We start from the raw sequence: 230686 nt of genomic DNA, 5'->3' as shown, positions 1-230686 counted from the left end.
GCGACCGTGAAGCCCTCGTGCCGACAGCGCTGCTTGAGGCGTTACGTGCGGCCCATGCGCAAGGCGCGCGGTTGTTATCGATCTGCTCCGGGGTCTTCGTGCTGGCCGCCAGCGGTCTGCTCGACGGCCACGGCGCGACTACGCACTGGCGTTACAGCGATGAACTGGCGCGGCGCTTCCCGGCGATCGCGGTGGATCCCGAGGTGCTGTACGTCGACTCCGGCCAGTTGATTACCTCGGCCGGCAGCGCTGCCGGAATCGATGCCTGCCTGCATCTGGTGTCTCGTGACTTCGGCACTCAGGTCGCGAATGCCGTAGCGCGACGGCTGGTGATGTCGCCACAACGCACTGGCGGCCAGGCGCAATTCATTCCCACGCCGGTCAGCCCGACGCCGCGCAATGATCTGTCGCGGGTGATGCAGTGGGCCCGTGAGCGCCTGCATCAACCGCTGGAAGTGCGCGATCTGGCCAGCGAGGCGGCGATGAGCGAACGCACGTTTCTGCGGCGTTTCACCGAGGCATGCGGCCAATCGCCCAAGGCCTGGTTGCAACACGAACGCCTGGCGCGAGCGCGGGAGCTGCTGGAAAGCACGGCGCACAACACCGAGCAGGTTGCCGAGCGTTGTGGTTATCGTTCGGTGGAAAGTTTTCGCGTGGCGTTTCGCAGCGTGGTCGGGGTGCCGCCGTCGGTGTATCGGGAGCGGTTTGGGCGTGGGGGCAGGGTCATTTTCTGAGGTGACTGTAATGGCCCCTTCGCGAGCAAGCCCGCTCCCACATATGAAATGCCTTCCCCTGTGGGAGCGAGCTTGCTCGCGAAGACGTTTGGGCGTGGGGGTAAAGCGACTGCCTGAGGTGGCCTTGAGGACGCTATCGCTGGCAAGCCAGCTCCCACAGGTTTTGCGTCGTACACACCTCTTATTTCAACCCGGAAACCTGTGGGAGCCGGGCTTGCCCGCGATGAGGCCCGCATCGACGCCACACAAATCAAGGTTTACGCAGCAAATAGGTATCCATAATCCACCCATGCTCGGCCCGCGCCGCCTTGCGCGTGCGCTCGATCTGCTCTGCCACGTCCTCAAGCTTGCCACTGATCAGGATCTCATCCGGCGTGCCCAGATAAGCGCCCCAGTAAATCTCGGTCTGCGGATCCGCCACATGGCGGTAGGCATCTTCGGCATCGAGCATCACCACCAGACTGTCGGTGTCACTCACCTGCCCCGCCGCCAGACGCCGGCCAGTGGTGATTTCAATCGGCTGTCCAATGGTGTTCAACGGTACTTTGTGCTGCGCGGCCAAGGCCTGCACGCTGGTGATCCCGGGGATCACTTCAAACTCGAACATACAACGGCCCGACGCGAGAATCGCCTGCAGGATGCGAATCGTGCTGTCGTACAACGCCGGGTCGCCCCATACCAGGAAACCGCCGCACTGCGCGTCGGACAGTTCCTCATTGATCAAGCGCTCGAAGGTTTCCTGCTTGGCGCGGTTCAGATCTTCGACCGCGCGGGTGTAGTCCACATCGCCACGCTCGCGCTCCGGGCTGTGAGCTTCGACAAAGCGATAGGCAGGATCAGTAATGTAGCGCTCGCAGATCTCGCGACGCAGATCGAGCAGCTTGTCCTTGCGCGGACCTTTGTCCATCAGAAAGAACACATCCACCCGGTTAAGCGCTTTCACCGCCTGCATCGTGATGTAGTCGGGATTGCCGGCGCCGATGCCGATGACCAGCAGTTGTTTCATCACATTGCTCTCGCCGGATCGATACCCGGCAAGCGTAGCCGCCAGATCCCGTTGAAGCGCAGTTCGACCTCCGCCAGCGGTTCAACATCGATGGCGTTGAACGCCGCACCCTGCAGCACGTGCATCAGCGCCGCGCGAATCACGTACGGATGGGTGACTGCCACGACGTGTCCCGGCGCGGCTTGCAGGCTGTGCAGCCAAGCCGCGACCCGCGCGCCCAACTGCATCACCGACTCGCCACCGTGAGGCGGCGCATGCGGGTCGCTGAGCCACAACTGCACAGCCTCAGCCTCATGGCGTTGCAGGTCCTTGATCGACTGGCCGTGCCAGCGGCCCCAGTCGCAATCACGCAGCGCCGGATCGACCTCGGCCTGATCGCCAAACCAGGCGGCGGTTTGCCGGGTACGCAATTCCGGCCCGCAAAGCAGACGCGCCGCGGCATCGAATCGTGCCGCCAACGAGCCTGCGGGACGATCAACTTCAACAGGTTCGTTCGTAGGAAAACGCGCCAATTTTTGTGCGACGGTTCTGGCGTGGCAGATCAAGGTCAAACGGGTCGTCGGCACAGGGCTGCACTCGGTCATCAGGCAGGAAAAACACCGGCAAAACGCCGATTGATCGCGCATTGTGCCGCAAACCGGGCAATACAGGGTGGTTGAGGCTGCAGCGTGCGCCGCCCAAGGTCGTGAACAAAAGGCAATTTCCGACATCGCGATAGCCAATGTCCTACAAACTCCATCGACATCCGTGTAGCCCTTGTGCCACGGGCTTCTCGCCGCTTTCTGGTGCCTTTTAAACACGCACAAAAATTCACTAGACATGTAACCTGAGTTACATAAATACTGTTTTAACGGATTGTGAAACGAATTCAACACCCCTCATCCAGCAGGAGCCCGGATGCCCCCTCTAAGAGACTTGATCACCGATCCCGGCCTGGAACTGACGCCGTCGGAGCGCAAAGTGATTCGCGCCCTGCTCGACCAGTATCCGCGCAACGGCCTGGGTCCGATGGCGCGTCTGGCCGAACACGCCGGGGTCAGCGATCCGACCATCGTGCGGCTGGTGAAGAAGCTTGGATTTGGCGGTTATGCCGAGTTTCAGGATGCCCTGCTCAGCGACATGGACCACCGCCTGCGTTCGCCGCGCACTTTGCTGCAGCCGCGTTCGCACCTGAACAAGGACGACGCCTGGGGCCATTATCTGGCCGACAGTCAGCGTGTGCTGGTGGAAACCCAGGCCCTGACCCAGCCTGAAGACGTGCGCATTCTGCTCGACTGGCTGCTCGATACGCGGCACCAGATCCATTGCTTCGGCGGGCGCTTCAGCGGCCTGATGGCCAACTACCTGCTCAATCACCTGCGCCTGCTGCGCCCCGGCTGCTTTGCTCTGGAAGACAACGCACAACTACCCGATCGCCTGTTCGATCTGCAGCGTCAGGATGTGGTGCTGCTGTTCGACTATCGCCGCTACCAGAGCCAGGCCCTGCGCGTGGCCAGTGCCGCCAAAAGCCGTAACGCGCGGGTGGTGTTGTTCACCGACATCTATGCATCACCTTTGCGAGAACTTGCCGATCTGATCATCAGCGCCCCGGTGGAATCGGCCTCGCCGTTCGACACCATGGTCCCGGCGCTGGCCCAGGTCGAAGCGCTGATTGCCTGTCTGACCTTGCGCAGCCCGGATCTGGCCGATCGCCTGGAAGGCATCGATGCCATGCGCAACGAGTTCAACACCCACCTGCTGGAGGATAAATAAGGATGTTCAGTCTTCCCCACCGCTCGCCGCGGGACTTGCCGTTTGTCACCGACCACACCGCGTTGTTGCTGGTGGACATGCAGCGTGCCTGGCTTGAGCCGCAGTACGACCCGCACCTGAACGGGCCGGATGGCGAGTATTTCCTGATCCGCACCCACATGCAGGTGGTGCCCAATCAACGCCGCTTGCTCAGCGCCTTTCGCGAAGCGCGGCAGAACGTGCTGCACACGATCATCGAGAGCCTGACCGCCGACGGCCGCGACCGCTCGCTGGACCACAAACTGTCGGACATGCATCTGCCCAAGGGCAGTGAACAGGCGCGCATCATCGACGACCTGACTCCAGTGGAAAACGAGATCGTGTTGCCGAAAACCTCGTCCGGGGTGTTCAACTCGACCAACATCGATTACGTGCTGCGCAATCTTGAAACCCGGCATCTGATCATCGCCGGCATCGTCACCGACCAGTGCGTCGACATGGCGGTGCGCGACGCTGCTGACCGAGGCTATCTGGTGACGCTGGTCGAAGACGCCTGCGCCACCTACACCCCGGCGCGGCATGACGCCTGCCTGAACGCGATCAAGGGCTACTGCTGGATTACCGACACGCAAACCGTGCTCGGCCGGTTGCAGGAGATGCGGCCATGAGTGAACGCCTGACGCCGTTGCCGATGACCACGATCGTGACGACCGATCTGATCGGTATCACCCGTGGCCGTTCGTTTCCCACCGACGAGCTGGAGCATTATCTGGCCGGCGGTTGCGGCTGGGTGCCGGCCAATAGCGCGTTGACGCCGCAGGACATCATCGCCTCGACCAACCCGTGGGGTGCTTATGGCGACTTGCGGCTGATCCCTGATTTAGCCAGCCGCGTCACCGTCGGCAATGGTCCGGACGCTGCGGCCCCGGCGCTGGACTTCATCCACGGCGACATCCGCGAAATCGATGGCCGCCCGTGGAGCGCCTGCCCGCGCACCTTGTTGCACGATGAAATCGAACGCTATCGCGGCGACCTCGGTTTGCAGGTCAACGCCGCGTTCGAACACGAATTCAACCTGCATGCCGGTTTCGCCGAGCATCTGGCGTTCTCCCTGCAAGCGCAGCGTCAGGGCGCCGAATTCGGCGGCTGGCTGCTCAGCGCGCTGCGCGCCGGCGGCGTCGAGCCGGAAATGTTTTTGCCCGAATACGGCAAGCATCAATACGAAATCACCTGCCGCCCGACCCTCGGGGTGGCGGCGGCGGATCGCGCGGTGAACGTGCGCGAGATCACCCGCGAAATCGCCCGGCAACTGGGGGTCGACGTCAGCTTCGCGCCGAAGACCAAGGCCGACGCGGTGTGCAACGGCGTGCACCTGCACGTCAGCCTGCTCGATCTGCAAGGTCTGCCGATGCTCTACGACGCCGGCACCAGCAACGGTTTGTCGACCCTCGGCCAGCACTGGGCGGCCGGGATCCTCCACTACCTGCCAGCGCTGTGTGCCTTCACCGCGCCGACCCCGCTGTCGTACGAGCGTTTGCAGCCGCATCACTGGAGCGCGTCCTACGCGTGTCTGGGGCAGCAGAATCGTGAAGCGGCGTTGCGCATCTGTCCGACCGTCAGCCTCGGCGGCAAATCCGTGGCGGCGCAATACAACCTGGAATTCCGCGCCCTGGACGCCACCGCCTCGCCGCACCTGGCGATGGCCGCACTGCTGATTGCCGGACGCCTGGGCATCGAACAGCGTCTGGCGCTGAACGCGATCACCAATGAAATTCCCGATTCACTCAACGACGAGCAACGCAAGGCCCGGGGCATCGTTGCCCTGCCCGCCTCGCTGGCGCAGGCGCTGGATTGCCTGCGTGACAGTGCAGCCTTCAACCAATGGCTGCCCAAGCCGTTGCTCGACACCTACTACGCCCTTAAAACCGAGGAACTGGCGCTGACGGAACAGCTCTCGCCCGCTGACCTGTGTGAGCACTATGCACGCCTGTACTGAATCCGCCGAGCTGGGGTTGTACACCCGCCCGGTCTACAACCTGAGCCGCGAAGATTCATCGCATCCGCTGATCCTGGTGTGTGAGCACGCCAGCCGCTACATCCCCGCCGCCCTGAACAATCTGGGCCTGGACGATGCAGCCGCGCATGAGCACATCGCCTGGGACATCGGCGCACTGCAACTGGCAGAAGCGCTGTCGGCAAGCCTCGGGGCGACGCTGTTGAGCGCCAACTATTCACGACTGCTGATCGACCTCAACCGGCCCCGGCATGCCCCGGACAGCATTCCGGTACAGAGCGAGATTTATCAGGTGCCCGGCAATCGCGATCTGGACGAAGCCACCCGCGAATACCGGCGCCAACAGCTGTTCAAACCGTTTCACGCCCGGCTGCAGACCCTGATCGACCAGCGCGTCGCCCAGGGCCAGGCAGTGCGGGTGGTAGGCATTCACAGTTTTACCCCGGTGTATTACGGCCAGCCGCGCCCGCTGGAAGCCGGCGTGCTGTTCGGTCAGGCCAGCGCCTATGCGCAGCGGGTGATCGAGGGTCTCGGTCAGTACCCGCTGAAGGTCGCGGGCAACCAGCCGTACCGGATCGATCCGCTGGGCGACATGACCGTGCCGGTGCACGGCGATGCCCGGGGTCTGGAATCGGTGCTGATCGAGGTGCGCAACGACCTGCTGTGCAGCCCGGAAGCGGTAGCGCTGTGGGCCAAGCGCCTGGCGCCGCTGCTGTAACCCATGCACTGAAACAAGGCTGACGCGGTAAACGACGGATCGACAGAACAACTAAAACGCTGCATACGCTGACAAGGAGTTGCGCTTCATGGAAATAGAAGAGTTCGGCTACAAACAGGAGTTGAAACGTAGCCTGACACTGACCGATCTGGTGGTGTACGGGATGATCTTCATGATCCCCATCGCCCCCTTCGGCGTGTATGGCTACGTCAATGCCGAGGCGCCCGGGATGGTGCCGCTGGCGTACATCATCGGCATGGTCGCGATGCTGTTCACCGCACTGAGCTACGGCAGCATGGCGCGGGCCTTTCCGATCGCCGGTTCGGTGTATTCCTACGCGCAACGCGGCCTCAATCAACATGTCGGGTTCATCGCCGGCTGGCTGATGTTGCTCGACTACCTGCTGATTCCACCGCTGCTGTACGTCTACGCGGCGATGGCGCTGAACCATCTGTACCCGGACATTCCGAAGGTCGGCTTCATTCTGGCGTTCCTGGTCAGCGCGACCTTCGTCAATCTGCGCGGCATCACCTTCACCGCGCGGATGAACATCATCTTCCTGCTGGCGCAGCTGGTGGTGCTGGGGATTTTCCTGTTCTACGCCTGGAACGCCCTGCACAACGGTGGCGGCCACGGCGAGCTGACCCTGGCGCCACTGTACAACCCGCAAACCTTCAATTTCGCCTTGCTGATGCAAGCCGTGTCGATTGCGGTGCTGTCGTTCCTCGGCTTCGATGCAATCTCGACCCTCGCCGAAGAAATCAAGGGCGACCCGGGCAAAAGCGTCGGCAAAGCGGCGCTGATCACCCTGGTGGTGATGGGCGCGATTTTCGTCGTGCAAACCTGGATTGCCACCGATCTGGCGGCCGGCATGGGCTTCAAATCCGCCGACACCGCGTTCTATGAAATCGCCGAAGTCGCTGCCGGCAGCTGGCTGGCGACCCTGACCGGGGTGGCGACCGCGCTGGCCTGGGGCGTTGCGGTAGCGATCACCTCGCAGGCCGCGGTGTCGCGTCTGCTGTTCGGCATGGCCCGCGACGGCAAACTGCCGAAAGTGCTGGCCAAGGTGCACCCGAAGCACAACACCCCGTACCTGAGCATTTATCTGGTGGCGGTACTGTCGCTGGTGATCTGCTACCTGTTCATCAATTCGGTGGACACCCTGACCTCGCTGGTCAACTTCGGCGCCCTCAGCGGTTTCATGCTGCTGCACCTGACAGTGATCAACTACAACTGGCGTCGGCAGAAATCCGGTCAGGTCGTGCGCCATCTGATCTGCCCGCTGATCGGCTTCGGCATCGTCGCCGCCATCATGTACAACATGGGCGTCGATGCGCAGAAACTCGGCCTGATCTGGATCGCCCTGGGCCTGGTGTACCTGTTCTTCCTGAACAAGCTCGGCGCCAGCACCGCGCTGCCAGACCCGAGCAATGGCTGACAAGAAAAAGAGCGGCGTCTGACAACGAATCAGGCGACCGCCGCTATAAAGCGTGGCAACCGACAGTGATAGTCAGGTTCGGTGGAAATCACCGGACCCTTTGATACAGGAGTGCATCCATGCTGGTCTTACGCCCAGTCGAGCCAGGCGACCTGCCGCAATTGCAGCAACTGGCCCGCGACAGTCTGGTCGGCGTCACGTCGCTGCCGGACGACAGCGAGCGCCTGCGGGAAAAAATCGCCGGTTCCTGCGCCTCGTTCGCCAGCGACGTCAAGGCGCAAGGCGCGGAGAACTACTTCTTTGTGCTGGAAGACCTCCACCGTCAGCGGCTGGTCGGCTGTTCGGAGATCCTCGCCACCGCCGGTTTCAACGAACCGTTCTACAGCCTGCGCAACCGGCACTTCACCAGTGCCTCGCGGGAACTGAACATCGAGCACGGGGTGCCGGCGCTGTCGTTGTGTCACGACCTCAATGACCACACCTTGCTGCGCGGTTTTCACATCGACAACGCGCTGGTGCGCAGCGCCTTTTCCGAATTGCTGTCACGGGCGCGACTGCTGTTCATCGCCGCCCATGCCCAACGCTTTGCCGATGCGGTGATCACCGAAATCGTCGGCTACAGCGACGAGAATGGTCATTCACCGTTCTGGGACGCGCTGGGCAAGCACTTCTTCGATCTGCCCTACGTCGAGGCCGAGCGCCTGTGCGGTCTGCAGAGCCGCACGTTTCTCGCCGAACTGATGCCGCAATACCCGATTTACGTGCCGATGCTGCCGCCCGCGGCACAGGACTGCATCGGCCGGATTCATCCGGATGGCCAGGAAGCCTTCGACATCCTCGAACGCGAAGGCTTTGAAACCAACAGCTATATCGACCTGTTCGACGCCGGCCCGACCTTGTATGCGCGCACGGCGAACATCCGCTCGATTGCCCGCAGCCAGACCGTCAGCGTCCGCCAGCAGCCGCAGCTCGACGCCCGCGGCCGCTATTTGCTGAGCAACGACGCGCTGCACGGTTTCCGCGCCATCGTTGCGGATCTGGATTACCAGCCCGATCAACCGCTGTCGCTCACGCCGGATCTGTGTGCGGCGCTGCAGGTCCGCGACGGCAGCAGCATCAGGCTAATCGCTCTGTGAAGCGCTCTTGGCTGCAAACCCAACGACAGTGCCCGAACCGGCGCGTACAAGGAGTTACTGCATGATCGTCCGTCCGGTGAAGGTCAGCGACCTGCCAGCGCTGATGACCCTGGTGCAACAGGCCGGCCCCGGCTTCACCTCCCTGCCGGCCAACGCCGACCGTCTCGCCCATCGAGTGCGCTGGGCTCAGCGGGCATTCGCCGAGCAGGTGGAACGCGCCGACGCCGATTATCTGTTCGTGCTCGAAGACGACGAGCAGCGCGTGGTCGGCGTCAGCGCCCTGACCGGCGCGGTGGGCCTGCGCGAGCCGTGGTACAACTACCGCGTCGGGTTGACCGTGAGTTCGGCGCCGGATCTGGGGATTTCACGGCAGATCCCGACGTTGTTTCTTAATAACGAGCTGACCGGCCAATCGGAACTGTGCTCGTTGTTCCTCAGTCACGATCATCGCCATGGCAGTAACGGGCGGCTGCTGTCGCTGGGGCGCCTGCTATTCGTCGCCGAGTTTCCGCAGCTTTTTGGCGAGAAGATGATTGCCGAACTGCGCGGCAGCGCTGACGAACTCGGCCGCTCACCGTTCTGGGACAGCCTCGGTCGGCACTTTTTCAAAATGGACTTCAGCCACGCCGACCACTTGTCGGGGCTGGGTAACAAGTCGTTCATCGCCGAACTGATGCCGCGTCAGCCGCTGTACACCTGCCTGCTCACCGAACAGGCGCAAGCGGCCATCGGCCAGCCGCACCCCAACACCGAGCCGGCGCTGAAAATCCTGCGCGAAGAAGGTTTTGTGCACAGGGGCTACATCGACATCTTCGACGGCGGCCCGGTGATTGAAGCCGCGATCCCCAACATTCGTACGGTGCGCGACAGCCTGGCGCTGACCCTGAGCCTCGGCACGCCGGACGATCAGGCGCCACTGTGGCTGATCCACAACCGGCGTCTGGAAAACTGCCGCATCACCGCGGCTCCCGGCCGCCTGGTCGGCAATACCCTGGTGGTCGACCGCCTCACCGCCAAGCGCCTGCAGTTGCAGCCGGGCAACTCGGTGCGCGCGGTATTGCTGCCCAGACAACAGCAACACGCGGTAGCGGCCTGATCAGCGGTCAGGCCAGAGCAAATCCGTGGATCGCCGATGAATCCTTTCAGCCGTTGAACCGGTGATCGGCGCCTCACACGCAAATTCGTCATGAACCTTGACCCATTCGCGTGATAGCCTTTTCATTCTTCGGCGTTGACACCTTTGCTCAAGCCGTTCCATTCCTTTGTATTGGTGGAACTCGTATGACCAGGCTTTCCCATCAAGATTTGCGCCGTAACTTCCGTCAACTGCTGGCGTCCGACAGCTGCTACCACACCGCCTCGGTGTTCGACCCGATGTCGGCACGCATCGCCGCCGACCTGGGCTTTGAAGTGGGAATTCTCGGCGGCTCCGTGGCCTCGTTGCAGGTACTGGGCGCTCCCGACTTTGCTTTGATCACTCTGAGCGAGTTCGCCGAACAGGCCACCCGCATTGGCCGCGTCGCCCAGCTGCCGGTAATCGCCGACGCCGACCACGGTTACGGCAACGCCCTCAACGTCATGCGCACCATCGTCGAGCTGGAACGCGCCGGCGTCGCCGCCCTGACCATCGAAGACACTCTGCTGCCGGCGCAATTCGGCCGCAAATCCACCGACCTGATCACGGTCGCCGAAGGCGTGGGCAAGATCCGCGCGGCACTGGAAGCCCGGGTCGATGCGGAAATGGCGATCATCGCCCGCACCAACGCCGGCATCCTGCCGAACCAGGAAATCATCAGCCGTACCCGCCAGTATCAGGCCGCCGGCGCCGATGGCATCTGCATGGTCGGGGTGCAGGACTTCGATCAGCTCGAGCAGATTGCCGAACACCTGACCGTGCCGCTGATGCTGGTCACCTACGGCAACCCGGCGTTGCGCGACGACAAGCGTCTGGCCGAGCTGGGTGTGCGCGTGACCATCGACGGCCACGGCGCGTACTTCGCGGCAATCAAGGCCACCTACGACAGCCTGCGCGAACAACGGCAGATCTTCACCCAGGCCTCGGACCTGAGCGCCACCGAACTGACGCACACCTACACCCAGCCTGAGGATTACATCCTGTGGGCGAAGGAATACATGAGTGTGAAAGAGTAATTCCTGTTCGGAATTCGCTCTCTCTGGCAAATATTCAAAGGGCCGGCAGACGCAATGTCACCGGCCAGATTGCCAACAGTTACGACCAAATCAACAGCAGTACTTGCCAAATAATACATACTTGAAAACAACTAATAATATTCAATAACAACTCCCACATTGATATTAAATATCGCCTCCCTATAATCGCAAATCGTTAAACAGCAAAAGTGTTTAACTCACAAAAGCCAAACTCAAAAAAACAACCAAGCCATGTCAGGCACATTGATAAACAAGGATTAGTTATGAAAGCCGTTACTGAAAACTGGGAAAACGCACCACTGTTACGCGCCGAAGCAAAAGTAATCAATACCCCAACCAAGTCCACCCACGCGGCCAACTGCCCGGGCTGGGACGGACTGCGCTTTAACGTGGGCAATATTCACGAAATCAAGAAAATCCGTAATCTGCCTGCTCAGGACTAACCCTTTTCGCAGCGTATAACGGTGCGATAGACGTCAGTGCGCAGAATACTCCGCCATTGACGTCTATCTACCAGCTACCAAAAAGTCTGTTGATGATATCTGGCAAATATTCCATCTTGTTTGCCCGCACATTAAAAGTGATTCCCCATGATAAAAAACCTGCTCAATCCAGGCTTGCCGCCTGAACAATTGATCGCCCGCATCAAGCACATAAACATGGGGGCCGAAATATATAAACTGGCGACACAGCTGATCCACTCAGACACCGAAAATCAAGACTCGCTTTATCGCGCCGCAATCATGCAAGCGACAAACATCCACACCGGCACCGTGACTCTTTATTGCAACAATCATGGAAACATCAGCCTGAAAGTTGCAGATAACGCGACGGCAGCAGACCAACTTTATTCCGTCCCCGGCAAAAGCGTATTGTTTGCAATCAACGCTGAGTCATTTCCCGTTCAACTTTACCGGCTTGAAGAAGACCGCCTGACGCGCGCGGAGCGGGTCATCGTAGATGGCGATAATCCTTTGTTCGTAGATGGCACGAAGACGTTGTTCGACAGCAACCCCGACAGCAACGGGCCTCAAGCCTTCATTGGCAGCGTCAATCTGCCGGAAAGAGCCGCCGATATCAGCGTGTTTGACCCCGTCACATTGCGCAAAATCGCCTGGTTCCCGCATGACGACAGCGCCGCACGCTTTCTGGTAAGTCTCGAGCTGCTTGAAGCCGCCCAAGACCCTGGCGCCTGCAAAGTCGCTGAGGAATTGATTTATCACTACCACCCGGCGGTTGCCTGGAGGGCGTTTCAGCTGATCGGCAGAACCGATCTGCAGGCGGCCATGAAGAGCGCACCGATGTTGCGCAACCTGCAAAACAGGCGCCTCAACCATTTACTCGACCAGTGTGAGGCCGCATGAAACTGACCACATTTGTCGAGCGTATGGCGACCTACGATCTGCAGCGGGACAGCGCAAGAATCATTGACGACCTGCGTCAACTGGCCAGCAACCGTACCTTATTGAGTGACTACCTTTACGCAACGATCCAGCAGGACGGTTTCAGTACCCGAAACCGGCTCTACGGCGCCTACGCATTTGTTCTGCACTCAAACGATCTGTTCACCGTGCGCCTGGGTTTCTGGTCGCCGGTCCGGTCCCAGGATGAGCGGGAAACCTTCATCTATGACCTCAACCACAGTCATGACTTCGAACTCTACTGCGTCGGTTACAGCGGTGACGGCTACACCACTGTCTCCCGAACGATTCTCGATCACACGCCCCTCCAGGCTGGCACAAAGCCCGAGTTCGGCGAAGAGCGAGTTTTAAAACTTATTCCGGGTGAGGTGCTGCACATGCTTCCACTGCGCGAAGTCCACAAGCAGCTCCCACCTGAAACGATGTCCGCCTCGCTGAGCTTGCTCATCCATCCTCGGCAGGAGACTCAAACCGAAGAAGCCTGGTGCTTCGACGACAATCTGGTGCCGACTTATCCCGGCATCGCTCGCCAGGAAACAGCGCTGTGTGACAGCCTGCTGTCCCGGCTACAACGTGAGCAGACTTCACTGCCCACTCAATCAGAAAGGAAATCTGTATGAACAAGCAACTCGAAAACTGGAACCCGACTCCATTGCTGCACGCTGGCACCAACGTTATCGGCACGCCCGTGAAAACCACTGCCGAAGCACCGTGCGCCAGCTTCATGCCGCGTTACAACGTGGGCAACATTCACGAAATCAAGCAATTCTGGAACTTGCCGCAAGCTGCCTGATGCTTGCCGTCCCGGCGCATTGTGAGTGTCAAAGAGTGATGTGCCGGTCGGACTGACGCCATCGCGAGCAGGCTCGCTCCTACAGTGGGTATTTGGTGAACATATGACGTTCACTGAAAATCCAGTGTAGCGGTGAGCCTGCTCGCGATAGCAGCCGCCGCAACAGCGCGATATTCAGGCAGCTCAGTGTTTCGCCAACTCCATGATCATCCGCGACAACAGATAAATCCGCGGTGTCACGCTCGCCACCTCGGCGTATTCCTCCGGCGTGTGAATGTTGCCGCCAACAATGCCGAAGCCATCCAGTGTCGGCGTGCCTACCCCGGCCGACAGGCTGGCATCCGCCGCGCCACCGCTGCCCTCCTCGGTCAGTTTGCGGCCGATCTCGCCGTAAATCCCCTGGGCCATGGCCATCAAGCGATCCGACTCGGCCGTCTGCGGCATTGGCGGCAGGCCGCGTTTGAGGCTGGTAGTGACTTCGGTGTCGGCGATCAGCTTGTCTTGCGAGACCCGCGCCAGGTCTTTTTCGATCCGGTCGAACTCTTCCGGCACCGCTGCGCGCACGTCAGCCTTTGCCGTCGCATGGTCCGGGATCACGTTGGTACGATCGCCGGCCTGCAGCACAGTGAAGTTGATCGTGGTTTTCTTCGCCTCGTCGCCGAGTTTGCCCAGTTGCAGAATCTGGTGCGCCGCTTCCATCGCCGCGTTGCGTCCCAGCTCCGGCGCGACGCCGGCATGCGCGGCCTTGCCTTTGACTTCGACCAGCGCGGTAGCGCTGCCCTTGCGCCACACCACGAGGCCATCCGCCGGGCGACCCGGTTCAAGGTTGAGGGTGACGTCGTGGGCCTTGGCGGTTTTCTTGATCAGGTCGGTGGCGACGTCCGAGCCGGTCTCTTCGCTGGCATCGAGCAGGAAGGTGATTTGCGCGTAGTCCTTGAAGTCGAGGTTGTGCAGAATTTTCAGCGCGTAGATCCCGGCGACGATGCCGCCCTTGTCATCCATCACCCCCGGCCCGTAGGCGCGGCCGTCCTTGATGCGGAACGGCCGTTCGGCGGCGGAGCCTTCCTTGAATACCGTGTCCATGTGCGCCATCAGCAGGATTCTGGCCTTGCCGGTGCCTTTGAAGGTCGCCAGCACATGGTTGGTTTTTTCCGGGGTATTGGGCACCAGCTCGATGGTCGCGCCGAGCTTTTTCAGCTCGTCGATGGCGATCTCGCTGACTTGCTTCAGGCCCGGTTCATAACCGGAGCCGGAGTCGATATTGACCAAACGTTCCAGCAGCTTCAGCGCTTCGGGCTGATACTGCTCGGCATCGGCCAGCACTTGTTTGTGCGGCTCGGCGAAGGCACTGGAAGTGCTGAGGGCGAGGGACAGGCCGAGGCTGGCGGCCAGCAGGGAGCGGGAAAATGAGAACGTCATGAATCAATCCTTGGTTCGCGTCGGAGGGATTCAACCGTACCTGACATCGGCGCAAGGCTCTATACCGGATGCAACACCGATCCAGCCAACACCACACTTCCCTCCTGTGGGAGCGGGCTTGCTCGCGAATGCGGTGTGTCATTCAGCGTAAATATCGACTGACACGCCCTCTTCGCGAGCAAGCCCGCTCCCACAGGAATCGATCCCTGGTTCGCGTCGGGGGATTCAACCGTACCTGACATCGGCGCAAGGCTCTATACCGGATGCGACACCGATCCAGCCAACACCACACTTCCCCTGTGGGAACAGGCTTGCTCGCGAAAGCGTTTTGTCAGGCACTGTTGATGTTGATTGATCCGCCGCCTTCGCGAGCAAGCCCGCTCCCACAGGAATCGATCCTTGGTTCGCGTCGGGGGATTCAACCGTACCTGACATCGGCGCAAGGCTCTATACCGGATGCAACACCGATCCAGCCAACACCACACTTCCCCTGTGGGAGCGGGCTTGCTCGCGAAAGCGTTTTGTCATTCAGCGTAAATATCGACTGACACGCCCTCTTCGCGAGCAAGCCCGCTCCCACAGGGGGACGGTGGTGACATCAGACCGAATCGAGCACCTCATGCTTCGGCCGACTATCGGTGTTACAGATCACCCGATTACGCCCGGTCTCCTTGGCTTCATACAGCGCCTGATCGGCATCATTGAGCCAGCGCGTCGCATCACCATGGGCCGGCTCGTAAGCCGCCAGGCCAATGCTCAGGCTGACCTTGAGTGCCGGGTTCTGCTCGTAAACCAGAATGGCGAAACGCTCGCGCAAGGCTTCCATGGCCTGCGCGGCATTGAACAGCGGCAGGTCCGGCAGAATCACGCAGAATTCGTCACCGCCATAACGCCCGGCCACGTCGGTGGCGCGCAGATTCTGCTTGAGCAGCTTGCTCAACTGGCGCAGCACGATGTCGCCGGCCACGTGCCCGTAGGTATCGTTGATCGCCTTGAAATGATCGATGTCGATCAAGGCAATGGCCGCGCCGTGTTGCTGCCGGCGACAGCGTTGAAATTCGATTTCCAGTTGATCCTTCCAGGCGCCGTGATTGAGCAACCCGGTGAGGCTGTCGGTGCGGCTCAGGGCCAGCAGCTCGCGCTTGTGCAGCCCCAGCGTATGGGCCTGGCGAAAGCAGATCCACCCCAGCGCCAACGGGTACACCATCAATAACGGCAGACAGGCGTAGAGCTGCAACGGCGAGGTTGGCGGGATGAACGCCGGGGCGAAAATCGCCAGGCCGACGCCAATGCCGAGGATCTGCGCCGCCAGGCCGGCAGCGAGAAAACGCAGCCCGCCGATGGCGACGTTGTTCATCGCCATCATGGAAATGGTGGTGGCACTGGGCAGCGGATTGAACTGCATGGCGGCGACCCAGAAGCCGCCCATGAACGCGTCGACCAACAGATTGCGGTGTTCGGCGCGGTAGGGAACGCTGGAACGACGGGCCCAGTGAAACGCCAGATGCGGCCATAACAGACCGTTGCACAGCATCAGCGCCCAAACCCACAGCGGCGGCTGAAGCGGATACATCGCCGCGCTCACGCACAACAACCCCAGCATCAGCCCGAGGATTCGCGACGGATAAAGCCTCCTGGCCAATGAAAGTCCCTTTCCCCCCTTTTTTCGCATAAGGGCCTCGAACACACGAAGGAAGCTGCGCACACCGCCAGACGGATGTGCTGGAAGTCTATCAGCCAAGCGTTAAATAGCTATCACCGGCCAGCCGCCGGCCTTCACTCCCACAAGGCAAATATTTAGCTATACCTGAAGGGATGAAAACGGAAAAACCACTCTAAAAAAGGAGCCCCATGCACACCTACCGCGTGTTGATCATCGGCAGTGGATTTGGCGGCCAGTGTGCGGCGGTCAATCTGCTCAAGGCCGGGATCGACGACTTTCGTCTGCTGGAGCGGCGCGACTTCTTCGGCGGCACCTGGTGCCAGAACACTTACCCCGGCGCCGCAGTGGATGTGCCCTCGCCCCTGTATTCACTGTCGTTCGCGCCGTACCGCTGGACGCAAATGTTTGCCGCCCAGGCCGAACTGCAGCAATACACCCGACACGTGATCGAGCATTTCGGCCTGCGTGAGCGAGTGGAGCTGCAGACCAATGTCGAACGTATCGAATGGGACGACGGCGAAAAGCGCTGGGCGGTACACACCAACCGCGGCGTGTTCCAGGCGCAGTTCGTGATCAACGCCAGCGGCCCGCTGAGTCAACCGGTGATCCCCCGGTTTCCCGGTGTGGAGCGTTTTCAGGGCAAGACATTTCATACAAATAGTTGGGATCACAACTACGACTATCGCGGTAAACGCGTGGCCATCGTCGGCAGCGGCGCGAGTGCCGCGCAGGTGATTCCGGCGATTGCCCCCGAGGTGCAGCGACTGCATGTGTTCCAGCGCACAGCGCACTGGGTGTTACCGCGCGCCGATCGCAGGTTCGGACGCTTTCAGCGCTGGCTGCTGGGTTTGCAACCGGCCTACAAGCTGTTGCGCTGGCTGCTTTACTGGCAATTCGAAACCCGAGTGATCGCCTTCAAGTATTCCCGACCGGCAATTCATCTGGTGCAGCGCCAGGCCCTGCGCTTTCTCAAGCAACAGGTGGCGGATCCGCTGTTGCGCGAAAAACTCACCCCGGACTTCACCATCGGCTGCAAGCGCGTCCTGCTGTCCAGCAGCTATTACCCGGCGCTGACCCGGCCCAATGTCACCCTGCACAGCCGCGAACAAGGCATTGCCGAAATCGATGAGAGCGGCATCACCACCAGCGACGGCCAGCACATCGACGTCGATCTGATTGTCTGGTCCACTGGCTACGACGCCATCGACGGCGTGGTCTCCTACCCGGTGACCGGCAAGCATGGCGTGCAACTCAAGAATGTCTGGGCGCAGTACCCGCGCGCCTATCTCGGTACCTGCGTGCCGGACTTTCCCAACCTGTTTATCGTCACCGGACCGAATACCGGCATCGGCCATACCTCGGCGCTGTTCATCATCGAAGCGCAGATGAACTACATCCTCGACTGCATCCGCACCCTGCACACCAAAGGCCTGCGCAGCATCGAAGTGCGCGCCGAAGCGGAACGTACCTACACTGCAATGATCCACCGCGAGATGGAACGCACGGTGTGGAAGTCCGGCGGCTGTCACAGTTGGTATCAGAGCAAGAGCGGTCATGTGATCGCGATTTTTCCGGGTTTCAGTTTCAGCTATTACCGGCTGACCCGGGCGCTGAAACCGGCTGACCACATTCTGTCCTGAACACGTAAAAGGAAGACGTCGATGCTCTTGCTGTTTGTCGCTCTAGCGGTGTTCGTGGCCTGGAGCTGGTTGAGTTACCCGGCGGTCGGGCACTGGCTGTACGACCTGTGCATGGCCCTCGAAGCCAGGCTGTACAAGCTGCACAAAATCGAAGTGCCCATCGCCGAGATGGGCGTATCGACGTGGCAGGGTGGCCCTTATGAAGCGTCCAGCGCGATCCTGATGCTGCACGGCTACAGCGCCGAAAAGAACCTGTGGCTGCGCTTCGCCCGGCATTTTGTCCGCCAGTACCGGGTGATCATTCCAGACATCGCCGGCCACGGTGAAACCGGCTTCAAGGCCGGTGGCGGCTACGACATTGCGTTGCAGGCCAAGCGCATGATTCAGTTGCTCGATGTGTGCGGCGTGGAGAAAGTCCACGTGATCGGCAACTCGATGGGCGGCTACATCGCAGCGTGGCTGGCGGCGACCTACCCGGAGCGAATTGCCTCGCTGGCACTGATTGATCCGGCCGGCGTCTCCGCTCCGCAGGCCAGCGACATGGAACGCCAACTGGCGCGCGGGCATAACCCGTTTCTGATCAATTCCCGGGAAGAATTCCGCCAGCTATATGCCATGACCATGGTCTCGCCACCCTGGGTGCCGGGGCTGGTGCTGGATGCATTCGCCCAGCGTTACCAGCGCCAGCGTGATGAACTTGAAGAGATCTTCCGCGACTTCCACGCCAGCCCCCCGATGGAGCCGAAACTGGCCGACATCAAATGCCCGGCGCTGCTGTTGTGGGGGCGCAAGGATCGCTTGATTGACGTCAGCAGCGTGCCGGTCTGGAGCAAGGGCATCGCCAACCTGCGGGTCGAGGTGTGGGACGGCGTCGGGCATATGCCGATGGTGGAACAGCCGACCGACACGGCGCGGTTGTATCGGGAGTTTCTGGGTAGTCAGCGATGAAACCCAACACTGTCGTTGTGATGAGGGGATTTATCCCCGATGGGTTGCGGAGCAGCCCCAACCCAGAGTATGCGGTCTATCGGACACCGCTTAGTGTTGGAAATGGGGCCGCTGCGCGCCCATCGGGGATAAATCCCCTCACTACAAGTAATCCCGTCCGGCGATGGAATTGAAATGAACATTCTCTACGACGAACGCCTCGACGGGCCGCTACCTGAGGTGAACAAGGCCGAACTGCTCAAGACCTTGCAGCACGCCATGCCCGACCTCGACGTGCTCTGGCGCGAAGATGAACTCAAGCCTTACGAATGCGACGGCTTGTCGGCCTATAGCACCGTGCCGATGCTGGTCGCCCTGCCCCGGCGCCTCGATCAGGTACAAACTCTGCTCAAGCTCTGTCATCAACACAGCGTGCCGGTGGTCGCCCGTGGTGCCGGCACCGGACTGTCGGGCGGCGCGTTGCCGCTGGAAAAAGGTCTGCTGCTGGTGATGGCGCGGTTCGACAAGATCCTCCACATCGACCCGGCGGCGCGTACCGCACGGATTCAGCCCGGAGTGCGCAACCTGGCGATTTCCCAGGCTGCCGCGCCGTTCGGCCTGTATTACGCGCCGGACCCGTCGTCGCAGATTGCCTGTTCGATCGGCGGCAACGTCGCGGAAAACGCCGGCGGCGTGCATTGCCTCAAGTACGGTCTGACCGTGCACAACTTGCTGAAGATCGAGGTGCTGACCATCGAAGGCGAGCGCCTGACCCTCGGCAGCGACGCCCTCGATGCGCCGGGGTTTGATCTATTGGCGCTGTTCACCGGCTCCGAAGGCTTGCTCGGGATCATCACCGAAGTCACGGTCAAACTGCTGCCCAAGCCACAACTGGCCAAGGTCCTGCTGGGCAGTTTCGATTCGGTGGAAAAGGCCGGCCGCGCCGTGGCCGAGATCATCGCGGCAGGGATCATTCCCGGTGGTCTGGAGATGATGGACAACCTGGCGATCCGCGCCGCTGAAGATTTCATTCACGCCGGCTACCCGGTCGATGCCGAGGCGATCCTGCTGTGCGAACTCGACGGCGTCGAAGCCGACGTCCACGACGACTGCCTGCGGGTTCGCGAAGTCATGCTTCGGGCCGGCGCCAGCGAGGTACGGCAGGCCCGCGACGAAGCCGAGCGCGTGCGTTTCTGGGCCGGGCGCAAAAATGCCTTTCCGGCCATCGGGCGTCTATCGCCGGACTATTACTGCATGGACGGCACCATCCCGCGCCGCGAGTTGCCCGGTGTGCTGCAAGGCATCGCCCGCCTCGGCGCCGAATACGGTTTGCGCGTCGCCAACGTGTTCCATGCCGGCGACGGCAACATGCACCCGCTGATCCTGTTCGACGCCAACCAGCCCGGCGAACTGCAGCGCGCGGAAGCGTTGGGCGGCAAGATTCTCGAACTGTGCGTGCGGGTCGGCGGCAGCATCACCGGTGAACACGGGGTCGGCCGCGAGAAAATCAATCAGATGTGCGCGCAATTCAACAGTGCCGAGCTGACCCTGTTTCACGCGGTCAAAGCCGCATTCGACCCGCACGGCCTGCTCAACCCCGGAAAGAACATCCCGACCCTGCATCGCTGCGCGGAATTCGGCGCCATGCACATCCATGCCGGGCAACTGCCATTCCCCGAACTGGAGCGTTTCTGATGGCGGACGTCGATGCCAGCAGCGCCCTGCTCGATCAGGTCAACCAGGCTCGGGCCAATGCCACGCCGCTGAAAATCCAGGGCGGCAACAGCAAGGCGTTCCTCGGTCGCGAGGTGGCCGGCGAAGTGCTCGACACCCGCGAGCATCGCGGCATCGTGCGCTACGAGCCGACCGAGCTGGTGGTCAGCGTGCGCGCCGGCACGCCATTGCGCGAGTTGCTGCAGACCCTCGACGCCGCCGGGCAGATGCTGCCGTGCGAGCCGCCAGCCTTCGGCGACAGCGCCACGGTCGGCGGGATGATCGCCAGCGGATTGTCCGGGCCACGCCGGCCGTGGTCCGGCTCGGTGCGCGATTTTGTCCTCGGCACGCGGGTGATTACCGGTCTCGGCGAGCACTTGCGGTTCGGCGGTGAAGTGATGAAAAACGTCGCCGGCTACGATCTGTCGCGATTGTTGACCGGCAGTTTCGGTTGCCTCGGCGTGCTCACCGAAGTCTCGCTGAAAGTCCTGCCGAAACCGCGGCAATGCCTGAGCATCCGCCTCGACCTCGATTGCGCCCGAGCGCTGCCCCGGCTCGCCGAATGGGGCCAGCAACCGTTGCCGATCAGCGGCGCCTGTCATGACGGGCAAAGCCTGTACCTGCGCCTGGAGGGCGGCGAAGGCTCGGTGAGCGCCGCCCATCAACGCCTTGGCGGCGAGCCGCTGGACTCGGGGTTCTGGCGTGACTTGAACGAGCATCGCCTGGCGTTTTTTGACGAGGGCCTGCCGCTGTGGCGTCTGTCGCTGCCGAACAATCTCGGGCCGCTGGACTTGCCCGGTGAGCAGTTGATCGACTGGGCCGGCGCACAACGCTGGCTGAAATCCGATCATGAGCAGATTCAGAAGCTCGCCGAGCAACTTGGCGGCCACGCCACCTGCTTCAGCCATGGCGCCAGCGCCACGCCGTTCCAGCCGCTGGCCCCGACATTGCTGCGTTACCACCGCCAGTTCAAGGCGCAACTCGACCCGCAAGGGCTGTTCAATCCGGGCCGGATGTACGCGGAGTTCTGACCATGCAAACCACCCTCAGCGAACAAGCCCGACAACTGCCGCGCGCGACCGAGGCGGAAAAAATCCTTCGCACCTGCGTGCACTGCGGTTTTTGCAACGCGACTTGTCCGACCTACCAATTGCTCGGTGACGAACTCGACGGGCCGCGCGGGCGTATCTACCTGATCAAGCAAGTACTCGAAGGCGCGCCGGCCACCGCGCAGACACAACTGCATCTGGATCGCTGCCTGTCGTGCCGCAATTGCGAAACCACCTGCCCTTCCGGCGTCGACTATCACAACTTGCTGGACATCGGCCGGGCGTTGGTCGATCAGACCGTGCCGCGCCCCGCTGCACAGCGACTGCTGCGCGAAAGCTTGCGCGCGCTGGCGCCCAATCCTGGGGTGTTCAAGGGCTTGCTGCGGGTCGGCACGACGTTCCGCCCGCTGCTACCGCGCAGCATCGAAAGCAAGTTGCCGCAACGCCCGCCAAAGTCCGGCACCCGCCCTGCTCCGCGCCATGCGCGGCGGGTGCTGTTGCTCGAAGGTTGCGTGCAACCGGGGCTTTCGCCGAACACTAACGACGCCACGACGCGGGTCCTCGATCGGTTGGGGATCAGCGTCACCCCGGTGGCCGAGGCCGGCTGTTGTGGCGCGCTGGACTATCACCTCGACGCCCAAGCCAGGGGCCTCGACCGTGCCCGGCAGAACATCGACGCCTGGTGGCCGCATCTGGAGAACGGCGCGGAAGCCATCGTGCAGACCGCCAGCGGCTGCGGCGCCTTCATCAAGGACTACGGGCATTTGCTCGCGCACGATCCGCGCTACGCCGACAAGGCGCGGCAGATCAGCGAACGCTCGCTGGATCTGGTGCAAATCCTCGCGCAGCAACCGCTGGAACAACTATGCGCCGCGACGCAACGCCGGATCGCCGTGCATTGCCCGTGCACCCTGCAACACGCGCTGAAACTCGGCGGCGCGGTGGAAGCGCTGCTGACCCGCCTCGGGTTCAATCTCACGCCGGTGGCGGATGCTCATCTGTGCTGCGGTTCGGCGGGTACCTATTCGCTGACGCAACCGACTCTCGCCCGACAACTGCGCGACAACCGCCTCAATGCGCTGGAAAGCGGCGAGCCGGAGCTGATCGTCACCGCCAACGTCGGTTGCCAGCAGCATCTGGCCAGCGCCGGACGCACGCCGGTTTCGCACTGGATCGAACTGGTGGATCAGTCGTTGGCAGAATGAAGTCCGTAGGATTCTTCGTTTGCCGCAGTGGGCGAAGGCTGCGATCTTTTCCTCCATCCTTTACATGACCGTGGCAGGAATTTTTTTCATGACCGTGCAGCCTTTCGTCAGCCCCGACCTGATCCGCCAACGCTTCTCCAAAGCGATGTCCGACATGTACCGCGAAGAAGTGCCGCTGTACGGCGCGCTGATGGCACTGGTGGAACAGACCAACCGCGAGGTGCTGGCGCGTGAACCGCAGATCGCCAGTCAGCTGCACAGCACCGGCGAGATCGAGCGTCTGGACATGGAGCGCCACGGCGCCATCCGCGTCGGTACCGCCACAGAGCTGGCGACTCTCGCCCGCCTGTTCGCGGTGATGGGCATGCAACCGGTGGGCTACTACGACCTGACCCCGGCAGGCGTGCCGGTGCACTCGACGGCGTTTCGTGCGGTGCATGAGGATGCGTTGCAGGTCAGCCCGTTTCGGGTCTTCACCTCACTGCTGCGCCTGGAGCTGATCGAGGATCCCGAGCTGCGTGCGTTTGCCGAATCGGTGCTGAACCAGCGTTCAATCTTTACCACGCGAGCACTGACTTTGATCGAGCAGGCGGAAACTGCCGGCGGTCTGAACGAGCATGAGGCAGCGGAATTCGTCATACAGGCGCTGGAGACCTTTCGCTGGCATCACAGCGCAACCGTCAGCGCCGCGCAGTACCAGACCCTTAGTGCCCAGCACCGTTTGATTGCCGACGTGGTGGCATTCAAAGGCCCGCACATCAACCACCTGACCCCGCGCACCCTGGACATCGATATCGTCCAGGCGCAAATGCCGCTGCACGGCATCACCCCGAAAGCGGTGATCGAAGGCCCACCGCGCCGGCACTGCCCGATCCTGCTGCGCCAGACCAGTTTCAAGGCGCTGGACGAGCCGATCACCTTCACCGACCAGCACGACACGCGCGGCAGCCACAGCGCGCGTTTCGGCGAGATCGAACAACGCGGCGCGGCCCTGACGCCCAAGGGCCGGGCGCTGTACGACCGTTTGCTGAATGCCGCACGCGATGAACTCGGTGACTTCCCCAACGAAGGCAACGCCGCACGCTACAACGCGTTGATGACTCAACATTTTGGCGAATTTCCTGACAGCGTCGAAGGCATGCGCGAACAGGAACTGGCGTACTTTCGCTACTTCCCGACCGAAAAAGGTCTGGCCGCGGGTAGCCTCGCGCCGAAGTCGCTGGAGGATTTGCTCCGCGAGGGCCATGTGAAAGCTGAACCGTTGGTGTACGAAGATTTTCTGCCGGTGAGTGCGGCGGGGATTTTTAAGTCGAACCTGGGGGATGCGGCGCAGACGCACTATGGCGAACACTCCAACCGCCAGGCATTCGAACAGGCGCTGGGGCGTTCGACCATCGATGAGTTGGGGTTGTATGCCGAGACGCAGCGGCGGTCGATTGAGGATTGTCTGGCAGCGCTTTTGCGTTAGAAGATCAAAAGATCGCAGCCTTCGGCAGCTCCTACACTGGGACGGCGTACACCCTGTAGGAGCTGCCGAAGGCTGCGATCTTTTGCTTTCGCTTTTTCTCGGGCTTCAACCCAAACACTGGCACATCGCCTTACTGCGCAAGAAGTTGCGCACTTATCCCGCGAAAAACACCACCCATCCCGCTACAAGCCTTGAGCGACAAGGCCTGCAGCCAAGTGCGCAAGAAGTTGCGCACCACTGCGCAAGAAGTTGCGCACTTCCTCTCTCGATCCAGCAAAAAACATCGCCCCAACCGCAGACCAGAGCCACTTAACCCCCGGTTGTTGGGACCTTGAGCAAACCTGGCACGCTCCTTGATAACAGTCAGACACCCACCGGGCGATTTCGCCTCCCGGGCACCCTAAATTTATCCGCAAGGAGAGCACCCCATGGCAACACCAGCGTACATGTCGGTTACCGGCGAAAAACAAGGCCTGATCACTGCCGGCGCCTTCACCGCCGACTCCGTTGGCAACACCTATCAGGAAGGCCACGAAGACCAGGTTATGGTTCAGGCTTTCAGCCACGACGTGATCATCCCGCGTGACCCACAATCCGGTCAGCCAACCGGTCAGCGCGTTCACAAGCCAGTTGTGATCACCAAGGTCTACGACAAGTCGTCGCCTCTGCTGCAAGCTGCTCTGACCTCCGGCGAGCGCATGAGCGAAATCGTTATCCAGTGGTACCGTACTTCTGCTCAAGGTACTCAAGAGCACTACTACACCACCAAACTGGAAGACGCGATCATCGTCGCCATCAACAACAAAATGCACAACTGCCAGGATCCATCGAACGCCCACTTCACCCACCTGGAAGAAGTGCAGTTCACCTACCGTAAAATCACCTGGACCCACGAAGTATCCGGTACTTCGGGTTCCGATGACTGGCGTGCTCCAGTCGTTTAATTACGGCTGATCGTTACAAGCATCGACCAGCCCTGCTGGTCGATGTTGTTTACGCCCCTCCAGAATTTCGCGTGCGTTGAACCGCCTGGCGGTAGTCGACGAACGCCGCTGTACAGCACGAGGAACAAGGGATGTTCGCGCCGGCCAATGAAACCCACTTTGCCCTGACCATCGAAGGGCTCTCCGCCGATTTTCAGGTGTTTACCCTGACCGGCCGGGAAGCCATCAGCCAGCCTTTTGTGTTCGAGGTGGAGCTGGTCAGTGAGCAGCCGTCGCTGGATCTCGAAACCCTGCTGCACAAACCGGCCTTCCTGCAGCTGTCGCCCGATGGCAGCGGCATTCACGGCCAGATCTACCGTGCCGCCCAGGGCGATTCCGGCAAGCGCCTGACGCGCTATTCGGTGACCCTGCGCCCGCAACTGGCGTACCTGGCGCACCGCATCAACCAGCGCATCTTCCAGAACCTCACGGTGCCGAAAATCATCGGCATGGTCCTCGAAGAGCACGGCATTCAAAGCAACGCCTACGAATTCAAGACAGGTTCGAATCCCGAACGCATCTACTGCGTGCAATACGATGAGTCGGACCTGCACTTCATCCAGCGCCTGTGCGAGGAAGAAGGTATCCACTACCACTTCCAGCACACGGCGACGGCGCACAAACTGGTGTTCGGCGATGACCAGACGGTGTTCCCGAAACTGGCGCCGGTGGCCTATCAGCAAGACTCCGGCATGGTCGCCAGCAACCCGGTGATCAAGCGCTTCGATCTGCGCCTGGAAACCCGCACCAGCCGCACCACCCGTCGCGACTACGACTTCGAAAAACCGCGCCTGAAGCTGGAAAGCGAAAACCGCGGCGACGCCCTGCCCGACCTCGAAGACTACGACTACCCAGGCCGTTTCATCGACCGCGAGCGCGGCAAGCACCTGGCCAAACGCGCCCTCGAACGCCACCGCAGCGACTTCCAGCTCGCCGAAGGCAAGAGTGATCAGCCGCTGCTGGTCAGCGGTCATTTCCTCGCCCTGACCGAACACCCGAAAGCCAAATGGAACGACCTGTGGCTGCTGACGGAAGTCCTGCACGAAGGCAAACAGCCGCAGGTGCTGGAAGAGTCGGTGACCAGCGACACCACCGCGCTGAAAGACGATTTCCATCAGGGCTATCGCAACCGTTTCCAGGCCACACCATGGGACGTGCCCAATCGCCCACCGCTGCGCCACCCGAAGCCGCGCATCCTCGGCAGCCAGAGCGCCGTGGTCACCGGCCCCAAAGGCGAAGAGATCCACTGCGACGAATACGGCCGGGTCAAAGTGCAGTTCCACTGGGACCGCGAAGGCCAGGCCGACGACAAGACCAGCTGCTGGCTGCGCGTCTCCAGCGCCTGGGCCGGCGCGCAATACGGCGGCATCGCCATCCCGCGCATCGGCATGGAAGTGCTGGTCACTTTCCTTGAAGGCGACCCCGATCAACCGCTGATCAGCGGCTGCCTGTACCACAAGGAAAACACCGTCCCCTACGCGCTGCCGGCGAACAAGACCCGCAGCACCTTCAAGACCCTGAGCTCGATGGGCGGCGGCGGTTACAACGAACTGCGCATCGAAGACAAGAAAGGTCAGGAGCAGATCTACCTGCACGCCCAGCGCGACTGGGACGAGAACATCGAACACGACCAGAAAATCCGCGTCGGCAACGAACGCCACGACACCGTCGAGCAGAACAGCTACACCGAGTTCAAGGCCGAAGAACACCACACCGTCTACGCCGACCGCAAAGTCGAAGCCCGGGCCAACGACCACCTGACCGTGGGCGTCAACCAGCACATCAAGATCGGCACCGGCCAGTTCATCGACGCCGGCCAGGAAATTCACCTGAGCAGCGGCATGAAAGTCGTGATGGAAGCCGGCGCCGAGCTGACCCTGGTCGGCGGCGGCAGCTTCATCAAGATCGACGCCGGCGGCGTGACCATGAGCGGCCCGGTGATCAACATGAACTCCGGCGGCAGCCCCGGCAGCGGCACCGGCGCCGCCCCGCTGATGCCCGGCGTGCTGAAACAGGCCGACGCCGACAAGGCCGGCCAGGTGCTGACCCCGGCGCAGATCAACACCCTCAAACGTAACGCGCCATTCTGTGAAGAGTGCGAGAAATGCAAGGCAGGTGCCTGTGCCATCTGATCGACTGACACCCCAACAGTGGCTGGCGCAACAGCCGTTGCAAACTGGCGAGCGGCTGTACCTGATTATCAGCGCAGCGAGCGATGCCGACGCGCTGAAAACCCTGTACCTGACCGAACCCACCGCCCAGCTCCTGCCGATCTGGGGCGGCACGCCCTACGCCACCTGGCAACCGGTGATGCCCTACGTCACCGAGCTAAAACCCAACTCGGCATTCCTGCCGTGGATCGCCGAAACCGGCGCCCTCGACTGGGGTTGGCTCGCCGTCTCCCGCGCCGAACCGAACGACGTATTCGAACACCTGCGCAGCCTGACCCAAGTGAAAATGCCGGATGGCACTGAAGTGTTTTTCCGGTTTTGGGATGGGCGGCATATCTACCCGATTCTGCATGGGCTGGGTGAAAAGGCCGGGGAAGTGCTGCCGGTGTTTGAGCGGTATCTGATTAACGGGCAGACGCTGGAGGTTGGGACACGGGTGTTGCCGAAGGTGCGGGATTGGCCGTGGTGGGAGGTGCCTAAGGAGTTGCTGGATGGTTTGACCAAGGAAAATCCTTCGACGCTGATTGGCAATCTCCTGCAATGGCTCGAAGAAGAACGCCCGGACATCTACAGCGCGTGGCCAGAGAACAACCTGAAGCTGAAAGTCAGCCGTTTCGTGCGCCGCCCGGATGCGCCGAAAAACCTTAAAGAAGCACTGTTAAACCACCTGATTCTGGAGCAAGGCTGATGGATCGCGTTGCCTTTGTTGATGAACTACTCTCTTCCTTCCCGGACAGTTTGAAGGACTACCGAAAACTGACCGAAAGCAAATATGCGGAATGGCTGGATAAAGGCCCTCAATTCCTCGATAGACCAGCATTTTTTGGCTTGAGCAGATCTATCAAGCTAGGGAGCGCGAGCGCTATTGTCAGCGTGAAAGACGATGAGTTCGAGTCCACCGTCGCACAATGCCCCAAGGACGGCAGATTGCTCATCGAAAGTAAGTTTGTCTCCGTTAATGACATTCCCGTTGGCAATATCACGGTCGAGGTGACTCCAAAAGAAGGCGGAACAGCAACTTCCATCACTCTCGATGCGGATGGAAAAGGTGTTTACAAAGGCGTACCAGGCAAAAAATACTACGTCCGAGTGCAAAGCTCAGTAACAAAAAACCAGTTGAATGAGCTATTTAGCTCTTACGACGGATTTACCGCGCAATTAAATAACTGGCTCGACTCAGAGTGGAAAAAATACAGGCCACTTTGGCCGAAGGAAACACTTGCTTCTCCCTACCTTGCACAAGTGAAGGGAACATTCATTGGAGGGTGGGAGGCAATCAAGGCCGCGTTTGACGGGATCAAGCGTGTCTTTGAGATTCTGAAGGATCCGGGGAATTTTGCCGCGCAATTAGGAGAAAGTGCCAAAGATCTGCTGAGACTGGCGAAAGAAACACCAGCAACGATGGAAAAGCTGATGTTGCTAGCAAGCGACCAAGCTGCACTTTTCCTCATTCTGAAGGCATCAGGTATATGGCTTTCGCAGCTTCCTCCCAGCGTAATATCCGGAAAAACGGCAGAACAAGTATCCGGTGCCATTGTAACGATTCTAATAGATATCCTTCTCGCGATAGTCCTAACTTTTGCAGCCGAAGGCTCGGGCATCGCATATCTCGGCGTACGCCTCGTCAACTATGGCGCAAAAATTATCGAAGTTGTTTCTGGGTTTGTAAAATCCATATTCAGCATCGTCAAGAAATTTATGGAAGCGATCGAGCACTATAAGAAACTTGCTACAAGAGCGATTGCAGGGACGTACGAGAAAGGTAAGGTCAAGCTTGGCTGGGATCGACAAGACCATGCCAAAGTTAGCAGTTCAGAGCATATTGACGACAAATCAAAACAGTCAGCGAGCCACGACGACAAAGCCGTGGCCTGCACCAGAGAAACATGTGTCAACGGTTGCCCAGTATCTATGGTTACAGGGGAGGAACTGCTAACGCTTACCGACGGGACGCTAAATGGAATATTTCCATTCGAATGGACTCGCCTTTATCGTACTAGCGCAGCAGAAATAGATTGTGGGCTGGGCTACGGGTGGAGCCATGCGCTCGCGCAGCGAGTACAAGTAACTGAAGAGAGCGTTGTTTGGACAGATCATGAAAATCGTATTACTCATTTTCCACTCCCTAGTGATCAACGACCGGCTATAACCAACAGCCTAGCAAAAGCTGCTGTTTTTATTGGTGATGATCCATCTGAACTCGTTCTAACTCAGGCAGGTGAGCGCCCGCTGTTCTACCACTTCAGGTACAACGATAAAGGCGCAACGCTCATTGCAATCACGGACCGATACCGAAATCGGCTTCATATTACTCGTGATATTCACGGGCGTATCAAACGCTTGGATAACGGTGCGGGACGATCATTGCTCCTTCGATATGATCGAAAGCATATCGTATCTGTCGAGTATCAGCAGTTCACTCCTGCAGATAACCTGGAAAGTGCTTGGAGCACTATCCAAACACTCGTCACTTATCGTTACGACGAAAACAGCCATCTCGTTGAAGCAAAGAACGCTGCAGGTGAAAGTGAACTTTATTCCTATAATCGCCAGAACGTAATTCTCGAGAGGCAACTAGCTGGTGGCGCGAGCTTTTTCTGGGAATGGGAAAACGAGGGAAAATCTTCACGTTGTGTCCACCACTGGGCAAACTTTACACAAATGGACTCCCGCTATACGTGGGACGACAAAGGAAGCGTCACTGTAACTAATGCTGATGGCAGTGAGGAAATCTATACTCACGACGATCACGCCAGACTCATAAGCAAGGTCGAACCGGATGGAGCTGAACACAGGAACGTATACGATGAAAATGGTCGCCTAATCGCGGAAAAAAATCCATTAGGCGCACTTACGGAGTACCAATATAACGACGCGGGTCGATTGGAGGCGGTTATTCCGCCAGAAGACACGCCTACACTTTACGACTACACACTCGGTTTTGTGTCAGAAGTTCGTCGTGGCGATGCGATTTGGAAATATATTCGAAACAAACAAGGCGACATAACTCAACAAATCGATCCCGACGGAAATTCTACACGTTACTATTACGATGATCAGGGTCGTCTTTTAGAAATCCTAAATCCGGATGGCAGCCGCCATAAATTAGGCTGGAACAAACTTGGCGAACTGCTTGAAGAGCAGTTGCCGGATGGTGGGAAACGCAAATACCGTTACGACGCACTTGGACGGCAAATTACCCGCCAGGATGAAACGGGCGCTATCACTCAATACGAGTGGGATGCCGTTGATCGCCTGACCCAGGTGACCCTGCCCGGTGGCGCGACTCGCGCATTCACCTATAACCCGTATGGTCGCGTCACTGCCGAGCGGGATGAACTTGGCCGCATTACCCGGTACGAATATGTCGATAACCTGCATCTTGTAAGCCGTCGAATCAATCCCGACGGTAGCCAATTGCGCTATCGATATGACAATGCCGGGCTACGGCTTACCGAAATCGAAAACGAGCGTGGCGAGCATTATCACCTCGATTACTACTCGAACGGGTTGATCCAACAGGAAACCGGCTTCGACGGCCGCCGCACCGCGTACGAATATGACCTCAACAGCCAATTGCTGAAGAAAACCGAATTCGGCGACGACGGCAGCGAACTCATTACCGAATACCAGCGCGATGCCGCCGGCCGCCTGCTCGTCAAGACCCTCCCCGACGGTGAAGAGATTCACTACAGCTACGACGCCTTGGGTCGTCTGGTTAACGTCGACGACGGTCACTGGCCGCTCGCCTACGAATACGACGTTCAGGATCGTCTGATCGCGGAGCATCAAGGCTGGGGCACGACGCGTTATGAGTACAACAGCATCGGCCAATTGAGCCACTGCCGCCTGCCCGACGGCAGCAAACTCGACTACCGACACCTGCCTGGCGGGCGCCTCAGCAGCATCGATCTAAACGGCTCACGCCTGACCAGCCACCAGTTCAGCGCCGGTCGCGAACAGCAACGTCAGCAAGGTCTTTTGCTCAGCCAGTACCAGTACGACGAACAGGGTCGATTGCAAGCCCACAGTGTCGGCCAGCGCGAAAAAAGCCTCTTTCAACGTCGCTACCACTACGACGCCAACGGCAACCTCAGCGGCGTAAACGACAGCCGCAAAGGCAATCGCAGCTATCACTACGACCCGCTCGATCGCCTGATCAGCGTTCGCGGCGCCACTCCGGAAAGCTTTGCCCATGACCCGGCGGGCAACCTGCTCGGCCAGAACAACGAAGGCACGGCAAATCTCGCCAACGTCAAAGGCAACCGCCTGCTGATGCAGGGTGATCGTCATTACGATTACGACGCCTTTGGCAATTTAATTCGCGAACGTCGCGGCTCCGGTCAGAAACTCGTTACCGAATACCGTTACGACTGCCAGCACCGCCTCATTGGCGTGAGCTTGCCGGGCGGAAGCACCGCGTCTTACAAATATGACGCATTCGGCCGCCGCATTGAAAAAACCGTAGACGGTCGAACCACCGAATTCCTGTGGCAAGGCGAACGCATGATCGCGGAAAGCGCGGAGAACCGCTATCGCAGCTACATCTACGAGCCCGGGAGCTTCCGTCCACTGGCGATGCTCGATGGCGAAGGCCCGCGCAAGGCTACGCCGTTCTATTACCAACTCGATCATCTTGGCACGCCACAGGAACTCACCGACTACAGCGGGGAGATCATGTGGTCAGCGAAATACCGTGCATACGGCAATCTCGCAGCGCTGGACGTCAACGAAATCGATAATCCGCTGCGCTTTCAAGGTCAGTACTTCGATACCGAGACGGGGTTACATTACAACCGGCACCGCTACTACAATCCGAGTACTGGGCGGTTTTTGACGCCGGACCCGATCAAGCTTGCGGGTGGTTTGAACAACTATCAGTACGTGCCTAACCCTACGGGGTGGGTGGATCCGCTTGGTCTGAATACTTGCCCTGGCGGCGATAAATGCATCCCAGGCGAAAGTGCTGAGGCACCTGAAGGAAAAGCCAAGGTAAATGAGGGGGATCAAAAAGCGCCTGAGACGGGAGGTGCCGCCAGAGCTGCCCAGTATTCCGCAAACTGGCCGAAAGCGAATTTAAATAATGCGGTAGAAAAATTTGCTGGCGACAACCCCATAATTAGCACTACCGACAAAGGTAAGAGAATATATAAAAACCCTCAAAACGGAGTAGAAGTGGTCGAAGATATGAACGGAAACTATTTCAGAGTGTACGACCCATCACTTCCTGGAAAGCGTAAATATCTAAACCTCGACGGAATTGTTCCTAGCAACAAGACGCTTCCGAACGGAAAACAAACCGGCAGATCGCAAAGCGAATACAATGAAGTCACGCACTTCAACAAGGAACCATAGAGATGAAAACTATTTCGGTACCGTTGACCGTGGAGGCAATGAATAGACTAGACTTCGATGAATGCCTCCCCGGGGATCTAGAAGAAATCGATCTTTCTGAGGACGAATTCACTGCTCTATTAAAGACAAACATCATCGAAAACATAAATTCAACATTGGGAATATTTATAGACGAATACGAAGACGAAAAGATACAAGGAATCTCGAAACTGGAAGCCTCTCTTAAAATCTTCCAAGAGGCGTTTAAAAACACCAAGTGTGAAACGATAAAAAAAATAATAAAGCTTAATGAATCAGCAATACAAAAAAATACTGGATTATTTTTTTATTTCTGACCCCGTCATGAGATATCAATCATAACAAAAAAAACAAGACGACTCCAAAGAGAAATTAATTATCGAGATAATTAAATGCAGTCACTCGCCTCGCCATTACCTTACATAAACCTAGCCATCCTGGATAAGGTTTGCTGACATCACAACCGGCACCGCTACTACAATCCGGGACTGGAAAGTTCTTCCGCCGGTCCGATTAAACTTATGGGTGAGTTGAGTAACTACCAGTACGTGCCTAATCCTATGGGGCGGGTGGATCTGTTGGGACAAGAAAGCACGATGTGATGAGCCGCCCCCTATAATAGAAGTAGACTACCTTTTCACCTGAATAAAAGACGAATAGAAGAGCATTCTTAATCACTTATTTAACCTGCCCACAAACAAAAAGATCACGATCTGAGGGGACAGATTTATTATTCCCGAAGATGGCCTCACGAAGCACTCAAAATAAATCTGCCCCCCTTTTGTTGCCTTTACTAAACGATCCACGCTTTAGCCACGAGATGCCAAACGGTTGTGAGAATGGTGCTTACCCTAATGATTGGGTACCGAGAGGAGCTACCAAAAGTAGCACAGAAAAGGGTGCCCTAATCGAATCGAAAAACATTACTCACAACAGTGACATTGGAACGTTGTTGAAAAACTTTGATGACTGGGAAAAGCTTCAATGAAGACTACCTTTGAAACTGCATTAGATCTTCACGAAATATCTGACTTCTTTAAAGGTAAGGGACAGTATTTTGCTCGAGGCTCCGACTGGGGAGATCATCTTTTTATCAGCAACTGGCAGGAAATGTGTAGCGTTTTAAAAAAACAAAAAGCAGCACAAAACTTGCTCACAGCCATATTTGAGGATTACGCAAAATACCTAGAAGAAAATTACTCAGACGCCGAAGGGTTATTTTCGAATATAAGCGCCTACTACACACTCAAAAACAACATACCGTTTTTATCGAACAATAATTACGATCTAGTCGAGAGCCTTGACGAAAAAAGCAAAAAAAACATAGGAAAGCTCTTTCGCCTACTTAGGCAACAGTATGACTTGAAGAACAAAGACTTGCCAAAGTACAAATTCGATGAGGAAATCAAGCGATTAAAGCTTAAAGGTTGCACTCTTGATCTCGAGCAGCTTTAAAAACACATGGGTCAGGCTAAACCCAAATCGGCATAAACAGCGACCTCCATGACTACGTGGATTTATGGCGTGATATTGCCAGGCAAAAAAAATGACAAATCTCACTGGGCAATTACGGAAAAATGAACGGCATTTGTTTCTATTTTTTCTAATCTCCCTGACGATCTTACTATATTTCTACCGGGTCGAAAGCGAAAGTACTGTTCCTGATGATATCTCCACTTATGTCGAAAAACGAAGCAACTGCGATTCGTTGCGCGGAGAGATTACCGAACCTGATCCAAAAACTCCGAAAAGTCTTGATCACGTTGTCAGCGATATCAATAAATACTGTAAAGGTACGGATCTTCAGCTGAAGCAGCTGAAAGAAAAATATTACGGCGACGTAGAAATCATCAAAAAACTTTCGGAATTCGAAGAGAACGTCGAAGCAGACATGAGTTTTTAGCCACATCATCAAGAACGGTCGATAGAACACTTAAAATATTTCTCTATCTTGCTCCTTTGCGAACGTTCTAAAAACACGAATGAACGCCCGTATCGCCCGCCAATATACCCTGAGATGGATAAGCCAACACAAACGAAGCTATTACAAATCTCCCAACGTGTGCTTTAAAATGAAAAAAATATTTTACACAGCAGAGGCTTATATAAGCGCATATGCCCAAGGCTCTGACCTAATCTTAACAAGATCAAAAGATGATACCATTTACGGCGCATCCTTTGAGTTCAACACATGTACAAAAGACATCTCAAAAGCTTCAATCAAAAACGACGAAATATTTAATAAAAATGATCAAAAATTTGAAAGCGCCGAATGGACAGGACTCACTAAAAACCTTGAATTGCTACCAGCTAGTTGGTTAGATATCATGAATGCTGGTCTGTCCGACTTTGTTTTAGGATATCAAGTCGAAGGAGAGATAACTATACATAAGTTTTAGAAGCCAGAAACTTATCGATTCGGGAACAGATCACTTTTGTTCTAAATTTAGTTTGCCATTGCGCAATCTCCACTTTTTATTTTTAAACTGCCCTTCCCGAGGTTCCCTCGCTTGCACAACCTTGGTCAACTGGGGGAAGAATGCTGCCGGTCGATGCCAATGCCAGTATCGCTACGATACGTTTGGCCGGCAAATCACTCGTTAGGACGATTTGGTGGGAAATCTCAATGACCAACAGTTTTGAAACAGCCTTAAAAAGAAACGAATTTCCCGACTATTTCAGAGGAAACGGCCAATACTTCACAGGCGATCCTGACTGGGGAACTCAGTTGCACGTTATAAATTGGCAAAATCTATGCTGTTATTTAAAATCACGAGACAACTCAGCAAAAATATTGAAAGATGCATTTAGCGCATACTTAAACTCGATTGAATTAACAGAAAATGACGCCAACGACCTGTTCGAAAATATTGGGTGCTATTATTACCTGAAAAACAAACATCCATTTCTATCAGCAGACGGATTTGACCTTGTGCGAAGTGCTGTTGATCATGAGAAACAGAAAATCTCCCTTGTCATGACCTTTCTCAAAAAAACAGTCGAAACCAAAAATAACTTCCAAAACCTGGAGCTATATAATCGACGAATGAGCAAACTGATTAATGATGGCGGCCCTACCAACATAGACAGTCTCTGATTTTTTGTGCCTCTAGATCCACCAGATCTTAAGCACCACATAATCCCCCTCCCCCCGGCCACTAACCCAACCCCATGAATAAACACCAGATCGCCCTCACCAACGGCTGGACCGCCACCTTCGAAAACATCGGTGAATTCCGTATGGGAGCCGAAGGCTGGAGCTTGCTTCTGCAAGGCTCGGACGACAGGAGTATCCGATACTTCGCGGACCAGATCGTTTTGGTCAACGATGACGACGGCACGCAGGCAAACTCGTGTATGCAACTGTCCGACGATGGTGTTTACGGTTACCTGAGCACCACGATGGATAGCGGTTGGGTGATCGATTTTGCGCAGTGCATGATCGCGCCGCATCGAGTGAGCATCCGACACCACCATGACGCCTACGATGAGAGCGTGGCGGTTTACGAGCAGCCGGCCTTCAAACGTGCACGGCAATACATCAGCGTGATTGGAAGGCACATTTATCTGACCTTCCCGCTGACCAAAGATGAGGATTTTCCCAAGATCTGGGAAGAGTATCTGTCGCTACGCAAGCGCCAGCTGGATGAGCTCTACTTCAGAAACTGACCGGCCCCGGCAGCCTCCCCCACCCCCTGAACCCCAAATTAAGCTTCAACTAAGCTTCCCTCGCTAGCATCCCGGCTCGACAGACACCTGTTGCCGACCAACCGTGGATGAGCTTTCGAATGAGCCAGTTTGATTTACCAGCCGTTACACAGCCGAATTTCAGTCTTGTATTGGTAAATTACAAAACCCCGGACATCACCCGGATGTGCCTGGAACTGTTGCGCGAGCATGTGCAGGCGCAGCGCATCCCGGTTTGGGTGGTGGACAATGATTCGGCGGATGCCAGCCTGGATTATTTGCGCTCGCTGGACTGGATCAATCTGATCGAACGTCCCTCTCCCGGTAAAGAAGCCGGGCATATTGCCCATGGCAAGGCGCTGGATCTGGCGTTGGCGAAAGTTGATACCGATTATCTGTTTTTGCTGCACACCGACACCTTTGTCTACGACAAGGAAGTCTTCGCGATGATGCTGGGCGAGTGCACCAGGACTGCGGATATTGCCGCTGTCGGCTGTGTCGAGCAGATTAATCGGGGGATGTTGAGAGATACCTGGCGATTAACTTCGCGCTTTTGCAAACACTATGTTCGCCGGGCGAAAATCTCGTTGGGTTTGCGCAGCAAAGAGCCGAAACCTTATCTGGAAACGCATCTGAAAAGTTTCTGCACGTTGTGGAATGCGAAGTTGATGAAGTCGCACGAACTGCACTTTTGCATGGATGACCGGGTACCCGGTTATACCCTGCAGGATCGCATGAGCGCGTTGGGCTACGGCATCAAGCTGTTGGCGCCGCGCAAAATTTTCCGCTATCTGGATCACATCCAGGCAGGCACCGTTGCAGCGGCCGGCACCTACGGCAAAAACCATCGCCGCACCCGAATGTACGAAGCGACGCTCAAACGTTTTCAGAATCAGGCATCGGCTTGAATTGCGCATACAAAAAAGGGCGACTTTTTCAAGTCGCCCTTTTTTTCTGAAATTGTATACATCCACTCAGAAGAGGTGTTCGCCCAGTGTAATGGCCTGGCAATCCATGCACCGGTAAAGAGCCCTGACACTGGGCGAACGCGAAGGATTTTAATAGAAGTTGGCGGATATGTCGTCACTCATTAAGTAAATTTAATGTACGAGAAAGTTAACAGATATTTATCGACGAAACCCTTTCATCAAACTTTCAGTATTCGGCACAACTGATTTCAGATGATTGTTCTCATACAATAACCTGTACAAGAACAATCATCCTGTAGAGTTAATGCTCAACTTTCATGCTGGCTGGTCACTTTTAATATATCGGTGTAAGTGACGATAACGCTCTGCCCTTCTTTCAGATCTTTGAGCTTCGCTTGGATTTCCGGCTTCTTCACGTCGAGGACTTTTGACTGGCCCGCCGGGTTTTCCAGGGTCACCTGATGGTTCTTCAAATCAATTTTGGTGATTTTCAGTTGTACCTGAACCTGCCGATAGGCCTCGCCACCGGGGTTTTCGCTGCCCGGCGCCTTGCGCAGCTCGCCGCTACGCTCGACGGTGCCAGGCAGACCTTTATCCACATCGGTGTCGAGATAAGCCGCGACGGAGCGCTGAACCTCGATTTTTACCAGATCACCGACCTGCAGGTTGGCAAGGTTTTTCGCCTTGTCGCTGAGTTGAATATGCACCTGACGACCTTCAGCCCCCTCCAGCACCACTTGATGGTTGGCGGCATCGACAGCGAGGACTTTGGTGGTGACCTTGTCAGCCTCGATGCTGGCCGACAGCGGAATATCCGCAGCCCACGCGCCGAAGCTGGTGGCCGACAGTACGGTGGCGAGGGTGATGGCTTTGGCCAGAACGTGAAGTTTCATAAGCGATACCTTCCCTGTAATCAATGAGAGCAACCGGCGCCAACCTGTGTTGGCACCGGATGTGTCACTGAGCATAGACGCTGTTCAGGGCTTGGCTTTGGTTTGCGGCGCGGCAGTCTCTTGGGCAGTGGATTCGCCACTGGCGGTGCCTTTGCCGCTGTCCTTGCGCTGTTTCGGGTCGCTCGGGCGCAGGGCGTCGTTGTCGCGTTCGGTTTCTCCCGGTGGCCGGGGTTCGTCAGGGTGTTCGCTGGTGGATACGGATGTCATGGCGGGCTCCTCAGGCTTCGGGGTCGTCCAGTTCACGGGCGACGTTGATGGCGGGCGAATCCTTGTGCAGGTCGTCGGCCTTGGCACGAAGGATCTGCCACTGCTCCAGATCGATCGCACCTTGGCCGAGCAGGTCGTCGGCAATGCGCTGCAGATCGAAGTAGTGAGCGTCGGGGGATTGCTGCCAGTAGGTCTGGTCGTCGAACAGGCGTTGCCAGGTGGTCAGGTCTGGGGGTTGCAGGTCGTCGCTCATGGCCAATCCTCCGCGAGTAATACGGTGTAGAGGCCACGCAAGAAGCCGGAGTTCCACCCAATCCCCTGTAGGAGCTGCCGAAGGCTGCGATCTTTTGATCTTGATCTTCAAAAAAACAAGATCAAAAGATCGCAGCCTTCGGCAGCTCCTACAGGGGTAATTCTCAATACCCGGTCATTTCCAGATATCCGCGCCCGCCCTGGCTGCCGCTGATACGCACTGGGCCTTCCCAATAGGGAATGCGCAGGTTCATCCAGGCATTGGGGTTCAAGGCCGACAGGCTGATGCCCAGCTGTTTGTCGGGAATGCTGATGGTCCAGCGCACCGGCATTTCGCGCCCGGCGACTTTCGCGCTGTCCTGTGGGATCAGTTTGATCTGCTCGCTGCGCAGGGTTTGCGTCTGACCGTCGGCGGCGATCCAGGTGCCGGTGAGGTAAGGCGCGCCGTCCTTCTGGCGCATGCGGTAAAGCATGACGTGTTCGCCGCTGTCGAGGTGCAGGGAGAACCAGTCCCAGCCGGTCTGGTTGGCGGTCAGCGGCTGGCTGCTCCATTCGCGATCGAGCCAGGCCGGGCCGCTGACCGTGTAAGTCTGGCCATCGATCTGCAGGGTGCCGCTGGCCTGAAAAAACGGCTGGCTGTAGTAGTACGAGGCCTGGCCCTGCTCGGATTTCTGGCTGAAACCCTGCTCGCCCTGCAACACCAGCGGCCGGCTGGAGCTGAGGTGCAGTTGATAGGCAAACGATGGATCGCGAGCACTGAGTTGCATGTCGCTCAACGGCTCGGACGCCTGACTGGCGAAGCGCCAATCATCGATCCACGCCTCGAACGGCACCGCCGTCACCCCGGCCTGCCCCACGCCGCCCCGGGCATACCGTTCGGCGGCATGGTGCGTGGTGGCCGAAGTGACTGCCGCATGCCCGAGCCAGATTGTCTGATTGCTCCAGCCCGCTTGCTCTGCCGCAGGCTTCAGCGCACTGCGAAACAGCGTCCACTGCACGCCGAAATCATTGCCCTGCGCATCCTTGAGATTGGCGGTGACGTACCACCACTCGATACGAAATCCATCATGGGCGCCATGATCCGCCGGAAAACTGAACACCCGCCCCGGCACCACGGGCGTGAATTGCGCCGCCTGATCGCCGAGCCCGGCGAAGCCTTTCTGTTCAGGCGTCGATTGCTCACAGCCAATCAGCAGCAACGCCAGACACACCGCCGCAAACCGGTTAATCCTCATGGGCAAAGGTCCTCAGCAGATCCGCCGGTTGCGTGCGGTACAGCGAATACAGCGGCCACGCGGAGGCGAGCAAGGTCGCCATCAGCGCCAGCCCCATCAGTTGCAGCAATTGCAGCGGAAAGATCCGCAACGGCAAACGCCAGCCGAACGCCTGCACATTGATCACCGCATCCAGACACCACGCCAGCGCGATCCCCAGCGGCAATGCCAGCACTAGCGTCAGCACCGCCAGCAGCCAGGTCTGGCCGAGGTTGAGCAGCATCAACTGGCGGCGCGTCACGCCCAAGGCCCACAGTGGAGCCAGTTGTCCGAGGCGGCTCTGGCTCTGGGTCAGCAGACTGATAAACAGCGCCACACCCGCCACCGCCAGGGTCAGGCTGTTCAACGCGGCGGTGGCGGCGAACGTACGTTCGAACACTTGCACCGACCAACCCTTGAGCCGCGCCTGATCGACGATACGACTGTCATCGATCTGGAAACGGGTTTGCAGCGCCGACACAAATTGCGGGATGTCCGATGGGGCGATGCGCAGGTTGAATCGGTTCGGCGTCAATGACGGCCACAGGCGCAGCAGATGGTTGCTGTTGACCAGCACGTGCCCTCTGGGATTGCCATAATCGGCGTAGATCCCGACGATACGCGGTGACCACGTCCCGCCCGGGGTCGGCAAATTCAGATGATCACCCGCGCGCACCTTCAGCCGTCGCGCCAGTTGTTCGCTGAGCATCACCGCATCATCGTTGGCCAGCCGCGCCCACGGATCCCCGGCCATCGCTTCGAGCAACGGCCAGTGCTGGCGGTAATATGGATGATCAATCGTGCCGAACACGTCTGCCGGCCAGCCTTGCAGGGTCACCGCCACCTGCCAGTTGGGCAGCACTGCGCTGACCTGCGGTTGCTGCTTGAGCCAACTGTAAAGCTCCCGCGATTGCGCCGGATTGACCGGGTTGACGTAGAGTTCGGCGCTCAGGCGTTGTTCGAGCCAGTCGTTGAAGGTCTGGCGAAAACCGGCGGTCATGCTGCCGGCGCCGATGTTCGCCGCCAGCGCCAATAGCAGCGCCATCAGCGCCAGACTCAACGCCGGCAATTGCTGGCGACAATCGGCGAGAAACCACTGGCCGAGCACCGAGCGACTACGCCCGAGCAGTTGATTGAGCACCGCGCTGAGCACCACCGGCAACGCCAGCGCGGCGCCGAGCAACAGCCCGGCCATCAACGCAAATCCGCTGCCGAGGCTGTCGCCCCAAACCAATGCCAGCAGCGCCAGCGCCGCCAACAGCGCCGCCAGCCAGCCCTGGCGCAGCAACCAGCGCGCATGCTGCTGATGCCAGGCCTGCGGATCCGCCACCGCCAGCAATGGTAAACGCGCCGCGCGCAACAAACTGTTGGCGCCGGCGAGTAACGCGCCGAACAGGCTCAAACCGATGCCGCTGAACCACCACCACGGACTCAGGCGCAACTGCCCCGCCACTTCCGCGCCGTACAGTCCGCGCAGGCTGGCGGCGACATCCGGCAGCAACACACTGGCCAGCCAGTAGCCGCTGACAACCCCGAACACCCCGCCGACCAGCGCCAGCACACCCAGTTCGACGATCAGGCTGGCGATCAACATCCGCGCACTCACCCCACAGGCACGCAGGGTGCGCAACAACCCACGGCGCTGCTCCAGCGCCAGGCCAATGGCCGCGTGAACGATGAACAGCCCGACCACAAACGAGAGAAAGCCCAATGCATCGAGATTCAGATGGAAGCTCTCGGTCAGACGCGCCAGATTGTTTTCCTCGGCGCTGCTTTTCAGCTGCAGTTGCCCTTTGAAGGCGGCCGGCAGCTCGGCGTGAAAATCCTTCGGCAATAACAGCCGCGACAGTTGCCCGGGTTGTTCGAGCAGGGTTTGCGCGACACCGATGTCCACCAGCAACACGCCGGGCGCCATGTCCTTTTGCGCGCGCAATGGCGGCAAGGTCTGACCCTTGAGCGTCTGCGGCGTGGCGCCTTCGCGGAGGTTCAGTGCCTGCAAGGTCTCCGGGGAAATCCACGTGCTGCCCGGCGGCGAGAAGAATTCGACGATGCGCTCGATCGGCAGCGCCTGCCCGGCCACGGCGGAATCCGCTGGCAGCGACACCGGTTCGATGCCGATCAATTGCAGACGCTGGTTGTCGTGATCCTTGAGCAGCAGCCGCCCCTGCAACACTGGCGAAACCGGCCAGCCGTCGCGGCGCAGATCGACAAACCACTGCTGGGTGAATAACGCACCGCTGGGCGTGGCGAGACTGGCCTGCGGTTCGCCGCCAATCATCTGGCTGGCCCGAGCATAACTGTCGCGGGCCTGACTGTTCAGCGCCTCGACCCCGGTGAGCAGACTGGTCGCCAGCCACAATCCGGTCAGCACACTGAAAAACTGTACCGGATGCCGCCGCCAATGGCTGAGCAGTGCGCGCAGGGTTTGCCAGAAGACGTTCACGTCAGACGGCCGTTGGACAACACCACCCGCTGCGCCAGTCGGGCAGCAACCCGCGGGCTGTGCGTGACCATCAGCAGCGTGGTCGGCGTGTCGTCGAGCAGTTCCAGCAACAGACGCAGCACTTCGTCGCTAGTGGCTTCGTCGAGGCTGCCGGTGGGTTCGTCGGCCAACAACAGTTTCGGCCGTGACGCCAGGGCCCGGGCCAGCGCGACCCGTTGCTGCTGACCACCAGAAAGTTGTTCGGGATAGCGCTTGAGCAACTCGCCCAGCCCCAGACGCTGCACCAGATGCGCCTGCCAGCGCGGGTCATGGCGTCCGGCCAGACGTGCTTGAAACGCCAGATTGTCCTCGATTCGCAGGCTGCCGATCAGGTTGAACTGCTGGAACACCAGCCCGATCTCGGTGCGGCGCCAGTCGGCCAGTTGCGCTTCGTTCATGCTTTCCAGGCGATGCTCGCCGCTGCGGATGCTGCCGCGATCAACCTTGTCGAGGCCGGCGATCAAGTGCAGCAGCGTGCTTTTGCCACTGCCGGATTCGCCCATCAGCGCCAGACTGCTGCCGGGTTCCAGGCTCAGGTCGACGCCTTGCAGCACCGGTAACGGGCCTTGCGGGGTGAGGTAACTTTTGCAAACGCCTTGAACCTGAAGCATGCCGCCATCCGCCGGGTCAGTGTCGGGCAAGGATAGCGGAAAGTGGTTGGGGTGGATCAGAGGTGTTCACACTGGCGCCATCGCTGGCAAGCCAGCTCCCACAGGGATTGAAGTTGGTCACACATATCGAGTTCACACCAGGACACTGTGGGAGCTGGCTTGCCAGCGATGGCGTCAGTGCCTCCAACAAAAATCTCACTGACCAGTCGCCACACTGGTCCCCACCTCACCCGGCGTCACAATGGTGTTCAGATCAATATGCTTCCACTCAGGCTTGGCCCCCAACCGCGCATTGAAGCGGTAGTTGAAGGTGAAGTCATCCGCGGTCGGCACCGTCAGCGGCTTGCCATACACCGCCTCGATCCCCGCCATGTCATAGCCCATCAACTGCAGCAGGGTCGGGAAGATGTTGTAATGGCTGGAGCGATCCTTGTTCAGCGGTAACGATTGCGCCCAGTCCGGCCCTTGCAACTGATCGCCCTGAATCACCACCAGCGGCACCAGGCCCTCTTCCTCCACCGGGTCACCGCCGCAATGCGTGTTGAGTCCGGGGTTGCCACGTTCATGCAGATCCTGGCCGTGGTCGGAGGTGTAGATCAGCAGCGCGTTGTTCAGCCGGGCCTGGGCGAATACCCGGGCAAAAAACTCTCCGACGTTCCACAGCACAGTGTTTTTGTAGGCGTTGCGGTACAACACCCAATCGTCCGGCTGGCCGTTGAAGCCGTCGCGCTTGCCGGTGTCGGCGACCTCGGTGAACTGGCCACGGGGTAGCGTCGGGCGGTAGGCCATGAAGGCGTCAGGGTATTTGTCGTGCACCGGAAAATGCGCGCCGACCTTGTTGATCACCACCAACTGCGGCTGATCGTCATTGAGCAGTTCGATCAGCTTGGCGGCGGCGGCCATGTCGCGGTCGCGCACGCTGGTCTGGTCAAACTGGATGAATTGGTCGATGTCCTTTTTTTCGGTGTCGGTCATCAGGTTCTGCAGGTTGCCGGCGGTGCGCTGGGCATCGATGTATACCGTACGCAACCCGGCCTTTTTTGCGTACTGCCAGATCGACGGCAGGGTGCTGTTGATCCGCATGTAATCGCTGCGGGTACCACCGTAGCGCAGGGTGACGTTGGTGTCGGCGCTGCAGTTGGCGATGGAGGCGGCGTAGCCATAATTGAAGATGTCGACGCCCGGATGCGCCTGCTTGAGGTTGCTGTGCACGCCGAACGGCGCGTTGATGTCCAGGTAATTGCCGGAAATGCTTTCGTCGATGATCAGCACGATATCGTGATTCACCGCCGCCGCGTTGCGCACCAACGTCACCGGCTCGCGCGGGCCGACCGTGTTGTGCAGCGCCTCATAGGCGAACAGGTTCAAGTAGGCCAGCGGTGTGTACATGATCGGCAAACCGCGCGCGCCCTCGCCCGCGCGCAGGAACAACACCGCACTCAACAGCAACACGCCGCACACCGGCGCCGCCACGCGCAACGCGTTGGGCACTGCCAGTGAGTGACGCGGCTTGAGCCCGATACCCAACAGCAACAACAGCCCGCTGAGCGCGCCATGAATGATCGCGTCGCGGTACTGGTAGGCGGCTTCCTGGATAAAGCCGCCGGAGTACACCAGCGAGACAAAACTGCTGTAGCTCAGGTAATCCGCGGTGACCCGGGTATAGACATCAAAAAACACCGCTGAAACAAACAACGTTATTGCGAATAAATGTCGGATCAGCGCCTGACGTATATATGCCGTTAGATATAACGCTAAAGTTAGCGCCAAAAACATCGCGCCAAAAAGAAGTACAGGAAAACCGAGGCCGATAGCATTTAACCGATCAATGTAATAGTCGGCAAACAGCAGCAGATAGGCAATTAAAAGCAGTTCTTTGGCGTATCTGGACATGGCGATACCGGTCGTGCTCTGCGGCAGAGAGTCAAAGGATTGTCGGTCAGAACCTGACACTAGCACCCGGCTACCAAAGCGCAAGAATTGACTGTTTTCACCGCCAAGCGTCAAAAATCCGGTGACTCAAATCTGACACACCTGAAACGCTACAAGCCTTTAAATTAAAGACTTACAACCGTCCATCGCTTATTTTGAATCTGAACAAATCTGCAAAAATTCAACAAATCCAATCGCAGCAATGACTTGATGGCCAATCGCCAAAAAGCGCTCAAGTGTTATACAGGTGCAACATGTCATTTTGCTGACACGCTTTCCAAACCCTGCGCTATACCCCTTTTACAGTGTTCTTCAGAACTTCTTCTTTTCGCTCTATCGGGGGTGCGCAGATGGACGTGAGCGTATTTGGCACAGGCTATGTCGGATTAATACAAGCTGCCGCACTTGCCGATGTCGGGCACCGGGTTTTATGTGTCGACGTTGATACGAACAAGATTAAACAACTGCAACAAGCCGTACCGCCTATTAGCGAACCGGGGTTATCCGCCGCGCTGGAAGAAAACATCAAGGCCGGCCGTTTGTTGTTCAGTACCCAAGCCAGTGATGCGGTGGAGCATGCCGAGCTGATTTTCATCGCCGTGGGCACCCCGGCCGATGAGGATGGCTCTGCCGACCTGAGCCACGTACTCAATGTGGCCCGGCAGATCGCCGCGCACATGGAGGCCGATCGCACTCTGATCATCAAGTCCACGGTGCCGGTCGGCACGGCGGATCAGGTCGCTGGTACAGCCAATGAAGAGCTGCTGCGTCGCGGCAAAAGCGCGCTCAAGGTGCGCGTGGTATCCAACCCGGAATTCCTCAAGGAAGGCAGCGCCCTCGCCGACTGCATGCGCCCGGACCGGATCATCGTCGGCACCCGTGACGACGCGGCCCGCGAGCAGATGAGCGAGCTGTACGCGCCGTTCTGCCGCAACCACGAAAAACTGATGTTCATGGACAACCGCAGCGCCGAGCTGACCAAGTACGCGGCCAACGCCATGCTCGCCACGCGCATCAGCTTCATGAACGAGCTGGCCAACCTCACCGAACTGCTCGGCGCCGACATCGAAGCCGTGCGCAAGGGCATCGGTTCCGATCCACGCATCGGTTACCACTTCATCTATCCGGGCTGCGGCTTCGGTGGCTCGTGCTTCCCCAAGGACCTGCGCGCCCTGCTGCACACCGCCGAACACAACGGCATGCCACTGAAACTGCTGCGCAGCGTCACCGACGTCAATGACAGCCAGCGGCACATCCTCTTCAGCAAACTCAAGGCGCAGTTTCCGCAAGGACTGGCCGGCAAGTCGATTGCGATCTGGGGCCTGGCGTTCAAACCCAATACCGACGACATGCGCGAAGCCCCCAGCCGCTATTTGATGGACGCGCTGTGGGCCGAAGGCGCCAGCGTGCAGGCCTACGATCCGGAAGCCATGTCCGAATGCCGGCGTCTGTACGGTTATCGCAACGATCTGCACCTGTGCGCCACCCGCGACGACACCCTGGAAGACGCCGATGCGCTGGTGATCTGCACTGAGTGGAAAAACTTTCGCGTGGTCGATTTCGAGCTGTTGGCGAGCAAGCTGCGCTCCAAGGTCATCGTCGACGGACGCAACCTCTACAACCCGGAATACGTGGCCGCAGCCGGTCTGCACTACAGCGGCATCGGCCTGCGCCACGTCGCTGCGGAAGGATTGCGCCCATGAAAATTCTGGTCACCGGCGCAGCCGGCTTCATTGGCGCCCATTGCGTTTTGCGGCTGATGCGCGACGGGCATGCGGTGGTCGGCCTGGATAATTTCAACGGCTATTACGATCCGCAACTCAAGCATGATCGCGTGCAATGGGTGCGCGATCAGGTCGGGGATTTCCGGCTGGCGCGGATTGATCTGGCCGATGCCGCGGCAATCGAAGCGCTGTTTGTCCGCGAGCAACCGCAAGTGGTGATCCACCTCGCGGCTCAGGCCGGGGTGCGCTATTCGCTGGAAAATCCCAAGGCCTATCTGGACAGTAACCTCTGCGGTTTCCTGAACATTCTTGAAGGCTGCCGGCATCATCCGGTCGAGCACCTGATCTACGCCTCGTCGAGTTCGGTGTATGGCGCCAACCAGCACACCCCGTATTCGGTGCACGACGGCGTCAACCACCCGCTGTCGCTATACGCTGCAACGAAAAAAGCCAACGAGCTGATGGCGCACAGTTACAGCCACCTGTTCGGCATTCCCAGCACCGGCCTGCGCTTTTTCACCGTGTACGGTCCGTGGGGGCGGCCCGACATGTCGCCGATCCAGTTCGCCCGGGCGATCACCGAAGGCACGCCGCTGAAACTGTTCAATTACGGCGAGCACCAGCGCGACTTCACCTACATCGACGACATCGTCGAAAGCATCGCGCGCCTCACCGACCATCCGCCGCACAACCATCCGGAGTGGGACCGCGAGCACCCCGACGCGGGCAGCAGCATGGCGCCGTGGTGCCTGTTCAACATCGGCGGCCACCACCCGGTGGAGCTGAAAACCTATCTGGCGCTGATGGAAAAACACCTCGGCCAGAAAGCCATTGTCGAGCTGCTGCCCCTGCAACCGGGGGACGTGCTCAACACCTGCGCCGAGACCGATGATCTGGCCCAGGCCACCGGGTTCCAGCCCCGGATCGAGCTGGATGAAGGACTGGGGCGGTTCATCGCCTGGTTTCGCGACTACTACCCCACGGCCTGTCACCCACGCGCCGCTCGCGGCTGAACCTCAGCGGAGGACCCCATGACTGGACATGAGCAAGGTGTACCGATCAATCAGATGCGCCGCGACAAGCGCATCGACCCCGAGCACCGGATGCGTCTCGATGCCGCCATCCACATGCAGGGCCGTGGCTGGTTGACCGGCCGCGACGGCGGTCGGCCGTGGACGCTGTCGCGCACCAACCGCGTGCTGGCCTGCGTCGGCGCCGTGCTCATCCTGCTGGTGTTTTCGCCGCTGCTGCTGGGGCTGGCGCTGGCCATCAAGCTCACCAGCCCGGGGCCGGTAATGTTCGTGCAAAAACGCACCGGTTATCGCGGGCGCACCTTCGGCATGTACAAGTTCCGCACCATGGTGTGCAACGCCGAAGAGCTCAAGGAATCGCTGCGCCACCTCAACAAGCACGGGGCCGACGCGATTGATTTCAAGATCGACAAGGACCCGCGCATCACCGGGATCGGCGGGTTTTTGCGGCGCACCAGCCTCGACGAACTGCCCAACCTGTTCAACGTGGTCAAAGGTGACATGCGCCTGGTCGGGCCGCGTCCGACCTCGTTCAACGCTTACCGCTACAAGGACAGACACCTTGCCCGCCTGAGCATCTACCCCGGCATGACCGGCCTGTGGCAGATCTCCGGGCGCAGCAACATCGACTTCGACCAGCGCGTTGAGTTGGACCTCAGCTACATCGCCGAGCAAAGCCTTTTGCTTGATCTGAAGATCTTGTTGAAAACCCCCTTCAAAGTATTCAGCGGCCACGGAGCAAGCTAATGGACGGTTCAACCAACAAAAGCCTGAGCATTGCCAACCCCAGCGAATCGAACCTGATCTCGACCGTGCTGGACCTGGATCTGCGGATCCTGTTTCTGACCGCCGCCAACCCCGGCGCCGGCACCACCACCAGCGCGCTGGCGCTGGCCAGCCAACTGGCGCAGATGAGCAGCGGCCAGGTGCTGCTGGTCGATGCCAGCCAGTCGGCGAACAACCTCACGCAGCAATTGAACCTGAGCAAGGAGCGCGGCTTGCGCGACCTGCTGTTCAACCCGGACACCCCGCCGCTGTTGCAGGACTGCGTGGTGCAGGTGTCGAGCCTGCCCTTCCACGTGCTGCCCAACGGCCGGCCTATCCGCACCCTCGAACACCTGACCGCCGAACGCCTGAGCCCGCTGCTCGATCGGTTGGGCACCCAGTACCGCTTCGTGGTGATCGACGGTGACGCGGTGTACTCCGCCGCCGACACCCTGGTGCTCGGCACTCAGGTCGATGGCGTGGTGTTCGTGGTGCGCGCCGAAGACACCCGCTGGGAAGTCGCCCAGGCCGCCGTGCAACGCCTGACCCAGGCCGGAGCGAAAGTGGTCGGCAGCGTGTTCAACCGGCGCAAGTACTACATGCCCAAGTGGCTTTACAAAAACCTGTAAGCGAACGCGAAGGATGACGCCATGAACGCCAAGATACTTGTTCTGCTGATGCTGCCGCTTGCAGGCTGCTCCAGCACCTCCGAAACCCAGCACATGCCGGTGAATATCCTCACCGCCACGCCGGCCAACGCCCAAGCCACCGACATGCCCAAGGTCGAACAGACCCTGCGCCCGCAAGACGTGCTGGATGTGATCTTCCACATCAGCACCAGCGGTTCGGACGCCTACCGCGTGCAGTCCGGTGACCAGATCGGCCTGAACTTCACCGCCGCCAGCCAGCTCAACGGCAACCAGTTGGTGCTGCCCGACGGCACCATCAACCTGCCGGGGGCCAACACTTCGGTGAAAATCGCCGGACTGACCAGCGATGAAGCGCGCGATGAAATCCAGCGCGCCTATCAGCGCAAGCAGCTGTTCCAGCCCAACCGCAATCAGTTGACGGTGCAGATCATCAGCCCGCTGACCAACGAGCAGAACCTCAAAAGCGCGCTGAATCACCCGGCCACCGGCATGAGCCGCGAGATCACCGTGGGCACTGACGGCTACGCCAGTTTCCCGGAAATCGGCGCGGTGCCGCTGCAGGGCATGACGGTCAATCAGCTGGAAACCTTCCTCAACCAGAAGTACGCGCAATTGCCGGGCCGGATGAGCGTCGATGTGTTGCTCAAGTCCACCGCCGGCAACGAGATCTATGTGCTGGGCGAAGTCGGCCAGCCGGGTTCCTACCCGATCCGCCGGCCGGTGTCGGTGCTTGAAGCGCTGACCCTGGCCCGCGGCACCAACGTCAAGGCGCGGCTGGACTCGGTGGTGATCATGCGCCGCAACGGCAATCAGGTGCAGGCCGTGCACTACGACGTGGAAAAAGCCCTGTCGGGCGACGCGTCGCAGATCGCTTACCTGCAACCGGACGACATGCTGTTCGTGCCGAAAACCAAACTGGCCAGCGCCGGCGAACTCGCCCGGCAACTGGCCGATGTGGTGCTGTTCCAGGGCGTGGGCTTCAGCTTCGGCTATCGCGTCGACAACAAAGACAGCAACAACAACTGACTCTCAGGTGACCGATCATGAATCCAAAGGAAAACTACCTGCATGAGTTCTTCAGGATCTTCTTCGCCAACAAGCAGTTGGTGAAACGGGTCTTCCTGATCTTTGCAGTCATCGCGTTGCTGCTGCCGCTGGTGCTCAAACAGAGCTTCGATATCACCGCCCAGGTGATCGTGCAGTCGAAAAAACTCTCCCAGGGTGACGCCACCACGTCACTCACGGTCGATAACGCCACCTTCATTCCGCCGTCGCTGGCGGACATGGAAACCGAAAGCAATATCCTCCGCTCGCCGGCGCTGATCCGTCAGACCATCAGTGAGCTGCGCGACAAGGGCGAGTACGACCCGCCGGTGGGCATCTTCGCCAAACTGGTGAGCGACCCGTTCCGGCGCTACGTGTCGTCGCCGCTGCGCGAGCATGTGATCAATCCGCTGCGCAACATGCTCGGGCTGCAGACCGATCCGGTGCGCGACACCGTGCTCGACGGCCTCACCCAACAGGCCAGCGACAGCCTGAAGATCGAAACCCTGCCCGGCTCCAACGTGATCTCGATCATCTACAGCTTCCCCGATCCGCATCAGGGCACGACGTTTGTCGCCACCTTGCTGCAGAACTATCTGGTGAGCCGGCAGGCACTGCAATCGATCGACCTGCCGCAATCCTTCTACGAAACCAAGAAGCATCTGTATCAGGTGCGTCTCGACGGTCTGGAAGGCAATCGCCAGGCGCTGCTGGAAAGTGTCGCCTCGTCCGATCCGAAGGAAGAAATCACCTTCCGCCTGAACGCGATCAACACCGAAGAACAAGCGCTGAACCTGTACCAGGACCGGCTGTTGCAGAGCCAGCGCTGGCTCGAATACCTGAAGACTGCGCTGACTGCCGCCAGCAGCAACAAGCTCAATGACTACACCTTCCCTTTCACCTTCACCACCACCGTCGACAACGTGGCATTTGAGGATCGGGAAATCAAACAGCTGGGCGAGCAACTGACCACTCAGGTCAGCCGCTACATGAATGATCTCGCGGTGTTCCAGCCCGGCAGCGAGCCGATGCTGCTGACCCGTGAGCAGATCGCCCGCACCCGTCAGCAGTTCCTCAAAGTGGTGAGCAACCGCATTCAGGAACGCACCAACGACCTGGCCGTGGTGCAGCAGGTGATCGAGCAGAAAACCGCGCGCATCGCCGAGTTCAAGAACCGCATCCACACCTTGCAGCAGACCCAGAGCAAGCTGCGGCAGATGGACACCGAAATCGATGCGCTGCACACGGCGTTCTCGACCTACGCGCAGCGCTTTGCCGAAAGCAGCACCGCCGGTTCGCTCAACGATGACCTGTCGAACGCCAAGGTCCTCAGCCCGCCGTTCGAACCCACCGAGCCAGCCTTTCCGAAACCGCTGCTGATCATCCCGTTCGGCCTGCTCACCGGTCTGTTGCTGGCGATTGCTCTGGTCTACGTGCGTGAGTTCTTCGATCATCGCTTCAAACATCCGGCGCAAATCAGCCACGAGCTGGGCCTGCCAGTGTTGCTGGTGATCAACGACGAGAACGTGCAGCCAGGCAATCCGCACAAGAGCTGGACCGTGCCGAGCTTCGTGCACTGGGTGCGCAATTGAACACGCTGTCCACCCCGAACGCCGCGCTGCCGATCATTCATTTGCTCAGCAGCGGCGGCTTCTATGGCGCCGAGCGCATGTTGCTCGATCACTGCCTGGCGACACCGGGGCAGCACCAGGTGCTGTTTCTCGATGCGCCGCCCGCATTGATCGCGCGCTTTCGCGAGGCCGGGGTGGACTGCCGTGGCTGTGCCGGGCTTGGCGAGTTGTTGCGCCACCTGCGCGCCCGGCGCAGCGAGCAGCCGCTGATCAACACCCACAACTTCAAGGGGTTGTTGTTCGGCTGGCTCGGGGCGACGCTGTGGCGCTTGCCGCTGGTCATTACCCAACACGGCTTCACCCCGCGCAGCCGCAAGCAGAAATTCTACACCTGGCTGAGTCTGCAACTGTGCCGCACCGCTTCGGTAGACCGCGTGGTGTGCGTGGCCGAAAGCATTGCCGTGCTGCATCGTCAGGCCAGCGTGCAGGCGGAAAAACTCCAGGTGATCCCCAACGGCTTGCCCGCCGCCGAGGCGCTGGTGTGCGGCACTGATCGTCAGCGTTGGCTGGCCGGTTACGTCGGACGCCTGAGCAGCGAGAAAGGCCCGGACCTGTTTCTCGATGCACTGATTCCGCTGTGTCACCAGCATCCGCAACTGGATGCGGTGATGCTCGGCGACGGCCCGGAACGCGACCAACTGCAGGCGCGGATCGACGCCGCCGGTTTGACGCAACGGATTCGCCTGCCCGGTTACCAGACCGCCATGCAACCCTGGTGGCAGCGCCTGCATGTGCTGGTGATCAGCTCGCGCACCGAAGGCACGCCGATGATTCTGCTTGAAGCGATGCAGGCCGGAGTGCCGGTGGTGGCGTTCGCCGTCGGCGGTATTCCCGATGTGCTCGAGCACCGGCACAACGGCTTGCTGGCGCCCCCCGCCGACAGCGCCGCCCTCGCCCGTCAGTTGGACAACCTGCTGAGCGAACCGAAGCTGGCCCGGCAGTTGTGCGACAACGCAAAGCGTACGCAACAGGATCGCTACGACCTCAAGGCCCTGGCCGAACGCTGGTCGCAGCTGTACATCCGCACGGCACGGGAGGCACGCGCATGATTTTCCCGCTCTCGATCGTCACCCTGCTCGGACTGGTCTGTATCGGTCTGCTCGCCAGCCCTTATCCGTTTCTGGCACCCGGCGCCGTCATTGGTCTGGTGGGTTTCTCGGTGTTGTACCGCAAGCCGACCTGGGGCCTGCTGGGGATTGCCGCGCTGGTGCCGTTCGAGGGCTTCTTCAAGGACAGTTCGCTGTCCGGGAGCAAGCTGCTCGGCGCGTCACTGGCGGTGATCCTGATGCTGCAACTGGCGCTGCACCAGATTCCCTCCGAGCGGCTGCGCAGCAATATCTGGCGCTTTCTGCTGTGGTTCCTCGTGCTGTATTTCCTCAGCCTGCTCAATACCGATGACCTGGGCATGTCGCTGGGGCATCTGCGTGAACTGAGCGTCGGCCTGATCCTGTTTGTCATCACCCTGCTGATCGGTCGCGAATTGAACCTCGATCTGTTCGCCCGCCTGGTGACCCTGAGCGTCAGCGCCACCTGCGCCATGGCGATGTTCTCGAGCAAGTTCCAGGATCAGGGCCGCGCCGCCGGTCTGCTCGAAGACCCCAACGCCTTTGCCTTGCTGATCGCCTTTGCCATTCCGCTGGGGCTGCTGCTGGTGATTCGCGGCCCGAACCTGTTGCACCGTCTGTTCTGGGGCGCCTGCTGCCTGTTACTGCTCGGCGGCATGACCAAAACCGAATCGCGCTCCGGGCTGGTGGTGGTGGCCTTGAGTCTGTTGATCGGCTGCTGGCACTACCGCGCGCAACTGACGCGGATCCGTCCACGGCATCTGGGTTTCGCCATGCTTGGCGCGGCGATCGTGATTCCGCTGGCGATCTACGCGATGCCCGCCGGCTACATCGCACGCATTCAATCGCTGAGCGTATTGAGCGCCGGGGCCAAGGGCCACGACGACGAATCCCTCGGCCGCCGCGCCTCGTACATCGTGGTCGGCGGGCAGATGATCCGCGAGAACCCGCTGCTCGGCTCCGGCCCTGGCACCTTCCCGCTGCACTACGCCACCACCGGTTATGCCAAGGCGTTTTCCGCCAACCGCAAGGTCGGCGACCTGTACCGCCGGGCGCACAACACTTACCTGGAAATCTTCAGTGAACTGGGGATTCCCGCCGGCCTGCTGTTCGTCGGCATGCTCGGCCTGGGCCTGTACAACCTGATCCGCGCCCGCGCCGCGTGGATGCGGCGACGCGACTGGCAGCAGGCGGACCTGATGACCCATCTAAGTGTGAGCTTCCTGTCGCTGACGCTGTTCCTGATGTTCCTCAGCGCGCCGAACCAGAAATACGTGTGGATCATGCTCGCGCTGACCAGCGTGCTGCGCCTCAAAGCCGAACAGGCGCCACTGAACGAGGCCCGCGCATGAGCCGGATCAGCATCATCATCCCGATGTACAACGAGGCGCGGCACATCGGCCGCACGCTGCTGGCCGCGCAGAAAGCCGCGCATGCAGCGAATGTCGAGTGCGAGTTGATTGTGGTCGACAACGGTTCCAGCGACGACGGTCCGCAGATCGCCCGGCAGTTCGGCGCGCAGGTGCTGGTGCTGCCGGGGCTGCTGATCGGCGCTCTGCGCAATCGCGGCGTGCTGCTGGCGAGCGGCGAGTGGATCGCCTTCATCGACGCCGACATCGAAATGCCCGAAGACTGGCTCAAGCCGTTGTTCGAGCTGCAAGCCGAAGGTCAGGCCGACGTCTTTGGCCTCGAGTTGCACACACCGGCGACGGCACCGTGGTACGCCACCGCCTGGCAACGGCGCACGCTGCGCCGCTCCAGTCAGGCGACGCACAGGGTGGACTGGCTGCCCAGCTCGAACCTGCTGATGCGCCGGCGCTGGTTCGACAAGGTCGGCGGCTTCAACGAACACCTGCGCACCGGCGAAGACAAGGAATTCACCCTGCGCCTGCACGAACACGGCGCGCGGCTGCTGTCGGTGAACGGCAGTGTGGCCCTGCACTGGGGCTACGAGATGAACTGGCGCGAGTGGATGGGCAAGGAAATGTGGCGTCAGGGCAGTCATCTGCAACTGCTGCGCACCCACGGCATCAGCCTGCGCCTGCTGCGCTTTCCGCTGCTGTCGCTGGCGGTGTGGCTGCTGGATTTCCTCGCGATCTCCGCGCTGCTCGACGGTTTTCCGCATCACGCGGCGCTCATGGTGCTGGTGACGCTGCTACCCGGTCTGGTCCTGAGCATTCGTCAGAGTGCACGCCATCGCGACCTCGGCCTGACCCTGCAACTGTGGGCCCTGCACTGGCTGCGCCTGCATCTGGCCGGGGCGGCGCTGATTCTCAATCTGTGTCATTGGAACGCCAGGAGGCCTGCCCGTGGCTGAATTCATTTTCTGGTTGTGCCTGCTGCTGCCGGTGTACGCGTACCTTGGTTATCCACTGCTGCTGAGCGTACTGGCGCCGCTGTTCCCGGCCTGGCGCCACAGCCCGGCGCCGCCGCTCAATGTCAGCATCGTGATCGCCGCGCACAATGAAGCGCGACACATCGAGCACAAGTTGCGCACGCTGCTGGCGCAGGATTATCAGCCGGCGACGTTGCAGATCATCCTCGCCAGCGACGGCTCCACCGACGACACCGTGGCCTGCGCGCACAAGGTGATTGATTCGCGGATCAGCGTGCTCGACCTGCCGCGTCAGGGCAAAGCGGCGACGCTGAATGCCGGCGTGGCTTTGGCGACCGGCGATATCCTGGTGTTCACCGACGCCGACAACCAATGGTCGCGGGAAACCCTCGGCTACCTGCTGGCGCCACTCAACGATCCGAATGTCGGCGCCTGTGCCGGGCACATGGTGATCCCGGTGACCGGTGGTGGCTTGAGCGTCGGCGACAGTCTGTACCGGCATTACGAAGGCTGGCTGCGCCGGGTCGAGAACCGCACCGGCTGCATGGTCTCGGCCGACGGCGCGCTGCTCGCCCTGCGCCGCGAGCTGTTCCAGAACGTGCCGGCGGAGGTCAACGACGACTTCTTTCTCAGTACCTGCGCGCCGGTGGCGTTCAAGCGCATCGTGTATGTGCCCGAGGCGCAAGTGATCGACCACGGCGTCGACGAAGCGGACAAACAGTTCCGCCGCCGTCAGCGCGTGACCGTCGGCGGCCTGCAAAGTCTGGCGCAGCGCAGCGAGCTGCTTAACCCGCTGAAACATGGCCTGTATTCGCTGGCGCTGATCAGCCACAAGCTGATCCGCCGCCTGGCGCCGATTCTCCTGCTGCCGTTGCTGTTGAGCAGCTTCTGGCTGTGGGACGACCACGGTTTCTATCGACTGGCATTGATCGCGCAGCTGTGTGGCTACGCCGTGGCGATTGCCGGGTTGCTCGACTCACAACACCGCTTACCCAAACCGTTTCGCCTGGCCGCGTTCCTGCTGGTGACGCTGGCCGGCATGAGCATCGGCCTGTGGCAGTTCCTGCGCGGCCAGCGCTATGCCCAGTGGAATCCGGAACAGAACCGTTGAAAGGAGCGAAGCCATGGCGATCAAACAATTAATCAAACGCACCAGTGGCTGGCTTTACCTCAACTCCCCCGTGGGCCGCAGTCAATTGCATGGCGCCGGGGTGATCCTGATGTTGCACCGGGTGCTGGCCAACGACCGCGCCGCCAACCTGCCGCACCGCAATGAACTGTGCGTGGGGCCGAAAGCCTTCGAACATTTGCTGGTGTGGTTGCGTCGGCATTTCGATTGCGTGCCGCTGATGGACATACTCGCGCCGAACTCGCTGCGCAGCGAACGCCCGCGGGTCGCGCTGACCTTCGATGACGGCTGGCGCGACAACGCGGTCAACGCCTTCCCGCTGCTGCAGAAGTATCAAGTGCCGGCGAGCATTTTCCTCTCCACCGATTTCATCGGCAGCCGTCAGCGCTTCTGGTGGGAAAGCCTTGGCGAAACGCTGTGGGGCAGCCATGGCGAAAAAGCCCGCATGCATCTGATCGAGTACCTGCAGATGATTCACCGTCCGCTACCGGTGCTGGTCGATGACATCGACGTCGACCGCCGCAGCCTCGCGCTGCTGCATTACCTGCAAAGCCTGAAAAACCTTGAGCCGGCGATGCTCGAACGCCTCACCGATGAATGCCCGCCCGAGGCGCAGCCGCAAGCGCTGGACTGGCATCAGGTGCGCGCACTGGAGGCGTCCGGGCTGGTGCGTTTCGGCCCGCACGGCGCCAGCCACGCGATCCTCACCGAACTGGACGACGTGCGCCTGGACGAAGAAATCCGCCGCAGCCGCGAGGCTCTCTACAACGGCTGCAACCGGCCGCTGGCGGTGTACTGCTATCCCAACGGCGACAACGACGAACGCGTGCGCAAGCAGATTGCCGCTCACGATTATCCGTTCGCCCTCGGCACCGCCACCGGCATCTATCGCGGCGAAGGCGATCCGCTGAACCTGCCACGGTTCGGCGTCAGCCAGCGCACCGCACGCAATCCGGAATTGCTCTCGTGGCGCATCTTTCGCGGCAACCGCCCATGAGCCGCAGCCACTACCTCAAGCATCTGGCGCTGAGCATGGGCACCAAACTGGCGATGATCGCCCTGCGTTTGCTGCGCAACGTGCTGCTGGCGCGGATCCTCGGGCCGAGTGAACGCGGGCTGTTTGCCCTGCTCAGCACCCTGCCCGACCTGATCAGCGCCGCCACCAGTGGCGGGCTGAATTCGGCGGTCGGCTATCAGGCGGCCAAGCAACGGCCGATGGGGTTGCTGCTGAGTCAGGTGCTGGTGTTCGGTTGCCTGCTCGCCGGGCTGCTGACTTTGTTGGTGGTGGCGCTGGTGCGCGAATTCGGTAGTGAGCTGGACGTGACCATGCAACTGGGCCTGCTGGCCTGGCTGTTGCTACTGGCGGTGCCGTTGACCGTACTGAAAAGCGGCCTGCTGACCCTGCACAATGCCTCCGGTGGTGTGGTCGCGTTCAACGCCTTGCGCCTGACCGAATCGCTGGCGCCGCTGCTGCTGTTTCTCGCGCTGTTCTGGATGTGGCAAAGCGCGGCACTGGAAGCGGCGCTGATCAGTTGGCTGGCGGGCATCAGCCTGGTGGTGCTGGCCGGTTGGGTCTGGCTCAAACGCACGCAACCGCTGCAGTTGCAATGGGACCGCGCCAGCCAGAACGAACTGCTGCGCTACAGCGCGCGCAGTCATCCCGATTTGCTGTTCCAGCAAGTGATTCTGCGCTCGGATTACCTGTTCATCGGCGCCCTGCTCGGCAGCACCGCGCTGGGTCATTACGCGATGGCCAGCGCCGCCGCCGAACTGTTGCTGATCGTCCCCGAAGCGGTGACCACGCCGCTGATGAAGCGCCTGCTGCAACAGGACGAAGGCATGGACAAAGTCACCCCGCTGGCCTTGCGCCTGACCGCCACGGTGATGCTCGGCGCCTGCCTGTGCATGGCGCTGATCGGCAACTGGCTGATCGTTACTCTGTTCGGCGTCGCCTACCAACCGGCGTATCCGGCGCTGCTTGCCTTGCTGCCGGGGCTGCTCGGGCTGTGCTACGCGAGCATCCTGCGTCTGGATCTGCTGGGGAAAAACCGTCCCGGCACGGTGTCGCTGCTGATGGGCCTCGGTGCCCTGCTCAATCTGGCGCTGAACCTGCTGCTGATTCCGGCCTACGGCATCGTCGGCGCGGCGGCGGCCTCGTCGATTGCCTATCTGGCGGTGACCGTGGCGATGCTGGTGCTGTACTGCCGTTTGAGCGGCGTGGCGTTCTGGCAAACCCTGATCATTCTGCCCAGCGACGTCGCGCCGATGTGGCAGATGTTGCACCGGAAAGCCGTATGAAAGGCCTGCTCCTGCTGCTCGGTCTCGGCCTGTCGCTGGACGCCGTTGCCGCGTCGATGCGCTGGGGCGAGATCCGCGACGGCAGCCTCTATCTGCAAACCGACCGCCCGGACACCGTGACCGTGCGCTGGACGCCGGCGTGGCAAGCGGACGCCAACGAAGAGCATCTGTACCTGCTCGACGGCCAGGGCAAATTGCAGGGCGAACGCCTGATCAAGGCCAGTGAAAGCCGTGGCACGCAGAGCTGGCCGTTGCTGCCGGGAGCCGCCAGTTATCGTCTGGAAATCCCCGGCTACAGCTTCCGCAATTACCGCATCGAACACGACGAGCACACCGTGGCGCAGTTTGAGCCGGCCAAGGTGCATTTCAGCGCGCAGACGCAGAACGGTGATGAGCTGTATTTCAAGATCGCGCCGGGCGAGCACGCGGTGCTCGCCGGCAAGTTTCATGGCGGGGTCAACGCCCTGCAGGCGCAGCGGGTCGGCGATGAGCAAGCGCTGACACTGGCGCTCAAGCCTTACCGCGCTTATTGGCAGTTCGATCAAGTGGCGTTGCCGGTCAGTGAGCGCGAACAGATCTGGTGCCTGCGCCTGCAAGGCAGCGGCAAGGCGGCGTTCTGGCTCGACGGCACGGCCAACCGCTTTGCGCAGAATGCGCAGCAACTCAAACCGCTGCGCGAGGACACCGGACAAGTCCGGCTGACCCTGCACGACAAAGTGCTCGGACGCACCCCGGATCTGGGCATCGCCCTGCCTTACGTGATGCCGCCGCCGGCCAGCCATGCGGTGCTCGACGCGCTGAAACCCAGCGCCGGCAGTTACTACAGTTTTGTCGATGTCACGGCGAAGAATGCACATTTCGAAGACGCCTTCCGTCAGGTCTATCAGGATCGCTTCGGCATTCGCCAGGACATCACCCTGCTCGCGGGCAGTCAGCGTCAGGCCGATCTGCGCGCCGACGCGCAGAGCAACAGTGGCCTCGATGCGTGGCTGGCCGGGACCCGCGCGCTGGGTGGCAAAGGTACGCATTACATCGGTTTCGCCGACGAGCCGAACCTCAACTATTCGAGCTACGAACAATACCGGGCGATTTTCACCAGCATGGCCAGGCAAGTGCGCAGCGACCCGGCAAACGCCAAGGCCGGCGTGCGCATCGCCATGCCCGCCAGTTCGCGGCTGGTCAATGGGCCGTTCGCCGACAACGCGGCGGACAAGCGCGGCATCGATTGGGCGCGGCGCCTGCTGAGCGAATCCGCCGAGCAGATCGACGCTCTGGCCTGGCACGAATGGATGATTCGCGATCTGCTCGCCACCCGGGTCTACCGCGACAGCGTACGCCGCGCCGCCGAACTGGTCGGCCTCGACGCCCACGGCCAACCACGCAAAGCCTTGCTGCTGGACCAGACCAACCTGTCCAGCGGCTCCAGCCTCAGCCCTTACGATCAGGAAACCCGTTACGCCGCGCTGTGGTGGGCCTCGGTGGTGATCAACGCCTCGCAGGACGGTTTGCTGAGCATGCTCAACTGGTTTCAGGCCGCCGACGAGCCGCAGTACCCCAAAGGCATGATCCGGGTGTTGGGCGATGATCACTTCGAGCTGAAACCGGTCGGCCTCGCCCAGCAGTTCATCGCACAGCACTGGCTGCATCAGGTGCTGTCGCTGGAAAACGATGGCTTTGAAGTCGACGTGCTGGCGATGGCAGAAAACCAGCAACGCGGGCTGCTCGGGGTGAACAAAGGCACGCGTTTGCAGCGCATCGATCTGAGCGGTGCCAGGTGCCCGCTGAACAAGGGCGCCCTGCGGTATTTCGGCGCCGACAACCGCAGCCGTGACGCGCCGTTTGCCTGTCGCGACGGACGCGTCAGCTTCGACTTGCCGGGGGAAACCCTGTTTGCGCTGAGCTGGAGCGCGTCATGAACCCAATTCCGAATATCAGAAAAGGTAAAGCGAAGAAAGATTGGTGGGTTGGGAGTTTTTGTGGTGAGGGGATTTAGCGAAACGTCGCACCGCCCCGATCGGCTGTGCAGCAGTCGTCGCTTTTAGCCTGTAAATGCGGGGCCGCTTCGCAGCCCATCGGGGATAAATCCCCTCACCACAGCAAGCTCCCTCGCCACAGTCGTTCGCCTCGCCGGAACGCCGGAGCACAGAACATGGGCATCGTCAGCAAACTCAGCCAGCACATCAAACAGAAAGGCCTGCGCGCCACCCTCGGCAAGGCGTGGAAACATTACGTGTATTTCCATCAGGAACTGCTGTGGATGGAGCGCGACCTGGTCAGTCCGGTGCCGCCGCACAGTCTCAAACCCTACCCGCCACTGCGGGTGGTGAAGATCAGCGCCGACAATGCCAGCGCGTTCGCGCGCTACTTCGGCGACCGTGTCGCGACCATGGCCGAGCTGGCCAACGAAGGCCACACCGGGCACATGCACGTCGACGATCAGGGCGATGCCGTGGCGTTTATCTGGGGCAGCGCGCGGGACTATTTCGATCGCCATTACTACGGCTGCCTGTTCCCGGTAAAACCCGGCGAGTTTTTCGAATTCGGCGGTGAACTGACCCGCGCCTACTGGGGCACCGAACTCTCGGTGGATCTGCAACTGGCGCTGTGGCAAGCCATGGCCGAACAAGGCTGCGACAAGGTGGTGGACGTCTGCGAGTTCCACAACGTCCCGGCGCTCAAACTGCACCTGCGCATGGGCTACACCGAGCAGGGCCGGATCATGAACGTCTACACCCTGTTCGGTCGCTGGCATTTCTACCGCGAAACCCGCTACAGCGGTTCGCGCCTCGATGCGCTGCGCAAACCGTCCCGTCCACCTGTACAAGCAACGGCGGCCTGAGCCCATGACGGCACGATTCGAATGGCGCACCTCGCTGTGCGCCGCCGACTTCCCGGCAGCCGCCTATGAAGCGCTGCGCCTGCGAGTGCCCGACCACACGCCATTCAACCATCTGGGTTGGTTGCGTGCCGCCGAGCTGACCCTAGGCGAGGGCCAACGCTTGCACGTTCTGTTGGGTTGGGAGGCTGACGAATTGTGCCTGTGCCTGCCGTTGGTGGCCGGTCGCGAACGCTTTGCCGGGGTGCCGATGCGAGTCGTGCGGCATCTGGGTTATCCGCTGGCCGACCGTCTGGCGCCGTTGTCGCTGATTGATGATCACGCCATGCGCCAGGCCTTGCGCCTGATCCGCCAACGGCTGCCCCACGCGCTGCTGCAACTCAACGAAGTGTCCGAGCCGGCCGGTGAAGAAAGCCCTCTCACGCAATGGATGGCCGCCAGCTCCACCGGCGAGCGCCGCCTGAGCTGTCGGGTGCCGGTGCATCTGATCAGCGAGGCCGACCGTCAAGAGGTCTCCGGCGACCCACGCTACAAGCTGCGCCGCGCGCGCAAACGGATTGCCGCCTGTGGCGCCGAGGTGCGGCGGATCACTCCCGATGCGCTGAGCATGCCCGCGTTGTTGAAGATGCTCGCTCAAGTCGAAGCGGTGAGCTGGAAAGGCGACGAAGGCGTGGGGATTTTTGCCAGTGAACGCAGCCGTCAATGCATCGAAAATGCCTTCACCGCCCTCGCCGCCCAAGGCCTGGTGCGCGTGGTCACCCTGGAACTCGACGGGCGTTGCATCAGCTATCGCCTCGGCCTGCTCGAACAGGGCCGCCTGTACGACTACAACCTCGCGTTCCTGCCGCAATACGCCGACCTGGGCAGCGGCCGGGTGCTGCTGGAGGAGTGGATTCGCTGGGGGCTCGACGAGCACTGGCGCTGGATCGATGCCTCGCGGGTCAGCCTGGAAAACTCCAGCCATCAACTGCACGAACGCATGACCGGCCAACTCGAACACTGGCGCTGGAGCTTCTATTCCTGGCGCCCGAGCGGCCTGTTGCTGGGGCTGGGACTGCGCGTCTGGCAGCGCCTGAAACCGACCGTGCAGCAATGGCGCGCCCGACGCGCCGCCCGACCTGCGCCCGTCGTCAAACCTGTCGCAATCACCACGGAGGGCGAACATGCCTCGCCAAGTCATAGTCAACGCTGACGACTTCGGTCTCAGCCCCAACGAAAACGCGGTGATCTTTGCGGCATTTCAGGCCGGGGTGATCAGCTCGGCGACAGCCATGGCCAACATGCCGGCATTCGAAGCCGCGTGCGCCATGGCCCGGCATGCTGCGCTGCAGGGTCGGGTCGGCTTGCACTTCAACCTGACCTACGGCCGGCCGCTGAGCGCGTCGATCCTGCGCAGCCGCACCTTCTGCGATGGTCACGGCGTATTCGATCTCAGCCTGCCGCGCCACAGCCTGTGGCTGAGCCGCGAGGATCGCGATGCGGTGCAGGAAGAGTTGCAGGCGCAGTGGCAGCGCTGCGTCGAGCACGGCGTGCGACCGAGCCATATCGACTCGCATCAGCACGTGCACAACATCTGGCCGATCGGCGCAATCGTCGCGCGGTTTGCTGCCCGTCAAGGCGTGCCGATTCGCCTGGCGCGCAATCTGGGGCAGAACCTCAGCCTGCCCAAGCGCGTGTTCAAGGGTTTGCTCAACTGGCGCCTGCAAAGTCTGGCCGGAGCCACGGCGGATTACGTGTGCACGCCGGTGGATTTGCGCAATGCCCCGGCACCGAGCGACGGCGTGCTGGAGATCGTCGCCCACCCTAATCAGCTGGGCAGTGACTTCGGCGATGCCTACCTCAATCCCGGTGAATCCCTGAGCAACGTACTGGCGCAGCGGCTGGCCGGCGTTCCACGGATTTCCTATGCCGAACTGAACAAGGATTTTTTACGCGGTGCCACGGCACTCGATTGATTCATCCCGACAACAACGACCACCACACCGGGCTTCGGCCGCGGAGGCAACATGAACGTCATCGAAAAACTGCGTGCTCGTATCCGGCAAAAAGGCTTGCGGCATTTCTGCGCCAGCCTGTGGAAACGCTATGTGTTCTTCCACTGGGAGCTGCTGTGGATGCAGCGTGATCTGGTGTCCCCGGTGCCGCCGCACAAGCTGCGTCCGTACGAGGGCGTGCGCAGAGTCGATATCACGCCGCACAACACCGGAGCCTTCGCCAAGCACTTCGGTGACCGCGTCGAGACCATGGCCGAACTCGCTGCCGAGGGCCACACCGGGCACATGTACCTGGATGCCGACGGCCATGCGGTGGCGTTCATCTGGGGCAGTACTCGCGACTATCACGACCGCCACTATTACGGCTGCTGGTTCCCGGTCAAACCCGGCGAGTTCTTCGAATTCGGCGGCGAAATGACCCGCGCCTACTTCGGCAGCAGCCTGTCGGTGGACGTGCAAGTCGCCCTCTGGGAAGCCATGGCCGCCCAGGGCTGCCACACCGTCGTCGACACCTGTGAGTCGCGCAACATCCCGGCGATGAAACTGCACCTGCGCATGGGCTACCACGAACAAGGCCGCATCACCCACGTCTACGGCCTGTTCGGCCGCTGGCGCTTCTATCGCGAAAGCCGCTATCAAGGCTCACGCCTGGCAGCGCTGCGCAAACCGCAGCAGCCGGTGGTGAGTGCGACGGCGCAGGCGTGATTTTACGCTCGTATCTGCGGCGGCCGGGAGGCCGCCTTCGCGAGCAAGCCCGCTCCCACAATGATTTTGTGTACGACGCATATTCACTGTGGGAGCGGGCTTGCTCGCGAAGGGGCCGGATGCCGTTCGCACTAATCGTCTCAGAACGCAGGACATTACCCACACCCGAAAGAGAAGCGTCCTCCTACTCTCAAGGCCATGCCTGACTGCTCCCAATGGCGCGACCAAGTAAATTGGCGCAAAAACAGGAGAGTTCGAAAAGATGAACCACAAACTCACCAGCCTGGAGTTGCCGTCATTGCTCGATGATGTCGCGGCAATTCGTGAGTATCTGCAACAAGTACTAAGCGATGACGACGACAAAGAACTGCTTCGTGCTATCGGATATGTGGCACGGGCCTGCTCGAACATGCAGAAGCGTCAGACTATCGGAGCTGGTTCTGATTTTTTTTGCCAGAGTTGAAACCTTATTGACACCTTCGCGAGCAAGCCCGCTCCCACATTAGGTCTGCGTCGTACCCAAACCATTGTGGAAGCGAGCTTGCACGCGAAGGGGCAAATCGAGGCAACAAAAACCTCAGCCCTTGCTGGCCACCAGAGTGAAGCACAGCGGCATCTGCGCCTCGCGATTCAGGTACTGGTCATACAGCGCTTCCCGGTTCGAATGCGGGTACTCCTTGAAGTGGGCGATGTTCAACCTGGCCGCGATGGCGCCGTTGAAGATGGCGCCGAGGGTGTGCACGAACCAGTAGGACTTCGTGGCCTGTTGCTCGACTTTGCCGACGTAGACGATCGGCTCTTCCTGCACGAATGGCTCGGCGCGGAAGTACGAGCTGGCGAGGCGGTACGGATCCTCGGCGTCGGGGTCGACCATTTCCAGAAACGGGTGGGTTTCGTAGATCACCAGCTTGCCGCCCGGTTTGAGGGTCAACGCGACATGGCGGAAGAATTCGCCGATGTCGGGCATCCAGTTGAGCACGCCGATGGTGATCAGTGCCACGTCGAAGCGGCTGTGCAGCGCGGCTGGCAGGTGATGGATATCGCTTTCGATGAACTCGGCGTGGTGCGGCGAACGGCTGTTCAAGTCGCGCGCCTGCTCGAGAAACGCTGCCGATTGATCGACACCGACCACACTGCGCGCACCGAGGGCGAACAGCGACAGGCATTCGCGACCGTTGTTGCAGCCGAGTTGAATCACTTCCTTGCCGTCCACCCCGACCTGCTCCAGCAGGCCGCGCAGGGTGTCGTCGAGGCAGGAGAAATCAGTCTGTGACACTTCGTTCAACAGCGCTTGCCACTCGGCCGATTCACGGTGATGGCGAGCGGAATCGTTCCACGCCTGTCGATTGCTGTCGACGGCGGTTTTATTGTCGGGCACTTCCATGGCGCACTCCGGTACTGCTCGTGATTGAGCGGTGCCGAGTCTAGAACAGCCTACCGATACAGACTGTTGCAATCTTGTAAGCCGCACCGCAGACCCATTGTAGGAGTGAGCCTGCTCGCGATGGCGGCAGCCCAGCCAACCTCTTCATCGACTGAACCACCGCTATCGCGAGCAGGCTCACTCCTACAGTTTTGCGCGTTTACATCGGGTTGAGGCGTTCGCGCAGGAATTCGACCAGCGCCTGCACCGGGCGCGAGGCCTGGCGGTGTTGCGGGTACACCGCCGACAGCGTCAGTGGCTCAGGGCGGAATTCGTCGAGCACCGGCAGCAGCCGCCCGTCCTTCAGCGCCGCGCCCACGATGAAGGTCGGCAGATAGGTGATACCCATGCCCTGCACCGCTGCATCGCGCAGCAACTCGCCGTTGTTCACCCGCATGCGCCCGGTGACGTTCACCAGCAGCGGTTTGCCCTGCCCGGCGTTGAAGCGCCATTGCACCGAACGGCCGTGGCCGTATGGCAGGCAGTCGTGGTGGTGCAAGTCTTCGGGTTGCAACGGTGTGCCGCGTTCGGCGAGGTAGGCCGGGCTGGCGCAGTACACCCGTTCGATGGCGGCAATGCGCCGGGCGATCAGCGTCGAATCCTCCAGCACACCGATACGCAGCGCCAGATCGTAGCCTTCGCCGAGCAGGTCCACCGGGCGATCGCTCAGGTCGACTTCCACGGTGACCTCGCGATAGCGCTGCAGAAACAACGGCAACAGACAGCCCAGATGCGCCACCGCAAACGACAGTGGCGCACTCAGGCGAATCGTCCCGCGCGGCTCGGCGGTTTGCCCGGCGATGCCTTGCTCGACCTGTTCGACTTCACCCAGCAGGCGCAACGCCGACTCGTAATAGCTCTGGCCCAAGGGCGTGACGTCGAGACGCCGGGTCGAACGATTTAACAGGCGCACGCCGAGGCGCTCTTCGAGTTGCATCAAACGCCGGCTGACGAACTGCTTGGACAGACCCAACTGATCGGCCGCCGAGGTGAAGCTGCCGGAGTCCATGACCTGGCAGAAAATACGCATGTCTTCGAACGGGTTCATTGTCACTCTCTGGTGGACAGTTAAACGCTTTATAGCCGCTTTTTCAGGTTTCGACAGCTCATTAATCTGTGCTCACGGTTTGAACACAACCCAACAACACACAACAAACTTTCGAAAATGGAATTGAACATGAACATCAAGCAAACCCTGACCGCTTCCCTCCTCGCCCTGTCCATCGGCAACGCATTCGCTGCCGGCAGCCCGGGTGTCGAACACAACACCCAGGCGTTCCTCGAAGCCCTCGCCGCCGGCGGTGGCAAGCCGCTGGAGCAACTGAGCCCGAAAGATGCGCGGGCGGTGCTGACCGGTGCTCAAGCTTCGGTAAAGGTCGACCTGTCGGGGGTTGAAGTCAGCGACAAGGCGATCCAGGTCGATGGCCAGACCATCAACCTGAAAGTGGTGCGCCCGGCCAAGGTCAAAGGTGAGTTGCCGGTGTTCATGTTCTTCCACGGTGGCGGCTGGGTGCTGGGCGATTTCCCGACCCACCAGCGCCTGATTCGTGATCTGGTGGTGGGTTCTGGTGCGGTCGCGGTGTATGTCGATTACACGCCGTCGCCGGAAGCGCAGTACCCGACCGCGATCAATCAGGCGTACGCAGCAACCAAATGGGTTGCGGAGAACGGCAAGCAGATCGGCGTCGACGGCAAGCGCCTGGCAGTGGCCGGCAACAGCGTCGGCGGCAACATGGCGGCGGTGGTGGCGCTGATGGCCAAGGAACAGAAAACCCCGGCGCTGCGCTTCCAGCTGCTGATGTGGCCGGTGACCAACGCACAATTCGATGACGGTTCGTACCAGCAGTTTGCCGAGGGGCATTTCCTTACCAAAGGCATGATGCAGTGGTTCTGGGACAACTACACCACCAACCCGGCCGAACGTGCGCAAATCCACGCCTCGCCGCTCAACGCCAGCAGCGAACAGCTCAAGGGCCTGCCCGCCGCACTGGTGCAGACCGCCGAGTTCGACGTGCTGCGTGATGAAGGCGAAGGCTACGCCCGGCACCTGGATGCCGCCGGTGTGCCGGTGACCTCGGTGCGCTACAACGGGATGATTCATGACTTTGGCTTGCTCAATCCGCTGAGCCAGATTCCTGAAGTGAAAGCGGCGGTGCGCCAGGCGGCGGCTGAGCTGAAGACGCATTTGAACTGAGGCCGATCTCTCACCACACCCAACGGTGTGGTGAGTTTTTTTGATTGCAAGAACCCTTGTGGTGAGGGGATTTATCCCCGATGGACTGCGCAGCAGTCCTGTCTTTTGGTTAGCAGAGGGGTCGCTTCGCAACCCATCGGGGATAAATCCCCTCACCACAAAAGCCTCTTCAACACCAATGCTTATGCAGTTTCGGAGATCGCCATGCCCCTCCTCACCCACCCGCTGTCCTGGAGCACCGCCCTGTTGGTGCTCGATGCCCTGCTCTGGCACTTCACCCCGTTCAGCCACCGCGCACCGCGCGTCGGCGTTCGGCTGGTGCTGTTTCTCGGTTTTAGCGCACTGATCATCAACGCCGGCATCAGCCCGTTGCTGGCGCCGGTGTTTGCCGATGACCGCGTCGCACAACTGGGCGCCACGGCATTGGGAATCGTCTGGTGGCTGTACGCGGCGCGGGTGTTGACCGAAGTGATCGGTCTGGTACTGATGCGGCGCATCGGGCACAGCGGTCGGCTGTTGCAGGACGTGATTGGCGCGCTGGTTTTTCTGGCCGCAATCGTCGCGGCCGCCGGCTACGTGCTGGAGCTGCCAGTGAAAGGCTTGCTGGCGACCTCCGGGGTGGTGGCGATCGTCGTCGGTCTGGCGCTGCAAAGCACCTTGAGCGACGTGTTCTCCGGGATCGTGCTGAACACCACCAAGCCGTATCAGGTGGACGATTTCGTGGTGATCGATGGCGTCGAAGGCAAGGTGCTCGATATCGACTGGCGCGCCACGCACCTGCTGACCAGCACCGGCACCCTGGCGGTGGTACCGAACTCGGTGGCGGCCAAGGCGAAAATCGTCAATCTCAGCCGCCCGAGCAACCTGCACGGGGTCTCGATCAGCATCAAGGTGCCGAACCATATCCGCCCACGGCGGGTTCTCGACGCCCTCGACCGCACGCTGCAAGGCAGCAGCAGCCTGCTGCTGAATCCGCCGCCCAAAGCGGTGTTGAAAGAAGCCGGTGAGGAAATGTCGGAATACATCGCCAGCGGCTTCATCAGCGAGCTGGGCAAGAAGAGCGAGGTGCGCAATCAACTGTTCGACCTCGCCCACCGGCATCTCGAAGCCGCTGGAATTTCCCGGCATCCCGATGGCGTGATCGAGCCGTCGACCCGCGCCCGGGCGTTGCTCGATGAAGTGAAAGTCTTCCGCTCGTTGAGCCATGAGGAACGTGATCGCCTCGCCGAATCGATGGTCGCGCAACAGTACGCGGCCGGTCAGGTGGTGCTGGGGCTGGATGAAGTTCCCGACAGTCTGTTTGTCATCGCCACCGGCGTGGTCAGTGCGACCGTGCCCGATGGCGGCGGCCAGACCGAAGCCGGGCGCATGGGGCCGAGCGAAGTCATGGGCGAACAGAGCATCCTCGCCGATACGCCATCGCAAGCCACGTTCACCGCGCTGACGTCGTCGATCATTTATCGCCTCGACAAGAACCTGACTCGCGAATGCATGGCGCAACGCAGTGAAGTCGGCCAGGCGCTGAACAAACTGCAGGCAGTGCGTCAGCAAAACAGCCGCCTCGCGCTGATGGCGAAACCGGCGCCGCTGCGCAAGGGTGGGTTTCTGGGTTGGTTGCAGAAGCGCTGATGCGCAGGAATCAAGGTCAAGAGCTTCCCCCCCCTCACCCCAACCCTCTCCCCCCACAGGGGGCGAGGGGAAAGGGAGCCGATCTCCGTGTATTTCAATGCCGAAGATCGGCTCGGTATTGCAGGTCAACGAATCTCGAGAAGCCCCTCGGTCAGTCCCCTCTCCCTCTGGGAGAGGGTTAGGGTGAGGGGCTTTTCGAACTCAGACCCAATTACTTGGCGGTGAACTTGGTGTAGCTGTTGATCAGGTTGCGGTAGTTAGGCAGGCGTTCGGACAGCAGATGCGCCAGGCCTTCCATGTCGTTGCGCCAGTCGCCTTGCAGCTCGCAGGCTACCGCGAACCAGTTCAGCAGGTGTGCACCGGCGGCCGACATGCGCGCCCACGCCGCTTGTTGTACGGTAGTGTTGAAGGTGCCGGACGAGTCGGTCACCACGAACACTTCAAAACCTTCAGCGATGGCCGACAGAGTCGGGAATGCCACGCAGACGTCGGTCACCACGCCAGCGATGATCAGTTGCTTGCGGCCAGTGGCCTTGATCGCCTTGACGAAGTCTTCGTTGTCCCAGGCATTGATCTGGCCCGGGCGCTGAATGAACGGCGCGTCCGGAAACTGCTCGCGCAGCTCAGGCACGATCGGGCCGTTGGGACCGGCGTCGAAGCTGGTGGTGAGGATGGTCGGCAGCTTGAAGAACTTGGCGATGTCGCCCAGTGCCAGCACGTTGTTCTTGAACTCGTTAGGGCTGAAATCCTGCACCAGCGAGATCAGACCGGTCTGGTGATCGACCAGCAGCACGACCGCATCATCTTTGTTCAGACGCTTGTATGGAACGCTCATGGAAAACTCCTCGGGATGGATGTAGCAGGAAGCGCCGTACCGGGTGGCCGGCGCCTGGTTTACAGGTCTCAGAAAGCGAAACAGGAACAGCCGAACGCACCCCAGAATCCGGCGAAGTCACTGACCGGGGCATTCGACAGGCGGGCTTTTTCATGGCTGTGCGAGTGCACCGCACAGGCGCCGACGCACTGGTGAACTTGCGCCTGCAGCGGCGAATTCGGCCGCCAGTGACCCGGCACCTTGACCACTGGTGACCAGTCCGGCAGCACCGGAATCGAGCGTGGGCCGAGGTCCTCGAAATCGCCGGCGGCGTAGACAATCTTGCCGCCGACCACGGTCAGCACCGACTCGATCCACTTGATCGCTTCTTCCTCGACACTGAAGAAGTCCGCGCTCAGCGCCGCCAGATCCGCCAGTTGCCCGACCTTGATCTGACCCTTCTTGCCCTGTTCGGAGGAGAACCAGGCGCTGCCGTGGGTGAACAGTTCCAGCGCAGTGCTGCGCGGCAGACCTTCTTCGTACAAGGCCAGACCGCCGACGGTGCGACCGCTGACCATCCAGTACAGCGAGGTCCACGGGTTGTAGCTGGAAACCCGCGTGGCGTCGGTGCCGGCGCCGACCGGCACGCCCTCGGCGAGCATGCGTTTGATTGGCGGGGTGGCCTCGGCGGCCTGCTTGCCGTAACGGTCGACGAAGTACTCGCCCTGGAACGCCATGCGATCCTGAATCGCGATGCCGCCGCCCAGTGCCCTGACCCGCTCGATGTTCTGCGGGGTGATGGTTTCGGCGTGGTCGAAGAACCACGGCAGACCGTTGAACGGAATGTCGCGATTGACCTTCTCGAACACGTCGAGCATGCGGCTGATCGATTCGTTATAGGTGGCGTGCAGACGGAACGGCCAGCGCTGCTCGACCAGGTGGCGCACCACCGGCTCCAGCTCCTGCTCCATGGTTTGCGGCAGGTCCGGGCGCGGTTCGAGGAAGTCCTCGAAGTCAGCGGCGGAGAACACCAGCATCTCGCCGGCGCCGTTGTGCCGCAGGTAGTCATTGCCCTGATGCAACTTGACGCTGCCGGTCCAGTTCTGGAAGTCGCTGAGTTCTTCTTTCGGCTTCTGGGTGAACAGGTTGTAGGCGATGCGCACGGTCAACTGGTCGTCCTTGGCCAGTTGTTCGATCACCTGATAGTCGTCCGGATAGTTCTGGAAACCACCGCCGGCATCGATCGCGCTGGTCAGGCCAAGGCGATTGAGTTCGCGCATGAACTGGCGGGTCGAGTTGACCTGATATTCCAGCGGCAGCTTCGGCCCCTTGGCCAGCGTCGAGTACAGAATCATCGCGTTCGGCCGCGCCACCAGCATCCCGGTCGGGTTGCCGTTGGCATCGCGAACGATCTCGCCACCCGGCGGGTTCGGCGTGTCACGGGTGTAACCGGCCACGCGCAGGGCGGCGCGGTTGAGCAGCGCGCGGTCATACAGGTGCAGGACGAACACCGGGGTATCCGGCGCGGCCTGATTGAGTTCTTCAAGGGTCGGCATGCGCTTTTCGGCGAACTGGAATTCGTTCCAGCCACCGACCACGCGCACCCATTGCGGAGTCGGCGTGCGGTCGGCCTGTTCCTTGAGCATACGCAAAGCGTCGGCCAGCGACGGCACACCTTCCCAGCGCAGTTCGAGGTTGTAATTCAGACCACCACGGATCAGGTGCAGGTGCGAGTCGTTGAGGCCGGGGATCACGCAGCGGCCCTTGAGGTCGACCACTTGCGTGGCCGAACCGCGCAGGGCCATGGCCTCGGCGTCGTTACCGACGGCAACAAAGCGCCCGTCCTTGATCGCCACGGCACTGGCGAGGGGTTTTTCGCGGTCTACCGTATGAAATTGGCCATTGAACAGAATCAGATCGGCGTTCATCGCAGTTCCTTCGAGATAAGTGAAACGAAGCCCGGATCCGCCGCTTCAGCGCGGCGGATTGGCATTGGATTCAAGATGTTCATGGGGCTGACTGGCCGCCAGCCATGGCGCGAACAAACGGGTGGCAGCCGGCATGCACACGTAGACCACCGACACCACGATGGTCAGGGTGATGAGAAATGTCGCCACCACATAGTTGGAAAGAAAACCGTTGAGCTTGAGCAACGGCCCCCAGATCAGCGGCACCAGCAAGGTGTGTGGCAGGATCACGAACAGTGAAACCACCGCCTGCTTCCAGCGCGGCGGCGGCGAGCCGGCATCGGCCAGTGGCGTGAACCAGAATTCGTTGGCCGCATTGACCTCGGTCTGGTCCCCGTCGGCGAGCATCGGCGCGGCTTCTTCGATCAGCGCCTGACGTTGCGGCGAATCGAGCCAGCGCTGCATCGCCTCGGTCGAGCAATAACGCAGCACGCAGGTGAACAGCGAGAGACCGCCCTGTTTGCTGCGCATCACGTCCACGCCCAGGTGCCCTTCTTCGCGCCCCGCGACGCTGACGATATTGCGCAGCCAGGCTTCGTAGGGCTGTTCGAAACCGGCCTTGACCCGGTGCTTGACGATCAGCGTCACGGTTTCATCGGTTCCCGGTTTTCTCAGGGACTGGGTATCAGGCATAACGGAGCACTCCGGGCAAACGAGCATTGAGCGCCAGCCGTCCCGGCCCGGCGATCAGCACAGTGGTGAAGAGGATCAACAGCAACCAGCCGAACTGCCCCTCGGCCACACTCCATTGCGGATGCACGACCAGCAGCGCCACCAGCAGCACAAAAAGAATAGGCAAGCACGCCAGACGCGCCAGCACTCCGGCGACGATCAGCAGCGGGCAGAGGACTTCGGCGAAGATCGCCAGGATCAGCGTGAGGTGGGCACCGAGGTGGAACGGGTCTTCAATCAGTTGCAGCTGCGCGGTGAAGTCCAGCAGCTTGGGTAAGCCGTGGACGAACAGCAGAAACAACCCGCCAGTGACCCGCAGGAACAGCAGGCCGAGGTTTTGCGCCTGGTCATTGCGTTGTACAGCGTTCATGGGCCCACCCTTGATCAATCATTGCAGGCCATGGTGCAACGATTGATCGGGGCGAAATTGGATGGGTGTGCTCTCTTTGCTCTTGATCGCCCGCCCTACCGAATCGTGTATTGACGCAGGACAAAAGCCTGAGCCGTTGACGAATTCGCGACGGTGTCGAGGTTGACCCTGAAGCGCACGGTCAACGTGCTGCCCGCACGCAAATCCTTCAAATAGCTGAACAAGACAATGACGCTGTACCCGCTATTGAAGACCCAGCTCTGGTTGACGGTGACATTGCCTGTCCACATCGCGAGATTATGGGGGGCGCCGTTGATGTCTTCGCCCTCCAGATCCAGCCAGAGTGCCTGCAATCTCGCGAAATGCGGCCATACACCAAAGCGCAAGGTCGCGCCACCCTGCACATTGGCCAGGATCAGGTCCGACGTACCATTGGCCTCGAGGAAGACGGGCGCAATGAACCTGTCCGCCGGGATCATCCCCACATTCAGATGAATGGGCCCCAAAGGCACAGGCTGGGCCGTACCGCGATCATATTCGGCGCTCACCGTTACCCGCTTGCCCAGGCTGAACGCCACGAGCGTAAGCGGCAATGGGACTCTTCTGGGACGCGTGGTACCGGCCGTGACGGTATTGGTCGTGTGTGAGCCCGCCGCCGGGGTTCCCGGCGCAGCAGTCCAGCGGACTCTGAGCCGGTCGCTGGGCTGCATGTCGTAATCCACGACAGCCGTCAGACTGGTCAGTACCGCCAACGGATCAACATTGCCATTATCGGGCGCCTCGGCAACCGTTACCTCCAGGTTTTGAACGACGACATTGATTCGCCTCGGACTGGACGTTCCCCCGCCGCCATCTGCCAAACGGACCGTGAACGAATGCAGGCCTCCGGTCAGTGCATCTGCTACATATGTCCAGACACCTGCTACGCCGGTGACCGTGGCGAGACGGGTTGGCCCATCGAACACATCTATTGCACCGAAGCCTCTACCGCTCAAGGTGACGCGGGTGAAGCGGGTGTCTGCGCCATCGGCGACTTCACCCTCGGCATCAGTGACCGACATTATGCTGGGCGTATTGGTTGCAACTGTCTGGACAATGTAGTTGCGATGGGCAAATGCCTGGGCATCCGATCGATCCGGACTGAATTGCAGCCCGGCCCAAAAACTCATGGTCAGCACGCTGCCATTTTTCAGACCTTGCAGCGGTGCGGCAGGAACTTTCTCTTCGTAATAGCCGGAACTGAATTGATCAGCGACGACATTTTCCGGCGCTTGCCAATACCAATGCTCCCAGACACTGCCATCGACCCTCTCGCCCTTAAGCTTGAGCCAGAAGAACTGCCCGCGCTTGCTCAGTAACCACGAGCGGATACGCAAGGTCACCTCGGTCAGAGCACTCACATCCAGATGAGTGCCCTCACCTTCGACGCTTGCCTCTTTGATCACCGGCCGGGGCAGATCAAGTTGATTGATGACTGGTACGAAAAGCGGCAAAGGATGTGATGTCACCGGCAGTGCCGTGCCCCGGTAGAGATCGTAAGTGAAGATAACGGTCTGCCCGAGATTGAACGCCAACAGATGGGGGTCAATACGAGTATCGAAGGGATGCTCAAATCTGCCAATCGGTATGGGCGGCGACGTATAGGAGCCGAGACCCGGCGTTCCAGCCGCCTTGATCGTAATGGAGTCGTCTGGCAACCAAGGAAATTCGACCTTTATCGTCAGGCTGTTCCGAACGGCCTTCGGCTCCAACACCCAGGCGGAACTTTCCCTGATTTCAAGTGGCGGCAGATCGTCACTGGTGAGCGCAGCAATTGGCGTGTCCACATTCACTTCCCTCGAGAGGGGGCCATTTCGGCATGGCCCCATCAAACACCGGAAGACGAGCACGCACCACTGTCAGAACTGACAGGGTAAACACTGTTTTAGACGAGCGGCCACTCACACGGCCGGAATGTCCAGCGACACCGACATGAACTGACTGATCCGCGAGCGCAGCCAGCGCTCGGCCGGGTCGTTGTCGTGCACCCCGCTCCACGCCATCGACAGTTGCGCGGCGTCGATCGGGAATGGCGGGTCTTCGGCGCGCAAGGCGCAGCCTTCCACCAAAGCGCAGGCGGCGTAATCCGGCACCGTGGCGATCATCTCGGTGCCCGCCAGCAGCGCACGCAAGCCACTGAACTGTGGCACCCCGAGCACCACCCGGCGACTGCGACCGACCTTGGCCAGGTCCACGTCGATGTTGCCGCTCAAATCCCCCGAGAACGACACCATCGCATGAGGCCGCTCGCAGTATTCGTCGAGGGTCAGCGGGCCTGGGCGGTTGTCGCCGCGCAAGACCTTGCAGGGAATGTCGCGCAGTTTCTTGCGCTTGGCGTTGGCCGGCAGATCGGTGGTGTAACTCACGCCGACGGAGATTTCCCCGGACGCCAGCAATGTCGGCATCAGCAGGTAGTTGGCGCGGCGCACCACGACCACGATCCCTGGTGCCTCTTCCTGCAACTGGCGCAGCAATGGCGGAAACAGACCGAACTCGGCGTCATCCGACAGGCCGATACGGAATACGTCGCAACTGGTCGCCGGATCGAATTCCTTGGCCCGGCTGACCGCACCGGAAATCACGTCCATAGCCGGTTGCAGCTCCTGCAGGATCGCCAGCGCACGCGCGGTCGGCTCCATGCTGCGACCATTGCGCAGCAGCAGCGGATCATCGAACAGGTCGCGCAGACGGCCCAGCGCGGCACTCACCGCCGGTTGGCCCATGAACAGTTTTTCAGCGACGCGGGTCAGGTTCTTTTCGAACATCAAGGCTTCGAAAATCACCAGCAGGTTCATGTCGACGCGGCGTAGATCGTTACGGTTCATGGATTCCGGTTCCTTCGATGGCCAGGCGCAAGTGCTGTGCACTTTACCCGATCAGTGGTGGCTGCACCCTGTTCCGGCCGGCGAATTAACAACGATTAACTCGTCAGCCCGCAGCGCTCGTTCTAACAATTGAGGCCTCTGCGCAGCGTTGTTTTCGCTCCCACGACACGGACTTTGGCCATGGCTCATCTACAGCAAACCGTCGCCCTCGCCCCCACCAGCGACCACCGCAAGCCCGCCATCGGTGGCCTTAGCCCGCAACGCGAGCGACGGGTCAAACAACTGATCCTCGAACGTCTCGGAGAAAGTCTGGAAGTCGCCGAGCTGGCACGTGCCTGCTCGCTGTCGCGCAGCCATTTCTCCCGGGCGTTCAAGGCCAGCACCGGCCTGGCGCCACAGGACTGGATCCGCGAGCAACGCATCGCCCGCGCCAAGCTGCTGATCCAGCACACCGGCCTGAGCCTGACGCAGATCAGCCTCGAATGCGGCTTCTGCGATCAGGCGCATTTCTGTCATATGTTTACCCGCAGCGAAGGGATCAATCCGTTCGCCTGGCGCTGTCAGGTCATGCGTGAAGGCAAGGACACCCGGACCCGGCCCATGACCTTTTGAGTGTGACCCGAGCACCTGCCGTTGCACTGACGGCCAAACCTGAGGAATATGCTGCGATACCTTGCATCAGACGGGTTGCGTCCCTACGCAACGCCGCTGTGCCGGGATCGTCGCATTACCGCAGGAGTGTGCTGTTGAGTCTTTCCCCGAATCAGGCCATCGGCTTCGGCCCCTATCGGATCTACACCGGGCAGCGACTGGTCATGGAAGGTGACCAGCCGCTGCGCCTGGGCAGACGCGCGATGGACATTCTGCTGATGCTGCTGGCGCATGCCGGCGAGGTGGTGAGCAAACAGCAGTTGCTCGCCGGGGTGTGGCCGGACAGCGTGGTCGAAGACATCAACCTGCGGGTGCACATGGCAGCCCTGCGCAAGGCGCTGGGCGATGGTCAGGCCGGCCAGCGCTACATCGTCACCGTGGCCCAGCGCGGCTACAGTTTCGTCGCGCCGCTGACCGTGCAGACCGACCAACAACGCCCGCACGAAGCGGCGCCAGCACGGCACAATCTGCCGTTGCGCCACACCCGGATGATCGGTCGTCAACCGCTGGTCGACAGCCTGATGCAGCAACTGCCGCTGCAGCGTTGCATCACCCTGGTCGGCCCCGGCGGTATCGGCAAGACCACCGTCGCGCTGCGCGTTGCCGAACAACTGATCAGCCGCTATCGCGACGGCATCCGCCTGCTCGACCTGGCGCCGCTCAACGATCCGGCGCTGATCGCCTCGCACTTGGCGACCCTGCTTAATTTGTCGGTGCATGACGGCGAGCCTCTGGCAGCGGTGATCAACGATCTGCGCGAGCGGCAGATGCTGCTGGTGATCGACAATTGCGAACACCTGATCGACGCCGTGGCGCTGCTCGCCGAAAGCCTCCTGCGCGGCGCGCCGCAGGTGCACATTCTGGCCACCAGCCGGGAGAGCCTGCGCGCCGAGGGCGAGTTCGTGCAGCGTCTGGACTCGCTCGACTGCCCGCCACCGACGAGCGAACCCGATCGCGAACAGGCGATGGCTTTCGCCGCCCTGCAACTGTTCGTCGAACGGGCCATGGCCGCGCAGGAACACTTTGAATTGAGTGACGCCGAGTTACCGCTGGCGATGGAGATCTGTCGGCGCCTGGACGGTATTCCACTGGCGCTGGAGCTGGCCGCAGCCCAGGTTGGAAGTCTCGGGCTGAGCGGTTTGCTGCAGCAATGGCAACATCAACGGCACCCTTTGGCGGCCGGTAACCAGCAGCGCCATGCACGGCACCAGACCTTGCATGCCACGCTGGACTGGAGCTTCAACCTGCTGAGCCCGTGCGAGCAAACCTGCTTGCGCCGGCTCGGGGTGTTCCGCGGCAGCTTCAGTCTGGCGTCGGCCGCGGCGGTGATTGTCGGCCAGCACATAGAACCCACCGAGGTGCTGGCGGCGGTCACGCAACTGGTAGCCAAATCACTGCTCAATGTGGATGTCGGCGATGAAGAGGTGTTCTATCGCCTGCTCGACACCACCCGGCATTACGCGCTGGAAAAACTCGAACACAGCGGTGAACGCGACACCCTGCGCGAGCGCCACGCCGAACGCTGTCTGACCGTGATGGAGCAGGCGCAAGCCGAGTGGGAGCGCACGCCGACCACGCAATGGATCGAGCGCTACGCCCGAGGCCTGGAAGACCTGCGCGCGGCGCTCGACTGGAGTTTGCACGGTGCCGGTACGCGCCAGCTCGGCGTGCGCCTGACGGCCAGCTCGGCGGCGCTGTGGCAGGAACTGTCGCTGCTCAAGGAATATGGTGCTTATGTACGCGAGGCGCTGACCTTGCTTGCCGACGCCGAACACCCCTGCCCTCGGCTGGAGATTGCGCTGCAACTGGCACTGGGCAGTGCCTGTTATCACACCTGGGGCGGTTCGCCGGAAACCATCGAGGCGTTCACTCAGGCCAACGCCCTGGCGCATCAGCATGGCGATGTTGCCGGGCAGTTGCGTGCGATATCCGGCCACTTGGCGGTCAATCTCAGCTGCGGCCATTACCAGGCCGCCTTACAACAGAGCGAACAGTTCAACCGCCTCGGCGACCACGACGACCCGTTGCTGTCGTTGAGCATTCATCGCTTGCGCGTCCTCGCCCTGCACTTTGCCGGCGACCAGCCGCAAGCGCGGGCCAGCGCCGAGCAGGTGATCCAGCGCATGGCCCACAGTGGTTATCGCAACCGCTTCACCCACGGGTTTGGCGTGCAGTACGACCAGAGCGTGGCGTCGCTGACCATTCTCGCAAGGGTCCTATGGCTGCAAGGCTTTCCCGAACAGGCATGGCGCACGGCCCGCCAAGCCCTGGACATCGCCGTGCAGATCAACCACGGCACCTCGATCTGCTACACCCTGGCTCTGGCCAGCTGCCTGATCGCCCATTACAACGGTGACCGCGAGACTGCCCGCGCGCTGTTACAGCTGTTGCTGGAACAGGCGCAGAAGCACTCGGTGCTGCTGTTCCATAACTGGGGGCGGCATTATGCGCAGGTCATCGATGAGCGCCTCGCCCCGCCGGGGCCACCGACAGAGGGTTTGATCAAGGAATTGATGGTCACGCTCGATGCGCGCCATATCGATGACGCCTTGCTGCAGCGCGCACGCAGTGGCGCGGCCGGCTGGAGCACCGCGGAGGTGTTGCGGGCCGAGGCGCAGCGGTTGTTGGCCATTGAGGCGGGTTCTGTTCAGGGACCTATTCGCGAGCAAGCTCGCTCCCACAGGGATTCGTACAACGGTGGGAGCGAGCTTGCTCGCGAAAGCGATTGCCCAGGCACCATCAATACCGCTGAACAGGCCGAAGACCTGCTGCAAAACGCCTTGGCCATCGCTCGCTCCCAAGGCGCGCTCGCCTGGGAACTGCGTAGCGCAACCACGCTGGCACAGCTCTGGCAGCGCCAGGCACGTTACCGTGAGGCGCTGGATCTGCTGGCGCCGATCTACCAGCGCTTCAGCGAAGGCTATGCCACTCCGGACTTGCGCAAGGTGCGCTTACTACTCGACGTGTTGCGCGAGCAGTTGCAGGCCTGCGCCTGAACGGTTGCGCCATTGATACGGCGCAGGCGGCTGGACGATATCGCTCGGTTCATCGCTGACTTCCAGTTGTTCGCGGACATAGCTGCGAATGGTGTTGAGCATCCGGTAGCGCACCGGTCCGGCGCCCCGCTCCACCGTCAGCCATGACTTGGCGGCCAGGCGTTCGATGATCGCGGTCAGGTGCTCACCGTCAAGCACGCGCAACGCGGCCTGCTCGGTGAAAGGCGTCAAGAACACCGACAGCCGCTGCAAAACCCGTTGTTCGCTGGTCCGCAGATCCTGATAGCTCCAGTCCAGCGCGGCATTCATCGACTGCAGCCTTGGCACCGCGGTGCGGCGGCCATGGCTGAGCAGGCGCAGGCCGTTGTCCAGTTGCGTTTGCAGCCCCACCAGCGCCAGTGCATCGACCTGCGCGGCGGCCAACTCGATGGCCAGCGGCAGACCGTCGAGCCGTTGGCAGATGTCACAGACGATCGGCACATCCTGTTCCCGCAAACAGAAATCGTGCTGACGGGCGCGGGCGCGGCTGACCAGCAATTGCACCGCCGGATAACCCATGACCTCGTCAACACTGCCTGGGAACAAGGCGTCGGGAAAGGTCAGCGGCGCAATGGCTTGCAGGGTTTCGAGATCGGCTTTTAGCGGTTCGCGGCTGGTCACCAGCAGCGCCAGGCGCGGCGCGGTCAGCAGCAAGCGATCGACCAGCGCCCGACAGGATTCGCGACGCCGCTCGCCGTTATCCAGCACCAGCAAGGCATGACGCGAGGCTAACGCGTCGAATGTTGTGTCGAGGGTGCACAGCAGTTGATCGAGCAGCGACGGGACATGCTCGGTAGCCGACAGATCGAAGTACCAGACGCCATCGCGATAATGCTGCAGCAGCAACTCGGCGGCCCGCAGTGCCACCGTGGATTTGCCGACTCCGGCGGGACCGGTCAGGGTCATCAGCCGGCACAGCGGCATTTGCCGCACGAAGCTGCCGACCAGCGAATCGCGACCGATGACCGGCGTCAGCCGCGCGGGCAAATTATGCTGTGGCGCCTGCAGGGTTTCGAACACCACCTGCGCAACGCTCTGACCGTGCACCGGGGCGATGAAGCAGTAGCCGCATTGCGGCACATTGACGATGTAGCGCTGGCCGTTCTCGCCGTCGCGCAATGCCCGGCGCAACGCGGCGATATGCACCCGCAGGTTGATCTCCGCGACCACGCTGTCCGGCCACACCAGGGCAATCAGTTGTTCCTTGCTCACCGTCTGGCCGGCGCGCTCGACCAGCACCTGCAGAATATCGAGGGCACGCCCGCCCATGCGCAATTGCCGGTCGCCGTCGAGGACCAGCCGCTGACGCAGATGAAAGGCGAATGGCCCGAAACACAGGACCGATGCAGCGGACAAATCAGTGAGGCTGTTCATGCCATTTTCCAGCGCCAGCGGTCGGGGGCAAGATGCCCCCGACGTCCGCCGCGTCTCCCTTCCAAGCGTTGACCTTATCTTGGCAGGCGCAGGTGACGGTACAACCTTCGGACGGGGCGCAACACGGACATCCGGGTGCACCGCACGGACAAAACCGCTCTAGCTGAACTGTTCGCGGTATTGCGCCGGGGTCAGACCGAGCTTTTCAGCGAACAGAAAGCGCATGTGGCGCACGCTGCCGAAACCACTTTTGTAGGCCACAGTCTTCAAGGGAAGCTCACTGGTTTCCAGAAGATTGCGCGCGCAATCGATCCGCGCGTTCTGCAGAAACTCCATCGGCGTCATGTTCACATCCCGAGCGAACACCCGCGCAAAATGCCGGGTACTCATGTTCGCCAGAGCGGCCATGCGCTCGACCGTGAACGCCTGGTCGAGGTGTTCCAGCACATGATTCTGCACCCGGGTGATGGCGGTTTCCTGCGGGGCCACCGCGGCCATCAACGGGCTGAACTGCGCTTGCCCGCCCTGACGCTTCATCACCACCAGCAACACTTTGGCCACGTCCTGAGCGACTTTTTTGCCGTGATCGCGGGCGACCACGGCCAACGCCAGATCGATGCCGGCGGTGACGCCGCCGGAGGTGATCAGATTGCGGTCTTCGGTGTAGATCTGGTCGGTCTCCACCTGCGCCCTGGGGAAAGCCTTGATCAATCGTTCGGTGTAGTTCCAGTGGGTGGTTACCCGGTAGCCGTCGAGCAACCCGGCATGCCCGAGCACAAACGCACCGGTGCAAATCGAACCGTAGCAACCGGTTTGCCCCACTGACCGCTGCAGCCAGGCGAGCAACGCCGGGTGCCTTTCGTTATAGGCCCCCGGTCCGCCGGGCACCAGCAACAGGTCAAAAGCCTGCGCAGGGTCGTCGATATGGCGATCAGTCTGTACCTGCACGCCATTCGACGCACGCAGCATGCCCCGTTCGGTGCCGAGGGTGATCAACTGATAGTGATTTTCGGGTTTCAGGTAGCGATTGGCGACGGAAAACACCTCCATGGGACCGGCCATGTCGAGCAGAAGAAAGTCGGGGAACAGCACCATTGCCACGGTTTTCATGGGTGAACATCACTGCAAGCTGAGAAAGGAACCAGACTTGGCATTATGGCCAAGTGCGGGCCGAGCCGCGAACTGAATGCGTGATCCAGTACGCAAAACTGTCAACCTGAGCGGGACAGTGTTTCAAATCCTGCCTGCTTATTGCATCGATTGGTTAACAGTAAGCTTCTCCTCACTCGGACGAATCAACGTCCCGCCAAGGAGATTTCATCATGCTGACGCTTCGTAAAGCTTCCGACCGCGGCCTCGCCAATCATGGCTGGTTGAAGTCCTTCCACACCTTTTCCTTCGCCAGCTACCGCAACCCGCGTGAGCAGGGTTTTTCCGACCTGCTGGTGATCAACGATGACCGCGTAGCGGCCGGCAAAGGCTTCGGCCAGCACCCGCACCGCGACATGGAAATTTTCTCCTACGTGCTGGAAGGCGCGCTGGAGCACAAGGACACCCTCGGCACCGGTTCGGTGATTCGCCCCGGTGACGTGCAACTGATGAGTGCCGGCAGTGGCGTCGCCCACAGCGAGTTCAATCATTCGGCCACCCGACCTGTGCACTTTCTGCAGATCTGGATCGTGCCGGACGTGGCTGGCGCCAAACCGCGCTATCAGCAGGAGCACTTCAGCGCGCAGAAAAAACGCGGTCGCCTGCAACTGATCATCTCGCCGGACGGCGCTGATGGCTCGCTGAAAGTGCGTCAGGACGCACGGGTCTTCGCCGGCCTGTTCGACCGCAAGGAAAGCGCAACGCTGCAATTGCCAGCCAATCGCTACGCCTATGTGCATGTGGCGCGGGGCACTGTTGAGCTCAACGGCGTGCAGTTGCAGGAAGGTGATGGCGTGCGGGTTCGTGAAGAACAGGCCCTGACCCTGAGCAATGGCGTGGATGCCGAAGTACTGGTGTTCGATCTGCGGCCACAGGAATTGCCAGAGATGCCATGACACAGTGTTTCAATGCCCACAAAAAAACGGCCTTCCGATGAAGGCCGTTTTTATTGCGGTGGTTTGAGCCATGGCAGCGTCGGGGGCATCGGCACAGTGAACTCCTTGCCCGCCTGAATCGCCGCCAGGGTCGTCTGGACCGCTGCATACATGTTGGCCTGATTGGCATAACAGGCACCGATGACGATCGCAACAAGCCCCACCAATTGAACGGCAGTCGCTGCCCAGACGTTGGCCTTGGTGGTACTCGCTTGTTTGAGCGCTTCTTTCGACTCTGCTGCTATGGTCTGGAGGGTGGACGACATCAGTTCGAAGCGTTTGTCTCGCTCTGCCCGGGCCCGTTCCCGCTCTGCCTGCGTGCGGTCCCTCTCCGCCTGAGTGCGGTCCATTTCTGCCTGAGTCCGGCCGTTGGCCTTGTCCCGCTCTGCCTGCGCCGCCAGAAACGCATCGATCCGCATCGACACACCTTCCATCCGGGCATCCATTCTTGTCTCTATGGTTTCGATCCTGGCATCGAACTCTTCGCGGCTTATCGTACTCATGGTTTGCGTATTCCGGGTTTCGTTCAATGGATCACTGTATGGATACAGACTGACTTCCCTGACTTTCAACTCATCACCGTTGGTGGGTTACGACCTTCCGTGGCCGATTACTTTGGTGCGAGCCCTGCATCTCTCACCGACCTGTGGAAACGATAGGATTCTTCTCCAATCCCCACAAGCCGGCTGATTCAGCGTCATTCGTAGGCTATTTCGTCAGAAGCTGTAGCCGCGCCAAAACCACTCGTGCCTACTCATTTTCCAGGGCAAACGCCTCGACAATCTCCTCGATCACCGCCCTCACCCGCGCCGTATGGCGCAGATCCGCGTGGGTCACCAGCCAGACTTCATACGGCAGTGGTCGCGTGCGCTGCGGCCAGAGTCGGACCAGACCATCTCGCTCGCCCATGTACACCGGGATCTCCCCGACACCCAGACCGGCCGCAATGGACCGGCGCACTAGCAAACTGGAACTGAGGCTGGCAACGATCCGGCCGCGATTCATTGGCTCCGCTACCAGGGTCAGATCCTTTTTGCTCTGCAGATACGGCTGATAGACCACCAGATCATGCCCATCAAACGCCGTGTCCGGCTGCGGCACGCCATGGGCGTCGATATACGCCTGGGAGGCGAACAACCCGACCGGCCAGCGGGCAATCCGCCGGGCGATCAGGTCCGGGTTGTCCGGCCGGGTGTTGCGCACGGCAATGTCCGCTTCGCGCTTGGCCAGGCTGAGGATCTGCGTAGAGGCGTCCAGTTGCACGCGCACGTCCGGATGGCGCGCATGCAGGCCGGCGATCGCCGGGATAAGGAAATCGACGGCCAGCGAATCGGTGGTGCTGACCCGCACCGTGCCGGTCAGACGATCATCCAGACCCTGGATCTGGCGTTCGAGTTCGAGCGCGGAATGCTCCATTTTTTCGACGCTTTTAAGCGCCGCCTCGCCAACCGCGGTCAGCGCATAACCGTCGGACGTGCGCAGGAACAGCGTCGCACTCAGGGACTTTTCCAGCGCCGTTATCCGCCGTCCGACGGTGGCCTGATCCACCCCCAATATCCGCGCCGCACCGCGCAACGTCGACTCGCGGCAAACGGCGAGAAACACCCGTGCATCATCCCAATTCATGCTCTCTCCCGGCGATGCATATTTGCATCGTAGTGCAGCTTAATCGCCGCATTAACGCAGCAACGATAGCCGATATGCTGTACGCCATAAACCTTTCGCGAGATCGCTATCATGCGTACTTCAACTTCCACCGGTATCTGGCTGCCGATCTTCGCCGGCCTCTGCGCCAGCCTGGTCAGCATCGGACTGGCGCGTTTCGCTTACACGCCGTTGATTCCTTCGCTGATTGAAGCGCAGTGGTTCAGCGCCAATGATGTGGTCTACCTCGGAGCGGCCAACCTGGTGGGTTATCTGATCGGCGCCCTTCTGGGCCGGCCGACAGCGCGCCAGCTCGGCAACAAGAACGCCTTGCGGCTGATGATGCTGGTGGTCACGGCGGCCTTTTTTGCCTGCGCGTTTCCGCTCTCGGTGAGCTGGTTCTTCGGCTGGCGATTGCTGTCCGGGATTGCCGGTGGCGCGATCATGGTGCTGGTGGCGGCGACGGTACTGCCGCATGTTCCGGCCGCACGCAGAGGCTTGGCCAGTGGCGCGATTTTTCTCGGCATCGGTCTTGGCATCGCGGGTTCAGGGACGCTGGTGCCACCGCTGTTGAGCCTCGGTTTGCAGGCAACCTGGTTGGGCCTTGGGGCTTTAGCCCTGGTGCTGACGGCATTGAGCTGGTTCGGTTGGCCGTCCGATTTTGCGCATTCGACGGCTGCGCACGAAACGGTGCCCGTTGAACCGACGCCACGCGCTGTTTATCTGCTGTTCGCGCAATACGCCTTTATGGCCGCAGGCCTGGTGCCGGCCATGGTGTTTCTGGTGGATTACGTGGCGCGCGGACTCGGTGCCGGGGCGCATGTCGGGGCCTTGATCTGGGTGATGTACGGTTTGGGCGCGATTGTCGGGCCGGTGAGTTATGGCTTTCTCGCCGATCAGCTTGGCGCTCGGATCGGCATTCGCCTGGTGCTGGTGGTGCAGGCGATCGCCCTTGGGTTACTGGCGACGTCTCACTCGATGCTGGCACTGGCGTTACTGGCGGTGATCCTCGGCTCATTCCCGCCCGGCATCGTGCCATTGGCCTTGGCCCGGGTGCATGAGCTGGTGCCGGAACATCATCGCCAGCAAGTTGCCTGGAGCCGCGCCACAGTGTCGTTCGCGACCTTTCAGGCGCTGGCCGGCTTTGCCTATTCCGCGCTGTTCAATGCCAGCGGCGGTCAGCACGCGCTGTTGTTCGTCATAGCCGGTGGCGCGGTCGTCGTGGCGCTGCTGCTGGAGCATGCAATGAAATGGCTGCCGGCCCGGACGGAACCGCAATGCTGTGCACATTGAAGGGAATCATTGGTTGCGCCGCATGCTCCCATTTACAAAACCTGACCTCGGAGGAATCGTTATGTCCCTGCCCCAAGAAATGACCCGAATCGAAATCACCGAACCCGGTGGCCCCGAAGTCCTGAAAGCCCGGCGCGTGCCATTGCCGGTCGCCGCCGAAGGCGAAGTGCTGATCCGCGTGCGTGCCGCCGGGATCAACCGTCCGGACGCCCTGCAACGGGCCGGCAAATATCCGATGAAGCCCGGCATGAACCCGATCCCCGGTCTGGAAGTGGCTGGCGAAGTCGTGGCACTGGGTGCCGGCGTCAGCGAGTTTGCCGTCGGTGACGAGGTCTGCGCGCTGACCAATGGTGGTGGTTACGCCGAGTACTGCACCGTGCCAGTCGGGCAAACCCTGCCGATCCCCGAGGGACTGGATTGGGTGCAGGCCGCCGCCATCCCGGAAACCTTCTTTACCGTGTGGGCCAACCTGTTCGGCCTCGGTGGCGCGCAGCGGGGTCAGCGCGTGCTGATTCACGGCGGCACCAGCGGCATCGGAACGACCGCGCTGATGCTCTGCCGCGAGTTCGGCATCGAAGCCTTCGCCACCGCCGGCAGCGCGGACAAATGCGCGGCGATCAGCCAACTGGGTGGGCAGCCGATCAATTACCGGGAGCAGGATTTCGCGGCGGTCATCGCGGAAAAGACCGCAGGCCAAGGGGTAAACGCGGTCCTCGACATCATGGGTGCTTCGTACCTCAACAGTAATGTCAGCGCGTTGGCGATGGATGGGCATCTGGTGATGCTGGGCTTCCTCGGTGGCGGCAAGGCCAACGACGTCGACCTGCTGGCGATCATGGCCAAGCGTGCGGTGGTCACCGGTTCGCTGCTGCGGGCGCGCACATCGCGGGAAAAGGCCGAAATTGCCGACAACCTGCGCAAGCACGTCTGGCCGGCGCTTGCAGCCGGACGCTGCCTGCCGATCATCGACAAGGTCTATTCGCTGCAAGACGCCGCTCAGGCGCACGCGCGCATGGAAGGTGGCGACCACATCGGCAAGATCGTACTGCGGGTGGATTGAGCCGCAGCATTTTGTAATCGTTCAGGCTGCACGACGGTCGAAAAACTCACGCGCAGGTCAGGCCTTCTGGTAAAAAGCCTTCTTTGCCTGCGCCGTGGTGGTCCGTTCCATGTTCCTGTCCTTCATGACTCGTTTGCGTCGCCGTCGTCTGGCGTTCGCCTTGATGGCTGCGCTGATCATTGGCGTGCCGACGAGTTGTGCCGTGCTCGAACACACCGAGCGCAAACTGCTGTTTCGCATCGAACCGGGTACCGCCGGCTGGTACCACGGTTTGCCGGGCAGCGTGCAGGAACTCGACCTGCAGCCCAAGCGCTTCAAGGCCGGACAAAACATTCATGCCTGGTGGTGGCCGGCGGAACGGCCGAACGCGCCGGCCATCCTCTATTTGCATGGCGTGCGCTGGAACCTCACCGGGCAGTTGTTCCGCATCGAGCAACTGCGCGCGGCCGGCTACTCGGTACTGGCCATCGACTATCGGGGTTTCGGCCAGAGCAAGGGCGATCTGCCCTCGGAAAGCAGTGTGTACGAAGACGCTCGCGTGGCGTGGGAGCGCTTCAAACTGCTGCAGCCCGACCCGAGTAAACGGCTGATTTACGGCCACTCGCTGGGTGGCGCCGTGGCCATTGATCTGGCGGCTGAACTCGGCCAGAACGCTGCACGGAGCCATATACCGCTGCCGGTAAAAGGCCTGGTGATCGAATCGACTTTCACCTCTCTCGCCGATGTGGCTGCCGCCGTGGCGAATACCTCATTGCCGGTGCGCTGGTTGCTCTCGCAGAAATTCGACTCCATCGACAAGATCGCCGACATCCACATGCCGCTGCTGGTGGTGCACGGCATGGCTGATGCTTTCGTACCACCGCGTTTCAGCGAGCAACTGTTCAATGCCGCGCAACAACCCAAGCGCCTGCTGCTGGTACCGGGTGGCACCCACAACAACAGCATGGCGCTGGGTGGGCAGAATTACCGCAAGGCGATCGATGCGCTGATGCAATCCAAACCCGCGCCGCGTGTGGCCGGACCTGCAGTCGTACGCAGCGCGCAGGACTCCTAGCGATAGCCACGGGCCTGCAAGTCGAACAGGCTGGCATAGTGGCCGTTGGCGGCGATCAGCCTGTCGTGGTCGCCCTGCTCCAGGATTCGCCCACCCTCCAGCACAATGATCTGATCGGCGTTGCGCACGCTGGAAAAACGGTGAGAGATCAGCAAGGTCATGCGACCTGCGGTGTGCTGGCTGAAATGCTCGAACACCGCCGCCTCAGCCGCCGGGTCCAGGGCCGAGGTCGGTTCATCAAGAATAAGCAGGTCGGCATCGCGACGCATGTAGGCTCGGGACAAGGCAATCTTCTGCCATTGCCCGCCGGACAATTCCTGCCCGCCGGCAAACCAGCGCCCCAACTGCGTGGCGTAACCGCGCTCAAGCCCTTCGATAAACGGCGCGGCCATGCCCTCGGTTGCCGCTGCCTGCCAGCGGGATTCGTCATTGAAGGCCGAGGTATCGCCGACACCGATGTTTTCACCCACGGTGAATTGGTAACGGATGTAATCCTGAAAAATCACGCCGATACGCCGGCGCAGCGTGGTCTCCTCCCAATCCTGCAAGTCGCTGCCATCGAGCAGGATCCGGCCTTGATCAGGCCGATACAGACGGGTCAGCAGTTTGATCAAGGTGGTCTTGCCGGAGCCGTTTTCGCCGACCAGCGCCATGCTTTTGCCCGGCACCAGATGCAGATCGATGCCTTCCAGCGCGGCACGCTTGGCGCCCGGATAGCGGAAACCGACGTTTTCAAAGCGCAATCCATCGCCGGGCTGGGCGCCGACCGTGAGATGCCCGGCCTCGGCCAGCACCGGTTCAGCCAGGTATTCGTAGAGGTTCGACAGGTATAGACCGTCTTCATACAAGCCACTGATCGCGCTCAGGCTGCTGCTCACTGCGCCCTGCCCCTGTTTGAACAGCACCAGGTACATGGTCATCTGACCCAGACTGATATTGCCGTGCACCGCGTCGATCACCACCCAGGCATAGGCCAGATAAAACGCCCCGGTGCCAAGCAAGCCGAGCCCGAAGCCCCAGCCATCACGGCGCAACGTCAGGCGCCGGTCTTCGGCGTAGAGCTTGGCGAAAGTGTCGCGATAGCGCTGCAACAGCAACGGCGCGAAGCCAAACAGCTTGACCTCCTTGATGTAGGCCTCATGGGATAACAGGGTTTCGATGTAATTTTGCTGGCGGCTTTCCGGGGCCCGGCGAGTAAACAAACGGAAAGCGTCGCCGGAAAAATGCGCCTCGGCGAAGAACACCGGCAAGGCACCGACCACCAGCAGCACCAGCGCCCACGGCGAAAAATGCACCAGCAGCACACCGAAGCTGATCAGCATGATCAGGTTCTGGATCAGCCCCAGCGACTTCATCACCAACGCCAGCGGCCGGGTCGAGGCTTCGCGACGCACGCGGACCAGCTTGTCGTAGAACTCCGAGTTTTCGAACTGCACCAGCGACAGGGTCTGCGCCTTTTCCAGAATCAGCGTGTTGACCTTCTGCCCCAACTGCACGCGCAACAGCGACTGCTGGACCGACAACGCCCGTTGCGTGCCGGACAACAGCGCCAGCACCCCCGCCTCCATCAACACATAACGCAATACCGGCCACAGTGGTGCATCGCCCTGCTGCGCATGCAATTGCATCGCCGTCACCACCGCGTCGACAATGCGCTGGCCCAGCCACGCGGCCAGCGCCGGCAATACACCGGCGATCAAGGTCGCCAGCACCAGCCCCAGAAACAGTCCGCGTGAAGTTGCCCAGACTAGAAGCAAGGCGCGCCGGGCCTGATCGAGCAGAGCGTGGAAGCGTGAAATCAACGGCATGGAACGGTGAGCTCGACAGCAGATAGAGCCTGTCATGGTACTCCGCCGGTTTGATCCGTGCTCAAACCGCGCTTTTTCATGAGAAAAACATCTGGAAAAACTCTGCCCATTTCAGCGTCCAATGCTCTGCTATGTTTTAACCGTCTTTCGCGGAACCTGGCGAAAATCGCCTCACTCCGCGCCAACTGCCAGGAGCGCCGCCATGCGCATCAATCCCTACCTGATCTTCAACGGCAACTGCCGTGAAGCGTTCACCTTTTACGAGCAAGCCCTGCAGGGAAAACTCGAAGCGATCATGACGTTCGGCGAAACACCCGCCGCCGAACACGTCCCTAAAGAACACCACGCTCTGGTAATTCATACCTGCCTGAAAGTCGGCGACCAGATGATCATGGCCTCGGACACCACGCCTGATCGACCAACCGACGGCATGAGTGGTTGCTCGATCTCCCTCAACGTCGACAGCATTGCCGAAGCCGAGCGCGTGTTTAATGCACTGTCCAAGGACGGTCGCGTCGACATGCCGCTGGAGGCGACGTTCTGGGCCGCCCGCTTCGGCATGCTGGTGGATCGCTTTGGCGTGTCGTGGATGGTCAACTGCGAGCGCGATAACTGACGCTGACTTTTCGTCAGGCATGAAAAAGCCCAACCTCTTCAGGTCGGGCTTTTTGATTTATCGCTGGGCCAGTTCATGCCGCACACATTGTTCGTAATAGGTCTGCTTGACCGCTGCAGGCTTGAGCTTCGATGTGCTGTTGTAGGTCTGCTCGGTAATCCCCATCGCGGTCATGCGCATCCACGGCTGCTGAAACTTGCGCACCTGCAGCTGTTTGCGCGCGCCGTACAGCGAGATCCCCGACAGTTTGGACTGCTGGGCACCGGCGGCAATCTCCGAACCCCACGTGCAGGCAAACCGATGACTCTTGCTCAACTCCTTCGCCTGGACTCCAGAGGCCAACGCAGCCAGGGAAAGCGTTGCAACGGTTATGACAATCGTCCGCATATGGCCAACCTAACCTTTTGAAAAAAAGCGAGTTTGCCCGGTGCGGAAAAACCTGGGGGCCAGCAATTTGCCGCCTGTTCACGCGACTCCTGCTTCGCTGCCTTCAGCGACGGCTATACACTTCAATCCGCAAGCGCTCCGCCCCCTCCTCCGTGCATTCGATAACCACCGGCAAGAAGCGCTTGATCACCGTGATATTGCTGCGCAAATGCTCGGTCATCCTCGGGGTGGTGAACGATCCGCCACCTGCCAGTGCCATCGGCAGCAGCAACTGGTCGGCAAGGTGCTCCGCCACCGCCGCACCGCTGCGCAGCCAGTCTGCCGCCTGATTGATCGCTGCATCCGCCACCTTCTCCGCCCGCAGCGAGACTTGACCAAAAGCGCTGAACACTTCGGTGACGTGCGCGAATGCATACTCGAGCAGCAACACATTGCCTGGACCTCGCGCCGGATCGAGCGTGATGTGATGCAACGCATCCGCCGACAGGTTCAAGCGCTTGGCGACCCGCTCCAGCTCACGCTCGGCGACCGTTGGCGCCAGACCCGCAGTCAGCACCAGGGCCTGTTGCGACAGCGGTACGCCGCGCTCACACAAGTCCAGTCGCGTCAGTTGCGAAGGCTGCACCGTTACGTCGATCTCACCGCCACCGGCCGGCACAAAGCCGTGACGCAGCAGATCCAGTTCGATACTGGCACCCATGCGCCGCAGCAGCGGCAACCAACTGCGGGTGAGAAAATCGCTGGGCGGCGCCAATGGATTATGCGTACCGCCGCTGATCCGCACACGGCTTGCCGCCGGCGCCACCAGCAGCGCAGGCAACAGGGTCTGCAGTACCAGTGTGCAACTGCCGGCCGTGCCGATCGCAAACCGGTAATCACCTGAACGAATGGTTCCAGGTTCGAAATGCAGATCCTGAGAGCCCAGCTCCGCCCCGGAGGTTTTCGCGTCGCACACTTCGGCCGCGGCCATGACCGCAGTCAAATGCTGACGCAACAACCCCGGACGACTGCGTTTGGCGCGAATCTGTTTAATGCGAAACGCCTGACCGGTCACCATCGACAGGCTCAGAGCGCTGCGCAACACCTGACCGCCGCCAATCGCGCCGTCGAGTTCAATCACTTCCTGTTTCATTTCAATCCTTACGCGTACAACCCGACGGTGTCCCTGAGGTAGTCATCCAGTCGTCGCGAGTCTTCCTGAGTTCTAAGTAGTCGCGGCACATCACGCTCCAGTTCGGCAGCGATGAACCGGTGCAGTGCCGGGCGACGCGGGCCATAGGCGCTCTCGTCGGCATTGCGTTTAAGCGCCAGCAGCTCGTCGACTTCAGCCAGCAGTGCACGATCATCGACGGTGCTCAGCAGGTCGTTGAAGGTCATCGGTGGCCGTCCCCGGCCCTGATCGATCCAGCGCACCGCCAGCAACGGTCGCAGCACGTAGAAGTACTTCTTGAACCGCACGCTGTCGCCTTGCAGGTAGCCGCGAAAGTTTTTCTTCGCCATCGACACATAGTGGCTGCGAGCAGCCGGCGGGCTGTAGAAGGCTTCGGCCAGCTCACGCAGCTGCGCCACCGGTGCGCTTTCGCTGCGATAGACCAAGGGCGAGTCGAGCCACTCCAGCAACGTCGGGTTGGACTTGCGCAACAGCCCGAGGGTCTTGCGCAGTTCCCAGCCGCTGACGTCCAGTTCGTCGTCCAGTGGCCGCTCGATCACATCGCGTGGCGTGTCGACCTGAACGAACCACTGCGGTTTTTCCACGTAGACAAACCGTACGTCGTAGTCGCTGTCGGTCGAGGCAAAACCCCAGGCCCGACTGCCGGACTCACAGGCGTACAGCACCGTGACATTGCGCTCGCGCTCTATACGCGCCAACTCTTCCAGTACCCGCGCACGCATCGTGTCGCATAGTGGGTGGCGCTCTTCGAATTGCATGACAGTTTTCCTTTTATCCTTTGACGCACACCACCTGACGCAGGGTGTGCAGCACTTCCACCAGCTCGCGCTGGGCGTGCATAACTTTGTCGATGTCCTTGTAGGCCATCGGAATTTCGTCGATCACGGCTTCATCCTTGCGGCACTCGACATGGGCCGTAGCGCGGATCTGGTCCTCGACGGTGAAGGTGTTCTTGGCCTTGGTCCGGCTCATGGTCCGGCCGGCACCGTGGCTGCAGGAGTTGAACGACTCTTCGTTGCCCAGGCCGCGCACGATGAAACTCTTGGCCCCCATCGAACCTGGAATGATCCCCAGTTCGCCCTTCTTCGCCGACACCGCGCCTTTACGCGTGACCAGCACGTCTTCGCCGAAATGCCGCTCTTTCTGCACGTAGTTGTGGTGGCAGTTGACCGCCTCCAGCGCCACGTCGAAAGGCTTGCGAATAATCTGCCGCGTGGCCTGAATCACCGCCCGCATCATCAGTTCGCGGTTCTGTCTGGCGAAGTCCTGCGCCCAACCGACCGCCTCCACGTAATCATCAAAGTGCTGGCTGCCCTCTTCGAAGTACGCCAGGTCACGGTCCGGCAGGTTGGCGATGTGCTGCCGCATATCCGCCTGGGCCATCTGAATGAACAGGTTGCCAATGGCGTTGCCGACCCCACGCGAACCGCTGTGCAACATGAACCAGACCCGGTTCGCTTCATCCAGGCACACTTCAATGAAGTGGTTGCCGCTGCCAAGGGTTCCCAAGTGCCCGCGGTTGTTGGTGTTGGCCAGTTTCGGGTACTTGTCGGTGATCAGCTTGAAACGTGGCTGGAGACCCGCCCAGGCCTGGTCGGCCTGCTGCGGCACCTCGCCCCATGCGCCTTTGTCCCGTCGCGAGCGAGGCGAACTGCGCCCGTGGGGCACCGCTTGCTCGATGGCGCTGCGCAGACCGTGCAGGTTGTCCGGCAGATCGGCAGCCGTCAGTGACGTACGGGCCGCAATCATCCCGCAACCGATGTCCACGCCGACCGCCGCCGGGATAATCGCGCCCACCGTTGGAATCACGCTGCCGATGGTCGAACCCTTGCCCAGATGCACGTCCGGCATCACCGCCAGATGCTTGAAGATGAACGGCATCTTCGCCGTGTTCATCAACTGCGCGCGCGCCTCGTTTTCCACTGGAACGCCTTCGGTCCAGAGTTTGATCGGCTTGCCGTTGGCGACTTCGAGCAGTTGGTAAGTGTGTTCTTTCATTTCTCTATTCTTTATTCATTGGCCGATGACTCGGCGTTGCTTCGCCATGTGCAGCGACAAAAAAACAGACACTGTGGCTCTGCCAGTCGAGCCCCCGTTGCCGGGGCGGGATTCGAACCCGCGTTCCGATGGAGTACCTGTTGCATTCGCTGCCTTCTTTTTGAAAAAGGTGGCACGACAAAAGTTGATGACTGTTACGCGTTGCCGCGCACCGGCGTTAACCGGTCTTCAGATGTACAGCCATCAGGCATTCGTGCCGTCACACGCGCTGACAAGGGTTTGATGAGACGTCCTGAATGTAGTCCCACCGGCATTCAGCGCCCGTGACAAATCAATTCATTACATGTTCTCGATCACTTCGACCCAGTGCTGCGCGCCGTAACGACCGCTGGTGAACTGCTCGACCACATCGAACACCGCATCACTGAAACCGCCGACATTCAGAATGTCATCGCGGTCCGCAGCCTGCGTCGCATAGCCGGGCTGAATATCGATGCACACCAGCCGCGCCTGCGGGTTGATCTGCTTGATTCGCTCCCACTGCAGCATGGTCTCACTCGCACCACGGCGCCGCGCGTCGATCCATGACTCGTTGTCCGATACCAGAATCAGCGTATCGACCCTGGCCTTGCTGTCCGCCAGCTTCTTCAGCGGCGCCGAGCAGTTGGTGCCCCCGCCAAAAATTCCGGCGAGTTTCTCCGCGTTGCTGATCACGCTGTCTCGCGGGTTGAGCTTGATATCCACCACCTTGACTTCGAACGGCATCACCCGTGCTGCCGGTTGCTTGCGCAGTACCGCTGCCGCCACCAGTGCCGCCACATCGATGCAGCGCACCGCCGTGGTCGCGCCCTGACGATAACCGGTCGCCGGGCTGCCCATCGAACCCGACACATCCGGGCATACCACCACTGCACCTTCCAGCTTCGGTACGTTGGCCAGCGACAGTTCGAGTGCATCCTGCAACGCTTCGCGAATCTGGATTGGCACGTTATCGCCAACCATCCGGTAGGCCGCCAGCAACTGGTACGGATAAACCCGTGCCTTGGCCACTTCCTGCGGATCGGCCAACCGCGCTGCCACGTACTCGACACAACCTGGCACCTCAAAAGCGCCATGCCGCGCGAGGGTGTTGAGGTTGATGCGCAGTCCCTGCCAGCCCATGTTGTACGCTTGTGCGGCCCATTGCTCCTTGCTCAGGGTTTCGTTGCCGAGCAGTTGAAAAGGTATCGCGGGCACTTCCTGACTGGCGCCACTGCGAAATGCCAGCAGCTCGCGGGTCAGTTCAGGCAGCGCCTGCACATTCACCGGTCTACCAATCAGCCAGGCGAAGAATGCTTCGCGCCAGACCTCGGCAGGCTTGGGATGCACCATCTTCACCACGTCCGCCAGCGATGGCTGGTTGCCGATCGACGCCTGCAACAATTGACGCTCAGTCGCGCGGTTCAGCCAGTTCTGCACCAGACGCTTGGGTTGCGAACCCAGGGACTTACGCCCGGTAGCTCCGCTGCGCAGGATCTGCACGTAGTTGCGCAGCATCTTGCCGCTGTCGATCACTTGCTCGAACAACTCGGGTACCAGCGCCGAGCGGTTCGCCGTCAAAGCTGCCAGCAGCAGCGCCGGCATGTCTTTCATATGGCCCTTCTGGCGAGCATAGATAGCCGCCTTGGCGACGAAACGGCTATCGAGCTCAGCCACCAGCTTCAACACCTCTTCCAGCTGACTTTCAGCGGATGCGTAAAAGGTTGAGTTCAGGCAACCGGTGACGGCCAGTTGGGCCAATCGATGCTTCGGGGTGTAGGCATAGGCCGACGCGCCGGACGCATTCAACGTGTCGCAGGCTGGCAACTGGTTCGATTGCGTGTTGAAGAGTTTGAAGTTGGCCATCGTGGCGTCTCGCTGTGTTGTCCTGTTTGTTGCCAGAGGTATTGCAGCAGCTGTGCCAGCTTTCGAAATCCGTTGCTAAAATTTTTTATGTTATTGATTTTGAACGTTTTTTATTTTTCAAAAGAATGTTTTGCTCCGCCACTAGCGACAAACTCCTTTAGGAAAATCTATCATTGGATATCGTTATTTATCTTTTGAGATAGTCATGCAAAGAAAACGCACCGTCGCCATCGGGTTTATCGGCGCGACGCTTGACCGCGTCGGCAAAGGTGCCAACCGTTGGACTCATTGGCGTCCCAGCGTAGGTCTGTGCCAGCAACCGGACGTACTGATCCACCGGCTGGAATTGATTCACGGCATCGACGCCCGTGACATCAGCCTCGCTGAACGGGTCAGTGCCGACATCCGGCAAGTTTCGCCAGAAACCGAAGTACGCCTGCATCCGATGGCGTTGCGCAATCCGTGGGATTTCGAAGAGGTCTACGGTGCCCTGCATGACTTCACGACAGCCTACGACTTCGACACCGAGCAAGAGGATTATCTGGTTCACATCACCACCGGCACCCATGTGGCGCAAATCTGCTGGTTCCTGCTGACCGAAGCGCGCTTCTTGCCGGCCCGACTGATTCAGACCTCCCCCGCCAGGCGTAAAAGCGAAGACGAGCAAGCCACTGGCACCCACGCACTGATCGATCTTGACCTGTCGCGCTACGATCGCATTGCTTCGCGCTTCGCCAATAAACGCCTTGAAGGCCTGGAATTTCTCAAGTCCGGCATCGCCACGCGCAACGCCGCGTTCAACCGATCCATCGAACAGGTGGAACGCGTGGCCGTGCGCTCCAAGGCACCGATGCTGTTGATTGGCCCCACCGGCGCGGGCAAATCGTTTCTGGCGCGCCGCATCTACGAACTCAAGCGCAACCGGCATCAGATGCAAGGCCGCTTTGTCGAAGTGAACTGCGCCACACTGCGCGGTGACGGAGCGATGTCGGCCTTATTTGGTCACGTCAAAGGCGCCTTCACCGGCGCCCAAAACGCCCGCGACGGCTTGCTGCGCGCGGCAGATGGCGGCATGTTGTTTCTCGACGAGATAGGTGAACTGGGCGCAGACGAACAAGCCATGCTGCTCAAGGCGATCGAAGAAAAACGCTTCTTCCCGCTCGGCTCGGACAAAGAAGTCGAAAGCGATTTCCTGATCATCGCCGGCACCCACCGCGACTTGCGCAGCCGCGTCGCCGTTGGGCTGTTCCGCGAAGACCTGTACGCGCGGATCAATCTCTGGACCTTCAATCTCCCGGGCCTTGCCGGCCGCCGCGAAGACATCGAACCGAACATCGACTTTGAGCTCGAACGCCACGCCAGGGAGCACGGCCAGCTCGCGCGATTCAACCTCGAAGCACGGCGCCGCTATCTCGCGTTTGCCAACTCCAGGGAAGCGGCCTGGCTGGGTAACTTTCGCGAACTGTCAGCATCGATCACCCGCATGGCCACACTGGCCGATAGCGGGCGGATTGATGAAGCACAAGTGCAGGAGGAAATTGAACGACTGCGTTACGCGTGGGGGCTGGCGCAAGCGGACGGCACTTCGGATGATCTGCCGGGAGACACGGAGAGCATGGATCTGTTTGACCGACTGCAATTGAAGGCAGTACTGGAAGTCTGTCGACAGGCAGACAGCCTGTCGGATGCCGGACGCAGATTGTTTGGGGTATCACGCCAGGCCAAAGCGCAGCCAAATGATGCCGATCGTTTAAGGAAATATTTGAGTCGCTTTGGGATTGAATGGGGCAGTTTGCACGCTGCGAAATGATAGGGCCTGCCCGGATAACGACCGCGGTACGATCTATCAAGATAAGCAAGAATGTTCGGTGTGAATCGGCTCACCGAAGGTGGCAAAGTAGAACGTTATTTTTTCGTCCTCAACATCTCTTAATTCATACCGGATTCTGTCGAGCCCACGATCAACGCGAGTTACGACGAGCTCCATGAACTGCGTCAGCCCGCCGCCAAACCCCTTTAGCTCAAGCGCACTGACATCGTGGAAATGTACCGTTATCACGCCTGAAGCCAAGTCATTGAGAGACGACAACGTCAAGGCCAGGTTGTACTTGAAGTCTTGAATTTCGATATTCAGCGAGACAACGCCGTTGTGCTGGAACAACAGCGAGTTCAAGCGAGATAACTTATCCATTTTCCGACAACTCCCATGATAACCAGCTCAGGGTCAATACCTTCCAATCCACCGCCGGCGTGAGTTTTGCGCAGGCACAAAAAAGCCGATCCATCTGATCGGCCTAAGTGTCTGATTTTAATCAGGAATAATGGTCGGGACGGAGTGATTCGAACACTCGACCCCTAGCACCCCATGCTAGTGCGCTACCGGACTGCGCTACGCCCCGACTGGTTTGAAACCTGCCCCTCTTCTCGAAGAGCGCTCAAGAATATATCGCAAGCTTTTGAAAACTGGAAGTATTTAAAAGCCGCTTTTTATTTCTTGAGCACCACCAGTACATCTTCAAGCTCGGCAATCATCTGCCGAATCATCTGCTTGTACTGGGTGGTGTCATCTTTGGCTTCATCACCGGACAAACGCAGACGCGCGCCGCCGATGGTGAAACCCTGATCGTAAAGGAGCGCGCGGATCTGCCGGATCATCAGCACGTCCTGGCGCTGATAATACCGGCGGTTTCCGCGGCGTTTGACGGGGTTGAGTTGAGGAAACTCCTGCTCCCAGTAGCGCAGCACGTGTGGTTTTACCGCACACAGCTCGCTGACTTCACCAATGGTGAAGTAGCGTTTGCCCGGGATGACGGGTAGTTCGTCGTTATGACTTGGTTCCAGCATAAGCCTCAACTCGGGCCTTCAACTTCTGCCCTGGACGAAAGGTGACCACACGGCGAGCCGTGATCGGGATTTCTTCCCCCGTTTTCGGGTTGCGGCCAGGCCGCTGGCGTTTGTCCCGAAGGTCGAAATTGCCGAAACCGGACAATTTGACCTGCTCGTTGTCTTCAAGAGCGTGCCTGATTTCCTCGAAAAACAGTTCGACCAATTCCTTGGCTTCCCGCTTGTTCAGGCCCAGCTCTTCATACAGACGTTCCGCCATCTCAGCTTTCGTCAAAGCCCCCATACGTCACTTCCTTAACGTGGCGTTCAACCTTTGTTCGAGCGAGGTGAGGATATTTTGCGTCGTCGTATTCACCTCATCGTCATTAAGAGTGCGCGATGGATGCTGCCAGGTCAAGCCAACGGCAAGGCTTTTTCTATCAGGATCAATGCCTTTACCCTGATACACGTCAAACAGCCTGAGATCCGTGAGCCATTCGCCTGCATTTTCACGAATTACGTCCAGCACTGCCGAGGCCGCGACGTCTTTGTGCGCGATCAGGGCGAGGTCACGACGCACTTCAGGAAAGCGCGACAACTCGTGGAATTGCGGCATTTTTCCGGCCGCCACTTCCGCCAGAATCAACTCGAAGACGAAGACTGGACGGTCCAGACCCAAGGCCTTGGACAACTCAGGGTGGATTGCGCCGATAAAGCCGACTTCACGCCCTTCGCGTTCGATGCGCGCGGTTTGACCCGGGTGCAGCGCCGGATGCTTGCCCGGAGCGAAAGTGAAGGCGTCCAGCGCACCGGCAAAACCGAGCACCGCTTCAACGTCAGCTTTTACGTCGAAGAAATCGACGGTGTCGCGACCTTGAGCCCAACCTTCCGGCAGACGGCTGCCGCAAACAACACCCGCCAGCATCGGCTCTTGCTTCAGGCCATCAAGTTGACCGACGAAGCGCAGACCACTCTCGAACAGACGCACGCGATCCTGCTGACGGTTGAGGTTGTGCTGCAACGCCTTGACCAGGCCCGGCCACAGCGACGAGCGCATGGCAGCCATGTCGTTGGAGATCGGATTGGCCAGCAACAGAGGCTCGACGCCCGGGCTGAACAGTTCGAACTGACGCGGATCGATGAAGCTGTAAGTGATCGCTTCCTGGTAACCACGAGCAACCAGCAGACGACGCAGTTCCGGCAGATCGCTGCGCGCTTCAGCCTTGGCTTGTGGCGCCAGACGCGCTTGCGGGTAACGAACCGGCAGACGGTTGTAGCCGTACAGACGGGCCAGCTCTTCGATCAGATCGACTTCCAGACTGATGTCGAAGCGATGACTCGGCACTTCTACGCGCCACTGCCCTGCACCGTCAGCGGAAATCTTCAGACCCAGGCCGCTGAGCAGACGCTCGACCTGTGCCGCATCCATTTCCATGCCCAGCATCTGGGTGATGCGCTGCGCACGCAAAGTGATCGGTGCGATCGACGGCAGGTGCTGCTCGCTGACGGTCTCGATGATCGGGCCGGCTTCGCCGCCAGTGATTTCCAGCAGCAGGCCGGTGGCGCGCTCCATGGCTTCACGGGCCAGTTGCCAGTCCACGCCACGCTCGTAACGGTGCGACGCGTCGGTGTGCAGACCGTAGGAACGCGCCTTGCCCGCCACAGCGATCTGGTCAAAGAACGCACTTTCCAGGAAGACATCGCGAGTGGTCGCGGACACACCGCTGTGCTCGCCACCCATCACGCCAGCGATAGCCAGAGCACGGGTGTGGTCGGCGATTACCAGCGTATCGCTACGCAGGCTGACTTCCTGACCGTCGAGCAGAACCAGCTTCTCGCCCTCTTCCGCCATGCGCACACGGATGCCGCCATTGATCTCGGCGAGGTCGAAAGCGTGCAGCGGTTGACCCAGTTCGAGCATCACGTAGTTGGTGATGTCGACGGCAGCGTCGATGCTGCGCACGTCGGCGCGGCGCAGACGCTCAACCATCCACAGCGGGGTTGGTCTGGACAGGTCAACGTTGCGGATGACGCGGCCCAGGTAACGCGGGCAGGCGGCTGGCGCCAGCACTTCCACCGAACGCACCTCGTCGTGCACCGCTGGAATGGTCATGACCGCCGGACGAGTGACCGCTGCGTCATACAGCGCGCCGACTTCACGGGCCAGACCGGCCAGCGACAGGCAGTCACCACGGTTCGGGGTCAGATCGACCTCGATGCTGGCGTCTTCCAGGTCCAGATACACACGGATGTCTTCACCCACCGGCGCATCGGCCGGCAGCTCCATCAAACCGTCGTTGCCTTCACCGATCTGCAGCTCGGCTTGCGAGCACAGCATGCCATTGGACTCGACACCGCGCAGTTTGGCTTTCTTGATCTTGAAGTCACCCGGCAGCTCGGCGCCGATCATGGCGAACGGAATCTTCAGGCCCGGGCGCACGTTTGGCGCACCGCACACGACCTGGAAGGTTTCCGCGCCATTGCTGACCTGGCACACGCGCAGCTTGTCGGCGTCAGGGTGCTGCTCGGTGCTCAGCACCTCGCCCACGACCACGCCGCTGAATACACCGGCGGCCGGGGTCACACTATCGACCTCCAGGCCCGCCATCGACAGACGAGCAACCAGCTCGTCGCGACTTACCTGCGGGTTAACCCAGCCACGCAGCCATTGTTCACTGAATTTCATCCTGCTCTCCTAAGAATTCGTTACGACTAGCGAAATTGCGCGAGGAACCGCAAGTCGTTGTCGAAGAACAGACGCAAGTCGTTCACGCCGTAACGGAGCATCGCCAGACGCTCGACGCCCATGCCGAAGGCAAAGCCGGAGAACTCTTCCGGATCGATGCCGGACATGCGCAGCACGTTCGGGTGCACCATGCCGCAGCCCATGACTTCCAGCCAGCCGGTCTGCTTGCAGACGCGGCAGCCTTTACCGCTGCACATCACGCATTCCATGTCGACTTCAGCGGATGGCTCGGTGAACGGGAAGTACGAAGGACGGAAACGTACAGCCAGCTCTTTTTCGAAGAACACCCGCAAGAATTCTTCAATGGTGCCTTTGAGATCGGCGAAATTGATGTCGCGATCGACCAGCAGGCCTTCGACCTGATGGAACATCGGCGAGTGGGTGATATCGGAGTCGCTGCGATACACACGGCCCGGGCAGACGATGCGGATCGGCGGCTGCTTCGATTCCATGGTGCGGACCTGTACCGGCGAGGTATGGGTGCGCAGCAGCATGTTGGCATTGAAGTAGAAGGTGTCATGCATCGACCGGGCCGGGTGGTGGCCTGGGATGTTGAGCGCTTCGAAGTTGTGATAGTCGTCTTCGACCTCGGGGCCTTCGGCGATGCCGTAGCCAATGCGGGTGAAGAACTGCTCGACTCGTTCCAGAGTGCGGGTCACCGGATGCAGACCACCGGAGGTCTGGCCACGGCCCGGCAACGTTACGTCGATAGATTCGGCAGACAGTTTGGCAGCCAGTTCGGCTTCTTCAAACAGAGCCATGCGCGCATTGAGAACGCCTGTAACACGTTCCTTGGCAACGTTGATCAGCGCGCCGACCTGCGGACGCTCTTCTGCCGGCAAATTCCCCAGGGTCTTCATCACCTGAGTCAATTCACCCTTTTTGCCAAGGTATTGAACCCGGATTTGCTCCAGGGCATTGATATCTTCAGCGCTTTGCACAGCCTCTAGTGCTTGAGAGACCAGCGCATCCAGGTTTTCCATGTACAGACTCCAGATACAAAATAGGGGAAGAGCTTGAAGGCTCTTCCCCTATTTATGACGTTTAACACCTGGCCCCACAAAGGTGAGGCCGGGTGACTGTCGGGGGTACTTAAGCCAAGGTGGCTTTAGCTTTCTCGACAATCGCAGCAAACGCCGCTTTTTCGTTCACTGCCAGATCAGCCAGAACCTTACGGTCGATCTCGATGGACGCTTTTTTCAGGCCAGCGATGAAACGGCTGTAGGACAGACCGTTAACACGAGCACCAGCGTTGATACGAGCGATCCACAGAGCGCGGAACTGACGTTTTTTCTGACGACGGTCACGGTAGGCGTATTGGCCTGCCTTGATTACCGCTTGCTTGGCAACACGGAATACGCGGGAGCGTGCGCCGTAGTAGCCTTTAGCAAGTTTCAGAATTTTTTTGTGACGCTTACGGGCAATGACGCCACGCTTTACACGAGCCATGAGTTACTTCCTCTATTCTTGACTAAAATTAACGAAGGCGCAGCATGCGCTCGACTTTTGCCACGTCAGACGGATGCAGCAAGCTGCTACCGCGCAGTTGACGCTTACGCTTGGTCGACATTTTGGTCAGGATGTGGCTCTTGAAAGCGTGCTTGTGCTTGATACCGTTAGCAGTTTTCAGAAACCGCTTAGCAGCACCACTTTTGGTTTTCATTTTTGGCATGTTCGGATACTCCGCATTCAGTTGATAAACATAATCAGAAGGCCTGCCGTGCCCTGTTGATTACTTCTTCTTTTTCGGGGCGATGACCATGATCAGCTGGCGTCCTTCCATCTTAGGATGCTGTTCGACCGAACCGTACTCGAGCAGGTCAGCTTCAACCCGCTTGAGGAGTTCCATCCCCAGCTCCTGGTGGGCCATCTCACGGCCGCGGAATCGCAAGGATACCTTGGCCCTGTCCCCGTCACTCAGGAAACGTACCAGGTTGCGCAGTTTTACCTGGTAATCCCCTTCCTCCGTCCCTGGACGAAACTTGATTTCTTTTACCTGAATCTGCTTCTGGTTTTTCTTCGCCGCTGCAATCTGCTTCTTCTTTTCGAAGATCGATTTGCCGTAGTCCATCACCCGACAAACCGGTGGGACTGCGTCAGCAGAGATTTCTACCAGATCAAGCTTTGCTTCTTCAGCAATACGAAGCGCTTCATCAATCGAGACGATGCCAATCTGCTCGCCATCAGCGCCAATTAACCGAACCTCGCGTGCCGAGATATTCTCGTTGATCGGGGCTTTCGGTGCAGCTCGTTTATCTTGTCTCATTTCACGCTTAATAATAATTACTCCGAATCTGGGCGACCACGCCGGGAAACCGCTTGCGCGAGGAACTCAGCGAACCGGGCGACGGGCATCGAGCCCAGGTCAGCACCTTCACGAGTACGCACAGCGACAGTCTGCATCTCGACTTCCTTATCTCCGATAACCAAAAGATAGGGAACCTTGAGCAAGGTATGCTCGCGGATTTTAAAGCCGATCTTTTCATTTCTCAAGTCGGACTTGGCACGAAATCCGCTTTCGTTGAGAGTTTTTTCAACTTCTGCAACAAAATCTGCCTGTTTATCAGTGATATTCATGATCACTGCCTGGGTCGGCGCCAGCCACGCAGGGAATGCACCTTCGTAATGCTCGATCAGGATCCCGACAAAACGCTCGAACGAACCGAGGATTGCGCGGTGCAACATCACCGGATGCTTGCGGCTGTTGTCTTCGGAGACATATTCAGCACCCAAACGGACAGGCAGGTTGAAATCGAGCTGCAAGGTACCACATTGCCAGACTCGACCGAGGCAATCTTTCAGAGAGAACTCGATCTTCGGACCGTAGAACGCACCCTCACCCGGCTGCAGATCGTACGGCAGGCCAGCAGAATCAAGGGCTGCAGCCAGTGCGGCCTCAGCGCGATCCCACAATTCGTCGGAACCGACGCGTTTTTCCGGACGAGTGGACAGCTTCATCTCGACATCGGTAAAGCCGAAGTCGCGGTAAACGTCCATGGTCAGCTTGATGAACGCAGCGGATTCGGCCTGCATCTGCTCTTCGGTGCAGAAGATGTGGGCGTCGTCCTGGGTGAAAGCACGCACGCGCATGATGCCGTGCAGCGCACCCGACGGCTCGTTACGGTGGCAGGCACCGAATTCGGCCAGACGCATCGGCAACTCGCGGTAGCTCTTCAGGCCCTGATTGAACACCTGCACGTGGCATGGGCAGTTCATCGGCTTGATCGCGTAGTCGCGGCTTTCCGACTCGGTGGTGAACATGTTGTCGGCGTAGTTGGCCCAGTGCCCGGATTTCTCCCACAGGCTGCGATCGACCACTTGCGGGGTCTTGATCTCGAGGTAGCCGTTGTCACGCTGCACCTTGCGCATGTACTGCTCGAGCACCTGATACAGCGTCCAGCCATTCGGGTGCCAGAACACCATGCCCGGCGCTTCTTCCTGGGTGTGGAACAGGCCCAGGCGCTTGCCGATCTTGCGGTGATCGCGCTTTTCCGCTTCTTCGATGCGCTGGATGTAAGCCGCCAGCTGCTTCTTGTCAGCCCAGGCAGTGCCGTAAACGCGCTGCAACTGCTCGTTTTTGGCATCGCCACGCCAGTAGGCGCCGGACAATTTGGTCAGCTTGAAGGATTTCAGGAAACGCGTGTTCGGCACGTGCGGACCGCGGCACATGTCGACGTATTCTTCGTGGTAGTACAGGCCCATGGCCTGTTCGTTCGGCATGTCCTCGACCAGGCGCAGCTTGTAGTCTTCGCCGCGAGCCTTGAACACTTCGATCACTTCGGCGCGCGGAGTGACTTTCTTGATGACGTCGTAATCCTTGTCGATCAGCTGATGCATGCGCTGTTCGATGGCGGCCATGTCATCCGGCGTGAAAGGACGCTCGAAGGCGATGTCGTAATAGAAGCCTTCGTCGATGACCGGACCGATGACCATTTTCGCTGTCGGGTACAGCTGCTTGACCGCGTGACCAACCAGGTGCGCGCAAGAGTGGCGAATGATCTCCAGCCCCTCTTCATCCTTTGGCGTGATGATTTGCAGCGTCGCGTCGCTGTCGATGATGTCGCAGGCGTCGACCAGCTTGCCGTTGACCTTGCCGGCCACGGTGGCCTTGGCCAGACCGGCACCAATGGATGCGGCGACCTCGGCTACGGAAACCGGGTGATCGAATGAACGTTGACTGCCGTCGGGAAGAGTAATAGTTGGCATGGCGCCTCCTCTCCTAGTGGTGACCCCTACCAAAGGTCACGTGGGTTGGGATGAGCCAGTACAAGATCCGATCCAGGCCATTCAATGACGAACGCCTGCCTTACAGCGGCAGGAGCCTTGCGGCCAACCGGAAAACCGAACCAGAGTGACTGGGATTCAAATCAGAAAATTCGCACGCTGACCGCTGCCGGGGCTGAAGGCCGTCCGGCGCCTGAGAACGCTTGAGCCCGGCATCCTAGCACAGGTAGCCGGCCATCGACTCGAACGATTTGCTTCACTGAGGATTTGTGCATTTTTGCGGCGCGAAGTGAACTTGGGATATACGCTTTGCCTCAAATAGGCTGAGAATCGTCGCCGATATCAAACCAAGGAGTTCCAGACATGCGCCTCATCCGACTTTTTGCTTTCGCGGCCCCGCTGGCCCTGATGCTGCCATTGAGCGCCAACGCCGCGTGGCCTGCTGGCGTCAAAGACAAGTACATGAATGACTGCACCAAAGCAGCCGCTCAAAGCGTCAATCCAACCGTAGCCAAACAGCACTGCACCTGTGGCGCCGATGTCCTGGAGAAGAAATTCACTACTGAGGAGATCGCGCAACTGATGGATTCGAAAACTCCGCCAAGCGGCGAATTGGGTCAGCGCGCCCTGAAAGAAATCTCGGTTTGCCGAGTGCAGAAATAAGCGCTGACGATTGTTTTTTCGGGCGTCCAGCAGGCTGAAAACAGCCAAAAAGACCCCGATTTGGATAATTTACGCAGGTTTTATAGCTTTTTTTACGCCCTGAAATCTCGGCTGTAAGCCTTTGAAATCGGGGCCTGCAGACATTTCAGGAGTTGAAATGAATGCGATATGAAAGCAAACAGCACGTCCGGGGGGCTACCAAAGCGAACATTTCGACTATGATATCCGGGTGTGCCCAGTTGGCCTGAGCAGCACAGTACTGAAAAATATATGTTTCTTGGAGATACACCATGTCTAATCGCCAAACCGGCACCGTTAAGTGGTTCAACGATGAAAAAGGCTTCGGCTTCATCACTCCTCAAGGTGGCGGTGACGACCTGTTCGTACACTTCAAAGCTATCGAAAGCGACGGTTTCAAAAGCCTGAAAGAAGGCCAGACCGTTTCCTTCGTGGCTGAGAAAGGCCAAAAGGGTATGCAAGCTGCACAAGTTCGCCCAGAGTAATTTCCCGGCGCACTAAAAAAACCCCGTCCAGGTGACGGGGTTTTTTATGCCTGCAACAAAAGCTTTCCGTGATCAGCCGCAGCTGACGCGGGTGACCACCAGATTGGCGTCCGTGTTCAGGTTCAGGCGATCGGAACGATACTCCAGAGTGATCATGTCGGTCGGCTTGAGAAAGCGGGCATTTTGCGCGCCAGCCTTGTTACGGGCTTGATCCAGCAGCTCCGGCGAAGCTTTTTTACCAATGGCAAATTCCGCTGCCTTTGCTTCACAGCGGCTGTGACCGGCATCGGTCGCCACAGGATCCTTTGCCGACTCGCTGGAGGTCGTGCTGCAACCGGCCAACATGGCAACGGCCATAAGTGCACCCAGAGACGCGAACTTCAAAGGCATGAAGCCTCCTTCTTTCAAATGGTTAAGCTGAGATCGTGCGACCGCCAATCCGGCGTTTGGTTTCACGGCGCATGCCATCACCCTGCCCCACGATTCAAAAACGCAGAGTCTGCCTGAAGAGCGAGCTCTGGTTCTTCAGACAATCGTCACTGAATATTAACGAAGCTCAGTAGATGTCGATGTAGTCGTGCGCCGGGTTCGGCCAGTTGTCCTTGAGCGCGTTGAAGATCTGCATGACCCAGACTTCATCACTGGCGGCGACGTTGCCGACATAGCCCGAGCCCTTGGCCCAGGTTTCCAGCCGGAACAGCAGGCCGTCGATGTCCTGACCTCCCGTCACGCCGGAAGAGATATAGGCAATCCCGCCCTTGGTCACGCGCAGTTGCGTATGCACATCATCGCTGGCCGAGGCCAGTAATTGGCGCACAGCCTCGAGTGTCAGGCCATCAGGGGCGTTCAAATCAATCTGCACAGCACATTCCTTGGATCAGCCGGAAAAGACCAAGTGTCGCATAGCAGTGCGCTCATGCCTAAGTCGCAGTGCCAAATGCCCGGCAAAGTGGTTAACTCGCTCTCGGACATTCCCGACTTTTCGAGCGCACTCATGAGCACCGTAAGCATCTCCGCCGACATCAAAGTCCTGTGGCCAAAAGGGCACAGTTCGTATAGCCCGGGCAGTTCGGAGGAGCTGGCATTGATCAGCATCGATCTGCTGGTCAAGACGATGGGAACCCAAGGCGCACAGACGTTTATCGCCCAGGTGTTCGAGCGGTACCAGCATGAGCACAAGGCCACGCAGGATACCGAGAAAGAGTAAAAACCCGCAGGCTGGCACCTGCGGGCATCAAGCTTTACTTCAAGCGCTTCAGACGCTCGGTCAGCAGATCGAAGAAGCCTTGGGCATCGCCGTTCTCGACCCAGAAAGCGTTTTTCGGTTGCTTCAGGCCGTCGTACCAGTCGACAACGGTCTGGCCGAAAGTGATCCCCTCACGGCTATCGATGGCCACGTTTACCGAACGACCGGTAAACAGCTCAGGCTTGAGCAGGTAGGCGATGACGGTAGCGTCATGCACCGGACCACCCGGGATGCCGTAGTGCTCCATGTCGCCTTTGATGTACTCGTTGAGAATGCCGCCAACAATCTTGCTCGCATTGTTGTTGAGCGCGGCAATCTGCTTCAGGCGAGCGTCACTGGTGAGGATCTTGTGGGTCACGTCCAGCGGCAGGTAGGTCAGCTTCACGCCGCTCTTGAGCACCACTTCCGCCGCTTGCGGGTCGGCGAACAGGTTGAACTCGGCCACCGGAGTGATGTTGCCACCATTGAAGTGCGCCCCGCCCATGATCACCACTTCCTTGATGCCCTGCACGATCTCCGGCTCCTGGATCAGCGCCAGCGCGAGGTTGGTCTGCGGGCCGAGCATGGCGATGGTGATGCTGTGCGGCTTGGCCTTCTTCAGAGTGTCGATCAGGTAATTGACCGCGTTGCCTTCAGCCAGGCCTTTTTTCGGCTCATGCACGGTGACACCGGACAGCCCTTCCTTGCCATGGATGTTCTCGGCATAGATCGGTGTTCGCATCAGCGGCTTCGGCGCACCGGCATACACCGGCACGTCCTCGCGCCCTGCCCACTCACGGGCCAGACGTGCGTTACGCGAAGTCTTGTCCAGGCGTACATTGCCGGCCACGGTGGTCAATGCGCGAATGTTCAGCTCATCCGGCGAGGCCAGGGCAAACAGCAAGGCGACCACGTCGTCAGCCCCGGGATCGGTGTCGATGATCAAGTCGATCTTTTCAGTGGCCTGGACGCCGGTAGCGGAGATAAAAGACAAAAGCAGCAGACTCCGAAGCAATTGGTGCAGTTTTTGAGCATAGCGGTGCATGGCGCATTCCTTGTGCTGATGAAAATGTAGGGGGCGAAATCCTGTTTAGAAGGTAACACCGGCGACCAGCACGATGTTGCAGTACGGCTGACATTCGCCTGTACGAACAATCGCCCGTGCTTGTCGGCTAAGAACCTTGAATTGCTCATGCGTGAGCAGATCGCGCCGACCGAGGGCGCCCTCTTCCCGCAACTCATCCAGTGCGCTCAACGCTGTCGGCTGCTTGTCGAGAATCTCTCTGGCCAGCACATGGCTTTCCACCTGCATCTCGCTGAGCACGACCTTCAGAGTGCTGACAAAGTCCGGTACGCCGTGGGTCAGCGCCAGATCGATCAACTTGACACCCGGCGGCACTGGCAGGCCGGCGTCACCGATGACCACCATGTCGCCATGCCCCAGTGAGGCGATCAGTCGCGACAACGCGACGTTGAGCAAAGGAGTCTTTTTCATGCGGGTTTGAACGCCTGTACGTCGGACATGGTTGGAATGGAAGGTTGCGCGCCGGCGCGGGTCACGGACAACGCGGCAGCAATCTGCCCGTAGCGGATGGCTTCAGCCTCGGACTTGCCACTGGCAAGCGCCGCCGCAAATCCGCCGACGAAGGTATCCCCAGCTGCCGTGGTATCGACCGCTTGCACCTTGGGCGCCGGAAAATGCTCGAAACCCTGGCCGTTGGCGAACAGCGAGCCTTGCGCGCCGAGTGTGATGATGACCTTGCCGGCGCCCATGGCAATCAGCTGGCTGGCCGCGTTTTCTGCGGTTTCCCGCGAATCAACGGGCAAGCCACTCAACGCAGCGGCTTCGCTTTCGTTGGGAATCAGGTAGTCGATGGCGGCAAACCAATCCGCTGGCAGCGGGCGACTGGCTGGCGCCGGGTTGAGGATCACGGTCTTGCCCAGCTCACGCGCACGCTTGAGCGCATGGCCAACCGTGGCATCCGGAATCTCCAGCTGACAGATCACCACGTCGGCAGCCTGCAGCACTGCATCAAACCGGTCGATCACAGCCGGTGTCATCGCGCCGTTGGCCCCGGCGACAATCACGATGGCGTTCTGACTGTTGTCATCCACCACGATCAGCGCCACCCCGCTGGAGTCCTCGACGGTGCTCACCGCCTGGCAATCGATCTGCTCGGCCAGCAATGCATCGCGCAAGCGCACACCGTAGTCATCGTTGCCAACACAGCCAACCATGGCGACCTGCGCGCCCAGACGCGCAGCGGCCACCGCCTGATTGGCGCCCTTGCCGCCCGACACCGTGGCGAAGGAATGACCGATCAGCGTTTCACCACCCTTGGGCAGCCGCGGCGCCCGGGTCACCAGATCCATGTTCAGGCTGCCTATTACCACTACATTTGCTGGCATACATCACTACTCGTCAATTCGGTTTCAGCGGTACTCGGTGAACACGCCGGACAGCGGCGCAGTCGATTCGCGCAAGACAATACTCGGGGTCACGATGCGTTGATCGGTAACCAGGCCCGGGGTGGCAATTCTTCGCAGCAGCACCTCGGCCGCCATTTCGCCCAATTGCAGGATCGACTGGCCGACCGTGGTCAGCGCCGGGAACACATAACGACTCATCTGGATATCGTCGAAGCCGATCACCGAGAGTTCGTTTGGCACCCGCACATTGCGTTCGGCCGCCGCTCGCAGCACACCGATACCAATCATGTCGTTACCGGCGAAAATCGCGCTCGGCGGCTGTTTCTCCAGCAGCAGCGCCGCCGCGTTGTAGCCGCCCGTGCTGGTGAAATCACTTTCCAGCATGCGCTCGGGACGCACCTTGAGGCCCGCCTCATTCAGCGCCCGGCAAAAACCGGCCTGACGCATTTGCGCCACGCTGGTGCCCGACGGGCCGCCGATGGTGGCGATGTCACGATGCCCCAGTTCCAGCAGGTGGCGGGTCGCCAGATAAGCACCATATTCATGGTCGATGCGCACCAGATCCGCATCCACGCCCTCCAGCCCACGGTCGACAATCACCATCGGTGTTTTCACACCGGCCAGTCCTTGTGCAAGGCCGGTGTCGCCACCGGCGGAAGCAACGATCAGCCCGTCGATGCGCTTTTCCAGCAGCACGCGCAAATAGCTGCGCTGCTTTTCCGGGTTGTCATCAGAATTGCAGAGGATCACGCAATAGCCGTTACGCTCACAGTAATCCTCGATGCCCCGCGCCAGCTCGGCAAAATACGGGTTGAGGCTGTTCGGCACCAATAAGCCAATGGTCGCAGTGGTCTTGGCTTTCAGCGAGCGCGCCACGGCACTGGGCACGTAGTCGAGGCTTTTGATGGCCGCTTCGACTTTCAAGCGGACTTCCTGGCTGACCGGGCGAGTCTTGTTCACCACATGCGAGACGGTGGTGTAGGAAATTCCTGCCAGCGCCGCCACATCCTTGATCGTTGCCATGACTTAGCCCCGTCGACTGGCGCGCTGACTGCGATAGGTATCGAGTACCACCGCGATGACAATCACCGCGCCGGTGATGATGCGCTTGGTCGGTTCGGTCGCACCGATCTGCGCCAGACCCGCAGCCAGCACTGAAATGATCAGCACGCCGAAGAAGGTACTGATCACCGAGCCACGCCCGCCCATCAGGCTGGTGCCGCCAATCACCACCGCCGCAATGACTTGCAGTTCAAGGCCGGAGCCGGCATTCGGGTCCGCCGCTTCCAGACGGGAAATCTGGAACAGTGCAGCAATACCGGCCAGCAGACCCATCATGCTGAACACCAGAATCTTGTACGGCTTGGGGTTGATCCCGGCCAGACGCACCGCCTCTTCGTTGGTGCCGATACCAATCAGGTAGCGTCCGAACACGGTGCGCGTCAGCACTGCCTGGGCAATGATGATCACCAGCAAGGCAATGATGAACGACGGCGAAATGCCGAACGCGATCGGGTTCGACAGCCAGGCAAACGAGTCACCGATGTAGGCGGTACGCGAACCGGTCATCTGGTACGCCAGACCGCGCGCCATTTCCAGCACACCCAGCGAAACGATGAACGACGGAATGCGCCACGCCACGGTGATCGAGCCAGTGACCGTGCCAGCCAGTGCCGCCACCGCCATGCCGAGCAATGCCGCCGGCAATACGCTCCAGCCCCAGCCAAGAATCGCCACGCTGACCGTCGAAGCGGCAAGTGCCAGCACCGAGCCCACCGAGAGATCGATGCCGCCGATGATCAACACGAAGGTCATGCCGACCGCGAGCACCATCAGATCCGGAATCTGATTGGCCAGGGTGCTGAAGGTGTTATAGGACAGAAAGTGGCTGCTCATTACCGAGAACAGCGCCACCATCGCCAACAAGGCACCGGCCAGGCCCAGATAGGTGCCCAGACCGTAGAAATTGCCACTACGTTTGCCGGCAGAAGATGCAGTTTTCATGGGAGTTCCCTAGGCGCCGCTTCATTGAGCAACGCATCACGTTTTTGGTAGCCGGCGAACGCGGCGGCAAGCAAATCATCCTGGGTCCAGCTGTCGCGCTCGAAGGTATCGATCAAGCGCCCTGCCGACAGCACACCGATGCGGTCGCAGATCAGCATCAGCTCGCGCAAGTCACTGGAGACCACCACCAGCGCCTTGCCCTGACGCGTCAACTCGCCCAGCAAGGCATAGATATCGAACTTGGCACCGACATCGATGCCGCGGGTCGGCTCGTCGAACAGCAACACCGAACAATCGCGCTCCAGCCAGCGGCCGATCACCACTTTCTGCTGATTGCCGCCGGACAGTTCCGAGACCAATTGTGTCGGGCTCGAACTGCGGATGCGCATGGCGTCGATCTGGCGCTGTGCGAGGGAAATTTCGTCGTTGTTATTGACGACCCCGGCCCGGGAAATTTCCGGCATGTTGCCCAAGGCGATGTTGGCGCTGATCGACTGACTGAGCAGCAGACCTTCACCCTTGCGGTCTTCGGTAATCAGGGCAATGCCATGGTTCACGGCGTCAACCGGCGAGCGCACACTGACCACTTTCGCCGGCGAACCGAGGGCGATGGTGCCGCTGTCGGCGGTGTCTGCACCGAAGATCAAGCGCAGCAACTCAGTGCGCCCGGCTCCGATCAGCCCGGAAATCCCGTAGATCTCACCGGCGCGCACTTCGAAGGAAACATCGCGCACCTTGTCGGAGCGGGTCAGGCCGTTGACCGTCAGGGCCGGGGCACCAATCTTGCGAGGCCCCATGTCGATGTGTTCGCCCAGTTCGCGACCGACCATCAAAGTGACCAGTTGCTCACTGTTGTAGTTGGCCATTGGCTCGACGCAGACCAGATTGCCGTCGCGCAGCACGGCGATGCGTTGCGCGACTCGCGCCAGCTCTTCAAGCCGATGGGAGATATAGATGATCGCCACGCCCCGTGCCTGCAGGCGAGTGATCTGCTCGAAGAGCATTTCCACTTCACGAGCGGTGAGCATCGCCGTCGGTTCATCGAGGATCAGCACATGGCAGTCACCGATCAGGTTGCGCGCGATCTCGACCATTTGCTGATGGCCGATACCCAACTCGCCGACCAACGTGTCCGGGTCGATCGCATCGAGGCCAACCTGGGCCATGGCTTCGATCGCCGCTTTGCGCAATTGCTTGCGGCTGATCCAGCCACCGTTGTTCGGCAGGTTGTCGAGAAACAGGTTTTCCGCCACCGACAGGGTCGGCAACAGATTGAGCTCTTGCATGACCATACGCACGCCCAGCTCTTCGGCCTGGGTCCGGCTGCCAGGGCGATAGTCCTTGCCCTGGAACTGCATCTGGCCGGTGGTCGGCGTGACCAGACCGCCAATGATCTTGGACAGCGTGCTTTTACCGGCACCGTTTTCGCCGGTCAGCGCCAGCACTTCACCGCGCATCAGCGTCAAGTCGATGCCCGTTAGCACCGGTTGCGCATAGGTCTTGCCGATACCGCTGACCGAGAGGACAGCGTTCGGGGCGGAAACTGACATAAAAACTCTCCATGCGCTCGCCCGGACGGACGAGCGCCGTTGTGTCGCCAGAAGACTTACTTGGTGACCAGCTCGACCGGGGTTTCGATCACGCCATTGGCGCCGCTGTCGACTTTCTCGCCCTTGATGATTTTCAGCGCGGTCTCGATGCCGAACACCGCCTGTTTGGCGGCGAACTGGTCGGCAGTCGCCAGCACACGGCCGTCCTTGAGCATCGGTTTGATGGCGTTGATGTTGTCGTAGCCGACCACCTGCACCTGCCCTGCCTTGCCGGCAGCACGCACAGCGGAGACGGCGCCGACGGCCATGCTGTCGTTGCCCGCCAGCAGAGCTTTGACATCCGGATACTCACTGAGGATCGACGCGGCAACCTTGTTGCCCTTGTCGATTTCCCAGTCACCGGATTGCAGCGAGACCACCTTGATCTGTGCCGCGTCCATCGCATCCTTGAAACCGGCGGTGCGTTGCTGGGCGTTGGTGGTGGTGGACACGCCTTCGATGATGCCGACCTGGTCACCGGCCTTCAGTTGCTTGGCGAGGTATTCGCCAACCAGACGCGCGCCTTTGCGGTTGTCCGGGCCTACGAAAGGCACATTGATGTTCTTGCTTTTGACGACCTGCGGATCGAGCTGGTTGTCGATGTTGATCACGGTGATACCAGCGTCGACGGCTTTCTTGATCACCGGCACCATGGCCTTGGAGTCAGACGGCGCGATAACCAGGGCATTGACCTTCGCCAGAATCATCTGCTCGACGATACGGGTCTGGCCAGCGGTATCGGTTTCGTCCTTGATGCCGTTGGAGATCAGGTCGAAATCGGCGGAGTGTTCTTTCTGGTAGGCCTTGGCGCCGTCTTCCATGGTCAGGAAGAATTCATTGGCCAGGGATTTCATGACCAGCGCGACTTTGGGTTTTTCCGGGGACTCGGCGAAGGCCGAAGAGACAGGTAGTGCGGCGGCTGCAGCAGCCAGCATAGCGACAGCAAGAAGACGTCCAGCAAATGGCAGCTTCATGGGTTCACTCCGATCTTATGATTATTGTGAGCAACGCTCGCGCTGGGGTAAGCTCGTCGCTTTCTCGCGGGAAGATACCTCGAGAGCGCCGCGCAAACGTTTGCGTTGACAGAACTATGCGAATCCCGCCGACATTTGTCAACAATCAGAATCGGTACTGATGGTCAGGCGAATCGACTGATTCGCCCCTCCCTGCTCACACCGTGGTGTTGACCATGCTGCCGCTGGTGGAACCTTTGGACATTTCCTTGAGCAGCGCCGCCGAGACCTCCATCAGTTCGCCGCTGGTCTGTGCAATCTGCCCCTGAATCGACATGACCGCCTGCGACTTGGCCTCCGGTGTCGGATAGCTCGCAGCCTGGGCTGCCGCCAGTTGTTGTTGCTGCTCCTGCATCTGCTTCTGCAATTCCTTCATCCGCTTGAGCAGCATTTTCACGCTGACGCTCAGGCTATCGCCGCTGTCGTCGCTAGCGGCCTTGGCGGCTTCCTGCGCGGGGCCACCGGTTCTGACCTGGTTGCCCGAGTCTTTTTTCTCGACGCCCAGCGCTTCGGCGGACGCATCCGCCTCTGCCTGATTCATCGCCTTGATCGTCGCTGCGGTTTTACCGCCGATGGTGACTGCGCCGGGATTTGAAAGACCGATCGTCAGTGACATGTAAACTCCCAAAATATGCGTTTCCTTGAACACCCATCGGCCGGCAGAGCATTTTCTTTAGCAGGGAATTCGCAGCTTGCCAGTGGTTTACTCGACGCATGCCGTAGTCCTTTTCGGCGAACCGAACGTGAAAGCGTCCAATGTTCGGAAAGCCGGATAAAGCCCCGCCCCCAAATTTAACCAATCGATAAATTGTTGATTTAAATCATGAGGTTAAACATTTCAGCAAAGCAGAGTAGCGCTGGTACAGATCCTGCTCCCTAGCCTGCACCCCGGGCATTCAGATCGGCTCGGGGCGCATCTAGATGAACCTGCATCAGCACCGTCTCACTACTAGAGAGAAAAATAATGAAATCTGCTTTCAATACCTTCGTACCGGGCGCTTTGGCCCTCCTCCTGCTCCTGCCGAGCGCCCTTCAGGCAAAAGAAGTCGAAACCCAGACCAAACTCGCCAACGTCGTGGTTCTCGCCACCGGTGGCACCATCGCCGGTGCCGGTGCCAGCGCGGCCAATAGCGCTACTTATCAAGCCGCCAAGGTCGGCGTTGAGCAACTGGTCGCCGGCATCCCCGAGCTGAGCAAACTGGCGAACGTGCGCGGCGAACAAGTCATGCAGATCGCCTCGGAAAGCATCACCAACGACAACCTGCTGCAGTTGGGCCGTCGCGTGTCCGAACTGGCCGACAGCAAGGACGTCGATGGCATCGTCATTACTCACGGCACCGACACCCTGGAAGAAACCGCCTACTTCCTGAACCTGGTGGAGAAGACCGACAAGCCGATCATCGTCGTTGGCTCGATGCGTCCGGGCACCGCCATGTCGGCGGACGGCATGCTCAACCTGTACAACGCCGTTGCCGTGGCCAGCAGCAAAGAAGCGCGCGGCAAAGGCGTGCTGGTGACCATGAACGATGAAATCCAGTCCGGTCGCGACGTCAGCAAAATGATCAACATCAAGACCGAGGCGTTCAAAAGCCCTTGGGGTCCGCTGGGCATGGTGGTTGAAGGCAAATCCTACTGGTTCCGCCTGCCGGCCAAGCGTCACACCATGGATTCGGAATTCGACATCAAGAACATCAAGAGCCTGCCTGACGTAGAAATCGCCTATTCCTACGGCAACGTCAGCGACACCGCCTACAAGGCACTCGCCCAGGCCGGGGCCAAAGCCATCATTCACGCCGGTACCGGTAATGGTTCGGTGTCTTCGAGTGTCGTGCCCTCCCTGCAAGCCTTGCGTAAAGAAGGCGTGCAGATCATCCGCTCATCCCACGTCAATGCCGGCGGTTTCGTCCTGCGCAACGCCGAACAGCCAGACGACAAATACGACTGGGTTGTCGCTCACGACCTGAACCCGCAAAAAGCCCGCATCCTGGCCATGGTCGCCCTGACCAAAACCAACGACAGCAAAGAGCTGCAACGGATGTTCTGGGAATACTGATTGCCCCTCGCCTGACCCTTTCGCGGTCAGGCAGCAAGCTCACCACTCGCCCACGCGGCGGGTGGTGTTGTCACCTACGCCAAGCACGATCTTTTCCCACAAAATAATCGACCCGACTTACACCAAAAGCGGAAAAGCGCTGTCAGAGGATTTTCTTGAATTTTAAGCAGTTGCGAAAACGCTTACAGTTAAATACTGTATGCACGTACAGCTTAATAAGGATAACCTCGTGGCCACCTCTCCTGATGCTCCTGACGCTTACGAACGCATGGGCATGCGCGTCCAGAAAATCATCAATTCCCCCACTGCACAAAAAGCCAAAGCCGCCTTGATCTTCCGTCTGCCGGACGAGCCGACGGATGCCTGGGAGCAATTGCTCGAGGAAATCGACGAGAACGACAACGTCACGCTCGCCTATCGCGACGATGGTGGCGTGCAGATTTTTTGGGTTGTGCCGAAGGAAGATTGATTCAATGAGTGTCCGCTGTTTTGCTTTGCTGTTGCTGTTCATCGCGTGTGGTGCCCAAGCCGGCGCACCCCGTACCTTTACCGAAGCCAAGAAGGTCGCCTGGAAACTGTATGCACCGCAGTCCACCGAGTTTTACTGCGGATGCAAGTACACCGGCAACAGGGTGGATCTGAAGGCTTGCGGTTATGTGCCGCGCAAAAATGCCAAGCGTGCATCACGCATCGAGTGGGAACACATCGTGCCGGCCTGGGAGTTCGGTCATCAGCGTCAATGCTGGCAGTCCGGCGGGCGCAAGAACTGTACGCGCTATGACCCCACTTATCAGAAAGCCGAAGCCGACCTGCATAACCTGGTGCCGAGCATTGGCGAGGTCAACGGCGACCGCAGCAACTTCAGTTATGGTTGGCTGCCGGTGCAGTCCGGTCAGTACGGCTCTTGCCTGACCCAGGTCGACTTCAAGGCCAAGAAAGTCATGCCGCGCCCGTCGATTCGCGGAATGATCGCGCGCACCTATTTCTACATGAGCAAGCAGTACGGTTTGCGTCTGTCGAAACAGGATCGGCAGCTGTATGAGGCATGGGACAAGACCTACCCGGTGCAGGACTGGGAACGCCAGCGCAACCAGAGCGTGGCGTGCGTGATGGGTCGTGGCAATGAGTTCGTCGGCCCGGTGAATCTCAAAGCCTGCGGCTGATCCTGCCGCCAAAAGAAAAGGCCTCGAACGTAATGTTCGAGGCCTTTTTTTGTGTCTAGCTGCCAGCCTTGTTATAGCGCCAGTAGCCCATCAAGTTGAGCGATTCGCGCGGGATGCCGCACGTTTTGATCAGGTGCTTGCGCAAGCGCATGACTGCAGCGCTTTCTCCGGCAATCCAGGCATAGAATCCTTCAGGCGCTGTATTGCCGATTTCCCAGAGAATGTCCTTGTCGATATCGACCTCGGCGAGCTCGGCAGCCTGACCGACTGATGGATCATCGACCGGCAAAAAGGCCTGCTGCACCGCCTCGACCATCAGCGTCCCGGCAGCGGCCGCGGGTGCCTGCTCACGAACCAGCCACTGCACCGACAGCCCGGGCCAGTCCGGCACCGAGAGCATGTCTTGCGCGCCGTCCACTTCAAAGTACGCCTGCACCTGAGGTGGCTCGACTCGCGCAGCCAACTCTTCGAGAATCCCCATGGCTGCCGGCAATGCCGTAGCATCAGCCACCAGCAAAACCTGTTTGAGCACTTGCGGCGGCTTCCATTCAAAGCCGCCAGAATCCTGCGCGGAAAAACTGCGGTCGGGAGCGAGTATCTGCATCGACGCGCCCGGCTGCGCATGCAGCGCCCAGCGCGAAGCAGGACCGGTCTCGCCGTGCAGAACAAAATCGATATCGACCTCACCCTGTTCCACGCGTAGATGACGGATGGTGTAAGTACGCATGGCCGGTCGACGGCTGGCGAGCATTGAGCGAAAACGCGCGTACCAGCCGTCCTCCTGCGCAAGCTTTGCAGGGGATCCATCTTCGGCGGGAAAAAACAGTTTGACGCGCTGGTCCGGTGCCCAGGTTGCCATATCGCTGATCGACGGATCTGCGAGGGTGATGCGCATCAGGTGCGGACTAACCAGCGTCTTGCGGTGCAGAACCGCGTTGAACAGTTTGTAGGGAGCGATGGAAGCCATGCGGAGCTCCTGCAGATATCGTGATTGACTCGTATAAGACGAGTCGCTTGCGATGTGCTTTAGGCTGCTCCGCGCAATGCGCCACTTAAGGCGCCAACGGATGCTCCACGATCACCGACTCGACGTTCTGTTTCTTGGCTTTCACCAAGGCAGCATCCACTTGCACCTTGCGTGCCTCAGCCTCGGCCTGGGAATTGAACGGGCCAATCAGGATCCGCGTCTTGCCACTGCTGTCTTTGATGACGGTCGGGACGAAAGCATGCTCGATCAGCCAGCCACTCAGGTCACTGACCGCCTGGGGCGTTTCGCCGCGCACTTCGAGGTCCCATTGCGGAACTGACGCGGTTGCAGGTGCGGCCGCAACTGCCGTTTTCGGCTTCGGTACGTCTACACTCTTGCCTTCACCACATCCTGCCAATGCCAGTGCCGCGACCATCCAGACCAGTTTGCGCACAACCCTTTCCTCGAAAATCTCAAAGCGGCGATCTTAACATTCAAAAATACTTCGCGAGGCCCGCAAAATGGGCACAAAACAACGAGATTGATGATTGCAGCCTCTGTATAGTTACGCCCTGGGAATTAATGCCGCATCTGCGCGTCAGAAAGAGGCACCCAAACCGTGAGACTTCGCACTAATCTATACGTACCACCGACCTCTGCACTGTCTGAATCAGGTGCCCTACAAAGCAATCAAGGAGAAGACCATGCTGATACTCACCCGCAAAGTCGGTGAAAGCATAAACATTGGTGACGACATTACGATCACCATCCTCGGCGTAAGCGGTCAGCAAGTCCGCATCGGCATCAACGCCCCGAAAAACGTTGCCGTGCACCGTGAAGAAATCTATCAGCGTATCCAGGCTGGCCTGACTGCCCCGGACAAGCCACAAACTCCCTGAGCCAACCGTACTCAGTAGCCAGTTCGTTTGCTCTGCGTAATGACTGGCTAAAGATTCACGCGCCGTACTGCCATCCGCTCCCCAGTTCACTGGGCACGGCGCCTGACACACCCCACTCCCCCGCCTCATCCATACCCTTCTCTCTCTTGCAGCGCGATACTATCTGCGCTTGCCAAGCCTGGCTGTCAGACATTTCCGAGAGAACGCGGAGAATTGCCCTGTATTAGCCAAAGGTCACGCCTCGCGCCATACCGGTGGCTGCAACTACCATCAGCATTAACAGCAGCGCCTCGACATGACTGATGCGCGCAAAGAGCTTTGCCCGCCCGGTATCGATCGCCCCACCCCGTGCGGACGTGATCCGCCATTTGATCAGCGTGATCATCGGTGCCAGCTCGATCAGCAGAATCAGCACGAACAACGTCATCTTCAAATGAAACAGCGGCTGGTGCAGATAGTAGTCAGTACCCTTTTCAAATCCGCCGAAGGCGCGCATGCCGCCAGTCACCAGCAGAATCAGCGCTGAGATCCCCCAGAGATTGTCGGCCAGCAAAACCCGCCCGACCTCGCCTGCACCAGCACCCAGACGACTGAACGCAGAGCCGCGGGTCAGCACCGCCCACAACGCCAAGGCAAAAGCCAATAGATGGACAGCGGCAAGCAACCAGTGAACCAGCATCGACGATCCCCCTTTGGGAAAATCTGGAAAAACGCCAGTCAGTAGTAGCTGAAAAAAATCGCTTGCGCCCGCACACGATCATGGGCGCTGGAAAGGAAGGAGAACGGCAGTAGCAGGATTTGGCAAATCGCAGGCAAAAAAAATCCCAAGCAGCTGATGGAAGCTTGGGATTTAAAAATGCATAAACCGTGGTGGTGAACGCGGGACAGATGTTACTGAAGTTCACCACCACCAACAACATTTTTTTGATAACCGGTCGGTTAAGAACACAGGTAACCTCTTAAATATCCACACTTTTTCGACGGATCCAAAAAATACACGGATTCTCATATGCGAACGTCGTGTTATTTCGAAACACGCTAAGCGTTCAAGGTAACGATAGATGGGAAGGCTCGAGAGAAGCACTTGAGCAAGGCTTCAGAAAATCGCAGACAACAAAAAAGGGCTCACCTTTCGGTGAGCCCTTCCAGACCGCCCAGCAGAGCGGATTTTGTTTGGTAGGCGCGATTGGACTCGAACCAACGACCCCCACCATGTCAAGGTGGTGCTCTAACCAACTGAGCTACGTGCCTGCTGTGAGGCGGCATTCTACGGAATTCCGGAGGGGTGTCAACACCTTTTTTTCACCTAAGCCTATGAATATGCAAAATATTTAATTTCGGCCCAGCACAGAAGATTTTTCCGGTGGCTGGCGGAGGTTTTTCAACTGGGGTAGCATCGGCGCACTCGTAAAATATATTAAACAGAGGCTGCAGGATGGCGAACACCCCTTACCCAGAGTCTTATTACGCTGCGTCGGCCAATGCCGTACCACCCCGCCCTGCCCTGCAGGATGAAGTGGAGACGGACGTCTGTGTGATCGGCGCCGGGTATACCGGGCTGTCCTCGGCGTTGTTTCTGCTGGAGAACGGTTTTCGCGTAACAGTGCTGGAAGCGGCCAAGGTCGGTTTCGGCGCGTCGGGGCGTAATGGCGGGCAGATCGTCAACAGTTATAGCCGCGACATCGACGTGATCGAACGCACGGTCGGTCCGAAGCAGGCGCAATTGCTTGGGCAGATGGCGTTCGAGGGTGGCCGGATCATTCGCGAGCGCGTCGCCAGGTACGACATCCAGTGCGACTTGAAGGACGGCGGCGTATTCGCCGCACTCTCCGCCAGGCAAATGGGTCACCTGGAATCGCAGAAGCGCCTGTGGGAGCGCTTCGGCCACACGCAACTGGAATTGCTCGACGAGCGCCGCATACGCGAAGTGGTAGCCTGTGATCAGTACGTCGGCGGCATGCTCGACATGAGCGGCGGCCATATTCATCCACTGAACCTGGCACTGGGCGAGGCCGCTGCCGTGGAATCCCTCGGCGGCAGCATTTACGAGCAATCCCCCGCCGTCCGTATCGAGCGCGGTGCCAACCCGGTGGTGCATACGCCGCAAGGCAAGGTCAGAGCGAAATTCATCATCGTCGCCGGCAATGCCTATCTCGGCAATCTGGTGCCGGAACTCGCGGCCAAATCCATGCCTTGCGGCACGCAGGTGATCACCACCGAACCGCTGGGCGACGAACTGGCGAAATCCCTGCTGCCTCAGGACTACTGCGTCGAAGACTGCAATTACCTGCTCGATTACTACCGCCTGACTGGCGACAAACGCCTGATTTTCGGCGGCGGCGTGGTGTACGGCGCGCGGGATCCTGCGAACATTGAAGCGATCATTCGCCCGAAAATGCTCAAGGCGTTCCCGCAATTGCAGGACGTGAAGATTGATTACGCGTGGACCGGTAACTTCCTGCTGACGCTGTCACGTCTGCCGCAAGTGGGGCGTCTGGGCGACAACATCTATTACTCGCAGGGCTGCAGCGGCCACGGTGTGACCTACACCCATCTGGCGGGCAAGGTACTGGCGGAAGCATTGCGCGGCCAGGCTGAACGTTTTGATGCGTTTGCCGACTTGCCGCACTACCCGTTCCCGGGCGGGCAATTGCTGCGTACGCCGTTTGCGGCGCTGGGCGCGTGGTATTACGGGTTGCGGGACAAGCTGGGGTTCTGATCCGGCATTCCGGCTACAGAACGTGGCGAGGGAGCTTGCTCCCGCCGGGTCACGAAGCGGCCCCTCTTTTATCCAAAAAGAAGGATTGCTGCGCAGCCCAGCAGGAGCAAGCTCCCTCGCCACAATTTATGTAAAGCCTGTATCAGAGCTGATCGCGGGCAATCCCGCTACGAATCCGCACGATATCCGCCAGCACCGCCAAGGCAATTTCCGCCGGTGTCTTGCTGCCCAGGTTCAAGCCGATCGGCGCATGAATCCTCGCCAGTTCAATCTCCCCCAGCCCACCAATCCTGCGTAGACGCTCGAAGCGTTTCTGCGAGGTCTGCTGCGAACCCATGACACCGATGTAAAACGCCTCAGTGCGCACCGCTTCCATCATCGCCAGATCGTCGATACGCGGATCGTGGGTCAGCGCCACCACCGCAGTATCGCGGTGACAACCGCCGTCGGCGATGAACACCGACGGCAATTGCCGACGAATCTCCACGCCATTGAGCACCACACCTTCGAGCACTTCCTCGCGCGGGTCGCAGAGAATCACTTCGAAGCCGAGACCGACCGCGAACTCGGCGCAGGCCTGCGCCACGCTGGAGTACCCCGCCAACAGCAGACGCTGAGCGGCACCAACGCGAATCCGCACCCGATCGATCTCACGCTCGATACGCGCACCCTGCTCGCGATCAGCAAACAGACTGCGCGCGCCGGTGGCCAGATCGACTTCGCGAATCAAGCGGCGCTGCCCGAGCAGCGCCGACTCGAGCTCACGCAGATGCGTTTGCACTTCGCAGCCAGCGTCAAATTTCTCTACCAGCACATCGAGAATGCCACCGCAGGGCAGACTGACCCGCGAGCGCGGATCATCGTCTTCGCCGTAGCGCACGACATTGACCGCATCGAGAAATGCTCCCTCTGCCACGCGCTCGAGAAAGTCTTCCTCGACGCAGCCACCGGACAGCGACCCGATCCACTGGCCGCCTGCGTTCACTGCCAGCAGTGAACCTGGCGCGCGCGGCGCCGAGCCGTAGGTGGTCAGCACGGTGCAGAGCCAGATGCGCTGCCCCGACACCAACCACTCAAGCGCCCGTCGCACCACTTGCAGATCGAGATGCTGCATGTCAGTTCGCCTTGTGCTCGACGGCAGGTGCATCCGCTTGCAGTTTCTGCACGTCGCTGACCGCCAGTTCCGCCGCTTGGCCGCCCCAGCCTTGACGCAAGTAGTTCAGCAGATCGGTCAGTTGTTGAGCGCTGAGCTTGTCGGCGAACCCCGGCATTGGCTGCATGTGCTCGAACCCGGCGAATTTCTGCTCGCCGATACCATCCTCGATCACCCGCACCAGATTGCGCGGATCGTCCAGGCGCAGCGTGGTATTGCCGCGCATGGCCACAGCGATGTGCGGCTTGCCTTCGCCACCGGCAGCATGGCAACCGGCGCAGACGTTCAGATATTCCTGACGACCGCGTTGCGCGCTCGGGCTGAGCTTGTCCACCGAGACTTCAACCAGCTGTTTGGCAGCAGGCGGATTGTCACCGAGCAGGAATGTCGCCATCGCTGCCAGATCCTGATCGTCCAGACCCTGGGTACTGTTGTGGAACACCGGGAACATCTCGTTGAACATCGTGCCCTGGGCGCTCATGCCGTGCTTGAGGAACGTGCTCAGGTCCTGCTGATTCCAGCCGCGCGCCGCCAGATCGGTGGCGAGCAGGCTCGGCGCCAGATACCCGTTGAGCACGCCGCCAGTCAGGCGCTTGTCCAGTTGCATAGCACCCGGCAGGCCGCGCGGCGTGTGGCATTCGCCGCAGTGACCGAGCACCTCGACCATGTACTGGCCGCGCTTCCACGCCTCGCTCTTGCCATCGGCAGGTTCCAGTTTCAAGGCCTTGCCGTACAACAGATTCCAGCCGATCAGGCCCGGGCGCACGTTGAACGGAAAGCTCAGGCTGGTGACCGGCGCGGCGCGCTCGATCGGTTCGATGGTTTTCAGGTAGGCGTGGATCGCGTCCGAGTCTTCCCGCGGCACCAGGTGATACGAGGTATACGGCATCGCCGGGTACAGATTCGCCCCATCGCGCCGCTTGCCTTCGGTCAGCGCGGCGAAGAACTCGTCATCGTTGTACAGGCCGATGCCGTGCTCTTTGCTCGGGGTGATGTTGGTGCCATAGATCGTGCCGAATGGCGACACGATCGGCAGCCCGCCAGCAAACGGCGCGCCGCCCGGGGCGGTGTGGCAGGCCATGCAGTCGGCAGCGCGGGCGAGGTATTCGCCGCGCTTGACCTGATCGTCGGCATGGGCCAACAACAGCGGCGCAGCCAGCCCGACCGCCAGGGTCAGGCGGGTCAGTAATTGCTTCATGCTCAACCCTCCTTGACCAGGCCGAGATCGGTCAGCACGTTGCGGGTGGCGTTGTAGTAACGCACGTACCCGGTGCAACGGCAGACGTGATGGCCGAGGCTGTCCTCGATAACCTGTTCCAGCTTGCTCTTGACGATCGGCTGGCGCTGCAGCTTCTCCACCAGCACGGTCGCGGCATTGACGAAGCCTGGCGCGCAGTAGCTGCACTGGAAGGCGAATTCGTCGACGAAGCGCTGCTGAATCGGGTTCAACTCAGTGACCTGGCCCTGCTCGTCACGCTTCGCGTGAGCTTCGATGGTGCGGACTTTCTTGCCTTCGAAGTAATGCGCGCCAGTGATGCAGGTGCGCACCTCTTCGCTGGTGCCGTCCGGGTTGTCGACGATCACCACGCAGGCATGACAGATGCCCTGGCCGCAGCCCAGGCGCGAACCGGTGAGGTTCTTGTATTCGTGCAGGTAGTCGATCATCGGCAGGTCATCAGGGATGTCCACCGGGCCGACGGATTGACCGTTGAGGGTCAGTTGAAGCGGACGGTTAGCCATTGAGGGCCTCCTTGATGCGCGCAGCAGTGATTGGCAGATCGCGAACACGTTTACCGATGGCGTGTGCCACGGCGTTACCGATGGCACCGACCACCGGGATCATCACCACTTCGGCGATACCTTTGGACGGATCGCTGGGTGACAGCGGCGGCAGAATCTCCGCGGTCTGCTTCCACACCGCCACGTGGCGGGCCATCGGCAGGCGATAACGGTTGAAGTTCCAGTCACCCTCCCCCGGTCCACCTTCGTACAGCGGCATCTCTTCCATCAACGCGTGACCAATGCCCATGGCGATCCCGCCTTCGAGCTGGCCCTTGACCAGTTCTTCGACCAGCACCCGTCCGCACTCGACCCACGAATGGTGGTTGAGCACTTCGACTTCCGCCGAGCCTTTGTTGACCTTCAGTTCGACCAGCGTCGCGACCGGGCTGTAGTAAGTCACCGCCGCGTTGTTCAACTGAACCACCGGGTAGTTGACGTTCTGACGATCCAGCAGGTGGAAGCCCGCGGTGTTCATCAGGGCTTTCTTGGCCTTCGGCGCGCCATCGCCGTACTTCACCGCCAGACCGTCGAGGGGCAGACGCTCGCGCACGCCGTCGATGCTGTACTCGGCCTCGGCCCAGCTCCAGCGGTTGAACGCGTGAACGGTGGCGCCGGTAACCAGACCACGCTCGTGCGCGTGTTTGGCCAGCTCTTCGAAGCTCAACGGCTGCATGCCGTTGGCGGTGAGTTTGCCGTCGACCCAATGCGCATCTTCACGCCGCACGACGTAAGGGTTGGCTTGACCGCCATAAGGCCCCTGACGCCAGATCTCCATGGCTGCCGGCCACAGACCGTTGTTGAACAGCACGCGTGCCGCTTCACGGGTGGCGTGGCTGAAGTAGTACGCCGAGTTGGTGGCGGACGACGCCGAGGCCAGCTTGCCCACCCAGCGCGGGTTGCGCAGCAGGTTGTCCTGCTCGGCCTGACTCATGATGTACGGGTTGCCGCTGGTGATCAGTTGCATTTCCTGCCATTCGGTTTCGCCGGTTTTCACGTCATGCGCCGGGCTGCCGAGGAAGTCGGCGACCACCAGCGCTTGCGACGTGGACATGCCGGTGCCGATTTCGATGCCGATATGACGCAGGCTGATGCGCCCTTCGGCGTTGAATTCGATGCTGGCCATTGGCGCTTCGGAACCGGTGCCGAAATCTTTCTGGCAAATGGCAAAACCGACGCCGTACCAGTTGTCCGGATCGGCCGCTTCGCGCTGCTTCTTGATCGCGTCGCGATTTTTCCAGACCTCGTGCACCGAGGCCTTATCGAGAATCTCGTGCAGGCGCAAGGCACCGGCCGGGATCGCGCCCTGGGTATTTTTCATGCCGGAGCGCAAGGCGTTCTTGCGGCGCAGGTCGATTGCGTCGACACCGAGGCGATTGGCGATTTCATCGACCATCATTTCGGTCGCAGCCATGCTTTGCAGGGTGCCGTAGCCACGCATCGAACCCGCCTCAACCGCACGCGAGTGATAAGCGGTGACCTGCAGATCGTTCTGCGGCATGTAGTAGATCGACTGAGCCGCCGTGGCGCCCACCGCCGCTACAGACGGGCTGTAGTTGATCCGCCCGCCGCCGTCGACGCTCATTTCTGCGCGAAAAATCTTGAAGCTGTAATCGTTCTTGTCCACTGCCAACTGGTAACGGATGTCGAACGGGTGACGCTTGATGCCGCTCTGGAACTGTTCATAGCGGTCGTTGGCCAGACGCACTGGCACACCGGCGCCGTACAGCGCCGCGAGGGCAGCGTAGTAAACGAAGATGTTGTGGTCTTTGGAACCGTAACCCACGGTGTAACCCGGGTGCATGTTCAGATTGGCCAAGCCGAAGCGCGACGGCGCGATCATTTTCGCCGTCTCGGTCGCAGCCTCCAGCGGGCATTGAGTAGCCACCACGAAGTGCAGGGTCTTGGTTTTCGGGTCGTACCAGCCGTTGCCGTTGTCCGGCTCCATTGCCGCTGGTTCGATCGACGGGGTCTTGTAGCGCTCGTCAAACACCAGCCAGTTGTCCGGCGGCGTGTCGATCTGCTGCTTCATACGGTCGGCGTAGAACAGGCCGCGCTCGGTCAGGTTACCGTGCAGGTTCGGCTGGGAATTCCACACCGGACGGCGGTTCTTCAGCATCGGAAACAGGATCGAGTCCTTGAGGCTGGCGAATTCGTCTTCGTCAGCCGAGGTCGGGCCACCCACGCGCACGTAGCGGAAGCTACCGTAAGGGTCGCCTTCGTAATACGGCACCTGAGCACCGTAACGAATCGCCTTGTCATTGAATTTGAGTTTGTTCTTGGCCTGACGGAAACGCTCGAAATCGTTCCAGATCAGGATCGCCACAGGATGACCGATGAACATCGGCACCTTGCCTTCGGGCAGCAACGGATCCGGCGCATGCTCTTCCGGAAACACGATACCGTCCTTGTCCAGGTCGGCAGCGGTGACGATGCGGTCCGGCTGCAAGTCGGCACCGAGCCACGACAGATCGTAGCCCTCATAGATGCGGTCAGCCTTGATAGTTTTCAGCAGCATGGCGTGACCCTGCTGCTCAGGCCAGCCCGGCATGTCCTTGGAGCGAATGTCGCGGGCAAACACCTTGCTGCCGCAGACCTTGGACAGGGCATCGTTGCGTTGGCGCGCCTTGCCGTTGTGGCCGAGCCATTTCTCGGACGGCACGGTCACGGTGTTTTCCATCAAGGCAGCCAGCGCCTGACTGCTGAGCGGCGCGAGCGTGACGCTCACACCCGCCACCAGCCCGCCCTGAAGGAACGAGCGCCGGGATATATCACGGTTGGACATGGATCATCCTCTGGGCGGTTATGTGTCCGCCCTTTTGGTTATCTACTGGGGAATCTCGAGTCTTGCAGAAGCCCTTTTTGGCTGAACAAAGGGCGTGTTGACAGTGCAAAGCTGACCGAAAGGTTAACTTTAAAGGTTTCCGGGCTCGCAGCAAACAACCAGATACAAAAATTTGACTAAAGAATCAAAAAATCAATGCGACGTGGTACCGCAGCAAAAAGCAAAACCCTGTAGGAGCTGCGGCACGCTGCGATCTTTTGATGTTGATTTCAAAAACAGGATCAAAAGATCGCAGCGTGCCGCAGCTCCTACAGGGTCCGGGTATGAGGGAGGCAAAGGGGGAAGGTCAAATTTCAGACACAAAAAACCCCGGTCTTTCGACCAGGGTTTTTGCTATCGATTCCGAATCAACCAGCGGTTGCTTTCGGTGTTTCAAGGCGTTCAGTGGTCCTTGAAACAGATATGGCGCAGCGGACGGGACTCGAACCCGCGACCCCCGGCGTGACAGGCCGGTATTCTAACCGACTGAACTACCGCTGCGTATCGCTTTGAGCTTGCGCTCAAGTAACTCGTTTTGATTGCAAGCTTCGGTGCTTTGCAATCGCGAACCAGACAGTGTCTGACTCGTAAAATATGGCGCAGCGGACGGGACTCGAACCCGCGACCCCCGGCGTGACAGGCCGGTATTCTAACCGACTGAACTACCGCTGCGCGTCGGTGGAGGCACTTTCAGCCTACCTCTTGCTTGCGCAAGTTTCTCGGGGAGTGGTGGGTGATGACGGGATCGAACCGCCGACATTCTGCTTGTAAGGCAGACGCTCTCCCAGCTGAGCTAATCACCCGTTTGCATCTCCGAGGCCGCGAAATTTACGCAGGTAGCGAACCTAAGTCAATAGCAGGATTGAAGTTTTTCTGAAAAAGACAAAATTGCTTCGATCCTGCAAGACCGTCTTCGCGAGCAAGCCCACTCCCACAAGGGGAATGCATTCCAAATGTGGGAGCGGGCTTGCTCGCGAAGACGCCCGCACATCCAGCACAGATGCCTGAATGATTACGCGATTTATTCGGTGTAGATCATCTTCTTGGTCATACCACCATCAACCACGAATTCCTGCCCGGTGACAAATCCGGCATTGCGCGACAGCAGCCACGCCACCATCGCCGCCACGTCCTCGACCGTCCCTACCCTGCCCGCCGGGTGCTGAGCATGATCGGCATCGGCCAACGGTTCGGCGCGACGTGCGGAGGGATCACGCGCATCGATCCAGCCGGGGCTGACTGCATTGACGCGGATTTCCGGCCCCAGGCTGATCGCCAGCGCATGCGTGAGCGCCAACAACCCGCCCTTGCTCGCGGCATACGCTTCAGAATCCGCTTCCGACTGCCGCGCACGGGTAGAGGCCAAGTTAACGATCGAGCCATTGTGCGCCCGCAGATACGGCGCACAGTGCTTGGCCAGCAGCATCGGCCCGCTGAGATTCACCGCCAGTACCCGATTCCAGTAAGCCAGATCAAGGCTTTCCAGGGTGATGTTGTGCGGATCGGCCACCGCCGCGTTGCACACCAACGCATCAAGCCGACCGAATTGCCCCAGCACCTCGGCAACGCCCAGCGCGACCTGGTTTTCATCCGCCACGTCCATGGCGATGAACCAGGCATTTTCGCCCAGCACCTTCGCCACTTTCGAACCACGCGCACGATCCAGGTCGGTCAGCACCACTTGCCAACCTTCGCTGATCAGCCAGGCAGCAATGCCCAGACCGATGCCGCGTGCGGCACCGGTGACCAGCGCCACCCGGCCACGGGTGCCGGCGCTCGGAGTGGACAACTCGATCACAACGCCGCCAGACCGCGCGACAGATCGGCCTGCAGGTCCGCCACGTCTTCCAGACCGACCGCGACACGGATCAGGCTGTCACGAATCCCCGCCGCTTCACGCTCCTGCGGCGCCAGACGGCCGTGGGAGGTGGTGCTCGGATGGGTGATGGTGGTTTTGCTGTCACCGAGGTTGGCGGTGATCGAAATCAACCGGGTGGCGTCGATAAAGCGCCAGGCGCCCTCTTTGCCGCCCTTGACCTCGAAACTCACCACCGCCCCGAAGCCTTTCTGCTGACGCTGGGCCAGCTCGTGCTGCGGATGGCTCTTGAGACCGGCGTAATGGACTTTCTCGACACCGTCCTGCTGCTCCAGCCACTCGGCCAGTTGCTGGGCGTTGGCGCAATGCGCCTTCATCCGCAGGTTCAGGGTTTCCAGACCTTTGAGGAAAATCCACGCGTTGAACGGGCTCAGGGTCGGTCCGGCGGTACGCAGGAATCCAACGACCTCTTTCATCTGCTCGCCACGACCGGCCACCACCCCGCCCATGCAACGGCCCTGGCCGTCGATGAACTTGGTTGCCGAGTGCACGACGATGTCCGCACCGAGTTTCAACGGCTGCTGCAGCGCAGGCGTACAGAAGCAGTTGTCGACCACCAGCATCGCGCCCTTGGCGTGAGCGATTTCCGCCAGCGCGCTGATATCCACCAGCTCGGCCAACGGATTGGATGGCGACTCGACGAACAGCAATTTGGTGTTCGGCTGGATCGCCGCGTCCCACCCCGACAGATCGGCCAGCGGCACGTAGTCGACTTGCACACCGAAGCGTTTGAAGTACTTCTCGAACAGGCTGATGGTCGAACCAAACACACTGCGCGACACCAGCACGTGATCGCCGGCGCTGCACAGGCTCATCACCACCGCCATGATCGCCGCCATGCCGGTTGCGGTCGCAACTGCTTGCTCGGCGCCTTCCAGCGCGGCAATGCGTTCTTCGAACGCGCGCACGGTCGGGTTGGTGTAGCGCGAGTAAACGTTGCCCGGTACTTCCCCGGCAAATCGCGCTGCCGCGTCGGCGGCGGTGCGGAACACGTAGCTGGAGGTGAAGAACATCGGATCACCGTGTTCGCCTTCCGGCGTACGGTGCTGACCGGCACGTACGGCCAGGGTATCGAACGCTACACCTTCGAGGTCGCTGTCCAGCCGACCGGCATCCCATTCCTGACTCATGCTGTCACTCCTTGCCTGTTCCCGAAATTAAAAGTCAGATACAAAACCGGCCCCTCAGGGCCGGTAGAAACTCAGTTGTTGTACAGATCGATGATCGCACTGACCGCCTGGGTCTTGACCTTGGAGGCATCGTTGCGTGCCTGCTCGATCTTGTTCAGGTAAGCCTCGTCGACATCACCGGTGACGTACTTGCCGTCGAACACCGCGCAATCGAAGTTTTCGATCTTGATCTTGCCGCCACCGACCGCTTCGATCAAGTCCGGCAGATCCTGATAGATCAGCCAGTCTGCGCCGATCAGATCCGCCACGTCCTGGGTCGAACGATTGTGTGCGATCAGCTCGTGAGCGCTCGGCATGTCGATGCCGTAGACGTTCGGGAAGCGTACGGCCGGAGCCGCCGAGCAGAAGTAGACGTTTTTCGCGCCGGCTTCACGGGCCATCTGGATGATCTGCTTGCAGGTGGTACCGCGCACGATCGAGTCGTCGACCAGCATCACGTTCTTGCCGCGGAACTCCAGCTCGATGGCGTTGAGCTTCTGACGCACCGACTTCTTGCGCGCTGCCTGGCCCGGCATGATGAAGGTCCGGCCGATGTAGCGGTTCTTGACGAAACCTTCGCGGAATTTCACGCCCAGGTGGTTCGCCAGTTCCAATGCTGCGGTGCGGCTGGTGTCCGGAATCGGGATGACCACGTCGATATCGTGCTCCGGACGCTCGCGCAGGATCTTCTCGGCGAGCTTCTCGCCCATGCGCAGACGAGCCTTGTACACCGACACGCCGTCGATGATCGAATCCGGACGCGCCAGGTAAACGTGTTCGAAGATGCACGGGGTCAGCGAGGGGTTGGTCGCGCACTGACGGGTGTGCAGCTTGCCGTCTTCAGTGATGTAGACCGCTTCGCCCGGAGCCAGGTCGCGAATCAGGGTGAAACCGAGCACGTCCAGCGACACGCTTTCGGAAGCGATCATGTACTCGACGCCTTCGTCGGTGTGACGCTGACCGAACACGATCGGACGAATGCCGTGCGGGTCACGGAAACCGACGATGCCGTAACCGGTAACCATCGCCACCACCGCGTAACCGCCGACGCAACGGTTGTGCACGTCGGTCACGGCAGCAAAAACGTCTTCTTCGGTCGGCTGCAGCTTGCCGCGCTGGGCCAGTTCGTGGGCGAACACGTTCAGCAGCACTTCCGAGTCGGAACTGGTGTTGACGTGACGCAGATCGGATTCGTAGATCTCTTTGGCCAACTGCTCGACGTTGGTCAGGTTACCGTTGTGCGCCAAAGTGATGCCGTACGGCGAGTTGACGTAAAACGGTTGAGCCTCGGCCGAAGTCGAGCTGCCGGCAGTCGGGTAACGCACGTGGCCGATACCCATATGGCCGACCAGGCGCTGCATGTGACGCTGCTGGAACACGTCACGCACCAGGCCATTGTCCTTGCGCAAGAACAACCGGCCATCATGGCTGGTCACGATACCGGCAGCGTCCTGGCCGCGGTGCTGGAGCACGGTTAGCGCGTCATACAGCGCCTGATTGACGTTCGACTTACCGACGATACCGACGATGCCACACATGCGACGCAACCCCTACTTAATGGATCTGAACTGAACAACACTCACTGTGGCGTTTTGGCCGACGGCAAGAGCTGCTCCTTGAACGGAATATCAGCGGGTACGCTGATTCCGCTGGCAAGCCACTGACTGCTCCACCCGAGAATCAGGTTTTTGGACCAGTCGGCGACCAATAGAAACTTGGGTACGAGTTGTGATTCTTTCCACCACCCGTCCTGCTGTACCGGCCCCAGGCTCAACAGCCCGACCGCCACGACCACCAGCAACACGCCACGCGCTGCGCCGAAGGCCATGCCGAGGAATCGATCGGTGCCGGACAATCCGGTCACGCGCACCAACTCGCCGATAAGATAATTGATCATTGCGCCCACGATCAGCGTGGCCACAAACATGATGGCACAGCCCGTGATCACACGAGCCGATGGGGTCTGGATATATCCGGCGAGGTACTCGGACAGTGAGCCACCAAACATCCAGGCAACCGCTCCTGCAATGATCCAGGTCACCAGCGATAATGCTTCCTTGACGAAGCCGCGGCTCAGACTGATCAAAGCGGAGATGGCGATGATTGCAACGATCGCCCAGTCAACCAGGGTAAATGGCACAGTGCAGCCTACAGACGGATAAGGCGGCGCATTTTAGCAGAGCGCACCGCTGTCGGTAAGCTGCGATTGTCAGTGCTTTTCAATCGAAGCGATAGTTTTTAGCCACGCTCAGGCTGGAAGCGCACGACAAACCCCTTGAGGTTCTGCTGACGGCTCAGCACATCACGCAGACGATCGGCCTCGGCACGCTCGATCAACGGACCGACAAACACCCGGTTCTTGCCATCGGCAGAGCGGATATAGGCGTTATAGCCCTGGCTGCGCAGGTTTTTCTGCAGGGATTCAGCGCCTTCGCGACTCGACAGGCTGGCCAATTGCACCGACCAGCTGACCGACAGGCCATTGGCGTCGACCCGGCTTTGCGTGGTGTCAGGTATGGTCGGGGCCGCCGCGATCGGCTGGGCCGGCGGAGTTGTCGGCTTGGCCGCCACTACCGGCGCCGGAGCTACCGGCTTGGCCACTGGAGCAGGCGCAGGCGCCGGAGTCGGCGCAATCGGGGTCGACGGCGCGGACTGCTCGGCCACTTCGTCATCGCTCGGCACCGGTTCCTGCGGCAGAGTTTGCGGCTCAGGCACGGCCACCGGGTCGAGCTGCACTTGCGCCATCGCCGGCGCTTGCGGTGCGGCAGGCGCCTCAACCGTTACTTGACGTTGCTCGTCCTGGCGGGAAAACAGCATCGGCAGGAAAATCACCGCCAGCGCGACCAGCACCAGGGCGCCAACCATGCGCTGCTTGTACGCTTTATCCAGCAAAGCCATTTGCCGCTTCCTCCGTGGAGCGCCGGGCCAGCCATTCAAGGGCCTCGGCGACACAATAAAATGATCCGAACAACAGAATCTCGTCGTCGCTGGTGGCCACCGCGCACTGCCCTTCCAGCGCCGCCGCGACACTGGCATAAGACGTGACGGATGCGCCAAGGTTCTGCAGCCCGGCGTGCAATTCACTGGCCGGACGCGAACGCGGCGAATCCAGCGGCGCGACCGCCCAATGCTCGACACTAGCATTCAATTCGCCGACAACACCATCCAGATCCTTGTCGGCAAGCAAGCCGAACACCGCCAGGCGCTTGCCCATCGGCGGCCGACTGGCCAGACGCCGCGCCAGATACTCGGCCGCGTGCGGGTTGTGCCCGACATCCAGCAGCAGATTCAGGCGTTTGCCATTGAAATCAAATGAACGGCGATCCAGACGCCCGACCACCCGCGTCGCCTGCAAGGCTGCAACAATCTGCGACGCATGCCACGGCAAACCGAGCAGCAGATACGCCTGCAGCGCCAGCGCCGCGTTTTCCATCGGCAGATCCAGCAGCGGCAGGTCACGCAATTCGACCGGCTGGCCTTGCGCATCGGTACCGCGCCACTGCCAGTGCAGATCGGTGATACCCAGGTCGAAATCCCGCCCACGCAGGAAAAACGGGCACGCCAGTTCACGGGCCTTGTCGAGCAGAGGTTGCGGAGGATTCAGATCGCCGCACACGGCAGGTTTGCCCTGGCGGAAAATTCCGGCCTTCTCGAAGGCCACGGATTCGCGGGTATTGCCCAGGTATTCGGCATGATCGACGCCAATGCTGGTGACCAGCGCGATATCGGCATCGACCACATTGACCGTGTCCAGACGACCGCCCAGACCGACTTCCAGCACCACCGCATCGAGCCCGGCCTGTTGAAACAGCCAGAACGCCGCCAGGGTGCCCATTTCGAAGTAAGTCAGGGAGGTCTCGCCGCGCCCGGCCTCGACCGCAGCGAAGGCCTGGCACAACTGCGCGTCAGTGGCTTCGACGCCGTTGAGCTGCACCCGCTCGTTGTAACGCAGCAGGTGCGGAGAATTGTAGACACCAACGCTCAGGCCCTGCGCGCGCAGCAATGAAGCCACGAATGCGCAGGTCGAACCCTTGCCGTTGGTGCCGGTGACCGTAATCACCCGAGGCGCCGGCTGGCCCAGCCCCATGCGGGACGCTACCTGTTGCGAACGCTCCAGCCCCATGTCGATGGCTGATGGATGCAACTGCTCAAGGTAGGCGAGCCACTCGCCAAGGGTGCGCTCGGTCATACGTTGGCAGGCACCGGCGGAACGACGATCGGCTCGACTGGCGCGGCGACGTAGGTCGGCGTCGGCTGGCCGGTCAGTTGCGCCAGCAGGTTGCCCAGACGTGGACGCAGCTCGCGACGATCGATGATCAGGTCGATGGCGCCGTGCTCCAGCAGGAATTCACTGCGCTGGAAGCCTTCCGGCAGTTTTTCGCGCACGGTCTGCTCGATCACGCGCGGACCGGCGAAGCCGATCAGGGCTTTCGGCTCACCGACGATCACGTCACCGAGCATCGCCAGACTGGCGGAAACGCCGCCGTAGACCGGGTCGGTCAGTACCGAGATGAACGGAATGCCTTCTTCGCGCAGACGCGCCAGCACCGCCGAGGTCTTGGCCATCTGCATCAGCGAGATCAGCGCTTCCTGCATCCGTGCACCGCCGGAAGCGGCGAAGCAGATCATCGGGCAGCGGTTTTCCAGAGCGTAGTTGGCGGCGCGTACGAAGCGCTCACCGACGATGGCGCCCATGGAACCGCCCATGAAGTTGAATTCGAACGCCGAGACCACCACCGGCATGCCAAGCAGGGTGCCGCTGACAGACACCAGTGCGTCTTTTTCACCGGTCTGCTTCTGTGCAGCGACCAGACGGTCCTTGTACTTCTTGCCATCGCGGAATTTCAGACGGTCAACCGGCTCCATATCGGCACCCAGTTCGTTGCGACCTTCGGCATCGAGGAAGATGTCGATGCGCGCCCGTGCGCCGATGCGCATGTGGTGGTTGCACTTGGGGCAAACGTCCAGGGTCTTTTCCAGCTCAGGGCGATACAGCACAGCCTCGCAGGACGGGCATTTGTGCCACAGACCTTCAGGCACCGAGCTCTTCTTGACCTCCGAACGCATGATCGAAGGGATCAGTTTGTCTACCAACCAGTTGCTCATGCTTTCTTTCTCCAGTACCGGCGGCCCGAACGCTCTGGTTCGCAGCCCCGCGTATGCCCTTCAGCTAAATTCATGTGTGTGGCGATGGTTTTGGTGCCCCGCGGTCAGCGCGAAACGTGACCTGCGCGCAACTCCAGAAACCCTCAGCCTCGCCTGCTTTGTGCAAGTGCATTGATGGACGGCGGCAGACTGCCAGCCGTCACATCGAAACAGCCGCTCCCTATGAGCGCCCCCGTACGGCATCGATGAACGCGCGGATCTTCGCATGATCCTTGATGCCCTTGCTCGCCTCTACTCCGCCACTGACATCGACCGCGTACGGCTTGACCCGGGCTACAGCGTCGGCGACGTTTTCCGGCGTGAGACCACCGGCCAGAATCAGCGGCTTGCTCAGCTGTTGCGGAATCAATGACCAGTCGAACGCCTCGCCGGTTCCGCCGGGCACGCCTTCGACATAGGTGTCGAGCAGCACGCCGCTGGCGCTCGGATAGGCATCGACGGCGGCGGCAATGTCATCGCCGGCCTTGACCCGCAACGCCTTGATGTACGGACGATGCCAGTCTTCGCAGGCTTCTGCACCTTCATCGCCATGGAACTGCAGCAGATCCAGCGGCACGGCATCGAGGATTTCCCCCAACTCGCAGCGGCTGGCATTGACGAACAGGCCCACGGTGGTCACAAACGGCGGCAAGGCGCGGATGATCGCCCGCGCCTGCTGCACACTCACCGCCCGCGGACTTTTTGCGTAAAACACAAAGCCGATCGCATCGGCCCCGGCTTCGACCGCGGCCAACGCATCTTCTATGCGGGTAATCCCGCAGATCTTGCTGCGAACGGCTGACATATCGAGAAAACCTCAAAGGCAAAACCGGGAAAGTCCCGGATGGTAACAAAAGCGCCCGGGGGCGTCAGCCGTCAAGATCCGAGAAACCCGTAAGGAAATGTGGCCCGATGAAGCGCTCGGGCAACGGGAACTCGTCGTGGTACTCGACCTGCACCAGATACAACCCGTACGGATGCGCTGTCACGCCACCGGAACGGCGTTCGCGGCTCTCCAGCACTTCCTTCATCCACTCCACCGGACGCTCGCCAGCGCCAATCGTCATCAGCACCCCGGCAATGTTGCGCACCATGTGGTGCAAAAACGCGTTGGCACGGATATCGAGCACGATCATCTTGCCGTGCCGGGTCACGCGCAGGTGGTGCATTTTCTTGATCGGCGACTTGGCCTGGCACTGACCGGCGCGGAACGCACTGAAATCATGGGTCCCGATCAGGTATTGCGCGGCTTCGGCCATGCGCTCGACGTCCAGCGGGCGATGGTTCCAGGTGATTTCTTCGTTGAGGTGCGCCGGACGGATCTGATCGTTATAGATCACGTAGCGATAACGCCGGGCGATCGCCTTGAATCGCGCATGGAAATGCGCCGGCATGACCTTCGCCCAACTGACGCTGATGTCGTGCGGCAGATTGATGTTGGCGCCCATGACCCAGGCTTTCAGCGAACGATCGACCGGCGTGTCGAAATGCACCACCTGTCCGCAGGCATGCACCCCGGCATCGGTGCGCCCGGCGCACTGCAGCGAAATCGGCGAATTGGCGACTTTCGACAAGGCTTTTTCGAGCTCTTCCTGCACCGTGGCGACACCCGTCAACTGACGCTGCCAGCCGCTGTAACGCGAGCCTTTGTACTCGACGCCCAGGGCCACACGGTAAAAGCCTTCGGGGGCCATTTCGGCGGCCGGGTTATCTATGTTTGCCAAGGTGGGACAGCCTGCTGTTTTACAAAGGCGGGCATTATAGGCTTCAAGATCAAAAGATCGCAGCCTTCGGCAGCTCCTACAGTTGAATTGCGTACCCCCCGAAGGCTGCGATCTTTTGATCTAAAAACCCCAAAAACAAAAACGGCAGCCTCAAGGGGCTGCCGTTTTCAATTTACCGCTGACTCACACCAGGCCGGAAAGCATTTCCTTGGCCTCGCCACGCTGCTTCTCGTTACCCTCGGTCAACACTTCGTTGAGGATATCGCGCGCGCCGTCGTTGTCGCCCATGTCGATGTAAGCCTGGGCCAGATCGAGTTTGGTCGCCGCTTCATCGGTGCCGGCGAGGAAGTCGAAATCGTCTTCGCCCAGATCATCACCCATGGCCGCATCGGCTTCGGTGAAGGTCGGCTCGGCCATGCTTTGCGACAGGCGATCGAGTTCGGCGTTGACGTCATTCAGCTCTGCGGCGAAGGCGTCAGGCTCGGCTGCCGGATTAGTGTCCATCTCGTCGGCCAGCGACAGATCGAAATCCGCTGGCAGTTCCAGATCATCTTGTGGCACATCAGCCACCACTGGTGGCTCGACCGGCGACAGATCCTTCACGCCGTCGTCCAGATCCCGCAGGAAGTCATCGTCCGCCAGATCAGCCGCAGGGGCTGGCGCAGGCTCGGCACCGAGGTCCAGATCCAGGTCGAAGTCCGACAGATCGTCGAGATTTTCCTTGATCTCGGTCTGCTGCTGCAGCACCGATTCAAAGCTCAAATCATCGTCGGCCGGGAATTCGTCAAGCTCCACCGGCGCTTCAGGCGCAACGGTCGGTGCAGGCTCGACCGGGGTGATGTTGTCGAGATCGTCCAGGCTCAGATCGAACGCGCTGTCCAGATCGTCTGCCGCAGGGGCCGGCTCGGGCGCCTCAGGCTCGTCGAGCAGCAGATCCTTGACGTACTGCGCGTCCAGCTCGGCAGCGACTGCAGCTGCTGCCAGGCCTGCAGCCGCCACGACCGCCATTGCCGGGAAGCGCTTCTTCAATTCTTCGACCTTAGCGAAGTTTTCGCCATTGGCCATCAGTTGCCGTTCCTGAGCGACGAACGCATCGCGGTCGCCCTGCTGGCCATAGACTTCCATCAGCTTCAGGCGCAGATCGCTGCGCTGCGGCTCAAGACTGACACCCTCTTCCAGCAACGCCGCTGCCTGATTCAGGCGACCAGCGTTGATGTGCGACTGAGCCTTGTCCAATACGTCATCAGAGCGTTCAGCGGCGGGTGCGACCAATGGCGCGGCAATCGGCTCAGCCATCACGATCGGAGCGACTACCGGCGCAGCAGGAGCTGGTGCCGGGGTGTTGAGCTTGACGCTCGCCGCCGGCGTTTCCAGACCTTCGAAGCTGCTTTCCGGCAGATCCTGCTCAGCGGAGAATTCCTGCTCTTCAGCCAGGGCACGCGCCATGCGCAGGTGTTTCTCGGCTTCCTGCTGCGCCTTGCGACGACGGGCGAGCAGCAGCAACAGAAGCAGCAGCACCACCGCGCCGCCACCGATCAGACCGAGCAGGATCGGATTGGTCAGCAGCTCATTGAAGCTCTTTTCTTCGTCAACTACCGGTTTCGGTGCAACCACCGGGGTTTCGGCAGGCGTGTCGACCGGTGGCGCAATCGCCGATTCCGGAGTCGGCGCAGCTTCAGCCGGGGTCGCTGGCGGAGTGGTAGCCAGTTCGGCAGTAATTGCCGGCACCGCAGCATTGGTGGCTGGCGCAGTATTCGCACCTGCGCCGGTACCGTCAGCCTGCATTTTTGCCAGTTGATTGTTCTTCAGCTCGATCAGGCGTTGCAGCTTGTCCAGCTGACTTTGCAGATCGGCCATGCGGCTTTTCAGTTCCTCGTTGTCACGACGGGTCGTGTCGAGGCTTTCCTGTGTGACCGCCAGTTTGTTGCTCAAGGCCTTGGCATCGCCGGCCGGGCCCTTGCCACGGGCCTTGGCGCTCTCGGCGGAGACCAGGCTCAGGTTGTCTTTGCCATTCTGCCCGCCGCTGGCGTTGTTGCGACCACGCTTGGTGGCGTCGAGCTGCTGCTGACCGCTGCCCGGCTTGGCCACATAACGACGGCCCTGACGCCAGGCTTCGTTCTGCGCGGCGACTTCGGCAATCGCTTTCGATTGCGGCAGCGCAGTGCTTTGCACCGAGTCCGGCAGACGCAGCACCTGACCGGTTTTCAGCCGGTTGATGTTGCCGTCGATGAATGCGTCAGGGTTCAGCGCCTGAATCGCCAGCATGGTCTGCTGCACGGAGCCGCCGGTGCGCGCCTTCGCCGCGATTTCCCAGAGGGTGTCGCGCGGCGTGGTGGTGTATTGATTCGGGTGTGTGGCACCGGTGGTCGGCGCGGTGATGGTTTGCGACGGCGCAGGTTGTGCAGCGGCGTCAGCAGCCTGCGGCGAGAATTTCGACGGGTCCAGCAGCACGCTGTAGTCGCGCAGCAGACGGCCGTTAGGCCACATCACCTGCACGAGGAATTTCACCATCGGTTCCGACAGCGGTTTGCTCGAGGTCACGCGCAGCACACTTTTGCCGCTGGCGTTGAGCACCGGGGTGAAGGTCAGATCGTTGAGGAAGGCCTGGCGATCGACGCCGGCCTTGGCGAAATCTTCCGGCGAGGCCAGACTCGGCACCACTTCGGCAGCGGTGAGGTCCTTGACGTCGAGCAGCTCGATTTCGGCCACCAGCGGCTGGTTCAGGGTCGACTTCAGGGTCAGCTCCCCGAGCCCGAGGGCATGCGCCATACCGGAGGACAGCGCCGAGGCGGCCGCTATTGCTAACACCAGTTTGCGAACTTGAACCATAGCCTCATCCTTTGTTTGAACGTTCCTCGGCCAGCGAGAAGATGTTGATTGCCGCTGCCGTAAGGCATTGCGCGCGACGACGACAGACTGCCGCGCGCGATCATTTCTTTGATGCCCCGGAAAGTCCCGGAGGGTGACACGTTATCAAGCGCTTCGGGCAAGCATAGCGCTCACCTAGAATCAGTCGACAAATTGTTGCCAAGTATCTTTTACAGCAGGTCTTTTATCAACAATTCAGCGACCTGCACAGCATTGAGCGCGGCGCCTTTGCGTACGTTATCTGACGTCAGCCACAGATTAAGTTCCGCCGGGTCATCGATGCCGCTGCGCACGCGTCCGGCATAGACCACGTCCTGCCCTACGGCATCGCCCACCGCGGTCGGGTAATCACCGGCCTCGACCAGCTCGATACCCCGCGCCTTCTCAAGTGCCGCGTTGACCTTTTCCAGGTCGACCGCGTGTGCCGACTGCAAGGTCACGCTATAGCTATCGCCAAAAAACACCGGGGCTTGAACGCAAGTGGCGGAAATCTTTAATAAAGGCTGCGCCAGCAGCTGACGCAACTCGCGCACCAGACGCTTTTCCAGCAGCGTGTGACCCTGGGCATCCGGGGTGCCGACCTGAGCCAGCAGATTGAACGCCATCTGCCGGTCGAAGAAAGTCGGCTCCAGCGGGCGCATGTTCAGCAGCTCGGCAGTCTGGCGCGCCAGCTCGGTGACAGCCTCGCGACCTTGCGCGGAGACGGCCAGATTGGCGGTGACATTGACGTATTGCAGCTCGAGCAAATCAAGCAGCGGCGCCAGCACCACGGCCAGCGCAGTCGCCGACGGACTTGGGCTGCTGACCTGGAACGGCGCTTTCAGAGCGGCGATGACCGCGGCGTTGGCTTCCGGCACCACCTGCGGCGCCTGCTCGGCCGGCAACGCGCCGGACAGGTCGATCAGCGAGCAACCGGCGGCATGGGCACGCGCCGCATAGCTCAGGGAAATGGCCGGGCCGGCGGCGAAGAACACCAGTTTGACCTTGCTGAAATCGAACTCGTCGACTTCGCGCACCCGCACGTTCTTGTTGCGGAACAGCACCGAACTGCCAGCGGATTCGCTGCTGGCCAGCAAGTGCAGGTTGCCGACCGGAAAGTCGCGTTCTTCGAGAATCTGTACAAGGGTTTCGCCGACAGTACCGGTGCCGCCGACGACGGCAATATCAAGGGTCTGGGTCATGGTTCTACCTCTGGCGAAACGGGGGGAGCGGCACTTTACCGGGTGAGGGAGATGCAGGCAATTTCTGCCGGATTTTCGTTGCCGGATCTGGCCTCATCGCTGGCAAGCCAGCTCCCACAGGTTTCTGGGGTGCCTGTGAATTTTGCTTACGCCAGCAACCACTGTGGGAGCTGGCTTGCCAGCGATGAGGCCAGCCCAGACAACCCGAAAACCACCAGACATAAAAAAACCCGCACCTCTCACAAGGCACGGGCTCTTTCACCGCTTCAAGCAATCAACGCTCCAGCAGGATCCGCAGCATGCGGCGCAGCGGTTCGGCCGCGCCCCACAGCAACTGGTCGCCGACGGTGAAGGCACCGACGAATTGCGAACCCATGTTCAGCTTGCGCAGACGACCCACCGGAACATTCAGGGTGCCGGTGACCTTGGTCGGACTCAGCTCCTGCATGCTGATGTCGCGGTTGTTCGGCACCAGTTTGACCCACGGGTTGTGCTGGCTGATCAGCCCTTCGATATCGGCGATCGGCACGTCTTTGTTCAGCTTGATGGTCAGCGCCTGACTGTGGCAACGCATGGCGCCGATGCGCACGCAGATGCCGTCGACCGGGATCGGGCTCTTGAAGCGGCCGAGGATCTTGTTGGTCTCGGCCTGGGCCTTCCACTCTTCACGGCTCTGGCCATTCGGCAGTTCCTTGTCGATCCACGGGATCAGACTGCCGGCCAGCGGCACGCCGAAGTTTTCCGTCGGGTAGGCGTCGCTGCGCATGGCTTCGGCGACACGACGGTCGATGTCGAGAATCGCGCTGGCCGGGTCGGCCAGCTGATCGGCGACTGCCGCGTGGGTCGCGCCCATTTGCTTGATCAGCTCACGCATGTTCTGCGCGCCGGCTCCGGAGGCCGCCTGATAGGTCATGGCGCTCATCCACTCGACGAGACCGGCTTCGAACAGACCGCCCAGGCCCATCAGCATCAGGCTGACGGTGCAGTTGCCGCCGATGTAGTTCTTGGTGCCCGCGTCCAGTTGCTGGTCGATGACCTTGCGGTTGACCGGGTCGAGAATGATGACTGCGTCATCGTTCATCCGCAGGCTTGAGGCCGCGTCGATCCAGTAACCCTGCCAGCCGGCTTCGCGCAGCTTGGGGAACACTTCGCTGGTGTAGTCGCCGCCCTGGCACGTCAGGATCACGTCGAGGGTTTTCAGCTCTTCAATGCTGTAAGCGTCCTTGAGCGGAGCAATGTCCTTGCCCACGGAAGGGCCTTGGCCACCGACATTGGAAGTGGTGAAAAACACCGGCTCGATAAGATCGAAATCCTGCTCTTCCAGCATTCGCTGCATGAGCACGGAACCGACCATGCCGCGCCAACCGATCAGACCTACACGTTTCATCGCACCTACACCTTCTTGAAAAGTGGGCCGCTGCTTTGTATTGAATTTCGCAGCGGGCCCGAGAGATTACAGATTCCGCAGCGCGGCGACTACTGCGTCACCCATTTCCTGCGTACCGACTTTGGTGCAACCGGCCGAATAGATGTCACCGGTACGCAGACCTTGATCCAGCACCACGCTGACCGCTTTCTCGATGGCATCGGCGGCGGCGTGCAGATTGAAGCTGTAACGCAACATCATCGACACCGACAGAATGGTCGCCAGCGGGTTGGCAATGCCCTTGCCGGCGATGTCCGGCGCCGAACCGTGGCAAGGCTCGTACATGCCCTTGTTGTTCGAGTCCAGCGAGGCCGACGGCAGCATGCCGATCGAGCCGGTGAGCATCGAGGCTTCGTCGGACAGGATGTCGCCGAACAGGTTGTCAGTGACAATCACGTCGAACTGCTTCGGCGCACGCACCAATTGCATGGCAGCGTTGTCGACGTACATGTGGCTCAGTTCGACTTCAGGGTAATCCTTGGCCACCTGCTCGACCACTTCACGCCACAGTTGGCTGGACGCCAGCACGTTGGCCTTGTCCACCGAGCACAGTTTCTTGCCACGGACCATGGCCATGTCGAAACCGACGCGGGCGATGCGGCGGATTTCGCTTTCGCTGTACGGCAGGGTGTCGTAGGACTGACGCTCGCCGTTGTCCAGGGTGCGGGTGCCGCGTGGCGCGCCGAAGTAGATGCCGCCGGTCAGCTCGCGCACGATCAGGATGTCCAGACCGGCAACGATTTCCGGTTTCAGGCTCGACGCATCCGCCAGTTGCGGATACAGGATCGCCGGACGCAGGTTGCCGAACAGGCCCAGTTGCGCACGAATCTTCAGCAGGCCGCGCTCAGGGCGGATGTCACGCTCGATGGTGTCCCATTTCGGGCCGCCCACCGCGCCCAGCAGCACAGCGTCGGCGGCACGGGCACGCTCGAGGGTTTCGTCGGCCAGCGGCACGCCGTGCTTGTCGATGGCGGCGCCACCGATCACGTCATGGCTCAGCTCGAAGCCCAGGCTGTACTTGTCGTTGGCCAGTTCCAGCACCTTGACCGCTTCGGCCATGATTTCCGGACCAATGCCATCACCTGGGAGAATCAGAATCTGCTTGCTCATGCTTTCCTCGTGTCTTCAGTCGGTGCGCCACTCAGGGCGCGCCCGGAAAAATGCTTAGCGTTCGGCCATCAGTACGATGACATCGGTACTGAACGAGCCGTTGGCATCAATCTCGAAATAATCGCGTACTTCATTGCCCATCGATTGCTGCAACTGGCGGATCGCCGCGCGCATCACCTCGGGGGTGCGCATGCGCTCGACCCAACTGCTGTACTCCAGACGCAGGCGCTGACGGGTGGTGCTGCGAGTGTGCAACCCGGCCTCGGCGACCTGGCGCAACCACTCGCTCGCAGAGTAATTGCGCACATGGCTGGTATCGCGCAGCACTTCGACGCTTTGCAGGTAAGTGTCGAACAGCGCACTGCCCGGTGACAACACGTCAACGAACGCCGCCACGCCGCCCGGCTTCAGCACCCGACGCACTTCGCGCAGGGCCACACCAAGATCGCTCCAATGGTGCGCCGAATAACGGCTGAACACGAAATCAAATTCGCCTTCGGCAAACGGCAGACGCTCGGCGGCGCCGTGGACCGTGGCAATGTTGCTGAACCCGCGATCCATTGCTGCAGCGGCGACCACATCGAGCATCTGCTGCGACAGGTCGTAGGCCACCACCTCTTTGGCCAGTGGCGCGACATGAAAACTCACGTGACCGGCGCCGCAACCCAGGTCCAGTACCCGCGCCTCGCCCTGCCCCGCCAGCTCGGCCTGTAGCAGCGCAAATTCAGTGCCTTGAGCGTGAACGGCGCTGCTCAGGTAGGCGGCAGCCTGTTCACCGAATTGCTTTTGTACGACCTGAGTGTGTTGGGCGGTGCTGGTCATGGGGGGACTTCCCTTTTGATTTTGTGGTGCTTGTTCCGGCCTCTTCGCTGGCAAGCCAGCTCCCACAGGGTTTTGCGGTGTTCATAAAACCTGTGGGAGCGGGCTTGCTCGCGAAGGGGCCGGCCCTGACTACGTCAATCTCGAACCTTGCTTATGCGTCGCGAAACAACCACGGCTGGCTCACGCGGTGTTTGGCCTCAAACGCCGCAATCGCGTCACCGTCCTGCAAGGTCAGGCCGATATCGTCCAGACCGTTGAGCAGGCAATGTTTGCGGAAGGCGTCGATCTCGAAGTTGTAGACCTTGCCGTCCGGGCGGGTCACGGTCTGCGCCTGCAGATCGATCTGCAATTGATAGCCCGGTTCGGCCTCGACCTGCTTGAACAGCTCATCGACTTCAGCGTCGCTGAGGATGATCGGCAGCAAGCCGTTCTTGAAGCTGTTGTTGAAGAAGATGTCGGCATAGCTCGGCGCGATGATGCTGCGGAAACCGTATTCTTCCAGCGCCCATGGCGCGTGCTCACGGCTGGAGCCGCACCCGAAGTTCTCGCGGGCCAGCAACACGCTGGCGCCTTGATAACGCTCGGCGTTGAGCACGAAGTCCTTGTTCAGCGGGCGCTTGGAGTTGTCCTGATACGGCTGGCCAACGTCCAGATAACGCCACTCGTCGAACAGGTTCGGACCGAAACCGGTGCGCTTGATCGACTTCAAAAATTGCTTCGGGATGATCTGGTCGGTGTCGACGTTGGCACGATCCAGAGGCGCGACAAGACCAGTGTGCTGGGTAAAAGCTTTCATGCTGCGCTCTCCTTCAGATCAATTCACGAACGTCGATGAAACGACCGTTCACCGCTGCCGCAGCAGCCATCGCCGGGCTGACCAGGTGGGTACGTCCACCGGCGCCCTGGCGGCCTTCGAAGTTGCGGTTGGAGGTCGAGGCGCAGTGCTCGCCGGACTCCAAACGGTCCGGGTTCATCGCCAGACACATTGAGCAACCCGGCTCGCGCCATTCGAAACCGGCTTCGAGGAAAATCTTGTCCAGACCTTCGGCCTCGGCCTGCGCCTTCACCAGACCCGAGCCCGGCACCACGATGGCCTGCTTGATGGTCGAGGCCACTTTGCGGCCCTTGGCGATGACAGCGGCGGCGCGCAAGTCTTCGATTCGCGAGTTGGTGCAGGAGCCGATGAACACCCGATCCAACTGAATGTCGGTGATCGCCTGATTGGCGCTCAAACCCATGTATTTCAGGGCGCGGACGATCGAGTCACGCTTGACCAGATCCATCTCTTTGGCCGGGTCCGGCACGTTCTGGTCAACCGCCAGGACCATCTCGGGCGAAGTGCCCCAGCTGACTTGTGGCTTGATCTGCGCGGCGTCGAGTTCGACCACGGTGTCGAATTTGGCGTCGGCGTCGGACACCAGCTCTTTCCAGGCTTCGACAGCTTGATCCCACTGCGCGCCTTTCGGTGCGAACGGACGGCCCTTGACGTACTCGACGGTCTTTTCGTCCGCTGCTACCAGGCCCACACGTGCACCGGCTTCGATGGACATGTTGCAGATGGTCATGCGGCCTTCGACGGACAGGTCGCGAATCGCGCTGCCAGCGAACTCGATGGCATGGCCGTTACCGCCGGCGGTGCCGATCTTGCCGATCACCGCGAGGACGATGTCCTTTGCAGTCACGCCGAACGGCAACTGGCCTTCGACGCGCACCAGCATGTTCTTCATTTTCTTCGCGACCAGGCACTGAGTGGCGAGCACATGCTCGACCTCGGAGGTGCCGATGCCGTGCGCCAGTGCACCGAAGGCGCCGTGGGTCGAGGTGTGCGAGTCGCCGCAGACCACGGTCATGCCCGGCAAGGTCGCGCCCTGCTCCGGGCTGATCACGTGAACGATGCCCTGACGGATGTCATTCATCTTGAACTCGACGATGCCGTACTCATCACAGTTGTCATCAAGGGTCTGAACCTGCAAACGCGAGACCTGGTCGGCAATCGCTGCAATGCCGCCCTTGCGCTCCGGGGTGGTCGGTACGTTGTGGTCCGGGGTCGCGATGTTGGCATCGATGCGCCAAGGCTTGCGCCCGGCCAGACGCAGGCCTTCAAAGGCTTGCGGCGAGGTCACTTCGTGGATGATGTGACGATCGATGTAGATCAGCGCCGAGCCATCGTCGCGCTGCTTGACCAAATGCGAATCCCAGAGCTTGTCGTAGAGCGTTTTGCCGGCCATCAGACGGTTCCTCATCAGCTTGTTTCTATGCCCTGGGCTTATCAATAACCCTTTGGCTTGTGAGGCCGATCCTATGGGGTTAGATTAAATAACTCAAATTCATATTTTTTATGCTTTGGATAACCAACTGGAATACGAGTCATGGATCTGGCTAACCTCAATGCTTTTATCGCCATCGCCGAGACCGGCAGCTTCTCCGGCGCGGGCGAACGCCTGCATTTGACGCAGCCGGCGATCAGCAAACGCATCGCCGGGCTGGAGCAACAGCTGAACGTGCGGCTGTTTGATCGACTGGGCCGCGAAGTGGGTCTGACCGAGGCTGGCCGCGCCCTGCTGCCGCGGGCTTATCAGATTCTCAATGTGCTGGATGACACCCGCCGCGCCCTGACCAACCTCACCGGCGAAGTCAGTGGCCGCCTGACCCTGGCCACCAGTCACCACATCGGTTTGCACCGCCTGCCGCCGCTGTTAAGGGAATTCACCCGCCGTTACCCACAGGTGGCGCTGGATATTCAGTTCCTTGATTCGGAAGTGGCCTACGAAGAAATTCTCCACGGCCGCGCCGAACTGGCGGTGATCACCCTCGCCCCGGAGCCGCATACGCTGGTCAGAGCCACGCCGGTGTGGGATGACCCGCTGGACTTCGTGGTAGCACCGGAGCATTCGCTGATCAGCAATGGCGCGGTGAGTCTGGTGGACATTGCCGGTCATCCGGCGGTTTTCCCCGGCGGCAACACCTTCACCCACCATATTGTCCAACGCCTGTTCGAGGCCCAGGGGCTGACGCCGAACATCGCCATGAGCACCAACTACCTGGAAACCATCAAGATGATGGTTTCCATCGGTCTGGCCTGGAGTGTGCTGCCGCGCACCATGCTCGATGAACAGGTCGCGCGGATACCTTTGCCGGGCATACAGCTCAGTCGCCAGCTAGGCTATATCGTGCACACCGAACGGACGCTATCGAACGCGGCAAGGGCTTTCATGGCCTTGCTGGATGCACAAATCGATCTGCCAGGGACTCCAGGCTAACTTGTGCTACTCCTATAGAGCCGCTGTCCCTGTGCCTAATGCCACCATCCGCTCAAGGCCCGTTAACAATGCCGAAATCTGTTGACCGAATTCCGCCGATGCCGCGTATTCAGGCCGTTGATCCGCGTCGTTCCGAGCAGAGCTGGGAGAGTGCGCCGCAATTGCTCGCCGCGCTCAATGGCGCGCGGCTCGGCGCCTGGTATTGGGACATCGAACGCGGGCAGATCAGCTGGTCACGGGGCACTCAGGCACTGTTCGGCTTCGATCCGCGGCAACCGCTGCCGCAGGATCTGGAATACCTCGACCTGCTGCCACCGGAAGACCGGGCGAAAACCGTTCGCGCCTTTCATGCTGTGATAGCCGGCGCACCGCTGGAACAGGCGATGCACCACCGTATCCGCTGGCCTGATGGCAGCCTGCACTGGCTGGAGATCAGCGGCAGCCTGATACCGGACAAGACCGGCCGCCCCCGAATGATCGGGGTGATTCGCGAAATCACCCACCAGCGCGAGCGCGAACAGGCCCTGAGCAGCTCGGAGAAACGTTTCGCCACGCTGTTTCATCTGTGCCCGAACATGGTGTTGCTGACGCGCCAGGAAGATGGCCTGATCACCGAAGCCAATCAGTATTTCGAAAGCCTGTTCGGCTGGCCGGTGCAGAACGCCATTGGTCGCACCACGCTGGAACTGGGCCTGTGGGTCCACCCCGAACAGCGCGCCGAACTGGTGAAAAAGACCAAGGCCAAAGGCGAACTGATCAGCATGGAGGTGCAGTTCCGCGCCAGTAACGGGCAGATTCATGACGGCATCCTCAGCGCGCAGAAGGTCGAGCTCGAAGGTCAGCCGTTTCTGCTCAGCACCTTCCTCGACACCACCGAACGCAAAGCCGCCGAACTCGCCCTGAAAGACAGCCAGGAACGCCTCGATCTGGCGTTGGACTCAGCGCAACTCGGCACCTGGGACTGGCACATTCCTAGCGGTATGCTTTACGGCTCGGCGCGGGCCGCGCAGTTGCACGGGCTGGAGCCGATCCCGTTCCACGAGTCGTTCGAGGAGTTTTTCGAAGGCGTGCCCGGCGAAGAACGCGACAGCATGCGCGACGCCTACCGCAGCCTGCGCGAAGGCCCGGCGGGCAATTATCAACTGACCTATCGCGTGCAACTGCCGGACGGCAGCTCGCGCTACCTGGAAAGCCGTGCGCGCCTGTATCGCGATGACAACGGCGCGCCGCTGCGCATGGCAGGGACCTTGCTGGACATCACCGATCAGGTCGAGCGCGAACAACGTCTGGTCGCCTCGGAAGAGAAATTCGCCACGCTGTTCCAGGTCAGCCCCGACCCGATCTGCGTGACCCGTCAGGACAGCGGCGAATTCATCGAAATCAACAACAGCTTCACCCAGACCTTCGGCTGGAGCGCCGCCGATGTGATCGGACGCACCGCCGAGGACATCGGCCTGTGGGACGCCTCGGCAAAAAGCCTGCAACGCATCGAACGGGTTATCCGCGAACAGGGCCTGAGCAACGTTGCGATCATCGTTCAGCACAAGGACGGCCAGTCGCTGACCTGCGTGATTTCCAGCCGGCAGATAAGCGTCGGCAATCACCCGTGCATCGTCACCACCCTGCGCGACATCACCCAGCAGCAGCGCTCCGAAGCCGCACTCAAGGCCAGCGAAGAGAAATTCGCCAAGGCGTTCCACTCCAGCCCCGACGCGATCACCATCACCGAGCGCGACACCGGACGCTATCTGGAGGTCAACGACGGCTTCTGTCGTCTGACCGGCTATCGCGCCGACGAGGTGGTGGGCAAAACCGTGTACCAGATCGGCATCTGGGCCGAGGAAAAACAGCGCTCGGCGCTGCTCGCCGAACTGCAGATCAAGGGTCGTGTGCATCATCAGGAAATGCTCGGACGCAACAAACGCGGCGAACTGCTGACCGTTGAAGTGTCGATCGAACCGATCACCCTCAACGAAACCGCCTGCCTGCTATTGACCGCACGGGACGTCAGCCTGTTGAAAAACGCCGAAGCGCAGATTCGCCATCTGGCCTATCACGACCCGCTGACCAACCTGCCCAACCGCGCCTTGTTGATGGATCGCCTGAGCCAGCAGATCGCCCTGCTCAAACGGCACAACCTGCGCGGCGCGCTGCTGTTCCTCGACCTTGACCACTTCAAGCACATCAACGATTCGCTGGGGCACCCGGTCGGTGACACGGTGCTGAAAATCATCACCGCACGGCTTGAAGCCAGCGTGCGCATGGAAGACACCGTCGCGCGCCTGGGCGGCGACGAATTCGTGGTGTTGCTCAGCGGCCTCGAAGGCACGCGCAACGCAGTCAGCGCCCAGGTGCGGGAACTGGCCGACACCATTCGCGAGCTACTGTCGGAGCCGATGTTCCTCGATGGTCAGCGCCTGCAAGTGACCCCGAGCATTGGCGTGGCGCTGATCCCCGATCACGGCTCGACCCCGACCGACCTGCTCAAGCGCGCCGACATTGCGCTGTACCGGGCCAAGGATTCCGGGCGCAACACCACGCAGATGTACCACAACACCATGCAGAAAGCGGCCAGCGAGCGGCTGCGCATGGAGACCGATCTGCGCCTGGCCCTGTCGCGCGGCGAATTCAACGTGCACTACCAGCCGCAGGTCGATGCGCGGGGCAACCGCATCATCGGCGCCGAGGCACTGGTGCGCTGGAACCACCCGGAACTCGGCGCACAATCGCCCACCGAATTCATCAAGGTACTGGAGGACAGCGGCCTGATCCTCGAAGTCGGCACCTGGATTCTCGACGAGGCCTGTGGTGCCTTCAAACAACTGATCGCGCAGCAACTGGTCGACCCGCTCAACTTCAGCCTATGCGTCAACATCAGCCCGCGACAGTTCCGCCAGAACGACTTCGTCGAGCGCATCGAACGCAGCATGAGCAGCCACGGCCTGCCCTGCTCACTGCTGAAACTGGAGATCACCGAAGGCATCGTCATCCAGAATCTGGAAGACACCATCAGCAAGATGCGCCGCCTGAAAAAGCTCGGCGTGAGCTTCGCCATGGACGACTTCGGCACCGGCTATTCCTCGCTGACCTACCTCAAGCGCCTGCCGGTGGACACCCTGAAAATCGACCAGTCGTTCATCCGCGACGCCACCACCGACCCCAACGACGCCGAGATCATCCGCGCTATCGTCGCCATGGCCCGCAGTCTGGGACTGGAAGTGATTGCCGAAGGCGTGGAAACCCCGGAGCAACTGGCGTTCCTGCAGGGACTGGACTGCCATTTGTATCAGGGCTATCTGCACAGTCGGCCGGTGGCGCTGGAGGAGCTGAAGGTCATGCTTGAATGACGGGCACAAAAAAGGGCGCCATTGGCGCCCTTTTTCTTTGCTCCGGTCTTATTGCAGAACCGGCTTTTGCCCGCCGCTGATCGGGATGCGTTTGGCTTTCGCCTCTTCCGGGATCACGCGCAACAGGTCGATGCTCAACAGACCGTTGCTCAGATCCGCGGCCTTGATCTCGATGTGATCGGCCAGACGGAAGGACAGCTTGAAAGCACGCTGGGCAATGCCCTGATGCAGGAAGGTCACGCCTTCGTTGGCATCACGCTTGCCGCCACTGATGGTCAGCACACCCTTCTCGACTTGCAGCTCCAGGTCTTCTTCCTGGAAACCGGCTGCCGCTACGACGATGCGGTACTGATCGTCGCCGTGTTTTTCCACGTTGTAGGGTGGGTAGCTGCTGCCCGGCTCGTTGCGCAGAGCGGTTTCGAACAGGTCGTTGAAACGGTCGAAACCTACCGAGGAACGGAACAGTGGTGCCAGGGAAAATGCAGTACTCATGGTTCAAATCTCCTGAAAACAATCAGCAAGTTTTTGTGTCTCCGCGACCCGAATTCGGCATCGCGTAACCCTTAGATAGGGACCGCCAACATGTTTTCAAGAGCTTATTTTGAAATTTTTTTCAGGCCGCTTCGGCGACCGGCAAGCCGAGCAAACGCGAGACCTGATCGGGTTCTGTCTCGCGGCGCAGCACGGTAAACAGCTCGGTGGCTTCGGGATAATTGCGCGTCAGCATCGCCAGCCATTGCTTCAAACGACCGGGCGATTGGCGTGCGGTCATCTGCGCTTTGGCTTGCAGCCAGAAGTCCTGGATCAGCGGCAGCAGCTCGGCCCAGGTCATCTCGACCACGTCCTCACCGGCGCGGGCAGCGGCGATCTGTCTGGCCAGATCGGGACGCGAGACCAGACCGCGACCGAGCATGATGTCCTCGACGCCACTGATCTCGCGGCAACGGCGCCAATCCTCGACACTCCAGATATCGCCATTGGCGAACACCGGCACTTTGACCACATCCTGCACCCGCGGAATCCACTCCCAGTGCGCCGGCGGTTTGTAGCCATCGACCTTGGTCCGCGCATGCACCACGATGTGTTCCGCGCCGCCCTCGGCCAGCGCCGTGGCGCAGACCAGCGATCCGTCCGGGCTGTCGAAACCCAGGCGCATTTTCGCCGTGACCGGAATGTGCGCCGGCACGGCACGGCGCACGTGTTCGACGATGCTGTTGAGCAGTTCCGGTTCCTTGAGCAGCACCGCCCCGCCGCGGGATTTGTTGACAGTCTTGGCCGGGCAGCCGAAGTTCAGGTCGATCACTTCGGAGCCAAGCTCGCAAGCCAGCGCCGCGTTTTCCGCCAGGCACACCGGATCGGAACCGAGCAATTGCACACGCAGCGGCACGCCGGAACGGGTGCGGGCGCCGTTGAGCAGCTCCGGGCCGAACTTGTGGAAGTACGCCGGGGTGAGCAACTGGTCGTTGACCCGAATGAACTCGGTCACGCACCAGTCGATGCCGCCAACGCGAGTCAGCACGTCGCGCAGGATGTCGTCGACCAACCCCTCCATGGGCGCCAGGGCAATTTGCATGGGGAACACACTACTCAAGAAGAAAAACGTGCGGCAGTTTACGGGATATCGCAGGCTAAACCCACGACCACCTGTAGGAGCTGCCGCAGGCTGCGATCTTTTGATTTTTGTTTTTTCAGATCAAGATCAAAAGATCGCAGCCTTCGGCAGCTCCTACAGGGATCGGATCAAGCCTGGGCCTGGATGGCCGGGCCGTAGCCTTCGATGAACTCCGCCGGCATGCGTTTGGGCTTGCCGCTGGACAGTTCGATGCAGACGAAGGTGGTCTGGGCGCGCAACAGAGTGGCGTTGTCGCTGGGGCGGATCAACTGGAAGTGCCGGGTCATTTTCAGGCGCTGATCCCAATCGACAATCCACGTCGCCAGTTGCAGCTCATCGCCTTCATAAGCAGCGGCCAGGTAATCGATTTCATGCCGCACCACGGCCATCGCCCGATCCAGGCGGCGGTATTCGACCAGATCCAGACCCAGCCGCTGCGAGTGGCGCCAGGCACAGCGTTCGAGCCAGGTCACGTACACCGCGTTGTTCGCGTGGCCCAGCCCGTCGATGTCCTCGGCGCCTACTTGCAGATCAATGGTGAACGGCGTTGCCCGATCCCAGCCCATGCCCCACTCCCGGTCAGATGATTTCAACCGGGGCAGTGTAACGGATGTCAGGCCGATTGCCGCGCCTGCAGGCTGCGCCCCGCCAACAGTGATAACACGCCATCAACCACCCGAGGGTCGGCCAGCACGCGTTGGTGACCGCCGCTTTCCAGGCGCATGAGGCGGCTGTCGAACCAGGATTCGTGGATCAGTTGTGATTCCTTGACCGAGACGAAGGTGTCGTCTTCGGCATGCACGATCAACCCCGGCATATCCAGTTGATAATGGGCGACATCGAGGGTGGCGGCGCGCATGCCGACGTCCTGCTCGACCTGTCGGATAAACGCGGAGCGCGCCCTCGGTGGCATGCCGACCATACGAGCGAAACCGCGCAGTACGCCGAGAATCCGCGCCGGAGCGGCGATGCTGACCAGGGTTTCGGTGCGCAAGCCCAGTTGCACCGCGAGCATGGCACTGGCGCCGCCCATGGAGTGACCGATGACGGCTTGTAACGGCGGCAGTTCGGCAGCGGCTTCGAGCATCGCCCGGGCAAACAGTACGACGTTGGCTTCACGCCCCGGCGATCGACCATGGGCCGGACCATCAAGGGCAACAACGGTGTACCCGGCTTCGACCAGTGCCGTAATCAATGCAGCAAACTGAGTCGGCCGCCCTTCCCAGCCGTGCATCAGCAGCACCGTCGGCCCCTGCCCCCAGCGCAGCGCCGACAGGCCGAAGCGCAAGGTGATGCGCTCGGAGCTCGCCAGCAGCGGCAGTTCCCAATCGCGCAGTGGCAGCGCTCGCGGCGTCATGAACGCCAGGCGCATTTTGCTCGCGACTTGCTTTGGTGCAATCCAGCCCAAGGTGCCATTAACGCCACGAACCCACTTCAACGTGTTCATCGCTCTCTCCTCAGGCCCGTGCCTTCAGGTCAACGCACCGCCGACTTGGCCGCGCGCAGCAATCGATCAGATAAATCGCCCGGGCCCAGCGCTCTTGCCAGCGCCAGACCACCCACCATCAAGGCCACATCGGCCAACGCTTTATCGGTGTCCTCAGGGCTGGCTGCCAACTGCGCCACCATCAACTCCAAGTGCTCGTTGAGCGCGATGCGGAACGACTCCGGCAAGCGCCCCAATTCGCCAATGGACGCCGGGATCGGGCACGCTGCATCGCTGGAATCACGGTGCTTGCGCGACAGGTAGAACGCCGCGACCAGCGCACGACGCTCTTCGCCGGTCAGTTCGCTGTCCATGTCAGCAATCAGGTCGCGTCGGCGGCCGAGCAGTTGCTTGAAAGCCTCCAGCATCATCGCGTCCTTGCTTTCGAAGTGCGCATAGAAACCACCGACGGTGAGGCCGGCCGCGCCCATCACTTCGCCCACGCTCGGATCTGCCGGGCCGCGCTGAATCAGTGCGGCGCTCGCAGCCTTGAGGATGCGTTCGCGGGTTTGAGCTTTTTTATCGTTCATCGTTGCCTCCGAATATTACGACTAGAATATTATTTGCATAATAATATTCTGCAAGTCGAGGATATGACCGCTGGTCTGAAGCACAGTGTAAGGAAAAAGGAGATTTGGCCAAACGCGAGACAAACAAAAGGGCCATTCAATAATTGAATGACCCTTATAAATCCCGCAGAGCGGGTAATCGTGGCGTCCCCTAGGGGACTCGAACCCCTGTTACCGCCGTGAAAGGGCGGTGTCCTAGGCCACTAGACGAAGGGGACACAAACCCTTCTATACAGCTGATCAGTGCTGAGACCTGATCCGATTCAAGGCCGGTGTGGCCAGACCTTGAACTGTAAAATTGGTGGAGCTAAGCGGGATCGAACCGCTGACCTCCTGCATGCCATGCAGGCGCTCTCCCAGCTGAGCTATAGCCCCGGATTTTTCGCCTCGCGGCGGAGCGACATCTTGCAACATCGCTTCTGTAAAACTGGCGTCCCCTAGGGGACTCGAACCCCTGTTACCGCCGTGAAAGGGCGGTGTCCTAGGCCACTAGACGAAGGGGACGCAAACCCTTCTATACAACTGATCAACGCTGAGTGTTGATCGCTTCGGAGCCGGTGTGGCCAGGCTTCGAAGTGTAAATTGGTGGAGCTAGACGGGATCGAACCGTCGACCTCTTGCATGCCATGCAAGCGCTCTCCCAGCTGAGCTATAGCCCCTCATCGTTGATGTCATCGCTGAGGACGGGGCGAATCTTAAGGGCGTATCGAAAGCCTGTCAAACTTATTTTTGAAAAATTTCAAAGTTTTTTGTCGGCATAACAATCACTTACCGCCCTCCCCCGAAAATCCGGGAGGTTTGTCCACAGCGCCGACCTGTAGGAGCTGCCGCAGGCTGCGATCTTTTGCCGTTGGTCTTTAGAAGCAAGATCAAAGATCGCAGCCTGCGGCAGCTCCTACATAAAGCAGGATTTGCTTAGGCGATTGCGGCCAGCAGCTTTTCCCACTCTTTGTTTTCTTTCTTCGACACGCCGCCCAGCAGGTCAATCGCCTGGCGCAGACGGAAACGGGTCAGGTCCGGGCCAAGGATTTCCATCGCATCAAGCACCGACACCGAACTCGCCTGCCCGGTGATCGCGGCAAACATCAGCGGCATCGCATCACGCAATTTCAGCTCGAGGGATTCGACCACCGCCTGAATCGTCGCAGTGATGTTGTCCTTCTCCCACTGACGCAGGCTTTCAAGCTTCCACAGGATCAACTGCATCAACTGGCGAACCTGATCGCCCGAGAGCTTCTTCGATTCGAACAGCTTGGCATCCGGATTGACGCCACCGGCAAAGAAGAACCCGGCCAGCGGGGCAACCTGGCTGAAGGTTTCGACGCGGCCCTGCACGTGCGGCGCGATCTTCATCATGTAGTCGGCATTGAACGCCCACTTCTGCACGCGAGCGGCGAATTCTTCCACCGGCAGATCGCGCAGCCACTGGCCGTTGAGCCACGACAGCTTCTCGATGTCGAAAATCGGCCCGCCCAGGGACACACGCTGGAGATCGAAGTTGTCGACCATTTCCTGCAGCGAGAACTTCTCGCGCTCGTCCGGCATCGACCAGCCCATGCGCCCGAGGTAGTTGAGCATCGCTTCCGGCATGAAGCCCATGCGCTCGTAGAACGTCACCGAGGTCGGGTTCTTGCGCTTGGACAGCTTGCTCTTGTCCGGGTTACGCAGCAGCGGCATGTAGCACAGTTGCGGTTGTTCCCAGCCGAAGTACTCGTACAGCAGAATCAGTTTTGGCGCCGATGGCAGCCATTCTTCGCCACGCAGGACGTGGGTGATGCCCATCAGATGGTCGTCGACCACGTTGGCGAGGAAGTACGTCGGCAGGCCGTCGGTCTTCATCAGCACCTGCATGTCCATGCGATCCCACGGGATCTCGACATCGCCACGCAGCATGTCCGGCACCACGCAGACGCCTTCGCTCGGCACCTTCATGCGAATCACGTGCGGCTCGCCAGCGGCCAGACGCGCAGCGACTTCTTCCTTCGACAGCAGCAGCGCGCGGCCGTCGTAACGCGGGGTTTCGCCGCGAGCCATTTGTTCGGCACGCATCTGGTCCAGCTCTTCGGCGGTGCAGAAGCACGGGAACGCGTGGCCCATGTCGACCAGTTGCTGGCAATACTTCTGATAGATATCGCCACGCTCGCTCTGCCGATACGGACCGTGCGGGCCGCCGACGTCCGGGCCTTCGCTCCAGTCGATACCCAGCCAGCGCAGGGCGTCGAAGATCTGCTGTTCGGACTCGCGGGTCGAACGCAACTGGTCGGTGTCTTCGATGCGCAGGATGAACTCACCGCCATGCTGCTTGGCAAAGCAGTAGTTGAACAATGCGATGTAAGCGGTACCTACGTGGGGGTCCCCGGTAGGCGATGGCGCGATGCGAGTGCGGACGGTGGTCATGGCATGTCTCGAAAAGAATGAAAAGCAGAACAATCAAGCGGCGAATGGTAACAGGCGACACCCGCCCCGCTCCAGCGGGCAGGGCATTTAAGCCAAGTTTGCGGCTGGAACGCCCATACCGCGCGGTGAATGGCCGAATATCGGCGGACGGGATTTACCGCTTATCGGCTTCGTGACAGATTCGCCACCTGATAACTTTCCTTACAATTCCTCGACTACAGTTTGCCCATGCCTGCCCAACTCAAGCGTCGCCTGTTGATTTTCCTGCTCCTGGTTCTGTTGATTGCCGGGGGTTTCTTCGCCCATTGGTTTTTCAAGGGACGCTTTTATGAAAGCACCGACAACGCCTATGTCCAGGGCGAGATCACCCGCGTCTCCAGCCAGTTGAGCGCGCGCATCGACGAGGTGCTGGTGCAGGACAATCAGCACGTGGAAAAAGGCCAGTTGCTGGTGCGCCTCGAGCCCAACGATTTCCGCCTCGCCGTCGACCGCGCCAATGCCACCCTCACCACCCGCGAGGCCGAGCGTCTGCAGGCGCAGAGCAAACTGACCCAGCAATCGAGCCTGATCGCCGCCAGCGACGCGCAAGTCGCGACCACCCAGGCCACACTTGGCCGCTCGCAGATGGATTTGTCGCGCGCCGAAACCTTGCGCAAGCCCGGTTACGTTTCCGAAGAACGGGTGAGCACGCTCTCCGCCGACGCGCACATCGCTCGCTCACAAGTGGCCAAGGCCCAGGCCGATGCGCAGAGCCAGCGTCAGCAGGTCAACGCCCTGACCGCCGAGATCAAACGCCTCGACGCGCAGATCGCCAACGCTCGCGCCGACCTCGCCCAGGCCGAACTCAACCTGACCCGCAGCGAAATCCACGCGCCGATCAGCGGCCTGGTCGGTCAGCGCGCCGCGCGCAACGGCCAGGTGGTGCAGGCCGGCGCGTATCTGCTGTCGATCGTCCCGGACGAAGACATCTGGGTTCAGGCCAACTTCAAGGAAACCCAGATCGGCCACATGCAGCCCGGGCAAAAAGCCGAGCTGACCTTTGATGCCTACAGCGATACGCCGATCGAGGCGCGGGTCGACAGTCTGTTCGCCGCTTCGGGTGCGCAGTTCAGCCTGTTGCCGCCGGACAATGCCACCGGCAACTTCACCAAAGTCGTGCAACGAATTCCGGTGAAGCTGACGTTCAAGGCCGACAACCCGCTGCACGGCAAGATCCGTCCGGGCATGTCGGTCACCGCCACCGTGAACATCCAAGACGCCCCGGACAATGGCCGGTGATGCACTGATCCGCCCGGTCGGCGAACCGACCCGGCGCGACTGGATCGCGGTGATGAGCGTGATGCTCGGCGCCTTCATGGCGGTGCTCGACATCCAGATCACCAACTCCTCGCTGAAAGATATTCAGGGCGCGCTGTCGGCGACGCTGGAAGAAGGCTCGTGGATTTCCACTTCGTACCTGGTCGCGGAAATCATCATGATCCCGCTGACCGCGTGGCTGGTGCAGTTGCTCTCGGCGCGACGGCTGGCGGTGTGGGTGTCGCTGGGTTTTTTAGTGTCCTCGCTGCTGTGCTCGATGGCCTGGAGCCTGGAAAGCATGATCGTGTTCCGCGCCATGCAGGGTTTTACCGGCGGCGCGCTGATCCCGCTGGCGTTTACCCTGACCCTGATCAAACTCCCCGAACACCACCGCGCCAAAGGCATGGCGATGTTCGCCATGACCGCGACCTTCGCCCCTTCCATTGGCCCGACCCTCGGCGGCTGGCTCACGGAAAACTGGGGCTGGGAATACATCTTCTACATCAACATCCCGCCGGGGCTAATCATGATCGCCGGACTGATGTACGGGCTGGAGAAGAAGGAAGCGCACTGGGAGCTGCTGAAAAGCACCGACTACACCGGCATCCTTACGTTGGGCATCGGCCTCGGTTGCCTGCAGGTTTTTCTTGAAGAAGGCCACCGCAAGGACTGGCTTGAGTCGAACCTGATCGTGACTTTGGGCAGTATTGCCCTGTTCAGCCTGATCACCTTCGTCATCGTGCAGATCTCCAAGCCCAATCCGCTGATCAACCTCGGCATCCTGCGCAATCGCAACTTCGGTTTGTCGAGCATCTCCAGCCTGGGCATGGGCGTCGGGCTGTATGGATCGATCTATCTGCTGCCGCTGTACCTGGCGCAGATCCAGAACTACAACGCGCTGCAGATCGGCGAAGTGATCATGTGGATGGGCGTGCCGCAGCTGTTCCTGATTCCGCTGGTGCCGAAGCTGATGAAGTTCGTGTCGCCGAAATGGCTGTGCACGCTGGGTTTCGGCCTGTTCGGGCTGGCGAGTTTTTCCTCGGGGGTGCTCAACCCGGATTTCGCCGGGCCGCAGTTCAATCAGATCCAGATCATCCGCGCCCTCGGCCAGCCGCTGATCATGGTCACCATTTCGCTGATCGCCACCGCGTACATCCTGCCGCAGGATGCGGGGTCGGCGTCGAGCCTGTTCAACATCCTGCGCAACCTCGGCGGCGCGATCGGCATCGCCCTGCTCGCCACGCTGCTGGATGCACGGACCAAGACTTACTTCGATTATTTACGTGAAGCGGTGGTGCCGACCAACCCGCAAGTGGCCGAGCGCCTGGCGTCGATGAGCGATCGGTTTGGCAGTGATACGGCGGCGCTGGGCAAGTTGAGTGAAATCGTCCATCAGCAGGCGCTGATCATGGCTTATAACGACGCGTTTCACTTTGTCGGGATTGCGCTGGGGGTGAGCATGTTGGCGATTTTGTTGACCAAGAAGCTGCCGGTGGGGCTTAAGGCTGGGGAATCCCACTGATTTTTGTGGTGCCTGGACCGGCCCCTTCGCGAGCAAGCCCGCTCCCACATTGGATCTGTGTCGTACACAAATCCCCTGTGGGAGCGGGCTTGCTCGCGAAGAGGCCCCACCAGACCATGAAGATCAAACTGCCAAAAGTCGCTCACGCAACTTGGCAATCTCATCGCGCATCTGCGCCGCCGCTTCAAATTCCAGATCCCGCGCCAGCTGATACATTTTCTCTTCCAGCGCACGAATGCGTTTGGTGATTTCACTGGGCGAGCGCAATTCGGCTTCGTACTTGGCGTTTTCTTCGGCAGCCTTGGCCATGCCTTTGCGCTTCTTGCTGCGCGAGCCGGGCACGGTGGCGCCTTCCATGATGTCGGCGACGTCCTTGAACACACCTTTGGGGGTGATGCCGTTGGCGAGGTTGAAGGCGATCTGCTTCTCTCGACGACGCTCGGTCTCGCCAATCGCCCGCTCCATGGAGCCGGTGATGCGATCCGCGTAGAGAATCGCCCGGCCATTGAGGTTCCGCGCGGCGCGGCCGATGGTCTGGATCAGCGAACGCTCGGAGCGCAGGAAGCCTTCCTTGTCAGCATCGAGGATCGCCACCAGCGACACCTCCGGCATGTCCAGACCTTCGCGCAGCAGGTTGATCCCCACCAGCACATCAAAGGTACCGAGGCGCAGGTCGCGGATGATTTCCACGCGCTCGACGGTGTCGATGTCCGAGTGCAGATAGCGCACGCGCACGCCGTGGTCGGCGAGGTAATCGGTCAAGTCTTCGGCCATGCGTTTGGTCAGGGTGGTGACCAGCACTCGCTCCTCGACCGCCACACGCTTGGTGATTTCCGAGAGCAAGTCATCAACCTGAGTCAGCGCCGGACGCACTTCGACTTGCGGGTCGACCAGACCGGTCGGACGCACCACTTGTTCGACCACTCGCCCAGCGTGTTCGGCCTCGTAGTTGCCCGGCGTCGCCGAGACGAAAATAGTCTGCGGACTGACCCCTTCCCACTCGTCAAAACGCATCGGCCGGTTGTCCAGTGCCGAGGGCAGACGGAAGCCGTATTCCACCAGCGTCTCTTTACGTGAGCGGTCGCCCTTATACATCGCGCCGACCTGCGGCACGCTGACGTGGGACTCGTCGATCACCAGCAAGGCATCAGCCGGCAGGTAGTCGTAAAGGGTTGGCGGCGCGGCACCGGCCGGGCGTCCGGAGAGATACCGCGAGTAGTTTTCGATACCGTTGCAGTAGCCCAGTTCGAGGATCATCTCCAGGTCGAAGCGGGTGCGCTGCTCAAGGCGCTGCGCCTCGACGAGTTTGTTGTTGCTGCGCAGGTATTCGAGGCGTTCCTGCAATTCGACCTTGATGTGTTCGATGGCGTCGAGCAGCGTCTCGCGCGGCGTCACGTAGTGACTTTTCGGGTAGAAGGTAAAACGCGGCATCTTGCGGATGACTTCGCCGGTCAGCGGGTCGAACGCGGAAATGCTCTCGACCTCGTCGTCGAACAGCTCGATGCGGATCGCTTCGAGGTCGGATTCCGCCGGGTAGATGTCGATCACGTCGCCGCGCACACGAAAGGTCGCGCGGGCAAAATCCATGTCGTTGCGGGTGTATTGCAGGTCGGCCAGACGCCGCAGCAAGGCGCGCTGATCGAGTTTGTCTCCGCGATCGACGTGCAACACCATCTTCAGATAGGTTTCCGGGCTACCGAGACCGTAGATGCACGACACCGTGGTGACGATGATCGCGTCCTTGCGCTCGAGCAACGCCTTGGTTGCGGACAGGCGCATCTGCTCGATGTGGTCGTTGATCGACGCGTCCTTCTCGATGAAGGTGTCGGACGACGGCACATAGGCCTCGGGCTGGTAGTAGTCGTAGTAGGACACGAAGTATTCGACGGCGTTGTTCGGGAAGAACGCCTTGAATTCGCCGTACAACTGCGCGGCCAGGGTCTTGTTCGGCGCCAGCACCAGGGTCGGGCGCTGCACCTGAGAGATGACGTTGGCGATGCTGAAGGTCTTGCCCGAGCCGGTCACACCCAGCAGCGTCTGGTGCGACAGCCCGGCGTCGATACCCTCCACCAGTTGGCGGATCGCTTCCGGCTGATCGCCGGCGGGCTCGAAGCGGGTGACTAGCTGGAATTGCGACATACACACCTCTGGGATCGCGGCTCGCGCAGAAAACAGCCGAGCTACGGGGATGACCGTAAACGACCGTTGTCGCCCAAGGAAAAACGAAGATTGTGCTGAATGTGGAGCCGATTGCCTCGGCTTTCAAGGCAAACGTCCTACATCCGGTAAAGTCTCTGACAGAGTCAATCGACTAACGGTCAAGAAATAATCGGAAAAACTTACCTGAAAAGCCGATTCGCCTGTCGCCATTGCTCAGTGATGGCCTCTATACTAGCTCCCCGTTTGTGCACCGCTCTAGTGCATTCGGCTGGAGCGCGACACGTCCCTCCACACTCCATTCAGAGCCGCCGTAATAATGAGCCTGTTCTCCGCTGTCGAAATGGCACCCCGCGATCCAATCCTGGGCCTCAACGAAGCATTCAACGCCGATACCCGGACCACCAAGGTCAACCTGGGCGTCGGTGTGTACTGCAACGAAGAGGGGCGAATTCCCCTGCTGCGCGCTGTGATCGAGGCCGAAACCATTCGCGCTGCCCAGCACGCTTCCCGTGGCTACCTGCCGATCGACGGCATCGCGGCCTACGATCAGGCGGTGCAAAAGTTGCTGTTCGGTAACGACTCGCCGCTGATCGCGGCCGGTCGCATCGTCACCACTCAGGCCGTCGGCGGGACCGGCGCACTGAAAATCGGTGCCGACTTCCTCAAGCAACTGCTGCCGAACGCCGTCGTGGCGATCAGCGACCCGAGCTGGGAAAACCACCGCGCACTGTTCGAAACCGCAGGTTTCCCGGTGCAGAACTACCGTTACTACGACGCCGCCACCCACGACGTGAACCGTGCCGGCATGCTCGACGACCTCAACGCTCTGCCGAACGGCTCGATCATTGTCCTGCACGCCTGCTGCCACAACCCGACCGGCGTTGACCTGACCCCGGCCGACTGGAAAAACGTGCTGGAAGTGGTCAAGGCCAAAGGTCACGTGCCGTTCCTCGACATGGCGTATCAGGGTTTCGGCGACGGCATCGACGAAGACGCCGCCGCTGTGCGCCTGTTCGCCGAGTCCGGCCTGACGTTCTTCGCCTCGAGTTCGTTCTCCAAGTCGTTCTCGCTGTACGGCGAGCGCGTTGGCGCCCTGTCGATCGTCAGCGAATCGAAAGAAGAAAGCGCGCGCGTGCTGTCGCAGGTCAAGCGTGTGATCCGCACCAACTACTCCAACCCGCCGACCCATGGCGCCAGCGTTGTCGCTGCTGTGCTCAACAGCCCGGAACTGCGCGCCCAGTGGGAAGCCGAGCTGGCCGAAATGCGTCTGCGCATTCGCGGCATGCGCGAGCAGATGGTTGCCCTGCTGGCCGAAAAAGCCCCACAGCGTGACTTCAGCTTCGTCGGCCGTCAGCGTGGCATGTTCTCCTACTCCGGCCTGACCACCGAACAGGTGCACCGCCTGCGCAACGAGTTCGGCATCTACGCCCTGGACACCGGCCGCATCTGCGTGGCCGCGCTGAACCAGAGCAACATCAAAGCGGTAACGGATGCGATTGTTCAGGTCATCTGATTACGCTTGGCAATGAAAAAACGGGAAGCCTTGCGAGGCTTCCCGTTTTTATTTGTCCGAGGAAATGTTGCATTCCCTCTAAACTGTACACACATCTTGAATGTGGGAGCGGGCTTGCTCGCGAATTCGGTTTAGCAGCCACTATCAACGGCGGCTGACCGAGCGCATTCGCGAGCAAGCCCGCTCCCACAGGTTATGAGACAACCTGAAATTCTGTGAGAGCCCCATGAAAAACGATGACCTGCGCGCCGACCGTGATGAGCTGGACTACTATCCGCCCCGCACCTCGGGCAAACGCGAAAAGAGCCTGGTGCTGCAAGTCGCGGCCGGGGTATTTCTCGGTGGCCTGGCCCTGTGGCTGGTGCAACTGGGGGCTACAGCGCTTTACGCAAAACTGCTGATGGGCACGATCACCTTTGGCAGCTGAGACGGCAAACGCAAAAACTTTTCGTCGTTGCTTGACTAGTCGTTTCAAATCAGTAAGATACGCACCAATTCCGCAATAGCTCAGTTGGTAGAGCAAGTGACTGTTAATCACTGGGTCCCTGGTTCGAGTCCAGGTTGTGGAGCCAAATAGCAAAGCCCCTGAATCGTAAGATTCAGGGGCTTTTTTGTGGGCGGTCGAAAAGGGCAAAAGATCAAAAGATCGCAGCCTTCGGCAGCTCCTACAGGGGGAACGCATGCCGCAGGCTGCGATCTTTTGATCTTCAAACCAAAAAGGCCGATCTGTCTCAAACCAGATCGGCCTTTTTCGTTCAATCAGCGATCAGACATGCTCGCTGCTTTTTGCATGCGCCTTTGGCGCGCCATGCTCATCCGGTTCGATCACCGGCACTTCCTTGCCATCGCAATCGTGCAGTTTGCCGTCGCTGAAGTAATCGCCTTCACGCAGGGCCGCCAGGTCGCGGTAGCGCAGAGTGCGCTCCTCCGCCGCGGCAAACACTGACTGCTGGTCCGAGTTACCAGCGGTGAAGTGGTTGAAGGTCAGGTTGAGCATAATCGCCATGATCGCCGACGAGCTGATGCCCGAGTGGAAAATGGTCGCGAACCAGCTCGGGAAATGATCGTAGAAGTTCGGCGCGGCAATCGGGATCATGCCGAAACCAATCGATGTAGCGACGATGATCAGGTTGACGTTGTTGCGGTAATCCACCTTTGACAGCGTGCGAATGCCACTCGCCGCCACTGTGCCGAACAGCACGATACCGGCGCCGCCGAGCACCGAGGTCGGCACCGCCGCGATCACCCGACCCATGAACGGCAGCAGGCCGAGAATCACCAGGAAGATACCGCCGGTGGCCACCACAAAGCGGCTCTTGATCCCGGTCACCGCCACCAGGCCGACGTTCTGCGCGAACGCACTCTGGGTGAAAGAACCGAAGATCGGTGCAAACATGCTCGACAGCATGTCCGCACGCAGTCCGTTGCCCAGACGTTTGGAATCGACCTTGGTGCCGATGATTTCACCGACCGCCAGGATGTCCGCCGAAGTTTCCACCAGCGTCACCATGATCACGATGCACATCGACAGGATCGCAGCGAAGTGGAAGGTCGGCATGCCGAAGTGGAACGGCGTCGGGAAGCCGAACATCGGCCCCTGAGTGACGCTAGAGAAGTCGGCCATGCCAAGGAACACCGCCAGCACCGTGCCAATCACCATGGCCAACAGAATCGACAGCCGCGAAATGGTCGAGCTGCCGATTTTGCTCAGCAGCAACACCAGCACCAACGTCACCGCGGCCAGACCGATGTTTTGCATGCTGCCGAAGTCCGGCGCGTGGCTGTTGCCACCCATGGCCCAGCGCGCGGCCACCGGCATCAGCGTCAGACCGATGGTGGTGATCACGATGCCGGTCACCAGCGGCGGGAAAAACTTGGTGATTCGCGAAAATACCGGCGTAATCAGCAGACCGATCAGCGACGCGGCAATCACCGCGCCCAGCACCGACTGGAAGCCGCCCTCCCCGCCACTGCTGACGATCGCAACCATGGTTGCCACACCGGAGAACGACACGCCCTGCACCAGCGGCAACTGACAGCCAAAAAACGGCAGACCCAGGGTTTGCAGCAGTGTCGCCAGCCCCCCCGCAAACAATGAAGCAGCAATCAACAGACCAATGTCCGCCGGCGACAGCCCGGCCGCCTGGCCGATGATCAGCGGCACCGCGACGATACCGCCATACATGGTCAGAACGTGTTGCAGGCCGTAAGCCATATTCGCGCCGACCCCGAGATTTTCGTCCTCGGGCCGTTGGTGTGAAACATGGGGCGTTTTCATGTGGGGGGTTCCCTGGTTTTTGTTATGCGCACACTGTATTCAATACTCGGGACAAATGTCCATAGAGTTGTATACAACTTATGAGTCACATAATGGCTAGGTAGCCACCCACGCTTCTATTGCGCCCTGTCCATCTCCCACAAATCCGGCAACACATCCCCTCCTTCACCGGTTTCCTATCGCACTAGGCTGAAGTGTTCATGGCGACCGACGGTGTATTGGCGCTCTTTTTTATACATATAAAGTATGCATAATGAAGTCATTCGCAATTCAGTTCGACAAAAGCAAGAACGCAGCCAACAAACTCAAGCACAGGGGCGTCGGCCTTGCCGAGACCGAGCCGGTCTTTCACGACGAACGCGCCCTGACCATCGAGGATAACGATCATGACGAACAGCGCTGGATCACGATCGGTCTCGATGGCAAAGGCCGTTTGCTGGTGGTTGCATACAGTTATCGCGAAGCCAATGTTGTTCGAATCATTTCTGCACGTGTCGCCACACCGAGCGAACGGTGCGCTTATTTTCTGGAGACTTGAACCATGAAAGACCAATACGACTTCTCGCAGGGCAAGCGCGGCGCCCTGGCGCCCAACAAGGGCAAGACTCGCATCACCATCATGCTCGACGACGCCGTCATCGAAGCCGCTCGCACCGTGGCGGAAACCGAAGGGTTCGGCTATCAGACGGTGATCAACAACACCCTGCGTCACGCCTTGCTGGTTGCCGAGAGCAAGCAGCAGACCGATGCGCCCCACGCCGGGCAATTCAAGCAAGGCATTACCGCCGCTGACCTCAAGAGTCTGGAGAAGAAACTGTCGGCAGCGGTCGGGGAAATCCGTCGGGTACTGGAGCCGGACGCCAAGCCTTGAACTCAGGCCGGCATCAGAATCCGCGCCAGCGATTGGCGCACCTGCGGTTGATCAGGCAGACGCAGATCGAACTCCTGTTCCAGCACTGCAATCAGTTCATCGACCTCCGTCAGCTCGCGGCGCTCACTATCGGCGCCCATGTAGTGAATCGCGAAGCTGCCGTTGTTCAGGGTGCGGCGCCAGCCATCGCCGGTCCGCGCGATCATCAGGCGATTGGCGAAGGGTGATTCGGGATGGGTCGAGACGTACCAGTTGCCGAGGGTGTAATCGATGTCTTCCTGGCGTTGCAGGTCAAACAGATACATCGAACGCCACTCACCCGCGACCTGGGCGCGCAGCATGTAGCCGTCGGCCTGTTTCTCGATGCGATAGGGTTCGTGTGGCGTCGGCTGTTCCGCCTCGGTATCGAGCAGCAGCGGCGCGGTCGGCACCATGCCGCCAAAGCCGACATCGGTGATGTAGCGCTGGCCGTCGATGATCACCAGACTCAAGCGATGAGTGCGCGCCGTCCATGTGCCCTCGGGTTGCCCCAGCACCACACGCCCCGAGATGCCACGGGCGTCGAAGCCCAACTCCAGCAACAGCGCCAGGAACAGATTGTTCAGTTCGTAGCAGTAGCCACCCCGGCTACCGTGCAGGACTTTCTGCTCGACCGACGGCAGATCGATCAGCACTGGCGCGCCAGTGATAGTCGACAGATTCTCGAAGGGAAACACCCCGGTATGTCGCCACTGCAATTGGCGCAGGGTTTCCAGGGTCGGTGCCGGTGGGGTTTCGAACCCCAGGCGTTGCAGGTACACCGTCGGATTTGCCAGACGTGGCTCGCTCATTACTCAGTCCTTGTGCATGTGGCCGCGGATCGTTGCGCCGCTGGCCGACATGTATACGGGATTGGCCCCGGACTCCGACAATTGATTTCGCCAATCACCGCTTAGCGGCGCTTGCGCGAACCGATTCGAATCCACGTTGGCGCATGGTCACTGGCATGCGGTTCGTTGCGTACCCACGCGTCCACGCCAGCCTCGTGCAAGTACGGACTGAGCGCCGGGTTGAGCAGTAGATGATCGATGCGCAGGCCGGAGTTGGTCTGCCAGTGTTGGCGGAAATAATCCCAAAACGTGTAGAGACGATCCTCGGGATACAGGTGGCGCAGCGAATCGGTCCAGCCCTGGTCCAGCAAGCGCTGATAACACTCGCGGCTCTCGGGTTGCAGCAACGCATCCTTGAGCCAGGAGCGGGTGTTGTAGATGTCCATGTCGGTGGGCACCACGTTGTAATCACCGGCCAGCACCACCAGATGATCACTGCTTTGCAGGTCTTTGGCGTAGCGGATCAGGCGTTCGAACCAGGCCAGTTTGTAGTCGAATTTCGGCCCCGGTTGCGGGTTGCCATTGGGCAGGTACAGGCACCCCACCAGCACGCCGTGCACCGCCGCTTCCAGATAACGGCTGTGCTTGTCTTCGGGATCCCCCGGCAGACCGCGACGACTTTCCAGCGGCTGCGCATCGCGGGCGAGGATCGCCACACCGTTCCATGACGCCTGCCCGTGCCAGATCGCGCCGTAGCCTGCTGCTTCCAGTTCCGCCGCCGGGAAAGCGCTGTCGAGTGACTTGAGCTCCTGCAGGCAGGCAATGTCCGGTTGCTCGCGCTTGAGCCACTCCAGCAGGTTCGGCAGCCGCGCTCGCAGGCCGTTGACGTTGAAGGTGGCGATCCGCAGGTTTTTCATGGTTCAGGCTCCGGCGAACAGGGTGTGGAAATTGTGACCCTGGGCTGCCGGCGGTGGTTGCATCGGATCGGCCGAATACCCCCAGACGACCGCAACCGCTCGTCAGTTAATCCGCACCAACCGGCGCAGGCATCAGACCAACTTCAGGTAAGCGACCCTTTCAGGAGAATTACCATGACCCTGCACAAACTGACCTCGTTATTGCTCGCCGGTCTGCTGGCCAGCGCCTCGGTCGGCGCGTTTGCCGCCAACGACGGAGCGGATGCCACGGGCACCAAATCCGGCGCCACCAGCGGCAGCCCCCTGCCACCCAACAGCACACCCGGCGCGCCCAAGGGCGGTGCCAGTTCCGATGGCGCAGGCTCGGGAACCGGTACCAATGGCGGCAGCATGGGCTCCGGCTCCGGAGCTGGCGGTGGCACGGGCCCGGCGGGTGGCGGAACCGGTGGCGCTGGCGGTGGCACTGGCGGTGGCACTGGCAGCTGAACGAACAAGCGAGACCGTTCGTGATTCCATCAACACCAATAGCGCGCGGCGGTTCTGAGAGATTCAGCACCGCCGCCATTCATTAGAGGAGCGCTATCGTTACAGCGGATTCACCATCAGCGGTCGTAACGCATCAACTCGGCCACCTCCGTTTCCAGCGACAACACCGCCGCGCGATTGCGCCCGGCATTTTTCGCCTGATACAGCGCCGCGTCCGCACGCTGGATGAAGGCTTCAATGCTGTCGTTGCCGCTGGGCACAAACGAATAGCAGCCCAGGCTTACCGTCAGATAGCCGGTTGGCGAACCACTGTGGATGATGCGTTTGTCCATCACGCTGCGGCGGATCTGCCCGGCAATGGTCAGTGCACCATTGATGTCCGTGTCCGGCAGCAGCACCGCGAACTCCTCCCCCCCGTAACGTACTGCCAGATCAGCCTTGCGCTGACAGCAATTCTTCAATACCTGAGCCACCTGGGTCAGACAATGATCTCCGGCCACATGGCCGTAAGCATCGTTGTAGCGTTTGAAGAAATCGATATCGAGCATGATCAGTCCCACCGGACTCGACTGCCGAGCGCCGCGGGCAAACTCGACCTCCAGCGAACGCTCGAACAGCCGGCGGTTGGCCAGCCCCGTCAGGCTGTCGTGAGTGGCGATCTGCTCCAGCGCCCGTTGCGCCTTGCGCAGGTTCTTCTCGATGCGCTCACCATCCCGTACCTGGTGAAGGAACACCCAACCGAACAAACCGACGCCAAGAATCACCAGCGCGACGATCACGCTGGACTGAAAGGCCCGCGCATACCAACCCTTGAGAATCGCATCGCGCGGTAACGCCGCCGCCACCACCAGCGGGTAAGCGCCCAACTGCCGATAGCCGTACAAACGCTCCACACCGTCGACCACCGACTTGATCATCGCCGTACCGGCCGGCGCTTCGGGTAACAGCTTCTGGAAGATCTTGCCTCGCGCCACCGACGCACCGATCAGGCTTTCATCGAACGGCCGCCGCGCCAGCAAGGTGCCGTCCTTGAGCGCGAGAAACATGATGCCGTTGTCATCAAGGCTGAAGCTTTTGAAGAAACGGTCGAAGTACGCCATCTTGATCCCGGCCATCAGCACACCCTGAAAGTTGCCGGCGCGGTCGTTGATACGTTTCGAGATCGGGATGATCCACTCGCCGTTCTCACGACTACGAATCGCCCGGCCGATGTGCGCCACGCTGGAAACATTCTGCTGGTGAAACCTGAAGTACTCGCGGTCGGCCACGCCATCACCCTGCGGCAACTCCGGGAACGAGGTAATCACCCACTGGCCGTCGCGGTCGAACAGCGACAGGCCGTCCAACTGTTCCAGTTGCTGCACCCGGCGAGCGAAGGTCTGTTGCTGGCGCGGTCGTTGCGCGGCGCCGAATCCGTCCTCTTCGATCCAGTCGGCGAGACTGGTGAGCACCAGGTCGGCAGCCAGAAACGTGTCTTCGGCCTGTTGCGCCATGGCCCGGGTCAGGTTGCTGGAGGAAACCTGCGCGTTCGCCAGATCCTGACGATGCGTCTGCTCCAGTTGCAAATACAGCAAGCCGGACAGGCAGAGGCACACCGCAACGATAAACAGCGCTGCCGCCTTGCGCAGTGGCAGGCGTTTAAGCGTGCCGGGCGTTTGATGCGGATCGTGAATGGGGATTGGCAAAAACATGTCCTGGGCAGGTACGACAAGGGCCGCAGCCCGAAAACCCTTGCTTTTGGTGAGCGTAGTCCACCGGGATGTGCACGGCAAACCACCGCACCGACACACATCCGCTCCGTTGTATCGGCGCGCAGGGTAAATGGATGACCTGCGCTCGTCGATTTATTTTCTGAAGGTGTGTTGAGTGGACTGTAGCGCCGCCTGGGGCGTTTTTTCGCTTCCGGGGTGGGCGGAACTCAAGAGGATTTGCCTGAAATCCCCCGCTCGGCCATCAGGGTTTGTTGATTTCCCGCAGCAGATCCGCGACCGGCAGGTTCATGGTGTTTGAGTAGTAGGTTTTGTAGCCGTAGGCGGTGACGACGACTTTGCAGGGGATTTGTTGTTTGTTGGCGAGGAGTTGATTCAGTTCTTCCACTGAAAGTTCTCTTTCAGAATTGCGGTTACTTGAGGTTTCACTCAGGAATGCATGAGTGAGGTAGGAAAACTTCGCCTTGTTGTTTTCAGTTTCATCCGACCGTATCAAACCGAAGGCGGAAAACTGCATGGCTTTGCCTACTGAGAAATCATGATCATCCGCCAATGCGCAACGCAACATGCCCGAAATCATTCCGACTCGCTCTCCGCGATCAAAAAGATCCAACACATCAACGTCCGACTGATACCGGATGGCGTATAGCAGCGATTTTTCTCTTTCAACTGACTCGAAGCTCAGGTTGGCAGGAGGCTTTACGTGATCCTTCGCACACCCGGAGCAAATAGCGAGCAAACCGCAAAGGAGCAGCCTGTACATCATGGGAACTCCTTCATGATTGAGTCGAAAAGCATATCGCCTGCCGACTTGCTACCGGCGATACGGGCAGTAAACAACCCCAACGCATTTGCATGATTTGTGTCTACGTTGACGTTCAGTGAAGGGCCACAGGAGATAAGCCATTTCTCACCAAAATCAGCGACGCCATCTGACGAATCTCTTTTAGTTGGCATCGCCTTGATATTGATCCAGTCGGCCGCAATCGGATCGGGGCGTTCGCGATAAATATCCGAACCCAACCAGACCAAGGCACCTTCGCCCACAGGATCAAGCGTAATCAACATTTGAATCTTGTAACCCCACTCCGACATGATCTTTGTCAGGTGTGCACCATTCCACCCACCGAGGCTATGACCCACGATATAGACAGGGCAACTTTTGTAGGGAATCAAGCTCAGGACATGCCGCTGAATATCCTGTTTTCCTTTAACCTCGTTGTAACCCAACCACTCAGACTTGTATTTGCCCTCTCTTGCCAAGCCTTTCGTACGCTCGTCAAAGTCCTTGCGTGCCTCTTGGATGTTTCCATAAGGCCCCGAGAAATAATAACGTTCCTTATCCCCGGCGCCTCCGACGAAAACAACAATCGCCTTGGTACTCTCCACCGGCACAGGCTTCTCACTGACGTCCTTCTTATCCGTCAGCGCATGCTCTTTGTGCAGCCTGTAATTGTTGCCTTTCGCGCACGTTACGGTTTCAGCAGCCATGCCTCACTCTTCCAGAAACAGCTTGATGGTTTCAGGCAGGTGCGAGCTGACTTCGTGGGTGAATCCGTTGGCGTCAGACACCCCATGCTCCAGACGCCCGTCTGCGCGCTGGATCATGTACGGATGATTGATCATCGGCTCACCGGTCACATCATTGACCAGTTTCAACTTGTCGGTGAAATGCACCGGCATTGGCACCAATCCGCTGAACGGGGCGGCGACCACGGTATCACCGATGATCACCGTGCCTGAACCACCAATGACCACATTGCCGTGCCCACCGGTACTGTCCAGGGTCGCGGCATTCAAGCCATTGATAAACACCGTCGAGGACACGCCACCGGTAATGGGGCTGCCGCACACGGATTTATCAGTCATACGCGCAGCCGCCAACCCGTCGAAATTCACATCGGGCGAACCACTGGCAATCGGATTGGTGCCATGTCCCGGGAGTGGGCAGGCGGTTGGATCGGTGATACGGGCGGCGGGTTTTCCGCTCATGAACAGCTCCTTGCAATGTGGCGGGTCATCCTTTTTGGCGGCGCAATCATGCGTGAATTTTTCGGGTGCTTCAAACCTTCAGGCAAAAAAAGGCGCCCGATCGGGCGCCCCTTTTTTGCTCAAGGAAACTGCTGACATCAGCGCGACGGCGGCACCCGAATATCCCCCGCCCGACACTGAGTCTTCACGCCTTTACCGCAGGCGCCGAATTGCAGATCCTTGCCCATGCACACCCGCACTTCCGAGAGTTCCGGGCCGCTGCAGATCACCGCGATACCATTGGCCGGGATGCCCGGGTTGGCCTTGCGGAACAGGTCAGCGATTTCCTGTGCTTCGAAGTAGTAAGAGCTGTTGAGCGGTTGCAGTTCCTGGGGGATTTTCACCGCGCCGACCGCTTTGTCCGCCTCATCCAGATAGCCCATCGCGCCCAGGCCACTGCAGGTGCCGTGCTTGGACCATTCGTGATCGAGGAGTTTTTTGGTCGGGAACAGCGTCAGGCCTTTCGCGGTTTCCGCCGCCGACAGCGTGGTCAACGGTGGGCAGGATTCCGGCCAGCCACCGTTGGTGTACTGCGGCCACAAACCGTGCAGGACGAAGCCATAACCCTTGCCAGAACATTGCACGTCGTCTTTGTGAGTAAGGCAAAAGGTCGGCGACCACGACAGCGTCAGCAGGTAGTAATCGAACTGCCCCGCCACCGCTTCCGTCTGGACCTTGCTGGCGTTCGACTGCCGCGCCGAGGTCAGGCCGATGCTACCGGCCGTCAGCGCAATCAGCGCCAGAATTGTAAACAGCTTTTTCATGTACCCGCTCCTTGGGACGTCCGCGTCCGTGGTTGTTGAGGCTGACCAGGCTTGGCCAGCGCTGATTTCGACACGCTTGTGTTGCAAGCGCATGACGCAAGGCAACGCCGTACCCGGTTGAAAGGTCTACGATTAACAGGCAGACATCAAACCAAGGGATCCGAAATGAGTAAAGCAGACGAACTGGCCGCCAAACTCAAGCAAACCCGGCATACCCCTGCCGATGCCGCGCTGGAAATCGATTGCTGGCCAGCGCTGGTCTACGACCTGTACCAGCGCATCGAGGCCTGGCTACAGCCCGTCACCGAAGTTGGCCTGAAAATCCGCCGCAACCCGACCCACGTTTGCGAAACGTCACCCGATGGCGAAAGCCACGATTACGCGATCGATCAACTGTTGGTTGAAGCCAACCAGAAAACCCTGACATTTGATCCCATCGCACGCTTTACCGAAGACGGCGCCGGTCGCGTGCAGATCAACCTGCCGGAGCGCAACACCTACCTGCTTCGCACCGTCGATGAGCATCTTGAGAGCCACTGGTGGTTACAGACAGTGGTCACCGGGGACGAACTGGATGCGATTGCGCTGACCGAGAACAACTTGCTGCAGGTGGTGCAGGAAGGTTTGGGCTTGTAGTTGCCGGCTGACGATAGGGATCAGAGCCGATAACGTGGTTAACTTCTGGTTCCGATCCCTTTGAAGCCCGACAGCCATGCCCATGAATAAAAAACTGCTCTTGCTCGGTTCATTGCTGGCGCTGAATCTGAGCGCCCACGCCGCAGAACCGTCGCACCTCGACAGCATCCAGCAACAAGGCCAACTGCGCGTCTGCACCACTGGCGATTACAAGCCTTACACCTTCAAGCGCACCGATGGTGAGTTCGAGGGCATCGACATCGCCATGGCACGCTCGTTGGCCGACAGCCTCGGGGTCAAGATCGAATGGGTGCAAACCACCTGGAAAACCCTGATGCCGGACATGCAGGCCGGCAAGTGCGACATCGGCATGGGCGGTATTTCGGTGACCCTGGAGCGGCAGAAAAAAGCCTATTTCAGCAACACCCTCGACAGCGACGGCAAGATCCCGCTGGTACGCTGCACCGAGCAGGCCAAATACCAGACCATCGAGCAGATCAACCAGCCCAATGTGCGCCTGGTCGAGCCCGCCGGCGGCACCAACGAAGCGTTCGTCCACGCCTTCCTGCCCAAGGCGCAACTGGCCTTGCATGACAACGTGACGATCTTCCAGCAATTGCTCGACAACAAGGCTGACGTGATGATCACCGACGCGTCCGAAGCGCTGTATCAGCAGAAACTCAAACCGGGCTTGTGCGCGGTGAATCCGCACCAGTACATGCAGTACGGCGAGAAGGCCTACCTGCTGCCGCGCGATGACATCAGCTGGAAGATGTATGTCGATCAGTGGCTGCACCTGAGCAAGGTCACCGGCAATTACCAGAAGGTGATTGGTGAGTGGCTGGCGGTTCCGCAGTAACGCTGCGGGTACAAAAAAGGCGCTCGATATGAGCGCCTTTTCTATTGCTCCACACTAAACCTGCAGAGCCATTTGCCACAGTGAAGCCAAGTAAACCTACGGACCCAATTGCACCTGTGGACCTGATGCACCTGTGGCGAGGGGATTTATCCCCGATGGGTCGCGAAGCGACCCCACTTTCAAAACAGAGGACTGCTGCGCAGTCATCGGGGATAAATCCCCTCGCCACGGGTTCAGGCTCTGGCTCTGGCTCTGGCAGAGTGTCATATCAGGCTCGACGTCCATCAGTCGTCATGCAACATCCCGGAACTGTACTGGTTCAAGCTGCTACCAATACTGTTGCCACCGAACTTGAGCGTCGTCGCATTATTGCGCCCTTCCGGCGACTGACAATCCGCAGAAAAACAACTGGTGGTGGTCAAGCCACCGGCGCCCGAACAGGCACTCAACACCGCAACAGCTGCAGCGATCAACAGCACTTTGACGACATGGGTGCGCATGGCACGGCTCCCTGGGATTGGATTTTGTTCTCACATCGTAGGCCGTCACCGCAGCGGGCAAGATGAAACCTTGCTGACCGACAGCACAGGTTCAGCTAGCGCAAACCGCGCTCCAATCAAACCGCCCGCCACGCTTCCACCGGAATCTGCGCCATCGACTCGAACGCCGGTTTGGCGAACCAGAAACCCTGCATCAGATTAATCCCGCAATCAGCAAGAAAATCGCGCTCTTCCGGATGCTCGATACCTTCGGCGATCACCTCGACGCCCAACTCGGCGCATATGCCCACCACCCCGCGCACAATCGCCTGACGCACGCGATCACGATGAACATCACGAATCAGCGCCATATCGAGCTTGATCAGGTCCGGCTGAAAGTCTGCCAGCAGATTCAGCCCGGAGTAGCCGGCGCCAAAATCATCGATAGCGGTCTTGAAGCCAAATTCGCGGTACTCGCGCAGAATGTTCATCAGGTGCTTGTTGCTTTCGACATGCTCGCCCTCAACCGCTTCGAAGATCAGCCGGTCGAGCGGAAAGTTGTGCGTGCGCGCCGCCTCCAGGGTGCTGCGAATGCACAGGTCCGGGCGATACACCGCGTTGGGCAGGAAGTTGATCGAAAGAAATCCGGTCAACCCCAACTGCGCGGCGGTGGAGATCGCCCGCACGCGGCACAGTTGATCGAAGCGGTAGCGGTTGTGGTCATCGACCTGCTGCAAAACCGACAACGCACCTTCGCCCTGCACGCCCCGGACCAATGCCTCGTGGGCGAAGATCGATTGATCACGCACATCGACAATCGGCTGAAACGCGAAAGAGAAGGCCATATCGGCCTCGCCTTTTTGCCGGCATCCCTGGCATCCCCCGCTGGGCTGGGGAAAAACTGGAGTATTGGTCATGACGCCCCCTGAGAGCGGGTTGCTGCCATCCATGGCCCGAAAAAATGACTGCACGGACCGGGTGGCGCCACTTGGCGGCCTCCGCTTATACAGGCTGACCGGTGAAGTCTGGCCAAGTTCATCGCAAAATGCCATCAGGTTCGAAAATGCGCCGTCATTCGTTGCAGATCCTGTCCCAGCGACGCCAGCTCAATGGTCGCGGCGGCACTCTGTTCACTGGCGACCGCCGACTGATCCGCCACATCGCGCACACTGACGATGCTGCGATTGATTTCATCAGCCACGGCGCTCTGCTGCTCGGCGGCGGCGGAAATCTGCAGGCCCATTTGCTGGATCGTGCCGATCGAATGGTTGATCTCGGTAATCGCCTGTTCGGCTTTCTGCGCCAGCACCACGGTGTCCAGCGTACGTTCGCGGCTGGAGGTCATCAGTGTAGAAGCCGCTTGCGTGCGCTGCTGCAGGGTGACAATCAGCGCTTCGATCTCTTTGGTCGAATCCTGAGTGCGCTGCGCCAGCGAGCGCACTTCATCAGCGACTACCGCAAAACCCCGGCCCTGCTCCCCGGCCCGCGCCGCCTCAATCGCCGCGTTCAGCGCCAGCAAATTGGTTTGCTCAGCCACTGCCTTGATCACATCGATGACTTTGCCGATCTGCTCACTGTCCTGGGACAGCACGTTCATCGCCGCCCCCAGGTCCTCGATCGCCACCGACAGTTCGCTGATCTGCGCAGTCGCCTGCTTGACCACCGCACTGCCGTGGCGCGCCTGCTGATCGGCCAGGGTCGCCGCCGCGGAGGCGTCGGTGGTGTTGCGCGCGACCTCTTGCACCGTCGAGGCCATTTCGTGCATCGCCGTGGCGACCTGATCCACTTCGATTTTCTGCTGACGCACGCCAGCACTGGTCTGCTCGCTCATCGCCGAAAGCTTCTGCGCCGACGACGAAATATGTGTCACGCCGTTACCAATGCCCTGCACCAGCGTGTTCAGGTTTTGCGCCATGTCCTGCATCGCATTCTGCAGATCGCCCAACTCATCCTTGCGACTGGATTGGGCGTGGACTGTCAGATCACCCTTGGCAATCCGCCGCGCCAGCTCCACCGTCAGCGCCAGCGGCCCGGTGATCTGCCGCGAGATCACCACCGAAGCCACCAGACCGACCAGCAAGGCCAACAGCGTCAACACCGCAATCTGAATAAACGCACGTTGTTGATCGTCCCGCGCAAGACGCTGCTGGGTATCCATCAGCCCGCTCATGATGCCGTCCATCGCCCGGCTTTGCTGGTCCACCTGCTGGCGCAGGCTCTGCTTCTGCTCGAACAGCGCGGCAACCTGCACCAGCACCTCGCGATAATGGCGGATACCGGCCTGCGCTTCATCCAACTGAGCCGACAGCGCCGCCGGCAAACGGCGCTGCGCCTTGCTCAGGTCGCTGAGGAAGCCATCGGTGGTGTCCAGCAGCACCTTCTTGTTGGCCTCGCTCGGCACCGCGATGTAACGACGCAACATCAGGCGAAACAGCGCCATGCCATTGCGCAAATCCGCCACCGCGCGCAAGTCCGCCACGCGCCCGGCATCGGCCGACGCCAACGCACTGGCCGTGGCGCTCTCGAACATTTGCGTAAACGTCTCGGCGTACTTGTCCGACATCGCCCCCAGCGGTTTCAGCGCATCGGTGGTCGCCTTGTCAGCCTCGATCAAGCGCTTGACCTGCTGATCGTAAGCCACCGTAGTGTCCTGCAAGCGCTTCAGAGCCTGCTGATTCTCCGCCCGCGTCAGCGTGTGCAACGCCTGGGTGATCAGGCCCTGCAGCACATTCAGCTGCGACTGATACGCCTCGGCGAACACAGTATCCGCTGCGGCTTCGTACTGTTTCTCCGACAGGCGCATGTTCTGCGTCGCATCGTTGAGCGTGCCGATCAACCGCGTGATGGCCAACCGATCCACCAGCACATTACTGCTGCTATAGCCAATGAACGCCACCGCCACCATCGCCAGCAAAAGAACGCCAAAACCGGCCCCCAACTTTCGGGAAACCTTGATATTGCCCAGGAAACTCGATGCTTCTGCCATGTTCAGCCTCTAACGCCCTGACGCCATTCAACGTCAGGCACACAAAGTGGATCTCTGATAACCGGAGTTACCGCTCAAATTCGGGGTCGTCATCCTGGGCGCAATACGGGCAGTTCCCACTGTCCCGACTGCCGTTGATCGATGCGAAAAACCGTACTGACGGCGCACGCACCAGCTGATAAATCCAAAAGTTCCCACTGGATTTATCGTTTCAGCAACGTGTCGGAGCGGATGCTATTAACTTTAAGAAAAGTTGTACAACGTTATATTTTTGTATAAGTGATGAACTTTTAACGTGCATGATGACGCATTGCCATCATGGTTTTTGTAGCACATTGCCACTGGGGATGAAAGCCTACGAAAGGCGCAGGCTTGAGCGGATGTGGCGGATATCAACACGGCGCCCTCCGCGACCACGACTTGGTCGCGCGCCACGGAGGGATCGAGATTTACGCCTTGAGCTCGACATTATCCAACGCCTGATTCACCGCCAGCTCGCCCAACATCACCACCTGCGCAATGCCGAGCAGCGTCTTGCGGTGAGAGACGTCCAGCAACGCAGCGAAGTCGTTGAGCATGGTGGTGGCGGAACCCAGGGATTCGCTGGCGTTGGCGAGCAGGGATTCGGTGTCGTAGGCCGGGTTGGCGAGGAACATGGGTTGGGCGGTGTTGGCGCTGGCCATGATGTTGCCGGGCGGGGCCAGATAGTGATCGAGGGCGCGTTCGGCGGCTTCGTGAAGTTTGCGGGAATCGAGGGATTCGTAGGGGGATGCGGGGTCGGTTTCGGGTGGGTTGGGTGTTGGTTTGAACATGAATGGAACCTCTAGCGCGAATACCAAAAGGAGCCATCACCCTCGCTACCAAACGATAGGTGGCGGCCATACGCGGGTTGGTAGACCGGTCGCACTAGAACCCGGCGCCCACGAATGAGCCCCACGCATGACCACCATAAAATCGGAGTCCTGAAAAAGGACTGCACACGGTGACGCCATGAGTCTAGAAACGAAGCGGGCTACCAAACCCGATCACTGATTTGCAGTGACACAGGGACGATAAAACCCGTGAGCTAGACGCACAAGCCGGCGGATTCTGTCTTAGGTGTAGGGGATGGTGCAAGGAGGTGTAGGCCTGAATCCGCACTGGCTACACAAGCTTAAACAACATCGACCTTGTTCGTTTAAGTTGACCGCAGAGTTCCACGGCACAGGTCCAGACAAGTCTGATAAAGTCGGCACCGGTTCATTCGTTGACAGGGAGTCAAACATGGCAAAGCCAGCCGCACGCATCACCGATCCCACCAATTGCCCAATGCCCGGGCACGGCCCCAAAGCCATCGCCTCCGGTTCCCCCGACGTATTCTTTGACGGACTTGCAGCCGCTCGAAAAGGCGATGCTTGCACTTGCGGCAGTGCGTTGGCATCAGCGGTATCGGGGACAGTTTTCATACGGCAAAAACGCCGCTCTTGTCGGCACCACTGGCTCGCATGGAGACATTGTGATTGGTGGGTCGGGAACAGTGATCATCGGTGACTCCCATACACCCGCTCCCTTCACAGCCCCTGCCCCGCTTATCGTTCATCCTGGTTGGATCAGCTTCAATATTCCTGGGGAAGAGTCATATCAGGGCATGAGTTGCACCGCGCATTTTGACGACGGATCCTCCCTATCCGGTGTTATCGATAACACCAACACTGTGAAATTTCTCAATATCCCGGGAAAAATCTGTCATCGGCTTGAATTCGGTGCACAAGCGGAATTACCGGCTGATTCGATCTTCGATACGTTATTCAATGCTTCTTTGAAATAAGGATTGTTTCATGACTGAACCATTGCTCGTCACGGGAAGCTACGTCGTTCAGAAAGCACACGCGCTTGAAAACTTGCCCTTGGATATGGCTATTGCGGGAATGGAGGGTGCCGCCACAAGATTCTCTGTAGACGCCATATCAGATGCAAAAGTGCGCACCAACTACATGAATAACATCAAACGTATGTCAGTAGAAAAAAAAGCCGAAGTTGCAGCTGGAAGGCTCAGCGTTAAAGAGGGCGCAGCGTTTTGCCAAAAAATGCGAAATAGAATCTTGCTGGAGCACCGAAAATATACTTCGGCACAAGGCGTAGCGTTTGCCGAGCGTAAAAAAAACTTCCTCCAACATTACAGGAGACGCTGGATAAATATGCTCTAAAGACCGCCAAGGTAGAGTACAGCAAACTCACTCCGGAGCAGAAAAGCAAAGTCTATTACGAGATTCTTGATTTAGCAGGTCGCGACAACGCACCGGTCAGTAGCGGAACCAAGAAATTGAGAATAATGGGGAAAGTCGGTTTATTGGTCACTGCAACCTTTGCCGTCCATGAAATCATGAATGCTGACAACAAAGTGAAGGAAACGGCCAGACAAGGAATCATCATCGGTGGTGGTGCTGCGGGTGAAGGGCTAGCTGGTTTAGGCGTTTCCGCATTTTGCGGACCTAGCGCACTCGTGCGTGCTGTAGCAATCGTCTTGGCAGGCAGTATTGCAGGAGGCATCGCTGGCAGCGTAGTAGCTGATACCTTCGATGAAGAACTGGAGGAGTTTTCTAAATGGGACACTCTATGACAAGGCAGCAAAGAGCAGATGTTCGCTGGGCGTTGTCCGACGCATTCGTTGATAACGAAGTCAACTACGCTGCAATTGCGCGACAGACAGAAGAGTTTGACAAAGACGAAGTCAAACGAATCTTGTTTGAAGAGGTGGCGCCTGTCTGCCACTCTAATCTTGAAAGCACACTTCCTACTATCTGGCTTTGCTTCAACAGAGAGGAACTGGAAAGCGACATTGAAGAGATGCTTGAAACCCAAAAAAACAGCTGGATAAAAAAACAACTAAACACTCTGTTAGTGAAGTGGCTAAAACATAGATACGAATACATCTGGCGCAATATAGAAATGCAATACGGAAAACCAAAATTGGTATAAGAGAAACATGGATCTGCGAAGACAACCAGGCCCGCCGCACCTTCGACTTGCGCTTATCCCGCGCGGACCTGATTATCTGGCTCGACACACCACGCCTTACATGCATCACCCACGTCATCAAACAATACCAGCTGACACTACATGACGAACGCCTCCCGCCCCGACCTTGCAGTGGGCTGCACAGAGAAGCTGAATCAAGCATTTTTGAATTTGTGTGGCGCTCTGATCGGGAACATCGGCCAAGTATTGAAGCGGCGTGATTAACTGTGGGACCGCTGGTTCCTTCGGCGAGATGCCGTGGATCGGGGAATATCGCGGAGTTTATCGGTCATTTGTCTATATTGCCCATAAAATATGCCAAGTTAGCTAGTGTATAAGCTATTAATAAATCGCGCTCTTCCCCACTATTCTAATAACTCTAAAGAATCATACAAATCGCAAAACATTCTAAACACCTGTTATTTATGACAGTTCAAGCACCAACAAAAATAGCGCCAAATACCTTCTCCAGCAAAAAAACACACAAACACAGCAGTAAAACAAATAATATCTGGAGAATCACCATGACACATGTAGTGACTGAAAACTGTATAAAGTGCAAACACACTGTGTGCGTCGATGTTTGCCCAGTAGATTGTTTTCGTGAAGGGCCAAATTTCCTGGTGATAGACCCTTATGAGTGCATAGATTGCATGGTGTGTGTGCCAGAGTGTCCCAGCGATGCTATTTTTTCTGAGGAAGACGTTCCTCCGGGAATGGAGAACTTCATACAAATCAATCAAGCACTCTCGCAAAGATGGCCAGCCATAAAGAAATCAAAACAAAAACTGCTTACTGCGGATGAGTGGAATGGCAAAGCAGATAAACTCGGCTTTTTGGAGCGCTGACAACATTTCTAGCTCGCACTAGAGATTCTCTGTGCATTTAAGTGTCCAGCATCCATTACGGGAGGCAGCCCGAGGAGAGCAACGCTGTGCTCCTCGAAGTGCCCCGATTTTTAAACTCCGTATGAGACGAAACCACTTTTTCACCAGACAGCGGAAGCGTCGAAATCGTAAAGCGTAGTGTAACCTCCATTCCAATCCTCCCGAATCTCTTTCCCTGATAAACTCCCTCCTCCGCCTTTTCGATTCAGATCACCCAATGCCTCGACAACCTGCCCCACTCTCCCGCCGCTTCTCCGTCGCCCCGATGATGGATCGGATAGATATTTCCAAAAGTCCCGTAAACAAAGGCCTATAAGCCATGTTAGAAACCGCTGTACCAGTTACGTACCAGTGATATTTTTTTCCGGAGAATTTCGATCCGTGTCTTTGTTTCTGTAGCAATTTTCTAGCAAGCATTTTCAGCACCAATCCGGACACTATCAACACTGTCAAAAATACCATTCACATTTTGACGATGATGGATTGGATGCAGTAGCCAGCCTCCCCCCCCCCCCAACTGATTGGCTGAAGTCTCAAATCATCTGCGCGTTGTAGCAATTTTTAAGCATGCGGTATCTAAGCCTCTGGTGCGGCCGCATGAGCTAGGCTTCGCGAACACCTCATTTCTAGGATGGATCGCATGCCAAATAACTCAGCGTCTAATATCGCCACTGCTGACGCCCTGACGTTGCTACTGCACAACCAGCACGCACTGGCGGCGGCAATCGAAGAGGTTGTCATTTGGCTTGCAGCCAGTGGCGCGGCAGTGGTTGCAGATAACGCTGTGATGGCTATGGAGACCTTAGACACAAATGCAAACGCGATCACAGATGCGATTATGCGGATACGGCAATCCTAATATCGTCTTTGCAGCCAACACCTCTAGCGGTGAATCATTCGCCATTCTTGGCTATGACAGAAACGAAGTACCCGAATATGTTGGTGTTTGTAAGTGGGAAAGTTTTTAGCATGAAGACTGCTGCCCATTCTGCGGATGCTTCTGCGGAATGAGCTACTAAGAGTCGACTTACACGTATCACTGCCTTAATTGCGATGCTTACACTGATTTTTCTGATTCAAGCCGTACCCCTGACTTTATAGGGGATCCTGAAGAATTTTAGGCGCCACCGCGATACGGAGTTTTGTTGGTGTGAAGAGGTCGGCCTAGGTAATGCGCGACCAGCCTGGTGAGCTCAAATTTATGGCGATTGGGGGAGAGACGCCCGAGCACAGCTGCCTTCACTGCTAGCGAGAGCCTGTCCTCACAACCTCTTGCCCGGATGCTAGCCGTTCTCTCTAGAACATAGCAGAAGGCCATTGCCCCCAACGGGCGTCTACCCTTAGGCTGCACAGGCCATAAGCCTTTTTCGTGGCGTCAGCCCGGTGTATGCGAACAAAAATACGGGAAGCCGGACCTAGGAAAATTTAGAATTCAAAAAGGATAAAGGGCATGGAGCAACGATCTCTTTTATATGATGCTCGATTTCTGGAAAGCTATGCTGGAGCCATTGTCTCAGATCCGGCTACTGCCATTGTAGAACTCGTTGCAAACTGTTGGGATGCATACGCCACTGAAGTAGATATTACTTGGGCCGATGCAGAGAGTAATCGCCAATTTATAATCAGAGATAACGGTCATGGAATGACTAGAATTGAGTTTCAGCATATATGGCGAACTATCGCGTATAACAGACTTTCTGTACAGGGTGCTATAACTGCTCCGCCAAGCGAATTTGCAGGAGGGCCGCGGACTGTTTTTGGAAAGAATGGCAAAGGGCGTTTTGCGAGTTTCTGCTTTGCTGATGATTATTTAATATCCTCGCGAAAAGATGGGCAGGAATTCGTTTGTAGAGTCTATCGGACGGTGACTGAGCCGCTAGTTCTGGAGGAGGTATCTTTCACAGCATCAGGAGTTATAGGTCATGGAACAGAAATCATTGGGAATGGAAGTATTCCTACAGTCCGGCTTTCTGAGGAGCAAGCTCGCGAGCTAATTGGAAGTAGGTTCTTGGCCAATCCCGCGTTTAAAGTTTCTATTAATAATCGCCCTATAACATTTAGTGATATCCCAGAGTTACTATCTTGCGAGGTTCTAGACGTCCCAAATTTGGGGAAGGTCTCGATTCTCCATATCGACACAAAGAAGGCGGATCGTACAACTAAGCAGCATGGTATCGCATGGTGGGTACAAAATCGCGCTGTAGGTGAGTGCAAGTGGAGTCGTAGCGATTACGAAAGAGTGCTTGATGGCCGAACGTCAGAAGCAAAGCGTTTTACGTTTATTGTACAGGCGGATTTTCTGAATGAGCATGATGCTGTAGCTGCCGATTGGAGCGGCTTCAAAGAAAAGAATAATGCTTGGGAACAAACGCGTCTGGCAGTGCAGGACCGCATTAGAAAAATTATACTTGATAGTGGGGAAAGTGAACGGGAAATTAAGCGAGCTGCGGTGATTGAGCGTGTCGGTAATGATGTCAATACACTGTCTTTGAGTAGTAAAGAACGCGTAGAAAGCTTTATAAATGAAGTTGTGAATAACTGCCCGAACTTTGGTGAGGCTGAAATTGTTCAGATTTCTACAATTCTGGCTAAGTTAGAAAAGGCTAAGTCACGTTACGGCCTGCTCGACCTTCTGCATAAGTGTGAGCCCCACGACTACGACGCCTTGCACGATATACTTTCGCAATGGACCGTTGGTATGGCCAAGTTAGTTCTTGATGAAATACAAAATCGATTGAAGCTTATTGCTGAGTTGAGAACGAAGATTCAAATTTCTGGTATTGATGAGGTCCACGAACTGCAGCCATTGTTTGAGCGTGGGCTGTGGATGTTTGGGGCTCAGTTTGAATCGATTGAGTTTACTTCAAATAAAGGCATGACTTCTGTTATACGGAAATTGTTTGGGGATATTAACGGCAAAGGAAGTCTTAACAGGCCTGACTTCGTAGCGTTGCCAGACTGTAGTGTAAGTTTTTTTGCTAGGTCATCTTACGATAATGAATATAACGAAGATGGCATTGCTCATGTTGTTATTGTTGATCTAAAAACCACGGACCTGCCACTGGGTGCGCGTGAAAAGAGTCAAATTTGGAAATATGTTAAAGAATTAAAAGCAAAAGGTCACATTCGCCAACACACGCGAGTTGACGGATTTGTATTGGGAAGCATCATTGAGCAGGGTGAGGATGAATCAATAAGTCATGGTGACGAGGTGAAAATCACTCCTTTGCTTTATGAAACTATTTTGCTTCGAGCAGAGAAACGGTTACTGAACTTGTTTTCAAAAGTCAAAGAAGCTCCGTTTTTAGTTGAGCAGCAGGCGGTGCTTTCGGTGTTTTTGAATCCGATCCCTGTGAAACAGGGGGATATGCTCGCGGGTGAATAAGATGTGTACAGATATTACCTTTGCTGCTGTTTCGATTTTTCTTTTGGGGAGCTTAACTTGTATAAAGTCATTCAAACAAAAATTCTAAATAAATGCTTCAGAGACCTTAAGACACATGGAAAAAAAGGCCGGGACGCTATAACTAAAGCTAGAGCAGCATTATCTGAAGCGGCTTCGGAAGGGAAGATAGAAAGCCTGCAGAGAACTAATCATGGTGAAAGTCGGATCTCAAATGCCGAGAAATTCAACTTGGGCGACGGTTATAGGTTGGTAGTGCAATTAGTAGATGGTCACGCTAAGGTTCGGGCGTTTTTGTACGCAGGTACACATGACGACACTGAACATTGGCTTGAGCAACACAAAGATTACGTATGGGTAAAGAGTGATAAAGATAAAACTCTGGAGTTCGTTCAAGTCTCTGAGAAAGATCCTGTTAAAACTAAGGTCGTTGAACTTGATCTTGATTCGCCCGAGGCTTTAAGAGATCTGCCGCTACTTCGTAGTTTGAGTGGCGAAGAATGGACTCAACTCAGCATCGGGGACGATTTAAGAAAGTACGTAATGGCTGTTACTGCAGAATCTTGGGAGTGTGATCCTAGTGGTGTTTTGGATTACATAGAAGAGAACGGCAGCACTGACGTCGCGATAATGTTTGATGATTTTTTTAGTCATGCTCATAAGGGTGAGTTAAGCGAGTTGGCTTTTAGAATTAAGCTCGCGATAGGTGAGGCCAGTATTAGCAGTGGCGCGGATTTAGTCTTGGATATGCAGGATCCTAGAAATAGTGAAGTTTTCGTAACATGGGAGGATGTCGACACCTTTCCGGAAGACTCGTCTTGGGCTGATTGGTTGCTTTTTCTTCATCCAGCACAAAATGAAATCGCTAAAAAGAATTTCAGAGGCCCTGCTCGTCTACGCGGAGTTTCTGGTAGTGGTAAAACATGTGTAATGCTTCATCGAGCTCGCTATCTAGCAAGAAAATATAAGTTACCCATCCTCCTATTAACTTTGACTGAGAGTATGCGTAAGCTTCTCGATTCTCTTGTTAAGGAGCTTTGTGGTGTTGAATCAGCGCTGATCTCTGTCCTTACAATTAACGGGCTTGCTCATAATGTGATTAACCGCCTCCATCCTGCGGGAGAACAGAGCTATGTTTTACTCAGTGAGGAAAAGAGAAAAAAGCTGTCGAATGACATGCTGGAGTTTGTGAGGCGCCATGAAGCGTTTTCTCAAACAAAGCTTACGGGGTTAGATAGTGCAGATCTTCGTAAGTTTATCGAGGACGAAGTCTACTATATACGGAGCAGACTGCGTCCTAGTGAGTTCGATAAATATGTAGATGCCAAAAATTTCAAGCGGCATGGAAGGAAAATAGCTTTAAGCAGTGAAGGGCGCAGAGTTTTCCTGGACGCGGCAAATGAAAGAATTGAAAAGCTAATGGGTGTTAAAAGTCTTGACTATGAAGGGGTGACATCCACGGCAGCATCGCTACTTGCGAAAGACTTTATCTCGTTGGATAAGGTGGGTTGGGATACTCTAAGTCCAGCGGATCTGTTTCGCCGATTTCCAAGCTACATGCCATACAGGTGCGTGCTGGTAGATGAGGTTCAAGATCTATCTCAGTTGGAGGTTTCGATGATTGCGTCCCATTCTTGGGGCGGCGAAAAATTATCGGATATTGAGGATGGTCTATTCTTGGTTGGCGATGGTGCTCAAACTATTTACAACAAAGGGTTTGTTTTAAAGTCCTGTGGTGTCAATGTTTCAAATCGAAGCTACGTTCTTAAGAAAAACTATAGAAATACTAGGGAGATAATGTTAGCTGCCTACAGTTTGATAGAGAAGTATGAATTTGCTGATGTTGATGAGGATAATATTTCAACTCCTACTAGACCCGATTTGGCGTCAAGGTGTGGTGAGAAGCCATTTCTTGTGAAGTGCAAGAGCTTCGGGGGGGAAGTTGAATTTGTTGCTGGAGTGGTTCAGTCGCTTATTGAGGCTCATCAAGGAGTTGAAGAAGATAGTTCATATCCAGAAATATGCATTATCGGGCTTACTCAGGCAGCTCGAGAAGAAATAAATTCGAAATTGAGCGGGCAAGGTATTATTTGTAGTGAGTTGAAGCAGTCTGGTGGTGTGGATACTAATAATAGTGTTGCGATTAGTACGATCGAGTCGGCGAAAGGGCACGAGTTTAAGCATGTTTTCATTATTGGTGTTGTTGAAGGTGCAATGCCCAATAAATTTGCTATGGAGAATGGAATAGCTAGGGAGGCGTCACGACTCTATGTGGCTATAACACGTGGGCGTGACAATATTTACATATCTTATAATACCGAGAAAGATAACCAGCCTAGTCGGTTTTTAGTGGATATACAGGATCATTGTAATGATTATCTTTGGGCCAGTGGTGAGCTAGAGGCTAATATTTATGTGTGATTTGTTAATGTCGTAACGCGTCGCAGTCGATCATCAGGCTAGCAAGAAAATGCGCTTGGCGATGCGTGAGCCACACATTCGTATCATGCGGATGTGTGGCTTTTTAGTGAGTCTGTTTCTGAGCTAATAGGCTGCTCTCTAGCTTGATGTAGCTTGTCAGAGATCAAGTGCTTATTAAGACGGATATCTCTGAAGTTTTTTCAGCTAGAGAAAACCCGCGAGTCTGATAGCCAGTGTAGGGAGGCCCCTTAAAATCTGACCGTACGACTGAATCGCCCCTGGTTTCTTAGACGCTTTGACCGGCTGCTTTTGGCCGAACGCAGCCGCTCATGAGAGGCCGTTTTCGGCCAGAAGCAGTCACTCGCTGCCATCAGCAGTCATCCCAGAATTCCCTCTCCAGCGTGGTGATCTTTCTCTAGTAGTTTTTACCGGTGAATTCGGTTATCAATCAAAAGCTGATCAGTGACTGGCTGGTTGAGGGCGCCAGTGGCGGCAAGGGCGATGTTTCTTGCCACAGTGTCAACTGGATCATCAAGCGTTCCAAGGAGTTGAAACTCAGACGCGCCAACGTAGCGGGCCTTCTGTTCATCCTCGCCGGTGAAGGACTGCTCTGCACCCGTCTGTGATGACTGCCTAGAGCGAATCTGGCGCAACGTCCCTGCATCCAATAACTTTGCCAACAGCAATACTTTCTTCCGATCGCCAATTCTATTTAAGAGATAGCCCGTTCCAACATTTTTGTCCCAGATGGGCTTCACCATTATCATGTGCAACGTCTTGATTCCTTGACGTGCTAAATCCTGCATTACTTGCAACTGACCATTGTTAATACCAAAAAAGAGTTTCCCGGAAGGTTTCTCAATACGCGGGTACTTGTGTTTCACCTCTAACTGCATGAGAGAGTTGTCTGGCCATCGCGCCAAGCTGTCAATGTCCCAGACACCATTGAAAAAAGGTTGTATCGCACAGTTTTTAAACAGCCGATGAAGGACGACTTGCTTAAAGAGATCATCGCTATAGTGGCTGGAAATACCGGCCCAGAACGCTTGTTGAGATCGATTCTCGTCAATCACCGACGTTGACGGAATCCTGAACCGAGGAGCCGAATGCCCTCGCTTTTTCAGCATGAAAGACTGAATCGGGATGTTGGTCTGCTCTCCCCATTTCTTAATGAAGAAATCACGGCCCATCTCGTCGTAGTAGCAATCAAACAAGAACTCACCCTGACCGGACGAAGGGGTCAGCAGTTGGCATAGGTACTCTGCTGCTTGACCGGTGTCGGAGTGGTCCCACACCCACCAGGAGTTTACGAATTTCTTTCGTGGCTTTTCCTTTACCGTCAGGGTCCTTACGAGAGAAACCGGTAAAACATCAATTCCTTGAGCAACCAACTTGCCGAGGTACTCATTGAATACAGCTTCAATGACCAATCCTTCAAGCATTCTGCTCTTGTCAGACCGTACAAGTATTTCCTTTAGCTGCTCGATGTTGTCTAGGGGAATATCTCGGAGAGCCCCAAAAGGGGTCAGCAAGCTCATTTATTGTCGACCTTGTACTGCACATTAAAGCCGATTTTGGCCAGGCCCAAAAAAATTAGCAACCTTCAGAAAAAATAATCCACTCCAACTCAAAGACTTGAATAATCGGGGGGGGGGGGAGCAGATCACGATATTGATCACTGACAAGAGATGTCTGGGACTGACTATATTGGCAGTAGGCGACTGTTTCTGTCCGACTACCGCCCGACGCGAAGGACTGCTATGGGGCGAAAGACACCATCCGCTTCCGGCCGAAAGCGGCAGGTCTTGAGCGGCAGCTTCTGGCCAAAAGCAGTCAGCCTGAACTATGGACCTAGAATGATCGGAGAATGATTTTTTATAGTCCACCTCGCTCCCTTTAGGGAGACGAGGCCGACATTGTTACCAATTGCTCTTTTTTATTAGCGAGTGCACAGCGCCCTAAGTATTTCGGTATTTATATCAGGCTGACCAATGCGTCCGAGATAAGATGAGTAGCGCTGAACTAAGTTAGGGGTGAAGTGAGGCGCGACTGATGCGAAGCGCTTAGGAAACATCTCAGGGATCTCACTGGATTGAATAGTTCGAATTTCCTGAAAATCAACAAGCCAAGGCCCTTTTCCATCTAGAGGTGGAAGAAAGTGTGTGGCAATTCCGTGCCCTTGTGTGGCGTGATTCCTAAGATCTTTGCCGGTTTTTTCTTTAACCTTAGCATTGCCACTAATAAATTGCTCTTTCCATTGAGCCCATTCTGGCATTTCTGTGCAAACTGCAAGTGTTAAGTGGCTGGGTAATTTGTTAGCCATATTGCAGCGGGGAGTGAGGACAACATACACCTTATCATCGAGATGAAGGAGATCTCCGGTGTCAATTCGATTAGCATACAAAGCTGGCACGACATAAAATTCATCTGGATGATGATGCGAGGATGCCTGTGAAAGAGTATCGTATATATGCGAAGCGGTCTGGCGAGCGATCACCTCGGCTATCATTTCTTTATCTGTTTCTAGAGCCCACCTCTTCTCCCAACGCTGCCAAATCGATTGGTTGAATAATAAAGCGGTAGCTTTAGATATTCTACTACGAGTCGCTCTCATTGCAGAAATCAATCCGCCTTGAGCAAGAAAAGAGTTCAATATTATTTGTGTCTCTCCTCCTTTCTTTGTGTGTATTTTTATATTTGAGCTTTTAATTTCATCACTTGCCTCTCCCTCATAGGCGCTGTATACGACTGTAGGAATCCCTATATCCTCAAGAAGCTTATTAAGAACGTAGTTTCCCAATGGTTTTTCAGTACCTAGTGAAGCGTCTCCATCGGGCAATCTCAGATCGACCACGGCACAGTCAAAATATGTGCGAGAAAGCAATTCTAATGCCCGCTGCTTGTCAGTAGCGAAAGTAGCATTGAACTTCAAAGCACTCTCGGGATTTCGATTGGATTCTCGAATATCTCGACGCCAGCTTTCAATAGTTAATTCATCATCTTCAATAATTAGAATTTCGCAAATATCCATTTCAATCCTTCCGTTTTCGCTTAGTTCTTTGTTGGCAATGTTATTTTGAATTTTGCACCGATATCTGAGTCCAGGAGCAATAGCTCACCAGCACTTCGGTAAATGGCCTCTCTCGCAATACTTAATCCCAACCCAGTACCGTTAAGCTTTTTGGTGAAGCCGACATCAAAAAGCTGGTCCCTGTGTTCTTCTGCCACGCCGAGCCCGTTGTCATGGACAGTAATTGTGACTTTTCCTGAATGCCCATGCTCCAGAGTTAGATGGATCGCTGGATCCTTGATTTTGTAATGATGCAACCAATGCATCGCATTATCAATCAAGTTGGTCAGTGCTGTTGTAATATCTTCCGGGTAACCAGTCACCACTACATCTTCAACTTCAGCATTGATAATCAGCTTCACCCCAAGTTCTAGGGATTTTGTTCTGAACAAGAACAGAGTCTCATTCAAAACATCATGTACGGTGTAATCCCTAGGATCACCTCGACTCGCTCCCGCCAGCGGGCTTAATGCTGTGAACAGCTCCCGAAGCGATTTAGAACTTCCCGACATCCCATGCAATATTTTTGGGATTTCCGCGCGGTCCTCTTCAGCTTCGCGGGAGTTATGAAGCAAAGTTGGCCACCATCGTTGGAGACGAGCAACTTCTGTTTCAATGAACGCGAGTGGAGTATTTCCTTGATGCATAACTTCACCAATAATGAGCCCCAGCGTTACTTGCGCTTCAAGTTGGGCTTGACGCGCATCGAGCTCTTTAAGATGCGAAATAAGTCTTTCTGACTCGCGATTGAGTAATTTTTGCGCTTCTTCTCGCTCACCCTCTGGAAGTTTTGCAAGTATAGGCTGAGCCCATGAAAGCTCAGCTTGATCCATAACCTCGTGAAATCCACTTTGCTTTCTAACATCTAACCCCGCATTAATTCTGAAATTTCGACGCCGCGGTTCAACAACTTCTGCAAGCAGGGTTAATATTAATGATTGTAGACGACGAAAACTTCCGTTCTCCTCAAAACCTTCGCGACTGCTGCGCTCCAAGAGCTGGGAAGCACTTTCATCATCAATGACAAGTACGCCAGCTACTTGATTATGGCCAATTTTCATTGAGGGGTTTTGAACACGCTTCGCATCAAGCGTTAACCAGTCGTTTTCTGAATCACCATAAGGGCGGACGCGAAATCCTTCTCGATAAATGGCTATGCCAGCAATACTGTCCAAGAGCTTTCTTGCGTCGCGCACTCCCAAATCGCCGAAACCTGCTTTTTTTGCTGTGCTACGAATTGAGGCGGCCTCTCTATCGAAGATATTCAGCTGGACGGTAAATACTCCGCATGGATCTTCTCCATCCTTAATCGGGACCATCAAATTGATAGGAACAGGCTCCATACCTGCACGACGAATTGTCATAGAGCCTTCGAACACACCACTTTCATCGAAAATCCCCTCTACTTCATAATCGCAAGCGCTAAGCATGGGGAAAGGTGTTATTTCATATGGATCATAATGCTTAGAACTATCTACATTTTGATCCGGCGACCCAAACAAAGAAACTCCATCAAAGCCGCAGTTTTGTGGGTTACAATTGGATAGATCTAATATGATCTTGAAAGGTCTATCTGCATTATCTCCAATAGGACTGACAAGACGACGAAGCTCACGATATAGTCTTTTAACTCCAGACTCTGACCAAACATCTCGGAGACTTGATATATTTAGCTTTGTGCCAGCAGGCCCACTTGAAATGGAGGTCTCAATTGAGAAAGAGATATCATCTAAATATCTTGTTTGCTCAAAAATATTCCAATCAAGTTTTTCTATTCGTGTTCGTTCGTAAACTTCGGAGGTGCCTGAAGTAGCCAGCTTGGCAGAGGACACCAGCTCTAACGTTTCACCTAATCGTGCTACCGCGAAGCGACCAATACCTTTTGATCCGAGCAGCGCACGACCACCGGGACTTACCTTTCTTTGTTTTTTATCGCTTGTGGCAGGTTCCATCCACTTTTCTTGTATATCAAGAAGTGTCATGCCATGACCATCATCTTCAAAAACAATTCGTCCGGCTTTGGCATCAAGTGATGGAAGAAACGTTATGCGCACAGTCCTTGCGTCAGCATCATAACTATTCTTTACAAGTTCAATTACAGCTGCTTCTGGGCCGCTTATAAGACGGTCACCGATTGTGCGTATAATTCTCGCTCTTGGACGAAAAGTTAAGCGAGGTGATGGCCATTCTTGAGGCCAACCTTGTGCCCATAGAGGACCAAAATCATCAGGTGAAACGCCAGTTTTATCTCCTGTATCGGGCCGCTGAAAAATATCCTTTAACCGAGCGATGTCTTCACCGATATTGAAATTCAAGTGGGGTTCACGATTAAGCGCCAAATCCAATGCCGCATTTACATCTAAAGACCCAATTGAGCCTGCGTCGAGAGGGAATGCAGATTGTAGGGCTACTATCGCTAGCTCGAACGCTGTTAGGGCTCTCCTTACGCTTGGCTCGACATCGGTATCAGCAGCCAAGTCATCGTAAGTATTTTGAGCAGCTGAAAAATACTCCAAGAGTGCCCTATGTACAGACGTTATGTCATAGGTGTCAAAAAATTTTCCGTCTAGCTGCAAGGACTCGTCAAGGTCCGCCTCACCACCGATTGCTGCTCTTGCCTCCGCTAGTTGAACGGACTCTGCCACAGCTATACGTGCGGCTGCAGGCTCAGCTGAGTCCCCCGTAAAGAGATCCGCATATCGGCGAGCACACCTTGCTATGAGCGCGACATTTCCCCAAAACCCAACATTCTGCATTCCATCCGCACCTTCCATCTCCAACCCTCTGTTTTCTATCAGATGTAAACATCTTTATAGGGAGTGTCCAACGATTCGAATTATTCAACCTTAAAAATCAAAAACGATGAAAGGCCAGATTAATCTTAAAAAATGAGATTTAGTAGTCTAACCTGAAACGACTATAACAATATAATCATGCTGGAATGATCGCCTATGTTGTGGTATGCGTAATTTTCTCTATCCAACTAGCCCCGAGGACGAAGTAAAAATTTTCTCGGCTTGGGTTGGCTTCCACTCGCCGTAGCATAAGCGCACGATTTAGGATGCTCGGAATATCAGGGCGCGTTGCCGCCCGTGGTTCTAGGGCTTTGAGTCAATGATTCACTGACCGTTGCAAGCTCCCGTATCAAACCAGCTACCATGAACCGCAAAATCCGTTCGCCGTCATTCTATATCTTCAACAGGATATACCGGCTGGTCGACCTTCACGAATGGCTGCTATTGGCCGGTAGCGGTCGCCTTCGAACGCCCGCTTCTGGCCGAAAGCTGGCGGTAGCGACAGGGCGCTATCCATCTTTGAAGCGGACACAAAACTCCTCTGAGACCGTGTTATGGCGTCCCGTTTCTTCCGTAAAGGCGGTAGCCTGGTCGACGACTCAAGCGTTCGTAATAGTCGCTCACGGCAGGAAAGTCCGGATGAGCAAGCGGTGTTTCAAACCACCGATTAACTGACAGGCCGATCGGTATATCTGCGAGAGAAAACTCATCTCCGCTGACGTAGGCCCCGGTTGAATCGAGCTGTCGATTGAGGATCTCCATGTACCTCGACCAGTTGTTGCACGCGGCCGCCAATGCACGGCTGTCCTGATGCTCAGGCGAATGCCTGACCAGCGACATGAAGGCATAACTCCACGACTTGTTGAGATCTGACGCTTGCCAATCGATCCATTGATCCACCCGCGCTTTGGCTCTCGCTTCAGTCGGGTAAAGGTGAACGCCGTTGTAGCGCGACGCCAAGTAGCGAATGATCGAGTTTGACTCCCAAAGAATGAAATCGTCGTCCTCGATGACCGGCACCATGGCATTGGGATTCAGCGCCAGGAATTCAGGTGTGTGCGTCGATCTGAAGCCAGAACCCCAATCCACCCGCTCAAAGGGAATTTCAATCTCGGCGCATGCCCAGAGCACCTTTCGTACATTGATCGACGATGCCTTACCCAATATGTGCAACATTCCATGTCCTTATCGTTCGGGGTACTTGGTCTTAACTACTGACTCTATTTACTTGTGGAGCGGGTTGTCCAGAGTCTGCTTCTGGCCGGTTAGCGACGGTCAAGGCTCGACCGTCGCTATGCATTTTCAAACCTCGGTCTGTTCCGCCATCTCTATGGCGTCGTCGACTTCAATTCCCAGATATCGAACGGTGCTTTCCAGCTTCGTATGGCCAAGCAGCAGTTGAACCGCTCGCAGATTTTTCGTCCTTCGATATATCAGCGATGCCTTCGTACGCCTCATTGTGTGAGTGCCATACATTGCTGGATCAAGGCCAACTGCTTCCACCCAGCCTTTGACGATACGTGCGTATTGACGTGTTGATAGATGGTCTGAGGTATGCAGCTGACTCGGAAAAAGGCAGTCCTCGCTCCGGAGTTGGGCCTGGTGTATCCAGGCCGCAATAGCAAACCGTGTTTGTTCGGTGATCTCGAAGTGCACTGGCCGCAGCGTTTTCTGCTGCATCACCATGGCGCGTGGTGATACGTGCTCGCCATGGGCGACGTCGCGCACACGAAGCTTGGTTAAGTCGCAGGCCCGAAGTTTGCTGTCGATGGCCAGATCGAAGAGCGCAAGATCACGGGTTCGTTCTGCAATTTGAAGCCTTACCCGGATGGCCCAGATATCTCTCAGTCTGAGTGGAGCTTTCTGCCCGACCAGTTTTCATTTGTTCCAAGGCTGGTGGCTGCAGGTAGCGAAGATGTTCATGACGAGTCCTCCACGTGTCGAAGGACAAGGATGGCTGACCAGAGGACGGGGCGCTAACCGGCCAGAAGCGGACATCCGGGAACTACTGCTTCCAGCCGTTAGCTGCCCTTTACAACTCGTCAAATCGAAGTTGCTTTAGACCACTGAACAGGCTTTTGTATTTTTTTCCCCCTTCACCACTGTCGCGCAAATAATTGCCGACAGCTATACACTACCTTTCAGATAATCCACGCTCACTAAAAACACCTTCAAAATACTGTAAAAATTCGTTTTTTATTTCGGGACAAACCTTCTTGATATAGAAAAGAAAATACCATAAAGGTGTGGCCTCTCCTGTATCATCCTGCTCCCAGTCTTCCTCATTTCCGAAGCAACAGATTACACATCGTACGAAATTCGCGAATGCTGGATCCGATTCTCTATATTGCCTTTCAATTGGCCAAAGATCGACAAAGAACCCCTTCCTTTGCTCCTGACTAGACTCAACTACTCCAGGAGTTACGGCCTTACTCAGGTAGTTAGACATAAGATCGAGTTTTGCAGAAGAAATACTACTTAAAGCGTCGCCTTCAATCAAATGAAGCAAAAAATCCGCGTAGCACCGCACTAATTGATTAATGGATACGCCGGCGGCAAGGAGACGCGCCTCAAGATTTTCGACTTCTTCAATTTCTTTTTCATCACTCATTCTTTAACTCCATCACATACGCCGAGCTTACCCATAACTTGCGCGCAAGATCGGCAAAACTTCAACTGTTTACCATCATTCCTTACGGTCGTAGATGTTGAACCGTTCGTAATATCTCTCAAAGCTTCGACAGATTTGACATCGTTAGCCTTGGCAATCTTACTCAGCGCATCCGCTTCTCCGCAGTGCCCATGAATAAAAGGAGAACGTTGATCGTCTGGTATCGATTCATAGAGCTCTTGAACCACAGGATGCTGAATACCTTCCCCACCTGCTTTCGTGCTGTATCCAACCTCCGGTGCTTGCAGATTACCCGACTCGATTGTAGTGCGTGTGCCTTTGTTGTTCGGCGTAATTCCTTTTTGACGAGCCAGCCCGCGTGGGTCAGTCCACCCAGTAGGATTCGGAACATACTGGTAAAGGTTGAGTCCCCCTTCGTAACCAATAGGATCTTGACTTATGAAACGTCCCACTGACGGGTCGTAGTAGCGATGCCTGTTGTAATGCAGCCCCGTCTCATGATCATGGTACTGCCCTTGGAATCGGATAGGATTTGCAATGCCCTGCTGCTTCGCCCAATGCGACTGCTCCTCCCGAATCTCACCCCAGGCCTTGTACTGAGCGCTCCATACGACGTCACCATTCTGATCGGTCATCTCCAAAGGAGTGCCCAAATGGTCGCATTGGTACCAATTCAATACATCGATTGGGGGCGATACTGCGGAACGATTCCAAAGCGGATCATCCTCTAAGCTGTAATCCTCATCGTAGTCAGGCAATCCCATCAGATTAATGGAATGATTCGACATCGCCTGAGCGACAGGAATGAATGTTCCGGGCTCAAACACGTAATGAATAGTGCGGCCCGCCTCCCCATCCTGCTGAGGAGCACGACTTTCCCAAGCCAAGTTATCGCCATCCCAACCGTACAACGTAAAGCCACAGCCGTGCTCTCGCTGCAATCGAGCGTGCTCAGCGCTATTCCACAGTGAGCCTGCCGCCGGCCGCTGCTTGTATTGGACCTTCGAATTCTTGGATAAACGTCGACCAAGGGCGTCGTAGGCAAACTCCACCGAAAGCCTTGAGTCCTCAAAATGCACCAGCCGATCAAACAGATCCCAACGCATCTGGCTGTAAGCACCATCGCACCAACGCTTTATCTGGTTACCACGCTCATCGTATTCGTAGTGAGTCCCTGCATACTCGCGCAGCAGGTTATCGACTAACTTGCTGCGTGGGGGAGTCAACTCCAAAGGCCGCCGACTCTCTGCCGCTTTCTCATCAAGCAGGTTACCCGCCGGGTCAAAGTCGAAGGTTTCAACACCCAAACGACTCACTGCGCTCAACAACCGGCTCACCGGATCATAGCAATAGGACAACTGGCCACGGCGCGTATCGTTGATTTCGTTCAGTTGCCCTGCGGCGTCGTAGGCGTACTCACGCTTAAGCAAAACCGACTTGTCATCACTACGCCCCAACAGTTGCTCTTGCAGGCGCCCGGCCGGGTCCCACTTCTGCGTCTGCACAAGACGATTACCTTGATGCCGAGCCACTTCGCGATGCAGGTCGTCGCGCTCATAGCCAAGCAACTCATGCTCGTTCAGGCGCAATGCCAAGAGATGACCGCTGCCGTAGGTCAACCAACTGACCCGATGCCCATCAGGACGGATCGTGGCCACACGTTGGTTGAGCGCGTCGTACTCGTGCTGCCAAACAGCAACCAGTGGCTTGTCCAAACCGAGGTAGTGCTGATGCTCACGCACCATATTGCCGGCCATGTCATGGAACCATTGCACTTGGCTGTCTGCGTTACTGGCGAGGATCATGTTGCCCCTGCCGTCATAGGCGTAACGCTCCGCTTGAGACTGGTCGCCAAGCGAAGCTAGACGCTCGGTTACACGCCTCATCTCGTCATACGCTACCGTCACAACACGGTCACCGGTGGCGACCTTTGATAGGCGTCCAGAAGCGATGTCGTACTGGTAGCGAGTCAGACGTCCGTCAAAGCCTGTTTCGGTCAACAAGCGTCCTACTGGGTCGTAGAGAAATTGCGCCGAGCGTTGATTCTGGTTCTCCAGAGCCTGCAAACGTCCCAAACGATCCCACCGATACCGCAGAGTCTGTTCGGCAGCGTCCACGCGTTCTTCGACGAAACCAGCTACCGTGTAGCTCCAGGTCGTGCAGCGATCCAATCCGTCGACATGGGCCAGAAGTCTGCCCTCAGCATCGCGCTCAAAACGCTCCTCTGTTTTGTCCGGATGCCGGATAAGCGCTACCTGCCCAGCCTTGTATTCGTATTCGGTGCTCTGCCCTGCTGCATCCGTTGCGCAGATCATCAAGCCGCGATCGTCATACTCCCATGTACTGATCTTGCCCGAGCAATCCACATATTTGAGTAATTGACCCGCGTCATTGTATTCGAGGGTCTTCTCGTTACCGTTGGCATCCTTGATGGCAATCGGCAGACCTTTTTTGTCATATGCGTATTCAGTCTTGTTACCGAGCGGATCGACCGTTTCAACCAGGTTGCCGGCGTCATCATAGGCGCGCAGCCATAGCCCGCCTTCCGCGTCCATGATTTTGATGAGTTGGTCGTGGTCGTCATAGGCGAAGTGCACCACGCTATTGTCGGCGCGAATATGCTCAAGCCGATTGCCGCGCTCATCGTAGCTATAGCGGTCAGTGGCCCCATCGGGATGCACATGCCGGACGACGTTTTTGGCGTCATCGCGGAACAACCATTCCGACAAGCCATCGGCGTGACGAATGCGATACGTGTAGCCCAGGCTGTCGTAGTAATGCCATGTCTCGTTACCGTGAGCATCCGTTACGTACGTCAGACGAATGTTCTCATCCCATTCCAGACGGGTGTCGAAACTGCCGTCATCGGCCCACTCGCGCACGGCCTTGGCATCAGAGCCCGTGCCCTGCCACTGCAAGTTCATCCCGCGCCCGGTCCGGTCCGTGTAGCGCGTGATCAGATGATGCTCATACTGATAAGACCAAGCTGCACCGTTCTCATCCTGGGCAAGAGTCAGATCGCCGTGCACGTCATACTCATAAGCGCACAGCTGACGCTGTGGCGCCCCGTCACGGATCTCCCAGAGGCCGGTCAATTGTCCATGCGCATCGATCAGCGTGCCGAGGTGACGATGCACCTTGGTGATGTCATTTTCCTGATAGGTAATCAGGTCGGACAGTACGGGAGCATCACCGTGTCGATGCTCATGGTGCAGCATGATTCCGGCGCCACTACGCAATACAACACCTACTAGCAGGTAGCAAAGCCCATGACGGATGTAGGTCTCCTTGCGATCGAAACCCCGGCATAGCAGCAACTGTCCCTCGCTGACATGCAGCAAAGTGATGTTTTCAATCGCGTCGTAATGAAACTGACCGATCTTAGGTAACGGATAGCTATGGCTTCGGCCGTCTGCATTGTGGAACACCAGACCATCGTCCTGCTCGTCGATGCGAGTCGTGAACGGAGTGATCCAGCGCGCGCCCAAGATGCCCGAATCATAGGCGCTCAAGTCCGAGCAATACGTGCGGGTCCAATCAATGGGGAAAGCGCCGGGCAAGCTGAAATCCGAGTGATCAAACGTCTCTGTACCCATGGCAAAGCTGATGCGCTTGCAGGTCGCAGGACATACTTCATTTTTCTCATCATTGGGGCGCGTCTTCGGCTTCGACTCAGCCCGGCTTACTTCAACCTTGCCATCGCTGGCAACGCGTCGGGATTGGCTAGTCATTCCCGGTTTGACGTTACCGCCCTGGCCGTGTGCGTTGCGCATACGCCACGCTGCAACCGCGCTGGCCAGTACGACCAACAGCGCGCCAATCGAGCTTTGAACGGCCGGGTCACTCAACTTGTTCAACTGCGTGCGCAGCTCGGGTCCCATGGCGCGCAGTGATTTCGTATGAATCAGAACTTTTTTCTTTGCTTGTTCAGGCAACAGATGCTCGGCCGCACTGTTGGCAACTCCTTTGCCCGCTGCTTTGTAAACGTTTGCCGCGGCGCCGAAGATATTGCTGATAGCGCTCAAAGGATCATGTAGCAATTGATCGCTGGCAGCGCTTGCCATCTCCCCGGCTTCTTTTAAATTGCCTTTGGCATCGAGCTGTCCGTTTACGACGCGCTCTAACCCAACAGCAATTTCATTGAGGATCTTTTCGCCAAGCTCTCCTGCATCATTGAGCAGCTCCTTGAGTTTGGCTTGTGCCTGCTTAACGAAATCATCGATCACACCAACAATGTCAGCGTTCAGATGACCGACCACGACGTTGATCAACGCATCGCCCAACACCAGCTTGCCGACCTTGGCGACCTCCTGGCGAACAAGGAACAATGTCGGACGCAAGCTCATGCGCGCGGCTGCCATGTTCGGCGGCATCGGCAAGACACCGATCAGGTTGATCCCGAGACTGACCCAGTTGAGAGGATCTTGTCGTGGGCTGTTCGAGAGTGTCACCACATCGTTCAGTGCATCGACCAGCGCCATGATATTGCCGACAACAGGCAGCGCACCGGCGACCGTCTTGATGCGCTCCAATGTCACCAGATCGCCACTGATCTCTCGTAACCAAGCATCGAATTGAGCCGCACTTCGACCCACATCTTCCACCATGATCAGATTCAGCGGAACAACGGCGACTTGTGGTTCACGTTTGGTTGCAACAGCGATATTGGTCGTCATGGAAGCGTCTTACCAGCCAGTAGGCTCGGGAATTCAAAGATGTCATGAGGCTCATCGCCAAGAGGCCTACGTCTGCACGTCGCCTCTCGTTGGCAATGAAACCAGGATGTAGTCAGGTCGATCAGCTGATCACTGCGCCTTTCGGACCGCTCGCAATGAGCGCGGCACCACAGGCAGTTTTCATACCGTCCAGAGCGATGGGCGTACCATCAACGGTGTAGGTGCTGCTGCCTTCTGCAATGGGGAAAACCCCTTTGCAAAGCGGACAGCTAACTTTGTGACCGACGCCAGCAATAGGCTTGCCGTTGAGGTCGGTTCGGGAGAAGGCTTCGAGCACTTTGCCACCGTGAGTGGTGGAGTCGCCTAAGCGAATAACATCTTTCATGGTGTCACTCCTTTGACTAAATCTTGGATTTATATCGGCCAGGCAAACGTTCGAAAGAGGGTCGCCCTCGTTCATATTTTCTGGCTGGCCGATAAAGCGCGCCGCAGTCACTACCGACCTATCACGCGCCCTTCGATCTCACACTGCGTTTCGTAGATCTAGCCGACACATTTGTGTTTATCCAAGCTTGCTTAGCCAAGCTTCGATTGTTGTCAGCGAGATCACTCTTCGAATCAATCAGCTCTGCAGCCACCAATTCAGCAGCGTTTCATCCTCTTCATCATCAATGTTCTTGTAGACGTTGGCGTAATACCATTCGAGGCCGGTTTTCTCGCGGAAGCGATCAAAGAACTCATTGATTCTGTCCATCCCGTTGCTGGACGGCACAGCCAACGAAAGATTGCCTTCGAAAACGCCATCAAGTGTTCCACCCAGCTCATTGCCGACATCAGATTCGAGCTGAGCAATGACGTCCTCGGGGATGAAATCGGCGTAGATATGAATACAAAAATTCCCTCCGCGCTTGAGGACTTCAGCGTGAGTGTTTTTGTTTTTTATCGAGATGACGTCACCTCGAGCCAAATTCAGCGCAAGGCCAGGTGAAGACAACAGCTCATATGTATCCTGCCCCATCGCAATTGCAGGGAGCTCCTCGAATACGGGGCCACCGTCATCTGATACAAACACCTGAATCAGTACAGGCAATTCTTTATCGTCCATATGGCGCTCCACAACTTCCACGTTCGACACACGACATCCCTTCCTTCACGTAACCGCTATTTCCCGCACTCAGGTTACACGACGCGCCCTCAAGATCTACGTTGACATCGGCAAGGTTGCCCCCATTTGAGGTGGCCACATTCTTATGCCCCAAGTGCATGTCATCAGGATTGGTAGAGGTATGTCCACACCGCCAGCACTTGTAAACGCCCACTGGCTTACTTTTATCAATGAGTTTTTTGCGACAAGCCGCCTGCCCTTTTCGACTGCCTCCGCCGACCTTACTCGCAGCGATATCTTGAGGCGATGCTCCAGCGCCGTCTTTTAGGGCGCGCTTGGATGGCGGTTTCTTCACCAGCCCTAAAGGGTCCACCCATTGGGTTGGGTTAGGTGCGTATTGATGAAGGTTTATGCCCCCCATCAGACCTATCGGATCCTTTGAGATGAAGCGACCTACATGGGGGTCGTAGTACCTGTATCGGTTGTAGTGCAAGCCTGTTTCATGATCGTGGTACTGACCTTGGAAACGAATTGGATTGTTCAGCCCATGCCGTACTGCTGTGGCTGATGTCTGTTCTTTTGCCTGTCCCCACGCCTTGTATTGAGCGCTCCAGGCGACCTGACCGTCCTGATCGGTAAGCTCCAATGGTGTGCCTAAATGATCACACTGATACCAGGCTAAAGCATCAAACGGTTGTGCTTTGGGTACATGACTCCAAAGCGGGTCATCTTCAAGACTCTCGCCACCGACATATTCAGGCTGGCTTAACAAATCAATCGAGGCGTGTCTGATCGCTTGAGCCACCGGAACAAACGTGCCGGGTTCATAAACGTAGTGGACTGTGCGGCCAGTTCCCCCATCAATAGGCGCAGGACTGCTTTCCCAGGAAAGATTATCTCCGTCCCACCCGTACAAAGTCAGGCCACAGCCAAGCAAACGCTGAACACGTCCCTGCTCATTTTTATTCCAGTGAGAACCTGCTTCAGGACGATTTCTATAATGGGCGGTTGAATGCTTGTATAGCCGGCGACCCAAGGCGTCGTAGGCGTATTTGACCGAGAGACGATCATCCTCGAAATGAACCAACCTATCGAACAGATCCCATTGCAATCGACTGCGTTGACCATTGTGCCAACGCAGTGTTTGATTGCCGCGATCGTCATATTCGTAATGGGTGCCGACGTATTCCCGTAGCAGATTGTCTACCAACCGACTACGCGTTGGCGCCTGATCAAGAGGCCGCCGTACTTCTGCCACCTTTTCGTCGAGCAGGTTACTGGCAGGATCGAAAGCGAATTTCTCAACCCCGAAGCGGCTTGCTGCACTGATCAGTCTTCCGACTGGATCGTAACGATAGGACAGCGGTCCGCGACGCGTGTCGTTTAGCTCGGTCAACTGGCCGACCGCATCGTATTTGTATTCGCGCTTGAGCAAAGTGGAATTGTCATCACTTCGGCCTAGCAATTGCTCCTGCAGGCGACCTGCCGGGTCCCATTTTTGAGTCTGGCGCAGACGATTGCCTTGATGACGAACGACCTCACGATGTAGGTCATCTCGCTCATAACCGACCAGCTCGTGATCATCCAGTTTCAACGCAAGCAAATGCCCACTGCCGTACGTCAGCCAGCTCACCCGGTGACCATCCGGGCGGGTCGTAGCTACGCACTGATTGAGGGGGTCGTACTCGTGCCTCCAGATTGCAACGAGCGGTGCATCCAGGCTCTGATAATGCTGATGCTCTCTGATCAGATTACCGGCCAAATCATAGAACCACAGCAGCCGGCTTTGGTCATTCGTGGCCAAAACCATGTTGCCATTACCGTCATACGCAAAGGATTCACTCTGAGACGTATTGCCCAAGCTGGCATGGCGTTCTACAAGCCGTCCCATGGGGTCAAACGACATCGAAATGACGCGCTCACCGTTAATGGCTCTCGCCAAACGCCCGCTCTCGGAATCGTACTGATAGCGCGTAGCAACGCCATCGAATCCTTTTTCCTCAAGCAACCTTCCGACAGGGTCATAGTGAAATTGGGTGCGCTGCTCGTTTTCGTTTTCCAGCGCTACAAGACGACCCAGCCGGTCCCAACGGTAGCGAAGCGTTTGCTCGCAGGCGTCTACGCGCTCGGCAATCAACCCGGAAGCGTTATAGCTCCATGTCGTGCAGCGATCCAGACCGTCAATATGGGCAAGAAGACGCCCTTCGGCATCACGCTCGAATCGCTCTTGGGTTTTATCTGGATGAATAAGCAAGGCGATATGTCCAGCCTTGTACTCATACTCGGTGCTTTGTCCTGCTGCATCGGTAAAACAGATCATCTGACCGCGATCGTTGTATTCCCATTCGCTGGTTTTGCCAGAGCAATCGGTATATTTCAGAAGCTGACCAGCATCGTTGTACTCAAGCGCTTTCTCGTTGCCGATTGCGTCCTTGATAGCGATCAACTGACCTGCTTTGTCGTAGGCATACTCCGTCCTGTTTCCAAGCGGATCGACCGACTCCACCAAATTACCGGCATCATCGTAAGCTCGCTGCCACTGCCCGCCCTCTGCATCACTAACCTTGATCAGTTGATTTAGATCATCGTAGGCGTAGTGAGCGACACTGCCGTCGGGACTGATGTGCTCGAGCAAATTACCGCGCTCGTCATAGCTGTATCGATCGGAGGTACCGTCTGTATGAACGTGACGAATGATGTTTTTCGCGTCATCGCGAAAGAACCACTCTGAGCGTTCATCGGCATACCGAATTCGGTAGGTGTAGCCCTTGATGTCGTAGTAATGCCAAGTCTCGTTGCCATTGGCATCGGTGACATATGTCAGGCGGATGTTTTCGTCCCATTCAAGACGAGTATCGAAACTGCCGTCATCCGCCCACTCGCGCACGGCCTTGGCGTGCGAGGTGTGGCCGTCCCACTCCAGATTCAACCCGCGGCCGGTGCGATCGGTGTATCGAGTCAGCAGATGATGCTGATACTGATAGCTCCAGGCAGCACCGTTTTCATCCTGTGCCTGGATCAGATCGCCGTGGATGTTGTATTGGTAATTACACAGTTGTCGTACAGGCGCGCCGTCACGGATTTCCCAAAGACCGGCCAACCGCCCATGATCATCAAGCAGGGTTCCGACGTGCAAATGGACCTGCGTTATATCCCCTTGATAGGTGATCAGGTCAGACAATACCAGGGCGTCCCCATGCCGATGCTCATAGTGCAGCATTAGCCCCGCGCCACTGCGCATTTTGACATCCGTCAGCCAGAAGGAACGACCACGACGGACATAGGTTTCTTTGCGCTCGAAACCGAAGCAAACCAGCAGTTGATCCTCACCGGAGCGAACCAGCGTGAGATTCTCAACGGGGTCATAGTGATAGAGGCCTACCTTGGGCAGAGGAAAATCGATACTACGACCGTCGGCTCCAAAGAAAACCAGACCATCGCCCTTGCAGTCGAATCGGGTGGTGAACTCTGTCACCCACCGAGCACCTAGTTCGCCATTGTCAAAGGCATCAAACCGGGAGCTGTAGGTACGCACCCATTCAATAGGAAATGGACCTGGGAGGCTGAAATCGGTATGGCTTAGCGACTCGGAGCCCAACGCGAAGCTAATACTGTTGCAAGTACCCGCGCATGCACCATTTTTCTGGCCATTGGCGTTAGCATTCGCAGGAGCCTGACGGCTGCTGGCTTCGAGCCGGCCTTCACCTGCTTTGCTCTGCGCCTTACTGGTGGCATTAGGTTTAACACTAGCGCTCTGTCCATGTCCTCGGCGTTTACGCCAAGTCACCACAGCACCGCTGAGCATTTGCAACAACCAACCGATGGAGTGCCGCGTTCCCGGGTCACCCAACTTACTCAGTTGGGTTTTGATTTCTGGCCCCATCGCTCTCAATGTGCCGGTGTGCGTCATCACCAGTTTTTTAGCCTGGTCCGGCAGAAGGTTTTTCGCTGCGCTATTGGCAACTCCTTTACCTACGGCTTTGTAGGCACTGAATGCAGCCCCAAAGATATTGCTGATGGCCGCCTTGGGATCGCTAAGCAATTGATTGCCGGCAGCAGTGATTTTCTGACCCGCGGCGCGCGCATCGCCCTTTGCGTCGAGCTTGCCGTTGACGACGGCTTCAAGCCCTTTCGCAATTTCGTTTACCGCGCTTGCCCCCAAGTTCCCGGCATCGGCAAGAATGCCCGAAAGTTTACCTTGGGCCTGTTTTACGAAGTCATCGATCGTGCCGACGATGGTGGCGTTCAAGTGCCCAACCAGCACTTCGATCATAGAATCGCCCAACAACATCTTGGCACTGTTACGCAGTTCCTGACGTACCAAAAACAAGGTCGGGCGCAAACTCATACGAGCAGCAGCCATGGTCGGAGGGGCTGGTAAAACACCGATCAGGTTGATACCCAGGCTGACCCAATCAAGTAACTCCCGCTGCTTGCTTTTGGTAAGCGTGACGATGTCGCCAAGCGCGTCGACCAGCGCCATGATGTTGCCTACAACCGGCAATGACCCGGCGACCCCTTTGATTCGATCGAGCGTGACCACATCACCGCTAATGGATCGCAGCCAGGCATCAAACCGAGCGGCACCACGCCCCACGTCCTGCACATCCAACGTGTTGAGCGGAACGACGGCTACCTGAGGCTCGCGCTTCTTGGCAACGGCAGCTTCAGTCATGACAGCACCTCCCCATTTAACAGGTCAGCTGCCTTAAGCGCTGGTTTGGGCAAGGACGGGGCCGGAAGGCTAGGCAGCTTGCCCGCCTTGCTTGCTGCGCTAAGAATGCTCGACGCGCTCGGTGTCGCCGCACTCGCCAGTTTTGGCAAGCCAGCCACTCCGCCTTGTACAGCACCTTTAACCTGTTGCGCCGTTTCCAATGCACCTTGTGCCGTCTGTACAGCACTCATCCCTGTCTGGGCCATATCCTTGCCCTTCTCCAGCACATCCCAGCTCTTGCTCGGCAACACTTGAGCAACCATTGCTTGCACTTGGCTTGGAGCTTCGTCCGCGCCCGGCGGATTCAATGGCCACTCCGGTTTGCCGATATAGCTGCCTTCACTCCAGGTATCGGCCGGATCCTTGCCGAACAGCACGCGCGCCGGTCCCGGTGCAGCACCAGAAACGCTCGCAAAGCCCTTACCGTCGAGTTTGCCCTTGATGCTTTTGCCCAAGGCATCGATGACTTCGTAGTCGCCGTCCTTGATGCCCTGGCGGCCGGCGTACTGGTTGAAAAGTTCGAGGTTGCCCTTGCCGGGTTTCGGCGGTTCCGGGAACACGCCGGCCAGGGATTTCGCCCCGGTGTAGGCGAAGTTCGCCGCGTGCGCGGTGTACGGGCCACTGGTGGCGTGGGTGATGCCGCCGGCGTTGTAGGTCGTGGCGCTGCCGCCGCCCTGGATCACCAGTTCGGTCTTGGCGGTGATGGTGATGCGGTCGGCATTGGCGGTGATGTTGAGTTTGGCCAGCAGGTTGATGCTGTCCTTCAGCGCCTTGACGTCGATGTCGCCGGAGGCCGCCACCAGCCGCCAGCCCATGCTCTGCACGAACAGGCGCATGCCTCGACTGGCGCTGGCCAGCAGGCGTTTGCCGATGGAGAAACTGGTGTGACCGGTGCTGCTCAGCGCCAGGTGTTCGCCGGTGGCGATGTGGCTGGAGCGCGGTGTGGTCAGGGCGATGCCGGCGGGACTGGCGAGTACCAGATGCGGCTCGGTGAATTCGGGAAATTCATTGGCGGTGAGGTTTGCGGGTCCCGAGCCGAGCACGCCTTGGTGCTGCGCGTGCAAGGCCTTGGCCACGTCGTCCTGATCGCCCGCTTCCTGGGCTTGAAGCTCTTTGGCTTGCGTGGCGAAACCGTCCTGTTGATCGCTGGCGGTGGCCAGGCGCTCGGCGGTCTCCGGCAGGTCCTTGTGGTGCTTGGATTCATTCGGGCGCGGTTCGGTGGTAATCAGCAGACCGGCTCCGGCACGCACGGCGCCGTGGCGATCGGTTCTTAACTCAAAACCTTCGCCCCGAGGCTGACCGCCGCTTGGGCGCGGGTGGGTCAGGTAACCAAGGTTGATCGCGCTCGCGCCGTGATCACTGCGCAGCGCGATGCTGATCTCGCTGGTGGTGTCGTCGATGCGCAGTTCGTTGGCGCGGCTGCCCTTGTATTCCTTGCTCTTGACCGTGGCCAGGGTCTTGAAGTCCGGCAACTTGTACGGCGGCAGGTTGGCGCCGTGGTACAGGCAACCGGTGATCAGCGGCTGGTCGGGATCGCCTTCGAGGAAGGTGATCAGCACTTCCATGCCGACCCGCGGAATGTTGATCGAGCCAAAGGTTTCGGCGGCCCAGCTGGAGGCCACGCGCATCCAGCAGGAGGTCTTGTCGTCGTGCTGGCCTTCGCGGTCCCAGAAGAACTGCACCTTCACCCGGCCGTATTGGTCGCAGAAGATTTCTTCGCCTTCGGGACCGGTGACCACGGCGCTTTGCGAACCGAGGACCTTGGGTTTCGGGTGATCCAGCGGCGGACGGTACGGCACATCCCACGGGATGGCGCTGAAGCGGTTGCGATAGCCCTGATGGAAATCGTCTTTGTTGTCGGTGGTGTCGCTGGTCACCGACTCTTCCAGCACTTGCGGCTGCTTGCCTTCGTGGAAGATTTCGGTGAGCAGCCACAGATCGTTCCACGTCGGGTTGGCGTGGTCGGTCAGCGCCAGAAAATGCCCGGTGACCAGGATCGGCTGATCGCTGTTGCCCTCGGCCAGGCGATAGTCGCTGCGATGGCGTTCGAGGTTGCGGTTGGCCAGGTGCTTGCCACGCTCGCGATCCACGAAACGGCCCGGGTAATCGTAGTCTTCCAGGTCCGGCTGGGCGCTGCTCTTGGCGTCGCTTTCCAGCTCGATCTTCGGTTTGACGAAGTCATAATCGCGTCGCGTGGTGCGGCTGGTGCGGGTGGCCAGGCGCAGGCCGAAACGCTTGACCACCGGTTGGTCCGCCACCAGCCCGGAGTCCTGCTGATACGCCACCGGCGCCAGTTTCGGGAATACCGTCTGGTCATCACCGAAGGTCAGTTTGTGGCCGCTGGACGTGTGCTGGAAGTGGTAGTGAATACCCTCCTCTTCGCACAGGCGCTGGACGAAATGCAGGTCCGATTCGTCGTACTGCGTGCAGTAGATGCGCTCGGGATACACCGCACTCAACTGAAAGTGGTAATCGCTGGCCAGAATGCCGTGTTCTTCCAGCACCTGACTGATGATCTGCTGCACGGTCATCTGCTGGAAGATGCGCTGATTGACCCGATGCGCGAGGTACGACAGCTGCGGGCGCAGGGAGATTTTGTAGCGCGTCAGGCGCTTGCCGGCCTCGCCCTGGGCGATGCTGTAGATCAGCCCGTGAATCCCCGTGCCGCTGGGCGACAGCTGCAGGAACGCGAGTTTGTGCAGCAGGCTTTCAAGGTTGATCGAGGCCTTCTCACTGACCAGTTCCAGTTCGAACTCGAAGGGGGTGTTGAGCGCCTCTCTCCCGGTGAACGACAGCACCTGGAAATCGCTGTCCGCGCCATCGATGGTCAGATTGAAATGAGGCTGATTGGCCGGTGAGAACATCCCTTGTTCCTCGCGCAATTCTGCGACGCGCAACAGCCCTCAAGGGGCTATAGGCAAAAAAATTTTTAGAGGTGAGTGCGCCCCGACCGGTCTTGCCGGCCGGAGCGGTACAACGATCAGCCGAAATTAAACGACTGGAGCACGCCAGTCATCGGAACCCGAAGTACCGGATACTTCGTGGGTCCAGGTGATTTTGCGGTAGGTGAACTGCACTTCTTCCAGGTGGGTGAAGTGGGCGTTCGATGGATCCTGGCAGTTGTGCATCTTGTTGTTGATGGCGACGATGATCGCGTCTTCCAGTTTGGTGGTGTAGTAGTGCTCTTGGGTACCTTGAGCCGAAGTGCGGTACCACTGGATAACGATTTCGCTCATGCGCTCGCCGGAAGTCAGAGCGGCTTGCAGCAGAGGCGAAGCCTTGTCGTAGACCTTGGTGATCACAACTGGCTTGTGCACGCGCTGACCGGTTGGCTGACCGGATTGCGGGTCACGCGGGATGATCACGTCGTGGCTGAACGCCTGAACCATGACCTGGTCTTCGTGACCTTCCTGGTAGGTGTTGCCAACGGAGTCGGCGGTGAAAGCGCCGGCAGTGATCAGGCCTTGTTTTTCGCCGGTAACCGACATGTACGCTGGTGTTGCCATGGGAGGTGCTCCTTGCGGATAAAGTTAGGGTGCCCGGGAGGCGAAATCGCCCGGTGGGTGCCTGACTCTTATCAAAGAGCGTGCCAGTTTTTCAGAAGCCTTGTAGATCAGGGATATGGCACGGAGAGAGCTGTTTCTTGGGCGAAAAACCCTGCATTTCAGGCAAAAAGTGCGCAAGAAGTTGCGCAGTACTGCGCAACTTCTTGCGCACTTGGCTGCAGGCGTTGTGGTGTGTGGGCTGTAGCGATTTTAAAGGAAAAATATTATGACCATATGCGCAACTTCTTGCGCACTTTCAAAAAAGATCACTCAACACATCAATGACTGATTTTTTTCATATCACGAAGTCAGAACAGCATTTTTAGATGGACAAACATTAGAAGCACACCTTTGCACAAACCATAACAAACCGTAAGCCAATGGCTATTCTCAACACTCCTCCAATTCAACGCCAAAATCGTCACTTGAGACTTGGGCAATTTCATTAAGCCGCTGGCGCAATGCAGCGGTCAGCTGCCGCTCCACTTCCCATGGATCCGACAAGGCAGCGAGTTGCGGTGCCAATTGAGGCGACATACTCATCAGCGAATGATTGAGCGAACGTGCCGTTTCAAAAGCGGCCTTCTGCACGAAGCTGATCTCGACCAGTTCACCCTGCGCCTTGCGAAACTCCATCTCAGCCATCCGCGCCAGGTAGTGCTCTCGATGCGCTCGTGCTTTCTGAAAGTCCGGAGTCTGCCCTTGCGCAGGGTCAACGGGCGGCGGCGCAGCCATTTTGGTCGGCTCGGATTGAGCTGCGACGTGGCTGTACACATCACGCTGAAGCCGATCCTGTTGGTGGCGAGCAGCGACGGCAGCCTTACTCGGATCAGCGGTATCGCGGATCAATGCTTCGGTGGCCAGCACATCGACCTGCTTGCCATTGGGCGACAGCACCAACCGGCCATTCTCTTTCAGCCAGGTGATGTAGCTCGGTGATCGGCCGATGTGCGCAGCGAAGGCGCTCTTTGACAGGTAAGTGACTGCGTTCATAAGCCCTCCTTTTCAGCGGCTTTTCAATGAATCCTTTCAAGATTTCAGTGGATTGAAATTTCAGTAAGCTGGCGGGCCTCCCACTAACAAGATCCCGCGGGTTTCCGACCCCGTGTCCTTTGAAAGTCCTCAGGGTCCCCGACGCTTTCTGGGCCATGCTCATTACGCTAATCTCCACCACCGCCCCTCCAACGCATCAAGGACGAAACGTGTTTTGGAATAGAGAAAAGAAAATTCGAGTTGAGCTGACGGCTCCAATAACCATCACCCAGCCAAATTGCTCAGGCCCGCAAACGCCTACTTCGCTAGCACCGGTTACGAAGGCGATAGACAAAGACTTTGCCCTGAAGCTATTGATCGGTATGGCGCTATTCCTGCAGGCAGCTCTCTTTGTCGATGGCTACCTGGAGCTCGCCGCTTACTTCGAGCAGTTCGGTATCTCGACAGGTGAGCTTGATTTGGCGAACCCAACGATTCTGGCTGCGGGTTATGTACACTGGTTCACTACAGTTATGGGTTGGGTTGATGGAAGGCCAATCATTGGACACCTCCTGCAATGGCTCCCATTTGTTGTCATTGCTGCAGCGTACGTATACACGCTTGCCACTCAGGAAACGAAAACGCAGTCCCTCATCGAAAAGGGTTTGATGGGGAGTCTTGCCCTCTTTGTAGTATTCGTTTTACCCACCATCGGGGTAAAGCATGGTGTTGACAGAGGCAAGCAAGAGATCCGTGAAATGGCTGGTATCGAGGTAACGGGCGGGGTAAACCAGGTACATAGCGTCGTAACGAAAGAAGGAGAAAGCATTACTGGCTACCTCGTGGTAGCAGACACCAAAAGTGCTTTCCTACTCTCGAACCAGACCGTCTATAAAATCGACAACAGAACAAACCGGGTGATGAGAAAAATACTGCTTCAGGCGAAACCCAAAAAAGCTCTCTAAGTATCAAGCGCTGCGAACCTAGAGCATTCCGTTTGAAAAGACGGACATCCCTGCAAAGGTTTCAGCTAGAGAGAATCCGCGAGTTCGATAACCCGTGTAGGGGGCGGCCGTCGGGGAGGACCCGTAAAAATCGGCGCCCTACCCGGCCTGCCCGGCTCATGCCTTCGACTCGGCCTCGCTCAGGTTCAGGCGCTGGGCCACCCAGCGTTCGTACAAGCCGATGGCGACGTCCGCGCCGGCCATCGCGGTGAGACAACCCAAGGCGCCCGCTGTCCAGATCGACAGGCCCGCACCGAACAGCAACATCATCGCTGACACGCCGCACACGATGCAGGCGCCGGAGCGAAGTGCGAGGCGGCGCAGTAACGCCCAACCTCGTGCCCCATCCTTGTCAGCGCGCCACATCTCGCCAGACACGCCGCCAACCAGGGACAGGGCAATCACCAACCAGATCGGCATCTCTGCCAGTGCCTGTTGCTCGTTCGTCATTACCCTGCCCCTCAAACAAAAAGACCCGGCGCAATGGCCGGGTCGGCTGGTGGGTGGCCTGCCGCGCTTTGCGGTCGCACCCATCGAAGATGGCCCCTTTTTACAGGTCGATTCTGGTGGCAGCAAGACCGTTTTAATGCCATCCGGTGAATGTGTGGCTTACGTCCGGTGAACGGCTGGCGAATGTCGGTGAATATCTGTCCCGGCTGTCTTTTGCTTTTCTGGCGTCCCATGCGTCCCACTTATCCAAAACGAGGTGGGACGTCTGAAAGTCCCGTAGATTGGGGCATTGCCCCACCGTCCTACTTTTATCTCTCTTTTCTCGTGTATAGAGAGAATATTTAAAAACACGCGTGCGCGTGAACACGCGCATTGATGCCCGCTACGCATACACGGGCGGGAGGCATGAAAAAGGTGGGACGGTGGGACAGCCCAACAACGACGGGGCCTGCGCCCGTCCCACCACCGCAAAAAGCAGTGGGACGGAGGCAGGCCAGTGGGACGGCGTGAGCCAGAGTAATGCCCACGATCAAGCCGCTTCCCCCAGGAGGAAGTGCTCGACCACGATGTGGGCGTCATGCAGGCGCTGGTAGTAGAGGTTGCGTGTACAGCCACTCTCAGCCAGACGCGCAGTCAAGGGCGCATCAGGCTGGAAGTAATGCACCTGCACCACTGTCATCAGCTCAGGATCGAGGCGTTTCTTGACGATGCGCTCGATGTCCAGCGAGGCTTCCAGCGGCACCCTGCTCCCGCGCCTTCCGCGCACAAGCTGACCACCGCTCTCCATCATCATGGCGACCATGTTGCCGCCCGAGTAACCGGCGGCCACCTCATCGCTGTGCATCTCCTGCGCCCATTGCTTGAGAGCCATATCGATTGCTTTAATCATCGAAGCACGGCTCCTCGAACGCAGGTTGCACCAGCGCAGGCGCCCTGCCCCAACCCTCAGGTTTCTTGTACGCCCAAGGCCGCTGGCCGCTCTTGCTCAAGGCACCCAAACGGAACCGTCGCCACCCCAATCGATGCAGGATCGCTCCCACGCGCATCTGCTCCGGTTTACCCCAATGACCGGGATCGAGCTTGAGCGCCTGACTCATCACCTCACTGCCGGTGGTGGTCTCGCCGATCTGCGACTCTTCGAGCCAGGTCAGGATGGGCGTTTCCCATTCGTCCACCACAAAGCGTTCGTCTTGTTCCTCGCTGAACATTGGCGCTTCCTCTCGCGTGACCCACCAGAGGTCGCCGGCCTCGAAGCAGAACATCGCTTCGGCCCACAGCTGATCGCGGATCTCGCGCAGCAACGCCACGTCGACCTTGGTACAGGCCACCGGCCAATAGCGTCGGTTGCCGGTGGCGTCCTTGAGGTATTCGTCTTGGTTAGTCGTGCCGACGAAAACACACTGGCGTGGCACGTCCAGCGTTCTTCGGCCATAGCTTTCGCGGTAGGTGTCGGTGGACGCCGAGAAGAACTGTTTGGCCTTGGTGCTCTCGGCCTTGTTGAAGCTGTCCAGCTCGCCGAGTTCGACGATCCACTTGCCACGAATCGCCTGAAAGCCGTCCTTGTCACCCAGGGCAAACGGCGTGTCCATGAACCACTCACCGCCGAGCACACTCATGGCAGTCGACTTACCGGCGCCTTGTACGCCTTCGAGGATCATCACGGAGTCCGCCTTGCAGCCGGGCTTCATCACCCGCGCCACAGCCGAGATCATCCAGCGCTTGCCGACCTTGGAGGTGTAATCCGTTGCCTTCACGCCCATGACATCGGTCAGCCAACGCTCCAAGCGCGGCACACGATCCCATTCGAGTTTTTTCAGGTACTCACGCACCGGGTGAAAGGCGTGATCGTGAGCAACCACACTGACGGCCTCGATCACGTGCGAGGACTTCACACGCAGGTTGTACTGCTGCGCGAGCCACTTCATGACGCGCACATCATCAATGTCGGCCCACTCGCCAGTGCCACCGCCATAAGGTGCGGCGCGCAACTTGACGATCTTCGAGCTGAAGGCGCAGTAGCTGATCACCCCGGCCCAGCGTTCGTCATGAGCCAGGATCAGTTCGACGTTCTGCATGTGCGCGATCAAGGCGCCGCTTTCACTGCGGGCCAGTTGATCTTTCCAGCCACCAGCCGCCGGTGGACGGACCACGGCCAGCACCTGACGCCGAACCGCGTCGAGGCCTTCGGCGACGTGCAGGTCGTTGAAGTCAGTCCACTTGTCGTGACGCTCGATCGAGAAGATCGGTGCAACGACCTGAGCACCGACGATCAGCGCGGCGTTGCAGGCCTTCTCCTCACCGGGGTTCCAGGCATCACCATTGGGCTTGGTGGTTTTCCAGTCATCATCACGGCAGATGATCAGCGGGCAACCCGCGAAGCGCTCGCGCATGACCTTGCACACGGCCAACAGGTTGCCAGCATCGAAGGCTACGGCCACCGCGAGCGACGTCGCCATGTGCAGGCTGGCGCCGGTGGCGTAACCCTCACAAACCAGCACCGGTTCGCCCGGTACGGGATGCGGACCGAGCAGATGAAAGGTGCCCTCCTTTGCCATCCCGTAAGGCCAGTAGGATTTGTCGCGGCCGGTGTCTTCTTGCTTGTTGGGGAAGATCACCTGCAGGCCCATGATCTGATCACGGGCATTGTTCATCGGGACCAGCACGGCGCCGGTACGCGGTGCGTAACGCACCTTGATGCCGACGATTTGTTTGCGATCCAGGTAGTCGCTGCGCCCGGTGGTCGGCATGCGCTCGAACAATCCCTGCGCCCTCTTCGCGGCCCGCCGCGCAGCGTCATTCGCGATTTCGGCGGCGCGGCGCTTGGCTTCTTCCTGGCGAGCGCGCATCACTTCGCGCTCTTCCGGCGACATACGACCGGCCTTGACCTTGATCTTCTGCGTCTCGCCCGAACGCCAGTCACCGAAAGCGCCGAAGATCAGCGTGTCGCCCTTCTCCGTGCGCTGCTCGTGGACCACGTACCAGCCGTTCTTTTCCTTGCCCTTGTCCTGCGATGTCTTGCAGCGGGTCAGCTTGCCGAACACCAGCGGTTGCGCCGGCTCCAGACCGTAATCGGCGAATTGGCCCAATACCTCATCGAGCATGCTGAATCCCCCGCTCAGAGAGGGACTGGCAGCTGATGCACTGCGAGCAACCCGGTGAGGCTAGGCGACGGGCTTCCGGAATCGGATCGTCACAGGCTTCGCAGAACAGCAAGGAATGGGCAGCGCTTTCGGCCTTGGCAGCGCTGCGCGCGGCCATGGCCTGATCAATGCGTTCCTGCACCAAATCATTGGCAAAATCGGCGATGTCAGCCACGGGCAGCACCTCGCGTCGTCTGGTTGACGTAGGTGGCGCGGTTGAACAACCCCAACAGCCCTTGAATGCCCCGGAACACCTGCAGACGAATCGCAGCCAGTTCCTGATCAGTCACCACACCGTCGCCGATGCTCTTGGCCCAGGTCTCGGCCAGATCAGCGACTTGGCGGAAGTATTCGGCGATGCCGGTGGTGAGGGTCTCAGGCATGTCGTTGGTGTAGGTGTCGGCTAGCTCCTGCCAGATCGTGTCACCGACCAGCGCATGCACTGCATCGAGAATGCGACGATCCTTGGTCAGTTCGAGGATCTCACCGAACTCCTGAACGTTGATGGAGTGGCTCGGATGGGTTGGCGACAGTTTGTGCTGCAGCGTGGTCGAGTTACGACCGGTTGTGGCAGCAATGGCAGCGGCGCCACCCGGGTAATCGCGAGCGGCGTGGTACAGCGCTAAATCGAGCGGCAGGATTTCCCGCTGCGCTCGTTCCAGAGAACTCAGAGCGATACGGCTCATGGCATTAATCCTAAAAGTTGCCAGTGCCGCGCGACAGAAGTTGGTGATACATTTGCCGCGTGGTCTGGAGAGGCCCAAAGCCGGCTAGGTTCGTAAGACCAACACCGGCACCGTGCCGGGGCGAACAATCCGTTGTTCACCCCTGGCGCAACAGCTGCCAGCTCTGTGGTAAGAACGGCAGCAACACCAAGGCTTCCGAGCCTTGGAAACGCGATGAAAGTCGGCGGCATGTGGTGTGCTCGCCTTCCGACATCGCGACCCGATAGCATTGTGGTGATGCTGTCGGGAGAAAGCAGGCGACCTTCGGGTCGCCTTTTTTCTAGTTTTTTTGGCTGTTGATGGAGTTGATCGGAGCGGGAAAGACTTCTGGTAGATCCGGCCTTAGCTCATGTGCGGATAACGCTCCTCGACAAGCTTTTACAATCAACGGCACCTGCTTAACGGGGACACCTCGGCGCATCCAGTTGAACAGTCGCTGAGGACTAACTCCGATAATTCGAGCGAAAGCCGTAGGAGAGCCAGCAGTGCAACCTATCGCTTTCTCAAGAGCGGAAACGGGTACAGGCCCCACTTGGGGTGAATTGAACGAGCTCATAGATTTACCTCGACACACCAAACACGAAGCAAACAATACGTTTGTTATCGGAATACTGCAAGCGGGGTAACATACTGTTTATGAAAACACGGCTGATATCCAACAACGCTGAGCGCTTTGTGAAAGCGCTGGAGCTGACCAATACAGGTGGTACAGAGCTGGCTCGCGTACTCGGGTTAGAGAACGACCAAAATATTACGAACTGGAAAAAACGAGGGGTACCGGCCAATAAAATAAGCGCAGTAGCACTTGCGCTCGGGCTGAGGAGAGAGTGGCTCGAATATGGTGATCTGCCGATGTTTACGGATGATGCCGAGATCGTTTACGGGGTCACGGATGATGGAGAGCCCTATGAAATGACCTCCATTGTTCCATGGAACTCTGATCACTCAATTGAAAAAGATGATCTGGTGTTCTTCCTCACAGACCAGAGCGGAGCGCCTGTAGAATCGAGCCAGGTTGACATACACAGCGCGCATAAACGTCATGTCACGCTTGACGTAGCAACTCTTAAAGAATGCGGAGTCAACGCGAATAATGCTGTGTTCATGCTAAACGTTGGGAATAGTAATCAACCCCTTCTTCCTCATGGCGCAGTGCTCGGCATTGACAAAGCTTTTACACGAATTGTCGATAATGAATTGTATGCACTGACGCACAACGGCTCCTTGAGAGTGAGGTTCTTACAGCGGTTATCCAGCGGGGCAATCAGGCAAAAATGCTTCAATAGTGAAGAGTATCCCGACAAAGAATACTCAATGGATCAGGTTCTCGAACAACGGATTGTCATCCTCGGACGCGTGTTTTGGTGGTCAGTAAGCAGACCTTTAGGTTCAGCCTAACCTCAAAAAACCAAACAAACCGTGTTGACCACAATGCAAACATATTGTTTACTCGCCTCACTCTTTACCACAGAGCGAGGCAATACCTATGCGTACCACCGCAACCTTGCATGTCCATCCGGCATGCGTCAGCAATCGCAAACTGATCGAACAGCTGCAGCTCGCCACGGGCTGCTTGGTCGTCATCCATAACAGCAAACCAAAGCTTGTCGCCAAGTCCTGCCAACCCTCTCCTATCGATCCAAACGGTGGAGGGCACGCAGCATGATCAAGTACAAGATCGACAACCGCACCCTGCAGTTGCTCAACGCCCAGGTCAACCTGACCGAGACCTTCAACCACATCCTGCGCACAGCACCGAAGCGCGAATGCCTGGCATTCCGCCTCAAGGCTGAGCGCGGCTCAGTAGAAAGCACTTTCGTCGTAGAGCTGGGCAGCGAACGCCACACGCTGACCCTGCAGAACGACAAGAAGATGCACCTAAAGCTGGCCGACTTTATTGAAGAGATTGCCAACGGTCCGTTCGACGCGAGTAACTCCAGCGACCAGGTGCATCTCCCGCATGCCGATCGTCAATACGGCCGTTTTGAGCTCCAGGACAAGCAGCGCGTGTTCGAACTGGTGCACACCGGCGGTGTGCTGAGCCTCGACATGGGTTTCGAGCTTCCCCTACATGTGGCGCTGCATCGCACCCATTCACGCCGGGGCGTCACCGCCATCTTGAGCATCGGCAACAAGAGCCCGCATACGCGCTGCTTCACTCTGTACGACCCAGATGCCGAGATCTACGCAAAGCTCATTGAGTCCATCAACCACCTTGCTGCAGCGGCCACTCCTGCTGCGCATGCTGCTTGAGGAACCGTTTATGGAACGCACCCTCGCCCAAGCAGCCGCTCAACTCAGCCTCACTCGCCCCAAACTGATCGCACTCATGCGGGAAAAAGGTTTGCTCAAGGGAAACCTGCCGGCGCACCCGAAGCGCGACAAAGCGTACCTGCGGGTCAAGGACAGTCCCTGGTATGACGAGAAACACGGAATGCAGTACAGCCAGTCGACTCGGGTGAAGCAGGCCGGTATCCATTGGCTGGCCGAGCAGTTGGACATCGATCTTCCTGCCATCCCGGCAGATCGCCGTGACGTGGCCTAGGGAGTACGCCCGCCAGATCATTGCCATGCGCACACGCGAGGAGCGAAACGCAGCGCTCCTCGAAGTGCCCGAACATCTGCGCGAGCTGACCAGACGCCACTGCCTGAACGCCTGGAACCACCCGGCACGACAACAACGCAAGGAGGCTCGACAAGGCCATGAGTAACGCTGCACAGAATCCGCTTCGCCTTCATCCGGCGCCCGAATCGGCCACCGTCGAACTGCTCTATCGCATCTTCGGTGACGTCCTGATCCCGCTGGAAAAAGTCCGCGAGCAGTACTTTCGCAATCTCAACGAGCAGTCGTTCGTGACGGAGATCAACAGCGGCCGGATCCAGCTTCCGATCACCACGCTAGACACCAGCCGCAAGGCGCTGAAGTACGCGCACATCCGCCACGTCGCCTCGCTGATCGACATCCGCGCCTACAAAGCGGATGAAGACATGCAGCGACAGCAGGACGGCCAACACCCTGTTGCCCCCACACCACTGACGGCCGTCACCACCGGCCAACGAAAATCCCAGGAGCACACCACATGATGATCCCAATACAAATCGGTGCACTCGTCACCCTGATAGTTCTGGCCGCCCTTCTGCTCTGGGGCGGTTACATCATGGGCCGCAGCGATGGCTTGGAGACAGGCCTGCGCGAGGGTGAAGACATCCAGCGCGCCGCAAGCGCCAAAACCATCCGCGGGCTCCAGGCATCCCTGCAGTTCATCCGGGCCGATCACACGCGCTTGGCACACTCCTGCAAACGATTTGAAGCAGGTCCACTCTTCGGCCCGGCCGAGCACCAGGCGCTGGTCGATATCGGCGAGCTGCTGCGGATCGCCGCTGAGACCTTCAGCGCCTTTCGTACCGGCAAGAAGCTTGAGCGTGACGCCCGCTCACTGCGCGAACAGGTGCTTGCGATGGCTGCGCAGCTGCAACTAGGAATTCAGGACAACAAGGTCGGACAACCGCTCTCCGGCGCCGCGCAAGTCACTGTGGAGGCTGCGTGAATGAGTTGGCTCTTTTCGCAGGCGCTGGTGGCGGAATACTCGGCGGACACCTCCTCGGCTGGCGCACCGTCTGCGCCGTTGAGCGTGATGCCTACGCCGCACAGATTCTGGCGCAACGACAAGCCGATGGACTGCTCCCGCCTTTCCCGATTTGGTCAGACGTGTGCAGTTTTGACGGACGACCATGGAGAGGCCTTGTTGACGTGGTTTCGGGAGGATTTCCTTGTCAGGACATCTCGGTTGCAGGCAACGGCCTTGGTATCGCCGGCGCCCGCTCCGGACTGTGGCAGCAGATGGCACGAATTACCGATGAGGTACGACCGCGCTACGTCGAACTGGAGAACTCACCATTGCTTGTGGGAAGAGGACTTGCCGTGGTGCTCGGTGACCTTGCCGAAATGGGGTATGACGCGCGATGGGGTGTTATCGGAGCGGCTGACCTCGGCGCACCTCACCAGCGGGACCGGATCTGGCTCATCGCAGAAGACACCCGTCAGACGGTGGCCAACACCGGTGGCGAGCATGGCAAAGGGATCCTCCCCTGCCGCACTGACTCGCCGATCCGGGGCCGACCGCTCGAACGATCGTCTGGATCACGCCGTGATGGCATTGGATGGTGGTCATCTGAACCCGGAATGGGCCGAGTGGCTGATGGGGTGGCCCATCGGGTGGACCGGCTTAAAGCCATTGACAACGGGCAAGTTCCACTTGTGGCAGCAAGAGCATTCGAACAATTGTCAGGAATTGAAAATGTGTGAGGCCGCATGAAAACTTTATTTCTGCTCATGGCCCAATACAACGGGCTGACAATCATTCCACTCAATCAAGTGTGCAAAGACTATTTCACACATCTAACTACTGATATGTTTCAACGCAAAGTAATGGCCGGTCAAATTCGAATCCCCATCACTAGGCTTGAATCCAGTCAGAAAAGTGCGAAAGGTGTACATATCACAGACCTAGCAGCTTACTTAGATTCTCAGCGAGAGGCTGCGGTAAAGGAATGCAACCAGCTCAACGGAATTCGCCGAGCCAGCTAATTCACTGCTTACCCCAAGCGCCCAGCTTCACGGGCGCTTGAATGATCCTCTCTAACCATGGCCATTCGGCATAGTGGTCACCATTCCCGCGAAGATGGGTATACCTACGCAACGAGTTCCAGTCACGGTGCCCGGACACGCTGGCCACCCGCGGGATATCCCAATCCATCTCAAACAACCGACTAACTCCGTCGTGTCTCAGATCGTGGAAGTGAAGATCTTCAATCTCCAGAAACTTGCACGCCTTCGCCCAGGCCGTAGAGATCGACGAAGAGTTGTAGGGGAAAATTTCCGCACGCTCTTTTGGCATGCTTTGCAGAATTCTCCACGCTTCGTCGGGTAGGTGGCACCAAACATCATTGCCAATTTTCTGCCCAGGGTTTTTCATATCTCTCACCAGCACCCGCTGATTCGCCTCATCGACGTCGTCCCACACAATTCGGCTTATCTCATCCTGCCGACGGGTGGAAAAAATCGCGAAGCCAATCACCTTCAGCATATTGATAGAACTCGGTCGACGCTGCTGCATACTGACGAAGTGCTCCAAAAGTTTATCTAGCTCGTCTTTGGCTGGACGGCGATCGCGCTCCCGGCTCTTCATGTTGTAGCCGAGCTTCCTTAACACCCTCCGAGCGTCCGGCATCGCATGAGGGTCTACCTCATACCCCCAAGCGGGACGCGCAATCGAAAGGACAGCCCCAAGGTGCGCCAGGTCGTTACCAGCCGTTTGCGGCTGGACGCCGCCACCCTCCTTACTCATTCGCCAGAGTGCAAAATCCACCAAGCGCTGACTGTTGATAGCCGAATCAACGGTCTGGCCAAACTCCGTCGCCGCGATAGCATTTAGAGTGGCTTCCTTGGTTTTACCCAACGGCCGGACTTTCTCCATTTCATCCAGATACTGCTTGATCATGTCCTGTACGGTGACGCCCTTGCGGTTCGCCCGCTCGATCGCACCAGGCTGATCTAGCTCTGCCTCACGTCGCCGCACCCACGCTTGTGCCGCCTGTTTCCGGGCGAAGGTCTGGCTCTCTTGGTAGACTTGCGCTCCATCGCGAAACAGGCGTATCTGTGCCGTGTAACTGACTGAGCCATCGGTGCGTTTTCGTGCTCTGATCGTTGCCATAGTCGACTGGTACAATTCCGAAAGTGATTGGTACATTGTACCAGCGACATCGGAAAAACGCCTGAAAACGCCTAAAAACACGCTATAAATACGTTGAGCCAAATGGTACCAAATACCCACTCCAGCCCAGTAAACTCAAGCCCTGCGCTGTCTCGGCGGTTCTCCGTTGCGCCCATGATGGATTGGACTGACCGCCATTGCCGCTTCTTCCTACGCCTCCTATCGAAGAACGCCCTGCTCTACACCGAAATGGTCACCACCGGCGCGCTCCTCAACGGCGATCACGAACGCTTTCTCCGTCACAACGAAGCCGAGCACCCGCTGGCGCTGCAATTGGGCGGCAGCGTCCCGCTCGATCTGGCCGCTTGCGCGCGCATGGCCCAGGAACACGGTTACGACGAGGTGAACCTGAACGTCGGCTGCCCAAGTGATCGGGTGCAGAACAATATGATCGGTGCGTGCCTGATGGGGCATCCGCAGTTGGTGGCGGATTGTGTGAAGGCGATGCGTGACGCGGTGTCGATTCCGGTGACGGTGAAGCATCGGATCGGGATCAATGGGCGGGACAGTTACGCCGAGTTGTGTGATTTCGTCGGTACGGTGCGGGATGCCGGGTGCACCAGTTTCACCGTGCATGCGCGGATTGCGATTCTCGAGGGGTTGTCGCCGAAGGAGAATCGCGACATTCCGCCGTTGCGTTATGACGTGGTGGCGCAGTTGAAGAGCGATTTTCCGGAGCTGGAGATTGTACTGAACGGCGGGATCAAGACGATGGAGGCCTGCCAGGAGCATTTGCAGACCTTTGACGGTGTGATGCTCGGGCGTGAGGCTTATCACAATCCGTATTTGCTGGCGGAGGTCGATCAGCAGTTGTTTGGCAGCACCGCGCCGGTGATCAGCCGCGCCGAGGCGCTGGCGCAGTTGCGGCCTTATATCGCCGCGCATTTGCAGGCCGGTGGCGCGATGCATCACATCACCCGGCATGTGCTGGGGCTGGGCACCGGGTTTCCGGGGGCGCGTAAATTCCGTCAGTTGTTGTCGGTGGATATTCATAAAGCCAAGGATCCGCTGGCGTTGCTGGATCAGGCTGGCGAGTTGCTGCAAGGGCGTTAACGCCCTCCTCCCGTAAAAGGTGCCAGGCGGGTGATCCGCCTGGCGCGCGCATCACCCCGCCGCCGCTTCCGTCCAGCTCACCCAGCCAAACACCCACGTCGCCAGAATCAATAAGCCAAACGCGATCCGATACCAGGCGAACGCTGCATAGCTGTGGTTGGCGATGAATTTGAGCAGGCCGCGTACAGCGATCATCGCGAAGATAAACGCAATGACGAAACCGAGGGCGAACACTGGCAGATCGCTGGCCTGGAACAGGTCGCGGTATTTGTAGCCGGAGTACACCGCGGCGCCGACCATGGTAGGCATGGCGAGGAAGAACGAGAACTCTGTGGCGGCTTTCCGGGACAAGCCGAACAATAAACCGCCGATGATGGTCGAGCCGGAACGCGAGGTACCGGGGATCATCGCCAGGCATTGCACGAAGCCGATTTTCAACGCATCTGACCAGCGCATGTCGTCGACGTGATCGACGCTCACCACGTGGCGGCGCTGTTCGGCCCAGAGCATGACGATGCCGCCCACCACCAAGGCCATGGCCACGGTGATCGGGTTAAACAGATATTGATGGATGGTGTCGGCGAACAACACGCCAAGCACCACCGCTGGCAGAAAGGCGATCAACAGATTGACGGTGAAACGTTGCGCATTGCGTTGGCTGGGCAGGCCTTTGACGATGTCGATGATCTTCGGGCGAAACTCCCAGACCACCGCCAGAATCGCCCCCAGCTGAATAATGATGTTGAACGCCATGGCGCGTTCGCCGCCGAAGTCCAGCAGGTCGGCGACGATGATCTGGTGGCCGGTACTGGAGATCGGCAAGAACTCGGTCAGGCCTTCTACCGCGCCCAAAATCATCACCTGGATAAAGGTCCAGAAATCCATTAATCCTCCGTCAGAGCGCTCTTGCTGAGCGACCGGTCAACTGTGTTCAGGAATTGAGTATCTGAAGTTAAACAATCGGTATAACGCGACACCCATTGCCTGATCAGGCGACGGAGAATATGTCGTATCAAAAGACACACTCAAGCCATGTTAATAAACGTCCGCCTACGAACTACGTCAAAAATATTTAAGCTTTTAGTAGCAAAAAGTTCGATCCGTCAATAAAGTGTGACCCAGCTCACATTATCTCTCGTGTGCAAACAGTGGCAATTGGACATGAACCTAGTGATAGCCATAGTCCCAAAATAGTGGCACAATCGCACATTGCCACTATTTAAGCGCTAGTTCACAGCCTCGATAAAATCAACTAAAAGCTTGAAATGCTTAGTCATTGTTAGAAAACTCGCGAGCCACGTCTAAAAATCGCGTGAATGTTACCAATTGTCAGTCACAGATGAGAACCGGTGCTTTAACATCCCGATGTCAGCACCTAATTCGAGTCAAAGCATGATGCTCTCAGGGAACTTGGCGACTAGAAGTCCGCGCCCGACAAACGACGAACCCGGTGTACTCACTCTGGGCCGTACCTACGGCGTGGCCGAACATTTCAGGGCGCTGATCGCAAAGCACGTACGTACTGATATGGCACTCGATGTCAGTTCGTACACTAGTTCATACAGCAATGAACTTTCCGGTTCGTATCGAGCCATCTTCATCGTTATCGACAGTCCGCAAGCGCTGGAAGACAATCTGGCGCTGATCGAAAACCTGCGCACCGACAACTTGAAGCCGATCATTTGCGCAGTCATTACCGGTCGCGGCGCTTTCAACAAGATCAAGTACTTCCTGGCCGGTGCCGACTTCTGTATCAAACTCAACACCCTTTCCGACGAAGGCGCAGAGTTGCTCGATGAGTTCTTCAACAGCGAAGAATGGCAGCGGGATATCAACCTGACGCTCGATCCGACGCGTATCTGCCTGCTGGGCACCAGCAAAAAACTCGATATCTCGTTTGCCGAGATGAAGATCCTCGAAGCCTTCGCGCAGACCAGCAATCACATTCTCAGCCATGATGAAATCGCCAGCATCATGGGGCTCAATGCCCATTTCTACGACCCGAGAGCGCTGGAAAAATCCATCAGCCGCTTGCGTGGAAAAATCAAGGACATGTATGGTACCAACGCGATTCAGAGCATCCGCGGCTACGGCTATCGCCTGATGCGGGGCCTGATATCGACTGCCTGAGTCTCGGGCAGCCATTCTCTTTGCATACTCACGAAGGATCGTCATATGCAGCCATACAGCTCAAGTTGTACGTCGAATCTACTAATAATCAAGCCATTGAATGAGCACGGCTACACCGAACCATAACAATAAACTCAACAACATAGCAGCAGAACGAGTGGAACTTATCGAGGGCCATTTCAAGCCCGGACCCTGCCAGTCGATTACTTCCAAGGAAGTTATTGCTCGCCTGCCGATTTATCTTTTAGCCCATTTTGGTGCAAATTTTAGGAGAGAGACATGGAAACGAGTACAACCCTCCCGAGAAAATATTTTGTCGTCGTGACTCACAGTACAACGTCGCAGCGTGAACTTGAGAGCCTTCTGTCCAGCGAGCGGTTCAATTCGTTTGGCACGTCTCAGGCACAAATGTTTATTGAAGGTGCTACTTCGCCCTCTTCCGCCCCGATGCTCATGGAGTTCTCTTACCCAAGCGGCAACCGAAAGCACGTAGCCCGCACCATTGAACACGATACCCAGCGCATCCTCGCCACCCTCGAATCGGAATGGCTTGCTGCTCAGTCGACCCATCCGTTTCACAAATCCCCGGCGATGAACGCAGACTCCATCCGCCCGGCTCCAGCCAACGAAGATGCCGCTCCGTACAGCACAACCTGGCATCTGGACAGTGATCAAGGCGCGCTGATCAGAGAAGGCGTCGAGATCAGCCTGACCGGGCTTGAAACCGCGCTGGTCAGAAAGATGCTCAATCACGAAGAGCGCGTGGTCAGTCGCGATGACCTGATCCTCAGCATCGGCCGCGAGCCGGAGCAATATCGTGGTCTCGAGATGTGCCTGAGTCGCCTGCAGGACAAGTTCAAAAGCGCGAGTAATGGCGAGCGTCTGTTTCGTGCTGTGAGAAACCGCGGTTATTGCCTGATCCAGGACATCGTCGCATAACCCCGCGGATATCCACGAATAGAACAAACAGAAAACAGTGCGATTACAAAAACAACAAGAGCACTCTGTTTGACAACCTCCCTGGTCAATTAAAGGCTTCCTGCCTCACACCTCCTACAGTAACAAACACAACACCTTTTATTCACCCCCTGCTCCACGACCTTTTCTAACAACCTGATGGTTGCTTATTAAAAAGTTGGCACTGTGCCATCTTGTTAGAACTCGTCAGACACCCTCTCCAGCAATAAATTAGTCTATTGATTGACGACAGTTCGGCCTATCGACGTTGTTACCTCAGGACACTCGTCCAATAACAACAACAAAGCCTATCTAGCAACTCGGACTTCAACTGTCGAAACCTGAATGGACGTATTTCTGGGGATATCTCATGGAACTTTCTCTACGGATCAATCGAAATAACGGCCTCAAGGGACTTACCTTCTGGGGTCAATGGGCGTTGGCGCAGGCATTCATTGTTGCGTTGTTGTTCGTACTTGCTGAACGGCATACCGGGAACGTCGAGTTCTATTACCGCCTGTGCGCGACGCTGGCGGTACTGGCCTCGGTGCCCGCGTACACGTTCAGTGGCGTGTATCGCAAGCAGGACAATTACCTGACAGGGCTCGGACGACTGTTCATGGGCTGGTCGATGACCATGGTCGCGTTGGCTGGCATCGCGTTCTTGTGCAAGGCAGACGAGGTGTTCTCCCAGGAAGTGACGCTGAGCTGGGCGGTCTACGGTTTCCTCGGTCAGGCGCTGCTGTATGCGCCGCTGCATGCGTTTTCCAAGTACTACCAGCGTTCCCGCACCAGCGCGCAGAAGACCCTGATCGTCGGTACCGGCGAGCTGGCGCTGGGTCTGGCGAAGAAGATCAGCCTGGTGGAAAACCTGCCGCTGGTGGGTCTGGTCAGCAATGGCGTGGCGCCGAAGCTGGATGCGGATGCACCACGAGTGGTCGGCGCGCAGGAAGAACTGCTGCAACTGATCAAAAAACATGACATCCGTCGCCTGTACATCACCCTGCCACTGGCGCAAGCGGCGAAGATCGAGGCGATGTATGTCGATTTGCTGGATGCCAACGTTGACGTGGTCTGGGTACCGGACTTGAACAGTCTGACCCTGCTCAACCACTCGGTGAAGGTGGTGGACGGTCTGCCGGCGATCTGCCTCAACGAAAGCCCACTGACTAGTCGCCCGACCGCTGCGCTGAGCAAAAGTCTGGTGGAAAAAGGCGTGGCACTGCTGGCGATCATCCTGTTGAGCCCGCTGTTGGCGCTGATTGCGCTGGCGGTGAAGATCAACTCGCCGGGCCCGGTGTTTTTCAAGCAGGATCGCCATGGCTGGAACGGCAAGGTGATTCAAGTGTGGAAATTCCGCTCGATGCGCGTGCACGATGACCGCGAGGTGGTGCAGGCCAGCCGCAACGACTCGCGCATTACCGCCGTCGGACGCTTCATCCGCCGCACTTCGCTGGACGAACTGCCGCAGTTATTCAACGTGCTGCAAGGGCACATGGCCCTGGTTGGCCCGCGCCCACACGCGGTGGCGCACAACCACTACTACTCGGGGAAAATCCTCGCCTACATGGCCCGCCACCGAATCAAACCGGGCATCACCGGCCTGGCGCAAATCAGCGGCTGCCGTGGCGAGACCGACACCATCGACAAGATGCAGCGTCGCGTGGAAATGGACCTGGATTACATCAACAACTGGTCGCTGTGGCTGGACCTGAAGATCCTGGTGAAGACGCCGTTTACGTTGTTGTCGAAGGATATTTATTGATGGACAAGTGGTAGATCAGGCAATGCCGCAAGGGGACGAAAGTCCCCTTTTTAGTGGGCGGGATTTGATACTCGGGTATTGATGTTGACTGGGCCGACGCCTTCGCGA

General features: G+C 58.6%; 205 protein-coding genes, 10 tRNA genes and 3 pseudogenes (1 of these 218 cut by a window edge). 97 read left to right on the top strand and 121 right to left on the bottom strand.

The genetic code is table 11. From position 1 onward, the window contains the following. Nucleotides 1–734, top strand: the 3' portion of a protein-coding gene (gene ftrA, locus ACXR0M_RS15280; RefSeq protein ID WP_458832637.1) for a transcriptional regulator FtrA. The gene continues 241 nt to the left of window position 1, outside the view; only the last 734 of its 975 coding nucleotides appear in the window; the start codon falls outside the window, past its left edge; its stop codon occupies nt 732–734. A gap of 250 nt (nt 735–984) precedes the next feature. On the opposite strand, the gene cobF is transcribed toward ftrA, so the two are convergent. Beyond that, nucleotides 985–1740 (bottom strand): precorrin-6A synthase (deacetylating), encoded by a 756-nt coding sequence (cobF, locus tag ACXR0M_RS15275; protein WP_458832636.1) that lies wholly within the window; start codon nt 1738–1740, stop codon nt 985–987. Beyond that, the gene (locus ACXR0M_RS15270) at nt 1740–2306 is read right to left on the bottom strand and encodes a histidine phosphatase family protein (protein ID WP_458832635.1); all 567 of its coding nucleotides are present in this window, start codon (nt 2304–2306) and stop codon (nt 1740–1742) included. Before ACXR0M_RS15270 ends, cobF begins: the two co-directional genes overlap by 1 nt. A 331-nt stretch (nt 2307–2637) precedes the next feature. On the opposite strand from ACXR0M_RS15270, the gene ACXR0M_RS15265 reads away from it, so the two are divergent. The 12 genes from ACXR0M_RS15265 to ACXR0M_RS15210 all read left to right on the top strand — a co-directional run bounded on the left by ACXR0M_RS15265 (nt 2638) and on the right by ACXR0M_RS15210 (nt 13163). Beyond that, nucleotides 2638–3492 carry a MurR/RpiR family transcriptional regulator gene (locus ACXR0M_RS15265; protein ID WP_458832634.1) on the top strand — a complete coding sequence of 285 codons (855 nt, stop codon included), beginning with the start codon at nt 2638–2640 and terminating at the stop codon, nt 3490–3492. A gap of 2 nt (nt 3493–3494) precedes the next feature. Then, nucleotides 3495–4139, top strand: coding sequence for a cysteine hydrolase family protein (locus tag ACXR0M_RS15260; protein ID WP_458832633.1), 645 nt, complete (start codon nt 3495–3497; stop codon nt 4137–4139). Beyond that, nucleotides 4136–5467, top strand: a complete 1332-nt coding sequence (locus tag ACXR0M_RS15255; protein ID WP_458832632.1) for a type I glutamate--ammonia ligase — start codon at nt 4136–4138, stop codon at nt 5465–5467. The genes ACXR0M_RS15260 and ACXR0M_RS15255 overlap by 4 nt, the downstream gene beginning before the upstream one ends. Further along, nucleotides 5451–6203 (top strand): N-formylglutamate amidohydrolase, encoded by a 753-nt coding sequence (locus ACXR0M_RS15250; protein WP_458832631.1) that lies wholly within the window; start codon nt 5451–5453, stop codon nt 6201–6203. Before ACXR0M_RS15255 ends, ACXR0M_RS15250 begins: the two co-directional genes overlap by 17 nt. 88 nt (nt 6204–6291) lie before the next feature. Continuing rightward, complete coding sequence (locus ACXR0M_RS15245) at nt 6292–7641, top strand: APC family permease (RefSeq protein ID WP_458832630.1); 1350 nt, start codon at nt 6292–6294, stop codon at nt 7639–7641. A gap of 119 nt (nt 7642–7760) precedes the next feature. Next, nucleotides 7761–8777, top strand: coding sequence for an arginine N-succinyltransferase (locus ACXR0M_RS15240; RefSeq protein WP_458832629.1), 1017 nt, complete (start codon nt 7761–7763; stop codon nt 8775–8777). Between the two features lie 61 nt (nt 8778–8838). Next, nucleotides 8839–9873, top strand: coding sequence for an arginine N-succinyltransferase (gene astA, locus ACXR0M_RS15235; protein ID WP_458832628.1), 1035 nt, complete (start codon nt 8839–8841; stop codon nt 9871–9873). A 185-nt stretch (nt 9874–10058) separates the two neighbouring features. Beyond that, nucleotides 10059–10928: an isocitrate lyase/PEP mutase family protein gene (locus tag ACXR0M_RS15230; RefSeq protein WP_458832627.1), complete on the top strand. Its 870-nt coding sequence runs from the start codon at nt 10059–10061 to the stop codon at nt 10926–10928. A gap of 284 nt (nt 10929–11212) precedes the next feature. Then, complete coding sequence (locus ACXR0M_RS15225; RefSeq protein ID WP_458832626.1) at nt 11213–11392, top strand: hypothetical protein; 180 nt, start codon at nt 11213–11215, stop codon at nt 11390–11392. 147 nt (nt 11393–11539) lie between these two features. Further along, the gene (locus ACXR0M_RS15220; protein ID WP_458832625.1) at nt 11540–12313 is read left to right on the top strand and encodes a hypothetical protein; all 774 of its coding nucleotides are present in this window, start codon (nt 11540–11542) and stop codon (nt 12311–12313) included. Beyond that, nucleotides 12310–12990, top strand: coding sequence for a transposase (locus ACXR0M_RS15215; protein ID WP_458832624.1), 681 nt, complete (start codon nt 12310–12312; stop codon nt 12988–12990). Before ACXR0M_RS15220 ends, ACXR0M_RS15215 begins: the two co-directional genes overlap by 4 nt. After that, on the top strand, nt 12987–13163 hold the full coding sequence (locus ACXR0M_RS15210; RefSeq protein ID WP_458832623.1) for a hypothetical protein: 177 nt from the start codon (nt 12987–12989) through the stop codon (nt 13161–13163). The genes ACXR0M_RS15215 and ACXR0M_RS15210 overlap by 4 nt, the downstream gene beginning before the upstream one ends. A 183-nt stretch (nt 13164–13346) precedes the next feature. Here ACXR0M_RS15210 and ACXR0M_RS15205 read toward each other — a convergent pair whose 3' ends face one another. After that, on the bottom strand, nt 13347–14582 hold the full coding sequence (locus ACXR0M_RS15205; protein WP_458832622.1) for a M20/M25/M40 family metallo-hydrolase: 1236 nt from the start codon (nt 14580–14582) through the stop codon (nt 13347–13349). A 598-nt stretch (nt 14583–15180) separates the two neighbouring features. After that, nucleotides 15181–16254 carry a diguanylate cyclase gene (locus ACXR0M_RS15200; protein ID WP_458832621.1) on the bottom strand — a complete coding sequence of 358 codons (1074 nt, stop codon included), beginning with the start codon at nt 16252–16254 and terminating at the stop codon, nt 15181–15183. Between the two features lie 179 nt (nt 16255–16433). Between ACXR0M_RS15200 and ACXR0M_RS15195 the strand changes: the two genes are divergently transcribed. The 17 genes from ACXR0M_RS15195 (at nt 16434) to ACXR0M_RS15115 (ending at nt 37369) form a co-directional block, all read left to right on the top strand. Beyond that, entirely contained in the window at nt 16434–17885 is a 1452-nt protein-coding gene (locus tag ACXR0M_RS15195; protein WP_458832620.1) for a flavin-containing monooxygenase, read from the top strand. Nucleotides 17886–17906: 21 nt separating this feature from the next. Next, the gene (locus tag ACXR0M_RS15190; RefSeq protein WP_458832619.1) at nt 17907–18833 is read left to right on the top strand and encodes an alpha/beta fold hydrolase; all 927 of its coding nucleotides are present in this window, start codon (nt 17907–17909) and stop codon (nt 18831–18833) included. A 174-nt stretch (nt 18834–19007) separates the two neighbouring features. Continuing rightward, on the top strand, nt 19008–20507 hold the full coding sequence (gene glcD / locus ACXR0M_RS15185) for a glycolate oxidase subunit GlcD (RefSeq protein ID WP_458832618.1): 1500 nt from the start codon (nt 19008–19010) through the stop codon (nt 20505–20507). After that, nucleotides 20507–21556: a glycolate oxidase subunit GlcE gene (gene glcE, locus ACXR0M_RS15180; protein ID WP_458832617.1), complete on the top strand. Its 1050-nt coding sequence runs from the start codon at nt 20507–20509 to the stop codon at nt 21554–21556. Before glcD ends, glcE begins: the two co-directional genes overlap by 1 nt. A gap of 2 nt (nt 21557–21558) precedes the next feature. Then, nucleotides 21559–22779, top strand: coding sequence for a glycolate oxidase subunit GlcF (glcF, locus tag ACXR0M_RS15175; RefSeq protein WP_458832616.1), 1221 nt, complete (start codon nt 21559–21561; stop codon nt 22777–22779). Nucleotides 22780–22867: 88 nt separating this feature from the next. Continuing rightward, on the top strand, nt 22868–24247 hold the full coding sequence (gene hglS, locus ACXR0M_RS15170) for a 2-oxoadipate dioxygenase/decarboxylase HglS (RefSeq protein WP_458832615.1): 1380 nt from the start codon (nt 22868–22870) through the stop codon (nt 24245–24247). A gap of 428 nt (nt 24248–24675) precedes the next feature. Further along, on the top strand, nt 24676–25191 hold the full coding sequence (locus ACXR0M_RS15165) for an Hcp family type VI secretion system effector (protein ID WP_074687775.1): 516 nt from the start codon (nt 24676–24678) through the stop codon (nt 25189–25191). Between the two features lie 131 nt (nt 25192–25322). Further along, nucleotides 25323–27362, top strand: coding sequence for a type VI secretion system Vgr family protein (locus ACXR0M_RS15160; protein ID WP_458832614.1), 2040 nt, complete (start codon nt 25323–25325; stop codon nt 27360–27362). Continuing rightward, nucleotides 27352–28089, top strand: a complete 738-nt coding sequence (locus ACXR0M_RS15155; protein ID WP_458832613.1) for a DUF4123 domain-containing protein — start codon at nt 27352–27354, stop codon at nt 28087–28089. The genes ACXR0M_RS15160 and ACXR0M_RS15155 overlap by 11 nt, the downstream gene beginning before the upstream one ends. After that, nucleotides 28089–32756 carry an RHS repeat-associated core domain-containing protein gene (locus ACXR0M_RS15150; RefSeq protein ID WP_458832612.1) on the top strand — a complete coding sequence of 1556 codons (4668 nt, stop codon included), beginning with the start codon at nt 28089–28091 and terminating at the stop codon, nt 32754–32756. Before ACXR0M_RS15155 ends, ACXR0M_RS15150 begins: the two co-directional genes overlap by 1 nt. Nucleotides 32757–32758: 2 nt before the next feature. Continuing rightward, the gene (locus ACXR0M_RS15145) at nt 32759–33091 is read left to right on the top strand and encodes a hypothetical protein (protein ID WP_458832611.1); all 333 of its coding nucleotides are present in this window, start codon (nt 32759–32761) and stop codon (nt 33089–33091) included. Between the two features lie 667 nt (nt 33092–33758). Further along, complete coding sequence (locus tag ACXR0M_RS15140) at nt 33759–34229, top strand: hypothetical protein (protein WP_458832610.1); 471 nt, start codon at nt 33759–33761, stop codon at nt 34227–34229. Nucleotides 34230–34320: 91 nt separating this feature from the next. Beyond that, nucleotides 34321–34677 carry a hypothetical protein gene (locus tag ACXR0M_RS15135; RefSeq protein WP_458832609.1) on the top strand — a complete coding sequence of 119 codons (357 nt, stop codon included), beginning with the start codon at nt 34321–34323 and terminating at the stop codon, nt 34675–34677. A 79-nt stretch (nt 34678–34756) separates the two neighbouring features. Further along, on the top strand, nt 34757–35173 hold the full coding sequence (locus tag ACXR0M_RS15130) for a hypothetical protein (RefSeq protein WP_458832608.1): 417 nt from the start codon (nt 34757–34759) through the stop codon (nt 35171–35173). Between the two features lie 140 nt (nt 35174–35313). Beyond that, complete coding sequence (locus ACXR0M_RS15125) at nt 35314–35871, top strand: hypothetical protein (protein WP_458832607.1); 558 nt, start codon at nt 35314–35316, stop codon at nt 35869–35871. Nucleotides 35872–35945: 74 nt separating this feature from the next. Beyond that, nucleotides 35946–36443: a hypothetical protein gene (locus ACXR0M_RS15120; protein WP_458832606.1), complete on the top strand. Its 498-nt coding sequence runs from the start codon at nt 35946–35948 to the stop codon at nt 36441–36443. A gap of 119 nt (nt 36444–36562) precedes the next feature. Continuing rightward, nucleotides 36563–37369, top strand: a complete 807-nt coding sequence (locus ACXR0M_RS15115; RefSeq protein WP_458832605.1) for a glycosyltransferase family 2 protein — start codon at nt 36563–36565, stop codon at nt 37367–37369. A 329-nt stretch (nt 37370–37698) separates the two neighbouring features. Here the strand turns inward: ACXR0M_RS15115 and ACXR0M_RS15110 are convergent, their stop codons facing one another. From ACXR0M_RS15110 to ACXR0M_RS15080, 7 genes are all read right to left on the bottom strand, one after another. After that, on the bottom strand, nt 37699–38283 hold the full coding sequence (locus tag ACXR0M_RS15110; protein WP_458832604.1) for a hypothetical protein: 585 nt from the start codon (nt 38281–38283) through the stop codon (nt 37699–37701). A gap of 84 nt (nt 38284–38367) precedes the next feature. Beyond that, on the bottom strand, nt 38368–38550 hold the full coding sequence (locus ACXR0M_RS15105) for a hypothetical protein (RefSeq protein WP_458832603.1): 183 nt from the start codon (nt 38548–38550) through the stop codon (nt 38368–38370). A gap of 10 nt (nt 38551–38560) precedes the next feature. Further along, the gene (locus tag ACXR0M_RS15100; RefSeq protein WP_458832602.1) at nt 38561–38803 is read right to left on the bottom strand and encodes a hypothetical protein; all 243 of its coding nucleotides are present in this window, start codon (nt 38801–38803) and stop codon (nt 38561–38563) included. Nucleotides 38804–38966: 163 nt separating this feature from the next. After that, complete coding sequence (locus ACXR0M_RS15095) at nt 38967–40037, bottom strand: lipocalin-like domain-containing protein (RefSeq protein WP_458832601.1); 1071 nt, start codon at nt 40035–40037, stop codon at nt 38967–38969. Beyond that, the gene (locus tag ACXR0M_RS15090) at nt 40027–42498 is read right to left on the bottom strand and encodes an ABC transporter permease (protein ID WP_458832600.1); all 2472 of its coding nucleotides are present in this window, start codon (nt 42496–42498) and stop codon (nt 40027–40029) included. The genes ACXR0M_RS15095 and ACXR0M_RS15090 overlap by 11 nt, the downstream gene beginning before the upstream one ends. Next, nucleotides 42495–43148 (bottom strand): ABC transporter ATP-binding protein, encoded by a 654-nt coding sequence (locus ACXR0M_RS15085; RefSeq protein WP_458832599.1) that lies wholly within the window; start codon nt 43146–43148, stop codon nt 42495–42497. The genes ACXR0M_RS15090 and ACXR0M_RS15085 overlap by 4 nt, the downstream gene beginning before the upstream one ends. 195 nt (nt 43149–43343) lie before the next feature. Next, on the bottom strand, nt 43344–45041 hold the full coding sequence (locus ACXR0M_RS15080; protein WP_458832598.1) for a sulfatase-like hydrolase/transferase: 1698 nt from the start codon (nt 45039–45041) through the stop codon (nt 43344–43346). 389 nt (nt 45042–45430) lie between these two features. Between ACXR0M_RS15080 and ACXR0M_RS15075 the strand changes: the two genes are divergently transcribed. From ACXR0M_RS15075 to ACXR0M_RS14990, 18 genes are all read left to right on the top strand, one after another. Beyond that, entirely contained in the window at nt 45431–46783 is a 1353-nt protein-coding gene (locus ACXR0M_RS15075) for a UDP-glucose dehydrogenase family protein (RefSeq protein WP_458832597.1), read from the top strand. Beyond that, nucleotides 46780–47817 carry an NAD-dependent epimerase gene (locus ACXR0M_RS15070; RefSeq protein ID WP_458832596.1) on the top strand — a complete coding sequence of 346 codons (1038 nt, stop codon included), beginning with the start codon at nt 46780–46782 and terminating at the stop codon, nt 47815–47817. Before ACXR0M_RS15075 ends, ACXR0M_RS15070 begins: the two co-directional genes overlap by 4 nt. A gap of 18 nt (nt 47818–47835) precedes the next feature. Beyond that, nucleotides 47836–48582, top strand: a complete 747-nt coding sequence (locus tag ACXR0M_RS15065) for a sugar transferase (RefSeq protein ID WP_458832595.1) — start codon at nt 47836–47838, stop codon at nt 48580–48582. Continuing rightward, entirely contained in the window at nt 48582–49229 is a 648-nt protein-coding gene (locus ACXR0M_RS15060; RefSeq protein WP_458832594.1) for a CpsD/CapB family tyrosine-protein kinase, read from the top strand. Before ACXR0M_RS15065 ends, ACXR0M_RS15060 begins: the two co-directional genes overlap by 1 nt. Before the next feature lie 21 nt (nt 49230–49250). Continuing rightward, complete coding sequence (locus ACXR0M_RS15055; RefSeq protein WP_458832593.1) at nt 49251–50276, top strand: polysaccharide biosynthesis/export family protein; 1026 nt, start codon at nt 49251–49253, stop codon at nt 50274–50276. 17 nt (nt 50277–50293) lie between these two features. Continuing rightward, on the top strand, nt 50294–51886 hold the full coding sequence (locus ACXR0M_RS15050; RefSeq protein ID WP_458832592.1) for a GumC family protein: 1593 nt from the start codon (nt 50294–50296) through the stop codon (nt 51884–51886). Continuing rightward, nucleotides 51883–52974, top strand: coding sequence for a glycosyltransferase family 4 protein (locus tag ACXR0M_RS15045; protein ID WP_458832591.1), 1092 nt, complete (start codon nt 51883–51885; stop codon nt 52972–52974). The genes ACXR0M_RS15050 and ACXR0M_RS15045 overlap by 4 nt, the downstream gene beginning before the upstream one ends. Next, complete coding sequence (locus ACXR0M_RS15040; RefSeq protein WP_458832590.1) at nt 52971–54341, top strand: O-antigen ligase family protein; 1371 nt, start codon at nt 52971–52973, stop codon at nt 54339–54341. Before ACXR0M_RS15045 ends, ACXR0M_RS15040 begins: the two co-directional genes overlap by 4 nt. Then, nucleotides 54338–55306, top strand: a complete 969-nt coding sequence (locus ACXR0M_RS15035; RefSeq protein ID WP_458832589.1) for a glycosyltransferase family 2 protein — start codon at nt 54338–54340, stop codon at nt 55304–55306. Before ACXR0M_RS15040 ends, ACXR0M_RS15035 begins: the two co-directional genes overlap by 4 nt. Further along, nucleotides 55299–56435 (top strand): glycosyltransferase, encoded by a 1137-nt coding sequence (locus ACXR0M_RS15030; protein WP_458832588.1) that lies wholly within the window; start codon nt 55299–55301, stop codon nt 56433–56435. Before ACXR0M_RS15035 ends, ACXR0M_RS15030 begins: the two co-directional genes overlap by 8 nt. Nucleotides 56436–56448: 13 nt before the next feature. Continuing rightward, a complete protein-coding gene (locus ACXR0M_RS15025) occupies nt 56449–57450 on the top strand; it encodes a polysaccharide deacetylase family protein (protein WP_458832587.1) in 1002 nt (333 codons plus the stop codon). Continuing rightward, on the top strand, nt 57447–58751 hold the full coding sequence (locus ACXR0M_RS15020) for a lipopolysaccharide biosynthesis protein (protein ID WP_458832586.1): 1305 nt from the start codon (nt 57447–57449) through the stop codon (nt 58749–58751). The genes ACXR0M_RS15025 and ACXR0M_RS15020 overlap by 4 nt, the downstream gene beginning before the upstream one ends. Then, a complete protein-coding gene (locus ACXR0M_RS15015; RefSeq protein ID WP_458832585.1) occupies nt 58748–60667 on the top strand; it encodes a hypothetical protein in 1920 nt (639 codons plus the stop codon). Before ACXR0M_RS15020 ends, ACXR0M_RS15015 begins: the two co-directional genes overlap by 4 nt. A 233-nt stretch (nt 60668–60900) precedes the next feature. Further along, nucleotides 60901–61590, top strand: coding sequence for an N-acetyltransferase family protein (locus ACXR0M_RS15010; protein WP_458832584.1), 690 nt, complete (start codon nt 60901–60903; stop codon nt 61588–61590). Nucleotides 61591–61594: 4 nt separating this feature from the next. Further along, nucleotides 61595–62779 carry a GNAT family N-acetyltransferase gene (locus tag ACXR0M_RS15005; protein WP_458832583.1) on the top strand — a complete coding sequence of 395 codons (1185 nt, stop codon included), beginning with the start codon at nt 61595–61597 and terminating at the stop codon, nt 62777–62779. After that, complete coding sequence (locus ACXR0M_RS15000) at nt 62751–63542, top strand: ChbG/HpnK family deacetylase (RefSeq protein WP_458832582.1); 792 nt, start codon at nt 62751–62753, stop codon at nt 63540–63542. The genes ACXR0M_RS15005 and ACXR0M_RS15000 overlap by 29 nt, the downstream gene beginning before the upstream one ends. Before the next feature lie 51 nt (nt 63543–63593). After that, nucleotides 63594–64286, top strand: coding sequence for an N-acetyltransferase family protein (locus ACXR0M_RS14995; protein WP_458832581.1), 693 nt, complete (start codon nt 63594–63596; stop codon nt 64284–64286). Nucleotides 64287–64548: 262 nt separating this feature from the next. Further along, nucleotides 64549–64749, top strand: coding sequence for a DNA-binding protein (locus ACXR0M_RS14990; protein ID WP_458832580.1), 201 nt, complete (start codon nt 64549–64551; stop codon nt 64747–64749). A 114-nt stretch (nt 64750–64863) separates the two neighbouring features. On the opposite strand, the gene ACXR0M_RS14985 is transcribed toward ACXR0M_RS14990, so the two are convergent. Next, nucleotides 64864–65670 carry a class I SAM-dependent methyltransferase gene (locus ACXR0M_RS14985; RefSeq protein ID WP_458832579.1) on the bottom strand — a complete coding sequence of 269 codons (807 nt, stop codon included), beginning with the start codon at nt 65668–65670 and terminating at the stop codon, nt 64864–64866. 199 nt (nt 65671–65869) lie between these two features. Further along, nucleotides 65870–66757: a LysR family transcriptional regulator gene (locus ACXR0M_RS14980; RefSeq protein WP_458832578.1), complete on the bottom strand. Its 888-nt coding sequence runs from the start codon at nt 66755–66757 to the stop codon at nt 65870–65872. 129 nt (nt 66758–66886) lie between these two features. Between ACXR0M_RS14980 and ACXR0M_RS14975 the strand changes: the two genes are divergently transcribed. After that, complete coding sequence (locus ACXR0M_RS14975; protein WP_458832577.1) at nt 66887–67903, top strand: alpha/beta hydrolase; 1017 nt, start codon at nt 66887–66889, stop codon at nt 67901–67903. A 204-nt stretch (nt 67904–68107) separates the two neighbouring features. After that, a complete protein-coding gene (locus ACXR0M_RS14970; protein WP_458832576.1) occupies nt 68108–69532 on the top strand; it encodes a mechanosensitive ion channel family protein in 1425 nt (474 codons plus the stop codon). Between the two features lie 211 nt (nt 69533–69743). Here ACXR0M_RS14970 and ycaC read toward each other — a convergent pair whose 3' ends face one another. The 6 genes from ycaC to ACXR0M_RS14940 form a co-directional block, all read right to left on the bottom strand. Then, entirely contained in the window at nt 69744–70367 is a 624-nt protein-coding gene (gene ycaC / locus ACXR0M_RS14965) for an isochorismate family cysteine hydrolase YcaC (RefSeq protein ID WP_041066222.1), read from the bottom strand. A 68-nt stretch (nt 70368–70435) separates the two neighbouring features. Then, entirely contained in the window at nt 70436–72274 is a 1839-nt protein-coding gene (locus ACXR0M_RS14960; RefSeq protein ID WP_458832575.1) for an amidohydrolase, read from the bottom strand. A gap of 45 nt (nt 72275–72319) precedes the next feature. Further along, on the bottom strand, nt 72320–72946 hold the full coding sequence (locus ACXR0M_RS14955; protein WP_458832574.1) for an antibiotic biosynthesis monooxygenase: 627 nt from the start codon (nt 72944–72946) through the stop codon (nt 72320–72322). Next, nucleotides 72939–73355: a DoxX family protein gene (locus ACXR0M_RS14950; protein WP_458832573.1), complete on the bottom strand. Its 417-nt coding sequence runs from the start codon at nt 73353–73355 to the stop codon at nt 72939–72941. Before ACXR0M_RS14950 ends, ACXR0M_RS14955 begins: the two co-directional genes overlap by 8 nt. 95 nt (nt 73356–73450) lie before the next feature. Further along, a complete protein-coding gene (locus tag ACXR0M_RS14945) occupies nt 73451–75181 on the bottom strand; it encodes a hypothetical protein (RefSeq protein WP_458832572.1) in 1731 nt (576 codons plus the stop codon). Nucleotides 75182–75295: 114 nt separating this feature from the next. Next, entirely contained in the window at nt 75296–76219 is a 924-nt protein-coding gene (locus ACXR0M_RS14940) for a LysR family transcriptional regulator (RefSeq protein ID WP_458832571.1), read from the bottom strand. Between the two features lie 180 nt (nt 76220–76399). Between ACXR0M_RS14940 and ACXR0M_RS14935 the strand changes: the two genes are divergently transcribed. Both ACXR0M_RS14935 and ACXR0M_RS14930 read left to right on the top strand, forming a co-directional pair. Continuing rightward, entirely contained in the window at nt 76400–76831 is a 432-nt protein-coding gene (locus ACXR0M_RS14935) for a helix-turn-helix domain-containing protein (RefSeq protein ID WP_458832570.1), read from the top strand. A gap of 134 nt (nt 76832–76965) precedes the next feature. Next, the gene (locus tag ACXR0M_RS14930) at nt 76966–79866 is read left to right on the top strand and encodes an ATP-binding protein (protein WP_458832569.1); all 2901 of its coding nucleotides are present in this window, start codon (nt 76966–76968) and stop codon (nt 79864–79866) included. Here the strand turns inward: ACXR0M_RS14930 and ACXR0M_RS14925 are convergent. Both ACXR0M_RS14925 and ACXR0M_RS14920 read right to left on the bottom strand, forming a co-directional pair. After that, entirely contained in the window at nt 79825–81279 is a 1455-nt protein-coding gene (locus ACXR0M_RS14925; RefSeq protein WP_458832568.1) for an ATP-binding protein, read from the bottom strand. The genes ACXR0M_RS14930 and ACXR0M_RS14925 overlap by 42 nt on opposite strands. A gap of 159 nt (nt 81280–81438) precedes the next feature. Then, nucleotides 81439–82389 carry a GlxA family transcriptional regulator gene (locus ACXR0M_RS14920; protein ID WP_458832567.1) on the bottom strand — a complete coding sequence of 317 codons (951 nt, stop codon included), beginning with the start codon at nt 82387–82389 and terminating at the stop codon, nt 81439–81441. A gap of 212 nt (nt 82390–82601) precedes the next feature. Between ACXR0M_RS14920 and ACXR0M_RS14915 the strand changes: the two genes are divergently transcribed. Then, nucleotides 82602–83324 (top strand): pirin family protein, encoded by a 723-nt coding sequence (locus ACXR0M_RS14915; RefSeq protein WP_458832566.1) that lies wholly within the window; start codon nt 82602–82604, stop codon nt 83322–83324. Nucleotides 83325–83374: 50 nt separating this feature from the next. Here ACXR0M_RS14915 and ACXR0M_RS14910 read toward each other — a convergent pair whose 3' ends face one another. After that, complete coding sequence (locus tag ACXR0M_RS14910) at nt 83375–83866, bottom strand: hypothetical protein (RefSeq protein ID WP_458832565.1); 492 nt, start codon at nt 83864–83866, stop codon at nt 83375–83377. A gap of 247 nt (nt 83867–84113) precedes the next feature. Further along, nucleotides 84114–84989 carry a LysR family transcriptional regulator gene (locus ACXR0M_RS14905; RefSeq protein ID WP_458832564.1) on the bottom strand — a complete coding sequence of 292 codons (876 nt, stop codon included), beginning with the start codon at nt 84987–84989 and terminating at the stop codon, nt 84114–84116. A 111-nt stretch (nt 84990–85100) separates the two neighbouring features. Here ACXR0M_RS14905 and ACXR0M_RS14900 point away from each other — a divergent pair, with 111 nt between their 5' ends. The 3 genes from ACXR0M_RS14900 to ACXR0M_RS14890 all read left to right on the top strand — a co-directional run bounded on the left by ACXR0M_RS14900 (nt 85101) and on the right by ACXR0M_RS14890 (nt 88414). Then, nucleotides 85101–86300 (top strand): YbfB/YjiJ family MFS transporter, encoded by a 1200-nt coding sequence (locus ACXR0M_RS14900; protein WP_458832563.1) that lies wholly within the window; start codon nt 85101–85103, stop codon nt 86298–86300. A gap of 61 nt (nt 86301–86361) precedes the next feature. Continuing rightward, complete coding sequence (locus ACXR0M_RS14895) at nt 86362–87360, top strand: NAD(P)H-quinone oxidoreductase (protein ID WP_458832562.1); 999 nt, start codon at nt 86362–86364, stop codon at nt 87358–87360. 109 nt (nt 87361–87469) lie between these two features. After that, nucleotides 87470–88414, top strand: coding sequence for an alpha/beta hydrolase (locus ACXR0M_RS14890; RefSeq protein ID WP_458832561.1), 945 nt, complete (start codon nt 87470–87472; stop codon nt 88412–88414). Here ACXR0M_RS14890 and ACXR0M_RS14885 read toward each other — a convergent pair. Continuing rightward, nucleotides 88411–90222 (bottom strand): ABC transporter ATP-binding protein, encoded by a 1812-nt coding sequence (locus tag ACXR0M_RS14885; RefSeq protein WP_458832560.1) that lies wholly within the window; start codon nt 90220–90222, stop codon nt 88411–88413. The genes ACXR0M_RS14890 and ACXR0M_RS14885 overlap by 4 nt on opposite strands. 202 nt (nt 90223–90424) lie before the next feature. Here ACXR0M_RS14885 and ACXR0M_RS14880 point away from each other — a divergent pair, with 202 nt between their 5' ends. Continuing rightward, nucleotides 90425–90838 carry a VOC family protein gene (locus tag ACXR0M_RS14880; protein WP_458832559.1) on the top strand — a complete coding sequence of 138 codons (414 nt, stop codon included), beginning with the start codon at nt 90425–90427 and terminating at the stop codon, nt 90836–90838. A gap of 57 nt (nt 90839–90895) precedes the next feature. Here the strand turns inward: ACXR0M_RS14880 and ACXR0M_RS14875 are convergent, their stop codons facing one another. The 5 genes from ACXR0M_RS14875 to ACXR0M_RS14855 all read right to left on the bottom strand — a co-directional run bounded on the left by ACXR0M_RS14875 (nt 90896) and on the right by ACXR0M_RS14855 (nt 96278). Next, nucleotides 90896–91225: a hypothetical protein gene (locus ACXR0M_RS14875; protein WP_458832558.1), complete on the bottom strand. Its 330-nt coding sequence runs from the start codon at nt 91223–91225 to the stop codon at nt 90896–90898. 103 nt (nt 91226–91328) lie between these two features. Further along, nucleotides 91329–92357 (bottom strand): RNA 3'-terminal phosphate cyclase, encoded by a 1029-nt coding sequence (gene rtcA, locus ACXR0M_RS14870; protein ID WP_458832557.1) that lies wholly within the window; start codon nt 92355–92357, stop codon nt 91329–91331. An 8-nt stretch (nt 92358–92365) separates the two neighbouring features. Continuing rightward, entirely contained in the window at nt 92366–93154 is a 789-nt protein-coding gene (locus ACXR0M_RS14865) for a nucleotidyltransferase domain-containing protein (RefSeq protein ID WP_458832556.1), read from the bottom strand. Between the two features lie 13 nt (nt 93155–93167). After that, nucleotides 93168–94394: an RtcB family protein gene (locus ACXR0M_RS14860; protein WP_458832555.1), complete on the bottom strand. Its 1227-nt coding sequence runs from the start codon at nt 94392–94394 to the stop codon at nt 93168–93170. 339 nt (nt 94395–94733) lie between these two features. Continuing rightward, complete coding sequence (locus tag ACXR0M_RS14855; protein ID WP_458832554.1) at nt 94734–96278, bottom strand: RNA-binding protein; 1545 nt, start codon at nt 96276–96278, stop codon at nt 94734–94736. A 205-nt stretch (nt 96279–96483) separates the two neighbouring features. Between ACXR0M_RS14855 and rtcR the strand changes: the two genes are divergently transcribed. Further along, entirely contained in the window at nt 96484–98088 is a 1605-nt protein-coding gene (rtcR, locus tag ACXR0M_RS14850) for an RNA repair transcriptional activator RtcR (RefSeq protein WP_458832553.1), read from the top strand. Between the two features lie 36 nt (nt 98089–98124). Here rtcR and ACXR0M_RS14845 read toward each other — a convergent pair whose 3' ends face one another. The 10 genes from ACXR0M_RS14845 to thrS form a co-directional block, all read right to left on the bottom strand. Further along, nucleotides 98125–98469 carry a hypothetical protein gene (locus ACXR0M_RS14845; protein WP_458832552.1) on the bottom strand — a complete coding sequence of 115 codons (345 nt, stop codon included), beginning with the start codon at nt 98467–98469 and terminating at the stop codon, nt 98125–98127. 131 nt (nt 98470–98600) lie between these two features. Continuing rightward, a tRNA-Pro gene (locus ACXR0M_RS14840) sits at nt 98601–98677 on the bottom strand. 88 nt (nt 98678–98765) lie between these two features. Then, nucleotides 98766–99122 (bottom strand): MerR family transcriptional regulator, encoded by a 357-nt coding sequence (locus ACXR0M_RS14835; RefSeq protein WP_003179985.1) that lies wholly within the window; start codon nt 99120–99122, stop codon nt 98766–98768. Continuing rightward, nucleotides 99103–99405: an integration host factor subunit alpha gene (gene ihfA, locus ACXR0M_RS14830; RefSeq protein ID WP_002553164.1), complete on the bottom strand. Its 303-nt coding sequence runs from the start codon at nt 99403–99405 to the stop codon at nt 99103–99105. The genes ACXR0M_RS14835 and ihfA overlap by 20 nt, the downstream gene beginning before the upstream one ends. 3 nt (nt 99406–99408) lie before the next feature. Beyond that, nucleotides 99409–101787, bottom strand: coding sequence for a phenylalanine--tRNA ligase subunit beta (gene pheT, locus ACXR0M_RS14825; protein WP_458832551.1), 2379 nt, complete (start codon nt 101785–101787; stop codon nt 99409–99411). Nucleotides 101788–101813: 26 nt separating this feature from the next. After that, entirely contained in the window at nt 101814–102830 is a 1017-nt protein-coding gene (gene pheS, locus ACXR0M_RS14820; RefSeq protein ID WP_003226365.1) for a phenylalanine--tRNA ligase subunit alpha, read from the bottom strand. Between the two features lie 109 nt (nt 102831–102939). Next, the gene (gene rplT / locus ACXR0M_RS14815; RefSeq protein ID WP_002553161.1) at nt 102940–103296 is read right to left on the bottom strand and encodes a 50S ribosomal protein L20; all 357 of its coding nucleotides are present in this window, start codon (nt 103294–103296) and stop codon (nt 102940–102942) included. Between the two features lie 28 nt (nt 103297–103324). Continuing rightward, entirely contained in the window at nt 103325–103519 is a 195-nt protein-coding gene (gene rpmI, locus ACXR0M_RS14810; protein WP_002553160.1) for a 50S ribosomal protein L35, read from the bottom strand. A gap of 60 nt (nt 103520–103579) precedes the next feature. Beyond that, a complete protein-coding gene (infC, locus tag ACXR0M_RS14805; RefSeq protein ID WP_170929410.1) occupies nt 103580–104131 on the bottom strand; it encodes a translation initiation factor IF-3 in 552 nt (183 codons plus the stop codon). Next, a complete protein-coding gene (gene thrS / locus ACXR0M_RS14800; protein ID WP_458832550.1) occupies nt 104131–106053 on the bottom strand; it encodes a threonine--tRNA ligase in 1923 nt (640 codons plus the stop codon). The genes infC and thrS overlap by 1 nt, the downstream gene beginning before the upstream one ends. 381 nt (nt 106054–106434) lie before the next feature. Between thrS and ACXR0M_RS14795 the strand changes: the two genes are divergently transcribed. Together ACXR0M_RS14795 and ACXR0M_RS14790 are read left to right on the top strand one after the other, a co-directional pair. After that, nucleotides 106435–106734 carry a hypothetical protein gene (locus ACXR0M_RS14795; RefSeq protein ID WP_458832549.1) on the top strand — a complete coding sequence of 100 codons (300 nt, stop codon included), beginning with the start codon at nt 106435–106437 and terminating at the stop codon, nt 106732–106734. A gap of 290 nt (nt 106735–107024) precedes the next feature. Further along, the gene (locus tag ACXR0M_RS14790) at nt 107025–107237 is read left to right on the top strand and encodes a cold-shock protein (RefSeq protein WP_003179963.1); all 213 of its coding nucleotides are present in this window, start codon (nt 107025–107027) and stop codon (nt 107235–107237) included. Between the two features lie 72 nt (nt 107238–107309). Here ACXR0M_RS14790 and ACXR0M_RS14785 read toward each other — a convergent pair whose 3' ends face one another. Further along, nucleotides 107310–107627, bottom strand: coding sequence for an I78 family peptidase inhibitor (locus ACXR0M_RS14785; protein ID WP_458832548.1), 318 nt, complete (start codon nt 107625–107627; stop codon nt 107310–107312). A 166-nt stretch (nt 107628–107793) separates the two neighbouring features. After that, on the bottom strand, nt 107794–108099 hold the full coding sequence (locus ACXR0M_RS14780) for a hypothetical protein (RefSeq protein ID WP_458832547.1): 306 nt from the start codon (nt 108097–108099) through the stop codon (nt 107794–107796). A 132-nt stretch (nt 108100–108231) separates the two neighbouring features. Here ACXR0M_RS14780 and ACXR0M_RS14775 point away from each other — a divergent pair, with 132 nt between their 5' ends. Continuing rightward, a complete protein-coding gene (locus tag ACXR0M_RS14775) occupies nt 108232–108444 on the top strand; it encodes a hypothetical protein (RefSeq protein WP_458832546.1) in 213 nt (70 codons plus the stop codon). Nucleotides 108445–108478: 34 nt separating this feature from the next. Here the strand turns inward: ACXR0M_RS14775 and ACXR0M_RS14770 are convergent, their stop codons facing one another. The 8 genes from ACXR0M_RS14770 to ACXR0M_RS14735 form a co-directional block, all read right to left on the bottom strand. Then, nucleotides 108479–109507 carry a nucleoside hydrolase gene (locus ACXR0M_RS14770; protein WP_458832545.1) on the bottom strand — a complete coding sequence of 343 codons (1029 nt, stop codon included), beginning with the start codon at nt 109505–109507 and terminating at the stop codon, nt 108479–108481. Between the two features lie 45 nt (nt 109508–109552). Further along, nucleotides 109553–109957 carry a D-ribose pyranase gene (gene rbsD, locus ACXR0M_RS14765; RefSeq protein WP_458832544.1) on the bottom strand — a complete coding sequence of 135 codons (405 nt, stop codon included), beginning with the start codon at nt 109955–109957 and terminating at the stop codon, nt 109553–109555. Continuing rightward, the gene (gene rbsK, locus ACXR0M_RS14760; protein ID WP_458832543.1) at nt 109954–110871 is read right to left on the bottom strand and encodes a ribokinase; all 918 of its coding nucleotides are present in this window, start codon (nt 110869–110871) and stop codon (nt 109954–109956) included. Before rbsK ends, rbsD begins: the two co-directional genes overlap by 4 nt. Nucleotides 110872–110895: 24 nt before the next feature. Further along, nucleotides 110896–111915: a LacI family DNA-binding transcriptional regulator gene (locus tag ACXR0M_RS14755; protein ID WP_458832542.1), complete on the bottom strand. Its 1020-nt coding sequence runs from the start codon at nt 111913–111915 to the stop codon at nt 110896–110898. Nucleotides 111916–111918: 3 nt separating this feature from the next. Next, nucleotides 111919–112896, bottom strand: a complete 978-nt coding sequence (locus ACXR0M_RS14750) for an ABC transporter permease (protein ID WP_458832541.1) — start codon at nt 112894–112896, stop codon at nt 111919–111921. Beyond that, nucleotides 112893–114446 carry a sugar ABC transporter ATP-binding protein gene (locus ACXR0M_RS14745; RefSeq protein WP_458832540.1) on the bottom strand — a complete coding sequence of 518 codons (1554 nt, stop codon included), beginning with the start codon at nt 114444–114446 and terminating at the stop codon, nt 112893–112895. Before ACXR0M_RS14745 ends, ACXR0M_RS14750 begins: the two co-directional genes overlap by 4 nt. Nucleotides 114447–114502: 56 nt before the next feature. After that, nucleotides 114503–115459 (bottom strand): substrate-binding domain-containing protein, encoded by a 957-nt coding sequence (locus tag ACXR0M_RS14740; RefSeq protein ID WP_458832539.1) that lies wholly within the window; start codon nt 115457–115459, stop codon nt 114503–114505. Nucleotides 115460–115655: 196 nt separating this feature from the next. Further along, on the bottom strand, nt 115656–116114 hold the full coding sequence (locus ACXR0M_RS14735) for a hypothetical protein (protein WP_458832538.1): 459 nt from the start codon (nt 116112–116114) through the stop codon (nt 115656–115658). Between the two features lie 348 nt (nt 116115–116462). Between ACXR0M_RS14735 and ACXR0M_RS14730 the strand changes: the two genes are divergently transcribed. From ACXR0M_RS14730 to ACXR0M_RS14720, 3 genes are all read left to right on the top strand, one after another. Next, a complete protein-coding gene (locus ACXR0M_RS14730) occupies nt 116463–117551 on the top strand; it encodes an asparaginase (protein WP_458832537.1) in 1089 nt (362 codons plus the stop codon). Between the two features lie 199 nt (nt 117552–117750). After that, nucleotides 117751–118020, top strand: a complete 270-nt coding sequence (locus ACXR0M_RS14725; RefSeq protein WP_458832536.1) for a DUF1654 domain-containing protein — start codon at nt 117751–117753, stop codon at nt 118018–118020. A gap of 4 nt (nt 118021–118024) precedes the next feature. Next, nucleotides 118025–118714, top strand: a complete 690-nt coding sequence (locus ACXR0M_RS14720) for an endonuclease (protein WP_458832535.1) — start codon at nt 118025–118027, stop codon at nt 118712–118714. A gap of 55 nt (nt 118715–118769) precedes the next feature. On the opposite strand, the gene ACXR0M_RS14715 is transcribed toward ACXR0M_RS14720, so the two are convergent. Beyond that, nucleotides 118770–119681: a siderophore-interacting protein gene (locus ACXR0M_RS14715; RefSeq protein ID WP_458832534.1), complete on the bottom strand. Its 912-nt coding sequence runs from the start codon at nt 119679–119681 to the stop codon at nt 118770–118772. Between the two features lie 85 nt (nt 119682–119766). Next, nucleotides 119767–120135 (bottom strand): SPOR domain-containing protein, encoded by a 369-nt coding sequence (locus ACXR0M_RS14710; protein ID WP_458832533.1) that lies wholly within the window; start codon nt 120133–120135, stop codon nt 119767–119769. Between the two features lie 250 nt (nt 120136–120385). On the opposite strand from ACXR0M_RS14710, the gene csrA reads away from it, so the two are divergent. After that, nucleotides 120386–120580, top strand: coding sequence for a carbon storage regulator CsrA (csrA, locus tag ACXR0M_RS14705; RefSeq protein WP_003179932.1), 195 nt, complete (start codon nt 120386–120388; stop codon nt 120578–120580). Nucleotides 120581–120803: 223 nt separating this feature from the next. Here the strand turns inward: csrA and ACXR0M_RS14700 are convergent, their stop codons facing one another. Both ACXR0M_RS14700 and ACXR0M_RS14695 read right to left on the bottom strand, forming a co-directional pair. After that, complete coding sequence (locus ACXR0M_RS14700; RefSeq protein WP_458832532.1) at nt 120804–121259, bottom strand: DUF2214 family protein; 456 nt, start codon at nt 121257–121259, stop codon at nt 120804–120806. A gap of 495 nt (nt 121260–121754) precedes the next feature. Further along, a tRNA-Val gene (locus ACXR0M_RS14695) sits at nt 121755–121831 on the bottom strand. 184 nt (nt 121832–122015) lie between these two features. On the opposite strand from ACXR0M_RS14695, the gene ACXR0M_RS14690 reads away from it, so the two are divergent. After that, entirely contained in the window at nt 122016–123299 is a 1284-nt protein-coding gene (locus ACXR0M_RS14690; protein ID WP_458832531.1) for an NAD(P)/FAD-dependent oxidoreductase, read from the top strand. A 142-nt stretch (nt 123300–123441) separates the two neighbouring features. On the opposite strand, the gene ACXR0M_RS14685 is transcribed toward ACXR0M_RS14690, so the two are convergent. From ACXR0M_RS14685 to leuC, 23 genes are all read right to left on the bottom strand, one after another. Further along, nucleotides 123442–124413, bottom strand: coding sequence for an XdhC family protein (locus ACXR0M_RS14685; protein ID WP_458832530.1), 972 nt, complete (start codon nt 124411–124413; stop codon nt 123442–123444). 1 nt (nt 124414) lies between these two features. After that, nucleotides 124415–125650, bottom strand: a complete 1236-nt coding sequence (locus ACXR0M_RS14680) for a c-type cytochrome (RefSeq protein WP_458832529.1) — start codon at nt 125648–125650, stop codon at nt 124415–124417. 2 nt (nt 125651–125652) lie between these two features. Then, nucleotides 125653–126192, bottom strand: coding sequence for a (2Fe-2S)-binding protein (locus ACXR0M_RS14675; RefSeq protein WP_458832528.1), 540 nt, complete (start codon nt 126190–126192; stop codon nt 125653–125655). After that, on the bottom strand, nt 126185–129016 hold the full coding sequence (locus ACXR0M_RS14670; RefSeq protein WP_458832527.1) for a xanthine dehydrogenase family protein molybdopterin-binding subunit: 2832 nt from the start codon (nt 129014–129016) through the stop codon (nt 126185–126187). Before ACXR0M_RS14670 ends, ACXR0M_RS14675 begins: the two co-directional genes overlap by 8 nt. Before the next feature lie 463 nt (nt 129017–129479). Next, nucleotides 129480–129556: transfer RNA gene (locus ACXR0M_RS14665), tRNA-Asp, on the bottom strand. 94 nt (nt 129557–129650) lie between these two features. Further along, nucleotides 129651–129727: transfer RNA gene (locus ACXR0M_RS14660), tRNA-Asp, on the bottom strand. Nucleotides 129728–129782: 55 nt separating this feature from the next. Continuing rightward, nucleotides 129783–129858: transfer RNA gene (locus tag ACXR0M_RS14655), tRNA-Val, on the bottom strand. A 218-nt stretch (nt 129859–130076) separates the two neighbouring features. After that, nucleotides 130077–130853 carry an SDR family oxidoreductase gene (locus tag ACXR0M_RS14650; RefSeq protein ID WP_458832526.1) on the bottom strand — a complete coding sequence of 259 codons (777 nt, stop codon included), beginning with the start codon at nt 130851–130853 and terminating at the stop codon, nt 130077–130079. Further along, nucleotides 130850–132061, bottom strand: coding sequence for an O-succinylhomoserine sulfhydrylase (locus ACXR0M_RS14645; RefSeq protein WP_458832525.1), 1212 nt, complete (start codon nt 132059–132061; stop codon nt 130850–130852). Before ACXR0M_RS14645 ends, ACXR0M_RS14650 begins: the two co-directional genes overlap by 4 nt. Before the next feature lie 71 nt (nt 132062–132132). After that, on the bottom strand, nt 132133–133638 hold the full coding sequence (gene purF, locus ACXR0M_RS14640; protein WP_007956466.1) for an amidophosphoribosyltransferase: 1506 nt from the start codon (nt 133636–133638) through the stop codon (nt 132133–132135). A 41-nt stretch (nt 133639–133679) separates the two neighbouring features. Continuing rightward, complete coding sequence (locus ACXR0M_RS14635) at nt 133680–134240, bottom strand: CvpA family protein (RefSeq protein ID WP_458832524.1); 561 nt, start codon at nt 134238–134240, stop codon at nt 133680–133682. Between the two features lie 98 nt (nt 134241–134338). Beyond that, nucleotides 134339–134998: an SPOR domain-containing protein gene (locus ACXR0M_RS14630; RefSeq protein WP_458832523.1), complete on the bottom strand. Its 660-nt coding sequence runs from the start codon at nt 134996–134998 to the stop codon at nt 134339–134341. Continuing rightward, nucleotides 134982–136289, bottom strand: a complete 1308-nt coding sequence (folC, locus tag ACXR0M_RS14625) for a bifunctional tetrahydrofolate synthase/dihydrofolate synthase (RefSeq protein ID WP_458832522.1) — start codon at nt 136287–136289, stop codon at nt 134982–134984. Before folC ends, ACXR0M_RS14630 begins: the two co-directional genes overlap by 17 nt. Continuing rightward, complete coding sequence (accD, locus tag ACXR0M_RS14620) at nt 136286–137206, bottom strand: acetyl-CoA carboxylase, carboxyltransferase subunit beta (protein ID WP_458832521.1); 921 nt, start codon at nt 137204–137206, stop codon at nt 136286–136288. Before accD ends, folC begins: the two co-directional genes overlap by 4 nt. A 220-nt stretch (nt 137207–137426) precedes the next feature. Beyond that, nucleotides 137427–138050 (bottom strand): phosphoribosylanthranilate isomerase, encoded by a 624-nt coding sequence (locus ACXR0M_RS14615; protein ID WP_458832520.1) that lies wholly within the window; start codon nt 138048–138050, stop codon nt 137427–137429. A gap of 64 nt (nt 138051–138114) precedes the next feature. Continuing rightward, the gene (gene truA, locus ACXR0M_RS14610) at nt 138115–138939 is read right to left on the bottom strand and encodes a tRNA pseudouridine(38-40) synthase TruA (RefSeq protein WP_458832710.1); all 825 of its coding nucleotides are present in this window, start codon (nt 138937–138939) and stop codon (nt 138115–138117) included. Between the two features lie 213 nt (nt 138940–139152). Beyond that, nucleotides 139153–141798 (bottom strand): FimV/HubP family polar landmark protein, encoded by a 2646-nt coding sequence (locus ACXR0M_RS14605; protein ID WP_458832519.1) that lies wholly within the window; start codon nt 141796–141798, stop codon nt 139153–139155. Nucleotides 141799–142007: 209 nt separating this feature from the next. After that, a complete protein-coding gene (locus ACXR0M_RS14600) occupies nt 142008–143018 on the bottom strand; it encodes an aspartate-semialdehyde dehydrogenase (RefSeq protein ID WP_458832518.1) in 1011 nt (336 codons plus the stop codon). A gap of 274 nt (nt 143019–143292) precedes the next feature. Further along, nucleotides 143293–144405 (bottom strand): aspartate-semialdehyde dehydrogenase, encoded by a 1113-nt coding sequence (gene asd / locus ACXR0M_RS14595; protein ID WP_003226428.1) that lies wholly within the window; start codon nt 144403–144405, stop codon nt 143293–143295. Between the two features lie 66 nt (nt 144406–144471). Continuing rightward, nucleotides 144472–145554: a 3-isopropylmalate dehydrogenase gene (gene leuB, locus ACXR0M_RS14590; RefSeq protein WP_458832517.1), complete on the bottom strand. Its 1083-nt coding sequence runs from the start codon at nt 145552–145554 to the stop codon at nt 144472–144474. A gap of 54 nt (nt 145555–145608) precedes the next feature. Next, nucleotides 145609–146376 carry a class I SAM-dependent methyltransferase gene (locus ACXR0M_RS14585; protein WP_458832516.1) on the bottom strand — a complete coding sequence of 256 codons (768 nt, stop codon included), beginning with the start codon at nt 146374–146376 and terminating at the stop codon, nt 145609–145611. A 151-nt stretch (nt 146377–146527) separates the two neighbouring features. After that, nucleotides 146528–147172: a 3-isopropylmalate dehydratase small subunit gene (leuD, locus tag ACXR0M_RS14580; RefSeq protein ID WP_458832515.1), complete on the bottom strand. Its 645-nt coding sequence runs from the start codon at nt 147170–147172 to the stop codon at nt 146528–146530. A 13-nt stretch (nt 147173–147185) separates the two neighbouring features. Beyond that, nucleotides 147186–148604 carry a 3-isopropylmalate dehydratase large subunit gene (gene leuC, locus ACXR0M_RS14575; protein WP_458832514.1) on the bottom strand — a complete coding sequence of 473 codons (1419 nt, stop codon included), beginning with the start codon at nt 148602–148604 and terminating at the stop codon, nt 147186–147188. 141 nt (nt 148605–148745) lie between these two features. Here leuC and ACXR0M_RS14570 point away from each other — a divergent pair, with 141 nt between their 5' ends. Together ACXR0M_RS14570 and ACXR0M_RS14565 are read left to right on the top strand one after the other, a co-directional pair. Next, complete coding sequence (locus ACXR0M_RS14570) at nt 148746–149636, top strand: LysR family transcriptional regulator (RefSeq protein WP_458832513.1); 891 nt, start codon at nt 148746–148748, stop codon at nt 149634–149636. 68 nt (nt 149637–149704) lie between these two features. After that, nucleotides 149705–152983, top strand: a complete 3279-nt coding sequence (locus tag ACXR0M_RS14565) for a PAS domain S-box protein (protein WP_458832512.1) — start codon at nt 149705–149707, stop codon at nt 152981–152983. A 48-nt stretch (nt 152984–153031) separates the two neighbouring features. On the opposite strand, the gene ACXR0M_RS14560 is transcribed toward ACXR0M_RS14565, so the two are convergent. From ACXR0M_RS14560 to gltX, 10 genes are all read right to left on the bottom strand, one after another. After that, entirely contained in the window at nt 153032–153475 is a 444-nt protein-coding gene (locus ACXR0M_RS14560; RefSeq protein WP_458832511.1) for an Hsp20 family protein, read from the bottom strand. Between the two features lie 121 nt (nt 153476–153596). Beyond that, nucleotides 153597–154556 (bottom strand): tRNA dihydrouridine synthase, encoded by a 960-nt coding sequence (locus ACXR0M_RS14555; RefSeq protein WP_458832510.1) that lies wholly within the window; start codon nt 154554–154556, stop codon nt 153597–153599. A gap of 167 nt (nt 154557–154723) precedes the next feature. Then, complete coding sequence (locus ACXR0M_RS14550) at nt 154724–155161, bottom strand: acyl-CoA thioesterase (protein WP_458832509.1); 438 nt, start codon at nt 155159–155161, stop codon at nt 154724–154726. A 47-nt stretch (nt 155162–155208) separates the two neighbouring features. Beyond that, the gene (locus ACXR0M_RS14545; protein ID WP_458832508.1) at nt 155209–156042 is read right to left on the bottom strand and encodes an alpha/beta fold hydrolase; all 834 of its coding nucleotides are present in this window, start codon (nt 156040–156042) and stop codon (nt 155209–155211) included. Nucleotides 156043–156071: 29 nt separating this feature from the next. Beyond that, a complete protein-coding gene (locus ACXR0M_RS14540) occupies nt 156072–156611 on the bottom strand; it encodes a TetR/AcrR family transcriptional regulator (RefSeq protein WP_458832507.1) in 540 nt (179 codons plus the stop codon). A 181-nt stretch (nt 156612–156792) separates the two neighbouring features. Next, nucleotides 156793–156868, bottom strand: a tRNA-Glu gene (locus ACXR0M_RS14535). Between the two features lie 81 nt (nt 156869–156949). Continuing rightward, nucleotides 156950–157025, bottom strand: a tRNA-Ala gene (locus ACXR0M_RS14530). Nucleotides 157026–157078: 53 nt separating this feature from the next. Further along, a tRNA-Glu gene (locus ACXR0M_RS14525) sits at nt 157079–157154 on the bottom strand. A gap of 79 nt (nt 157155–157233) precedes the next feature. Beyond that, nucleotides 157234–157309, bottom strand: a tRNA-Ala gene (locus tag ACXR0M_RS14520). 256 nt (nt 157310–157565) lie between these two features. Further along, nucleotides 157566–159047 (bottom strand): glutamate--tRNA ligase, encoded by a 1482-nt coding sequence (gene gltX / locus ACXR0M_RS14515; RefSeq protein WP_458832506.1) that lies wholly within the window; start codon nt 159045–159047, stop codon nt 157566–157568. Nucleotides 159048–159275: 228 nt separating this feature from the next. On the opposite strand from gltX, the gene ACXR0M_RS14510 reads away from it, so the two are divergent. Both ACXR0M_RS14510 and ACXR0M_RS14505 read left to right on the top strand, forming a co-directional pair. After that, the gene (locus tag ACXR0M_RS14510) at nt 159276–160325 is read left to right on the top strand and encodes an HlyD family secretion protein (RefSeq protein WP_458832505.1); all 1050 of its coding nucleotides are present in this window, start codon (nt 159276–159278) and stop codon (nt 160323–160325) included. Next, nucleotides 160315–161865, top strand: coding sequence for an MDR family MFS transporter (locus ACXR0M_RS14505; RefSeq protein ID WP_458832504.1), 1551 nt, complete (start codon nt 160315–160317; stop codon nt 161863–161865). The genes ACXR0M_RS14510 and ACXR0M_RS14505 overlap by 11 nt, the downstream gene beginning before the upstream one ends. 123 nt (nt 161866–161988) lie before the next feature. Here ACXR0M_RS14505 and uvrB read toward each other — a convergent pair whose 3' ends face one another. Next, nucleotides 161989–164004 (bottom strand): excinuclease ABC subunit UvrB, encoded by a 2016-nt coding sequence (gene uvrB / locus ACXR0M_RS14500; protein WP_458832503.1) that lies wholly within the window; start codon nt 164002–164004, stop codon nt 161989–161991. A 337-nt stretch (nt 164005–164341) separates the two neighbouring features. Here uvrB and ACXR0M_RS14495 point away from each other — a divergent pair, with 337 nt between their 5' ends. The 3 genes from ACXR0M_RS14495 to ACXR0M_RS14485 all read left to right on the top strand — a co-directional run bounded on the left by ACXR0M_RS14495 (nt 164342) and on the right by ACXR0M_RS14485 (nt 166110). After that, a complete protein-coding gene (locus tag ACXR0M_RS14495) occupies nt 164342–165538 on the top strand; it encodes an amino acid aminotransferase (RefSeq protein ID WP_458832502.1) in 1197 nt (398 codons plus the stop codon). Nucleotides 165539–165764: 226 nt separating this feature from the next. Continuing rightward, the gene (locus ACXR0M_RS14490; RefSeq protein WP_458832501.1) at nt 165765–165965 is read left to right on the top strand and encodes a hypothetical protein; all 201 of its coding nucleotides are present in this window, start codon (nt 165765–165767) and stop codon (nt 165963–165965) included. Nucleotides 165966–166034: 69 nt separating this feature from the next. Then, nucleotides 166035–166110: transfer RNA gene (locus ACXR0M_RS14485), tRNA-Asn, on the top strand. Nucleotides 166111–166304: 194 nt separating this feature from the next. Here the strand turns inward: ACXR0M_RS14485 and ACXR0M_RS14480 are convergent. Beyond that, nucleotides 166305–167816: a nucleobase:cation symporter-2 family protein gene (locus ACXR0M_RS14480; protein ID WP_458832500.1), complete on the bottom strand. Its 1512-nt coding sequence runs from the start codon at nt 167814–167816 to the stop codon at nt 166305–166307. A 253-nt stretch (nt 167817–168069) separates the two neighbouring features. Here ACXR0M_RS14480 and ACXR0M_RS14475 point away from each other — a divergent pair, with 253 nt between their 5' ends. Both ACXR0M_RS14475 and ACXR0M_RS14470 read left to right on the top strand, forming a co-directional pair. Further along, nucleotides 168070–168354, top strand: coding sequence for a BrnT family toxin (locus ACXR0M_RS14475; protein WP_458832499.1), 285 nt, complete (start codon nt 168070–168072; stop codon nt 168352–168354). 3 nt (nt 168355–168357) lie between these two features. Continuing rightward, nucleotides 168358–168687 carry a BrnA antitoxin family protein gene (locus ACXR0M_RS14470; protein WP_458832498.1) on the top strand — a complete coding sequence of 110 codons (330 nt, stop codon included), beginning with the start codon at nt 168358–168360 and terminating at the stop codon, nt 168685–168687. 2 nt (nt 168688–168689) lie between these two features. On the opposite strand, the gene ACXR0M_RS14465 is transcribed toward ACXR0M_RS14470, so the two are convergent. Both ACXR0M_RS14465 and ACXR0M_RS14460 read right to left on the bottom strand, forming a co-directional pair. Further along, nucleotides 168690–169517, bottom strand: coding sequence for an arylamine N-acetyltransferase family protein (locus tag ACXR0M_RS14465; RefSeq protein WP_458832497.1), 828 nt, complete (start codon nt 169515–169517; stop codon nt 168690–168692). Between the two features lie 101 nt (nt 169518–169618). After that, entirely contained in the window at nt 169619–170413 is a 795-nt protein-coding gene (locus ACXR0M_RS14460; RefSeq protein WP_458832496.1) for an exodeoxyribonuclease III, read from the bottom strand. Nucleotides 170414–170587: 174 nt separating this feature from the next. On the opposite strand from ACXR0M_RS14460, the gene ACXR0M_RS14455 reads away from it, so the two are divergent. Then, a complete protein-coding gene (locus tag ACXR0M_RS14455; RefSeq protein ID WP_458832495.1) occupies nt 170588–170899 on the top strand; it encodes a hypothetical protein in 312 nt (103 codons plus the stop codon). Nucleotides 170900–171015: 116 nt separating this feature from the next. Here ACXR0M_RS14455 and ACXR0M_RS14450 read toward each other — a convergent pair whose 3' ends face one another. The 5 genes from ACXR0M_RS14450 to ACXR0M_RS14430 form a co-directional block, all read right to left on the bottom strand. Further along, nucleotides 171016–172584, bottom strand: coding sequence for a sensor domain-containing diguanylate cyclase (locus ACXR0M_RS14450; protein ID WP_458832494.1), 1569 nt, complete (start codon nt 172582–172584; stop codon nt 171016–171018). Between the two features lie 268 nt (nt 172585–172852). Continuing rightward, nucleotides 172853–173374: a hypothetical protein gene (locus ACXR0M_RS14445; RefSeq protein WP_458832493.1), complete on the bottom strand. Its 522-nt coding sequence runs from the start codon at nt 173372–173374 to the stop codon at nt 172853–172855. Further along, the gene (locus ACXR0M_RS14440) at nt 173371–174099 is read right to left on the bottom strand and encodes an alpha/beta hydrolase (protein WP_458832492.1); all 729 of its coding nucleotides are present in this window, start codon (nt 174097–174099) and stop codon (nt 173371–173373) included. The genes ACXR0M_RS14445 and ACXR0M_RS14440 overlap by 4 nt, the downstream gene beginning before the upstream one ends. Nucleotides 174100–174102: 3 nt before the next feature. After that, nucleotides 174103–174600, bottom strand: coding sequence for a PAAR domain-containing protein (locus ACXR0M_RS14435; protein WP_458832491.1), 498 nt, complete (start codon nt 174598–174600; stop codon nt 174103–174105). A 137-nt stretch (nt 174601–174737) separates the two neighbouring features. Further along, complete coding sequence (locus ACXR0M_RS14430; RefSeq protein ID WP_458832490.1) at nt 174738–175403, bottom strand: ribonuclease T2; 666 nt, start codon at nt 175401–175403, stop codon at nt 174738–174740. A 165-nt stretch (nt 175404–175568) separates the two neighbouring features. Here ACXR0M_RS14430 and ACXR0M_RS14425 point away from each other — a divergent pair, with 165 nt between their 5' ends. Together ACXR0M_RS14425 and ACXR0M_RS14420 are read left to right on the top strand one after the other, a co-directional pair. Continuing rightward, on the top strand, nt 175569–176039 hold the full coding sequence (locus ACXR0M_RS14425) for a hypothetical protein (RefSeq protein WP_458832489.1): 471 nt from the start codon (nt 175569–175571) through the stop codon (nt 176037–176039). A gap of 76 nt (nt 176040–176115) precedes the next feature. Continuing rightward, nucleotides 176116–176898 carry a transporter substrate-binding domain-containing protein gene (locus ACXR0M_RS14420; protein WP_458832488.1) on the top strand — a complete coding sequence of 261 codons (783 nt, stop codon included), beginning with the start codon at nt 176116–176118 and terminating at the stop codon, nt 176896–176898. Between the two features lie 284 nt (nt 176899–177182). On the opposite strand, the gene ACXR0M_RS14415 is transcribed toward ACXR0M_RS14420, so the two are convergent. The 5 genes and pseudogenes from ACXR0M_RS14415 to ACXR0M_RS14395 form a co-directional block, all read right to left on the bottom strand. Then, nucleotides 177183–177398 carry a hypothetical protein gene (locus ACXR0M_RS14415; RefSeq protein ID WP_458832487.1) on the bottom strand — a complete coding sequence of 72 codons (216 nt, stop codon included), beginning with the start codon at nt 177396–177398 and terminating at the stop codon, nt 177183–177185. Nucleotides 177399–177514: 116 nt separating this feature from the next. Then, nucleotides 177515–178294 (bottom strand): S6 modification regulatory phosphodiesterase RimA, encoded by a 780-nt coding sequence (gene rimA / locus ACXR0M_RS14410; RefSeq protein ID WP_458832486.1) that lies wholly within the window; start codon nt 178292–178294, stop codon nt 177515–177517. A 134-nt stretch (nt 178295–178428) separates the two neighbouring features. Next, nucleotides 178429–179208, bottom strand: coding sequence for a methyl-accepting chemotaxis protein (locus ACXR0M_RS14405; protein ID WP_458832709.1), 780 nt, complete (start codon nt 179206–179208; stop codon nt 178429–178431). 78 nt (nt 179209–179286) lie between these two features. Next, a pseudogene (locus tag ACXR0M_RS14400) lies at nt 179287–180282 on the bottom strand (methyl-accepting chemotaxis protein); the annotation flags it as partial. A 530-nt stretch (nt 180283–180812) separates the two neighbouring features. Further along, the gene (locus tag ACXR0M_RS14395; RefSeq protein WP_458832485.1) at nt 180813–181175 is read right to left on the bottom strand and encodes a DUF6124 family protein; all 363 of its coding nucleotides are present in this window, start codon (nt 181173–181175) and stop codon (nt 180813–180815) included. A 451-nt stretch (nt 181176–181626) separates the two neighbouring features. On the opposite strand from ACXR0M_RS14395, the pseudogene ACXR0M_RS14390 reads away from it, so the two are divergent. The 7 genes and pseudogenes from ACXR0M_RS14390 to ACXR0M_RS14360 all read left to right on the top strand — a co-directional run bounded on the left by ACXR0M_RS14390 (nt 181627) and on the right by ACXR0M_RS14360 (nt 190071). Then, nucleotides 181627–182170, top strand: a pseudogene (locus tag ACXR0M_RS14390) (PAAR domain-containing protein). A 10-nt stretch (nt 182171–182180) separates the two neighbouring features. Next, a pseudogene (locus tag ACXR0M_RS14385) lies at nt 182181–182962 on the top strand (hypothetical protein). Further along, nucleotides 182947–183321 (top strand): DUF7079 family protein, encoded by a 375-nt coding sequence (locus ACXR0M_RS14380; RefSeq protein ID WP_458832484.1) that lies wholly within the window; start codon nt 182947–182949, stop codon nt 183319–183321. Before ACXR0M_RS14385 ends, ACXR0M_RS14380 begins: the two are co-directional and overlap by 16 nt. A gap of 563 nt (nt 183322–183884) precedes the next feature. Next, nucleotides 183885–184208 (top strand): ferredoxin FdxA, encoded by a 324-nt coding sequence (gene fdxA, locus ACXR0M_RS14375; RefSeq protein WP_458832483.1) that lies wholly within the window; start codon nt 183885–183887, stop codon nt 184206–184208. Nucleotides 184209–184887: 679 nt separating this feature from the next. Beyond that, a complete protein-coding gene (locus ACXR0M_RS14370) occupies nt 184888–185106 on the top strand; it encodes a hypothetical protein (protein WP_458832482.1) in 219 nt (72 codons plus the stop codon). A 591-nt stretch (nt 185107–185697) separates the two neighbouring features. Continuing rightward, entirely contained in the window at nt 185698–187632 is a 1935-nt protein-coding gene (locus ACXR0M_RS14365; protein ID WP_458832481.1) for an ATP-binding protein, read from the top strand. 57 nt (nt 187633–187689) lie between these two features. Continuing rightward, complete coding sequence (locus ACXR0M_RS14360) at nt 187690–190071, top strand: 3'-5' exonuclease (RefSeq protein WP_458832480.1); 2382 nt, start codon at nt 187690–187692, stop codon at nt 190069–190071. 425 nt (nt 190072–190496) lie between these two features. Here ACXR0M_RS14360 and ACXR0M_RS14355 read toward each other — a convergent pair whose 3' ends face one another. From ACXR0M_RS14355 to ACXR0M_RS14295, 13 genes are all read right to left on the bottom strand, one after another. Next, a complete protein-coding gene (locus ACXR0M_RS14355; RefSeq protein WP_458832479.1) occupies nt 190497–191609 on the bottom strand; it encodes a hypothetical protein in 1113 nt (370 codons plus the stop codon). Between the two features lie 401 nt (nt 191610–192010). Then, nucleotides 192011–193102 carry a hypothetical protein gene (locus ACXR0M_RS14350; protein ID WP_458832478.1) on the bottom strand — a complete coding sequence of 364 codons (1092 nt, stop codon included), beginning with the start codon at nt 193100–193102 and terminating at the stop codon, nt 192011–192013. A 20-nt stretch (nt 193103–193122) separates the two neighbouring features. Further along, nucleotides 193123–195915: a sensor histidine kinase gene (locus tag ACXR0M_RS14345; protein ID WP_458832477.1), complete on the bottom strand. Its 2793-nt coding sequence runs from the start codon at nt 195913–195915 to the stop codon at nt 193123–193125. Nucleotides 195916–196488: 573 nt separating this feature from the next. After that, nucleotides 196489–197112, bottom strand: a complete 624-nt coding sequence (locus ACXR0M_RS14340; RefSeq protein WP_458832476.1) for a glutathione S-transferase family protein — start codon at nt 197110–197112, stop codon at nt 196489–196491. Nucleotides 197113–197238: 126 nt separating this feature from the next. Next, nucleotides 197239–197811, bottom strand: a complete 573-nt coding sequence (locus tag ACXR0M_RS14335; RefSeq protein WP_458832708.1) for a tyrosine-type recombinase/integrase — start codon at nt 197809–197811, stop codon at nt 197239–197241. A 259-nt stretch (nt 197812–198070) separates the two neighbouring features. Then, entirely contained in the window at nt 198071–198547 is a 477-nt protein-coding gene (locus ACXR0M_RS14330; RefSeq protein ID WP_236192091.1) for a hypothetical protein, read from the bottom strand. Next, complete coding sequence (locus ACXR0M_RS14325; RefSeq protein WP_458832475.1) at nt 198544–203244, bottom strand: RHS repeat-associated core domain-containing protein; 4701 nt, start codon at nt 203242–203244, stop codon at nt 198544–198546. Before ACXR0M_RS14325 ends, ACXR0M_RS14330 begins: the two co-directional genes overlap by 4 nt. Nucleotides 203245–203365: 121 nt before the next feature. Continuing rightward, nucleotides 203366–203629, bottom strand: coding sequence for a PAAR domain-containing protein (locus ACXR0M_RS14320; RefSeq protein WP_130902052.1), 264 nt, complete (start codon nt 203627–203629; stop codon nt 203366–203368). Nucleotides 203630–203866: 237 nt separating this feature from the next. Beyond that, nucleotides 203867–204349, bottom strand: coding sequence for a DUF4265 domain-containing protein (locus ACXR0M_RS14315; protein WP_236190878.1), 483 nt, complete (start codon nt 204347–204349; stop codon nt 203867–203869). Continuing rightward, on the bottom strand, nt 204339–209024 hold the full coding sequence (locus ACXR0M_RS14310) for an RHS repeat-associated core domain-containing protein (protein ID WP_458832474.1): 4686 nt from the start codon (nt 209022–209024) through the stop codon (nt 204339–204341). The genes ACXR0M_RS14315 and ACXR0M_RS14310 overlap by 11 nt, the downstream gene beginning before the upstream one ends. Further along, complete coding sequence (locus ACXR0M_RS14305) at nt 209021–211927, bottom strand: type VI secretion system Vgr family protein (protein ID WP_458832473.1); 2907 nt, start codon at nt 211925–211927, stop codon at nt 209021–209023. The genes ACXR0M_RS14310 and ACXR0M_RS14305 overlap by 4 nt, the downstream gene beginning before the upstream one ends. A 126-nt stretch (nt 211928–212053) precedes the next feature. Continuing rightward, nucleotides 212054–212569 (bottom strand): Hcp family type VI secretion system effector, encoded by a 516-nt coding sequence (locus tag ACXR0M_RS14300; protein WP_458832472.1) that lies wholly within the window; start codon nt 212567–212569, stop codon nt 212054–212056. A 429-nt stretch (nt 212570–212998) separates the two neighbouring features. After that, nucleotides 212999–213601 carry a terminase small subunit gene (locus ACXR0M_RS14295; RefSeq protein WP_458832471.1) on the bottom strand — a complete coding sequence of 201 codons (603 nt, stop codon included), beginning with the start codon at nt 213599–213601 and terminating at the stop codon, nt 212999–213001. A gap of 209 nt (nt 213602–213810) precedes the next feature. Between ACXR0M_RS14295 and ACXR0M_RS14290 the strand changes: the two genes are divergently transcribed. Then, nucleotides 213811–214545, top strand: a complete 735-nt coding sequence (locus ACXR0M_RS14290; RefSeq protein ID WP_458832470.1) for a hypothetical protein — start codon at nt 213811–213813, stop codon at nt 214543–214545. A 156-nt stretch (nt 214546–214701) separates the two neighbouring features. Here ACXR0M_RS14290 and ACXR0M_RS14285 read toward each other — a convergent pair whose 3' ends face one another. The 6 genes from ACXR0M_RS14285 to ACXR0M_RS14260 all read right to left on the bottom strand — a co-directional run bounded on the left by ACXR0M_RS14285 (nt 214702) and on the right by ACXR0M_RS14260 (nt 219455). Next, nucleotides 214702–215034: a phage holin family protein gene (locus ACXR0M_RS14285; protein ID WP_458832469.1), complete on the bottom strand. Its 333-nt coding sequence runs from the start codon at nt 215032–215034 to the stop codon at nt 214702–214704. Between the two features lie 529 nt (nt 215035–215563). Then, the gene (locus ACXR0M_RS14280; RefSeq protein ID WP_458832468.1) at nt 215564–215923 is read right to left on the bottom strand and encodes a PA0613 family protein; all 360 of its coding nucleotides are present in this window, start codon (nt 215921–215923) and stop codon (nt 215564–215566) included. Then, a complete protein-coding gene (locus tag ACXR0M_RS14275) occupies nt 215916–218135 on the bottom strand; it encodes a VapE domain-containing protein (protein ID WP_458832467.1) in 2220 nt (739 codons plus the stop codon). Before ACXR0M_RS14275 ends, ACXR0M_RS14280 begins: the two co-directional genes overlap by 8 nt. Beyond that, nucleotides 218125–218349 carry a TraR/DksA family transcriptional regulator gene (locus tag ACXR0M_RS14270; protein ID WP_116254822.1) on the bottom strand — a complete coding sequence of 75 codons (225 nt, stop codon included), beginning with the start codon at nt 218347–218349 and terminating at the stop codon, nt 218125–218127. The genes ACXR0M_RS14275 and ACXR0M_RS14270 overlap by 11 nt, the downstream gene beginning before the upstream one ends. Further along, nucleotides 218342–218860 (bottom strand): phage regulatory CII family protein, encoded by a 519-nt coding sequence (locus ACXR0M_RS14265; protein WP_458832466.1) that lies wholly within the window; start codon nt 218858–218860, stop codon nt 218342–218344. The genes ACXR0M_RS14270 and ACXR0M_RS14265 overlap by 8 nt, the downstream gene beginning before the upstream one ends. Nucleotides 218861–219179: 319 nt before the next feature. Continuing rightward, nucleotides 219180–219455, bottom strand: a complete 276-nt coding sequence (locus ACXR0M_RS14260; RefSeq protein WP_134827536.1) for a YdaS family helix-turn-helix protein — start codon at nt 219453–219455, stop codon at nt 219180–219182. Between the two features lie 80 nt (nt 219456–219535). Between ACXR0M_RS14260 and ACXR0M_RS14255 the strand changes: the two genes are divergently transcribed. The 7 genes from ACXR0M_RS14255 (at nt 219536) to ACXR0M_RS14225 (ending at nt 223487) form a co-directional block, all read left to right on the top strand. Further along, entirely contained in the window at nt 219536–220297 is a 762-nt protein-coding gene (locus ACXR0M_RS14255; RefSeq protein WP_134827537.1) for a LexA family transcriptional regulator, read from the top strand. Nucleotides 220298–220561: 264 nt separating this feature from the next. Continuing rightward, entirely contained in the window at nt 220562–221152 is a 591-nt protein-coding gene (locus ACXR0M_RS14250) for a hypothetical protein (protein WP_458832465.1), read from the top strand. A gap of 10 nt (nt 221153–221162) precedes the next feature. After that, a complete protein-coding gene (locus ACXR0M_RS14245) occupies nt 221163–221444 on the top strand; it encodes a phage antirepressor KilAC domain-containing protein (protein ID WP_458832464.1) in 282 nt (93 codons plus the stop codon). 158 nt (nt 221445–221602) lie between these two features. Continuing rightward, entirely contained in the window at nt 221603–221983 is a 381-nt protein-coding gene (locus tag ACXR0M_RS14240; RefSeq protein ID WP_458832463.1) for a pyocin activator PrtN family protein, read from the top strand. Next, nucleotides 221980–222447, top strand: coding sequence for a hypothetical protein (locus ACXR0M_RS14235; protein ID WP_458832462.1), 468 nt, complete (start codon nt 221980–221982; stop codon nt 222445–222447). The genes ACXR0M_RS14240 and ACXR0M_RS14235 overlap by 4 nt, the downstream gene beginning before the upstream one ends. Then, nucleotides 222444–223205: a DNA cytosine methyltransferase gene (locus tag ACXR0M_RS14230; protein WP_458832461.1), complete on the top strand. Its 762-nt coding sequence runs from the start codon at nt 222444–222446 to the stop codon at nt 223203–223205. Before ACXR0M_RS14235 ends, ACXR0M_RS14230 begins: the two co-directional genes overlap by 4 nt. Before the next feature lie 6 nt (nt 223206–223211). Further along, on the top strand, nt 223212–223487 hold the full coding sequence (locus tag ACXR0M_RS14225) for a pyocin activator PrtN family protein (RefSeq protein WP_134827544.1): 276 nt from the start codon (nt 223212–223214) through the stop codon (nt 223485–223487). A 1-nt stretch (nt 223488) separates the two neighbouring features. Here ACXR0M_RS14225 and ACXR0M_RS14220 read toward each other — a convergent pair whose 3' ends face one another. Beyond that, the gene (locus ACXR0M_RS14220) at nt 223489–224613 is read right to left on the bottom strand and encodes a site-specific integrase (protein ID WP_458832707.1); all 1125 of its coding nucleotides are present in this window, start codon (nt 224611–224613) and stop codon (nt 223489–223491) included. 102 nt (nt 224614–224715) lie between these two features. On the opposite strand from ACXR0M_RS14220, the gene dusA reads away from it, so the two are divergent. Then, on the top strand, nt 224716–225726 hold the full coding sequence (gene dusA / locus ACXR0M_RS14215; protein WP_458832460.1) for a tRNA dihydrouridine(20/20a) synthase DusA: 1011 nt from the start codon (nt 224716–224718) through the stop codon (nt 225724–225726). A 51-nt stretch (nt 225727–225777) separates the two neighbouring features. Here the strand turns inward: dusA and ACXR0M_RS14210 are convergent, their stop codons facing one another. Then, nucleotides 225778–226611 (bottom strand): undecaprenyl-diphosphate phosphatase, encoded by an 834-nt coding sequence (locus tag ACXR0M_RS14210; protein ID WP_458832459.1) that lies wholly within the window; start codon nt 226609–226611, stop codon nt 225778–225780. 507 nt (nt 226612–227118) lie between these two features. Between ACXR0M_RS14210 and ACXR0M_RS14205 the strand changes: the two genes are divergently transcribed. The 3 genes from ACXR0M_RS14205 to ACXR0M_RS14195 all read left to right on the top strand — a co-directional run bounded on the left by ACXR0M_RS14205 (nt 227119) and on the right by ACXR0M_RS14195 (nt 230578). Then, on the top strand, nt 227119–227856 hold the full coding sequence (locus tag ACXR0M_RS14205; protein WP_458832706.1) for a winged helix-turn-helix domain-containing protein: 738 nt from the start codon (nt 227119–227121) through the stop codon (nt 227854–227856). A 279-nt stretch (nt 227857–228135) separates the two neighbouring features. After that, nucleotides 228136–228795, top strand: coding sequence for a winged helix-turn-helix domain-containing protein (locus ACXR0M_RS14200; RefSeq protein WP_458832458.1), 660 nt, complete (start codon nt 228136–228138; stop codon nt 228793–228795). Nucleotides 228796–229183: 388 nt separating this feature from the next. After that, on the top strand, nt 229184–230578 hold the full coding sequence (locus tag ACXR0M_RS14195; RefSeq protein WP_458832457.1) for an undecaprenyl-phosphate glucose phosphotransferase: 1395 nt from the start codon (nt 229184–229186) through the stop codon (nt 230576–230578). Nucleotides 230579–230686: the final 108 nt, after the last annotated feature.

Source organism: Pseudomonas sp. Eth.TT006 (assembly GCF_054456575.1).
This window is presented reverse-complemented; position numbering and strand designations above follow the sequence as displayed.

Bases quoted from the DNA above. Each gene is read 5' to 3' on its own strand.
- cobF (WP_458832636.1), bottom strand. From the start codon at position 1,740: ATGAAACAACTGCTGGTCATCGGCATCGGCGCCGGCAATCCCGACTAC.
- ACXR0M_RS15265 (WP_458832634.1), top strand. From the start codon at position 2,638: ATGCCCCCTCTAAGAGACTTGATCACCGATCCCGGCCTGGAACTGACG.
- ACXR0M_RS15260 (WP_458832633.1), top strand. From the start codon at position 3,495: ATGTTCAGTCTTCCCCACCGCTCGCCGCGGGACTTGCCGTTTGTCACC.
- ACXR0M_RS15255 (WP_458832632.1), top strand. From the start codon at position 4,136: ATGAGTGAACGCCTGACGCCGTTGCCGATGACCACGATCGTGACGACC.
- ACXR0M_RS15250 (WP_458832631.1), top strand. From the start codon at position 5,451: ATGCACGCCTGTACTGAATCCGCCGAGCTGGGGTTGTACACCCGCCCG.
- ACXR0M_RS15245 (WP_458832630.1), top strand. From the start codon at position 6,292: ATGGAAATAGAAGAGTTCGGCTACAAACAGGAGTTGAAACGTAGCCTG.
- ACXR0M_RS15240 (WP_458832629.1), top strand. From the start codon at position 7,761: ATGCTGGTCTTACGCCCAGTCGAGCCAGGCGACCTGCCGCAATTGCAG.
- astA (WP_458832628.1), top strand. From the start codon at position 8,839: ATGATCGTCCGTCCGGTGAAGGTCAGCGACCTGCCAGCGCTGATGACC.
- ACXR0M_RS15230 (WP_458832627.1), top strand. From the start codon at position 10,059: ATGACCAGGCTTTCCCATCAAGATTTGCGCCGTAACTTCCGTCAACTG.
- ACXR0M_RS15225 (WP_458832626.1), top strand. From the start codon at position 11,213: ATGAAAGCCGTTACTGAAAACTGGGAAAACGCACCACTGTTACGCGCC.
- ACXR0M_RS15220 (WP_458832625.1), top strand. From the start codon at position 11,540: ATGATAAAAAACCTGCTCAATCCAGGCTTGCCGCCTGAACAATTGATC.
- ACXR0M_RS15215 (WP_458832624.1), top strand. From the start codon at position 12,310: ATGAAACTGACCACATTTGTCGAGCGTATGGCGACCTACGATCTGCAG.
- ACXR0M_RS15210 (WP_458832623.1), top strand. From the start codon at position 12,987: ATGAACAAGCAACTCGAAAACTGGAACCCGACTCCATTGCTGCACGCT.
- ACXR0M_RS15205 (WP_458832622.1), bottom strand. From the start codon at position 14,582: ATGACGTTCTCATTTTCCCGCTCCCTGCTGGCCGCCAGCCTCGGCCTG.
- ACXR0M_RS15200 (WP_458832621.1), bottom strand. From the start codon at position 16,254: ATGCGAAAAAAGGGGGGAAAGGGACTTTCATTGGCCAGGAGGCTTTAT.
- ACXR0M_RS15195 (WP_458832620.1), top strand. From the start codon at position 16,434: ATGCACACCTACCGCGTGTTGATCATCGGCAGTGGATTTGGCGGCCAG.
- ACXR0M_RS15190 (WP_458832619.1), top strand. From the start codon at position 17,907: ATGCTCTTGCTGTTTGTCGCTCTAGCGGTGTTCGTGGCCTGGAGCTGG.
- glcD (WP_458832618.1), top strand. From the start codon at position 19,008: ATGAACATTCTCTACGACGAACGCCTCGACGGGCCGCTACCTGAGGTG.
- glcE (WP_458832617.1), top strand. From the start codon at position 20,507: ATGGCGGACGTCGATGCCAGCAGCGCCCTGCTCGATCAGGTCAACCAG.
- glcF (WP_458832616.1), top strand. From the start codon at position 21,559: ATGCAAACCACCCTCAGCGAACAAGCCCGACAACTGCCGCGCGCGACC.
- hglS (WP_458832615.1), top strand. From the start codon at position 22,868: ATGACCGTGCAGCCTTTCGTCAGCCCCGACCTGATCCGCCAACGCTTC.
- ACXR0M_RS15165 (WP_074687775.1), top strand. From the start codon at position 24,676: ATGGCAACACCAGCGTACATGTCGGTTACCGGCGAAAAACAAGGCCTG.
- ACXR0M_RS15160 (WP_458832614.1), top strand. From the start codon at position 25,323: ATGTTCGCGCCGGCCAATGAAACCCACTTTGCCCTGACCATCGAAGGG.
- ACXR0M_RS15150 (WP_458832612.1), top strand. From the start codon at position 28,089: ATGGATCGCGTTGCCTTTGTTGATGAACTACTCTCTTCCTTCCCGGAC.
- ACXR0M_RS15145 (WP_458832611.1), top strand. From the start codon at position 32,759: ATGAAAACTATTTCGGTACCGTTGACCGTGGAGGCAATGAATAGACTA.
- ACXR0M_RS15140 (WP_458832610.1), top strand. From the start codon at position 33,759: ATGAAGACTACCTTTGAAACTGCATTAGATCTTCACGAAATATCTGAC.
- ACXR0M_RS15135 (WP_458832609.1), top strand. From the start codon at position 34,321: ATGACAAATCTCACTGGGCAATTACGGAAAAATGAACGGCATTTGTTT.
- ACXR0M_RS15130 (WP_458832608.1), top strand. From the start codon at position 34,757: ATGAACGCCCGTATCGCCCGCCAATATACCCTGAGATGGATAAGCCAA.
- ACXR0M_RS15125 (WP_458832607.1), top strand. From the start codon at position 35,314: ATGCTGCCGGTCGATGCCAATGCCAGTATCGCTACGATACGTTTGGCC.
- ACXR0M_RS15120 (WP_458832606.1), top strand. From the start codon at position 35,946: ATGAATAAACACCAGATCGCCCTCACCAACGGCTGGACCGCCACCTTC.
- ACXR0M_RS15115 (WP_458832605.1), top strand. From the start codon at position 36,563: ATGAGCCAGTTTGATTTACCAGCCGTTACACAGCCGAATTTCAGTCTT.
- ACXR0M_RS15110 (WP_458832604.1), bottom strand. From the start codon at position 38,283: ATGAAACTTCACGTTCTGGCCAAAGCCATCACCCTCGCCACCGTACTG.
- ACXR0M_RS15105 (WP_458832603.1), bottom strand. From the start codon at position 38,550: ATGACATCCGTATCCACCAGCGAACACCCTGACGAACCCCGGCCACCG.
- ACXR0M_RS15100 (WP_458832602.1), bottom strand. From the start codon at position 38,803: ATGAGCGACGACCTGCAACCCCCAGACCTGACCACCTGGCAACGCCTG.
- ACXR0M_RS15095 (WP_458832601.1), bottom strand. From the start codon at position 40,037: ATGAGGATTAACCGGTTTGCGGCGGTGTGTCTGGCGTTGCTGCTGATT.
- ACXR0M_RS15085 (WP_458832599.1), bottom strand. From the start codon at position 43,148: ATGCTTCAGGTTCAAGGCGTTTGCAAAAGTTACCTCACCCCGCAAGGC.
- ACXR0M_RS15080 (WP_458832598.1), bottom strand. From the start codon at position 45,041: ATGTCCAGATACGCCAAAGAACTGCTTTTAATTGCCTATCTGCTGCTG.
- ACXR0M_RS15075 (WP_458832597.1), top strand. From the start codon at position 45,431: ATGGACGTGAGCGTATTTGGCACAGGCTATGTCGGATTAATACAAGCT.
- ACXR0M_RS15070 (WP_458832596.1), top strand. From the start codon at position 46,780: ATGAAAATTCTGGTCACCGGCGCAGCCGGCTTCATTGGCGCCCATTGC.
- ACXR0M_RS15065 (WP_458832595.1), top strand. From the start codon at position 47,836: ATGACTGGACATGAGCAAGGTGTACCGATCAATCAGATGCGCCGCGAC.
- ACXR0M_RS15060 (WP_458832594.1), top strand. From the start codon at position 48,582: ATGGACGGTTCAACCAACAAAAGCCTGAGCATTGCCAACCCCAGCGAA.
- ACXR0M_RS15055 (WP_458832593.1), top strand. From the start codon at position 49,251: ATGAACGCCAAGATACTTGTTCTGCTGATGCTGCCGCTTGCAGGCTGC.
- ACXR0M_RS15050 (WP_458832592.1), top strand. From the start codon at position 50,294: ATGAATCCAAAGGAAAACTACCTGCATGAGTTCTTCAGGATCTTCTTC.
- ACXR0M_RS15040 (WP_458832590.1), top strand. From the start codon at position 52,971: ATGATTTTCCCGCTCTCGATCGTCACCCTGCTCGGACTGGTCTGTATC.
- ACXR0M_RS15035 (WP_458832589.1), top strand. From the start codon at position 54,338: ATGAGCCGGATCAGCATCATCATCCCGATGTACAACGAGGCGCGGCAC.
- ACXR0M_RS15025 (WP_458832587.1), top strand. From the start codon at position 56,449: ATGGCGATCAAACAATTAATCAAACGCACCAGTGGCTGGCTTTACCTC.
- ACXR0M_RS15020 (WP_458832586.1), top strand. From the start codon at position 57,447: ATGAGCCGCAGCCACTACCTCAAGCATCTGGCGCTGAGCATGGGCACC.
- ACXR0M_RS15015 (WP_458832585.1), top strand. From the start codon at position 58,748: ATGAAAGGCCTGCTCCTGCTGCTCGGTCTCGGCCTGTCGCTGGACGCC.
- ACXR0M_RS15010 (WP_458832584.1), top strand. From the start codon at position 60,901: ATGGGCATCGTCAGCAAACTCAGCCAGCACATCAAACAGAAAGGCCTG.
- ACXR0M_RS15005 (WP_458832583.1), top strand. From the start codon at position 61,595: ATGACGGCACGATTCGAATGGCGCACCTCGCTGTGCGCCGCCGACTTC.
- ACXR0M_RS15000 (WP_458832582.1), top strand. From the start codon at position 62,751: ATGCCTCGCCAAGTCATAGTCAACGCTGACGACTTCGGTCTCAGCCCC.
- ACXR0M_RS14995 (WP_458832581.1), top strand. From the start codon at position 63,594: ATGAACGTCATCGAAAAACTGCGTGCTCGTATCCGGCAAAAAGGCTTG.
- ACXR0M_RS14990 (WP_458832580.1), top strand. From the start codon at position 64,549: ATGAACCACAAACTCACCAGCCTGGAGTTGCCGTCATTGCTCGATGAT.
- ACXR0M_RS14985 (WP_458832579.1), bottom strand. From the start codon at position 65,670: ATGGAAGTGCCCGACAATAAAACCGCCGTCGACAGCAATCGACAGGCG.
- ACXR0M_RS14980 (WP_458832578.1), bottom strand. From the start codon at position 66,757: ATGAACCCGTTCGAAGACATGCGTATTTTCTGCCAGGTCATGGACTCC.
- ACXR0M_RS14975 (WP_458832577.1), top strand. From the start codon at position 66,887: ATGAACATCAAGCAAACCCTGACCGCTTCCCTCCTCGCCCTGTCCATC.
- ACXR0M_RS14970 (WP_458832576.1), top strand. From the start codon at position 68,108: ATGCCCCTCCTCACCCACCCGCTGTCCTGGAGCACCGCCCTGTTGGTG.
- ycaC (WP_041066222.1), bottom strand. From the start codon at position 70,367: ATGAGCGTTCCATACAAGCGTCTGAACAAAGATGATGCGGTCGTGCTG.
- ACXR0M_RS14960 (WP_458832575.1), bottom strand. From the start codon at position 72,274: ATGAACGCCGATCTGATTCTGTTCAATGGCCAATTTCATACGGTAGAC.
- ACXR0M_RS14955 (WP_458832574.1), bottom strand. From the start codon at position 72,946: ATGCCTGATACCCAGTCCCTGAGAAAACCGGGAACCGATGAAACCGTG.
- ACXR0M_RS14950 (WP_458832573.1), bottom strand. From the start codon at position 73,355: ATGAACGCTGTACAACGCAATGACCAGGCGCAAAACCTCGGCCTGCTG.
- ACXR0M_RS14940 (WP_458832571.1), bottom strand. From the start codon at position 76,219: ATGAACCGTAACGATCTACGCCGCGTCGACATGAACCTGCTGGTGATT.
- ACXR0M_RS14935 (WP_458832570.1), top strand. From the start codon at position 76,400: ATGGCTCATCTACAGCAAACCGTCGCCCTCGCCCCCACCAGCGACCAC.
- ACXR0M_RS14925 (WP_458832568.1), bottom strand. From the start codon at position 81,279: ATGAACAGCCTCACTGATTTGTCCGCTGCATCGGTCCTGTGTTTCGGG.
- ACXR0M_RS14920 (WP_458832567.1), bottom strand. From the start codon at position 82,389: ATGAAAACCGTGGCAATGGTGCTGTTCCCCGACTTTCTTCTGCTCGAC.
- ACXR0M_RS14915 (WP_458832566.1), top strand. From the start codon at position 82,602: ATGCTGACGCTTCGTAAAGCTTCCGACCGCGGCCTCGCCAATCATGGC.
- ACXR0M_RS14910 (WP_458832565.1), bottom strand. From the start codon at position 83,866: ATGAGTACGATAAGCCGCGAAGAGTTCGATGCCAGGATCGAAACCATA.
- ACXR0M_RS14905 (WP_458832564.1), bottom strand. From the start codon at position 84,989: ATGAATTGGGATGATGCACGGGTGTTTCTCGCCGTTTGCCGCGAGTCG.
- ACXR0M_RS14900 (WP_458832563.1), top strand. From the start codon at position 85,101: ATGCGTACTTCAACTTCCACCGGTATCTGGCTGCCGATCTTCGCCGGC.
- ACXR0M_RS14895 (WP_458832562.1), top strand. From the start codon at position 86,362: ATGTCCCTGCCCCAAGAAATGACCCGAATCGAAATCACCGAACCCGGT.
- ACXR0M_RS14890 (WP_458832561.1), top strand. From the start codon at position 87,470: ATGTTCCTGTCCTTCATGACTCGTTTGCGTCGCCGTCGTCTGGCGTTC.
- ACXR0M_RS14885 (WP_458832560.1), bottom strand. From the start codon at position 90,222: ATGCCGTTGATTTCACGCTTCCACGCTCTGCTCGATCAGGCCCGGCGC.
- ACXR0M_RS14880 (WP_458832559.1), top strand. From the start codon at position 90,425: ATGCGCATCAATCCCTACCTGATCTTCAACGGCAACTGCCGTGAAGCG.
- ACXR0M_RS14875 (WP_458832558.1), bottom strand. From the start codon at position 91,225: ATGCGGACGATTGTCATAACCGTTGCAACGCTTTCCCTGGCTGCGTTG.
- rtcA (WP_458832557.1), bottom strand. From the start codon at position 92,357: ATGAAACAGGAAGTGATTGAACTCGACGGCGCGATTGGCGGCGGTCAG.
- ACXR0M_RS14865 (WP_458832556.1), bottom strand. From the start codon at position 93,154: ATGCAATTCGAAGAGCGCCACCCACTATGCGACACGATGCGTGCGCGG.
- ACXR0M_RS14860 (WP_458832555.1), bottom strand. From the start codon at position 94,394: ATGAAAGAACACACTTACCAACTGCTCGAAGTCGCCAACGGCAAGCCG.
- ACXR0M_RS14855 (WP_458832554.1), bottom strand. From the start codon at position 96,278: ATGGCCAACTTCAAACTCTTCAACACGCAATCGAACCAGTTGCCAGCC.
- rtcR (WP_458832553.1), top strand. From the start codon at position 96,484: ATGCAAAGAAAACGCACCGTCGCCATCGGGTTTATCGGCGCGACGCTT.
- ACXR0M_RS14845 (WP_458832552.1), bottom strand. From the start codon at position 98,469: ATGGATAAGTTATCTCGCTTGAACTCGCTGTTGTTCCAGCACAACGGC.
- ACXR0M_RS14835 (WP_003179985.1), bottom strand. From the start codon at position 99,122: ATGCTGGAACCAAGTCATAACGACGAACTACCCGTCATCCCGGGCAAA.
- ihfA (WP_002553164.1), bottom strand. From the start codon at position 99,405: ATGGGGGCTTTGACGAAAGCTGAGATGGCGGAACGTCTGTATGAAGAG.
- pheT (WP_458832551.1), bottom strand. From the start codon at position 101,787: ATGAAATTCAGTGAACAATGGCTGCGTGGCTGGGTTAACCCGCAGGTA.
- pheS (WP_003226365.1), bottom strand. From the start codon at position 102,830: ATGGAAAACCTGGATGCGCTGGTCTCTCAAGCACTAGAGGCTGTGCAA.
- rplT (WP_002553161.1), bottom strand. From the start codon at position 103,296: ATGGCTCGTGTAAAGCGTGGCGTCATTGCCCGTAAGCGTCACAAAAAA.
- rpmI (WP_002553160.1), bottom strand. From the start codon at position 103,519: ATGCCAAAAATGAAAACCAAAAGTGGTGCTGCTAAGCGGTTTCTGAAA.
- thrS (WP_458832550.1), bottom strand. From the start codon at position 106,053: ATGCCAACTATTACTCTTCCCGACGGCAGTCAACGTTCATTCGATCAC.
- ACXR0M_RS14795 (WP_458832549.1), top strand. From the start codon at position 106,435: ATGCGCCTCATCCGACTTTTTGCTTTCGCGGCCCCGCTGGCCCTGATG.
- ACXR0M_RS14790 (WP_003179963.1), top strand. From the start codon at position 107,025: ATGTCTAATCGCCAAACCGGCACCGTTAAGTGGTTCAACGATGAAAAA.
- ACXR0M_RS14785 (WP_458832548.1), bottom strand. From the start codon at position 107,627: ATGCCTTTGAAGTTCGCGTCTCTGGGTGCACTTATGGCCGTTGCCATG.
- ACXR0M_RS14775 (WP_458832546.1), top strand. From the start codon at position 108,232: ATGAGCACCGTAAGCATCTCCGCCGACATCAAAGTCCTGTGGCCAAAA.
- ACXR0M_RS14770 (WP_458832545.1), bottom strand. From the start codon at position 109,507: ATGCACCGCTATGCTCAAAAACTGCACCAATTGCTTCGGAGTCTGCTG.
- rbsD (WP_458832544.1), bottom strand. From the start codon at position 109,957: ATGAAAAAGACTCCTTTGCTCAACGTCGCGTTGTCGCGACTGATCGCC.
- rbsK (WP_458832543.1), bottom strand. From the start codon at position 110,871: ATGCCAGCAAATGTAGTGGTAATAGGCAGCCTGAACATGGATCTGGTG.
- ACXR0M_RS14755 (WP_458832542.1), bottom strand. From the start codon at position 111,915: ATGGCAACGATCAAGGATGTGGCGGCGCTGGCAGGAATTTCCTACACC.
- ACXR0M_RS14750 (WP_458832541.1), bottom strand. From the start codon at position 112,896: ATGAAAACTGCATCTTCTGCCGGCAAACGTAGTGGCAATTTCTACGGT.
- ACXR0M_RS14745 (WP_458832540.1), bottom strand. From the start codon at position 114,446: ATGTCAGTTTCCGCCCCGAACGCTGTCCTCTCGGTCAGCGGTATCGGC.
- ACXR0M_RS14740 (WP_458832539.1), bottom strand. From the start codon at position 115,459: ATGAAGCTGCCATTTGCTGGACGTCTTCTTGCTGTCGCTATGCTGGCT.
- ACXR0M_RS14735 (WP_458832538.1), bottom strand. From the start codon at position 116,114: ATGTCACTGACGATCGGTCTTTCAAATCCCGGCGCAGTCACCATCGGC.
- ACXR0M_RS14730 (WP_458832537.1), top strand. From the start codon at position 116,463: ATGAAATCTGCTTTCAATACCTTCGTACCGGGCGCTTTGGCCCTCCTC.
- ACXR0M_RS14725 (WP_458832536.1), top strand. From the start codon at position 117,751: ATGCACGTACAGCTTAATAAGGATAACCTCGTGGCCACCTCTCCTGAT.
- ACXR0M_RS14720 (WP_458832535.1), top strand. From the start codon at position 118,025: ATGAGTGTCCGCTGTTTTGCTTTGCTGTTGCTGTTCATCGCGTGTGGT.
- ACXR0M_RS14715 (WP_458832534.1), bottom strand. From the start codon at position 119,681: ATGGCTTCCATCGCTCCCTACAAACTGTTCAACGCGGTTCTGCACCGC.
- csrA (WP_003179932.1), top strand. From the start codon at position 120,386: ATGCTGATACTCACCCGCAAAGTCGGTGAAAGCATAAACATTGGTGAC.
- ACXR0M_RS14700 (WP_458832532.1), bottom strand. From the start codon at position 121,259: ATGCTGGTTCACTGGTTGCTTGCCGCTGTCCATCTATTGGCTTTTGCC.
- ACXR0M_RS14690 (WP_458832531.1), top strand. From the start codon at position 122,016: ATGGCGAACACCCCTTACCCAGAGTCTTATTACGCTGCGTCGGCCAAT.
- ACXR0M_RS14685 (WP_458832530.1), bottom strand. From the start codon at position 124,413: ATGCAGCATCTCGATCTGCAAGTGGTGCGACGGGCGCTTGAGTGGTTG.
- ACXR0M_RS14680 (WP_458832529.1), bottom strand. From the start codon at position 125,650: ATGAAGCAATTACTGACCCGCCTGACCCTGGCGGTCGGGCTGGCTGCG.
- ACXR0M_RS14675 (WP_458832528.1), bottom strand. From the start codon at position 126,192: ATGGCTAACCGTCCGCTTCAACTGACCCTCAACGGTCAATCCGTCGGC.
- ACXR0M_RS14670 (WP_458832527.1), bottom strand. From the start codon at position 129,016: ATGTCCAACCGTGATATATCCCGGCGCTCGTTCCTTCAGGGCGGGCTG.
- ACXR0M_RS14645 (WP_458832525.1), bottom strand. From the start codon at position 132,061: ATGAGTCAGGAATGGGATGCCGGTCGGCTGGACAGCGACCTCGAAGGT.
- purF (WP_007956466.1), bottom strand. From the start codon at position 133,638: ATGTGTGGCATCGTCGGTATCGTCGGTAAGTCGAACGTCAATCAGGCG.
- ACXR0M_RS14630 (WP_458832523.1), bottom strand. From the start codon at position 134,998: ATGGCTTTGCTGGATAAAGCGTACAAGCAGCGCATGGTTGGCGCCCTG.
- folC (WP_458832522.1), bottom strand. From the start codon at position 136,289: ATGACCGAGCGCACCCTTGGCGAGTGGCTCGCCTACCTTGAGCAGTTG.
- accD (WP_458832521.1), bottom strand. From the start codon at position 137,206: ATGAGCAACTGGTTGGTAGACAAACTGATCCCTTCGATCATGCGTTCG.
- ACXR0M_RS14615 (WP_458832520.1), bottom strand. From the start codon at position 138,050: ATGTCAGCCGTTCGCAGCAAGATCTGCGGGATTACCCGCATAGAAGAT.
- truA (WP_458832710.1), bottom strand. From the start codon at position 138,939: ATGGCCCCCGAAGGCTTTTACCGTGTGGCCCTGGGCGTCGAGTACAAA.
- ACXR0M_RS14605 (WP_458832519.1), bottom strand. From the start codon at position 141,798: ATGGTTCAAGTTCGCAAACTGGTGTTAGCAATAGCGGCCGCCTCGGCG.
- ACXR0M_RS14600 (WP_458832518.1), bottom strand. From the start codon at position 143,018: ATGACCCAGACCCTTGATATTGCCGTCGTCGGCGGCACCGGTACTGTC.
- asd (WP_003226428.1), bottom strand. From the start codon at position 144,405: ATGAAACGTGTAGGTCTGATCGGTTGGCGCGGCATGGTCGGTTCCGTG.
- leuB (WP_458832517.1), bottom strand. From the start codon at position 145,554: ATGAGCAAGCAGATTCTGATTCTCCCAGGTGATGGCATTGGTCCGGAA.
- ACXR0M_RS14585 (WP_458832516.1), bottom strand. From the start codon at position 146,376: ATGACCAGCACCGCCCAACACACTCAGGTCGTACAAAAGCAATTCGGT.
- leuD (WP_458832515.1), bottom strand. From the start codon at position 147,172: ATGAAAGCTTTTACCCAGCACACTGGTCTTGTCGCGCCTCTGGATCGT.
- leuC (WP_458832514.1), bottom strand. From the start codon at position 148,604: ATGGCCGGCAAAACGCTCTACGACAAGCTCTGGGATTCGCATTTGGTC.
- ACXR0M_RS14570 (WP_458832513.1), top strand. From the start codon at position 148,746: ATGGATCTGGCTAACCTCAATGCTTTTATCGCCATCGCCGAGACCGGC.
- ACXR0M_RS14565 (WP_458832512.1), top strand. From the start codon at position 149,705: ATGCCGAAATCTGTTGACCGAATTCCGCCGATGCCGCGTATTCAGGCC.
- ACXR0M_RS14560 (WP_458832511.1), bottom strand. From the start codon at position 153,475: ATGAGTACTGCATTTTCCCTGGCACCACTGTTCCGTTCCTCGGTAGGT.
- ACXR0M_RS14555 (WP_458832510.1), bottom strand. From the start codon at position 154,556: ATGCAAATTGCCCTGGCGCCCATGGAGGGGTTGGTCGACGACATCCTG.
- ACXR0M_RS14550 (WP_458832509.1), bottom strand. From the start codon at position 155,161: ATGGGCTGGGATCGGGCAACGCCGTTCACCATTGATCTGCAAGTAGGC.
- ACXR0M_RS14545 (WP_458832508.1), bottom strand. From the start codon at position 156,042: ATGAACACGTTGAAGTGGGTTCGTGGCGTTAATGGCACCTTGGGCTGG.
- ACXR0M_RS14540 (WP_458832507.1), bottom strand. From the start codon at position 156,611: ATGAACGATAAAAAAGCTCAAACCCGCGAACGCATCCTCAAGGCTGCG.
- gltX (WP_458832506.1), bottom strand. From the start codon at position 159,047: ATGACCACCGTCCGCACTCGCATCGCGCCATCGCCTACCGGGGACCCC.
- ACXR0M_RS14510 (WP_458832505.1), top strand. From the start codon at position 159,276: ATGCCTGCCCAACTCAAGCGTCGCCTGTTGATTTTCCTGCTCCTGGTT.
- ACXR0M_RS14505 (WP_458832504.1), top strand. From the start codon at position 160,315: ATGGCCGGTGATGCACTGATCCGCCCGGTCGGCGAACCGACCCGGCGC.
- uvrB (WP_458832503.1), bottom strand. From the start codon at position 164,004: ATGTCGCAATTCCAGCTAGTCACCCGCTTCGAGCCCGCCGGCGATCAG.
- ACXR0M_RS14495 (WP_458832502.1), top strand. From the start codon at position 164,342: ATGAGCCTGTTCTCCGCTGTCGAAATGGCACCCCGCGATCCAATCCTG.
- ACXR0M_RS14490 (WP_458832501.1), top strand. From the start codon at position 165,765: ATGAAAAACGATGACCTGCGCGCCGACCGTGATGAGCTGGACTACTAT.
- ACXR0M_RS14480 (WP_458832500.1), bottom strand. From the start codon at position 167,816: ATGAAAACGCCCCATGTTTCACACCAACGGCCCGAGGACGAAAATCTC.
- ACXR0M_RS14475 (WP_458832499.1), top strand. From the start codon at position 168,070: ATGAAGTCATTCGCAATTCAGTTCGACAAAAGCAAGAACGCAGCCAAC.
- ACXR0M_RS14470 (WP_458832498.1), top strand. From the start codon at position 168,358: ATGAAAGACCAATACGACTTCTCGCAGGGCAAGCGCGGCGCCCTGGCG.
- ACXR0M_RS14465 (WP_458832497.1), bottom strand. From the start codon at position 169,517: ATGAGCGAGCCACGTCTGGCAAATCCGACGGTGTACCTGCAACGCCTG.
- ACXR0M_RS14460 (WP_458832496.1), bottom strand. From the start codon at position 170,413: ATGAAAAACCTGCGGATCGCCACCTTCAACGTCAACGGCCTGCGAGCG.
- ACXR0M_RS14455 (WP_458832495.1), top strand. From the start codon at position 170,588: ATGACCCTGCACAAACTGACCTCGTTATTGCTCGCCGGTCTGCTGGCC.
- ACXR0M_RS14445 (WP_458832493.1), bottom strand. From the start codon at position 173,374: ATGATGTACAGGCTGCTCCTTTGCGGTTTGCTCGCTATTTGCTCCGGG.
- ACXR0M_RS14440 (WP_458832492.1), bottom strand. From the start codon at position 174,099: ATGGCTGCTGAAACCGTAACGTGCGCGAAAGGCAACAATTACAGGCTG.
- ACXR0M_RS14435 (WP_458832491.1), bottom strand. From the start codon at position 174,600: ATGAGCGGAAAACCCGCCGCCCGTATCACCGATCCAACCGCCTGCCCA.
- ACXR0M_RS14430 (WP_458832490.1), bottom strand. From the start codon at position 175,403: ATGAAAAAGCTGTTTACAATTCTGGCGCTGATTGCGCTGACGGCCGGT.
- ACXR0M_RS14425 (WP_458832489.1), top strand. From the start codon at position 175,569: ATGAGTAAAGCAGACGAACTGGCCGCCAAACTCAAGCAAACCCGGCAT.
- ACXR0M_RS14420 (WP_458832488.1), top strand. From the start codon at position 176,116: ATGCCCATGAATAAAAAACTGCTCTTGCTCGGTTCATTGCTGGCGCTG.
- ACXR0M_RS14415 (WP_458832487.1), bottom strand. From the start codon at position 177,398: ATGCGCACCCATGTCGTCAAAGTGCTGTTGATCGCTGCAGCTGTTGCG.
- rimA (WP_458832486.1), bottom strand. From the start codon at position 178,294: ATGACCAATACTCCAGTTTTTCCCCAGCCCAGCGGGGGATGCCAGGGA.
- ACXR0M_RS14405 (WP_458832709.1), bottom strand. From the start codon at position 179,208: ATGAGCGAGCAGACCAGTGCTGGCGTGCGTCAGCAGAAAATCGAAGTG.
- ACXR0M_RS14395 (WP_458832485.1), bottom strand. From the start codon at position 181,175: ATGTTCAAACCAACACCCAACCCACCCGAAACCGACCCCGCATCCCCC.
- ACXR0M_RS14380 (WP_458832484.1), top strand. From the start codon at position 182,947: ATGGGACACTCTATGACAAGGCAGCAAAGAGCAGATGTTCGCTGGGCG.
- fdxA (WP_458832483.1), top strand. From the start codon at position 183,885: ATGACACATGTAGTGACTGAAAACTGTATAAAGTGCAAACACACTGTG.
- ACXR0M_RS14370 (WP_458832482.1), top strand. From the start codon at position 184,888: ATGCCAAATAACTCAGCGTCTAATATCGCCACTGCTGACGCCCTGACG.
- ACXR0M_RS14365 (WP_458832481.1), top strand. From the start codon at position 185,698: ATGGAGCAACGATCTCTTTTATATGATGCTCGATTTCTGGAAAGCTAT.
- ACXR0M_RS14355 (WP_458832479.1), bottom strand. From the start codon at position 191,609: ATGAGCTTGCTGACCCCTTTTGGGGCTCTCCGAGATATTCCCCTAGAC.
- ACXR0M_RS14350 (WP_458832478.1), bottom strand. From the start codon at position 193,102: ATGGATATTTGCGAAATTCTAATTATTGAAGATGATGAATTAACTATT.
- ACXR0M_RS14345 (WP_458832477.1), bottom strand. From the start codon at position 195,915: ATGGAAGGTGCGGATGGAATGCAGAATGTTGGGTTTTGGGGAAATGTC.
- ACXR0M_RS14340 (WP_458832476.1), bottom strand. From the start codon at position 197,112: ATGTTGCACATATTGGGTAAGGCATCGTCGATCAATGTACGAAAGGTG.
- ACXR0M_RS14330 (WP_236192091.1), bottom strand. From the start codon at position 198,547: ATGAGTGATGAAAAAGAAATTGAAGAAGTCGAAAATCTTGAGGCGCGT.
- ACXR0M_RS14325 (WP_458832475.1), bottom strand. From the start codon at position 203,244: ATGACGACCAATATCGCTGTTGCAACCAAACGTGAACCACAAGTCGCC.
- ACXR0M_RS14320 (WP_130902052.1), bottom strand. From the start codon at position 203,629: ATGAAAGATGTTATTCGCTTAGGCGACTCCACCACTCACGGTGGCAAA.
- ACXR0M_RS14315 (WP_236190878.1), bottom strand. From the start codon at position 204,349: ATGGACGATAAAGAATTGCCTGTACTGATTCAGGTGTTTGTATCAGAT.
- ACXR0M_RS14310 (WP_458832474.1), bottom strand. From the start codon at position 209,024: ATGACTGAAGCTGCCGTTGCCAAGAAGCGCGAGCCTCAGGTAGCCGTC.
- ACXR0M_RS14305 (WP_458832473.1), bottom strand. From the start codon at position 211,927: ATGTTCTCACCGGCCAATCAGCCTCATTTCAATCTGACCATCGATGGC.
- ACXR0M_RS14300 (WP_458832472.1), bottom strand. From the start codon at position 212,569: ATGGCAACACCAGCGTACATGTCGGTTACCGGCGAAAAACAAGGCCTG.
- ACXR0M_RS14295 (WP_458832471.1), bottom strand. From the start codon at position 213,601: ATGAACGCAGTCACTTACCTGTCAAAGAGCGCCTTCGCTGCGCACATC.
- ACXR0M_RS14285 (WP_458832469.1), bottom strand. From the start codon at position 215,034: ATGACGAACGAGCAACAGGCACTGGCAGAGATGCCGATCTGGTTGGTG.
- ACXR0M_RS14280 (WP_458832468.1), bottom strand. From the start codon at position 215,923: ATGATTAAAGCAATCGATATGGCTCTCAAGCAATGGGCGCAGGAGATG.
- ACXR0M_RS14275 (WP_458832467.1), bottom strand. From the start codon at position 218,135: ATGCTCGATGAGGTATTGGGCCAATTCGCCGATTACGGTCTGGAGCCG.
- ACXR0M_RS14265 (WP_458832466.1), bottom strand. From the start codon at position 218,860: ATGAGCCGTATCGCTCTGAGTTCTCTGGAACGAGCGCAGCGGGAAATC.
- ACXR0M_RS14260 (WP_134827536.1), bottom strand. From the start codon at position 219,455: ATGAGCTCGTTCAATTCACCCCAAGTGGGGCCTGTACCCGTTTCCGCT.
- ACXR0M_RS14255 (WP_134827537.1), top strand. From the start codon at position 219,536: ATGAAAACACGGCTGATATCCAACAACGCTGAGCGCTTTGTGAAAGCG.
- ACXR0M_RS14250 (WP_458832465.1), top strand. From the start codon at position 220,562: ATGATCAAGTACAAGATCGACAACCGCACCCTGCAGTTGCTCAACGCC.
- ACXR0M_RS14245 (WP_458832464.1), top strand. From the start codon at position 221,163: ATGGAACGCACCCTCGCCCAAGCAGCCGCTCAACTCAGCCTCACTCGC.
- ACXR0M_RS14240 (WP_458832463.1), top strand. From the start codon at position 221,603: ATGAGTAACGCTGCACAGAATCCGCTTCGCCTTCATCCGGCGCCCGAA.
- ACXR0M_RS14235 (WP_458832462.1), top strand. From the start codon at position 221,980: ATGATGATCCCAATACAAATCGGTGCACTCGTCACCCTGATAGTTCTG.
- ACXR0M_RS14225 (WP_134827544.1), top strand. From the start codon at position 223,212: ATGAAAACTTTATTTCTGCTCATGGCCCAATACAACGGGCTGACAATC.
- ACXR0M_RS14220 (WP_458832707.1), bottom strand. From the start codon at position 224,613: ATGGCAACGATCAGAGCACGAAAACGCACCGATGGCTCAGTCAGTTAC.
- dusA (WP_458832460.1), top strand. From the start codon at position 224,716: ATGGTACCAAATACCCACTCCAGCCCAGTAAACTCAAGCCCTGCGCTG.
- ACXR0M_RS14210 (WP_458832459.1), bottom strand. From the start codon at position 226,611: ATGGATTTCTGGACCTTTATCCAGGTGATGATTTTGGGCGCGGTAGAA.
- ACXR0M_RS14205 (WP_458832706.1), top strand. From the start codon at position 227,119: ATGATGCTCTCAGGGAACTTGGCGACTAGAAGTCCGCGCCCGACAAAC.
- ACXR0M_RS14200 (WP_458832458.1), top strand. From the start codon at position 228,136: ATGGAAACGAGTACAACCCTCCCGAGAAAATATTTTGTCGTCGTGACT.
- ACXR0M_RS14195 (WP_458832457.1), top strand. From the start codon at position 229,184: ATGGAACTTTCTCTACGGATCAATCGAAATAACGGCCTCAAGGGACTT.